General features: G+C 51.6%; 203 protein-coding genes and 1 tRNA gene (2 of these 204 cut by a window edge). 113 read left to right on the forward strand and 91 right to left on the reverse strand.

What is annotated here, in order from left to right; all coding sequences use genetic code 11:
* Nucleotides 1–40: the start of a serine hydrolase domain-containing protein gene (locus DFER_RS29415; protein WP_143828840.1), read on the reverse strand. Its footprint begins 1427 nt before the window's first position; 40 of the gene's 1467 nt are visible here — the first part of the coding sequence; the start codon lies at nt 38–40; the stop codon falls past the left edge of the window.
* Nucleotides 41–273: 233 nt separating this feature from the next.
* Here DFER_RS29415 and DFER_RS27975 point away from each other — a divergent pair, with 233 nt between their 5' ends.
* A complete protein-coding gene (locus tag DFER_RS27975) occupies nt 274–1479 on the forward strand; it encodes a sensor histidine kinase (protein ID WP_015815033.1) in 1206 nt (401 codons plus the stop codon).
* A 61-nt stretch (nt 1480–1540) separates the two neighbouring features.
* Here the strand turns inward: DFER_RS27975 and DFER_RS29420 are convergent, their stop codons facing one another.
* Nucleotides 1541–5548 (reverse strand): GEVED domain-containing protein, encoded by a 4008-nt coding sequence (locus tag DFER_RS29420; RefSeq protein WP_050774738.1) that lies wholly within the window; start codon nt 5546–5548, stop codon nt 1541–1543.
* A gap of 765 nt (nt 5549–6313) precedes the next feature.
* Here DFER_RS29420 and DFER_RS29425 point away from each other — a divergent pair.
* Entirely contained in the window at nt 6314–7756 is a 1443-nt protein-coding gene (locus DFER_RS29425; RefSeq protein ID WP_050774739.1) for a T9SS type A sorting domain-containing protein, read from the forward strand.
* Between the two features lie 298 nt (nt 7757–8054).
* Here the strand turns inward: DFER_RS29425 and DFER_RS27990 are convergent.
* Nucleotides 8055–8138: transfer RNA gene (locus DFER_RS27990), tRNA-Leu, on the reverse strand.
* A 115-nt stretch (nt 8139–8253) separates the two neighbouring features.
* On the reverse strand, nt 8254–9498 hold the full coding sequence (locus DFER_RS27995; protein ID WP_015815037.1) for an ABC transporter permease: 1245 nt from the start codon (nt 9496–9498) through the stop codon (nt 8254–8256).
* Between the two features lie 158 nt (nt 9499–9656).
* Here DFER_RS27995 and DFER_RS28000 point away from each other — a divergent pair, with 158 nt between their 5' ends.
* The 8 genes from DFER_RS28000 to DFER_RS28035 all read left to right on the forward strand — a co-directional run bounded on the left by DFER_RS28000 (nt 9657) and on the right by DFER_RS28035 (nt 20183).
* Nucleotides 9657–10943, forward strand: a complete 1287-nt coding sequence (locus tag DFER_RS28000; protein ID WP_015815038.1) for a hypothetical protein — start codon at nt 9657–9659, stop codon at nt 10941–10943.
* Nucleotides 10944–11129: 186 nt separating this feature from the next.
* Nucleotides 11130–12374 (forward strand): efflux RND transporter periplasmic adaptor subunit, encoded by a 1245-nt coding sequence (locus DFER_RS28005; RefSeq protein ID WP_015815039.1) that lies wholly within the window; start codon nt 11130–11132, stop codon nt 12372–12374.
* On the forward strand, nt 12371–13819 hold the full coding sequence (locus tag DFER_RS28010; protein ID WP_015815040.1) for a TolC family protein: 1449 nt from the start codon (nt 12371–12373) through the stop codon (nt 13817–13819). The genes DFER_RS28005 and DFER_RS28010 overlap by 4 nt, the downstream gene beginning before the upstream one ends.
* 138 nt (nt 13820–13957) lie before the next feature.
* Nucleotides 13958–14620 (forward strand): ABC transporter ATP-binding protein, encoded by a 663-nt coding sequence (locus DFER_RS28015; RefSeq protein ID WP_015815041.1) that lies wholly within the window; start codon nt 13958–13960, stop codon nt 14618–14620.
* A 141-nt stretch (nt 14621–14761) separates the two neighbouring features.
* Complete coding sequence (locus tag DFER_RS28020) at nt 14762–16006, forward strand: ABC transporter permease (protein WP_015815042.1); 1245 nt, start codon at nt 14762–14764, stop codon at nt 16004–16006.
* A gap of 31 nt (nt 16007–16037) precedes the next feature.
* The gene (locus DFER_RS28025) at nt 16038–17204 is read left to right on the forward strand and encodes an ABC transporter permease (RefSeq protein ID WP_015815043.1); all 1167 of its coding nucleotides are present in this window, start codon (nt 16038–16040) and stop codon (nt 17202–17204) included.
* A 319-nt stretch (nt 17205–17523) separates the two neighbouring features.
* Nucleotides 17524–18897, forward strand: coding sequence for a sigma-54-dependent transcriptional regulator (locus DFER_RS28030; RefSeq protein WP_015815044.1), 1374 nt, complete (start codon nt 17524–17526; stop codon nt 18895–18897).
* Nucleotides 18894–20183: a sensor histidine kinase gene (locus tag DFER_RS28035; RefSeq protein WP_015815045.1), complete on the forward strand. Its 1290-nt coding sequence runs from the start codon at nt 18894–18896 to the stop codon at nt 20181–20183. The genes DFER_RS28030 and DFER_RS28035 overlap by 4 nt, the downstream gene beginning before the upstream one ends.
* Nucleotides 20184–20185: 2 nt before the next feature.
* Here the strand turns inward: DFER_RS28035 and DFER_RS28040 are convergent, their stop codons facing one another.
* The 5 genes from DFER_RS28040 to DFER_RS28060 are packed head-to-tail and all read right to left on the reverse strand — an operon-like array spanning nt 20186 to nt 25496.
* Entirely contained in the window at nt 20186–21196 is a 1011-nt protein-coding gene (locus tag DFER_RS28040) for a phosphotriesterase family protein (protein ID WP_015815046.1), read from the reverse strand.
* 47 nt (nt 21197–21243) lie between these two features.
* Nucleotides 21244–22443 (reverse strand): site-2 protease family protein, encoded by a 1200-nt coding sequence (locus DFER_RS28045; protein ID WP_015815047.1) that lies wholly within the window; start codon nt 22441–22443, stop codon nt 21244–21246.
* Complete coding sequence (locus DFER_RS28050; protein ID WP_015815048.1) at nt 22433–23068, reverse strand: HAD family hydrolase; 636 nt, start codon at nt 23066–23068, stop codon at nt 22433–22435. Before DFER_RS28050 ends, DFER_RS28045 begins: the two co-directional genes overlap by 11 nt.
* 8 nt (nt 23069–23076) lie before the next feature.
* Nucleotides 23077–24033 carry an acetyl-CoA carboxylase carboxyltransferase subunit alpha gene (locus DFER_RS28055; RefSeq protein ID WP_015815049.1) on the reverse strand — a complete coding sequence of 319 codons (957 nt, stop codon included), beginning with the start codon at nt 24031–24033 and terminating at the stop codon, nt 23077–23079.
* Between the two features lie 41 nt (nt 24034–24074).
* Complete coding sequence (locus DFER_RS28060; protein WP_015815050.1) at nt 24075–25496, reverse strand: MBL fold metallo-hydrolase RNA specificity domain-containing protein; 1422 nt, start codon at nt 25494–25496, stop codon at nt 24075–24077.
* A 199-nt stretch (nt 25497–25695) separates the two neighbouring features.
* On the opposite strand from DFER_RS28060, the gene dacB reads away from it, so the two are divergent.
* The 3 genes from dacB to DFER_RS30750 all read left to right on the forward strand — a co-directional run bounded on the left by dacB (nt 25696) and on the right by DFER_RS30750 (nt 27736).
* Entirely contained in the window at nt 25696–27174 is a 1479-nt protein-coding gene (dacB, locus tag DFER_RS28065) for a D-alanyl-D-alanine carboxypeptidase/D-alanyl-D-alanine endopeptidase (protein ID WP_015815051.1), read from the forward strand.
* A 113-nt stretch (nt 27175–27287) separates the two neighbouring features.
* Nucleotides 27288–27455, forward strand: a complete 168-nt coding sequence (locus DFER_RS30295; protein WP_187293493.1) for a hypothetical protein — start codon at nt 27288–27290, stop codon at nt 27453–27455.
* 158 nt (nt 27456–27613) lie between these two features.
* A complete protein-coding gene (locus DFER_RS30750) occupies nt 27614–27736 on the forward strand; it encodes a hypothetical protein (RefSeq protein WP_015815053.1) in 123 nt (40 codons plus the stop codon).
* A 197-nt stretch (nt 27737–27933) separates the two neighbouring features.
* Here DFER_RS30750 and hslV read toward each other — a convergent pair whose 3' ends face one another.
* The 11 genes from hslV to DFER_RS28120 form a co-directional block, all read right to left on the reverse strand.
* The gene (hslV, locus tag DFER_RS28070) at nt 27934–28476 is read right to left on the reverse strand and encodes an ATP-dependent protease subunit HslV (protein ID WP_015815054.1); all 543 of its coding nucleotides are present in this window, start codon (nt 28474–28476) and stop codon (nt 27934–27936) included.
* 107 nt (nt 28477–28583) lie between these two features.
* A complete protein-coding gene (locus DFER_RS28075) occupies nt 28584–30278 on the reverse strand; it encodes a pyruvate dehydrogenase complex dihydrolipoamide acetyltransferase (protein ID WP_015815055.1) in 1695 nt (564 codons plus the stop codon).
* A 231-nt stretch (nt 30279–30509) separates the two neighbouring features.
* Nucleotides 30510–31250 carry a glycosyltransferase family 2 protein gene (locus DFER_RS28080; protein WP_015815056.1) on the reverse strand — a complete coding sequence of 247 codons (741 nt, stop codon included), beginning with the start codon at nt 31248–31250 and terminating at the stop codon, nt 30510–30512.
* Nucleotides 31250–32194 (reverse strand): D-2-hydroxyacid dehydrogenase, encoded by a 945-nt coding sequence (locus DFER_RS28085; protein WP_015815057.1) that lies wholly within the window; start codon nt 32192–32194, stop codon nt 31250–31252. The genes DFER_RS28080 and DFER_RS28085 overlap by 1 nt, the downstream gene beginning before the upstream one ends.
* The gene (locus DFER_RS28090; protein WP_143828841.1) at nt 32191–33015 is read right to left on the reverse strand and encodes an aldolase/citrate lyase family protein; all 825 of its coding nucleotides are present in this window, start codon (nt 33013–33015) and stop codon (nt 32191–32193) included. Before DFER_RS28090 ends, DFER_RS28085 begins: the two co-directional genes overlap by 4 nt.
* Nucleotides 33012–33803 (reverse strand): class I SAM-dependent methyltransferase, encoded by a 792-nt coding sequence (locus tag DFER_RS29430; RefSeq protein WP_015815059.1) that lies wholly within the window; start codon nt 33801–33803, stop codon nt 33012–33014. Before DFER_RS29430 ends, DFER_RS28090 begins: the two co-directional genes overlap by 4 nt.
* Nucleotides 33803–34534 carry a class I SAM-dependent methyltransferase gene (locus DFER_RS28100; protein WP_015815060.1) on the reverse strand — a complete coding sequence of 244 codons (732 nt, stop codon included), beginning with the start codon at nt 34532–34534 and terminating at the stop codon, nt 33803–33805. Before DFER_RS28100 ends, DFER_RS29430 begins: the two co-directional genes overlap by 1 nt.
* A 112-nt stretch (nt 34535–34646) precedes the next feature.
* Nucleotides 34647–36335 carry a DUF6044 family protein gene (locus DFER_RS28105; protein WP_015815061.1) on the reverse strand — a complete coding sequence of 563 codons (1689 nt, stop codon included), beginning with the start codon at nt 36333–36335 and terminating at the stop codon, nt 34647–34649.
* Nucleotides 36336–36345: 10 nt separating this feature from the next.
* A complete protein-coding gene (gene lepA / locus DFER_RS28110) occupies nt 36346–38133 on the reverse strand; it encodes a translation elongation factor 4 (protein WP_015815062.1) in 1788 nt (595 codons plus the stop codon).
* 106 nt (nt 38134–38239) lie between these two features.
* Nucleotides 38240–39313: an HTTM domain-containing protein gene (locus DFER_RS28115; RefSeq protein WP_015815063.1), complete on the reverse strand. Its 1074-nt coding sequence runs from the start codon at nt 39311–39313 to the stop codon at nt 38240–38242.
* Between the two features lie 5 nt (nt 39314–39318).
* A complete protein-coding gene (locus tag DFER_RS28120) occupies nt 39319–39675 on the reverse strand; it encodes a hypothetical protein (RefSeq protein WP_015815064.1) in 357 nt (118 codons plus the stop codon).
* A gap of 196 nt (nt 39676–39871) precedes the next feature.
* Here DFER_RS28120 and DFER_RS28125 point away from each other — a divergent pair, with 196 nt between their 5' ends.
* The 7 genes from DFER_RS28125 to DFER_RS28155 all read left to right on the forward strand — a co-directional run bounded on the left by DFER_RS28125 (nt 39872) and on the right by DFER_RS28155 (nt 46691).
* Nucleotides 39872–40483 carry a TetR/AcrR family transcriptional regulator gene (locus DFER_RS28125; protein ID WP_015815065.1) on the forward strand — a complete coding sequence of 204 codons (612 nt, stop codon included), beginning with the start codon at nt 39872–39874 and terminating at the stop codon, nt 40481–40483.
* A gap of 100 nt (nt 40484–40583) precedes the next feature.
* The gene (locus tag DFER_RS28130; RefSeq protein WP_015815066.1) at nt 40584–41849 is read left to right on the forward strand and encodes a TolC family protein; all 1266 of its coding nucleotides are present in this window, start codon (nt 40584–40586) and stop codon (nt 41847–41849) included.
* Nucleotides 41850–41866: 17 nt separating this feature from the next.
* Nucleotides 41867–42802 (forward strand): HlyD family secretion protein, encoded by a 936-nt coding sequence (locus tag DFER_RS28135; protein ID WP_015815067.1) that lies wholly within the window; start codon nt 41867–41869, stop codon nt 42800–42802.
* A complete protein-coding gene (locus DFER_RS28140; protein ID WP_015815068.1) occupies nt 42802–43707 on the forward strand; it encodes an ABC transporter ATP-binding protein in 906 nt (301 codons plus the stop codon). Before DFER_RS28135 ends, DFER_RS28140 begins: the two co-directional genes overlap by 1 nt.
* Before the next feature lie 13 nt (nt 43708–43720).
* Nucleotides 43721–44467, forward strand: a complete 747-nt coding sequence (locus tag DFER_RS28145; RefSeq protein WP_015815069.1) for an ABC transporter ATP-binding protein — start codon at nt 43721–43723, stop codon at nt 44465–44467.
* 2 nt (nt 44468–44469) lie between these two features.
* Entirely contained in the window at nt 44470–45576 is a 1107-nt protein-coding gene (locus DFER_RS28150; protein ID WP_015815070.1) for an ABC transporter permease, read from the forward strand.
* Nucleotides 45573–46691 (forward strand): ABC transporter permease, encoded by a 1119-nt coding sequence (locus tag DFER_RS28155; RefSeq protein ID WP_015815071.1) that lies wholly within the window; start codon nt 45573–45575, stop codon nt 46689–46691. The genes DFER_RS28150 and DFER_RS28155 overlap by 4 nt, the downstream gene beginning before the upstream one ends.
* A 61-nt stretch (nt 46692–46752) precedes the next feature.
* On the opposite strand, the gene DFER_RS28160 is transcribed toward DFER_RS28155, so the two are convergent.
* The 6 genes from DFER_RS28160 to DFER_RS28185 form a co-directional block, all read right to left on the reverse strand.
* Nucleotides 46753–47766, reverse strand: a complete 1014-nt coding sequence (locus DFER_RS28160) for a zinc-binding alcohol dehydrogenase family protein (protein ID WP_015815072.1) — start codon at nt 47764–47766, stop codon at nt 46753–46755.
* A gap of 10 nt (nt 47767–47776) precedes the next feature.
* Nucleotides 47777–48565, reverse strand: coding sequence for an L-fucose dehydrogenase (locus DFER_RS28165; protein ID WP_015815073.1), 789 nt, complete (start codon nt 48563–48565; stop codon nt 47777–47779).
* Nucleotides 48566–48604: 39 nt separating this feature from the next.
* Entirely contained in the window at nt 48605–49858 is a 1254-nt protein-coding gene (gene fucP, locus DFER_RS28170) for an L-fucose:H+ symporter permease (RefSeq protein WP_015815074.1), read from the reverse strand.
* A gap of 133 nt (nt 49859–49991) precedes the next feature.
* Complete coding sequence (locus tag DFER_RS28175; protein WP_015815075.1) at nt 49992–50738, reverse strand: LytR/AlgR family response regulator transcription factor; 747 nt, start codon at nt 50736–50738, stop codon at nt 49992–49994.
* Nucleotides 50739–50892: 154 nt separating this feature from the next.
* Complete coding sequence (locus DFER_RS28180; protein ID WP_015815076.1) at nt 50893–51918, reverse strand: cytochrome d ubiquinol oxidase subunit II; 1026 nt, start codon at nt 51916–51918, stop codon at nt 50893–50895.
* A gap of 115 nt (nt 51919–52033) precedes the next feature.
* A complete protein-coding gene (locus tag DFER_RS28185; RefSeq protein WP_015815077.1) occupies nt 52034–53344 on the reverse strand; it encodes a cytochrome ubiquinol oxidase subunit I in 1311 nt (436 codons plus the stop codon).
* Between the two features lie 257 nt (nt 53345–53601).
* Here DFER_RS28185 and DFER_RS28190 point away from each other — a divergent pair, with 257 nt between their 5' ends.
* Together DFER_RS28190 and DFER_RS28195 are read left to right on the forward strand one after the other, a co-directional pair.
* On the forward strand, nt 53602–53892 hold the full coding sequence (locus tag DFER_RS28190; protein ID WP_015815078.1) for a hypothetical protein: 291 nt from the start codon (nt 53602–53604) through the stop codon (nt 53890–53892).
* A 2-nt stretch (nt 53893–53894) separates the two neighbouring features.
* Nucleotides 53895–54167 (forward strand): type II toxin-antitoxin system RelE family toxin, encoded by a 273-nt coding sequence (locus tag DFER_RS28195; RefSeq protein WP_222837294.1) that lies wholly within the window; start codon nt 53895–53897, stop codon nt 54165–54167.
* 3 nt (nt 54168–54170) lie between these two features.
* On the opposite strand, the gene DFER_RS28200 is transcribed toward DFER_RS28195, so the two are convergent.
* The 3 genes from DFER_RS28200 to DFER_RS28210 all read right to left on the reverse strand — a co-directional run bounded on the left by DFER_RS28200 (nt 54171) and on the right by DFER_RS28210 (nt 56921).
* The gene (locus tag DFER_RS28200) at nt 54171–55172 is read right to left on the reverse strand and encodes a 3-hydroxyacyl-CoA dehydrogenase family protein (protein WP_015815080.1); all 1002 of its coding nucleotides are present in this window, start codon (nt 55170–55172) and stop codon (nt 54171–54173) included.
* Nucleotides 55173–55301: 129 nt separating this feature from the next.
* Nucleotides 55302–55499, reverse strand: coding sequence for a CsbD family protein (locus tag DFER_RS28205; protein WP_015815081.1), 198 nt, complete (start codon nt 55497–55499; stop codon nt 55302–55304).
* 150 nt (nt 55500–55649) lie between these two features.
* The gene (locus tag DFER_RS28210; RefSeq protein ID WP_015815082.1) at nt 55650–56921 is read right to left on the reverse strand and encodes a beta-1,2-mannosidase; all 1272 of its coding nucleotides are present in this window, start codon (nt 56919–56921) and stop codon (nt 55650–55652) included.
* A gap of 206 nt (nt 56922–57127) precedes the next feature.
* Here DFER_RS28210 and DFER_RS28215 point away from each other — a divergent pair, with 206 nt between their 5' ends.
* A complete protein-coding gene (locus DFER_RS28215) occupies nt 57128–58846 on the forward strand; it encodes a DNA polymerase/3'-5' exonuclease PolX (protein WP_015815083.1) in 1719 nt (572 codons plus the stop codon).
* A 100-nt stretch (nt 58847–58946) separates the two neighbouring features.
* A complete protein-coding gene (locus DFER_RS28220) occupies nt 58947–60128 on the forward strand; it encodes an ATP-binding protein (RefSeq protein ID WP_015815084.1) in 1182 nt (393 codons plus the stop codon).
* A gap of 26 nt (nt 60129–60154) precedes the next feature.
* Here DFER_RS28220 and DFER_RS28225 read toward each other — a convergent pair whose 3' ends face one another.
* Together DFER_RS28225 and DFER_RS28230 are read right to left on the reverse strand one after the other, a co-directional pair.
* Nucleotides 60155–61087, reverse strand: coding sequence for a hydrogen peroxide-inducible genes activator (locus tag DFER_RS28225; protein ID WP_015815085.1), 933 nt, complete (start codon nt 61085–61087; stop codon nt 60155–60157).
* Nucleotides 61088–61130: 43 nt separating this feature from the next.
* Nucleotides 61131–61970 (reverse strand): KilA-N domain-containing protein, encoded by an 840-nt coding sequence (locus DFER_RS28230; RefSeq protein WP_015815086.1) that lies wholly within the window; start codon nt 61968–61970, stop codon nt 61131–61133.
* A gap of 183 nt (nt 61971–62153) precedes the next feature.
* Between DFER_RS28230 and DFER_RS28235 the strand changes: the two genes are divergently transcribed.
* The 4 genes from DFER_RS28235 to DFER_RS28250 all read left to right on the forward strand — a co-directional run bounded on the left by DFER_RS28235 (nt 62154) and on the right by DFER_RS28250 (nt 65902).
* Nucleotides 62154–62378, forward strand: a complete 225-nt coding sequence (locus DFER_RS28235; RefSeq protein WP_015815087.1) for a hypothetical protein — start codon at nt 62154–62156, stop codon at nt 62376–62378.
* Nucleotides 62379–62498: 120 nt separating this feature from the next.
* Complete coding sequence (locus tag DFER_RS28240) at nt 62499–63071, forward strand: RNA polymerase sigma-70 factor (RefSeq protein WP_015815088.1); 573 nt, start codon at nt 62499–62501, stop codon at nt 63069–63071.
* A gap of 6 nt (nt 63072–63077) precedes the next feature.
* A complete protein-coding gene (locus DFER_RS28245) occupies nt 63078–64067 on the forward strand; it encodes a FecR family protein (RefSeq protein ID WP_015815089.1) in 990 nt (329 codons plus the stop codon).
* A gap of 125 nt (nt 64068–64192) precedes the next feature.
* Nucleotides 64193–65902 (forward strand): STN and carboxypeptidase regulatory-like domain-containing protein, encoded by a 1710-nt coding sequence (locus DFER_RS28250; RefSeq protein ID WP_229206130.1) that lies wholly within the window; start codon nt 64193–64195, stop codon nt 65900–65902.
* A 72-nt stretch (nt 65903–65974) separates the two neighbouring features.
* Here DFER_RS28250 and DFER_RS30300 read toward each other — a convergent pair whose 3' ends face one another.
* Genes DFER_RS30300 through DFER_RS28265 form a run of 3 tightly spaced genes read right to left on the reverse strand, consistent with a single transcriptional unit; the run spans nt 65975 to nt 68572 of the window.
* The gene (locus DFER_RS30300) at nt 65975–66724 is read right to left on the reverse strand and encodes a phage tail-like protein (protein WP_015815091.1); all 750 of its coding nucleotides are present in this window, start codon (nt 66722–66724) and stop codon (nt 65975–65977) included.
* Nucleotides 66725–66757: 33 nt separating this feature from the next.
* Nucleotides 66758–67585 carry an exosporium glycoprotein BclB-related protein gene (locus DFER_RS28260; protein WP_015815092.1) on the reverse strand — a complete coding sequence of 276 codons (828 nt, stop codon included), beginning with the start codon at nt 67583–67585 and terminating at the stop codon, nt 66758–66760.
* 12 nt (nt 67586–67597) lie between these two features.
* On the reverse strand, nt 67598–68572 hold the full coding sequence (locus DFER_RS28265) for a T9SS type A sorting domain-containing protein (RefSeq protein WP_015815093.1): 975 nt from the start codon (nt 68570–68572) through the stop codon (nt 67598–67600).
* 302 nt (nt 68573–68874) lie between these two features.
* Here DFER_RS28265 and DFER_RS28270 point away from each other — a divergent pair, with 302 nt between their 5' ends.
* The 3 genes from DFER_RS28270 (at nt 68875) to DFER_RS28280 (ending at nt 71501) form a co-directional block, all read left to right on the forward strand.
* The gene (locus DFER_RS28270; protein WP_143828844.1) at nt 68875–69990 is read left to right on the forward strand and encodes a protein kinase family protein; all 1116 of its coding nucleotides are present in this window, start codon (nt 68875–68877) and stop codon (nt 69988–69990) included.
* Nucleotides 69990–70859, forward strand: a complete 870-nt coding sequence (locus DFER_RS28275) for a lysophospholipid acyltransferase family protein (RefSeq protein WP_015815095.1) — start codon at nt 69990–69992, stop codon at nt 70857–70859. The genes DFER_RS28270 and DFER_RS28275 overlap by 1 nt, the downstream gene beginning before the upstream one ends.
* A 156-nt stretch (nt 70860–71015) precedes the next feature.
* Nucleotides 71016–71501 (forward strand): CHRD domain-containing protein, encoded by a 486-nt coding sequence (locus DFER_RS28280; protein ID WP_015815096.1) that lies wholly within the window; start codon nt 71016–71018, stop codon nt 71499–71501.
* 91 nt (nt 71502–71592) lie between these two features.
* Here the strand turns inward: DFER_RS28280 and alaS are convergent, their stop codons facing one another.
* The 4 genes from alaS to DFER_RS28300 all read right to left on the reverse strand — a co-directional run bounded on the left by alaS (nt 71593) and on the right by DFER_RS28300 (nt 78109).
* Nucleotides 71593–74253: an alanine--tRNA ligase gene (gene alaS, locus DFER_RS28285; protein ID WP_015815097.1), complete on the reverse strand. Its 2661-nt coding sequence runs from the start codon at nt 74251–74253 to the stop codon at nt 71593–71595.
* 64 nt (nt 74254–74317) lie between these two features.
* On the reverse strand, nt 74318–75256 hold the full coding sequence (locus DFER_RS28290; protein ID WP_015815098.1) for a DUF4249 domain-containing protein: 939 nt from the start codon (nt 75254–75256) through the stop codon (nt 74318–74320).
* An 11-nt stretch (nt 75257–75267) separates the two neighbouring features.
* Nucleotides 75268–77637 (reverse strand): TonB-dependent receptor, encoded by a 2370-nt coding sequence (locus DFER_RS28295; protein WP_015815099.1) that lies wholly within the window; start codon nt 77635–77637, stop codon nt 75268–75270.
* A gap of 79 nt (nt 77638–77716) precedes the next feature.
* Nucleotides 77717–78109, reverse strand: coding sequence for a hypothetical protein (locus DFER_RS28300; RefSeq protein WP_015815100.1), 393 nt, complete (start codon nt 78107–78109; stop codon nt 77717–77719).
* Between the two features lie 330 nt (nt 78110–78439).
* Here DFER_RS28300 and DFER_RS28305 point away from each other — a divergent pair, with 330 nt between their 5' ends.
* The 14 genes from DFER_RS28305 to DFER_RS28365 all read left to right on the forward strand — a co-directional run bounded on the left by DFER_RS28305 (nt 78440) and on the right by DFER_RS28365 (nt 98923).
* Nucleotides 78440–78826: a hypothetical protein gene (locus tag DFER_RS28305; RefSeq protein ID WP_015815101.1), complete on the forward strand. Its 387-nt coding sequence runs from the start codon at nt 78440–78442 to the stop codon at nt 78824–78826.
* A 600-nt stretch (nt 78827–79426) separates the two neighbouring features.
* Nucleotides 79427–82480 (forward strand): SusC/RagA family TonB-linked outer membrane protein, encoded by a 3054-nt coding sequence (locus DFER_RS28310; protein WP_015815102.1) that lies wholly within the window; start codon nt 79427–79429, stop codon nt 82478–82480.
* 36 nt (nt 82481–82516) lie between these two features.
* Complete coding sequence (locus DFER_RS28315) at nt 82517–84184, forward strand: RagB/SusD family nutrient uptake outer membrane protein (RefSeq protein WP_015815103.1); 1668 nt, start codon at nt 82517–82519, stop codon at nt 84182–84184.
* Between the two features lie 291 nt (nt 84185–84475).
* A complete protein-coding gene (locus DFER_RS28320; protein WP_015815104.1) occupies nt 84476–87592 on the forward strand; it encodes a SusC/RagA family TonB-linked outer membrane protein in 3117 nt (1038 codons plus the stop codon).
* Between the two features lie 27 nt (nt 87593–87619).
* The gene (locus DFER_RS28325; RefSeq protein ID WP_015815105.1) at nt 87620–89446 is read left to right on the forward strand and encodes a RagB/SusD family nutrient uptake outer membrane protein; all 1827 of its coding nucleotides are present in this window, start codon (nt 87620–87622) and stop codon (nt 89444–89446) included.
* A gap of 208 nt (nt 89447–89654) precedes the next feature.
* The gene (locus tag DFER_RS28330) at nt 89655–91022 is read left to right on the forward strand and encodes a 3-keto-disaccharide hydrolase (RefSeq protein WP_015815106.1); all 1368 of its coding nucleotides are present in this window, start codon (nt 89655–89657) and stop codon (nt 91020–91022) included.
* Between the two features lie 123 nt (nt 91023–91145).
* Nucleotides 91146–92486, forward strand: coding sequence for a Gfo/Idh/MocA family oxidoreductase (locus DFER_RS28335; RefSeq protein WP_015815107.1), 1341 nt, complete (start codon nt 91146–91148; stop codon nt 92484–92486).
* A 40-nt stretch (nt 92487–92526) separates the two neighbouring features.
* Nucleotides 92527–93549, forward strand: a complete 1023-nt coding sequence (locus DFER_RS28340; protein ID WP_015815108.1) for a DUF6807 domain-containing protein — start codon at nt 92527–92529, stop codon at nt 93547–93549.
* Nucleotides 93550–93734: 185 nt separating this feature from the next.
* Nucleotides 93735–94148: a Dabb family protein gene (locus DFER_RS28345; RefSeq protein ID WP_015815109.1), complete on the forward strand. Its 414-nt coding sequence runs from the start codon at nt 93735–93737 to the stop codon at nt 94146–94148.
* 115 nt (nt 94149–94263) lie between these two features.
* The gene (locus DFER_RS28350; protein ID WP_143828845.1) at nt 94264–95385 is read left to right on the forward strand and encodes a shikimate dehydrogenase; all 1122 of its coding nucleotides are present in this window, start codon (nt 94264–94266) and stop codon (nt 95383–95385) included.
* A gap of 37 nt (nt 95386–95422) precedes the next feature.
* Nucleotides 95423–95962, forward strand: a complete 540-nt coding sequence (locus tag DFER_RS30640) for an oxidoreductase (protein WP_262485291.1) — start codon at nt 95423–95425, stop codon at nt 95960–95962.
* A complete protein-coding gene (locus DFER_RS30755; RefSeq protein WP_262485312.1) occupies nt 95862–96728 on the forward strand; it encodes an oxidoreductase in 867 nt (288 codons plus the stop codon). Before DFER_RS30640 ends, DFER_RS30755 begins: the two co-directional genes overlap by 101 nt.
* A 1-nt stretch (nt 96729) precedes the next feature.
* Entirely contained in the window at nt 96730–97116 is a 387-nt protein-coding gene (locus DFER_RS28360; protein ID WP_015815111.1) for a winged helix-turn-helix transcriptional regulator, read from the forward strand.
* A gap of 58 nt (nt 97117–97174) precedes the next feature.
* The gene (locus DFER_RS28365; protein WP_015815112.1) at nt 97175–98923 is read left to right on the forward strand and encodes a glycoside hydrolase family 9 protein; all 1749 of its coding nucleotides are present in this window, start codon (nt 97175–97177) and stop codon (nt 98921–98923) included.
* A 12-nt stretch (nt 98924–98935) separates the two neighbouring features.
* On the opposite strand, the gene DFER_RS28370 is transcribed toward DFER_RS28365, so the two are convergent.
* Complete coding sequence (locus DFER_RS28370; RefSeq protein ID WP_015815113.1) at nt 98936–99142, reverse strand: hypothetical protein; 207 nt, start codon at nt 99140–99142, stop codon at nt 98936–98938.
* 127 nt (nt 99143–99269) lie between these two features.
* Between DFER_RS28370 and DFER_RS28375 the strand changes: the two genes are divergently transcribed.
* Entirely contained in the window at nt 99270–100628 is a 1359-nt protein-coding gene (locus tag DFER_RS28375; protein WP_015815114.1) for an acyl-CoA dehydrogenase family protein, read from the forward strand.
* Between the two features lie 21 nt (nt 100629–100649).
* Here the strand turns inward: DFER_RS28375 and DFER_RS28380 are convergent, their stop codons facing one another.
* On the reverse strand, nt 100650–102032 hold the full coding sequence (locus DFER_RS28380) for a thioredoxin family protein (RefSeq protein WP_015815115.1): 1383 nt from the start codon (nt 102030–102032) through the stop codon (nt 100650–100652).
* Between the two features lie 111 nt (nt 102033–102143).
* Here DFER_RS28380 and DFER_RS28385 point away from each other — a divergent pair, with 111 nt between their 5' ends.
* On the forward strand, nt 102144–102590 hold the full coding sequence (locus DFER_RS28385; RefSeq protein ID WP_041735641.1) for a GNAT family N-acetyltransferase: 447 nt from the start codon (nt 102144–102146) through the stop codon (nt 102588–102590).
* A 70-nt stretch (nt 102591–102660) separates the two neighbouring features.
* Here DFER_RS28385 and DFER_RS28390 read toward each other — a convergent pair whose 3' ends face one another.
* Both DFER_RS28390 and DFER_RS28395 read right to left on the reverse strand, forming a co-directional pair.
* Nucleotides 102661–103050 (reverse strand): hypothetical protein, encoded by a 390-nt coding sequence (locus DFER_RS28390; RefSeq protein WP_015815117.1) that lies wholly within the window; start codon nt 103048–103050, stop codon nt 102661–102663.
* A gap of 112 nt (nt 103051–103162) precedes the next feature.
* Nucleotides 103163–103897 (reverse strand): lysophospholipid acyltransferase family protein, encoded by a 735-nt coding sequence (locus DFER_RS28395; RefSeq protein WP_015815118.1) that lies wholly within the window; start codon nt 103895–103897, stop codon nt 103163–103165.
* A 141-nt stretch (nt 103898–104038) separates the two neighbouring features.
* On the opposite strand from DFER_RS28395, the gene DFER_RS28400 reads away from it, so the two are divergent.
* Nucleotides 104039–105028, forward strand: coding sequence for an acyl-ACP desaturase (locus DFER_RS28400; RefSeq protein ID WP_015815119.1), 990 nt, complete (start codon nt 104039–104041; stop codon nt 105026–105028).
* Nucleotides 105029–105109: 81 nt separating this feature from the next.
* Here DFER_RS28400 and DFER_RS28405 read toward each other — a convergent pair whose 3' ends face one another.
* Nucleotides 105110–107098 carry a T9SS type B sorting domain-containing protein gene (locus DFER_RS28405; protein WP_015815120.1) on the reverse strand — a complete coding sequence of 663 codons (1989 nt, stop codon included), beginning with the start codon at nt 107096–107098 and terminating at the stop codon, nt 105110–105112.
* Nucleotides 107099–107322: 224 nt separating this feature from the next.
* Between DFER_RS28405 and DFER_RS28410 the strand changes: the two genes are divergently transcribed.
* Together DFER_RS28410 and DFER_RS28415 are read left to right on the forward strand one after the other, a co-directional pair.
* Complete coding sequence (locus tag DFER_RS28410) at nt 107323–107583, forward strand: DUF433 domain-containing protein (RefSeq protein ID WP_015815121.1); 261 nt, start codon at nt 107323–107325, stop codon at nt 107581–107583.
* Nucleotides 107564–107899 (forward strand): DUF5615 family PIN-like protein, encoded by a 336-nt coding sequence (locus DFER_RS28415; protein WP_015815122.1) that lies wholly within the window; start codon nt 107564–107566, stop codon nt 107897–107899. The genes DFER_RS28410 and DFER_RS28415 overlap by 20 nt, the downstream gene beginning before the upstream one ends.
* Here DFER_RS28415 and iolE read toward each other — a convergent pair.
* From iolE to iolB, 8 genes are all read right to left on the reverse strand, one after another.
* Nucleotides 107896–108798, reverse strand: a complete 903-nt coding sequence (gene iolE, locus DFER_RS28420; protein ID WP_015815123.1) for a myo-inosose-2 dehydratase — start codon at nt 108796–108798, stop codon at nt 107896–107898. The genes DFER_RS28415 and iolE overlap by 4 nt on opposite strands.
* A complete protein-coding gene (gene iolD, locus DFER_RS28425; protein WP_015815124.1) occupies nt 108798–110663 on the reverse strand; it encodes a 3D-(3,5/4)-trihydroxycyclohexane-1,2-dione acylhydrolase (decyclizing) in 1866 nt (621 codons plus the stop codon). The genes iolE and iolD overlap by 1 nt, the downstream gene beginning before the upstream one ends.
* 38 nt (nt 110664–110701) lie before the next feature.
* Nucleotides 110702–111643, reverse strand: a complete 942-nt coding sequence (locus DFER_RS28430) for a class II fructose-bisphosphate aldolase (protein ID WP_015815125.1) — start codon at nt 111641–111643, stop codon at nt 110702–110704.
* Nucleotides 111644–111651: 8 nt separating this feature from the next.
* Complete coding sequence (locus DFER_RS28435) at nt 111652–113262, reverse strand: sodium:solute symporter family transporter (protein WP_015815126.1); 1611 nt, start codon at nt 113260–113262, stop codon at nt 111652–111654.
* A gap of 167 nt (nt 113263–113429) precedes the next feature.
* Nucleotides 113430–114458, reverse strand: a complete 1029-nt coding sequence (gene iolG / locus DFER_RS28440) for an inositol 2-dehydrogenase (RefSeq protein ID WP_015815127.1) — start codon at nt 114456–114458, stop codon at nt 113430–113432.
* 27 nt (nt 114459–114485) lie between these two features.
* Nucleotides 114486–115952, reverse strand: a complete 1467-nt coding sequence (locus tag DFER_RS28445; protein ID WP_015815128.1) for a CoA-acylating methylmalonate-semialdehyde dehydrogenase — start codon at nt 115950–115952, stop codon at nt 114486–114488.
* Between the two features lie 13 nt (nt 115953–115965).
* The gene (iolC, locus tag DFER_RS28450) at nt 115966–116973 is read right to left on the reverse strand and encodes a 5-dehydro-2-deoxygluconokinase (RefSeq protein ID WP_015815129.1); all 1008 of its coding nucleotides are present in this window, start codon (nt 116971–116973) and stop codon (nt 115966–115968) included.
* A 250-nt stretch (nt 116974–117223) separates the two neighbouring features.
* Nucleotides 117224–118087 (reverse strand): 5-deoxy-glucuronate isomerase, encoded by an 864-nt coding sequence (gene iolB / locus DFER_RS28455; protein WP_015815130.1) that lies wholly within the window; start codon nt 118085–118087, stop codon nt 117224–117226.
* A 126-nt stretch (nt 118088–118213) separates the two neighbouring features.
* Between iolB and DFER_RS28460 the strand changes: the two genes are divergently transcribed.
* Entirely contained in the window at nt 118214–119245 is a 1032-nt protein-coding gene (locus DFER_RS28460; RefSeq protein WP_015815131.1) for a LacI family DNA-binding transcriptional regulator, read from the forward strand.
* A 113-nt stretch (nt 119246–119358) separates the two neighbouring features.
* Entirely contained in the window at nt 119359–121986 is a 2628-nt protein-coding gene (locus DFER_RS28465) for a DUF3857 domain-containing protein (protein ID WP_143828846.1), read from the forward strand.
* Nucleotides 121987–122055: 69 nt separating this feature from the next.
* On the opposite strand, the gene DFER_RS28470 is transcribed toward DFER_RS28465, so the two are convergent.
* The 7 genes from DFER_RS28470 to DFER_RS28495 all read right to left on the reverse strand — a co-directional run bounded on the left by DFER_RS28470 (nt 122056) and on the right by DFER_RS28495 (nt 131236).
* On the reverse strand, nt 122056–123750 hold the full coding sequence (locus tag DFER_RS28470) for a RagB/SusD family nutrient uptake outer membrane protein (protein WP_015815133.1): 1695 nt from the start codon (nt 123748–123750) through the stop codon (nt 122056–122058).
* 10 nt (nt 123751–123760) lie between these two features.
* Nucleotides 123761–126796, reverse strand: coding sequence for a SusC/RagA family TonB-linked outer membrane protein (locus DFER_RS28475; RefSeq protein WP_015815134.1), 3036 nt, complete (start codon nt 126794–126796; stop codon nt 123761–123763).
* A 462-nt stretch (nt 126797–127258) separates the two neighbouring features.
* Nucleotides 127259–127492: a hypothetical protein gene (locus DFER_RS28480; RefSeq protein ID WP_015815135.1), complete on the reverse strand. Its 234-nt coding sequence runs from the start codon at nt 127490–127492 to the stop codon at nt 127259–127261.
* A 3-nt stretch (nt 127493–127495) separates the two neighbouring features.
* Nucleotides 127496–127960, reverse strand: a complete 465-nt coding sequence (locus DFER_RS28485; RefSeq protein WP_015815136.1) for a DUF6932 family protein — start codon at nt 127958–127960, stop codon at nt 127496–127498.
* Nucleotides 127961–128004: 44 nt separating this feature from the next.
* Nucleotides 128005–130314 (reverse strand): ABC transporter permease, encoded by a 2310-nt coding sequence (locus DFER_RS28490; protein ID WP_310586751.1) that lies wholly within the window; start codon nt 130312–130314, stop codon nt 128005–128007.
* A 9-nt stretch (nt 130315–130323) separates the two neighbouring features.
* Nucleotides 130324–130548, reverse strand: a complete 225-nt coding sequence (locus DFER_RS30800) for a hypothetical protein (RefSeq protein WP_310586752.1) — start codon at nt 130546–130548, stop codon at nt 130324–130326.
* Nucleotides 130549–130561: 13 nt separating this feature from the next.
* Nucleotides 130562–131236, reverse strand: coding sequence for an ABC transporter ATP-binding protein (locus DFER_RS28495; protein WP_015815137.1), 675 nt, complete (start codon nt 131234–131236; stop codon nt 130562–130564).
* A gap of 176 nt (nt 131237–131412) precedes the next feature.
* Between DFER_RS28495 and DFER_RS28500 the strand changes: the two genes are divergently transcribed.
* Nucleotides 131413–132108 carry an arylesterase gene (locus DFER_RS28500; RefSeq protein WP_041735644.1) on the forward strand — a complete coding sequence of 232 codons (696 nt, stop codon included), beginning with the start codon at nt 131413–131415 and terminating at the stop codon, nt 132106–132108.
* Between the two features lie 35 nt (nt 132109–132143).
* Here the strand turns inward: DFER_RS28500 and DFER_RS28505 are convergent, their stop codons facing one another.
* Together DFER_RS28505 and DFER_RS29990 are read right to left on the reverse strand one after the other, a co-directional pair.
* Nucleotides 132144–132695 carry a hypothetical protein gene (locus DFER_RS28505; RefSeq protein ID WP_015815139.1) on the reverse strand — a complete coding sequence of 184 codons (552 nt, stop codon included), beginning with the start codon at nt 132693–132695 and terminating at the stop codon, nt 132144–132146.
* Nucleotides 132696–132770: 75 nt separating this feature from the next.
* Complete coding sequence (locus tag DFER_RS29990) at nt 132771–132935, reverse strand: lmo0937 family membrane protein (RefSeq protein WP_015815140.1); 165 nt, start codon at nt 132933–132935, stop codon at nt 132771–132773.
* Between the two features lie 225 nt (nt 132936–133160).
* Here DFER_RS29990 and DFER_RS28510 point away from each other — a divergent pair, with 225 nt between their 5' ends.
* The 6 genes from DFER_RS28510 (at nt 133161) to DFER_RS28535 (ending at nt 140554) form a co-directional block, all read left to right on the forward strand.
* Nucleotides 133161–133979 carry an alpha/beta hydrolase gene (locus tag DFER_RS28510; protein ID WP_015815141.1) on the forward strand — a complete coding sequence of 273 codons (819 nt, stop codon included), beginning with the start codon at nt 133161–133163 and terminating at the stop codon, nt 133977–133979.
* A 24-nt stretch (nt 133980–134003) separates the two neighbouring features.
* A complete protein-coding gene (locus DFER_RS28515; RefSeq protein WP_015815142.1) occupies nt 134004–135251 on the forward strand; it encodes a glucuronyl esterase domain-containing protein in 1248 nt (415 codons plus the stop codon).
* A gap of 35 nt (nt 135252–135286) precedes the next feature.
* On the forward strand, nt 135287–136540 hold the full coding sequence (locus DFER_RS28520; protein WP_015815143.1) for a sugar MFS transporter: 1254 nt from the start codon (nt 135287–135289) through the stop codon (nt 136538–136540).
* Between the two features lie 311 nt (nt 136541–136851).
* Nucleotides 136852–137751 carry an ROK family protein gene (locus tag DFER_RS28525; RefSeq protein WP_015815144.1) on the forward strand — a complete coding sequence of 300 codons (900 nt, stop codon included), beginning with the start codon at nt 136852–136854 and terminating at the stop codon, nt 137749–137751.
* Nucleotides 137752–137899: 148 nt separating this feature from the next.
* On the forward strand, nt 137900–139096 hold the full coding sequence (locus DFER_RS28530) for an acetyltransferase domain-containing protein (RefSeq protein ID WP_015815145.1): 1197 nt from the start codon (nt 137900–137902) through the stop codon (nt 139094–139096).
* A gap of 30 nt (nt 139097–139126) precedes the next feature.
* On the forward strand, nt 139127–140554 hold the full coding sequence (locus DFER_RS28535) for an alpha/beta hydrolase-fold protein (protein ID WP_015815146.1): 1428 nt from the start codon (nt 139127–139129) through the stop codon (nt 140552–140554).
* A gap of 3 nt (nt 140555–140557) precedes the next feature.
* Here DFER_RS28535 and DFER_RS28540 read toward each other — a convergent pair whose 3' ends face one another.
* From DFER_RS28540 to DFER_RS28545, 3 genes are read right to left on the reverse strand one after another with little or no spacing between them, the layout of a single operon-like run.
* Nucleotides 140558–140974: an LIC_13387 family protein gene (locus DFER_RS28540; RefSeq protein ID WP_015815147.1), complete on the reverse strand. Its 417-nt coding sequence runs from the start codon at nt 140972–140974 to the stop codon at nt 140558–140560.
* 21 nt (nt 140975–140995) lie between these two features.
* A complete protein-coding gene (locus DFER_RS30650) occupies nt 140996–141520 on the reverse strand; it encodes a hypothetical protein (RefSeq protein WP_015815148.1) in 525 nt (174 codons plus the stop codon).
* Nucleotides 141474–143102, reverse strand: a complete 1629-nt coding sequence (locus DFER_RS28545) for an alpha-amylase family protein (protein WP_229206131.1) — start codon at nt 143100–143102, stop codon at nt 141474–141476. Before DFER_RS28545 ends, DFER_RS30650 begins: the two co-directional genes overlap by 47 nt.
* A 152-nt stretch (nt 143103–143254) precedes the next feature.
* Here DFER_RS28545 and DFER_RS28550 point away from each other — a divergent pair, with 152 nt between their 5' ends.
* Complete coding sequence (locus DFER_RS28550) at nt 143255–144349, forward strand: BamA/TamA family outer membrane protein (protein WP_015815150.1); 1095 nt, start codon at nt 143255–143257, stop codon at nt 144347–144349.
* A gap of 15 nt (nt 144350–144364) precedes the next feature.
* On the opposite strand, the gene DFER_RS28555 is transcribed toward DFER_RS28550, so the two are convergent.
* The 3 genes from DFER_RS28555 to DFER_RS28565 form a co-directional block, all read right to left on the reverse strand.
* A complete protein-coding gene (locus DFER_RS28555) occupies nt 144365–145501 on the reverse strand; it encodes an MFS transporter (protein WP_015815151.1) in 1137 nt (378 codons plus the stop codon).
* A 137-nt stretch (nt 145502–145638) separates the two neighbouring features.
* Nucleotides 145639–147360, reverse strand: a complete 1722-nt coding sequence (locus DFER_RS28560; RefSeq protein ID WP_015815152.1) for a GMC oxidoreductase — start codon at nt 147358–147360, stop codon at nt 145639–145641.
* A gap of 75 nt (nt 147361–147435) precedes the next feature.
* Nucleotides 147436–147966, reverse strand: coding sequence for a gluconate 2-dehydrogenase subunit 3 family protein (locus tag DFER_RS28565; RefSeq protein WP_015815153.1), 531 nt, complete (start codon nt 147964–147966; stop codon nt 147436–147438).
* 576 nt (nt 147967–148542) lie between these two features.
* Between DFER_RS28565 and DFER_RS28570 the strand changes: the two genes are divergently transcribed.
* A complete protein-coding gene (locus DFER_RS28570; RefSeq protein WP_015815154.1) occupies nt 148543–149592 on the forward strand; it encodes an aldo/keto reductase in 1050 nt (349 codons plus the stop codon).
* 23 nt (nt 149593–149615) lie between these two features.
* On the opposite strand, the gene DFER_RS28575 is transcribed toward DFER_RS28570, so the two are convergent.
* On the reverse strand, nt 149616–150254 hold the full coding sequence (locus tag DFER_RS28575; RefSeq protein ID WP_015815155.1) for a response regulator: 639 nt from the start codon (nt 150252–150254) through the stop codon (nt 149616–149618).
* Nucleotides 150255–151000: 746 nt separating this feature from the next.
* Here DFER_RS28575 and DFER_RS28580 point away from each other — a divergent pair.
* The 3 genes from DFER_RS28580 (at nt 151001) to DFER_RS28590 (ending at nt 153811) form a co-directional block, all read left to right on the forward strand.
* On the forward strand, nt 151001–152941 hold the full coding sequence (locus DFER_RS28580) for a putative Ig domain-containing protein (RefSeq protein ID WP_015815156.1): 1941 nt from the start codon (nt 151001–151003) through the stop codon (nt 152939–152941).
* 106 nt (nt 152942–153047) lie between these two features.
* On the forward strand, nt 153048–153545 hold the full coding sequence (locus DFER_RS28585; RefSeq protein WP_015815157.1) for a hypothetical protein: 498 nt from the start codon (nt 153048–153050) through the stop codon (nt 153543–153545).
* A gap of 71 nt (nt 153546–153616) precedes the next feature.
* The gene (locus DFER_RS28590; protein WP_015815158.1) at nt 153617–153811 is read left to right on the forward strand and encodes a hypothetical protein; all 195 of its coding nucleotides are present in this window, start codon (nt 153617–153619) and stop codon (nt 153809–153811) included.
* Between the two features lie 201 nt (nt 153812–154012).
* On the opposite strand, the gene DFER_RS28595 is transcribed toward DFER_RS28590, so the two are convergent.
* A complete protein-coding gene (locus DFER_RS28595) occupies nt 154013–154558 on the reverse strand; it encodes a YfbU family protein (protein WP_015815159.1) in 546 nt (181 codons plus the stop codon).
* A gap of 150 nt (nt 154559–154708) precedes the next feature.
* Between DFER_RS28595 and DFER_RS28600 the strand changes: the two genes are divergently transcribed.
* Nucleotides 154709–154963, forward strand: a complete 255-nt coding sequence (locus DFER_RS28600) for a hypothetical protein (RefSeq protein WP_143828847.1) — start codon at nt 154709–154711, stop codon at nt 154961–154963.
* Here the strand turns inward: DFER_RS28600 and DFER_RS28605 are convergent.
* The 4 genes from DFER_RS28605 to DFER_RS28620 form a co-directional block, all read right to left on the reverse strand.
* Entirely contained in the window at nt 154957–156228 is a 1272-nt protein-coding gene (locus tag DFER_RS28605) for a replication-associated recombination protein A (RefSeq protein ID WP_015815161.1), read from the reverse strand. The two genes, DFER_RS28600 and DFER_RS28605, sit on opposite strands and share 7 nt — an antisense overlap.
* Nucleotides 156229–156343: 115 nt before the next feature.
* Nucleotides 156344–156925 carry an RNA polymerase sigma factor gene (locus DFER_RS28610; protein ID WP_015815162.1) on the reverse strand — a complete coding sequence of 194 codons (582 nt, stop codon included), beginning with the start codon at nt 156923–156925 and terminating at the stop codon, nt 156344–156346.
* Nucleotides 156926–157084: 159 nt separating this feature from the next.
* Nucleotides 157085–158713 carry an adenine deaminase gene (gene ade, locus DFER_RS28615; RefSeq protein WP_015815163.1) on the reverse strand — a complete coding sequence of 543 codons (1629 nt, stop codon included), beginning with the start codon at nt 158711–158713 and terminating at the stop codon, nt 157085–157087.
* Complete coding sequence (locus DFER_RS28620) at nt 158710–159618, reverse strand: AraC family transcriptional regulator (RefSeq protein WP_015815164.1); 909 nt, start codon at nt 159616–159618, stop codon at nt 158710–158712. The genes ade and DFER_RS28620 overlap by 4 nt, the downstream gene beginning before the upstream one ends.
* Nucleotides 159619–159793: 175 nt before the next feature.
* Between DFER_RS28620 and DFER_RS28625 the strand changes: the two genes are divergently transcribed.
* From DFER_RS28625 to DFER_RS28655, 7 genes are all read left to right on the forward strand, one after another.
* Nucleotides 159794–161449 carry a UxaA family hydrolase gene (locus DFER_RS28625; protein WP_015815165.1) on the forward strand — a complete coding sequence of 552 codons (1656 nt, stop codon included), beginning with the start codon at nt 159794–159796 and terminating at the stop codon, nt 161447–161449.
* Between the two features lie 48 nt (nt 161450–161497).
* Entirely contained in the window at nt 161498–162271 is a 774-nt protein-coding gene (locus DFER_RS28630) for an SDR family NAD(P)-dependent oxidoreductase (protein WP_015815166.1), read from the forward strand.
* Nucleotides 162272–162534: 263 nt separating this feature from the next.
* Nucleotides 162535–163398, forward strand: coding sequence for a fumarylacetoacetate hydrolase family protein (locus DFER_RS28635; protein WP_015815167.1), 864 nt, complete (start codon nt 162535–162537; stop codon nt 163396–163398).
* Nucleotides 163399–163401: 3 nt separating this feature from the next.
* Nucleotides 163402–164232, forward strand: a complete 831-nt coding sequence (locus tag DFER_RS28640; protein WP_015815168.1) for an amidohydrolase family protein — start codon at nt 163402–163404, stop codon at nt 164230–164232.
* Nucleotides 164233–164240: 8 nt separating this feature from the next.
* A complete protein-coding gene (locus tag DFER_RS28645) occupies nt 164241–164570 on the forward strand; it encodes an L-rhamnose mutarotase (protein WP_015815169.1) in 330 nt (109 codons plus the stop codon).
* Nucleotides 164571–164607: 37 nt separating this feature from the next.
* Nucleotides 164608–165390, forward strand: a complete 783-nt coding sequence (locus DFER_RS28650) for an endonuclease/exonuclease/phosphatase family protein (RefSeq protein WP_229206132.1) — start codon at nt 164608–164610, stop codon at nt 165388–165390.
* Nucleotides 165391–165393: 3 nt separating this feature from the next.
* Nucleotides 165394–166173, forward strand: a complete 780-nt coding sequence (locus DFER_RS28655) for a (Fe-S)-binding protein (protein ID WP_015815171.1) — start codon at nt 165394–165396, stop codon at nt 166171–166173.
* Between the two features lie 92 nt (nt 166174–166265).
* On the opposite strand, the gene DFER_RS28660 is transcribed toward DFER_RS28655, so the two are convergent.
* A complete protein-coding gene (locus DFER_RS28660) occupies nt 166266–166661 on the reverse strand; it encodes a T9SS type A sorting domain-containing protein (RefSeq protein ID WP_015815172.1) in 396 nt (131 codons plus the stop codon).
* Between the two features lie 240 nt (nt 166662–166901).
* On the opposite strand from DFER_RS28660, the gene DFER_RS28665 reads away from it, so the two are divergent.
* The 9 genes from DFER_RS28665 to odhB all read left to right on the forward strand — a co-directional run bounded on the left by DFER_RS28665 (nt 166902) and on the right by odhB (nt 179997).
* The gene (locus tag DFER_RS28665) at nt 166902–168278 is read left to right on the forward strand and encodes a lactate utilization protein B (RefSeq protein ID WP_015815173.1); all 1377 of its coding nucleotides are present in this window, start codon (nt 166902–166904) and stop codon (nt 168276–168278) included.
* 2 nt (nt 168279–168280) lie between these two features.
* Nucleotides 168281–168868 (forward strand): LutC/YkgG family protein, encoded by a 588-nt coding sequence (locus DFER_RS28670; protein WP_015815174.1) that lies wholly within the window; start codon nt 168281–168283, stop codon nt 168866–168868.
* A 6-nt stretch (nt 168869–168874) separates the two neighbouring features.
* Nucleotides 168875–169390: a GNAT family N-acetyltransferase gene (locus DFER_RS28675; protein ID WP_015815175.1), complete on the forward strand. Its 516-nt coding sequence runs from the start codon at nt 168875–168877 to the stop codon at nt 169388–169390.
* A 46-nt stretch (nt 169391–169436) separates the two neighbouring features.
* On the forward strand, nt 169437–170147 hold the full coding sequence (gene cmk, locus DFER_RS28680; RefSeq protein ID WP_015815176.1) for a (d)CMP kinase: 711 nt from the start codon (nt 169437–169439) through the stop codon (nt 170145–170147).
* A 1-nt stretch (nt 170148) separates the two neighbouring features.
* Nucleotides 170149–171219, forward strand: a complete 1071-nt coding sequence (locus DFER_RS28685; protein WP_015815177.1) for an NAD(P)/FAD-dependent oxidoreductase — start codon at nt 170149–170151, stop codon at nt 171217–171219.
* 16 nt (nt 171220–171235) lie between these two features.
* Nucleotides 171236–174454, forward strand: coding sequence for a hypothetical protein (locus DFER_RS28690; RefSeq protein ID WP_015815178.1), 3219 nt, complete (start codon nt 171236–171238; stop codon nt 174452–174454).
* Between the two features lie 127 nt (nt 174455–174581).
* Nucleotides 174582–175484, forward strand: a complete 903-nt coding sequence (locus DFER_RS28695) for a PorP/SprF family type IX secretion system membrane protein (RefSeq protein ID WP_229206133.1) — start codon at nt 174582–174584, stop codon at nt 175482–175484.
* Between the two features lie 113 nt (nt 175485–175597).
* Nucleotides 175598–178360 (forward strand): 2-oxoglutarate dehydrogenase E1 component, encoded by a 2763-nt coding sequence (locus tag DFER_RS28700; RefSeq protein ID WP_015815180.1) that lies wholly within the window; start codon nt 175598–175600, stop codon nt 178358–178360.
* Between the two features lie 47 nt (nt 178361–178407).
* Nucleotides 178408–179997, forward strand: a complete 1590-nt coding sequence (gene odhB, locus DFER_RS28705) for a 2-oxoglutarate dehydrogenase complex dihydrolipoyllysine-residue succinyltransferase (RefSeq protein WP_015815181.1) — start codon at nt 178408–178410, stop codon at nt 179995–179997.
* 122 nt (nt 179998–180119) lie between these two features.
* Here odhB and DFER_RS28710 read toward each other — a convergent pair whose 3' ends face one another.
* Nucleotides 180120–180446: a nucleotide pyrophosphohydrolase gene (locus DFER_RS28710; protein WP_015815182.1), complete on the reverse strand. Its 327-nt coding sequence runs from the start codon at nt 180444–180446 to the stop codon at nt 180120–180122.
* 223 nt (nt 180447–180669) lie between these two features.
* A complete protein-coding gene (gene dtd / locus DFER_RS28715) occupies nt 180670–181122 on the reverse strand; it encodes a D-aminoacyl-tRNA deacylase (RefSeq protein ID WP_015815183.1) in 453 nt (150 codons plus the stop codon).
* A 187-nt stretch (nt 181123–181309) separates the two neighbouring features.
* On the opposite strand from dtd, the gene DFER_RS28720 reads away from it, so the two are divergent.
* The 3 genes from DFER_RS28720 to DFER_RS28730 are packed head-to-tail and all read left to right on the forward strand — an operon-like array spanning nt 181310 to nt 183402.
* Entirely contained in the window at nt 181310–181750 is a 441-nt protein-coding gene (locus DFER_RS28720; RefSeq protein WP_015815184.1) for a DUF6934 family protein, read from the forward strand.
* Nucleotides 181751–181754: 4 nt separating this feature from the next.
* Complete coding sequence (locus DFER_RS28725; protein WP_015815185.1) at nt 181755–181952, forward strand: hypothetical protein; 198 nt, start codon at nt 181755–181757, stop codon at nt 181950–181952.
* A 22-nt stretch (nt 181953–181974) separates the two neighbouring features.
* A complete protein-coding gene (locus DFER_RS28730) occupies nt 181975–183402 on the forward strand; it encodes an L-serine ammonia-lyase (RefSeq protein ID WP_015815186.1) in 1428 nt (475 codons plus the stop codon).
* Between the two features lie 3 nt (nt 183403–183405).
* Here the strand turns inward: DFER_RS28730 and mgtE are convergent, their stop codons facing one another.
* Complete coding sequence (mgtE, locus tag DFER_RS28735; RefSeq protein WP_015815187.1) at nt 183406–184758, reverse strand: magnesium transporter; 1353 nt, start codon at nt 184756–184758, stop codon at nt 183406–183408.
* 66 nt (nt 184759–184824) lie between these two features.
* Nucleotides 184825–185625 carry a 16S rRNA (adenine(1518)-N(6)/adenine(1519)-N(6))-dimethyltransferase RsmA gene (gene rsmA, locus DFER_RS28740; RefSeq protein ID WP_015815188.1) on the reverse strand — a complete coding sequence of 267 codons (801 nt, stop codon included), beginning with the start codon at nt 185623–185625 and terminating at the stop codon, nt 184825–184827.
* A gap of 88 nt (nt 185626–185713) precedes the next feature.
* Between rsmA and DFER_RS28745 the strand changes: the two genes are divergently transcribed.
* Both DFER_RS28745 and DFER_RS28750 read left to right on the forward strand, forming a co-directional pair.
* Complete coding sequence (locus DFER_RS28745; RefSeq protein WP_015815189.1) at nt 185714–189328, forward strand: PAS domain S-box protein; 3615 nt, start codon at nt 185714–185716, stop codon at nt 189326–189328.
* Nucleotides 189329–189477: 149 nt separating this feature from the next.
* Nucleotides 189478–192375 (forward strand): outer membrane beta-barrel protein, encoded by a 2898-nt coding sequence (locus DFER_RS28750; RefSeq protein WP_015815190.1) that lies wholly within the window; start codon nt 189478–189480, stop codon nt 192373–192375.
* A gap of 81 nt (nt 192376–192456) precedes the next feature.
* Here DFER_RS28750 and DFER_RS28755 read toward each other — a convergent pair whose 3' ends face one another.
* The 6 genes from DFER_RS28755 to DFER_RS28780 form a co-directional block, all read right to left on the reverse strand.
* Nucleotides 192457–193086, reverse strand: a complete 630-nt coding sequence (locus tag DFER_RS28755) for a LysM peptidoglycan-binding domain-containing protein (protein WP_015815191.1) — start codon at nt 193084–193086, stop codon at nt 192457–192459.
* A 59-nt stretch (nt 193087–193145) separates the two neighbouring features.
* On the reverse strand, nt 193146–193637 hold the full coding sequence (gene purE / locus DFER_RS28760) for a 5-(carboxyamino)imidazole ribonucleotide mutase (RefSeq protein WP_015815192.1): 492 nt from the start codon (nt 193635–193637) through the stop codon (nt 193146–193148).
* A 6-nt stretch (nt 193638–193643) separates the two neighbouring features.
* Complete coding sequence (locus DFER_RS28765; RefSeq protein WP_015815193.1) at nt 193644–194786, reverse strand: 5-(carboxyamino)imidazole ribonucleotide synthase; 1143 nt, start codon at nt 194784–194786, stop codon at nt 193644–193646.
* Nucleotides 194787–194905: 119 nt separating this feature from the next.
* Nucleotides 194906–195304, reverse strand: coding sequence for a type II toxin-antitoxin system VapC family toxin (locus DFER_RS28770; protein ID WP_187293416.1), 399 nt, complete (start codon nt 195302–195304; stop codon nt 194906–194908).
* Nucleotides 195288–195554 carry a hypothetical protein gene (locus DFER_RS28775; protein WP_041735659.1) on the reverse strand — a complete coding sequence of 89 codons (267 nt, stop codon included), beginning with the start codon at nt 195552–195554 and terminating at the stop codon, nt 195288–195290. Before DFER_RS28775 ends, DFER_RS28770 begins: the two co-directional genes overlap by 17 nt.
* A 79-nt stretch (nt 195555–195633) precedes the next feature.
* The gene (locus tag DFER_RS28780) at nt 195634–197688 is read right to left on the reverse strand and encodes a BatA domain-containing protein (RefSeq protein WP_015815196.1); all 2055 of its coding nucleotides are present in this window, start codon (nt 197686–197688) and stop codon (nt 195634–195636) included.
* A 237-nt stretch (nt 197689–197925) separates the two neighbouring features.
* Here DFER_RS28780 and DFER_RS28785 point away from each other — a divergent pair, with 237 nt between their 5' ends.
* Complete coding sequence (locus DFER_RS28785; protein WP_015815197.1) at nt 197926–198477, forward strand: YcxB family protein; 552 nt, start codon at nt 197926–197928, stop codon at nt 198475–198477.
* Nucleotides 198478–198548: 71 nt separating this feature from the next.
* Here DFER_RS28785 and DFER_RS28790 read toward each other — a convergent pair whose 3' ends face one another.
* Together DFER_RS28790 and DFER_RS28795 are read right to left on the reverse strand one after the other, a co-directional pair.
* The gene (locus tag DFER_RS28790; RefSeq protein ID WP_015815198.1) at nt 198549–199172 is read right to left on the reverse strand and encodes a DUF1684 domain-containing protein; all 624 of its coding nucleotides are present in this window, start codon (nt 199170–199172) and stop codon (nt 198549–198551) included.
* A gap of 81 nt (nt 199173–199253) precedes the next feature.
* Nucleotides 199254–199787, reverse strand: a complete 534-nt coding sequence (locus tag DFER_RS28795) for a hypothetical protein (protein WP_015815199.1) — start codon at nt 199785–199787, stop codon at nt 199254–199256.
* Between the two features lie 267 nt (nt 199788–200054).
* Here DFER_RS28795 and DFER_RS28800 point away from each other — a divergent pair, with 267 nt between their 5' ends.
* On the forward strand, nt 200055–200477 hold the full coding sequence (locus DFER_RS28800) for an OsmC family protein (RefSeq protein ID WP_015815200.1): 423 nt from the start codon (nt 200055–200057) through the stop codon (nt 200475–200477).
* A 56-nt stretch (nt 200478–200533) separates the two neighbouring features.
* Here the strand turns inward: DFER_RS28800 and hemW are convergent, their stop codons facing one another.
* Entirely contained in the window at nt 200534–201658 is a 1125-nt protein-coding gene (gene hemW, locus DFER_RS28805) for a radical SAM family heme chaperone HemW (RefSeq protein ID WP_015815201.1), read from the reverse strand.
* Nucleotides 201658–203730 (reverse strand): TonB-dependent receptor, encoded by a 2073-nt coding sequence (locus tag DFER_RS28810; RefSeq protein ID WP_015815202.1) that lies wholly within the window; start codon nt 203728–203730, stop codon nt 201658–201660. Before DFER_RS28810 ends, hemW begins: the two co-directional genes overlap by 1 nt.
* Nucleotides 203731–203963: 233 nt before the next feature.
* Here DFER_RS28810 and DFER_RS28815 point away from each other — a divergent pair, with 233 nt between their 5' ends.
* Nucleotides 203964–204422 (forward strand): hypothetical protein, encoded by a 459-nt coding sequence (locus DFER_RS28815; protein ID WP_015815203.1) that lies wholly within the window; start codon nt 203964–203966, stop codon nt 204420–204422.
* Nucleotides 204423–204480: 58 nt separating this feature from the next.
* On the opposite strand, the gene ctlX is transcribed toward DFER_RS28815, so the two are convergent.
* Both ctlX and DFER_RS28825 read right to left on the reverse strand, forming a co-directional pair.
* Complete coding sequence (gene ctlX, locus DFER_RS28820) at nt 204481–205437, reverse strand: citrulline utilization hydrolase CtlX (RefSeq protein ID WP_015815204.1); 957 nt, start codon at nt 205435–205437, stop codon at nt 204481–204483.
* A 116-nt stretch (nt 205438–205553) separates the two neighbouring features.
* Nucleotides 205554–207020 (reverse strand): arginine deiminase family protein, encoded by a 1467-nt coding sequence (locus tag DFER_RS28825; protein ID WP_015815205.1) that lies wholly within the window; start codon nt 207018–207020, stop codon nt 205554–205556.
* 256 nt (nt 207021–207276) lie between these two features.
* On the opposite strand from DFER_RS28825, the gene sufC reads away from it, so the two are divergent.
* The 9 genes from sufC to DFER_RS28870 all read left to right on the forward strand — a co-directional run bounded on the left by sufC (nt 207277) and on the right by DFER_RS28870 (nt 214168).
* Nucleotides 207277–208035 (forward strand): Fe-S cluster assembly ATPase SufC, encoded by a 759-nt coding sequence (gene sufC / locus DFER_RS28830; protein ID WP_015815206.1) that lies wholly within the window; start codon nt 207277–207279, stop codon nt 208033–208035.
* Nucleotides 208036–208093: 58 nt separating this feature from the next.
* Nucleotides 208094–209413, forward strand: a complete 1320-nt coding sequence (gene sufD / locus DFER_RS28835; RefSeq protein WP_015815207.1) for a Fe-S cluster assembly protein SufD — start codon at nt 208094–208096, stop codon at nt 209411–209413.
* A 93-nt stretch (nt 209414–209506) separates the two neighbouring features.
* A complete protein-coding gene (locus DFER_RS28840; RefSeq protein WP_015815208.1) occupies nt 209507–210733 on the forward strand; it encodes a cysteine desulfurase in 1227 nt (408 codons plus the stop codon).
* 46 nt (nt 210734–210779) lie between these two features.
* Nucleotides 210780–211157, forward strand: coding sequence for a DUF5618 family protein (locus tag DFER_RS28845; protein WP_015815209.1), 378 nt, complete (start codon nt 210780–210782; stop codon nt 211155–211157).
* Between the two features lie 77 nt (nt 211158–211234).
* Nucleotides 211235–211615, forward strand: coding sequence for a DUF5618 family protein (locus DFER_RS28850; protein ID WP_015815210.1), 381 nt, complete (start codon nt 211235–211237; stop codon nt 211613–211615).
* A gap of 13 nt (nt 211616–211628) precedes the next feature.
* Nucleotides 211629–212057 carry a SufE family protein gene (locus DFER_RS28855; RefSeq protein ID WP_015815211.1) on the forward strand — a complete coding sequence of 143 codons (429 nt, stop codon included), beginning with the start codon at nt 211629–211631 and terminating at the stop codon, nt 212055–212057.
* 19 nt (nt 212058–212076) lie between these two features.
* Nucleotides 212077–212388 carry an SUF system Fe-S cluster assembly protein gene (locus DFER_RS28860; RefSeq protein WP_019944321.1) on the forward strand — a complete coding sequence of 104 codons (312 nt, stop codon included), beginning with the start codon at nt 212077–212079 and terminating at the stop codon, nt 212386–212388.
* Between the two features lie 187 nt (nt 212389–212575).
* A complete protein-coding gene (locus tag DFER_RS28865; RefSeq protein WP_374754552.1) occupies nt 212576–212980 on the forward strand; it encodes a BrxA/BrxB family bacilliredoxin in 405 nt (134 codons plus the stop codon).
* Between the two features lie 78 nt (nt 212981–213058).
* The gene (locus DFER_RS28870; protein WP_015815214.1) at nt 213059–214168 is read left to right on the forward strand and encodes a vWA domain-containing protein; all 1110 of its coding nucleotides are present in this window, start codon (nt 213059–213061) and stop codon (nt 214166–214168) included.
* A 370-nt stretch (nt 214169–214538) separates the two neighbouring features.
* On the opposite strand, the gene DFER_RS28875 is transcribed toward DFER_RS28870, so the two are convergent.
* Nucleotides 214539–217019, reverse strand: a complete 2481-nt coding sequence (locus DFER_RS28875) for a PIG-L family deacetylase (RefSeq protein WP_015815215.1) — start codon at nt 217017–217019, stop codon at nt 214539–214541.
* Between the two features lie 29 nt (nt 217020–217048).
* Nucleotides 217049–217675 carry a 4'-phosphopantetheinyl transferase family protein gene (locus DFER_RS28880; protein ID WP_015815216.1) on the reverse strand — a complete coding sequence of 209 codons (627 nt, stop codon included), beginning with the start codon at nt 217673–217675 and terminating at the stop codon, nt 217049–217051.
* Between the two features lie 60 nt (nt 217676–217735).
* On the opposite strand from DFER_RS28880, the gene DFER_RS28885 reads away from it, so the two are divergent.
* The 15 genes from DFER_RS28885 to DFER_RS28955 all read left to right on the forward strand — a co-directional run.
* Nucleotides 217736–219421 carry a C45 family autoproteolytic acyltransferase/hydrolase gene (locus DFER_RS28885; RefSeq protein WP_015815217.1) on the forward strand — a complete coding sequence of 562 codons (1686 nt, stop codon included), beginning with the start codon at nt 217736–217738 and terminating at the stop codon, nt 219419–219421.
* Nucleotides 219422–219458: 37 nt separating this feature from the next.
* Nucleotides 219459–220709 carry a flexirubin biosynthesis putative acyl-CoA ligase FlxY gene (gene flxY / locus DFER_RS28890; protein ID WP_015815218.1) on the forward strand — a complete coding sequence of 417 codons (1251 nt, stop codon included), beginning with the start codon at nt 219459–219461 and terminating at the stop codon, nt 220707–220709.
* 33 nt (nt 220710–220742) lie between these two features.
* The gene (locus tag DFER_RS28895; RefSeq protein WP_015815219.1) at nt 220743–221357 is read left to right on the forward strand and encodes a hypothetical protein; all 615 of its coding nucleotides are present in this window, start codon (nt 220743–220745) and stop codon (nt 221355–221357) included.
* Between the two features lie 23 nt (nt 221358–221380).
* On the forward strand, nt 221381–222013 hold the full coding sequence (locus tag DFER_RS28900) for a hypothetical protein (protein WP_015815220.1): 633 nt from the start codon (nt 221381–221383) through the stop codon (nt 222011–222013).
* 137 nt (nt 222014–222150) lie between these two features.
* Nucleotides 222151–222891: a YdcF family protein gene (locus DFER_RS28905; protein WP_041735665.1), complete on the forward strand. Its 741-nt coding sequence runs from the start codon at nt 222151–222153 to the stop codon at nt 222889–222891.
* Nucleotides 222888–223946, forward strand: a complete 1059-nt coding sequence (locus DFER_RS28910) for a methyltransferase (protein ID WP_015815222.1) — start codon at nt 222888–222890, stop codon at nt 223944–223946. Before DFER_RS28905 ends, DFER_RS28910 begins: the two co-directional genes overlap by 4 nt.
* 43 nt (nt 223947–223989) lie before the next feature.
* Nucleotides 223990–224472, forward strand: coding sequence for a hypothetical protein (locus tag DFER_RS28915; protein WP_015815223.1), 483 nt, complete (start codon nt 223990–223992; stop codon nt 224470–224472).
* A 28-nt stretch (nt 224473–224500) separates the two neighbouring features.
* The gene (locus tag DFER_RS28920; RefSeq protein WP_015815224.1) at nt 224501–225415 is read left to right on the forward strand and encodes a hypothetical protein; all 915 of its coding nucleotides are present in this window, start codon (nt 224501–224503) and stop codon (nt 225413–225415) included.
* Nucleotides 225415–226557, forward strand: coding sequence for a dialkylresorcinol biosynthesis protein DarB (gene darB / locus DFER_RS28925; protein WP_015815225.1), 1143 nt, complete (start codon nt 225415–225417; stop codon nt 226555–226557). Before DFER_RS28920 ends, darB begins: the two co-directional genes overlap by 1 nt.
* Nucleotides 226558–226611: 54 nt before the next feature.
* Nucleotides 226612–227010, forward strand: coding sequence for a flexirubin biosynthesis protein DarG (gene DarG, locus DFER_RS28930; protein ID WP_015815226.1), 399 nt, complete (start codon nt 226612–226614; stop codon nt 227008–227010).
* A gap of 4 nt (nt 227011–227014) precedes the next feature.
* On the forward strand, nt 227015–228046 hold the full coding sequence (gene darH / locus DFER_RS28935; RefSeq protein ID WP_015815227.1) for a BtrH-related acyltransferase DarH: 1032 nt from the start codon (nt 227015–227017) through the stop codon (nt 228044–228046).
* A gap of 6 nt (nt 228047–228052) precedes the next feature.
* Nucleotides 228053–228808 (forward strand): ABC transporter ATP-binding protein, encoded by a 756-nt coding sequence (locus DFER_RS28940; protein WP_015815228.1) that lies wholly within the window; start codon nt 228053–228055, stop codon nt 228806–228808.
* Between the two features lie 4 nt (nt 228809–228812).
* Nucleotides 228813–230090, forward strand: coding sequence for an ABC transporter permease (locus DFER_RS28945; protein ID WP_015815229.1), 1278 nt, complete (start codon nt 228813–228815; stop codon nt 230088–230090).
* Between the two features lie 79 nt (nt 230091–230169).
* Complete coding sequence (locus DFER_RS28950; protein WP_015815230.1) at nt 230170–230436, forward strand: phosphopantetheine-binding protein; 267 nt, start codon at nt 230170–230172, stop codon at nt 230434–230436.
* 6 nt (nt 230437–230442) lie between these two features.
* On the forward strand, nt 230443–230686 hold the 5' end (the start) of the coding sequence (locus tag DFER_RS28955) for a beta-ketoacyl-[acyl-carrier-protein] synthase family protein (RefSeq protein ID WP_015815231.1). The gene runs 953 nt beyond the window's last position; the window shows 244 of its 1197 coding nt (coding positions 1–244); it begins with the start codon at nt 230443–230445; the stop codon falls past the right edge of the window.

The following is a 230686-nucleotide window of genomic DNA, read 5'->3' on the forward strand; positions in this document are numbered from 1 at the left end:
TAATCCAGCTAAGGGCAGCGAACGTCGATTTTAGTTTCACTTCAAAACAAGTTTACGTTGCGATACAAAGCGGACACTTCTGGAAATTTACCGAAAGAAGCGGACAGACGTCGAACATTTGTGCGGTAAAAGGTGTGATTAGTCGAAAATTATTCTATCTTTATGGCTAGCCCATCTTTCCGACTATCATTCATAACAGCCTGGTCGCCTAATAGGGAAAAAACCTCCGGCAAACCGCTCCTGCCGGATGTAGGTAAATTTCTCTTGTGTGAAATGATCACTTTCAACGATTCTGGCGAAGCTTCCGCCGGACACCTCGTCGCTTTCTTGTCCGAAAGGCAACAGATATTACTAAGCAACTGGCGCATTGCCTGCAATGATGACCTTACCTTGAAAGGGTCCGCAACGCTTAGTTACAGGCACTTCATCAACAATATTCCGATCATGCTGGGTGTGCTGGCGCAGCGCCTACAGGGCGACCCGGACAATGCTGGTTTCGGTGCACTGGCCGCGGAACATGGCCTGCACCGCTGGCACCGTGGCTATTCGCTTGCAGGGCTTGTGGCCGAGATGCAGCATCTGGGCCGTTTGTTACTCGCCGAAGTGCGCGCATTCTGGCAATCATCTCCGGGTTCCGATGCCCATTTTATCGCATTCAGCTACGAACAATTGGCTGAATTTCGCAGCGATATCAACACAGGGAGCATTGCGAAATATGCTGATCTGCAACGACAAGCGGCCCTCAGTCGCATTGAGGCGCTGCAAAAAACACTAAATCAACTCAACGAAATAGGCAAGCAGCGGACGCATTTGCTGCGCGAGTCGTCGCACGATCTGCGGGGTAGTTTCAGTGCCTTGCAGGGCGCCGCGGCGTTGCTGGATATGATGGTGGATTCGGACGACGAACGCAAGCATATCCTCGAAATCCTCCGGCGGAACTTGTCGAACTGCCGGGTGCTGGTAACACAGCTGATGGACCTGGCCCGGTTGGAAGCAGGCCAGGAGGTGGTAGAAGTGAAGCAGGTGGATGCGGCCCAGGTGCTGACAGACCTGGTGGAAGCCTACCAGCCCATCGCAATGGAGCGCGGCCTGGCATTGAAAGCGGGCGGCCCTGCCAGCCTCAAAGTAGAATGCGACCCGATCCATTTCCGGCGGATCATCCAGAACCTGGTGCTCAATGCGCTGAAACACACCCCGTCAGGCTGGGTGTCCGTAACGTGGGCCGAAGCGAATGACGGCCAATGGATCGTGTGCGTGGAAGATACCGGCCCGGGACTTCCCACGGCCATGCAGGCATCGGCGCCGAGCCGGCAAGTTACCAGCCGAATGGGCGAAAACACGGCGTTTATGGAGAAAGGTGAGGGGATAGGGCTGTCGATCGTAAAAGGTTTATGCGAGCTGCTGGGCGCAAATCTTGAAATAGAAAGCAGGCGCGGGGAAGGGACGAGGTTTCAGATCACGCTTTCGACAGGGAGCTGAAACCTAAAAACCCAAGTAGGTTGTCAGGTGGTCACCTTGCAAAACATGCGCAGGCCGAGCATTACTGTTTCACTACTTTCCTGATTTCGGACGTACTTCCGTTTTCAAACTTCAGGATATTCAGACCGGGGGAAAGCTTATCTATCGTTATTACATTTAATCCGGGCTTTAATGACACCGTTTTTTGTGCGCGTAATCTTCCTGTCAAATCGTAAGTCGTCATTTTCCAGGAGGTTTTTTTGATTGAGTTGATATCAATATATACTTCACCTGAACTTGGGTTAGGATAAAAATTGCCGACTATGGGTTTGAGTGCGTTGTTTTCTATCGCGATAATTTTCGAATAGCTGTATCTGGTATCCAGATCCATCATTTTAAGGCGATAAAACACAGTTGCCTGAGGAGGATCCGAATCAAGGAAAGTATAACGACCAGATTCGCTGGCCACTTTCTTTCCAATGTTTTCAAATGATCTTGCATTCACGCTTCTTTCAATTTCAAAATGGCTGAAGTTAACTTCTGAACTCGTTTTCCAGATCAGCTCATTGTTGGTCTCTTGCGGTTTACCTGTGAACGTAACTAATGTGACCGGTAAAGACTGTTCGACCGACTTCGCCAAAAAGCCGCTGAAACCTGCTACCGGAAATGTTACTTCCCAAATCGAGTGCGTCGGATTCCAGATCAAGGTGTAATCCCCCGTGTTCCAGCTATGGTTATCCCCGGGAATGAATGAAGGTGGTCCCGCGTAGCCCAGTCCTGTCGGGCTGGTCCCGGCGAACTTAACGATTTGGAAATTGGCAATCCCTGAAACATCATCGGGCCCCGTTGGCAGAAAGCCCAGAGGTATAGTGCCGTTATAAGCGTCAAAATCGGCTTGCGTGAAATACAGGGTTACTATCCCGGTGGCCGTGTTCGGATTGGTGGCGGGCGTAATCTCATAATGACGGGGCACATACCTGAACGGTGGCGTTGTTTCCAGCCAGCTTTTGACGGTAACGTCGGTAAAACCCTCCCCAGGAACTACCTTGGCGAAATATTGGCAATCAATACTGACCAGGGGCGTCGTAGCTACATTCTGTGTGTGACTTGTTGCGGTCGCCGGGAGGGAAACCGGGCCATCACAGCCCGGAGCAACGATGTTTATATAATAGTCTTCCGTTTCTCCATACACATATTCACCGCATGCGGAAAGGGTTGGATCCGCTCCGCCGCTGACGATAATCACGCGCATACGTGTTTTGCCGGTCAGGGCATTTTCGGGAATTACCATAGAACCGGTAAGGTTGTAAGGTACACGCCAGTCAATAGGGCCCGAATTGTAAACATGTTCGCCAGGTGAGTCGAAACTTCCGTTATGGTTATAATCGATCCAGATGGACACGGTTGAGGCACGATAGCCATTGCAGTCAGAGATTTCGATAGCAATTGGAATATTTTCCTGTTTCACAAGGTCCGGAGCTTCCAGCATGGTATAATCTGAATACCTGCTCGCCAGCGAACCCGGCCCGCCGGTTTCTCCGCAGTTCGAGGAATTATCAAGCGCTCCGATCGTCACATTCACGATATCCTGATAGTCGGAAGAAGTTGCGCCGGAAACACAAGGACAATACAGGTACGCTGCGTCCACCTTAGCAGGAGTTGACGAAGTAGTTTCGTTACTATTCAGACAGGTAATTTCGCAGTAGAAACTATCCTCCGTCGTAATTGCAGTTGTATAGGTTTTGTCCGTGGCGCCCTCAATGGGGCCGGCATTGTTGTACCATTGATAAGTAATGCCAGGGGTATAAATAGCAGGGGTCAGGCTGAATGTAAAATTGACATCCGGGCAACTCGGGTTTTGAGTGGCGATGGTTTCAGTTTGTACCGGGCTCCCACTGCATGCAGGGATCGGCAGGAGATTTACAAAATAGTCTTCGGTTTCACCGCTCGCGTAAGTACCACAGGCAGCGCTCATAGGCAGCCCTCCCTGGGCCGCAGTAATTATTCTCATACGCGCTAGCCCGGGAAGTGCGTCGGCTGGGATTACGAATGAGCCTGATAAAGTGTAAGACTCCTGCCACGTATAACTATTCGAATTGAACACTCTTTCACCCGGAGCATCAAAGACGCCGTTATGGTTGAAGTCAATCCAGATCGAAGTAGAGGTCGATCCGAAGGCCCCGCACGCTGTGTTAGTTACAGAATAAGGAATAGGTACCGTTAAAGCCAAATCCGGCGGTGCAAGCAGCGTGGTATAATCGGAATATTTTTTTAAAACGGACCCCGGACCGCCGGTTTGGCCGCAACCGGAAGAATTGTTTAGAGTACCAACGGTAACATTGGACACACTTTCGCCAATGGATTCAGTCGAGGCCGAGGTACAAGCGCAGTACAGGTAGGGGGCATTTACAACTGCGGGAACGGATGCGGTTGTTTGCGCGCTATTGGGACATGTTACATCACAGTAGTAAGTATCCGCTTTTGTAATTGACGCAGTGTAAGTCTCATTTGTTGCGCCGATAATCGGACCGTCGCTGTTATACCATTGATATGTGTTTCCGGTAGTGGTAATCGAAGGAGTTAAAGAAAAAGTAAAACTTACATCCGGGCAAACCTCGTTTTGAGTGGCTACTGTGGTCGCTTGAATCGGGCTGCCGCTACAAACGGGAGGCGAAAGAATATTCACGAGGTAGTCTTCCGTTTCGCCTTCTTCATATTCCCCACATGCCGAAATCATTTCTTCCTGCCCGTATCTTGTAATGACCCTCATCCGGGTGATCCCGGTTAACGATGTCGACGGAATCTTGAAGGAACCGTTGAGAACATGACTTCCAAAGCGGGAGCCCGTAGATTGATATACGCGTTCTTCCGGATACTCAAATATACCGTTTTTGTTATAGTCGATCCAGGCAGAAGTTTGAGTATAGTAATCACTGCTTATATCAACGGAAAAAGGAATGGTGGCAAGCTGGTTAAAGTCCGGTGCGGCCACCAGCGTGGTGAAATCGGAATAGCTGCCCAATATGGACCCCGGCCCTCCTGTTTCATCAAAATCGGTTGAATGGTTCAGAGATCCTGCTGTTACATTGAGAATTTCCATTCCCGTGTTGTCAATGGCAGCGGAGAGGCAATAGCATTCGGTATAAGTTTTCAAACTGATTGAGACGGGTGTAGACTGGCCTGTTTGTCCTGTTTGATTACAGGTTACCTGGCAGTAGAAATTATCCGCCTGGGTAATTGTCGCCGTGTAAGTCCTGCCGGTTGCGCCAGTAATCGGACCGGCATTATTGTACCATTGATAGCTTATTCCGATTTCATCAATATCGAGCAATGACCTGGACGAAAGCGAGAAGTCAATCACTGAATTAAGGCATACTGTTGTTTGTGCGGTTGTTGTGTTGCCCAGCTCGGGTACGCCCGTACACAGCAAGGGTTCCACTATATTAATCGTATAATCTTCCGTTTCACTCCCCTGATAATCATCGCAGGGGATTATATCCGCGTTTTTTGAAGTTATTATTCTCATGCGGGTTAATCCCAACAACGCGGTTTCCGGAATTTTGAGTGAATCGGAGATGGTGAAATGAGACGCGAAAAGGCGGCCTGATTGAAAAACGCGTTCATCAGCCTCTTCAAAACTGCCATTGTGGTTCAAATCGATCCAGATGGTCACATAAGAAGATCCGTAAGAGGGCCCGCAAAGCGCGATGTCCACAGAAAACGGGATATTGTTTAATTGAGGAAGCGATATCGGTGTGAGGTCAGTGTAGTTGGAATACCTGCCAGGTATGGAGCCGGTACCTGCCGTTTGGTTGCAGCCGGAGGAATTATTCAGTGCGCCGATTGTGACATTGACGATGTCTTGGTTCGAGTCGGATGTTGAAGCGGAAGCGCAGTAATTTTGCGCATAAATTCTGCCGCTGGCCGTAAAAATCAAAAAAAGGTATAGCGCCAACCGCCTGAACATCCCTGAAGAGTGAGAAAACGGCCCGCCGGCAGATTTATGTTGGCCTGCGCTGCCTTTCGGAACCGCTATTGGTTTGAAGGCGCGGCAGGGTGAAATAATGGATGTTTTTTTACCTATTTCCATTGTATTGTGAAGAGTTTAGGTTAAAAACTGCGGTAGGGGGCTTGCATCCGGAATCCCGGTTCCGGTTTCGCCACGCGAATGCAGTGCGAAACATGGAACAGAGACGAACAACGTTGAGTAATTTCCTTCGTAAAAGGTGATAATAGATGCAAAAATAGCCGACATAACTGCCGGTAACAATAGCAAATTCTTGCTACGCTGGGTGGCGTACTAATCCCTGAACTGACCGTTCACGCACAAGGATTTGTGAGGTAGCAGAAATGCAACATCCTGGTTGCGTCATCAATGGCGCAACCGGTTTTCATCCTGGTTAAAACAAAAAGAGCATCGAAAAACTGCCCTGCCAAAGCAGCTAGGTCGATATTGATCCGCTTAAATAGTCAGATGCACCGGCTGTTCAAAAACTGCCATATGTATCTGCCAATCGATGCTGGTGAGCACTCGCTTCATTCCCCTTCAGCCCAAAATGCAACGCCCCCCAAAAGAGGGATACCATGGCAACTGCAAATTGACTCACTTTGCGATACTATGGAAAAGATTTTACAAACTATTTCGATCGATGGCGTGAGTCGAAACTTATACTTCCGCAATAGTATTGCTCTTCGCTTGGACCATGCGGTTTTATGGACGATCTCTGCCACGAATATGACCGGTCGAATAATGCACATGTATACCCGGCGACCGGATACCATTCCCTACTCTTATTCTATCACTAGGTCCGAAGACGAAATTTATCCTGTTTGACGGCTACATACCTATTTGAAAATGAAAAAACTATTTCCGTTCGTCGCGTTCCTTTTTCTGTGTCGCACTGGTTGGTCACAGTGTCCGGCTTCTGCATCCACCAGAATCGATTTCAATACACAGGCTTCAATTGCCGAGTTCAAAGCAAATTATCCGAATTGCACCGCGATACCAGGTCTTGTCAATATAGAGGGTGCTGATATTACAGATCTGTCCGACCTGTCCCAAATCACGAGCATGGGAAGAGAGTTGATCATCGTAGGCACGAGTATTGCGAACCTGAACGGCCTTAACAATTTGACCAATGTAACAAACGGGCTGCAGATAGTAGCGAATGCATCCCTCACTTCACTGACAGGGATTGGGAATATCAACGAGCTTTGGCTCAGATTGGATGGTAACGACGCGCTGACCAGTCTTGCAGGGATGGAAGATTTCACCACAATCCACACACTGACGATAGATGCTAATTCCCTCACCAGCCTGAGCGGACTCAATAACCTGACTACCGTCACCAATGTATTCCAAATATCGAACGGGACGCCCATTACTAACCTGACAGGACTGGAAAGTCTTACCCGCGCAAACAAGATAAGCTTTCAAAACCTGACTTCGCTGTCGGATGTAAGCGCACTCGGCAATTTAATTGTCGTGGATGATTGGCTCCAGATTGTGAATTGCCCGATGCTATCCAACTTGAACGGTTTGTCGAAGTTAGAGCAGATCGGAGATCTAATTCTATTCGGGAATTCGTCCCTGGTTTCTCTGGCAGGCCTTTCGAACCTGCGAGAAATAACCAATTCATTAACTATTCATACTAACGTTCAACTGAGTGAATGTGCAATAAGTGCTGTCTGTGATTATATAAGCGTGCCCGATGCGTCGGCAAACATTACCGGTAATTCGGGTACTTGCGCCGATGAAGATGCCGTGCTCGCAGCCTGTGCTGCATTGCCTGTTACATTGATCAGTTTCAACGCTGCCGAGGAAGCCGGACAGGCACATCTTGCCTGGGAGACAGCGGAGGAAATCAACAGCAGGAGTTTTGATATTGAGAAGAGCCCGGACGCCAAAAATTGGCATACTATCGGGTCCGTTTTAGCGATGGGAAATAGCCAACAGCTTAACAAATATTCTTTTACAGATCAATACCCCTTTCCCTCTATCAATTATTACAGGTTGCGGTCGGAGGATCTGGATGGATCTTATAGTATTAGCAAGATTGTTTCCGTGGTCATGTCGGGTGAAAATCAGCCTGTGACATACCCTATGCCGGCTGTAAACGGTGTCTGGATAAAGGGGGTAGCAAATAGCAGCGCAGAACTACTCAATGTGCATGGAAATGTAATCAAGACCTGGACCATAACTAATGAAAAAAACTATCTTGAAATGGGATCACTGTCACCTGGGCTATATTTGATACGGCTCAGCGGTCAGACGACGCTGCGGATAGTCAAGAAGTGAGAATTTTGACCCGGAGACCAATCAGGTTGTTTCCTGTGCAGTGAATCCAGTAGCTTTGGAATAATTCGAAAGTGCGGACGAATTGACAGAGGCTATCGAGATGATGTTGGCGAATGTAAGAAAATTACCCTTTTAGAAGCCTCGGAAATCGACAAGGAAATTGTTTAGAAAGGGGAGGCCCCTCAGTGCGTGGGCCCTAGCTTTCCGGACTCGTCCAACAAATTCTTGTTTAGCCATCCTTTGGTCAAACCCTTAAAAACTAAACCCCTGAAAATCATATGATTTCAGGGGTTTTCCGTACCCAGAGCCGGAGTCGAACCGGCACGAGTGTTACCTCATTGGTGTTTGAGACCAACGCGTCTACCGATTCCGCCATCTGGGCATTGATCTTCTGGGTTGGGAGTGCAAAAGTAGACAGAAAAAGAGATTAAGCAAGCCCTGAATGCAAATTTTCAGAAGTTTTTTGATGAAATAATCAATGCCTCCGTCTAACCTGCTTATTCATAGCGCAATGCTTCAATGGGGTCGAGGCGGGATGCTTTGATCGCCGGGTAAATGCCCGACAGCACGCCTACCATCACGCAGATGGCAATGCCGATGGCCATCCACAGCCACGGCACCACAAATGTGCTGGTGTCGCTGATCACGCCCGTGATCGCGTTCCCTACAATGATGCCCAGGATGAGGCCCCCAATGCCGCCAAGGATGCAAACCACGATCGCCTCGATCAGGAATTGCATGCGGATTACGCGCGGCGTGGCACCCAGCGATTTGCGGATGCCGATTTCACGTGTCCGTTCGGTAACCGAAACCAGCATGATATTCATTAATGCAATGGAAGCGCCCAGCAGTGTGACGGTGCCGATCACGAAGCCCCCGATGCGCAGGTAGCCGCTGATGCTCTCAAAATCCTTTACCATAGCATCGGCACGGTCGATCGCGAACGAGTCTTCTTTGCCGAGCTCGTCGTTGCGGATGCGGCGCATGATGCCGCGTGCTTCTTCGACGATCAGGTCGCCGTTCGCGGCATTCGGCGCCGAAGCGGTGATGTTGTAGCTGAGCGCGCGGTTGGCGGCAAGGCCGCGGCCGTTGTCCAGCGGAATAAGTATGAGCCGGTCGGAATCGTTGTTGCCGCCGAGCGACCCCTTTTTTTGCAGCACGCCCACCACCTTGTACCGGCTGCCCATGAAGGTGATCTCCTTGTTGATCGGATCGTCGCGTTCAAAAAGTTTTCGCGCAATTTCCTGACCGAGTACTGCAACATTCAGGGATTTTTCGAGGTCATTCTTGTCGAGGTTCCGGCCCAGGTCGATTTTGTAGCCGTTAATGCCCAGGTACTGATCGTCCGAGCCGACTACGCTGCTGTTCGGGTTGGTTTTGTTGCTGCGGTAGTTGACCTGCACCGCGCCCGCAATGTTGGCCGACAGCGATGCCGTGGCGTCGTACGAAGCCTTGAACTTCTCGGCGAAGGTTTTGGCCTGGCGGTAGGTGACGGGCGGATATTGTTTGCTGCGGCGGCCTCCGCTGCGGAACTCATCATCGTCGCGGTTGCGGACGGTGAATGTGTTGGCGCCGAGATCGGCAAAGCTGTTGTTGACCGAGCCTTGTATGCCGTCGATGGCCGTGAGAATGCCCACGAGGGAAGTGATACCGATTGCGATGATCATGGCCGTGAGCACGGTCCGCAGCAGGTTACTCTGGATTGAACGCAGGCCTTCTTCGATATTTTCGCGTATAATCATGGCATTGACGGTTGGCGCACCAGAAACAGGGTTTGGTCGTTAGTAAGGAAGTCGGAACAGACTTTGAGCGTCGGAAACCGGTACGAGATTTGTGGTAAATTTCGGAACGTCACGGTTTCTTTACTATATTTAATGTTTACCTGAATGTAAAACTGCGCATGAAACTCCAAAGAATCAAACCAGTGATACGCCTGTATATCCCGCTCGTCATTTTTTTGATCGGCTCGCTGAATGCGATGGCAAACCGCCTGCTGATCCCGATGGACGCGTCGCAGAAAAACCATTTGAAGGCTTACGGCATATCTTTCTGGATACTGAAAAATTATGAAATGGAAATGGACTGGCTCCTCAACTATCGGGGCGGCAGTTTTATGGTCGCTTATAACCAGCAGTTTGCATCGGAAATGACCGTACGTGGCGTAAGTTACGAAGTGATTTCGGACGCCGCCGCGGGACAGATATTGAACCAGATCGCCGCGCCCGATGTGAATATGGACGCCGTGAAACTGCAAAAGGCACCCCGCATTGCGGTGTATTCTCCCAAATCCAAACTTCCCTGGGACGATGCCGTGACCCTGGTGCTTACCTATGCCGAAATTCCCTACGATGTGGTGTACGACGATGAGGTGCTGAACAACAAACTACCCGAATACGACTGGCTGCACCTGCATCACGAGGACTTTACCGGCCAGTTCGGCAAATTCTTCCAATACAAGGATTACCCCTGGTACCGAGAGCAGAAAAAGGAAGCGGAAGAAACCGCCAACAAATACCAGTTCAATACCGTGCCGCAAATGAAGCTGGCTGTTGCCAAACGAATTGCCGGGTTTGTGACGGGCGGCGGTTATATGTTCGCGATGTGTAACGCTACGGATACTTTCGACATCGCGCTTGCGGCGGATGGCGTCGACATTGTGGATGCCATGTACGACGGTACCCCGGCTGACCCGGCCGCGAATGCAAAGCTGAACTACGACAATTCCTTCGCATTCCGCGATTTCAAGACGATTCCCTATCAATACGAGATAGAATTTTCGGATATCGACAACCAGCCCGAAGAGCGCGGCATGATCGAGTCTAACGATTTCTTCTCCCTTTTCCAGTTTTCGGCGAAATGGGACCCCGTGCCGAGCATGCTGACGCAAAACCACCAAACAATCATTAAAGGCTTTCTCGGACAAACTACCGCATTTAAAAACAAGCTGATCAAACCGGAAGTGATCATCCTTGCCGAAAACAAAAATGCCAACGAAGCACGCTACATTCATAGCACACATGGGAAAGGCTTCTTTACATTCTACGGCGGTCATGACCCCGAGGATTACCAGCACCGCGTGGGCGAGGAGCCGACCGACCTGAACCTCCATCCCAACTCCGCAGGCTACCGTTTGATCCTGAATAACATCCTCTTTCCCGCGGCGAAAAAGAAAAAACTTAAAACCTGACGGAAAGTTAACACTGGAAGAAAACCGTTTGAAATCACACGAACCGTGCGCTATCGCACGGTTTTTTGTTTTTATTAATGGGTTTAAGTGATTGATTTATAGTGTATTAAATATTGGCACGGATTTCGGATAAATGAAGGCGTATTAGCCATGAATTTTTACTGAAAACCTCCAATTGAAATCCACATGGATCGGGAAATTGCTCCGGAATATGTCCAACAAACGAGGAACCGCCGATGGCTCGCTGTCGCGGCGGTGGTGCTGGGGCTAGCTGCCCTGTTTTATTTTTTCAAAAAGTCACTTTCCAGCACGCTCGAAAGTTCACGTGTAAGAACCGGGACGGTCGAGACCGGCGATGTCGAGAACACGCTGACGGCCTCGGGAGAGATCATTCCGGCTTACGAGCAGATCTTCGCCAGCCCGATCCGCGCGAGCATCAAACGCATTTTGCTTACGCCCGGCACACGGGTGCAGCCCGGACAGGCGATTGTGGAGCTGGACAAGTCGTTGACAGAAATCGAGTTTGGCCGCTATGAGGACCAGCTCGAACTGAAAAAGAACGGCGTTGACCAGCTGCGTATGAAGCTGAATAAGGATTTGTACGATGCCGAGATTAATGACAGGATCAAGTCTTTGAATATCAATAAACTGAAAGCGGATTTTGAGGATGCCAAACGGTTGCAGAAAGTCGGTGGCGGCACCGTTGAGGACATTACGCGGGCGGAGAATGCACTGAAAATCGCGGAACTGGAAAAGAAACAGCTGGAAAACGACTTGAAATACAACCGGGAGTCGATGGGTGCCAGCCTGCGCGAAACGGAACTCGGCGTGCAGATCGAGGGCAAAAACTTGCAGGAATTGCAGCATAAGCTCAAAATGGCGGACATCATCGCCGATCGCCCGGGCGTGCTGACGTGGGTGAACGAAAACATCGGATCATCGGTGAACGAGGGTGAAATGCTTGCCAAAGTGGCGGATCTGGGGAGTTTCCGGGTGGAAGGCAGTTGTTCGGATGTGTATGCGGACCAGGTGAAGGCTGGCCTCGGCGCGATCATCCGGATCAACGAATCGCATTTGCGCGGCACGATTACGCAGGTGAAACCGGCTGTGAAAGACGGCGTAATCGGGTTCACGATCCAGCTCGATAATGCACGCAACGAATCGCTGAGGCCCAATATGAAGGTGGAAGTGTATGTAATAACCACCAAAAGTGCCCGGACCCTGCGCGTGGCCAATGGCCCGACGTTTACCGGCAAGCGGAAACAGTACGTGTACGTCGTTGAAAAAGGCATGGCGCGCCGCCGCGAAATCGAAACGGGCCTTTCCAATTTTGATTATGTAGAGATCAAAAGCGGCTTGAAACCGGGCGAGAAGGTCATTTTGACCAATATGAATGAGTACGAACACCTCGAAGAGCTGACCATTCAATGACTATGAGAAAGCTTTTTATCTGGATTTTGGTGATATGGTCGGGGGCCGTTTTGGCCCAAACCCGCAAACTGACGCTCGAAGAAGTGGTGCAGCAGGCCCGGGAGCAGTCCATCGCCTCCAAGCAGGCTGTTACGCAAAAAAAGACCAACTACTGGCAGTACCGCTCGTTTCTGGCCGATTACAAACCGCAACTGAGCCTGCTCGGGACGGTTCCCGGCTTTACGCGGTCCTACATCGAAGTGGTGCAGCCGGATGGTACCGTTTCGTTCCAGCCGGTGTCGAATAACAATTCGATGCTCAACCTTTCGCTCAGTCAGAGCATTGCCATGACGGGCGGCACGGTGTACGTACAGCAGCAAATGCAGCGTTTTGACGATTTTCAGCGGGATGTGACGCGCTATAACGGCATTCCGTTTGAAATAGGCATCCAGCAGCCGCTGTTCCGGTTTAACCCCCTCAAATGGGACCGGAAAATCCAGCCATTGAAATACCAGGAAGGCAACCAGCAGTATATTCAGGCGCTGGAACAGGTGGCGCTCGATGCGACAGGCTTCTATTTCGAATTGCTGGTGGCGCAGGTGAATTTGCAGATCGCCGAAAAGAACCGCAGCAACAATGATACCCTGTTCAAAATCGCACGACATAAGCTGGAATTGGGCAAGATTTCTCAAAACGACCTTTTGCAGCTGCAAATGGGGCTTCTGACTGCGCAAAAGGATTTGGCATCGGCCCAGCAAAGTGCGGCGGTAGCTTCGTTGAAGCTGAAAATGTACATGGGCTCGCGCGATGAGCGGGCGCTGGAACTGGGCATTCCTTCCGAAGCCGGCGAGTTTGCCATTGATCCGCAAATGGCCCTCGACGAGGCGTTTGCGAACCGGTCGGCGTCGGTGGCGTTCCGCAGGCGGCTGCTCGAAGCGGAGCGCGATGTGCAGCTGGCGCGTAAGGACAATGGCCTGAATGCCACCCTGAATGCGACATTCGGCCTTTCCAACCAGGGTAACCTCCCGCGCGACGTGTACAGAAGCCCGCAGGACCGCGAGTTTGTGGAGCTGCAATTGACATTACCGATCCTGACCTGGGGCCGCAATAAGGCAAGAACCGAGGTGGCGCGCGCCGCTCAGGAATTTGCACAGCAGTCGGTGGAGCAGGATAAGCTTACTTTTGAACAGGAAATTTTCACCCAGGTAACCCTTTTACAGATGTTGCAAAAGCAAGTCAAACTTACGGAAGTGGCAGACGGCATCGCCGCCGACCGTTACCAGATCGCCAAGGAACGCTTCATCCTCAGCGACCTGAGCGTGACGGACCTCGGCATCGCCACCCAGGAAAAGGACATCGCCCGCCGCGACTACATCCTCGCGCTCCGCGACTATTGGCAGGCGTATTACAGTCTAAGGCTGCTAACGCTTTACGACTTCCAACAAGGTTTAAAAATAAGTTACTAACGCAATCATTCCCGGTCCACAGCAACTCATTCCCCGTTCCACGGCGGATCATTGCCCGTTCCACGGCGCCTCATTCCCCGTTCCACGGCGGCTCATTCGCTCATTCACTCATTCAATCATTCACTCATTTCTTCTGCCATGATCAAATTACAAAACGTAGAAAAAGTTTACCGCACGAGCTCTATCGAGACGCTCGCTTTGAACAATATCAACCTGGATGTTAAAAAAGGCGAATTCGTTTCGATCATGGGGCCGTCGGGTTGTGGGAAGAGCACATTGCTCAACATCATCGGGTTGCTGGACGCGCCATCGAAGGGCCAGATCGAGATCGACGGCACGCCGGTGGAGCGCTACACCGACAAACACCTGGCCGAATTGCGCAACCGGAAGCTGGGTTTTATTTTTCAGAGTTTTCACCTGATCAATGATCTATCAGTGGTAGATAACGTCGAAATTCCGCTGCTTTACAGGAATACATCCGCGAAGCAGCGCCGAGAGCTCGCTCGGAATGCGCTGGAAAAAGTCGGATTGAGCAATCGCATGAAGCATTTTCCCAAGCAGCTTTCGGGCGGACAGAAACAGCGCGTAGCCATTGCCCGGGCAATCGTCGGCAATCCCGAAATCATCCTCGCCGACGAGCCTACCGGCAACCTCGACAGCGCCATGGGCAACGAGATCCTCGGCATTCTGCAAAAGCTGAATAGCGACGGCGCGACGATCGTAATGGTAACCCACGACGAAGCCATGGCCAAAAAAACCGACCGGCTCATCAGGCTGTTCGACGGAACGCAGGTTAGTTAATGGGTGGATGAGTTAATGAGTGAATGAGTGAATGTTTTCAAGTATTGCAACTCCATTCGCTCATTCAAAATTCAGTCATTGACTCATTCACACATTCCCCGTCCCACGGCGGCTCATTCACACATTCAAAATTCATTACCCATGCTAACCAACTATATCAAAATCGCCTGGAAAGTGCTGTTGCGGCATCCTTTCTATACGTTCATTACGCTGTTCGGGATTACGCTTACCCTTACGGTGCTGATGGTGGTGACTTCGTTCCTCGATCACCTTTTTGGGGCGCATTACCCGGAAAACAAGCGCTCGCGGTCGCTTTACATTGCGTCCATTATCCAAACTGATTCAGCCAATACCACGATGTCGTCGGGACCGGCTTCGTTCGATTTCCTGACGAAGTATGCGAAGTCGCTTAAATCCGCGGAGCGCGTGGCGATTATGAGCAATTTCAGCTTTTCTAATGCCTATGTGAATGGAAAGCGGATCAAATTGAATACCAAATATACGGATGTCGATTTCTGGTCGGTCACCGACTTCGAGTTTCTCGAAGGCAAGCCCTATGATGAAACGAATGTCCGCAATGCCGACCATGTGGCGGTCATCACGGATGCGCTGCGCGACCAGTACTTCGGCAGTGACGCGGCTACGACGGTAGGGAGGTCGATCGACATTGAAAACATCCGTTACAGGGTGATCGGAGTAGTGAAAGGTAGCCCGCCGACGCGGATTTACACCTATTCGGATGTATACTTTCCTTACACCTCACCAAAAAGCAATTATGAAAACAAGGGAATGCGCGGTCGGTTCGCAGCCATTGTGCTGGCGGAAAAAGCCTCGGACCGGGAGGCTGTGCAGGCAGAATTTGATCAGTACGTCGCCCGAATTCCCAAAGCCGAATATTCGGAAAACAACCGGTTCAATGTGCTGGTGGTAAAGGCAGACACTTATTTCGACCATTTCCTGAACATGTTCGTCAGAAGTGACAAAGACCGCGTGATGGTGTACACAATCGTGGGCCTGGTGCTCCTCATGATCATGGGGCTGCCCGCTGTAAACCTGGTGAATGTAAACGTGAGCCGCATTCTCGAACGAGCTTCGGAGATTGGTGTGAGAAAGGCATTCGGAGCGCCTTCGAAAGCGCTTTTATGGCAGTTTATCATAGAAAACGTATTCATTACATTTATCGGCGGCGCATTTGCATTGCTGCTGACGTGGGTTGTTATCCACTTCATCAATTCCAGCGGCTGGATCGCCTACGCCGATCTGACAATCAACCTGCCTGTGTTTGCCATCAGTCTGCTCTTGTGCCTTGTTTTTGGCTTGCTCTCGGGCGTCCTGCCGGCATTCAGAATGTCGCGGTTGAAGATCGCCGAAGCGCTGAAAGCGTGATGCCATTCTCTCATTTTAACTTCGAATAGCCATGCTACGACACCTTTTTAAACTAATATGGAATAAGAAAGCCTCGCATTCACTTCTGATCATCGAGGTGTGGGCCGCCTTTATGGTATTGTTCGGCGTACTCACGCTCATTGTCTATAACCTGCGCAACTACCTGCAACCTATCGGTTTTCAGTATGAACAGGTATGGAACCTGGAAGTGTCCAGCAACCAGGACACAACTGCACTGGCTGAAAAACTCCAACGCACCATGCAGCGCGTGCGCTCTTATCCGGAAGCTATTTACGCGAGCAGGATGAGCAGTAACACACCCTTTTCGGCCAACCAGATTGGCAACTCAGTCACTTACAACAAAGTTGATGTAGGAGGTGATTTTTACTATACCGACGGCGAGCTGGCGAAAGTACTCGACTTGCCACTGAAAAAAGGGCGCTGGTATAACGACGCTGACTTGGCTGGGAAGTTCGTTCCGCTCGTAATCAACCAGCAAATGGAGGAAAAGCTGTTTCAAAATGAGTCGGGACTAAACAAAATTGTGAAGCTCGATGACAAGACTTCCGGCAAAATTGTCGGCATAGTAGACAAATTCAAAGCCAAGGGTGTGTACATGTCCGACAACCCGGGATTATTCTACATGCTCCGCCCGGACGACCGCTTCAATTCCAACATCCTCATCAAAACCCGGCCCGGTACGGACGCCAACTTCGAAGCGCGGCTCGTGAAAGACATCGCGATGATGCTGCCCGGCTGGGGTGTTGAAGTGGGGTATCTCAAAGATTCTCGCAAAAACCGGGAAAACCTGACCCTCGTTCCGGTGTTGATATTCTTGATTATCAGTGGATTTTTGTTGACAAATGTGGCGCTAGGCCTTTTTGGTGTGCTCAATCTGAATATCGCCAAGCGGAAAGGCGAGATCGGTTTGCGGAGGGCGATGGGAGCGACGGAAGCGCGGGTTACCGGGCAATTCCTCGGCGAAATATGGGTGCTGGCCACCTTCAGCCTCGTGATCGGCCTTATTTTTGCCGTCCAATTCCCGCTCATGAACGTCTTTGACCTCGATAAGGAAACCTACTTCATTGCGATCGTGGCCGCTGTTGCCGTTATTTACATGATCGTAACCCTATGCGCATGGTTCCCAAGCAGGCAAGCCGCCACGATCCACCCGGCGGTGGCGCTGCATGAAGAATGAGCCGCCGTGGAACGGGGAATGAGTGAATGAGTGAATGAGTGAATTTTGAATGATTGAATGACTGAATGATTGAATGACTGAATAATTTCGTCAGCGGGTCAGAAATGGTCATGAAATCGTCAGGAACCTGGTTTTATTTACTCAGTCATTCCCTGTTCCACGGCGGCTCATTCAAAATTCACTGATTTTCCGTTCGACGGAGGCACATTCACTCATTCTCCGTTCCACGACGGCACATTCACTCATTCACTCATTCACTCATTCAAAATTCAATCATCCGATCATTCAATCATTCAATCATTCAATTTTCCCGCTCCCAATGCTCCTAATCGTAGACGACGACCTTGCCATTCGCACTTCTCTTGTGCTTCTTTTGAAGAAGGAGGGATTTGATGTGCGGGGGGCTGGGTCGCCGGAGGAAACTTTTGAAATATTGCAGGCCGTGACGCCCGAGCTGATTTTGCTCGACCTTAATTTTTCGATAGAGACGTCGGGGAAGGAGGGGATGCATCTTTTGCAACGCATTAAGAGGCACAATGCCGCCATTCCTGTGATTTTGATCACTGGCTGGGGGACCATCGACCTCGCCGTGCGCGGGATGAAGGAAGGGGCCGCGGATTTTGTAACAAAACCCTGGCAGAACGATTACCTGATCCAATCCATTCGCACGACGCTGAACCTGGCTAAACCCGTGCCGCAAGCAGGGAGCCGCCGCAAGCTGGACCAGCAATATCATTTTGAAAATATCGTCGGCGAGGACGCCAAATTGCTCGATATCCTTGAAACCATCGGCCGGGTGGCTTCTACCGACGCGCCGGTGCTGATTACGGGCGAGAGCGGCACGGGGAAGGAGCTGATCGCCGAAGCGATCCATTCCAACAGCCGCCGGAAGCTGCGGCCGTTTGTGAAGGTGAACCTGGGTGGTATTTCGTCGACATTGTTTGAAAGCGAGCTGTTCGGGCATGTGCGCGGCGCATTTACGGATGCGAAGAGCGATCGAACGGGCCGGTTCGAGATGGCGCACCGGGGCACGATCTTTCTGGATGAGATCGGCGAGCTCGATTTGTCGAGTCAGGTGAAGCTGCTGCGGGTGTTGCAGGAGCGCACTTTCGAGCCGCTGGGAAGCAGCAAAAGCCGTACGGTGGACGTGCGGGTAATTTGCGCCACCAACCGCAACCTGGAAGAAATGGTGGCCCAGGGCACGTTCCGCGAGGATTTATATTACCGCATTAACCTCATTACCGTGAAGTTGCCGGCATTGCGTGAGCGACCGGATGACATTCCGCTTTTATCGGCGTTTTTTGCGGATAATCTCAAAACCATTTATAACCGTCCCGATCTGACAATCAGTAAGGCCGCTTTGAAATGGCTCAAAACACTTCCGCTGCAAGGCAACATCCGCCAGCTCAAAAACCTGGTGGAACGAACGGTGCTGCTCGCGACAAACAACGTGCTTGATATCGACGATTTCCAGCGCAACCTGAATGCAGGCACCGCTACCGCGCCGCATAAGGCCGTTCCCGAAGTAGGCAGCATTACGCTCGAAGAAATGGAGTTTCAGATGATCGTGCGGGCCATGCAGTACCATCAGAACAAGGTGAGTAAAGTGGCACGGTCGCTCGGGATCACAAGGTTTGCATTGTACCGGCGACTGGAAAAATTCGGGATATCCTTTGATTCGGAGGAAGCATGAGAATATCTACGAAATCGAAATACATTGCCTATATCGCCATCCTGCACCTGGTGCTGATCCTGCTGGTTTACAAGCTGCTTTTTGAGAATAAGGCATTGTTCATCGCGTCGGAGGTGTTTTTGTTGCTGTCCGCGGGCGCTTCCATCGTTCTTTACAACAATTTTATGCAACCTATCCAATTTGTGAAGTCCGGGATCGAAGCCATTAAGGACAAAGACTTTTCCATCAAATTCGTCCCGACGGGCAAAGGAGAGGTGGATATTCTCATCGAGGTTTATAACCTGATGATCGACCAGCTGCGCGAGGAGCGGATCAGGCTCAACGAGCAGCATTTCTTTTTGGAAAAACTCATCGAAGCCTCACCTATTTCGATCATTATCCTCGACTACGACGACCGCATCGAATCGCTCAACAGCAAAGGCAAAAGCCAGTTTGAGCAGGGCGGGAGGGAGCTGGCCGGCAAAAAGCTGGACGAAACGGACCTGGCCCTGCTGAGCGAGCTGGCGGGCATTCTCGATGGTGAATCGAGGCTCATTAAAACGAACGGGATCGCTACTTTCAAAGCGCAGCGTTCGCATTTTATGGACCGTGGCTTCCGCCGGTCGTTCCTCATGATCGAGGAGCTGACGAACGAGATCCTCGAATCGGAAAAGAATGCTTATGGCAAGGTTATCCGGATGATGGCGCATGAAGTGAACAATACCCTCGGCGCCACCGATTCCATTTTGCAGACGACCACGCATTTGCTTCCTGATACCGATTACCGGGATATCAAAGACGCATTGAGTGTAGTCTCAGAACGCAACCAGCGCCTCACGCGCTTCATGCGCAATTTCGCGGACGTGGTGCGCCTGCCAGCTCCCGTGCCCGAGCGGACGGACATGGGCGCATTGACGCGCGACGTAGCCGTTTTTATGCAAAATGCGGCCTCGGTACGGAACGTGCTGGTGCAAAGCGATTTGGATGAAAACGTATTTTGGAATGTAGACAAAGGCCAGATGGAGCAGGTTTTGATCAACGTGATCAAGAATGCGGTGGAAGCTTGCGAGAGCGGGCAGGAAGTACGCATTTATATCGCCTCCGACCGCCTGGTGATCCGGAATAACGGCAAGCCGATCGATCCGGAGGTGAGTACAAAGCTATTCAACCCATTTTTCAGCACCAAACGCGACGGCCAGGGAATCGGCCTCACACTGACGCGCGAAATACTCGGTAATCACGGGTTTGGCTTTGCATTAGAAACCCGCGCCGACGGCTGGACGGAGTTTCGCATCGAAACGTCGTAGGTTCACGCCTTGCGGACGCGGATCGCAAATGCCTTTGCGGGGTTGGCGGTCATTAATGTGTGCAAATCGGCATCGGTGAAACCGGCGGTTTTCAATGCGGGGATCAGCTGGTCGGAAATGGTGGTGTACCCGCGGAATTCGCCGCCATCGGGCTCTCCGGGGCGGTACCAGCCGGCATCGTGGGAGATGAGCACCTGCCCGAGCCGGTTTTTGGATTTCAAGAAGCGGAGCAATTCGACGTGCCGTTCGATATTATCGGTATCCACACCGTCCAGGCTGATCCAGCAGCCGCTTTTTCCTACATCCTCCATTTCATCGGCGGTGCCGCTGGCATGTACCCACAGGAATGCGGAAGCATGCACGCCCGACTGTTTCAGAATTTCAATTTCTTCACGCGCGGGCAATGCAGGACCCGTATGCGAGCAAATGGTGAGCCCGGTTTTCAGGTGGGTTAATGCCGCCGCGCGGATGAGCTTCTGGTGCAGTTCCGACAATTTGCCGCTGTTGACGCCGGTTTTGAGAAATCCCGGACGAATGCCGGTGCCGTCGATGCCTTTTTCAAACTCGGCGATCCAGCGGCCGGCGAGTTGCTCGGCGGTTTCGGAGAATGCCCATTCAGGCAAATACTTGTTATCGGAAGCGCCGTAATAGCCCGTATTCGTAAGCATTTTCAGGCCTGAACGCTGCGAGAGCTTTTTCAGCAGCGCCACATCGCGGCCAATAAATGCAGGCGTGCATTCCACGAGCGTCCGAATGCCGCGGGATTTGATTTCCTGCAAATAGGGCAGCACTTTTTGAATGACTTCCTCATGCTTCCACCGATCCGGGGAGATTTTGGCTGCACCGATAAAATCGACGAGGACGTGCTCGTGAATCAGCGAGGCGCCCAATTCGCTCACAGGGATTTTGCCCGTAACGGTGTAGGTATAAGGCGCTTCGGCGTTGACGCGTGCCGCCAGCGGAGCCGCAACGAATGCAGCCAGGAGTTGCCTGCGGGAAATTGTGATAGCCATATTCCTTTCGCAAAGCTACAAAAGGGGATCGCGGGGTGGTTCTCCTGCTACTCGATGATAATAAACGGCGTGGGGCTGAACGAAATCACGAAGATGACCAGCGCCACCACGCCAAGGATCATTCGCGGTGTGTCAAGCGGAGTATTGTCTTCCGTATCGGGGTGGCGAATGCCGAGGAAACGGCCCAGTATCAGCACGAACGGCAGCAGATTTACAGACCCGTCCCAATCCGGGCGGAAGTAGCAGACGGCAAACTGTCCCACGACGATCAGCAGGCTGGTCATGAGTGCCGTGGACGGATTGTCGAACGCGCGTTTGAAACAGATATAAAGGAAATAAATGTAAATGGCCAGATAAAGCAGTCGCTCATAAAACACGGCGTCGTTACCGGTCGCGAAGGATTCGGTGCGGAAAACGCCCAAACCTGCATAGAAAGCGAAAATGCCGAATAATACCGGTGCTACGATGTTAAACCGCTTTTTGCCGATCATCCCGTAAAGAATGTGCCCGCCATCAAGCTGGCCGATGGGAATGAGGTTCAGCGAGGTGAAAAACAATGCCAGGTAACCCGCAAAAATGTACGGATAATGAATGAGCTCGTACGCATGCGGCAGGCGGGCGGGGTCGGCCACGTAGTTTTTGAAAAACCAGAACAGGATATTGTCCCCAAGCATGAGGTTACCAGCCGGATTTTCGTAGGCGAATTGCGGATAATTCAGTCCGAAGCGCTCGTATTCGGGGTGGATTTTGAAAATATAATCTGGCGGCGGCAAATGTGTGAAGCCGTACCAAAGCACGACCAGCGCTGCAATAAATCCTGCCAGCGGCCCCGCGATGCCGATATCGAAGAATTTAACCCGCGATTTAACCACTTCCTTGATGCGGATAAATGCGCCGAGCGTACCGATGCTCTGCGAAATACCAAACCACAACGGAATGTAAAAAGGCAGTGTTACCTTCACCTTATGCGCCTTCGCCACAAAGTAATGCCCGAATTCGTGGATGGTTAGGATCAGCAGGAAGGGGATCGAAAAATGGAAACCCTGCACAAATTCCGCCCAGCCCATCGGCTTGTTCGGCATAGGGATTTCCTTGCCGTCGGGCTGGCCGATGAGGAAGAAAATCATGTCGTATACAAACCCGAATATGTTCCCGAACATCCATTCGGCACCGGCCATCGTGGTGGTGATGATGGTGATGATGAATAATGCTGCTTGGATAATGTGGGTTCGTGTGTTAGACTGCATAGTCTTGGAGGTATTCCAGAATAGTGACCGGCTTTTGGACGTGAATAGTTTCGATCCCGAGCTGCGCCGCGCCGCGGATATTGTCCGCATTGTCGTCGAGGAAAAGCGTTTCTTCCGCTTTCAGGCCGGCTTTGTCGAGCACTTGCTGGTAAATACGGGTGTCGGGCTTCATGAGGCCCATTTCGTAGGAAAGAAAAACAATTTCGAACAGGTCTTCCAGCCTTTCCACGCCCGTGGAGGCTTTCAGTATTTTGTTGACCTGCGTAATGTGGATCGAACTGGTGTTGCTGAGCAGGAACAGCCGGTATTTGGTCGCCAGCTTTTTGAGCAGCTCCACGCGCTCGGGCGGGAGGTCGAGCAGCAGACTGTTCCAGGCGGTATCGATGGCTTCGTCCGACAGATCGGGGAATTTCAGGATTTCACGCACATAGTTCCGGAATGAGGGTTCGTCCATCGTCCCGGTTTCAAACTGGCGGAAAATCTCGCTTTCCTTGAAAATAGTGAGTATTTCGGCCTGCTCGCGTCCGCTCAGGTCGGCGAAAGACTTGGAAGCAATGGGCACGTCAATGTTGAGAATGACGTCGCCGAGGTCGAAAATGATATTCTTGATCTGGTCGTTTTTCATGGATACGGTTATGCTTCAACTACCACGCCCATTGAGCAGAACTTCTCGATCCGCTGATCAATGCGGTCTTGGTCTTCAATCGACGACAGTTCGGCGATGTTTTCGAGGATTACCCTTTTCAGCTCGTCGGCCATCCATTTGTGGTCGAGGTGGGCACCGCCGAGCGGTTCGGAGATAATGCCGTCCACGAGTTTGTAATTGGTCATATCCTTGGCGGTGATTTTCATCGCTTCGGCAGCCTGCTCCTTGAAATCCCAGCTTCTCCAGAGGATCGCCGAGCAGTTCTCAGGGGAAATTACAGAATACCAGGTGTTTTCGAGCATCAGCACGCGGTCGCCGATCGCGATTCCCAATGCACCACCGGAAGCGCCTTCGCCGATCACGATACAGATCACGGGCACTTTCAGCATAAACATTTCTTTCAGGTTACGAGCGATTGCCTCGCCCTGGCCGCGTTCTTCCGCTTCCATGCCCGGGAATGCCCCCGGCGTGTCGATCAGCGTCACGATCGGCTTGTTAAACTTCTCGGCGAGCTTCATCAGGCGCAATGCCTTGCGGTAACCTTCGGGGTTGGGCATACCGAAGTTCCGGTGCTGGCGCTGCTTGGTGTTGCGGCCTTTTTGCTGGCCAATGAGCATGAACGACTGTCCGCCGACATTCACCAGGCCACCGATAATAGCCGGATCATCGCGCACCTGGCGGTCGCCGTGCAGTTCAATGAACTCGTCGCAGATCAGCTCGATGTAGTCGAGCGTGTAAGGGCGGTCCGGGTGACGGGAAAGCTGCACACGCTGCCAGCGCGTGAGGTTTTCAAATATTTCTTTTCGAAGGTTGGTGATGTTGCCTTCCAGCAACGCAATGGCGTCCGAAAAATCCACATTGTTTTCATTCGCCAATGTTTTCATTTCTTCGAGCTTTCGTTCGAGCTCGGCCATAGGCTTTTCAAAATCCAGGTATGTTCTCATAATTCAGGTTCTGATGATTAGTGGGGCGAAATCAGAGGCGGTCAGAGTTCGTAGGTAGTGCCTCTTAACGGCGTTTCCACCGAATGATAGCCGATTTCTTGAATTTTACTTTGGAATTCAGCCATGCTTTGCTGCTCTCCGTGGACGAGGAAAATGCCTTTCAGTTTTTCCGGATCCTGCATTTTTACAAAATTGATTAAGTCGTTTTGGTCTCCGTGGCCGCTAAATACGTCAATTTTTTCAACATTAGCCAAGACCGGGTGCTGCTTTCCGCGAATCGAGATTGTGTCCTGCCCGTTCAAAAGCCGCCATCCGAGCGTACCTTCCGAGGCGTAACCGATCATCAGAATGGTCGCATACGGATTGCCGATATTCGCCTCCACGTGCGCCTCCACGCGTCCTCCCTGCACCATGCCCGACGACGAGATGATGATGCACGGCTCGTTGTAGTTCGATACCGCCCGGCTCGCGTCGGAGCTTTCGAGGTAGATAAGGTTTTCGAAATCAAAAAGCATATCATTGTCCTCCTTGAACTCCCGCGCTTCCTTGTTCAGCATTCTCGCATGTTTCTGATAAACCTTCGTGCTGCTATGTGCCAAAGGGCTGTCCGAGAACACTTTAATGAACGGGAATGAGCGGTCGAGATAGAGCTGGTTGAGCGTGTAGAGCAATGCCTGCGTGCGTCCTACGGAGAACGAGGGAATGATGAGCCTGCCCGGAATGTCGATGCAAGTGCGCTTGATCACGTCGGCAAGCGTTTCTACCGGCCCGCGCTGGTCTTCGTGCAGGCGGTTACCGTACGTCGATTCGCAGATCAGATAGTCCACCTGCGGCACTTCCTGGGGATCGATCAGCAGCGGATAGTTTTTGCGCCCGATGTCGCCCGAAAAGCACAGCCGTTTTTTCTCCCCGTTTTCATACACTTCCAGCACAATATGCGCCGCGCCAAGCAAGTGGCCGGCGGCGTAATAGGTGACGGTCACATTATCGGCAATGCGGTAGCGCTGTCCGAATGCGACGGGCACAAAGTTGTCCAACGCCTCGATCACATGTTTTTCGACATAGTAATCCATCGGCACCTCGCGTTTCTTCTTGCCGCTCCGTTTTTTGGAATTGATCCGCGAATTGAGCCTTTTCTGATGCAGGTTGGCCGCGTCTTTCAGCAAAAGCGACGTGAGGGCCATGGTAGGCTCGGTGCATACCACCCGGCCTTCGAAACCTTCCTTGTAGAGGTTCGGGATGTTGCCGGAATGGTCAATGTGGGCGTGTGTGAGCAGTACAGTGTTGATCAGGCTCGGTTCAAACGGAAAAACGCTCTTCTGCTGTTCGTACCTGGTTTTTTTGCCGATCTCATCGAGATCAAAATCGGAGCCGCAATCGATCAGGATGCGGTAGTCGTCCGATTCGAGGAGGAACATACTACCCGTGACCTGCTGCGTTGCCCCCCAAAATGTCAATTTCATATAAATAGTATGGGGTGAAAGCTATATTGATATTTTTCGCCTGATGGAAAAATCAATATCACTATTGTATCATTTCTTTGTAAACTACTAACCGTTCGTCTAATATCTTACAAAAGTACCAAAAATCAGCCTGAGATACGGACATTAGTTACTAGATTAGACAAAGCGGCACAAATTTTGTGTCCGGCGAATATTTAATATGATGAGAACGACCCTTCTATTGTTTTGCATTTTCTTAGGAATTCGCGCAGCACAGGCGCAGGTGATCGACAGCGCCGGTCTGGTCCGTTTTTCCGACGCCGTCCTCGAATTACAAAACAGCGAATTCATGCGAAGCGGCTCACTGGCGGTGAGTATTAAGGCCGTAAAGGAGAATAAGAATGTATTTTCACTCAACCACGAGCGTTCGCTTCCCTCGGCGTCCACCCTGAAACTCGTTTCCACAGCCACCGTCCTTGCGCTGTTTGGCGGTGATTTCAAATTCCAAACATTCCTCGAACACGACGGCATCATTCGCGGCGACACGCTCGCGGGTAACCTCTACATTCACGGAACCGGCGATCCATCCCTGGGCAGCGACCGGTTCAAAGGCTATCCGACGGCCCAGGAAATCATCACCCGCTGGGTGGCCGCCGTGAAGCGCGCGGGAATCAGGTATATTAAAGGCAAAGTGCTTGCCGACGCATCGTTTTTCGATAAAGAGGCCGTGGCCAGCACGTGGATCTGGGGCGATATGGGCAACTATTACGGCGCAGGCGTACAGGGACTGAATTTTAATGAGAATCTCTATCGCGTAAAGTTCAAGCCGGGCGGGGATGTCGGCGACCCCACAAGCGTACTCGGTACCGATCCGGCGATTCCCTATCTATCATTCACCAACCAGGTAACCACCGGCGAGCGCGGTTCGGGCGATAAAACGGTCATTTACAGTAGTCCGCTGGGCAATAATGTGGTGCTGACGGGCACAGTACCGGCGGGAAATGCGACTTTCACCGTCAAAGGCTCCATCCCCGACCCGGCGTGGTATGCGGCATATGCATTGAAAAACGCCTTGTCGGGCAATGGAGTAGTAGTAGCGGAAGCCGCGCAGCCATCGGGCAATGCGGCAAGCACTACTCAGAATCCGAAAAGAATAATAGACGAATACAAATCCCCGCCATTACGCGAATTATGCCAGCAGACCAACTTTTGGAGCATAAACCTGTTTGCGGATGCCTTTTTCAAACAATCGGGCAAGCGGCTTTCGGGCAGTTCGGGGTTCGACGATGCGGCCACGGCCATTACGGGCTATTGGTCGGGCAGGGGAGCGGATCTGAGGGGTTTTTATATCAAAGACGGCAGCGGCCTGTCACCCTCCGGCTCGATCACAGCAAGCAGCCTGACAGACATTCTGAACCTGGCAAACAAGGATGTCAGTTTCAAAGATTTTTACCAAAGCATCGCCATTCTCGGGCAAAACGGAACGGTGCGAAACCTTGGAAAAGGCTCGCGTGCCGCAGGTAACATGCACGCAAAGAGCGGTTCCATTGAAGGCACGCGGGCATTTGCGGGGTATGTGAATGCGAAATCGGGCGCCTTGCTGAGTTTTACGATTATCGCGCACAAATACGTGCCGGGGAGTAACCGCGTGATTTCCGATTCGCTGGTGAAGCTGATGACGCTGATGGCGGAGTTGTGAGGGACTGTAGTTGTTGTTACATCCCTCACGGGATTCACATTGAACCCGCGTTGCCCCGTTTGCTACCAATATTACGTCGCTAACGCGACTTTTCATATGGGAGAACAAATGCCGTGAGGCATGTAACATTTGAAGGTACGCGGACATTTGCGGGGTATATGAATGCGAAATCGGGTGCGTTGCTGAGTTTTACAATCATTGCACACAAATACGTGCCGGGGAGCAACCGCGTGATTTCTGATTCGCTGGTGAAGCTGGTGACGCTGATGGCGGAAATGTGACGGATTGAAATTGTTGTTACATCCCTGACGGGATTCACATTGAACCCGCATTGCACCGTTTGCTACCAATATTACGTCGCTAACGCGACTTTTCATATGGGAGAACTAGTGCCGTCAGGCACGTAACATTTGAAGGCACGCGGACATTTGCGGGGTATATGAATGCGAAATCGGGTGCGTTGCTGAGTTTTACAATCATTGCACACAAATACGTGCCGGGGAGCAACCGCGTGATCTCCGATTCGCTGGTGAAGCTGACGACGCTGATGGCGGAGTTGTGAGGGACTGTAATTGTTGTTACATCCCTGACGGGATTCACATTGAACCCGCACTGCCCCGTTTGCTACCAATATTACGTCGCTAACGCGACTTTTCATATGGGAGAACAAGTGCCGTCAGGCACGTAACATTGGTAGCAAAGAGTTTGTGTACGGATCGAATGGAAATGCCGTAGGCATGTAACAACAACAAAAATGAACTACTGAACGACTTTCTCGATCACCAGGTTATGATTGGTATAAATGCAAAGATCTGCCGCAATGGTCAGCCCTTCCCGCACCATCTCCTCTGCCGAAAGATGCGTAGCATGCTTTTTCAATGCCTGCGCTGCCGATAATGCAAAATTTCCGCCCGAGCCGATGGAGGCAATGCCATTTTCAGGTTCCAATACATCACCAGTGCCCGAAATGACGAGGATTTCATCCTTGTTGGCCGTGATCATCATCGCTTCCAGCTTACGCAGGTAGCGGTCGGTGCGCCAGTCTTTGGCGAGTTCGATGGCGGCGCGTTTCATATTGCCGCCGTATCCATTCAGTTTTTCTTCAAAACGATCCAGTAAAGTGAATGCGTCGGCCGTGGAGCCTGCGAATCCTACGAGGATTTTGCCGCCTTGCAACGTGCGGATCTTTTTAACATTACTCTTGGCAACTGTATTGCCCATTGTAGCCTGACCGTCCGCGCCCAATGCGACAGTTCCGTTGTGAAGTACTCCCAGGACGGTAGTAGCGTGTATCTTCTCCATATTGATATTTTAATGCAAATGTTAGTCGCGTTTGAAACAAAATCCCTCAGAAAACAAAAGTGCCAGACCTTGCGGGCCTGACACTTTTTCATGCATTTGTTTTTTACTTAAACCAGCATGCTCATTGGCTCTTCCAACAGTTTTTTCACTGTCAAAAGGAACTGGGCAGCAGTTGCGCCATCTACCACGCGGTGGTCGGCGGAAAGCGTCACTTTCATGATGTTGGTCGGGTAAACCGTTCCATCTTCCTTGAAAGCAGCCACTTTCTTGATCGCACCGATCGCCAGGATACAGGAATCCGGCGGGTTGATGATCGCTGTAAATTCGTCTACACCGAACATTCCGAGGTTCGACACCGAGAATGTGTTGCCTTCCCAGTCTTTCGGTTGCAGTTTTTTATCTTTCGCTTTGCCGGCCAGGTCTTTTACTTCGCCTGAAATGGCAGAAAGCGTTTTCTTGTCAGCCTCGCGGATTACCGGCACGAGCAAACCTTCGTCCACTGCCACGGCTACACCGATGTTGACATAATTGTATTTCCGGATTTTGTCACCCAGCCACGCGGAGTTTACGGCAGGATGTTTTTTCAATGCCACGGCGCATGCTTTGATCACCATGTCGTTGAATGAGATCTTCGCGGTAGCCACTTCGTTCAGCTGCGGGCGGAGTGCCATTGCCTTGTCCATGTTGATTTCCATGGTCACGTAGAAGTGAGGCGCAGTGAACAAGCTTTCGCTCAGGCGGCGTGCAATGGTTTTACGCATTTGCGAGATTGGCGTATCGGTAAAGTCGCCTGATGCAGGGGCAGCCGCAGCGGGAGCAGCCTCGGCTTTGGCAGCCGGAGCAGTTTGTGCGGGGGCAGCAGCAGGAGCCGATGCCTGTGCGGCAGGCTTAAATTCGTCAACATCGCGTTTTACGATGCGTCCGTTGTCGCCGCTTCCTGACACTTCGCTCAGGTTAATGCCTTTTTCGTCGGCCAGGCGTTTCGCCAGGGGCGATGCTTTCACACGGTCACCGGAGTCAGCTACTGAAACGGCTTTATCGGAGCCATTTACAGTCGGTGCCGAAGTGGCTGCTTGTGCCGGAGCTGCTTCCGCTTCCGCAGGCGCTTCGCCGTTTTCGCGGGCCAGCAATGCTTCTACATTCGCACCTTCTTCACCGATTACGGCGATGATCGCGTCCACAGGAACTGCTTCGCCTTCTTTAATGCCTACGAAAAGCAATGTGCCGTCCTCGTATGCTTCGAGCTCCATCGTAGCCTTGTCGGTTTCGACTTCGGCCAGGATATCGCCTGATTTTACTTTATCACCTACTTTTTTCTGCCATGAAACCAGCGTACCTTCTTCCATGGTATCGCTCATTTTCGGCATACGCACTACCGCAGCATTAATTTTCTCGGTAGATGCAGGAGCGGGTGCAGGTTTCGCTGCCGGCGCGCTTTGTGCGTCAATGGTTTCCACAGCGGGAGCTTCTTCCTTAGGAGCGGGTGCCGACTCTTCTTTGGCAGGTGCGGTAGCAGCGCCGTTGCCATTGCTGGCACCGTCGAGCAGCGACTGGTAGTCTTCGCCTTCGTTGCCTACGATCGCCATGATACCGTCGATAGGTACTGCATCGCCTTTTTTCACGCCGATGTAAAGAAGGGTACCGTCCCAGTAAGATTCCAGGTCCATAGTCGCCTTGTCGGTTTCCACCTCAGCAATCACTTCACCGGATTTAATTTTATCGCCTACTTTTTTGTGCCATTCCGCGATAACACCTTCTTCCATGGTGTCGCTCATTTTGGGCATACGAATTACTTCTGCCATATCGCTTGTTAAGGTATTTTTTGTTCTTAGTCGAAATTCAGATTTCAGTCAAAATTACAATAAAAGGTGAATAGGAGAGATTTTTCATATCATAAAATTCCCCCCTCCGTGTGCCGCTTGCGATTTTGTGAAAAATATCGTCCGGGTACCGCTTGATAATCAGTGGTATAACCTGCGGTAATGGCTTTGAGGCAATTAATGCTACGTGAATGCCGGAATTCAGCCTGTTGTTTATTGTTTTTCGGCAATATAGGAATGATCTGCCAAAAGATGTGAATTAAGCCATTCCCGGGCCGATTCTTCCGCCTGGGAATGATCCAGCCGCATGGTCCTGAAAAAACTCGCCGCAACACGCATCCGTTTTCGGAACGTATAGGAAGTCTCCTGCTGCGCATTTCTCGGGCGTTCCACACCCACGCTGGCGCATCGCAGGCCGGTTTTTGCGATGAGGCCGATGAGGTAGGGCTGCCGGCTCAGATAGGGAAGAAACCGCGATGCAGCCTCCCGCCGGATTACCATAAAAAGCCCGGCGTTCATCGGAATGCGCCTGCGCGATACCAAATGGACCATTCCTTTGAAGAGAAATGAGGTGAAGAGCCTGCCCGGCGATTCGTATTGCCCCTGCCGTTGGGCAAAAACAACATCGGTATCCGGTCGCATGGCGCTCATGAGCAGGGAAAGGTTTTCGGGCTCGTCCTGCAAATCGGCATCCATCGTGGCGATCATTTCCCCACGTGCGAACGCCATGCCTGCAATCAGCGCGGCGCTCTGCCCGGCATTGGTTTTCAGGTTTACGATATGGAAGGGCACGGCAGGCGGCAGCGACCGCAGGATTGAAAGCGAATGGTCGGGAGAGGCGTCATTGACATACACCACCTCGCAGGGCATATTTGCCGCCATTTGGCTGATGCGCTCGTGAAGTGCTTCGAGTGTGGAGGCGCTTTTATATACGGGAACGACGATGCTGAGCATTAATAACCTTTATCATAATTAACGACATTCAACAGCGGTTCTCCGCGGAGATATCTCGCGAGATTTTGCTCAAAAAGGGGCTGCCATTTGTAAACCGGGCCTTCGAGACTCCGGCCTACGTGCGGGCTGACCATGATATTCGGCTCCCGCCAGATCGGATGGGTTGCAGGAAGCGGCTCCTGTTCGAACACGTCGAGCGCGGCACCTGCCAGGCGTCCCGCATGCACCATTTCCCACAACGCATCGTCGTCGAGCGTGCCGCCGCGGCCGATGTTGACGACAAATGCGGACGCTGGAAGCTGTTCGAGGACGGATTTGTTTACGAAATGGTGGGTGTCGGCAGTTTTGGGAAGGCAAATGATCAATGCGTCGGTTTCGGCGAGCGCGCGTTGCCATGTTTTGCTGCCAAACACGTGTATGGAATCGTCTTGCGAGTCATCCGGCTGGTTCCGCACGGCCGAAACCTGCGCACCCATTGCCGAAGCGAGCCGCGCTATCTCTTTTCCGAGACTGCCCCAGCCGAGGATCAGGCAGCGGCTTCCGTGGAGTGTGCGCAGCCGGTGGCGCTGCCAGCGGGTGTCGTGTTGCTCATCCCTCAGCCGGTGTATTTGGCGGAAAAGTGTGAGTAAAAGGGTGATGGTGTGCTCTGCAAGTTCGGCGTCGTATATGCCCCGGGAGCAGGTTAATGTGATGTTTTGATCAATCAGTCGCTGTTTTTCGGTGAGGATGATGTCTACGCCTACGGAATTGGATTGCATCCACCGAAGTTGGCGGGCGAATGGCAGGCTTTGGATGAAATACCGGTTGCCTAACACGATTTCCGCGTCCGTAATCAGCGCTTTCGCCTCTTCTTCCGAATGTGCGATCACAATGTCATGCCCCGTCGCGATTTGTTTCAGTCGTTCCAAATGTGCCTCGATGGGCTCGTACATCAAAAGGATCATATGTACGCGGGATTGGTCGTCCAGCTGTCCACGAGCTGCCGGAACTTCTGGAAGTCTGCGGCAACCTCTTCGCCGGACCGGCTGGCTGCTATTTGGTAGGATTGGCGGATTTGCTGCACCATGTGTTCCATCGAATGCAGGGCATGGTCCCTGATGAATGTGCGCCTGAGGAAACTGAAATCGATGCCGAGTCGCGCGTACTCATTAATCAGGTATTGGCTGGCAATGGGCATGCCGCTGGGCGGATAGGTAACGCCGCCCGCACCGAGGGGAATCTGGAAATTCCGCCGGATGTTCGCGACGGTATCATTCATGAGCGGCACAAAAATGTTTTTGCTGTTTTGCTGGATATGCAGGTCGTTCAGGCCTACGTAGGCGCGGCGAAGCGGCAGGCTGCTGAGTTCATTCATGCATTCGAGGGCGGAGGCGGTTTCGATGAGGATGCTGAAACCGGTGCGGCCGGCGATCATGTCGCAGGTTTGGCGTGCTTCGCGGATATTGCGGACCATGGGAAGGAAAATCTCGTCGGCGCCCGCGCGCAGGGCCATATCCACTTCCACGGGTGTATGCTCTTCCGAAAAGCCGTTGATCCTGCATATCAGCCTGCCCGACGGCGTTACTTCCCTCACCCGGCAGAGGTCGTCGTAAGTATCATAGTTGATCTGCGTGTCGAAGTTTTCCTGCCGGAGTTTTTTACCCTGGTTTTCCCAGTCTACGATAATGCCGTCCACCCCGGCCGATATTGCCTTCCTGACCATCGCAGGGTCGGTGGTGAACAGGAATAGCTGAAAATGGTCTGTTTGGCGTAAAAGTTGGCTCACAAATCTTTTGTTTTACGTGCTACGATCAGACAACTGGTACCGAACGGTATCCTGCGTTTATTCCTAATGGCCTTGGCCTCCCAGCTCAGCAACTTCCGCAGCAGGTTCGCTGTGGCCGGACGGCCCGCCATATGCTCATTTCGCTTCTTCTCGGGCGTATTGTTCTTTTTAATCCCAAACTTCTCCGGCAGCACGCGTGCCAGCCACATCGGTGCCCACACGAGCGAGAAGAAGTAGGTTCGATAGGTTACTTCAAATCCCGCTTTGGCCAGCAAACCGGTGAGCCGGGGCAGGGTATATCTTCTGTAATGCCCCAGCTGGACATCGTTTTCGGACCAAAGGCTGCTGAATGCCGGCACCGTGAGCATGATCTGGCCCCCGGGAGCGAGCAGCAGATTGATATTTTTCAGGAAAGCCGCATCGTCCTCAATGTGTTCCATGACATCGAAAAAGCCGGCCGCCGGGGCCTCTCCCGAAGCTTGTTTGACATAATCTTCGAGCGTGCTTTGCATGGTTGACCGTATTCCGCGCTTCCGGGCGTTTTCGATGCCGGTTGCGTATGGTTCCACCAAGGTGACGTCGTAGCCCGCATTCTGCATGGCGAGGGCTGTGATGCCGTTGCCGCCGCCAATGTCCAGAAAGTCTTTGGGGAACTGGCAGGCCTTCATCGCTTCTACGAGGCATTCGTTCCGGTGCTGGTACCAGAACGAGATGTCTTCCATATCAAAACAGACCGAATTGCCATCGTCGGGGTACGAAACGATCCAGTTTTCCCTGCTGTTTCCCATTATCGTTTTTCTGCCGTGATAATCTGAAATGGCAAAAAGCTGTTCAGCCCCGGAATTTTTTCCAGCACCGGCTCGCTTTTTTGCCCAAACCCGCTGTTGGCCAGGAACGGCGGGTAAAACCCGAAGCGTTTGATCTTCGGATTGCTCCAACCGGCGTAAGCCATAGCGTCGAACAGTTTCTTTTTGGTCATGTCCGCCACACCTTTGTCGCCTTCCCACGACATGCCCGGTGTAAATGCGATTTGCAGATAATAGAGGGGGTTGTATGCATTTGGTTCGAGGAATACCAGCTTGGCACCCGGCCTTGCGATCCGGTGCATGGCCTGGAAGCATGCATGCAGGCTGTGAAAATGGTGCAAAGCCATAAAACCCATTACCACATCGAACTGCTCGTTCAGCTCCTCGGGCGCGTCCAGAATGTCGGCAGCGTGCAGTTTTACCGGAAATTTATTATCGTTGTACACCAGCAACTGCTGCAAGAGAAACGGCGAAAGATCGAGGCCTTCCACCTTGTAGCCCTGCGCCAGAAAGCTGAGTGTGTATTTACCCATCCCGCAAGCCACGTCGATGATCCGGTCCGACTTTTTGATCCCGGCGAAATCGATCACTTCCTTCACATGCCTGCGCACGTACGGGGACGAAACAGGGATCATGGTTTGCTTGATCTTATGCCCGAAATAATCGAGTTGCTGGTTGTTGTGAAACTTGATGGTGGAAACGACAATGCTCATAGGAAAGGCGCTGGTTCATATCGCATTGAATATAAAGGAAAATACGGGCAAGCGCAATAAATTTTAGCGATGTCTTCGTAACCGTCAGAAAATAGTGTGCGATCAGTATACGTCACTCACCCTTAGCGACTTCGTAGAGATGGACGCGCCACAGCGGGGAGTTAAAAATAGCCAGTTTGCTCAACCCCGATTTTTCGGGAGTCCGGATGTTTTCAGCAGACAAAATGTAGTCGCAATGCAGACCTCTCAAAGCCGCGTGCGAAAGGACGATGTCGCGGCTGGCTGGCGCTTTCGAGCGGGTCATGTAAGGCTCGTAGTAGGAGAGTCCCTGGTCGTAAAGGATTGTGCACATGCTGCCCCAAAAGTCGAAGAAGCCTCGGTTGCCTTCACTTTTTTCAAGTTCTGCCGCGATAATTTTCCTGAATTTCTTTTTGTAGGAAAGAGGATAATTGCTGGAATAACCATCAATGGTCCACAGCTGATTGTACTGAGCAATTGCAGGAGGGATTCCGATGCTCGCCACGCGGTAAGTTTGCACCGGCTTTTTAATGTAAGACCTGATATCCCCGAACATGCGCTCGGCATAATAATCTTCGTAGGTGAAGATGTAATGGTAGGGGACAATCCTTATGAATGACTTTACAATCCGCTCGTAATAGGTAGGTTGGTACGCAAAGCAGATGAGAAGTTGAGCCATTGCGACGGCGGCGACGATGCGATTGCGGTAAGCAGTCGAAATTAAAAGAATAGCCTGTGCTGCCGCGACATGCCATAACAATTGCAGGAAAATATGAAACCTGTCCATACTGAACATGCGCAGCAGGTCCGACTGATTACGCAGGTTAACCATAAATTCCCATTGTAATACGGCTATATACAGGCAAATCGATGTGATGATGAGTAACGTCGCAGTGAGGCCTTTGGGAAGACGCTTTTCACGAAAAGCAAAAACTACATATACTGTGCAGATCAGCGGCAGCAGTATAAATGTGTGCAGGGATAACGCTACGTCTATGTTGCCCAGCAGGAAATACCTCGCAAATACTTTCAGCCGCGAAGCCGGAAAACGACGCATTTCCATTCGGTGCGACTCAAAACCTTCGCCTCCCAGCAGATTTTGGATCAAATCTATTTTCGTAACAATGTAAACTGCCAGCAAAACGACGAATGCAAGCAGCAGGCGGCGATATGGCAATTTCATTACGATGTCGTGCGCGATGAGCACGCCTAATGCGAAAAGCATAAAAACACCTGCGGACTGAAAATTAGACGCAAACGGGAAAGCACCCACGATGAGCCAGTCCCATTTGCCGGGTTTGCCATTGCGGATATTGAGAATGGCAAAAAGTAGGAGCGGTTGCCCGGCGATGCTAAGGCCCCAGGTTGGCAGGAATGGGGTGAATGCAAACGAAAGCGCCAGAAAGGCGGATGTCCATTCATTTAACCCGAGGTGGCGCCGGCAAAGGAGCCACATGCCCAGCAGGGCAAAAGCACTAATGAATATAATGTAGAAACGGTAAGCCTCGAAGGTCGGCAAAACGAGGTTTAGCCAATAATAAATGTTGTAAGTGGTTACCAGCGTGAATTTCGGTACTCCGCCCAGAAAAGGTTCTATGATTGCGTAGGGAGGTGCCCAGGCATAACCTTGCTGGGTAACAACCCGGTACCATACGACGAAGGAGTCGAGCGAATCGAATGCATTGAAATATGCGCGCTGACCAAGAAGAATATAGGGCGCATGATAAAGAAAAAATACCGACAACATCGCTGAGAGACAATATTGCCGGTATTTTGCGCTCATAAAGTGACGATTAGTTGATTTTCAAAACAGCCATAAATGCTTCCTGAGGAATTTCTACGCTACCAACCTGCCGCATTCTTTTCTTTCCTTTCTTCTGTTTTTCAAGAAGCTTGCGTTTCCGCGAAATATCACCGCCATAACATTTGGCCAAAACGTCCTTCCGCATTGCCTTCACAGTCTCGCGGGCGATGATTTTCTGGCCGATGGCCGCTTGAATGGCGATCTCGAACATCTGGCGCGGGATCAGCTCGCGCAGTTTTTCGCAGAGTTTCTTGCCCCATTCATAGGATTTGGACCGGTGAACAATGGCCGACAACGCATCCACAGCTTCGCCGTTGAGCATCACGTCCAGCTTCACCATGTCGGATTCCTGGTAGCCTGCCAGCTCGTAGTCGAGTGAAGCGTAGCCACGCGAAATGGTTTTGAGTTTATCAAAAAAGTCGAAAACCACTTCCGCCAGCGGGATCAGGAATTGCAGTTCCACACGTTCGGCGGTGAGGTAAATCTGGTTTTTGAGAATACCCCGCTTATCCATACACAAATTCAGGATCGGTCCGATGTAGTCCGATTTTGTGATGATCTGTGCATTAATATAGGGTTCTTCAATGTATTTAATGAAATTCGGCTCCGGCATTTCCGACGGCGCGCTGATATTCAGTAACTTTTCTTTGGTCGTAAGTACGCGGAACTGTACCGACGGTACGGTCGTGATCACGGTCATGTCGAACTCGCGTTCCAGGCGCTCCTGCACGATTTCCATGTGCAGCATTCCGAGGAAGCCGCAACGGAACCCGAAGCCCAATGCTGCGGATGTTTCCGGTTCCCAAACCAACGCCGCGTCGTTCAGCTGCAATTTCTCCATCGCCTCGCGGAGTTCCTCGAACTCGCTGGTATCCACGGGGTAAATGCCCGCAAAAACCATCGGCTTCACTTCCGAGAAGCCAACAATGGCCTCGCTGGCAGGGCGGTCGATGTGCGTGAACGTGTCGCCCACTTTTACTTCTTTGGCAACTTTAATTCCCGAAATCAGGTAGCCTACGTCGCCGCATTCCACCACTTGCTTCGGGATCTGCTGCAAACCGAGCGTGCCGATTTCGTCGGCGATATATTCCTTGCCGGTCGCCATAAACTTTACTTTGTCGCCTTTGCGGATGCTTCCGTTTTTCACCCGGAAGATAACCTCGATACCCCGGTAGGAATTGAAAACCGAATCGAAGATCAAAGCCTGCAATGGGCCATCGGGATTGCCCACCGGCGCGGGAATGCGTTCTACGATTGCGTTGAGGATGTCCTCGATGCCGATTCCTTCCTTTCCGCTGGCCGGGATAATGTCGCCGCGGTCGCAGCCGAGCAGGTCCACCATCTCGTCCTTGATTTCCTCCGGCATAGCGCCCGGAAGGTCTATTTTGTTCAGTACCGGGATGATCACCAGGTCGTGGTTGATCGCCAGGTAGAGGTTAGAGATCGTTTGCGCCTCGGTGCCTTGCGAAGCATCCACGAGCAGCAATGCGCCTTCGCAGGCAGCAATGGAACGGGAAACTTCGTACGAAAAGTCGACGTGCCCCGGGGTGTCGATCAGGTTCAGTATGTACTCTTCTCCTTTATAAACATAGTTCATCTGGATCGCGTGGCTCTTGATGGTGATGCCTCTTTCGCGTTCCAGGTCCATATTGTCCAGGAGCTGCGCCTGCATTTCGCGCTGGGATACTGTTTTGGTAAATTCCAGCAAACGGTCCGCCAGGGTACTTTTCCCGTGATCAATATGGGCAATAATGCAAAAATTACGGATTTTCTTCATGAAAGTTGTTCCTATTCCAATGCTTTGAAGAGTAGTTAAGCTCAAAGCAACCACAAAATTAAGAGGGTAATTAATATTTCAACAGGTTTTCGGAGAGAACTTCAAACTAAAAATTAACGGACGAGGATCGTTCCGCAGCCGACGGCTTTGCCGGTGCCCGTCCGCGCTGAGGCCACGCGTAGATACACGCCGCCGCAATCACCAAAACCGACAGCAGCACAAGCTGCCCGTAACGTATCAGTAGTACCACCAGCAGCATGGCCAGGAAGAGCACGACGGGATGCGAAATAAAATCAATCCCCGTTCGCACCCAGCGGATAAACAAATCCCGGCCGGCAGCCGGGCAATCGGCCAGCTGGTCATTGAAATCCAGTTTTTTCAGTAACCGCACCACCGCCGGACTGTGCAGGCGATCGTCGCAGGCCAGCCGCGCGGGCCAGGTAAATTGCGAGCCGTAAGCCGTCACGAGCGCAAACACGAACGGCCCGAATGTAATGTGCATCAGGACGACCATCGGCAAATGCAGCAACAGCGCTAAAAACACGGCATAGGCAACCCTTTCCCGTTTTAAAAGCAATATCGCAATGCCCAGTTGCAGAAGGATCACGCTGATACCCGTGATCTGCGACATAAAGCCCGGCGGGAAGAGCGCTGCCACGGCCATGTAGGGGGGAATCTGATGCTTCGTGACGAGCAGTGTTTCCATGCTTGCGCCCGTCCACCAGTCGGCGTCGAAGATTTTGTTGAGATCGGCGCCGAGGTAGAGCACCACCAGCTGGAACCGCACGATGTCGGTGCCCGTCACCCGGTTGCTCAATGCCGTGCAGAGGAACATGCAGCCCGTAAACAGGTGAGCCACCGAAATGCAGGTTTGGCAAGACAGCAGGCCGGTAGCAAAGCTCAGTCCGACCAGCAATGCCCCCAGGCGCACCCAGTGCGAACACAAAACGATGGCAATGCCGATAAGAAACACCAGCCTGATGCCCGCATTGAACTGCGCATCGCTACCGAAGTCGCCAAGGAAGCCGACCAGCGGATAAAAGCGCCCGGTACCCTGACTGCCATTGAACGGCACTTCACCCGTGAGCAGCAGGTAACACGCCAGCAGCCGCACCGCCAGGACAAGCTCCGGCACCACCGCTTTTTCTTTGATATAAAATGGGTTCCAATGTGGGTGCATGAGGCTTACAGGCTTGCTTTCCAAACAAAAACACGCTCGGGCGCTCCGTTGCGGCGGTAAAAGATCCTGACGCTGTCGGGATTACCGGCGGTTTGCTTTTCGACCGTCTCTACCAGTCGGCGCAGATTGCCCTCCGCGTGCGCTTCCCATTGCGATTGCGCGATGCCGTACCGGGCCTCCACGGCCTCTTTTTGCCAGGGAATGCCGTGGCGAAACGCTTCGAGGCGGTAAAAAACCTGCGTGGTGTGCGGCGCCCAGGAGACAGTGCGGGTGTCCTGGGTGAGCTCGTAAACCGTGTTGATGAGCTGCGCCGATAGGAATAATATGCCGGGCAGCCATTTCCGGGCCAGGGAAGTGGTCATGGGATGTGATCGATTAAAGCAAGCTTAGGTTATGTTGGCAAAAGTTAAGAAAAAATGCAATGCTATGACAGCGAGCTTTTTGATATGCTGACCAGTGGGTTTATTGACTTTTAACCAAAATATTTAATCATTTGTTTAAATATTTTGGTTAAATCAAAAACGGCTTGTACATTTGACACATCAATGGAAAACTGAAATGGCGAAAGCGAAGAAAGAGGCACTGGACCTGAGTACCGAAGAGAAGATCAAGGAAGCGGCGGGCGTGGTATTTACCAAGAAAGGTTACGGCAATGCGCGTACGAGGGATATCGCCGAGGAGGCGGGCATTAACCTGGCGCTGCTCAACTACTATTTCCGGAGCAAGGAAAAGCTTTTCCAGATCGTGATGGCGGAGCGGATCGATAAGCTCTTCGGCGTACTGGTGCCGATCCTGAATGACGCCTCGACGACGCTGGAAGAGAAGCTTGAAAAGATCACGGAGAACTACATTAATATGCTCCTCGAACATCCCGACCTGCCGATTTTCGTGCTGAGCGAGATCCGCAACAATCCCGATCAGCTTTCGAACCGCTTGCAAGCCCAAAAGCTGCTGCGGGAATCGGTTTTCGTGAAGCAGCTGAGCGAACGCAAAACCGATATTAATCCGATCCATTTCTTGATGAACCTTCTGGGGATGAACCTGTTCCCATTTGTAGCGAAGCCGGTTTTACAGCCGATCCTCGGTAGCGAAGAAAACTACCGCCAGCTGATGGAGCAGCGGAAAAAGCTGATCCCGGCGTGGATGAAGCTGATGCTCGACCATTCCTGACGGACATCTGGAGAGCGACAGAATCTCCATTTTTTTACCCAATAATTAATCAAATGATTAAATAAAACGAATAAATAAAATGATTAATGTATGTAAAATAATGATCATTGCAGGTGGTTTGGTGCTCTGGGTGAGCCACTTGAAAGCGCAGGATGCCCCGCTGAATATCCGGGAGGCGTACCGGCTGGCCCGGAACAATTACCCGATGATCCGCCAGCAGGGGTTGATCGACAAAACGCGTGACTATTCGGTCAGCAATGCTTCGAAGGGCTTCTTACCGCAGCTGACGGTGCAGGGCCAGGCTACTTACCAGTCGGCCGTGACGGAGTTCGGGCTGCCCGTCGCGATTCCGGGCGTGGAATTTCCGCGGATCAGTAAGGACCAGTATAAGGTGTTCGGCGAAGTGAACCAGACGATTTATGACGGCGGTAATGTCCGTACGCAGGTGCGCTCACACGAGGCTGGTGCGCTGGTGGAGGCCCGGAAGCTGGAAGTTGAACTCTACAAGCTGAACGACCGGGTGAACCAGCTGTTTTTTGGCATACTCATGCTGGACGAGCAGCTGAAACAGAACGAGTTGCTGAAAAAGGACATTCACCTCGGCATACGCAAAGTGCAGGCATTGATCGACAATGGGACGGCATTTAAAAGCAACGCCAACACATTGAAAGCGGAACTATTGAAAGCCGACCAGCGCGCCATCGACCTGAATGCGAGCCGGAAGGCTTACCTGGAAATGCTCGGGCTGCTGACCGGACAGCCGCTGGGAAATTCGGCGGTACTCGAAAAGCCGGTGGAACTCGCCGGAACTGGTGAGGTCAACCGCCCCGAGCTGGAACTGTACGATGCGCAGAACCGGAGCCTGGATATTCAGTCGCAGCTGATTGACGTGCGCAACCGTCCGAAGCTTAACTTCTTCTTTCAGGGCGGTTACGGCCGGCCGGCGTTGAACATCCTCAGCAATGGGTTTGATCCCTATTATATTACCGGCGTACGTTTGAACTGGTCATTATCAGGCCTATATACAATCAAGAAAGACCGGGAGCTGGTACGCAACAACCGGGACGCCATTCTGCTCCAAAAAGAGACATTCCTTTTCAACACCCATCTTAATGCAAAGCAGTACCACGCGGAGCTCGACCGGTTTCGCCAGCTGCTCACCACCGACGACGAGCTCATTACCCTCCGCGAAAGCATTAAAACAACAGCGGCTGCGCAGCTTGAAAACGGCGTGATCAACACCAATGATTTCCTGCGCGAGGTGAATGCGGAAGACCAGGCGCGGCAGAACAAAATCTTGCACGGCATTCAGCTGCTGATGGCGCAGTACAATCTGGACAATACCCTGGGAACAACAATCGAATAAGCATTTAAACAACAATCATGAAAGCATATCCTTATCTGCTCATATTGGCTGCCGCCGCGGCCGCCTGTAATGGAAAAGAGAACCCTTACGACGCTTCGGGCACGTTTGAAGCCGTGGAAACGATCGTGTCGGCAGAGGCGACGGGGCGCATTATGGCGCTTAGCCTGGAAGAAGGACAGGCATTGAAGGCCGGCGAAACGGTGGGTTACATTGATAGCCTGCAATTGTATTTACGCAAAAAGCAGCTCGAAGCGCAAATCAGGGCGACCGGCAGCCGTCTGCCCGACATTGTAGCGCAAACCAATGTGTACAAGCAGCAAATCGCCGTTTCGCAGGTGCGCCTGGACAATCTCCTGCACGAGCAAAAACGCATTCAAAACCTGGTGAAAGCCGACGCCGCCACGCCCAAGCAGCTGGACGACGTGAATGCACAAGTGGAAGAGTTGCAAAAGCAGCTGGAAGTTATCCGCAAACAGGATGCCGCGCAAACGTCTGTTTTGAAAACGCAAACCTCCGGCCTGCGCGCCGACGTGCAGCCATTGGTGGTTCAGATCGAGCAGATCAACGACCAACTGGCGAAGTCCAGGATCGTTAACGAAGTGAATGGGACGGTGCTCACCAAATATGCCGAGGCCAATGAAGTAGCGGCGGCAGGGAAGCCTTTGTACAAAATCGCCGACCTCTCGACGATTATCCTGCGGGCCTATGTAACCGGCGACCAGCTGACGGGCATTCAGCTCAATCAGCAGGTGAAAGTGCTGGTAGATAGCGCCGGTGGCCATTACCGCGAGCTGCCGGGCACCATCGAGTGGATCAGCAGCAAGGCAGAATTCACCCCGAAAACCATCCAGACGAAAGACGAGCGCGCCAACCTGGTGTACGCGGTGAAAATCCGCGTGAAAAATGACGGTTACCTGAAAATAGGCATGTACGGAGAAGTAGCATTGAAATAATGGAAGCGGTTGTTGTCAAAAATCTGGTCAAAACATACGGCAAGGAGCAAACCGTGGCCGTGGACGATGTGTCGTTTTCCGTAAACCAGGGCGAGCTGTTCGGGCTGATAGGGCCGGACGGGGCCGGCAAGACGAGCATTTTCCGGATGCTGACCACGCTATTGCTGCCGGATGGCGGCTCTGCGAGCGTGGATGGCCGTGATATCGTGGAGGATTTCAGGCAGATACGCAGTTCAGTGGGTTATATGCCAGGCAAATTTTCGCTCTACCAGGACCTTACCATTGAGGAAAACCTGCAATTCTTTGCCACCGTTTTCGGCACTACGATCGAGGAGAACTACCATTTGATCAAAGACATTTACGTCCAGATCGAGCCTTTCAAAAACCGGCGTGCGGGAAAGCTGTCTGGTGGGATGAAGCAGAAGCTCGCATTATGCTGCGCATTGATACATAAACCCACGACACTGTTTCTGGATGAACCCACGACGGGCGTTGACCCGGTATCGCGGAAGGAGTTCTGGGAAATGCTCAGGCGGCTGAGAGAACAGCAGATTACCATCCTCGTTTCGACGCCTTACATGGACGAGGCTTCGCTTTGCGACCGCATTGCGCTGATCCAGGGTGGCAAAATCCTGTCGATCGACACGCCGCAAAACATCGTGAATGCCTATCCCGACCGGTTGCTGGCCATTAAAGCAAATGAAATGTACCAATTGCTGAAAGTGCTGGAAGGCCATCCTGATACTATCAATAGCTACGCATTCGGCGAGTACGCACACGCTACGTTTCGCGACGCGGATACGCACGCATTGCAGGCATACCTGGGCGCGCAAGGCCTCACGGGCGTGGAAGTGATAGACGCGGAGGTCACGATCGAGGATTCATTTATCAAATTATTACATTAAAAACGTCACAGTCATGATGCAGGACGACAAAGTGATTGTTTGCGAGAAGCTCACCAAGCGCTTCGGCGACTTTATCGCCACCAATGAAATCACATTCGAAGTACATAAAGGGGAGATTTTTGGCTTCCTCGGCGCGAACGGGGCCGGCAAAACCACCGCCATGCGAATGCTATGCGGGCTATCTTCGCCCAGCTCGGGGCAGGCGACCATTGCGGGGTACGATGTGTACACGCAAACCGAGCAGATCAAGAAAAATATCGGCTACATGAGCCAGAAGTTTTCACTCTACGAAAACCTGACCGTGCGGGAAAACATCGAGTTTTTCGGCGGCATTTACGGACTTTCCGACAAACGCATTCAAACTAAAACCGAAGAACTGCTCGAACGGCTCGGATTAAAAAGCGAGGCAAACAAACTGGTGGCCTCGCTGCCGCTCGGCTGGAAACAGAAGCTCTCTTTTTCGGTGGCGGTGCTGCACGAGCCGAAAATCGTGTTCCTCGATGAGCCCACCGGCGGCGTGGACCCGGTGACGCGGCGGCAGTTCTGGGACATGATCTACGAGGCAGCCAATAGCGGCATTACCGTTTTCGTGACTACACATTATATGGATGAGGCCGAGTATTGCAACCGTATATCCATTATGGTGGATGGTAAAATGGAAGTGCTCGATACGCCGGCGAACCTGAAAAACAGCTTTCACGCGCGCTCGATGGACGAAGTGTTTTACCAACTCGCCCGCGGCGCCAAAAGAGGGGATTAGCCATGAAACAGTTTCTCGCATTCGTCAGAAAAGAATTTTACCACGTGCTGCGCGATCGCCGCACGTTACTGATTTTGTTTGGAATGCCCATTGCACAGATATTGATCTTCGGCTTCGCATTGACCAACGAGGTAAAGGATTCGGAAATCCTCGTCGTGGATTATGCCAGGGACGATGCCTCGCAGGCATTGCTGACAAGGATCGGCGCGAGCCGGTATTTCGATATCCGGCAGGCTGCATTAAGCCATAAGGAGATACTAGGCACCTTTCAGAAGGGCAAGATCAAGGCGGTGGTGGTGTTCCCGGCCAATTTTAATGCGGATTTGCTGCATACCAATAAGGCTCAGGTTCAGATCGTTACCGATGCCAGCGATGTGAATACGGCCAACATGATCACCAATTACCTGTCGTCTATCATCCTCGATTACCAGAACCAGCTCAATGAAAACCTGCAAATGCCCTACCGGATCACGCCGGAGGTGCGGATGCTCTATAACCCGCAGCTGAAAGGCGCGCACGGTTTTGTGCCGGGCGTAATGGCGCTGGTGCTGCTGCTGGTTTCGGTGATGATGACCGCCATTTCGATCGTCCGCGAAAAGGAGACGGGTACGATGGAAATCCTGCTTGTTTCGCCGTTCAAGCCGGTTTTGGTCATTTTTGCCAAGGCATTTCCGTACCTCGCATTATCGCTCGTGAATGTGACGGCGATCCTGCTGCTCAGCGTTTTTGTGCTCGATTTGCCGGTGAAAGGGAGTGTAGGGCTGCTGTTCGCCGAAAGCACGCTGTTTATCATCACCTGCCTGGCGCTGGGTATTTTTATTTCTATCAAAACTGATTCCCAGCAGATTGCGATGCTTATTTCGCTGATGGGCATGCTGCTGCCAACGATGATGTTCAGCGGTTTCCTGTTTCCGATCGAGAATGTGCCGGTGCCGTTGCAGATCATTTCCAATATCGTCCCGTCCAAATGGTTTTACATCATCGTTAAGTCGATCATGATCAAAGGTTTAGGCCTTTCGGCACTTTGGAAAGAGACGCTGATATTGTTGGGTATGACCGTGTTTCTGCTGCTGGTGAGTTTGAAGAGTTTTAAAATCCGTTTGCAATGAGGACATTACGATTTTTGTTACGCAAAGAATTCAGGCAGATTTTCAGGGACAAGTCCATTGTGGCGATGATCTTTTTCATGCCGATGGTGCAGCTGATACTCATGCCGCTGGCCGCTGATTACGAGGTGAGGAACATTAACCTATCCGTTGTCGACCGCGACAAGTCGCCCTATTCCCAAAAACTGATTTCCAAAATCGTCGCATCGGGCTACTTCCGGCTTACGGGCTACAATGCGTCATTCCGCGAAGCATTCGGGCTTATCGAGTCCGATGAGGCCGATCTGATCCTTGAAATTCCGAGTGATTTTGAGAGAAACCTCATTCGTGAGGATCACGAGAAGCTATTTGTGGCCGTGAATGCGATCAACGGCACCAAGGCCAGCCTGGGCGGTTCCTACCTGGGCAGCATTATCGGCGATTTCAATGCGGATATCCGGATGCAGCTCGTCACACCGCCGCGTTTCAGCCAGTTTCCGATGATCGACGTGGTGGCTTCCAACTGGTTCAACCCGGTTTTAAATTACAAGGTCTTTATCGTCCCCGGCATCCTCGCCATCCTCGTCACGATGGTCGGCGGGTTCTTATCTGCATTGAACATCGTGAAGGAAAAAGAGATAGGCACGATTGAACAGATCAACGTCACGCCGATTAAGAAGCACATTTTTATATTGGGTAAACTGATTCCCTTCTGGGTTTTGGCCAATATCGTATTCACGATAGGATTGCTGGTGGCGCGGTTCGTATATGGGATCGTGCCGGTGGGAAGTTTACTGACGCTCTATGCGTTTATTTCGGTGTATCTGCTGGCCGTTCTGGGTTTCGGCTTGCTGGTGTCCACGTTTTGCGACACCCAGCAGCAGGCCATGTTCATCATGTTCTTTTTCATGATGCTGTTTATACTGCTGGGCGGTCTGTTTACTTCTATTGATAGTATGCCGGAATGGGCGAAGGCGATAACGCGCATTAATCCGGTGCGCTACATGATCGAGGTCATGCGGATGGTCATTCTCAAAGGCAGCAGTTTCAAAGATGTGCTGCCGCATGTGGGAATAGTATCATTAATGGCCGCGATTCTGAACAGCTGGGCGATTTTGAACTACAAAAAAACCAACTAACCACGCCCAACAACACCCGACCAAACCTGACAACATTTGACAAAACCTGACAAAAAACCGACTAACCCAGCTCCACCATCGCCTTAATCACCCCATTCGCCGGATCGAGCCAGCTTTCGAATTCATCCTTCACCTGCCCGAAGGCTACGCGGTGGGTAATGTAGGTTTTTGGGTCTACCAGCCCGTTTTTCATGCTGTGGATCACATGCTCGAAATCGGCGCGGGTGGCGTTGCGGCTGCTCATTAGGGTAGCTTCCCGTTTATGAAATTCGGGGTGGCTAAATGCGATTTCACCTTTTTGAAGGCCTACGAGCACATATCTGCCGCCATGAGCGAGGTAGGCGAATGCGGAGTTAATGGCGCGCAGGTTGCCCGTCGCGTCAATCACGACCGTCGGCATGTCGCCATTTGTGATTTCGGCCAGGCGCTGGGCCACGTCTTCGGTGAGGCCGTTAACGGTATGTTCCACACCGATCCGCTCACGGCAGAATGCCAGGCGCTGATCGTTGATATCCAGCGCAATAACCTTCCCGCCGGCAATTCGTGCGAATTCCATCGCACCCAGGCCAATGGGGCCGGCGCCTACCACGAGCACAAATTCGTCCTTGTGCACGTCGGCGCGGCGCACGCCATGCGCGCCTATCGCGAGTGGTTCTACAAGCGCAAGTTCGTCGAAGCTTAGCCCGTCGCCGTGCACAAGCGAGTAGGAGGGGACGGACAGATATTCGGCCATCCCGCCGTCGATATGAACGCCGGACACTTTCAGGCTCGTGCAGCAATTGGGTTTGCCGTTTCTGCAGGCCACGCATTTCCCGCAATTGAAATAGGGCACAAAAGTTACCGCTTCACCGCGCACAAAGCCCGGCGCATCCGTTTCAACAATTTCGCCGGACAACTCGTGGCCGAGGATGCGCGGATAGTTGAAAAACGGCTGCGTTCCTTCGAAAGCGTGCAGGTCGGTGCCGCAGATGCCTATCCGCTTGATTTTCAATAGGGTGTGCCCCGGCTTTGCCACCGGTGTTTCGGCTTGTTCGTAGGAAAACGAGCCGGGTGTGTTGCAAACTAATATTTCCATTGTCGAAAAATCAGGAATTGGCGAGTGCGCGGTCGAGGTGGACGTAGCCGCCGTCGACGTAAATGAGCTGGCCGGTTGTGTGGCTGGACCTTTCCGAAAGCAGGAAAACCGACATATTGGCGATTTCCTCGGCGGTTGTCATACGGTTTTCCAATGGAATGTTGGCCGTGATGGACGCCAGTTTTTCTTTCGGATTAGGCAATGTTTCGATCCACTTTTCGTAGAGCGGCGTCCAGCATTCAGCCACGATCACCGAGTTCACGCGGATGCCGTATTTCAGCAATTCAACCGCCCATTCACGGGTGAGCGCATTGCGACCGCCGTTGGAAGCGGCATAGGCCGACGTCCCGCCCTGGCCGGTGTCGGCTGTTTTAGAACTGATGTTCACGATCGATCCTTTCGAGGCCTTCAATGCAGGCAATGCATAATGCGCCATCAGGTAATAATGCACCACGTTTTTATGCAAAGAGGCGATAAAGCCTTCGTAAGTGCCATTTTCGAGCCCAACGCCGTCGTTCGCGCCGGCATTGTTCACCAGGCCGTCGATCCGGCCGTATTTTTCGAGGACGGCATTCACTGCTTTCTCCGCATCTTCGGGGCGTGTGAGTTCCGCGGCTACCTGAAACGACTCTTTGCCCTCCGCCGCCAGCGCGTCGACCACCTTTTGGTTATCTTCCGCATTTCTTCCAACGATCACGGGGATCGCGCCTTCGGATGCCAGCACCTGTACGATGCCCTCGCCGATGCCTTTGGCGCCGCCGGTCACGATAACGACCTTATTTTGAAGTTTTAAATCCATTTTATTAATATAAAAACTTATAAATCAATTATTTGGGTGTTAATGTGAAGTGCCCAGCGTCACGTTCTTTACTGAGCCGTTGCGGATCGCGAAGTATAGTACTACGAGGAAACACACCGCAGGGACTATGTAAGCCGTTTGAATGGACGAAATATCTGATACCTGACCCATAATGACAGGGAAAAATGCACCGCCGACGATCGACATGATTACCAGTGAAGAACCGATTTTGGTCTTCTCGCCCAAGCCGCGAATGCTCAATGCAAAAATCGTCGGGAACATGATCGACATGAAGAATTCCACGCCTACCAATGCGTAAACCGAGAACATACCGTCGGTCAATACGGCTATAATCAGGAGCACGATGTTCGCAACGCTATAAATGGCGAGCAGCCTGGGAGGTGCCACGAAGCGCATCAGATATGTGCCGATAAACCGGCCGATCATAAATGCAAGCAATGCTCCCGAAAGCAGGTATGCAGCCGTTTTTTCATCAATGCCAGCCACATGATCAGCGAAACGGATAAAAAAGCTGCTGATGCAAACCTGCGCGCCCACGTAAAAGAACTGTGCTATGGTGCCGAGGATGAGGTTCTTTTCACCCCAGATGGAGCCGGTCGGTTTTTGTTCCGTTTCTTCCTCGTCCTTGATTTCCGGAAGCGATGTCCGCCAGATCAGCACGGCTACGAGCAATACCACCAATCCAATGAGAATGAAAGGAACCTGCACCGACGATGCTTCTTCGTTCAGGTAAGCATTGAGCTGGTCGGACGACATAGCCTGCTGCTCAGCGTCGGTGAGTGTTTTACCGGAAAGAATGAATTTTCCGCCCATCAACGGCGCCAGAAATGCCGCCAGGCCGTTGAACGACTGTGCAAAGTTGAGCCGTTGCGTGGCCGAATCCGGGTCGCCCAGGACGGTAATGTAGGGATTTGCGGCGGTTTCGAGCATGGTGAGCCCGCTGGCAATCACAAACAATGCGAACAGGAAGAAGCCGAAGTGCCGCATTTCAGCCGCCGGGTAAAAAAGAAATGAGCCAGTGGCAAAAAGCAATAATCCAAAGGCGATACCAGCCTTATATCCATACTTCTTCATAAAAAGGCCGGCGGGCAATGCGATGAGGAAGTAGGCAATGTAGGAAGCGGAGTCGATCAGGGCCGACTGGAAGTCGCTGAGCTGACAGGCTTTTTTTAAATGCGGAATCAGGATGGGGTTGAGATTGAGGGCAAAACCCCAGAGAAAGAACAGTGAAGTGATGAGGATGACAGCCAGCCGCGTCTTACGATCGGTCATAAATTAGATTATTAATAATGCAGGAACGGCTGTAAAGTAAAACAAAACAATGCAAAGGAATTATATTTTTTTAGGGGGAAATATTTCTTCCTCCCATAATTTTTCCAATACATTGTTTTGCAAACGCTGGCTGTCAGATGTTCAGCTGCCGCTGCACTTCATCCTTTTTCCGCCGCGACACCTCGATCCGCGAGCCGTCGGAGAGGATGATGAATTCGTTGTTGTTGCTGATCCGGATAATGTGGTCGAGGTTGACCAAATGCGATTTGTGGGTTCTTATAAACCGGAATTTTGAGAGCATATCCTCAAAATGTTTCAGCGTTTTGCTCGCGATGAACGGCCTCTTGTTGATCAGATGGATGATGGTGTAGTTGCGATCGGCTTCGAGGCGGAGTATTTCGTGGATCATGAAGAAGAAAACACCTTCGCTGGACGGCACCGCAAGCCTGAAATCCTTCACGTCGCGCTTGTCGATGTTGGCGGCGAGGTTGTCAAGAAGCAGTTTTCGCTGCCGGAAGCTTTCTCCCTTTGTGAAATGCCGCTTCACGGCCGCCCGCAGGTCTTCCGGGCTGATGGGTTTGAGCAGGTAGTCGAGCGCACTGAAGCGGATCGCCTGGATGGCGTACTGGTTGTAGGCCGTGGTGAAGATCACGTCGAATTCGGGCATGTTCGGGATCTGCAAGAAATCGAAGCCGTTTTTGTAAGGCATCTCCACATCCAGAAAAACGAGGTCCGGCTTGTAGTATTCCATTACCCCCTGAGCTTCTTCAACAGATGATGCCGTTCGCACCTCGATGATCTCGGGCACGAAACTCACGATAAACTGGTGCAAAACGTTACGTGCCCTGGGCTCGTCGTCGATGATCAGCGCTTTTATCATAGTGGGATATAGTGTTAATATACTGCTCAATCCCAGCGCCTCCCGCTGAGATTTTTCCCACAAAGTATGATATAGGGCACAAGCGAGCCTAGTCCGATGTCCGAATGGTATTAAATGATTATTGAAAGGAATTGGGCCTTATCTGTTGAGCAGGTCAATGCCCCTCGCCGCCATAGGCCAGCGGTTTCTTTTGAAAGCTGTAAATCAGGTAGAAAAGCGCCGGTAAGATCAATATGCTGCCCAAAAGCAATGCCCAGCCGAGGGCTTCGACGGTTTTTTCGTGGCCCGCGTGCTCGGTGAGCGACAGGTAACCGCCGCCTTTCAGGACCACGATGTTGGGAAAATGCCTGAAAGTGGTCGTTAGCAGGATCATCGTCACCTGGAAACCGGCCAGCGGGCGAAGCAGACGTATTTTGCCTTGATAGAGCAACGTCCACATCCAGATCAGCGACAGCGTGGCGGAAAGGATCGCAATCCGTCCGATCCAGTTGCCGAACACCCAGTCGATCAACGGAATATGCTCAAACCACGCTGCCACAAACACCAGCGCGCCGCATACCACCGCCGCGATATTGAAAAATTGCGCCTTATGGGCAAAACGCAGGCGCTCGTGCTCCACCTTGGTCTCGCCGATGAGGTAAACCGACGCCAGAAACCCGCAGATCGAAACGGTGAACAGCCCCACCGTAATGGCGAACCAATGCAACCAGCTGAAAATGTAGGCATCGGCAAAGGACCTGGCGGAAGGATCGATGTGCCCCGAAACGGCGCTTCCGGCGATAATGCCCAGGAAAAGCGGCGTAATGAAGCTCGAAACGGCGAAAATGGTGTTATAAAGATGCTGCATATCGTCCACCACGGCATCGTAATGCCGGAACGTGAACGCCGTCCCGCGCGCGATGATGCCGATGAGCATGACCGTGAGCGGAATATGCAGGTTGACAGACATGGTAGAATAGATGACCGGAAACCCAACGAACAAAATCACGATGGCAATGATGAGCCACATGTGGTTAGCCTCCCAAATCGGCCCGATGGCTGAATAGAGCGTTTTGCGGGTAACCTGCTTGTTTTTTTGCGAAGTAAAGAGCTCAATAATGCCCGCGCCAAAATCCGCTCCACCCAGCAGCAGGTAAAGCAAAATCGACGCCCAGAGGTATGTGATGACGATGTAGAGCATGGGAATGGGTGAATGATTGAATGATTGAATGATTGAATTAATGAATGAGTGAATGAGTGAATAGTATTTCTAAATATTCGGTCATTCAATCATTCGGTCATTCAATCATTCATAATTAACTATGATCATAAAGCTTCCCAACCATCTTAATCTGCCGGTAGAGCATGAAGACTACGAATGCGGCCAGGGAGACGTAAATGGCTGTGAATAAATAAAATGAATAGGCGATGCCGGGCATTGGGGTGACGGCGTCGGCGGTGCGCATAATGCCGTAGATGATCCACGGCTGGCGACCTACTTCGGTGACCGTCCAGCCGGCTTCCACCGCAATGAATCCCAGCGGCGTTGCCAATGCGAACAGTTTCAGGAGCCACGGTTGCTGCAACCAGTTCCGTTTCTTCCATAATGCCGTGAAATAGAGCACCGAAATCAGCATCATTGCCATACCCATTCCTACCATAATTTGAAACGCATAATGCGTGATAGCTACCGGCGGGTGGTTTTCTTCGGGTATGCGGTCGAGGCCGGTTACCTCGGCTTCGAAGTTGCCGTGGGCCAGAAAGCTCAGGAAACCGGGGAGTTTGATGGCATAGTCGACCCGCTTCTCATCTTCATTCGGAATGCCGCCGACGATGAGCGGTGCCGATTTTTCGGTATGGAAATGCGCTTCCATCGCCGCCAGTTTGGCAGGCTGCCGGATGGCCACATCCTTCGCCGAAATGTCCCCGCTCAGCGGCTGCACCAGCGCGGCCACGCAGCCGAACACCGCCGCGATCGTGAATGATTTGGTATGAAAAAGCACATGGCTTCCACGCAGGATCATGAACGCATGCACCCCCGCCACCGCAAAACCCGTTGCGGCAAAGGCGGCAATGGTCATATGCAGCGCCTGCGAAAACCAGGCTTCGTTGAACATCGCCGCAAGCGGGTCGATATTAAGGTATTGTCCATTGATGTATTCAAAACCGGCCGGACTGTTCATCCACGCATTGGCTGCCACCACGAGTATCCCCGACGCTAGCCCGCTCACACCCACGACCACGCCCGTGAACCAGTGGAACCAGGGATTGAACCGCCCCCAGCCGTAAAGGAAGAAACCAAGTGCGATCGCCTCAATAAAAAATGCCGTTCCTTCGAGGGAAAACGGCATTCCGAAAATCGGCCCGGCGTGTTTCATAAATTCCGGCCATAAAAGTCCGAGCTCAAACGAGAGTACCGTGCCCGACACCGCGCCGGTTGCGAAAAAGATCGCCACGCCTTTGCTCCAAGCTTTGGTAACGTTTTTATAGACAGGCTGTCCGGTTTTGAGATAATAATAGTGGGCAACGGCCATAAAGAACGGCATGACCATTCCGATGCAGGAAAATATGATATGAAACCCCAGTGAAAGGGCCATTTGGGATCTGGCGGCTATGAAGTCGTTCATGGGAACAGATTTACTAAAAAAATATCGTTTTCCGGTTTAGGAACAGCCTGCCAACAGCTGTGTCAAAACTAGTCAAGACTTTTTAGAAGAACCACCATTTTCGCCAAAATGATCGCGCTTTCGCGGTTTTTTACTCAAAAATATTTGTGTGTTGAAACTTCAATCAATTGTATGAAAATAGTTAGGGCTTCGCTTGGTGTTGATATTGATTTTTCTGTGTCATTTTGCTAATTTTATTTTGCAAAAGCACCAATGATATGCTCGGAATCATCGAAGACTATAAGGAACTGAGGCAAAATCTGGGACTGCTTATTGATAAGTCAGGATACCGGAATGCCTACATCGCGGATAAAGTCGGAATCCCGGCTTCCAATTTTTCGCAAAAAAAGAAACGTGGTAACTGGACGCTCGAAGAAATGGAACGGGTGCTGCAGGTGATCGAAAATCAGGAGCTCGAAGACCTGTTTCTACTCGAAATTACCAAGGAGCGTGACAAAGGCGACACCATTACTTATGACGAGTTCCGTAAAGAAATGGGATGGAGCTGATCTTGGAAAAAACGTTTTTGAAAGAGTTGAAACGTTGTCCTGCGTTTGTTCAAAAACAGGTGGAAAGCGTACTGGAAAGCATTTTCCGGGCAACCGACATCATGCATGTTCCTAACTGCTCTGTGATGCAGGGCAAGGAAAACAAAGCGTATTACAGGATCAGGGTAGGAGGTTATCGCATCGGGTTGAAGTATGAAAATGGTGTGGTTAAAATCGTTACCATTATCACCATTCAGTCACGAGGCGATATTTACAAGAAATTCCCTCCCAAATAATTCTTACACCTCATCGCCATTCTCCGCCTGTCGCTTCTCCGCCAGCCGCTGTTTTACGATATCGCCTGGATATTTCAGCGCCAGCTCGCGAATGTCGTAGGTGAATTCCTTGAAAGTTTCTTCCCAAACCTCCGCTTCGCCGGGCTCGTATTCGTAAAATCCGTGTGAATTGAGCACGCCTTTGCCGCCCTCGCGCACGACTTTGTCGATCAGCTCGGGTACTTCGGTGCTGTTATTGAGCGTGGGGAGCAGGTTTTTCATCACATTATGGTACGCCGGCACACCGGTGAGGTCCATCCAGCGGAAAACGCCCACGAGCGTCATGAAATATCCCGCATTGTTGCGGCAGGACCGGTCCACGTCCTCGATCGTCGCGTAGCCGTTTTCAACCAGACTGATCGCCTCGCGGTACATGGCGTACATGAGGCGGTTGGTGATGAAGCCGGCAATGTCCTTCCGGACCAGGATCGGCTCTTTGCCCCACAAATGCGAAAGCTCGTAGAGGTATTCGCCGTTTTTAATGTCGGATTCGTCGCCGCAAATGATTTCCAAGAACCGGGTCGTGTGCGCGGGTTCCGTCCAATGCAGGCCGAGGAAGCGGGAGGGGTGCTGTGTGAGTTTTTGAAGCTGGCTGATCGGAATGGCGGAAGTATTGCTCGTCAGCAATGCGTCGGGCGCAATTTCCTTTTCGATTTTCTGATAAACGGCGTTCTTGATGTCGATGTTCTCGATCGTGCATTCGTTTACCAGCTTGCAAGGGTATAGCACCGAGTAGTCCTCCGTGATGATCAGTTTTCGCAGATAAAATTCCGGTTCGTTATCGACGATGCCATTTTGCCAGGCATTTTGTAAATGTTCGCGGATGCGGCGCTCGGCGTGGTCGAGGTCGGCGGGGACGGGCGCCACCGCTGCTACCGGATGGCCGGCGATGAGCAGGCACGCCACAATGCTGCATCCCATCAGGCCCAGGCCCACGATGCCGACAGGTATTTCGTTTGGATTCATTTCAGAAAATCGGATTTAGGATTTTGGTAACCGGAATATAGGTAAAAAAGCATTGCCGGGCGGCGGGTTACTACAAAAAAAGCCCCGAAACCATCGGTTCCGGGGCTTTATATCGACCTGCGTCAGGATCTAGCGTGACCAGCTTTCAACTTCACTTTCTACCTCCGCTCTGGTTTTGCCGATCCTTTTCTGAATTTTTCCAAGAAGTTCATCTTCTTTTCCTTCTTCATATAGCAGATCGTCGTCGGTCAAGTCAGCGTATTGTTGCTTGAACTTTCCTTTGAGTTCGTTCCAGTTACCTTTTACTTGTTGTGTGAATGAGCTCATGATTGTGTGGTTTTGAGTTTGGTAATGGCGCCTTTGTGACGCTTTTGAATTACCAGGTTCAAGAACCGTTCCAATGCCGAAAAATGCGTTTTCGGGCGATTTCAGGCAGTTTTGATGAGCAAATTTTTACACGAAACGTCCAAATTCTTACTACTTATTTCCAATCAGTTTGTTCAAACGGACAATTCCCTGCACCATCGAGCGCACCGAATGGTAATTGACCTTCCACGAATGGCTCATATGCTTCCATATCGGCTCGCCCTGGCGTGTGAGGAGCGGGAGCCATTCGCCTACCGAATGGTGGATCATTTTATCAAAAACAAAACGATGGGTGGCGTCGTAGGCTTTCAAATACTTCTCATCGCCATACACCCGGTAGGCGTCGAGCATACCGATAATGACTTCCGCTTGCTGCCAGAACTCCTTCTCGCGATCGTACACTTCGCCGGCGTGAGAGCCCTCCACATACACACCGCCAAACTCCCAATCGATGCCATACTCGACCGCGTGGTCGTAGGAAGCTTTGAGCTGGTCGTGGTATTCGTCGTACGGAATGCCGGCAATGTCGAGCGCGTGCATGAGCAGCCACGCAAATTCTACGTTGTGGCCGTAGCTGGTATTATCCTCCGCCGAGCTCTTTACACCGTCCTCGGTAAAGCGGTCCCAGCCCCAGATAATGTCAAATTTGATCTGCGGCGCCACCGACCAATCTTCCCAGAACTGCGGAATGCCGGTCCGGTATTGCGGATGCATGATTTTATTAATGAGCAAACGGATTATCTCAACCAGCTTGCGGCGGTGAACCTGCTTGCCCGAGGCTTCGTAGAGCGTCGTGAATGCTTCCATGAGGTGCATATGAGCGTCGAGCGTCTTGCGGTCGCCTCCCGCCGCGCCGGGGCCTTTGAGGTCCCAGTTGCGGTGGAACATCTCGAAATAGCCGCCGTAGTAGGTGTCTGCGCCATGTTTTTGTAACAGGTCAAAAACCTTTTCCGCATATTCCAAACCGCGGGGGTCTCCGGTAGCGAGCGTATATTCCGCAAGGCTGTAAATCGCGAAGCTGTGGCCGTACACGATTTTTTCGTCGATGTTGACATTGCCCTTGCGGTCCATGAGCCAGTAAAACCCGCCATATTCATTGTCCCACATCTTGTTGATCAGAAAATCGACACCGTGCCGGGCAATGTCGGCATACCGGCCTTCGCCATAGCCCGCGCGGTGTGCGGAGGAGAAGGTGTACACCGTGCGTGTTTGCGCGATGAGCGACTTTTCGTCCTCGCCCGAATCGTTGCCTGCGTTGTCGAAATGCGTTATAAAGCCGCCGTTTTCCCGGTCCACAGCCCGGTTTTCCCAGAATGGAAGCAGCTCCGAAGTCAGATGCTGGCGGATTTCCTCGCGGTAACTTTTCAATTGATCTACATTCATTGGATTAAAATATGGTCAGAGTTTTGAAATGGTTGTTGGATATACTGGAATGTCGGCGGCGCTGGCTATCCGGCCGCGGTGAATTATCACTATAAATATTTTTTTATGGAATATTTACTCTACCAGGGCTTACGCGGCGGCGCGTGCGCTTGCAAATGCTGATTCATACTTCGTAATTCGCATAGAATTCATCAATCCCCATCCCCATGAGTAATCCGGAAATCGTAGAGGTCCTCGAACTAACTGCCAAGCTGCTGGAACTGCATAATGCCGATCCTTTCAAGATCAAAGGCTATTCCGTAGCTGCTTTTTACCTGGATAAATACAAGGAAAGCGAACTGCAATACATGACCGAGCAGGAGCTGACCAAATTGCAGGGGGTGGGGAAAAGCACGGCCACGAAAATTGCTCAGATCGCCCGCACAGGCACCTTCCCTGAACTCGAAGAGCTGATCGCCAACACGCCGCTCGGAGTGATGGAAATGTTCAATATCAAGGGAATAGGTCCTAAGAAGATCGCGGTTCTGTGGCAGGAACTTGGCATAGATAACCTCCATGAGCTCGAACTGGCCTGTCTGAACGGCACCGTCGCGAAGGTGAAAGGCTTCGGTGCGAACACCCAGCAGAAAATCCTCGATTCGCTCGCATTCCTCAAAGACCAGGCCGGAAAGCTGCGGATGGACAAAGCCGAGGCTGTGGCCGGAATAATCGTCAATGAATTAAAAAAGACCTTTGACCTCGTGGAAGCGGCAGGAGAGGTGCGGAGAAAATCCGAGGTGGTGGAAACGATACGCATCCTCGCCGGCACCGATTCGCCTGCGCTTTTGCAGCATACGATCGGCGAAATTGACCTGCTGGTGCAGGACGTAAAATCGTCGTCGCCGTTTGTCTGGCGCGGGAACATCCAGGATGTGGCCGTGGGGGTGGAAATCGTGGCGGTGAAGCCGGAGCGATGGGTGAACGAGCTCTTTCTCGAAACCTCGGGCGCCGACCACCTCGGGCTCGCCGGCACATCAGGCAGTACCATCTGGCGCCACGCGCACTACGAATCCGCCGACAATGAACAAGCCATTTATGAAAAAGCGGGCTTGCCCTACATCGTACCCGAAATGCGCGAAGGCGCAGGCGAGCTTGCCTGGGCCGAAACCCGCACGCCCGATCAGCTCGTGACCTGGGACGACCTCAAAGGTATCCTCCACAACCATAGCACCTATTCCGACGGCCAGCATACCCTCGAACAAATGGCGCTTCGTTGCCGCGACCTTGGTTTCGAATACCTGGGCATCGCCGACCATTCGCAAACGGCCACGTACGCGCAGGGACTGAAAGTGGAAGAAGTGATCCGGCAGCACGAGGAAATCGCCCGGCTGAATGCCCGTTTTGCCTCGGAAAACCCTGAAAAGCCATTCAAAATCCTGAAAGGAATAGAATCCGACATTCTCGGCGACGGCTCACTCGATTATCCGTCGGACGTGCTGGCGACATTCGATTACATTGTCGCATCCGTCCACAGCAACCTTTCCATGACGCTCGAAAAGGCGACGACCCGGCTGTTGAAAGCCATCGAAAATCCTTATACCACGATATTAGGGCACCCAACCGGCCGTCTGCTCCTTTCCCGTGAAGGTTACCCGATAGACCATCAGGTAATCATCGACGCCTGCGCCGCCAACGGCGTAGTGATCGAAATCAACGCCTCTCCCTGGCGCCTCGACCTCGATTGGCGCTGGATATCTTACTGCATGGAAAAAGGCGTAATGCTCAGCATTAATCCCGACGCACACGCGATGGAAGGCTATCTGGATATGCACTACGGCGTAGCCAATGCCAGAAAAGGCGGCCTGACGAAGGATATGACGTTCAATGCGCTTAGTTTGGGGCAGATAGCGGAGTATTTGAAAGGCCGCGTGGTACGAGTGAATTGACTATTGTGAAAGTGTGGTTGTAAAATAGTTATACTATTTTAAGAGTATACTTGTAAAATAGTATAACTATATTTGCAGTGCACTTTGAAAATAGTAAACTATGTTCGTCGCACGCTACATTTATCCTGCCCTTCTGGCGCATTCAACCAAGAGGCAGATCACGGTCCTAACCGGCATGCGACGGACTGGGAAGACCACGCTTTTGAAACAATTGATGGCGCAATGTGACATCCCGCAAAAGCACTATTTTGATTTGGAGAGAATCGACGTTAGAACGCTCTTTTCCGAACCGAACTACGAAACCATCGTGCAGGCATTAAGTCGGCAAGGGACGGATTTTTCCAAAAAAGTGCTGATTTGCATAGATGAAATCCAGCTCGCTCCGAATTTGCCCAGTGTGCTCAAATACCTGTATGACAGCTACGATATCAAATTTATCGTCACGGGTTCGAGTGCATATTACATGAAGAACCAGTTCTCCGAATCGCTTGCAGGCCGCAAAAAAATCTTCGAAATATTTCCCCTGACTTTTGGCGAGTTGCTGGCATTTAAAGGAATACAAGGCGGTAGACCGGAAATCAAAAGCGCGGCAAAATTTGTCACTTCCGAATACGAACGTCTGAAAGCCTATTATGATGAGTACGTCGATTTCGGCGGGTTTCCCGAGGTGGTTCTGGCAGAATCGGCAGAAGATAAGCGTGATTTGATCAGCGATATTCTGAGCTCATATATCAACTTCGATCTCACATTGCTTTCCGACATCCGCAACCCGACCAATTTGTTCAAGCTGATCAAGTTGCTTTCTGTTCGTATAGGCACGAAACTGGATATATCAAAACTGACGAGTCTGACCGGAATGGCCCGGCAAACGGTTGAGAATTACCTCGATTTGCTGGAAAAAAGCTACCTCATCAAGACAATTCCGGTACTCGCCAAAAGTCCCGACCGGGAGATCGTGAAGGCGAGAAAGGTCTATTTCCTCGACAATGGCATCGCATCCTTAGCCGGCGAGCTTAGCAGCGGTTCAAAGTTTGAAAATGCAGTTTTTAACCAACTCGCGCATCGTGGAGAAATTGCTTATTATCAACTCAAAACCGGCCGGGAGATCGACTTTATCCTTGATCAGAAACAGTGTTTTGAAGTGAAGGAAACGGCAACGGAAGCTGATTTGAAGCATACTGAATCGCTTGCAAGGAACCTGGATATTACGGAATCTTACGTGATAGGCAGGCATCCGGTGCGGGTATTCGAAGGATTTATTTGGGGAGGCTTTCTTCAATAAGCTTCCCTGATTTACTTGATATATTGCTACAACACCCTCACTTCCAGTTCTTTATTCGAAAGCTCTTCGGGCAAATGCGCCATGATCCCTTGCTGCAATGCGCCGATGAGCCGGGCTTTCATTTGTTCGCGGTTAACGACCAGGCATACCTCGCGGGCGGGCTCGGGGAAGCGGAAGTGCCGGATATGTTTCCGGCGCTCATCGGAAAGCTCCATGACAGCCATTTCGGGAAGAATGGTGATCCCGCCATTCCGCTCGACCATACGGATGAGCGTTTCGATGCTGCCCGACCGGTAGCTGAAACTGTTTCCGAACTGGCTACTGCGGCTCAGTTCGCATAGGCGCTGGATTTGCGTGCGGAAGCAATGCCCTTCTTCGAGCAGCCATAGTTCGTTTGGCTCGATGTCGGTGGGGAGGATGTATTGTTTGGCATACAAATCTGTTTTTTCAGAAACATAGGCGTAAAAGCGCTCCTTGTACAGCGGTATTTCCTGTAAGCTGTTTTCCTCCGACACCGACGCAATGATGCCCACATCAAGATTGCCCGTTTTCAGTGCGGTGATGATCCGATCGGTAATCATTTCGGAAACGTGCAGTTTGATATCCGGGTAATTTGAAATAAATGGATTCACGAAATGGGGTAGCAGGTACGGAGCGATGGTCGGGATAACGCCCACGTGCAGTTCGCCGGAGAGGTCGCCATTAAAATGTTTCGCGATTTCATTGATCCGCGCTGTTTCCCGTAAAATTGTCCTGGCCTGGTCGATGATTTCGCGCCCGACGCTGGTAGGCACAATGGGCTGCTTCGTGCGGTCGAAAATCTTTACCGATAATTCCTCTTCCAGCTTCCGGATCATCATCGAAAGTGTGGGCTGCGTAACATTACAATGCTCGGCGGCCTGTATAAAATGGCGGTGATTGTCGACAGCGACGATATATTCCAGTTGCTGGATGTTCATGTTAAATGCATTATCAATTTCATTTATGTAAAGATAATACTTATCATTTTGGTTGATTTAATAGTAGCGGAGCTTTTTGCAATGAAAGGTTATTGAGCAGCGATTTCATCTGGACGATCGCAATCCGGTTCAGTTCCATGGTCCTTTCTGCCGCCGGTCGGCCCTGGCCGATTAGCATGGCATTGATACTTTCCAGATTTGAGAGAACGACGAGTTGTTCCAGGGTCGCCGAATCGCGCAGATGGCCGCTAGCCGGGTTATTCCTGGCCCAGTCGCGTGCCGTAATTCCAAACAACGCCAGATTGAGAATGTCGGCCTCTTCGGCGTAAACCTTACTGATCGCGATGGGGTCCAGTTCCTTGGGAATCAGGTTTTCCTTGATGGCGTCGGTTTGAATGGTGTAATTGATTTTCGCCAGACTGCGCCGCAGATCCCAGTCAAGTTCCAGTCGCTTGTTCTCTTCATCCTTCAACCGCTGGAATTCTTTGATCAAATAGAGCTTGAACGACGGAGAAATCCAGGAAGCGAACTCAAATGCAATGTCCTTATGAGCGAATGTGCCTCCGTTGTATCGGCCTGGCTTTGAGACAAGCCCGATTGCATTGGTTTTTTCTACCCATCGTTTCGAGGTCAGCACATAGCTGTTGCTCCCCGTTTCATTTTTAATGTTACCGAATTCGGTAACATTAAAATCAGGGTTGTAAAGCAGCTCCCACAGGCCCATAAATTCGACTGTGAAGCGGGTACTCAACCAGTGGGAAATGACCAGCCCCGTGGCTGCATTCTTTTGCCGTGCGATGTCAGTCAGGGAAATAAAGTCTCCGCCTTCGAAGCTCAGTACGCTAATCTCATGATCATTAACCCTCAGTCTTTGATTTTTCATTGTGAAGAATGTTTTAGTTTAACATTCTTCTTGATACGTTCACTGCTTTAAAAGGTAACAGCGTGTAGTAGTATTAAATCCCGGTTAAACTTTCCCGGTTCCGGCATCGCTTTTGCTTGCATTTCCCTCAGGAATTGTAACTTAGCCTTACTTAAACTATCACTCACATTAATATTGCCGACTATGAAAAACCTCAAAGCATGGATGCTGCTGGCATTGATGGCCGTGGCGACACCGATTTTTGCGCAAACATCTGCAGAAAAACAGAAAACAGAAGCAAAACTGAAAAAGGACGGCACGCCCGACAAGCGCTATAAGGAAAACAAACACCTTAAAAAAGACGGTACGCCCGATAAACGCTACAAAGTGAACAAGGCCGATACCACGAAGGCGGCGAAAAAGAAGTAGTTGGAAGCAATATTATCCCGAATATTTTAAAGGGAAAATTAGGGTAAGCGCCCGACCGGTTGTCAATGCATTGTACAACCCGAGTCGGGCGCTATTTTTTTACATAAATCAGTCGGTGCAATGAATGCAGCCTTAGCGGATGACCACGTAACGGTTTTGAGCAGGGACAGGGAATCGGAGTTCGAGCGTGTTTTTAAAAAACATTTCAAAGGACTGCATGCCTATGCCTGCACCATTTTGAAGGACGATATCATGGCCGAAGAGATGGTCCAGAATGTGTTTTGCAGGTTATGGGAAAAGACAGACCATATCGATATCCGTGAGTCGGTGAGCGGGTATCTGTACCGGTCGGTGTACCACGAGAGTTTGAATTACCTCAAACACCTGAAAGTGCGGGAAGCGCACCGCGATTATACGCTGCACCAGGAGCAACAGAGCGTGAGCGCGTCACACGCCCTCGAACTGTCGGAACTGGAATCCCGGCTGGACATTGCATTGCGGGAGCTGCCCGAGAAATGCCGTACGATTTTCCAGATGAGCCGGTTCGAGGAGTTGAAATACCAGGAAATCGCCGACCGCCTCCAGTTGCCGGTCAAGACGGTCGAGAACCAGATGGGCAAGGCGCTGCGGCTGCTGCGCGTCAAGCTCGCCGATTTTCTCCCGGCTTCCTTTTTACTTTTTTTCCTCAGCTGATCAGTCATGAAAACAGAACAAAACCCAAACATAGATGAATTGCTGGTGAAGTCGATGCTCGACGAAGCCAGTGTGGCAGAGCAGATCGAGATCAAGCAATGGCTGCTCGACGACGACGATAACCAGCGGTATTACGAGCACTTCGAACTGATCTGGAATGAAAGTAAACGCCTCGCACGCCAGAGCAATGTCGATGAAAATGCGGCCTGGGAGCGTTTCAAGGTGCGTACAGCAGCGATGGAGCAGGAGCCTAAGGTAATTCCAATGCATCCGAAGCCCGTCTTCCGCATTCTGAGAATGGTAGCAATGGTACTCATGGCAGCCTGTGCGGGCTGGCTGAGTTACCTCGCGGCAACGCAGAATGCAGCTCCGGAAGTGCTGACCATTAGTTCGGGAATGGAAACACGCATTGCCACGCTACCCGACGGGTCGATCGTAACACTCAACAAAAAGTCGAGCATCAGTTATCCAAAAGCATTTGAAGGTAAAACAAGGCAGGTAGCGCTTGCCGGCGAAGCGTTTTTTGATGTAAAACCCGATAAAACAAAGCCATTCATCATCGAGGTCAATGATGTGACGGTGAAAGTGCTGGGCACTTCTTTCAATGTGAAGGACAATGCCGAAAAGACCGAAGTGATCGTGGAAACGGGCATAGTGGAAGTTTCGCGGGCCAACCGGAAAGTGCGCATTACGCCGCGGGAAGAGGCAACGGTGGTGAAGGCAAGCGCCGAAATGCAGAAAGGCACGACCGAAGACGAGTTCCACAATTACTACCGGACGCGCCGGCTGTATTGCGACAATACACCGCTCTGGCGACTGGTTGAAATTCTGAACGAGGCTTATGACGCTGATATCGTAGTCGGAAATCCAGCATTGCGGGACATGCCGATCAACACTACGTTTGATCAAAATTCCCTCGAAAGTATTCTGGGAGTCGTTAGCGAAACCCTTTCACTCAAAGTTGAACATCACCACGGCCAGATCATTTTGAAATAGCCTTATCTTTCGGAATGAATCCAAACTCAATGTTCCGTGACATACCAAGGCTTGCTGTTCTGTTGCTAATGTTGCCCTGCGGGTGTTTCGCGCAGCAAATCCTGCAAAAACCGGTTGAAATCTCTGTGAAGGGACAACCGGTTTCCGCTGTTTTAAAGTCGGTGAGCGAGCAGGGGAAGTTCTATTTTTCGTACAACAGCAACCTCATCGCCGGCGACAGCCTGGTGACATTGCACGCGGCGAGGCAAACGGTGAAACAGGTGCTTGACCAGCTTTTCCAAAACCGCTTTCAATACAAAGAAAAAGGCGATTACCTGATCATCCTTCCGGCGGCGAAGGACAAATCATTCCACATCAGCGGGCTCATTCTGGACGGCGAAACCGGCCAGCCTGTTGACTATGCGAGCGTTTACTCGCGCCAGTTGCTCGTATCGACACTCTCAGAGGATGACGGTGGTTTCAGGTTGCGGATCAGGGAGCGCGCATTCCCCGTTTACCTGACGGTGAGCAAAGTAGGTTACGGCGACACGACGATGGTGATCAACAACGCCGACGAATCGGCCCGGACTTTGCATATTCACCCCAAAGCCGTCGACCTCGACCCATTGATAGTTCGCTATTCCGAGGGCGAATCGACCTGGCTCGGCAGATTGTTCCTATCTCAGCGCCTGCGCGCCCAGAGCCGCAATATCGGCCGGTTTTTTGTGGCATTACCTTATCAGGCATCCCTCACGCCCGGCCTGGGTACGCATGGACGCATGAGCGGGCAGGTGGTGAACAAGTTTTCATTAAACCTAGCTGGCGGTTACACGGCGGGGGTAAATGGCGTGGAAATAGCAGGGGGCTTTAATATTTCGAAAGAAGATGTCCGCTATGTGCAATTGGCGGGCGCATTCAATGTGGTATCGGGCCATGTTCATGGGGTTCAGATGGCCGGTTTCAGTAACAATGTACTGGATTCACTGAGCGGCGTGCAGATTTCCGGTGTCAGCTCGATGGTCAGGAAGCGGGTGGATGGTGTGCAAATGAGCGGTTTCCTGAGCAGAACGGGTGGCGGAATGCATGGCACGCAGATATCGGGAGCCATTAACCTGATCCGTAACGGCGGCAGCGGCGCGCAGATCGCGGGCGGCTACAACCAGGTCCGGGGCAGCTATCGCGGCGTTCAGATCGCCGGAGCAGCCAATTATGCCGGCGATTCGGTGTTTGTGACTCAGATTTCGGCAGGACTGAATATCGCGAAGAATATCCGTGGCGTGCAGATCGCGCCCGTCAACTATGCCAAACGAATGCGCGGCGTGCAAATAGGCATTGTGAATATCGCCGACAGTTCGTCCGGCGCGAGTATCGGTTTCCTCAACATTGTGAAGAAAAGCACTTCCAATATCTCGGTGTATGCCACCGATGTGGCACCGCTTAATGTGGCCTGGAAAATGGGCACACATCAGTTTTACAGCGTCCTCATGGCGGGAACCGGTGGCAGTTCCAACAGCCGGGTGCGGACATTCGGGGCGGGTTTTGGAAAAGAGTTTTTCCCATTTAAAAAGACCGGCTTCTTTGTCGAAATCCTCAGTCAGAACCTCTACCAGGGCGACTGGGACGCCATGTCTTCGGTATACCGGCTGCAAATCGCGGCTACTTACAAACTGGCAAAGCGCTTCCTGATTTTCGCCGGGCCTGCCTACACGATCTACGATCACGCCGGAGCTGAGCCTAAGAAAGGTTATAAGTCGTTTCCAGTGGCCGGTTATCCCAAAATCGGCCTTGGAAGCGAAAAAGTAACGTCCTGGATTGGCTGGCAGGCAGGGATTAGCTGGCGATACGGGAGATTATAAAGTTTGGTAAAATGCGAAAAGAGGATGCCTCACACGAGACATCCTCTTTTTTTACTGATAGTGAATAACTTATCACAGCTTTCTCACAGACCAAACGATACCGTTCGTAGTGCCTGTACCTCCCAGATTCACGTTTACAGTAAGCCCATTCGCTACGTATTGAAGATCCAGTACATCGCCGGCACTCAACGGAAGGTCTCCCGCGACCACAACCGTACCGCTTCCCAGGATAACCCGCAATGTAAGTACCAGTGCTACGTTAACGTTCAGGATCGGAAAAAGTCCTGATAATGTTTCAGCACTGTTAACCCGCAATGCTACTCTGGGGTTAACGCCGGCTCCTAAACTCACCGTCAACGCCGCAAGTGTGGAATAGTTAACAGTCGCAGATACACGGTACCTACCGGTGGTTGGCACTGTGTAAGTACCGGCTGCGCTATTAAAGCCCGTTCCGTCAGCATATAGCTCATTGTATCCGGAAATAGTGCTGTTTCCCGTCACGGATAGCGAAGCCAAAGTAGCGGAAAAACCGGCAGGTGCCGAGGATACACCGTACATGAATGGCTGCCAGGTAACACCGTCGAAATAGTAGAAGCCGGCTGCGCCATTGGTTTGATAAACGAGCAAACCCGTTGCGGGAGCGGCAATGCCTGTACGTTCGGTATCGGTCATACGCGGCACTAATAGACCTTTAGATGTTGATTGAACATCCAATTGGGCGCTGGCTTCGGGGCTGGTTGTTCCTACACCCACCTGCGCTTTCGCGGTAACCGAGAAAAGCAAAAGCAGACCTGCCAGTAAGGATAGATATCTTTTTTTCATTTTAGTAGAGATTTAATGTTGTCAATAGTTCAGCTAGTTAATACCAACACCCGCACTCGCATAGCCGGCGATGGTTGATGCGATAAAGGAGCCAGGAGCCGATGCCGAATAGACCAGTAGCAACCGGGTGCCTGCGGTAACAGGTATGCTAAGGCCTGACGTCACGCCGGAGCTCACAGTACCGATTGCGATTATGCCCGTCAACGCCGGCGCCAGTGTTACGATGGCTCCCGGAACAGGTGTGAATGTATTACTGTTTGCAGGCGCGGAGTAAAGCTGGGCCTGAATGGTCGCTGCGGCTCCTATGAGGGACAATGCTACCGTGTTGCTGAAAAAGCCGGACATGGATGTAATGGTCCCATCGCGCGGTACCGAGAATGCCATGTTCGCAAGCAAAGTAGCGTCAATCGCGCCGCCAACCAGGGACACGTCCGTAGCGCTATTGCCGAATCCTACCACTGATGCTGTTCCCACGAGCCCACCGAGAAGGACGGTCATCACAACCGGCGTACCAGATGCGTAGGGGATAATGGTCGGATTTGCAACAGCCGGAGCGGTTTTTAATGGAACCCATTCAGAACCGGTGTAATACCAGAAGCCTGCATCGCCGTTGGTTTGATAAACCAGCAAGCCGGTAGCTGGGCTGGCAATACCTGCACGTTCGGTGTCGAGCATTCGCGGAATCAGGAGCCCCTTGTTAGTGGATTCAATATCCAGCTGGGCGCTGGTATTGGGGGTGGTGGTCCCGATCCCGACCTGTGCGTTGGCCGTGAATGCAAACAATGCGAGAAATGCAAACAATAGTGTGCCCTTCAGTTTCAGCCCGGAGAGACGAACGTTGAAAATAGATTTTCTTCTCATGAGCGTGCGGCGCTATTGTTTAATGACTTTAATAACCTGGGTCTTGCCGCTGGCCGTCTCAACCTTCACCAGATAGGTGCCCGCCGGATAGTTTTTCAAACTAACCTCCTGGCCTGGTTGTGGTTTCGACAATTCCAGAAACTGGCGACCGGTCAAATCGGTCATTTTTACGCTTGCGAGCACTTCTTTGGAGCCGATCGTAATCTTGTCAACCGCAGGGTTCGGGTAGGCGCTGATCAGCCCGCCGGACGCCAGCCGGATCGACTGGATTTTACTGTAAGCAAAGCTGCCGTCGGTATCCACCATTCTCAGCCGGTAATACTGCATTCCAAACCGTTCCATCTTGTCGTCGAACGAGTAGTCCTTTTTGGAATTGCTCGTGTTTGCGGCATTCACAGTGCCCAGTACGCTCCATTTTTTCGCGTCCTCACTTTGCAGAATCTCGAAGAAATCACTGTTTTTCTCTTCGGAAGTCTGCCACGACAGTACGGTCGAATTTTCAACCCGTCTCACCTGGAAGTCTACAAGCGTAACAGGCAATGCACCTTCCTGGCCGGCAGTGACGGACGTAAAGTTCGTCGGGCTGCCCAGCGTGTTCGAGATGTAGTGCGAGCCGGTTAGCACGGTACTACCGCTGGTGGTCACGAAATCTTCGTTGCCATATGCCAGCTGCAATGTGGTTTCACTGTTACCGTTCAACTCACTTGCCCGGTAGAAGAACCCAACAGTGCCCGCAAAGTCAAACGGCGTACTGAAGCTGTACACGCGTGCAATCCCCGGCGGAGTTCCGGGTATAGGCGTGGAAGTGATGGATAGTGTCTGCGATGTAAGCGTAAAGTCGGAGCTCGGCAACAAGGTCAGGCTGTCAATAAAGACTTGTGTGCCCGACTCAATGTGAAAACCGCTAGCTCCGGCAGTGAATTGCGCGTGTGCAGCCGTAGTAGAAAGTAGTGCCAATTGGCAGAACAGCAGATAACGTTTCATCATAATGAATTTGGTTTGGTAATAAAGGAATGTACAATCCGTATAAATGTATATAAATATTTTAAGACCCGGCAAATTTTAGTAAAATTATTTCTATAAAAATCTGCTCCCAAAGAAACATGGCTTGTAGATATACATTGTAAATGATGATTAATACTAGTTTTATAAATAATTTATTCTACAAAAATTAGGGTAAAGCGCATTCCGGTTGTCGGTTCAATGCATACAGACACCGGCAGGGATTGAAGGCCTGCAATCGCAACTGGTGGTGTATGCATTTCAACAATCCTATTAAATGCATTACCATGAAAAATTTGCTTTTCAATCCTTTCCGGATTTGCTTCATCATCCTATTAATGTCCGGCACGTCATTGCCGTCCATCGCGCAGAGTGATAGTTCTTCGAGAATTCACGTAGGGTTTATATATCCGATCAGTTCGAATGGTAAACAGGCTGCTTCCATTACCAACCGGTTTTCTCTGCATGTGATCGCCGGTCTTTCGAAAGCTGAAACAGGCGCGTCCATTTCCAGCATAGCGAACATTGTAAAGCAGGATGCGGCGGGCGCGCAGATTGCCGGTGCGGCGAACGTGATCGGCGGATCGGCCAGCGGCACCCAAATGGCCGGCGTGGCCAACGTGATTGGTGGCGGGGCCAAAGGCGCGCAGCTGGCGGGCTTTGGCAATATCATCGGCGGCGAAGCGCAGGGCGCTCAGATAGCCGGCGTGATCAATCTGTCCGAATCTTCGGGTGCGGCACAGGTGGCCGGCTTTGCGAACATCACCAAAAAACATGCAAAAGGCTTGCAGCTCGCCGGCTTCTTCAACCGGGGCGAGGAGGTGAATGCCCAGATGGCCGGTTTTGCCAACGTCGCCAAAAAAGTGAAAGGCATTCAGCTGGCGGGGCTCATCAACATCGCCGACAGCAGCGACTATCCGATCGCGATTTTTAACTTCATCAAAAATGGCGAGAAATCGGTAGCCCTTACCTTCGACGAAACCATGACCGGCGTCGTTTCCTTCCGCTCGGGCGGCCACGTGCTCTACGGGATTGCGGGTATCGGATATAATTTTAAAGACAATGCAAAAGCCATGTACGCCGCGGAAGGTGGCTTGGGTGCGCATATCCCGCTCAGCAGCAAGGCCCTCGGCGGACGCCTCCGCCTGAACCTGGAAGCGGTCAGCCATACGCTCACCGATTTCGACGGCGGACATTATAATAAGAATTCACTCCGCGTGTTACCGGCGCTCAAATGGGGCAACCACTTCGAGGCTTTCGCCGGGCCCACGCTCAACTACGTGTCCTACGACCGCGAGGATAACTACGATTTTATTAAAAAGTACATCTGGAAGAACAACAGCTCCGACGACTTCCAGGGCTTGTTCGTAGGCTTTAACGTAGGCGTGCAGTACGTATTCTAATGCATACGCTTCGATCCAGGCTGGCCCTATGGGGCTGGCGCTCGCTGGCAAACCTGATTTTTTGGGTGCTGCTCAAACTATGGCCCTACCGGCGCAACCTCGTGCTGGTGAATATGGCCCGCTGCTTCCCGACGCGCTCCGAAAAGGAGATCAGGCAAATGGTAACCGCCTATTTCCGCCACCTGGCCGACCTCGTCGTGGAGCCGTTCATGATCCGGAAAATGCCTCATGGCGGTCTCGGACGGTTTGTTCATTACGAAAACACGGCGCTTATCGACCGGTTGATCGGCGAGAAGAAGAGCATTGTGCTGATGGCTTCGCATTATGGTAGTTGGGAATACCTGTTGTCGCTTCCACTCCAGACCGCTTGCGACGTGCTGGCGGCCTACTCGCCGGTGTCGAACAAATGGCTCAATGCCTGGCTGCTGAAATTGCGCGGCCGGTTCGGGGTGACGATGATCCCAAAGTCGGAATGGTACCGGCGGACGCTGGGCTGGAATGCGGAGTCGTCGGCGATTTTTGTGACCATTGCCGACCAGCGCCCACCGGAATCAGGCAAATACTACCTTGATTTCATGAACCGCAAAACGTTTATTCAGTCGGGTGCGGCGCGCATTGCCGTGCAGCGCGATTGCGCGGTGGTGTATCTCGATGTGACGAAGACGGAGCGCAACACGTATCATTTCCGGTTCCGGCTCATTACGGCGGAAGCGCGGCAGCTGGGTGAGGCCGGTATTATGGAACATTATTATAAGGCACTGGAAAACACCATTGAACGCCAGCCGGAGCTCTGGCTGTGGTCGCACAACCGCTGGAAGTTCCATTCGAGGCAGGGCCAGAAGCCGGTGAACGCATTAAAATTGTTGTAATATTCAGCAAAGGGTAGGTCTTTTCCCCAAATTTGGATCCAGGTAGAGTTATAGTAAGTTATTGGTAGTTAGTGTTTTGTGCAAAAATGTTTTGAAAAGGAACCATAATTTTACCATGCGGCGGTCAAACCAATTTATTTACTAAAACAAAGCATTATGAGAAAATTAGCATTCATGGGTGTGTTGGTGATCGCCGGGATGATGGCAGCGTGTAACGACGACGACGAGACGACAGACCCAACCCCCGTGTTGCCCGAGCTGAAAGTGTCCGCATCACTTTCCGGTGCTAACCAGGTGCCCGCTAATCCATCAACAGCTACCGGTTCAGTAGATGGTACATTGGATCAGGAATCACGGATTTTGAGTATCAATATCCTTTATAGCGATTCCACGGCCTCCGATTCCGCCGCAGTGGATTCGGCTTTTACCCCCACCGCCTGGTACATTTCCAAAGCATCGGCCGATTCGACCGGCTCGCTGGTAATCGACCTTGGCAACGATTTCAAAACTCCCTTCGCATTTAAAGACACTTTGACGGAAGCGCAAGTGGCCGATCTTAAAGCCGGCTTGTACTACGTGAATATCGAAACGGCCCGGTTCCCGCAAGGAGAGATCCGCGGCCAGCTCAAAACAACTGAGTGACCCATTAATGGAGGTGCCTGAGGGCACGAAATAGAAAGAGCGGCTCCGCAAGGACGCCGCACTTCTTTTATGAGTGTATTAGTAATGCTGCTTAGAACAAGCCTTTCGCTTTTTCGAGCGCCACATCCAGTCCGCTGGCATCCGAGCCGCCGGCTGTGGCGAAGAAAGGCTGCCCGCCACCGCCGCCGCGGATTTCCCTCGCGAGGTCTTTCACGATCTTTCCTGCATTAAGGCCGGTTTCGGCAACGATATTCTCGGCAATGAATACCGAAAGTTGCGGTTTGCCGCCGATTTCAGCGCCGAAAACGGCGATCAGGTTCTCCACCTGGTCGCGCAGCTCGTAGGAGAGCTGTTTCAGCGAATCTGCCGACGGGACGTCCACTTTCTGCACGATCAGGTTGAAGGTGCTATGGGTTTCCATATTCTCAACCAGCGTGGTTTTCAATGCCTGGATCTTCTCGTTTTCCAACGCGGAGATCTTTTTCTGCAATGCCGAACGCTCTTCGATCAGGTTTTCGACGGCTTTGATAAGATCGGTCGGGCCTTTGAGCAGGTCTTTGATTTTGTTCAGAGTTTCCTCCTGCTGGCGCATCAGTTCCAATGCTTTTTCTCCGGTCACAGCCTCCACGCGGCGAACACCAGCTGACACCGAACCTTCGGAAATGAATTTAAACACACCGATCTCCCCGGTAGAAGGCACGTGTGTCCCCCCGCAAAGCTCGAAAGAGAACTTCGGATCGAAGATGATCAGGCGCACAAAATCGCCGTATTTTTCACCGAAAGTCGCGGTAGCGCCCGCATCCAGCGCCTGCTGAATGGGCACGTTCCTTCTTTCTTCCAATGCAATATTCTCGCGGATCTTCTCATTCACGCGGTCTTCGATCTTTCTGAGTTCCTCGTCGGTCACCTTAGAGAAATGCGCAAAGTCGAAACGGAGTACTTCATCATTTAAATAGGAACCTTTCTGGCTCACATGCGTACCCAGCACCTCGCGCATAGACGAGAGCATGAGGTGCGTAGCCGTGTGGTTCGATTTGATTTTGTTGCGGCGCTCCACATTGATTTGAGCAGTCACAATGCCCGCGCCGGACAATGCCTCATCGAGGTTCTTGTCTCGCGAAATATGTACAAAAAGGTCGTTCTCCTTTTTTGTATCTACAATACTAATGCTCCTTGCTCCATCCTCCTTACTCCCTGAATTCAATAGCAATGCTCCGGTATCTCCAACCTGTCCGCCCATTTCAGCATAAAAAGGCGTGCGGTCGAGCACGATATGGTACTCCTCGCCAGCCTTGGTTTTCACCTTGCGGTATTTCACAATATGGCTGTGGGTTTCTTCAAAATCATAGCCCAGGAATTCCACGCCATCGGATTCGCGTAGCTCGATCCAGTCGGTAGCTTCTTTGGCGGCATCCTGGCGGGAGCGTTTTTTCTGCTCTGCCAATGCATCCTGGTAACCGGCTTCGTCAATCCGGAAATTCTTTTCACGGGCGATCAACGCGGTAAGGTCCACCGGGAAGCCGAAGGTATCGCTCAGTTCGAAAACCTCGTCGCCGGGGATCGTGTTGAGGCCAGTTTCTTTCAGTCCGCCGATAATGCTGTCCAGCCTTTTTAAACCCGATTCCAGCGTGCGCAAGAAGCTTTTTTCCTCTTCCAGGATCACGCGCGTTACAAATTCTTCCTGGTCTTTCAGCTCCGTAAACACATCCTTGAACTGCTCAGCCAGTACCGGCACCAGCTTGTGGAAGAATGGCTCCTGAAAGCCCAGGTAGGAGTAGCCATACCGCACCGCGCGGCGGAGAATGCGGCGGATCACATAGCCCGCTTTCACATTGGAAGGCAACTGACCATCCGTGATCGCGAACGACACGGCCCGAATGTGATCGGAGATGACGCGCATCGCGATGTCGGCAAACGGCTCGTCATTCTGCCCGTATTTCTTGCCCGAAAGCGTTTCAAGTACATTAATAGTGTTTTGGAAAACGTCGGTGTCATAGTTCGATGTTTTTTGCTGGATGGCCATGCAAAGGCGCTCAAAGCCCATTCCGGTATCAACGTGCGTCGACGGGAGGGGGATCAGCGAGCCGTCGGCCTTGCGCTCAAACTGCATGAATACCAGGTTCCATATCTCCACCACCTGCGGATGGTCGTTGTTCACGAGCGATTTGCCCGAAACTTCCGCCACCTCGGCCGGCGAGCGCAAATCTATATGGATTTCGGAGCAGGGGCCGCACGGACCGGTATCGCCCATTTCCCAGAAATTGTCCTTCTTATTGCCCAGGATAATGCGTTCTTCGCCTACAATGCCTTTCCAAAGATCCCACGCTTCCTGGTCGAACGGCACGCCGTCGGCCTCATTCCCTTCGAATACAGACACGTACAGCCGGTCTTTCGGAAGTTTGTAAACGTCCGTCAGCAGTTCCCACGCCCAGGCAATCGCTTCTTTTTTGAAATAATCACCAAACGACCAGTTGCCGAGCATTTCGAACATGGTGTGGTGATAGGTGTCAAAACCAACATCTTCGAGGTCATTATGCTTTCCCGAAACGCGCAGGCATTTCTGTGTATCCGCGATCCTGCGCGACGGCGGGGTGCCGTTGCCGAGGAAAAAGTCCTTGAACTGCGCCATTCCGGAGTTGTTGAACATCAGAGTGGGGTCGTTCTTGGCTACCAGCGGCGCCGAGGGTACAATTAAATGCTCTTTACTGCGGAAAAAATCAAGAAAAGCCTGACGTATTTGATGCGAGGTCATTGTGTCTGTTTTGATACTGCTTAATCCAATATAAAATTGGGCGCAAAGGTAACAAAAATCCCGATCATTCAGGCCGATAGATGAGCTTTCCGGCAGTATATGCACCAAAACAACCCAAGCCGCCGTCGATGTTGCTGTAAATCTGCGAAGGTTCGCTCAAAGGATTTTCGGTGTCCATGCGCTGCTGTACGGAGCGGTGGTATTTGTAATAGTTTACGTCCGAGTTATACACCATCATCGTCAACGCAATTAACCGGAATTGTGAATCATGCTGCTTAGGAGGACTGCCGGAGCTCGGTGCCGGTGTGATGAACGTCGGTATAAATAATCTTCCTGTGGGCGAAGAAAAGAGTGAGCCGTCCAGGTTGCGGTCCGATTGCCATTCGCTATGTCCGGACGATTCTTGCCAGGAGAAATCGAGCTCGCTTCGCGTCCTTTTACCTGCGGGACCGGCATCGGGCACACTGTACTCCATTTCTCCCTGCGCCCGGACACGGTAGTAATTTGTATCGTTCGGGATATCCTGCCAGCTCATTTTGAGGACGAGAGCTGTGTCTTCGCGACTGAAATGGCTACCTGTCGTAGTATCCAGTGAATAGGATTGAATGACGGGAGTATTACCCGGAACCTGGCAGTGCGCAGTTACGACTCTTTCGCCTTCCGATACATGAAGTGTATAGGTTTTGGATGCAACAATCGGAAATTTACTTTGGTCGATGCTGTATAGCCCGGTCTTTGGATCAAATGGGATCGTAATTTCATTCATCTCATCGGAAATTTTAACTAATGCAGTTTCGATCACATCTTCTTTCCCGTCCATGTCGGAGAACAATGGCGTGGATTCGGTGACGGCCACGTTGATCTGCGTGTTTTGCGGAGAAATAAAGGAATGAACCACCAGTTTAGAAGCAGTTTTTGGTAATCTGGTTTCCGGAATGTTGTCTACTACTGTTTCACAGGAAACCAGAAAAAGCAGGACGAACGCAATCAATCTAGTTTTCATAGGTGGGTAATTTAGAATTTGAAGTTGTAGCTAAGAGACGGCAGAATAGGGAAGAGCGAATATTTTTTCATCTCGCGATGATTGGCCTGGTCGGTGTCGATGTCGTAAAAAAACGGGTTCTTTCTGCTGTAAACATTGTAGATCGCAAATTCCCAGGTCCGATCGTATCGCTTTTTCCGCTTGTGAAACTGAATGGCCAGGTCCATCCGGTGAAACGGCTCGGCGCGGAAATTGCCTCTTCCGGAATATTCGGTCATCGAGGTGCTGAGCAAATGTGCGTCGTTGGAAATGCTCGCACCCGAGAACCGCTCCGTCACAGCGTTGTAGGTCGAAACGGGCAAAGTGAGTGCATTACCTGTGCCGTATACCCAGGTGCCGGACAGGGTGATCCGCTTGTTAATTTCATATATTCCTACAATGCAAATGTCGTGGCGACGATCATGCCTGGGAAAAAATGTGCGTCCGAAATTGATTTGCGGAAAATTCCAACGCGTCCACGATAATGTGTACCCTGCCCAGCCCGACAGCTTCCCCGATTTCTTCTGAACGAGTAACTCGGCTCCATAAGACCAGCCGCGTCCGGCCGTAACATTGTCCTGCCAGCTTACCTCATTAAAATCTTCCCCATCAATATTTACAAACGAGGCCCCCTCTTTGTAGGAAAGTATATGGTCCATTTTCTTGTAATAGCCTTCCATCGTTACTGTCAATGCCGGCCGTTCGAGATAGCCGGCAAAACCGCCGGCAAATTGTTCCGAGTGCTGCGGCACGATCTTCTTGGTAGCAGGTACCCACAAATCGGTGGGCAGACCAACGCCGGTGTTCGACAACAAATGGACATACTGGTTCATCATCGCATAGGATAATTTCATCGAGAGATTCTTTGCCAGCCGGAGTGCCGCTGACGCTCTGGGCTCCGGGCGGACGTATGTCTTGCCTTGCGTTACAAATGTGCTTAGCCTGATACCCATGTTCAGCTTGAATGCATCTGACAGTTGCCAGGTATCTTCCAGATACGCTCCCGACTCAGTAGAATATAAGTTCTGGGCTGGCTTGTTGACCTCGGGATTAATGTCCGCCCCGGTAATGTCAAGTGCGGAAGGCGTCGATTTGTGGAAAACAGCCTGAATGCCGAACCTCACACTGTGTTGTGGGTGGGGATAATAGTCAAAATCTGTTTTCAGACTAACATCCCTGATACTGGATTGATAACAGGAGCTGCTAAATCCGATTTCAGCACCTTTATCGTCTAAGTTGGTAAATTCGCTGACGACGCCGAAGTTAAAATTGCTGAATATCAGTGAAGAGTTGGCAAATAATTTTTGTGTAAAAAGGTGGTTCCAGCGCAGCGTAGCGGTCGCATTACCCCAGTACAAATTTACATTCGACCGGTAGAACCGACTCTTATCGCGCATATAAAACTTATCCCGGCCGAAGTAGCTGCTCAGGTATAGCTTATCCTTTTGGCTGATATCAAAATTTACTTTTGCATTGAGATCGTAAAAGTAGTAACCTGGCTTAGAGCGTTCATCCTGGCCTTTTTGCGCGTTGGCAATGATTGGCGCCGCCAGTACATCGAGATACGTTCTTCTGGCTGACAGCAGAAACGACGACTTTTCCTTCCTGATCGGTCCTTCCAGCGTCAGGCGCGACGATAGCAAGCCAATGCCGCCCTCGCCATGAAGCCGGTCCTTGCTGCCTTCTTTCATATTCATGTCGACGACCGATGAAAGCCGCCCGCCGTAGCGTGCCGGGAATCCGCCCTTGGTAAGCTCCACACTCTTGATCGCGTCACTATTGAAAACCGAAAAGAAACCGAACAGGTGATTGGCATTGTAAACCAGGGCATCGTCCAGAATGATGAGGTTTTGATCAGGTCCGCCGCCACGTACATACAAGCCGGTTTGACCCTCCGTTCCTTTCTGCACCCCAGGCATGAGTTGTAGTACTTTCAACACATCTTTTTCACCAAAAAATGCGGGTATTTTCTTGATCTGCTGAACGGAGACGTTGATTTGGCTCATTTGCACATCGCTCACCGGATCGTCGCGCTGCGTTTTTATGACTACTTCATCAAGCTGGTTATCGGGGATTAGCCAGACATTAAGCTGCTTATTTTCTCTAAGACTGATTTTATGTTCGTGACGCCGGTAACCGATGCATGAGAATACAAGCACCGCCGAATCGGCGAGCGGGACGGTGAGGGAATAAAATCCGTAGGAATTGGTTGCTGTCCCGAACGAAGTCCCCTCGATGTAGACATTAGCGCCCGGCAATTGCTCCTGGCTGGTAGCTTCTTTAACAAACCCGCTTATGGTTATACGTTGAGCGAACGCTTGGAGCGAAATGCATATTAGTGCAATTGAAAGAATGTGTTTCATGATCTTATGTTTTAGTGTGTTAGGAGAATAGTAAATGAAGCCGGCTCCACGTCGGGCACGGCTTCATTCCAATAGCAGACTAATCAGCCAAAACGAAAGCAACCTTTTCCCTGAGTTCCTTTCCGTCATCGAGTATAGCTTTGATCTCTAAAAGCACGTCTGAGGTTTTACCCACGTCGTACATGAAGGATTGCTTCACTATGACTTCGCTCTGACCTTTGCAGTCGCAGCCGCGTTGTGCGCTGAATATCACCTTGTCTTGTTTGGTTTGGACAGTGATCGTGTAGCTGGTAACCGATCTGTCGTTCGGCGTGATCGTGGCCTCGATGCGGACACTGTCTTTGTCGTTTATGACCTCATGGGATTTGGGAGACAGGACCGAAATTTCGGGTGAATCTATTTCCTTTTCCTTGCATCCGGCAATGGCCATCGCCGCCAAAATGCATAGCATAACAACACGTTTCTTTTCCATAATCAAAAGAGTTTTTTAGTAATGAATGGCAGAAAACCGCTCAAAACACATGCGAGAAATCGGGTGGAAATCGGCTTGGGCGCCGGCAGGAGATTAAAGGTTACTATCGGATATTTAACGGTTTACGTGAACCATCGCCCGCTATTAAGGTCGCACCCCACAGTACAGGATGGCTTTTGTTGAAATAATCTTTTAAGGGCATTCAAAGTGAGTATAAACCCGGAAACGCCGACTTTTTTACCCAGAAAGCTTAACAAACTCATAATGCCCGCGATGTTTTCAATCCGGAATTATGTTCGATAGGCCGCTAAAATCAATCTCTTATTATCAATGAAACCGTTTTCAGAGTTATCGGCTGAGGAGTTGGCAATGGAAAACCTCTTCATAAGATGGGTACGGTTTCCCGACGATCCGCCCATCCGCTCTTTTTGGGAAAATTGGATCCTTAAATATCCCGCGCAGAAAGACACCGTGGCCAAAGCCCGCGAACTGGTGCTGATCGCTTCGGACTGGAAGCCCGACAGCCTGTCGAGCCAGGATGTAAACTCGATCTGGGGCAGGATCATGAACTCACTCGATATTATGGGTGACCGTGATTCGCGCAAAGCGCCCCACGACGGTCCGGCCAACGGCATGTCAGCTGGCAACATACTGCTGATTCTCACTTCGGTTACGTTCCTTCTTTTTATATTTTACGTGATTCTCGGGAATTCCTAAGTACCCTCCAACACTTCCAGACCTACTGCCAAAACGGGCTTGATGCCTGCGTATGATCGTGCGCGTCCGCTCGGTAAACTTTTACTTCATATTATTTAAGTACAATATTTTTCTTAGGCAATTCTGCGGATTAGGTCATTTTTGTATTCGTTTATGTAAATATTTTATAATAAAATATTGGCTGGGGACAATTCTGGCAACGTTCCCGATAACGATTGCATAAATAAACTTGGCAGATCATTTTCAATTCTCTCCCCGAATCTCTATCCTCAAACAGATTTCCAAAATTGTATTTTAAGTACAAATAATATGCTTATTGGAATTGTTCAAAAAGAGCGTGTTACCCGGTGATCAAAATTCATTTTATCCCTAAGCCTCTTTCCAAATAAAATGTTTCAACAGATTGGTTACAAATCTGCGCTAAGTAACTCTGTGCTTATTTGTAATTATTAATGGAAAAAATATAATTATTTGTAAGGGGGAATCTATCCTGTGATCGTCAGAATTGACAAGTTTATGGTGAACTATTAATGGTTAAACAATCAAATGCGTATGAAAAGAAACTTTACAAGTATTGGCCACTGTATGGTGCGTTGGGCAATGGCTGGTGCGGTGATGACGGGTTTTACAGGGCAGGTCTATGCAATGAGGCCTTCAAATCCGGCCATCAGGGTGATCGACAGAACGGTGTCGGGCAAGGTGACTTCCGTAGAGGATAACATCGGTATCCCGGGCGTTTCGGTTGTGTTGAAGGGAAGCAAAACAGGTACCAACACCGATGCCGACGGCAATTTCAAAATCAATGTGCCCGAGGACAATGCGGTGCTGGTGTTTTCAGCGGTAGGTTTTACAACGCAGGAAGTTGCCGTTGGTAATAAAAGTACAGTCGACATTGTGCTCGCGAGCGACCAGAAAATATTGACGGAAGTTGTGGTAGTGGGGTATGGTACCCAAAAGAAAAGTCAGCTTACCGGTGCTATTTCGTCGGTAGGTGCGAAGGAAATCAATGAAATGCCTATTACCAACCTCGGACAGGCCTTGCAGGGCCGCGCAGCAGGGGTGGACGTAACGCAGTCGGGTTCCAAGCCCGGTACCGTGCCGAGAATCCTCATCCGCGGCCGCCGTTCGTTCAATGCAGGTAACGATCCTTTATATGTAGTAGACGGTATCCCCCTGGCGGGCGGGTATGAAGATATGAACCCCAGCGATATCCAGTCGATGGAGGTACTGAAAGATGCGACGGCAACCGCCATTTACGGTTCCCGCGGGGCGAACGGCGTTGTGATCGTGACCACCAAGCGCGGCGGCCAGAAAGGCAAAACGACCGTGAGCTACGATGGTTACGTGGGTGTTTCCAAAGCATTGGATAAAGTAGACCTGTTTAATGGGCCCGAGTTCGCGGAATTCGTTCGCGAAGCCTACCGCGCCACTGGCGGTTATAAGGATGCAGCCGGCAATGCAATTCCTACGGGCGTGATCAATGCGGAAGCGGATGCGAAAGTAGCGGTACTCGGCGGCGACCCCAATGTGGCCAAAGGTATCGCCAACGGCACCAGCACCGACTGGCAGGACCTCGTGGTGGGCACCGGCATGATGCAAAACCACTCGATCGGCGTTCAGGGTGGAAGCGATCGTACGCAATTCTACATTTCGGGCGGCTATTTCCGGGACAAAGGGGTTATTAAAGAAGCGAACTTTACTCGTTTCTCTCTTCGCGCGAACATTGACCATAATGTGAACAAATGGTTGAAAGTGGGTCTCTCGTCCTACATGATGAACAGCATCCGCAACGGTGAAAACCTGAATACCTACGGCATGACCATTAACCAGAACCCGCTAGCGGTGCCTTATGACGAAAATGGTAAACTGATTTTCTCACCTACCAACGACGCCTTGCTCACCAACCCGCTCGCGGAGCTTGTGAAAGGAGCGCAGGTGGATCAGATGAAACGTTACCGCATTTTCAACAGCCTTTACACCGAATTCAACATTCTGCCGGGTTTGAAATACCGCGTGAATTTCGGTCCTGACTTCGTTATCAGCCGCTATGGACGCTTCATCGGCTCCATGACCAACGCCAGAAAAGGAGGGGACGCGCAAGCGAATACCGGTAATGCGATTCAGTTCAACTGGACTTTGGAGAACATTGTGAACTATACCAAAACATTCGGTGGAAAGCACAACCTGAACATTACTGCCCTGCACTCCATCCAGCGTGACCGCGCGGAGGTGTATTCTTCTTCGGTGCAAGGGGTGCCTGTCGAATCACAGTCCTTTTATAACATCGGGGCTGCTACCACCGTATTTTCTCCCGGAAGCGGTCTGGTTGAATGGACGATCAACTCGTTCATGGGTCGTTTGAATTACGATTACAATGATAAATACCTGCTCACGCTGACTATTCGCCGTGACGGTTCGAGCCGGTTCGGTGAAAACAGCAAGTACGGTAACTTCCCAGGTGTGGCGGTAGGGTGGAATATCGGTAATGAGGATTTCCTCAAAGGCGTAACCTGGGTGGACCTGCTGAAAGTGCGTGCTGGCTGGGGTAAAGTGGGTAACACCGGTTTGGCGCCGTACCAGACGCAAGCATTCCTCGGCCGCACCAGCTATGCATGGAACACGACACCGGCTTACGGATACCGCCCCGGAACAATCGGAAATGCGGATTTGCGGTGGGAATCTTCGGCTACTGCTAACGTAGGTCTCGATTTCAGTCTCGTTCGCGGACGTGTTCAGGGTTCATTGGAATTCTATCAAACCAATACCACTGCATTACTTTTGTCTGACCAGCTGCCTGGCTCCATCGGTTTCAATGCCGTTACCCGCAACGTGGGCGAAACGCGTAACCGCGGTATCGAGCTCGGTGTGACCACGACCAACGTTAATACCAACAGTGGTTTCAAATGGACAACCGACTTTACATTTACTAAAAACACCGAGGCGATCCTTTCACTTTACAATGGAAAAGTGGATGACCTGGGCAACGGCTGGTTCATCGGTCGTCCGCTGAGCACCGTGTACGACTACCGCAAAATCGGGATCTGGCAAACCAACGAAGCCGATGCAGCGAAAGCCGTGAACAGCGAAGTGGGACAAATCAAACTGAAAGACATCGACGGCGACGGCAAGATCAATGCGAACGACCGCGAGATCATCGGTTCCGATGTGCCTGATTTCAGTGGCGGTATTACCAACCGTTTCTCTTTCAAAGGCTTCGACCTCTCGTTCTTCTTCTTTGCACGTGTAGGTAACCTGATCCGCAGCGAGTTCCACCGTAACAATAATGCATTGGCAGGCCGCTATCAGCAAATGAAAGTAGATTACTGGACGCCGAATAACCCAACCAACGAGTTCCCTCGTCCGAAAAGTAACCAGGAGTTTCCGGTTTACGGCAGCACGCTTACTTACTTCGACGGAACATTCGTGAAGCTGAGAAACGTGAACGTAGGTTATACCTTTACGCCTGAATTGTCGAAAAAACTGGGAATGGAATCACTGCGCTTGTATTCGAGCATCCAGCAGCCGTTTATCTGGGCCAAATACCGCAACAAATACAACGGTGTTGACCCTGAAACAACCGGCCTCGCAGCAGGCGGTACCGGCATAACCCCCGCCACGATGGTGATCACATTCGGCTTGAACGCGAAATTCTAAGGGCCTGGTTTTGAAATTTTTAAAAGATACTGACAAATGAAAAATATAAGAAAATCGATTGCGGTGTGCGGTATGGCGGCATTGATGCTGGCAGGGCAGGGGTGTAAGGATGTGCTCGACGAGAACATTATCTCGGGCGTAGGCAACGATTACCTCAACACCGCCAAAGGTTTCGAGGACGGTGTGAAAGCAGCCTACTCGTCACTGCGCTTCTACTACGCTACCCAGCAAGGCCTGACCATGAGCGAATTCGGCACCGACATTTACGCAACCGGCGCGGATGGCGGCTACAAGGGTTTCCATTTTTATGATGGCCAGCTAAACCCGACCGTCGATTACCTGGCAACGACCTGGGATGAACTCTACAAAGGCATCAACACATGTAATGCAATCATCGAGCGTGCTCCGAATGTGACGGGCATTGCCGATAACGTGAAGAAGCTTCGCGTGGCGGAAGCCAAGTTTTTGCGCGGTCATTACTATTACATCCTGCACCAGCAATATGGCGGCGTGGACCTGCGGTTGACGGAAACACTGCTTCCGACCAAGGAAACCAAGCGCGCTACCGATGCGGAAATGTATGCGGCGATCATCAAGGACCTGAGCGAAGCCGTGACCGACCTGGAAGCCAAAGCGCAGTCCAGCGACTATGGCCGTGCCACCAAGCCGCACGCTCAGGCGATTTTGGCGAAAGTGTACCTGGCAAAAGCCTATTCCAGCGAAAAAGCGGCTGACGATTTTACCAAAGCAGCCGACCTTCTGAAAGAAGTTTCTACCAAATATGGCTACAAATTGCTCGACGATTTCGCAGCTGTATTTGATGAAAACAATCAGAACCATTCCGAGGTAGTATTTGCGGTACAGTACACAACCGACGCATTGACCAACGGAACGGGTAACAGCTTGCACCTCTACTTCGGGATGCAATATGACGTGCAGCCGGGCATGAAGCGCGACACCTACTGGGGCCGCCCTTTCAAACGCCTGAGACCGACGGAATACCTGCTGAACACCGTGTTCGCCGACCGTGTGAACGACTCGCGTTACAAAAAGACATTCCGCGACACCTGGCTGTCCAACAACCCGGGCACTTACAATGCGGCGTCATTCGATGATTCCAAAACAAAAGTGACATTCGCGGCGGGCGACACCACTATTTACATTCCTGGATACGAAATGACGAAGGAAGAGCGTGCGAAAAAGCCGTATCAGGTATTGGTTCCAAGCAAGTATTCGGAAGCGTTGTTCCCGACGTTGCAGAAATTCTTTGATTCGAAACGTCCCGACATGACCTACGAGCCGGGAAGCCGGGATTATTACGTGGTGCGTCTGGCGGACGTTTACCTGCTGCTTGCCGAGGCATTGCTGCAATCGGGTGATAAAGCGGGTGCCGCCGAAGCGCTGAACATGGTAAGATACCGCGCCGGATGGCCAGGCAAGAAGGATAAGATGGCGATTGCGGCCAAGGACATTACGATGGAGACGATTATTGAGGAGCGTGCACGGGAACTGGCCGGCGAACAAACCCGCTGGCTGGACCTGAAACGCTGGGGACTGCTCGTCGAAAGGGTGAAAAAATACAACCCGCAGGCGTCGGCTATCCAGGACTACCACGCCGTGAGACCGATCCCGCAAACGCAGATCGACCGGAGCGCCAAAACATCGGATGGCAAGTCGGTGTTCCCGCAGAACCCGGGATATTAACGGCTCTCAGAAGTATTGAATTCAATAGGACGGTTGCTTGTGCAGCCGTCCTTTTTTGTTTTCAAAAACTAAAAAATGAAAAAAAGTTTACCGTAGAATCAATGGTATTATCCGGTTGAAAATTAGGACTGTTTCCGGGCGACGGCGGGCTGGAAAGGGTGGCTTCAGGTTGGTATATTTCACCTCATGATCATCTAACTCCACTGACCTATGCACATCACAAAAGGATTTTTCACCTCTTTGCGGCGCATGAGCGGTGTATGCATATGGGCGATATGCATACACCCGCCAATGTCCGCCAGTGTCGTCGCGAGCCCGCTCGCAAGGGTTGACCAACGTGTCAGAACCGACCGTAGCATTACCGGTACCGTGCTTGCCAGAGAAGGAAATGTGCCCATTCCGGGTGTAACGGTTGTTGTAAAAGGTACCACACAGGGCACCACCACCAATGCCGAAGGAAAGTACACCATCGAAATTCCCGGCAACTCGGCCGTGCTGGTGTTTTCGGCCGTGGGTTATGTTACCTGGGAGCAGGAAACAGGGAATGCGGGCGTGGTGGACATTACGCTTGCCACCGACCAGAAAACGCTCAATGAAGTAGTGGTGGTGGGCTATGGCACGCAAAAGAAACGCGACCTCACCGGTGCCGTTTCCCAGGTGAGCGCCACCCGGCTTGAAAACGAGAACCCGCAGTCGGTGCAGGATGTGCTGCGCGGGAATGTGGCCGGTATGAATGTCGGCTTTTCTACTTCCGCAAAGGGCGGCGGAAGTGTTTCGGTACGCGGCCAGAATTCGATCAATGCAGGTTCTACGCCTTTGATCGTGCTCGACGGGACCATTTACTATGGTGGCCTGGAAGACATTAACCCGAACGATATCGAGACGGTGGATGTGCTGAAAGATGCCAGTTCTTCGGCTGTTTTCGGTGCGAAAGCCGCCAGCGGTGTCATTCTGATCACCACCAAAAAGGGGAAAGAAGGTAAGCCGGTGATCAATGTCAACACCAACTTCGGGTTCGCGGAAGTGGCCAGGAACCAGCCGGTGCTGAGTCCGCAGGGCTTTGTTACCTGGCGACAGGAGGTGATGCGGAACATCAATGCTACCGCCGAGCCGGCCCGCTTTGCCGATCCCAACCACCTTCCGGCGGGTGTCACCCTCGATCAATGGCTTGCTTTCGACGGTTCAAAGGGAGATCCTACCACTGTGTGGCTCCAACGCCTGGGCATGCAGCCGGCGGAAATCCAGAACTACAAGGATGGTAAAAGTGTGGATTGGTATTCCAAAGTATTTCAAAAAGGCTTCCGCCAGGACCATACCGTCAGTCTGTCAGGCCGCAACGACCGCATTACCTACTATATGTCGCTGGGCTACCTGAGCAACGAGGGTATCGTGGTGGGCGATAAGTACAGCACCGTTCGCGCACGCCTGAACATCGAAGGCAAAGTGAACAAGCATTTGTCGGTAGGGATGAACACGCAGTTCGCAAGGCGGGATGAAAGCCAGGTGCCTGTCAATTACGACCTGGCGCGCGTGCTTTCGCCATGGGGCTCGGAATTCGATGCGAATGGCAACTACTCCTGGCGGCCGAATGGCGAAGCGAGCGGCGGCAACCATCCCTATTATGCGCGAAGTTTCATCAAGCGCGATCAGGGAGCACAAACGCTCAACTCCGTAATTTTCGCCAAAGTGACGCTTCCGTTCGGGTTTACCTACCAACTCAATTTCACACCCCGTTTCGACTATACACATCGCTACAATGCAGAGTCCGCCAAGCACGCCGAATGGGCGGCCGAGGGCGGTCGCGCTTCCCGCAAAGACTCTACGGTGTTCAACTGGCAGGTCGATAATGTTCTGAAATGGACTAAAACCATCAACCAGAAACACAACATCGACCTCACTTTGCTGGCCAATGCGGAACGATTCAAAAGCTGGCGCGACAGTATTTCAAACAAGGGATTTGCACCGACGGATGTGCTCGGCTACCACAACATTCAGTCCGGCGGCCTTCCGGTAGTGTACACCGACGACCAGACGAGCACCGCCGACGCTTTAATGGCGCGCCTGTTCTATTCATTTAAGGATAAATACATGATCACGCTTTCGAGCCGCCGGGACGGCTATTCGGCTTTCGGGCAGAAAAACCCGCGGGCAGTGTTTTCGTCGGCAGCGTTTGGGTGGGTGTTTACGGACGAAGGTTTTCTGCATTCCAAATGGCTGAGTTACGGAAAACTGCGGATATCGTATGGAAACAATGGTAACCGCGACATCCCGCGTTACGACGCCCTCGCCGACCTGACTTCCGGCAAATACCTGCACGTGAAGCCCGACGGAACAGTGTACCAGGTAAGCCAGCTCTATGTAAGCCGCATGGCGAATCCGAATTTGAAGTGGGAGAAAACCAATGCATTGAACGTCGGCCTGGACTTCGCCTTATTCAACAACCTGGTCGATGGAAGTATCGAAGTCTACAAATCGACTACCAAAGACCTGCTCGTCAAACGTGCGCTGCCCAATGTGCTCGGCTTCGATAATGTGTGGGATAACCTCGGTGAAGTACAGAACAAAGGGATGGAAATCAGCCTGAACTCCAACAATATGCGCCGGGAGAACTTCACCTGGCGGAGCACATTCAATTTCCAGCTCAACCGGAACAAAATCGTTCATTTGTATGGAAATATGGTAGATATCAAAGACGCCGGCGGCAAGGTAACGGGCCGCAAGGAGGCCGACGACGTGACCAACCGCTGGTTTATCGGCCACGCCCTCGACGAAATCTGGAACTATCGCATCCTGGGCGTGTGGCAAAAAGAAGAGGAAGCCGAAGCTACCAAGTACGGTGTAAAGCCAGGTGATTTTAAATTAAAGGATGTGAATGGCGATGGCAAATTCACGAATGACGACAAGGAGTTTCTGGGTTACACCACGCCACGCTTCCGGTGGACGTTCCGCAACGAATTCAAGCTGTTCAAAAGCCTGGACGTTTCGTTCATGATCTATTCATACTGGGGACAGAAAGGCACATTCAACCAGATGAAAAACCGCGACGGCTTCGTGGACCGCACCAGTTCGTACGTATTCCCGTACTGGACCGCAGAAAACCGCTCGAACGAATGGGCCAGGCTCTATTCCAGCGAGGGCTCGGCCACCGGATACAGTGTTTACCGGAGCAAATCGTTCGTCCGGTTCGAAAACCTGTCGGTGGCTTACACGGTGCCCAAAAATGTTTCTCAAAAAGTGGCTGTACAAAACCTGCGCGTTTACGGCAACGTACGCAATATCGGCTTCTGGGCGCCGCAATGGAACTTCTGGGACCCTGAGAACGGCACCAACGGCGCCACGAACGCAAGCATTGCCACCTCGGTACCGAGCCCGCGCATTTACACCATCGGGCTGGATATTACCCTGTAATCTCAACCACACAAAACTTTATGGATCATGTTTAACCAAGCATCAAAATATATACTGGCATTGGGCCTCCTGAGCAGCGTAGTAGCCATTACTTCCTGCAAGGAGACCTGGCTGAAACCCGAGCCCCTTTCGTTTTACGAGCCAGACCTGACATTTAAGGACGTTGCCGGGCTAAGGGCAACGCTCGTTGCCTGCGAACGGAACCTCCGCCTCGAATGGTACGGCGACGCGATGCCGATGATCACGGAATCGGTATTTTCGGATATTGCCGTGGAGGGGACCACCGACAAATCGGGACCGGCACAGAACCTGAACCTGCTCATCACCCCCGATGCCCAGCTGAACCACATTGATTACAACCGCATCGGGTGGTATTGGCTGGAAGGGTATAAGGGGATCAAATACGCTAATACGGCCATTTCGCGCATTGATTTACCTGCTTATAAGAACGAGCAGGAGAAAAACGAGCTGCTCGGCGCCGCTTATTTTCACCGCGCGGCACGGTACTACCGGCTCACGCAGCAGTTCGGAGACGTGCCGCTGATCCTCAGTGAAATCAACGGCCCGAAACTCGATTTCCAGACCACGAAACGCGAGGTGATCCTTAAAAAGATGAAGGAAGACCTCGAATTCGCTGAAAAATGGGTGCCCGTCGTGACGGACAAAGGAACAGTGAACCGGGGCTCGGTAAGCCATTTGCTCACGAAAGTAAACCTCGCACTGGGGCTGTTCGACGATGCGATCAAATCTGCAAGTAATGTGATCGATGGCGGAACGCACAAGCTCATGACATCACGGTTTGGAGTGAATGCCAACGACGCGACCCGCAACGTGGTCTGGGACTTGCACCGGCCTCAGAACAAATCGCTGGCGGTAAACACGGAAGGGCTGATGCTGGTCATCGACCGGTTGAATATCGAGGGTAATGTGGATGGCGGCATGCTGATCATGCGGAACTGCGTGCCGCTTTGGTTCAACAACATTAACACGCCGAACGGGAACCGCGGGACAATTGACACCTACGGCATCGAGATCGACCAGGTGGTCAAGCTGGGGCGGGGGATCGGGCGCTTGCGGCCCACCGATTATTCGCAGAACCAGATTTGGGACGACAAGAACGACCTCCGCCACGCGCCGGGCAACTGGACACGCATGGAGGATATTTTATACAATAACCCGCAAATCAAAGAAACGGACAGTTTCTACGGCAAGCATTTGCAGCTCAAAAACGCGGAGGGGGTAGTGCTCTCCGTGGATACGATCCGCTGCTGGTTCGACTGGCCGAATTATAAGCTATTCGTAGAAGACCCGCAGCGGGTACAGCCCCAGGGCGGCAACTCCGACTGGTACGTGTTCCGCCTGGCCGAAACTTATCTGCTCCGCGCAGAGGCGTACGTGTGGAAGGGAGAGCTCGCCAAAGCAGCAGACGACCTCAATGCCGTCCGTGCCCGGGCCAACTGTGCGCCGATTGCCGCCGGTAAGATCAACATTGGCACCATTCTCGACGAGCGCGCACGGGAGCTCTATTTTGAAGAACCGCGCAAGACCGAGCTTACACGAATTGCCTACATTTTCGCCCAGACCGGAAAACCCGCTCCAAATGGCAAAACTTACAGCCTGGCGCAATTCTCGGACGAAAACTATTTCTATGACCGCGTGATGGAGAAAAGCGATTTCTATAACAAAGGAGTCCAAACACGGCATGCCGACGAATATACCATGAGCCCTTACCACGTGCTCTGGCCAATTCCGCAATCGGCCATCGATGGCAACACGCAGGGGCGGATCAATCAAAACAAAGGATATGCAGGACATGAGAAGAATGTGCCTCCGCTCACGGAGATCCCCAAATAAACTTAATGCAAGCAGGACAATGCTATATGCTGCGTAACTGGCTTGGGATCGACCAAAACTATCACATCGGGGTTTTGAAATATCTGGTGTAGTTGAAACTGGATTTGTAAGGGTATTCCTATTAATATTTCGTTATTATGATAATAACTGATATTAGATAGGATGCCCTTTTGCATTTTTCAGTTATTCATCACCATTAATCAATACAATGAAAAAATTCCGATTACCGCTGGCTGGTCTGGCAGCGTTCCTCCTGGTGTCTCCGTTACAGGCGCAAAAGTCGAAGGACGGCTGGCTGGATCTGTTTAATGGCAAGGACCTCACGGGCTGGAAACAACTCAACGGTCAGGCCAAATACGAAGTAAAAGATGGTGCGATCGTGGGCACGTCGGTCATGGGTACGCCCAACTCGTTCCTCACAACCGAAAAGGATTACGGCGATTTTATTCTCGAACTGGACGTCAAGGTCGATAGCAAACTGAACTCCGGCATTCAGATCCGCAGCTTGTCGAAGCCGGAATACCAGAATGGCCGCGTGCACGGCTACCAGGTGGAAATCGACCCGAGCGACCGCGCTTTTTCTGCGGGCATTTACGACGAGGCACGCCGGGGCTGGCTGTACCCGCTCGACCTGAACCCGGAAGGCAAAAAAGCATTCAAAAAGGACGCCTGGAACAAATACCGCATCGAGGCCATCGGCAGCTCGATCCGCACCTTCCTGAACGGCGTGCCCGTGGCGCACGTGGTGGATGATATGACGCCATCGGGCTTCATTTGCCTGCAGGTACATTCAATCGGCAATAAAGACCTGGAAGGCACGCAGGTAAGCTGGAAGAATGTCCGCATTAAAACATCTAACCTCAAACCGAGCCCCGCTTCAAAAGTTCGCATCGTAAACCTGATCCCGAACAACCTCGATGCCGCAGAAAAAGCGCAAGGATATTCCTTGCTGTACGACGGCAAGTCGGTGGACCAGTGGCGCTCCTACGGCGGTACTGATTTTCCAACCAAAAGATGGAATTATAACGATGGCGCAATCGTGATCTCAAAATCCGACGGCTCCGAAACGGGCAACGACATCGTGACGCGCAAGCTGTACGGCCCCGCATTCGAGTTCGAATTCGAGTTTAAACTGACCGAAGGCGCAAACAGCGGTGTGAAGTATTTTGTGGACCAAAAATTCAATTCCAATGGTAAATCGGGCATCGGCTGCGAATTCCAGGTGCTCGACGACGAACGCCACCCGGATGCGAAACTGGGTAAGAATGGTAACCGTACCATTGCTTCGTTCTACGACGTGATTCCGGCAGACCGCCCCAAAAATTCGGTGAAAAAGATCGGTGAATGGAACCAGGGCCGCATTGTGGTGCAAAAAGACGGCACCGTGCAGCACTTCCTGAACGGATATAAAGTGGTGGAATACGTGCGCGGCTCCCCGCAGTTCAAGGAGTTCGTGGCGGGCTCCAAGTTTGCCAAGTTCGAAGGGTTCGGCATGTCGCAGGAAGGGAATCTGCTGTTGCAGGACCATGGCGACAATGTATTGTTCCGCAGTTTGAAAGTGAAGGAAATCAAATAGCCCGAAACGCCGGAAAAAACGTAAAAAATTACAGTAGATAACCGGGCGGCGGGGATTTAGAAACGATTGCCCGCAAATAGGGCCCGTGACAATCAAAAATCAACTTTTATACAATCCAATATCATGACCAGTAGAAGGGATTTTCTTAAAAATGCAGCACTGGCTTCTGCGGGTGTCGCAGTAGGCGCCAATGCTTTCGGAGCGGCCAGCTACCGCCGTATCGTAGGTGCAAATGATCGCGTGCGGGTAGGTATTATCGGCTTTTCGGACCGTTTCCGCAGCTCGCTGGCACCTTCCTTCGGAGATCACGCCAAAGAACTGAACTTTGAGTTTATGGGCGTGTCCGACCTTTGGAACCGCCGTCGCGACGAAGCGGAGGCATTCATCAAAGGCAAACCCTATGCTGCAAGCGAATTTGTGAAAGCCCGCAATAACGAGGAACTCCTCGGACGCAAGGATGTGGACGCGGTGATCATCAGCACAGCCGATTTCCAGCATGCATTGCATTGCGCCGAGGCGGTGAAGTCCGGCCGCGATGTGTATGTCGAAAAACCGTTTGCTGAAACCCTGGAAGATGCGAAAGTAGCATTGAAAGCGGTAGACGCTTCGAAGCAAATTGTACAGGTAGGATCGCAGCGCCGGAGCGCGCCTAACTATTGGGCGGCTTACGAATATATCAAATCGGGCAAATTCGGGGATATCACCACGGTTGAAATGACCTGGAACGTGAACCAGCCCGGCCGTTGGAGACGCAAAGAACTCGTGTCACAGATCCGTAAGGAAGACACCGACTGGACACGCTTCCTCATGAACCGCCCGAAAGTAGAGTGGAACCCCCGTTACTACCTCGAATTCCGTTTGTTCTACCCATATTCATCGGGTATCCCGGGACAATGGATGGCGCACCAGATCGATACCGTGCACTGGTTCTCCGGCCTCGATGCGCCGCGTAATGTGGTGGCGAACGGCGGTATTTATACCTGGAAAGACGGTCGTACCAACGTCGATACATTCAGCGCCGCATTTGAATACGGTCCGTTTGACGATAAGAGCAAAGGCTTCCAGGTGATTTATTCTTCCCGTTTCAACAACGAGGCAGGCGGTGTGAAAGAGTATTATTATTCCAATGGCGGGATGATCAACCTCGATACGAACAAGATCACATCCGAAGGCGGCTTGAAAGAAAGAGATGCCAAGGGAATGGGCTTGCAGGCCAACCTGCTTCCGGAAATGTCGCTCAAAACCGGCGAGAAAATCGCGACGGACGCCAATACCGGTGCCGATCCGATGACCTCGCTGCACATGCGCAACTGGATGGAATGTATCCGCAGCCGCAAGGAAACGAATGCACCGGCGCGTGTCGGTTTCAACCACTCGGTGGCGAATATTATGGCTACCCAGGCGCTGCATACCGGAAAACGAGTGAATTGGGACCCGAAGAAAAAGGAAATCGTGCTTAGCTAACATTTTAAAAGATCGAACAGTGAATTTAAAACATACTGCTTTGGCACTCACCGCCGTGGCCCTGGCCGGAACCGGAAGCGCTTTTGCACAGAAGGTGGACCTCGTCCGTAATGACAAGGACAAAAAAGTGGAGGTGAAAATCGACGGGAAGCCATTTACGGCATACTATTATCCCGGCGAACAGAAGCTGAAAAAGGCCGTACTTTACCCCGTAATTACCCCGAAAGGAACAGTAATTACACGCGGCTGGCCGCTCGACCCGCGTGCCGGAGAGCGCGTAGACCACCCGCACCACGTGGGCATCTGGCTCAACTACGAGGATGTGAACGGTAACGACTACTGGAACAATTCCGACGCCGTGAACCACGAAAAACGCGCCTACGGAACCATCATCCACACCGGCATTACCTCCGTAAAAAGCGGTAAAGACAAAGGCGAGCTAACCGTAACCGCCGACTGGGTGGACAAAAACGGCACGTTGACGTTGAAGGAAGTAACCAAATACACTTTCAGCGGAAAAGGCGACAGCCGCATCATCGACCGGGCTACGACGCTCACCGCCGTGCTGCCCGAGGTGAATATGCCTGACGTGAAGGACGGTATGTACGCGATCCGTGTCGGACGTGAGCTCGAACTGCCATCCACAAAGCCGGAAATTTTCACCGACGCCAACGGTATCGCGACCAAAGTGCCCGTGATGAACAACGAAGGCGTAACCGGAAACTACCGCAACAGCAATGGCGTAGAAGGCGAGGCAGTATGGGGTAAGCGTGCGATCTGGTGTAACCTCACCGGCAAGATCAAGGACGAGAACATCAGCGTAGCGATGATCGACCATCCGAAAAATGTGGGTTATCCGGCCTACTGGCATGCACGCGGCTACGGATTGTTTGCCGTAAACCCGCTGGGCATGAAAGCGCTGAGCGATGGCAAGGAAACGCTCAATTTCAAATTAAAAAAAGGAGAATCGACTACTTTCCGTTACCGCATGGTAATTGCTTCGGAGCATTTGAAAGATGCTACGCTGAATGACTTGGCGGCAGCTTATGCTAAAACAGAATAGTGGCAGAACAAGATATGTGGTAAAAGCCGGCGATTTTCGCCGGCTTTTTTCGTTTTGTCCCAAAACCATTGCCGACTGCGGGCGCTGGCAGCAGCGGTATTCTATTTTGATAATGTTCAAATATGCATTATCCTTGAAAATTGTAATGCGGATTTCTCTGCTGTCAGTTTCACGCTCAATAATTCATGGAAGATCAATCGAGGAGACAATTCCTGCAAAATGCCGGCCTGGCTTCGCTCACCTCCGTCAGCGGCATCACCTCCGGCCCCGAAAGAAACAAGGAGCTTTTTGTCCAGCACATTTTCTTTTACCTGAAAGAACCCAATAATGCACAGCACGAGGCCCAACTGCTGGAAGGCCTGCACAAGCTCGCCAAAAGCTCCTACATTCAGTTTGCGCACATCGGAAAGCCGGCGCATACGACCGGCTCGGACATCGTCAGGGATTACTCCGTTTCGTGGATGTGTTTTTTTAAGAATATCATAGAAGAGGAGATTTTTAAATCGCATAAGATCTATCACGACTTTATCGCTGGATACGCCCACTTATGGGAGAGAATGGTGATCTACGATTCGGTAGGTCCCCGGAAGGTGGGTTGAGAGTTTTTTAATCCATTGTCCGTTAAAAAGATACGGCTAGCCATTCGCTAATGGTCACTGAAAATCCTGCCGCCGCCGCGCTAAGTTTGAGGATTTACTTTGGCAAACGATAGCAATGGAAAGGCGCAGGGATCATGTGCAGGGGATTAAGCAGCCGGCAGCAGCAGGGAAGGAGAGTCGGAAATTTGCTTTCCTGGTTCATTTACGAAGCTATCGGGAGGATTTGAAACACATCGCTCGGCCGCTCGGATGGCTTCCCGATCAATTCTATCATTATACTCTGGGCAAACGCCCGCTCCGCCCGTTTCTTTGGAGCAATGTCGCCATCGGGGCGGACGGGGACGAGGCAAGCGGCAGCATCATCATGGTGCCCTATTCGGGGCGGCAGCTGCTTGAACGGCCGCGGCAGATGCTGCCGATTGTTCAGGACGCGGTCGATCTCGCTGTTTCCAAAGGGGCAACGATGATCGGTTTAGGCGGATTGATATCGCCCGTAACGCTGGGCGGCAAGCTCGTAGCAGGCCGGGCAACTTATGGTGTGACCAATGGAAATGCTTTTACAGCCGTCACTATTTTCAGGCGGTTACAGCGTTTGCTGGATGAGTTCGGCGGTTTCAGACCGACCATTGCCGTGGTGGGTGCGACGGGAAGTGTGGGGTCGTTGCTTTGTAAGATGCTGGCTGCGCAGGAACGCGATGCGCGCTATTTGCTGGTTGCAAGAAACGCCCGAAAGCTGGACAGTTTCTGCCACGAGGTTTCCAGGCAATACACATCTGTAAGCATGTCGACTTCCGTTCGCATGGACGATGTCCGTCATGCCGATATTGTAGTCCTCGTAACAAGCGATGCCGGAAGCTTGCTGAACCCGTCGCACTTACGTGAAAATTGCATTGTACTCGACGCAACGCAGCCCCGGAACGCTTCACGACTGATCACCACGCTGCGGTCGGACATTCAATTGATTGATGGAGGCCTGGTGTCCGTTCCCTCATTACGGACCAACAAAATCGGCCGGCTGGGATTGCCGTCGGGCATATCCTTCGCGTGCATGGCCGAAACGATGCTGCTCTCATTGAGCGGTCACAATGCCGACTTTTCGATCGGAAACCCGGGATTAGAACACGCGGAAGCTATTGGGCAAATGGCGCGAAAGCATGATCACCTGGGTTTCAAAACTGCGGAGGACCATACTTTTGGCAAACCGCAAATGGTGCGACTACCCGAAATGGTTTGCTAACGGCGTGCTACCTCTCACATTTTAATGCTTCCGGCTCATGGAAGATCCGATTTTCCAACCGCTGCATTTCCGGAACCTTACTGTCCGCAACCGCATTTTCCGTTCAAGCATTTCGGGCAGGATCGACAATTACGATGGTTCCGGAACGCCCGCCCGCATTAGCTGGGAGACGCGCTTCGCGAAGGGCGGGGTAGGGGCGATCATCAGTTCGCACATTCCCGTAGACGCTGCGCAGCGCATTCTTCCCAACTATGCCATGATCGACCGCGACGACCGCATCCCATTCTGGTCCAGGCTGGTAGCGGCCGTGCATGCGTACGATTGCCGGTTTATCGGCCAGCTTTCGATGTCGGGACGGCAGCAGGATTCGTGGGGTGGAAAACAAATACCGGATTCCTCTTGCCCCTGTCAACGGCGTGGAGCGGTTTCACGGTTTACCGGGCAGGGCCATGACCTTGCGCGACATTCATGCGGCGATCGGCCGGTTCCGCGAGGCAGCAGGCCGGTCCAGAACGGCCGGAATGGATGGTATCGAGCTGCACGCGTCAAATGGCTATTTGTTTACCCAATTCCTTAGTTCGGCCATTAATAAGAGAAAAGACGAATACGGCGGCCCGCTTGCTAACCGTGCGCGTTTCCTGCTGGACGTCGTACGCGCAATCCGGGCGGAAGTGGGGGATGACTATCATTTGCAGGTCAAAATCAATGCCGCCGATCATCACGACGATTATTTCCTGAATTCAGGAAAGGGCAACACGCTCGCCGAGGGCATCCAGGTAGCCCAATGGCTGGAAGCGGCTGGCGTGGACGCGCTCCATATTTCTACCGGCAGCCAGTTTCCGCACCCGCGTAATCCCATCGGACCATTACCTGCGGAGAGCGCAGTCGACACCTACACAGCGATGATCCGCAGCGGAAGGTTATCATTTTTGAACTACCTTTCATTCCGGTTGTTACCCACGCGCGCATTGGCCAGGTGGCTGTGGGCGAGAAAGCAGCCACTCTTGCGCGAGGGCGTCAATCTGGCGGAATGCAGGGCGATCAAAGAGGCCGTTACAATTCCCGTCCTGTGCACCGGCGGCTTTCAGACGGCATCGGTGATCCGCCGGGCAATCAGCGATGGCGAATGCGACGGCGTAACGATAGCGCGGCCACTCATCGCGAACCCCGATTTACCCATTATATTTGCGTCCGGCGCCGACACGGCCAGCAGGCCTTGCACTTATTGCAACAAATGCCTGGCGCACGTCCTGACCGACCCGCTGGGATGCTACGACGAGAGCCGGTACGACACCTACGAGGCGATGATCGAAGAGATTATGCAAATTTTCAATGAAAGTTGATATGAAAGAAAATTTCAAAGAAAACCACCCGGAATGCCGGGAAATGATCCTCCCCGTGCGCGACGCGCTGGACGTGATCAGCGGCAAGTGGAAAATTTCCATCCTCATCGCCATGAGCCTCGGCAACAAGCGTTTTATGGAGTTGCAGAACGCCATTCCGAACATCACCCCGAGAATGCTGTCGAAAGAGTTGAAGGAGCTGGAAATGAACCAGCTGGTCGAGCGGAAGGTCTACGATTCGTTTCCGCCTGTGATCGAATACGAACGTACCGCGCATGCCCAGTCGCTGGAACCGCTCATTGAAGAGCTGCGCCGCTGGGGCGAGTATCACCGGCTGGTAATCACCGGTACAAATATTGAGCACCCGGTAAAAGAATTGCAGGATTGAGGTAAAGTTGCCGGTTCGCCTGCTTTTTGACATTAAAAAGAATTTCTTCTCCACGAATATGAAGTTTGTCCCGCATTTGGCCGCATTCCTGGCGGCCGTTGGTTTGTCATTGTCCTCCTCGCACGCACAGCAGCATTCGGATGCGATCCGGTTAAATCAGATCGGTTTTTACCCTGCGGCGCCCAAGGTCGCGGTCGTTGCCGGTGACGGTTTCGAGGCATTTGAGGTGAAGGATGCCAAATCCGGGAAAACAGTGCTGAAAGGCATGCTTGGACCAGTACGGACCAGCCAGCATTCTGGAAAACATACGCGCGTGGCCGATTTCAGCCAGCTTCGCAAACCGGGCAACTACACGATCGACGTGCCGGGTCTTGGGAAATCCGCGCCATTTAGCGTGGGTGCCCGCGTGCACCGCGAAGTGGCCGAGGCATCGCTTAAAGGGTTTTACTTCCAGCGGGCCTCCACCGAATTGCCCGAGAAATACGCCGGTAAATGGGCCCGCAAAGCAGGTCATCCCGACGATAAGGTGCTGATCCACGCCTCGGCTGTGTCCGACGGACGGCCCGAAAATACCTTAATATCCTCCACCCGGGGCTGGTATGATGCGGGCGATTACAACAAGTATATTGTGAATTCCGGCATTACTATGGGCACTTTGCTGTCGTTGTACGAAGACTTCCCACTCTTTTTCGAAGATTTTAATATCAATATCCCCGAAAGCAACAATGGCGTTCCCGATCTGCTCGATGAAGTGGCCTGGAACCTGCGCTGGATGCTCACCATGCAGGACCCGGCCGATGGCGGTGTGTACCACAAGCTGACCAACCCGCGCTTCGACGGCATGATTATGCCCGACGCCGCCAAAAATCCGCGGTACGTCGTCCAGAAGGGCACCGCGGCCACGCTTGACTTCGTGGCAGTAATGGCGCAGGCCTCGCGGGTATTTAAAAATTTCGACAACAAATTCCCCGGGCTCGCTGACTCGTGTACCACTGCGGCCGTGCGAGGCTGGCAATGGGCCGGGAAAAATCCCGCCGTGCTGTATGAGCAGGGCGAAATGAACAAGCAATTCGATCCCGATGTGGTGACTGGCGCTTACGGAGACCGTTCGGTAAAGGATGAATGGATATGGGCAGCCAGCGAAATGTACGCCATGACGGGCAAACCCGAATACATTGAAAAAGTCGATTTGGAGCTGAACCAGCCACTGGCACTGCCTACCTGGGGCAATGTGAAGACGCTCGGATATTACACACTGGTTCGCTTTGGCGACAAGCTGAAACTGCCGGCCGAGCTGGCCGCGCCGCTGCGGAAGAGCATTGTGACCTACGCGGATGGCCTTATTTCCGGACTGGAAAAGCAGCCTTACCACACCGTAATGGGCAAAGTGGCTCAGGATTATTCCTGGGGTAGCAGCTCGGTGGCCGCCAACCAGGGCATTGCACTCATGTACGCCTACCGGATCACGAAGGATCTGCATCACTTGCACGGCGCGCTGGGTAACCTAGATTACCTGCTTGGAAGAAACGCCACCGGCTATTGCTTCCTCACAGGCTTCGGCAGCAAGCGCGTTATGCACCCGCACCACCGCCTTTCCATTGCCGACGGCGTCGTCGATCCCTTGCCGGGGTTGCTTTCGGGCGGGCCAAATCCTGGTCAGCAGGACAAATGCGCTGGATATCCCAACAAGTTTCCCGACGAATCTTTCATAGACCATGATTGCTCGTACGCTTCCAACGAGATCGCCATCAACTGGAATGCACCGATGGTGTACCTGGCGGCCGCATTGGAAGCGTCGATGAAATAGCTGCCGCCCCGGTCAGGCGCTTTTCCCTTTCACCGGAACGGTTTCGGGTGTTTCGTTATAGCCCTTCTTTTTGGTCATATTTACCTTTTCGGATTTCCGTACAGATTCCTGTTCGAGAACTTCCGACGGTTTGCGGCTGTCATCTTCCTGTTTCGACTTGCTCTTCGGGCCTCCCTTGCTTGGGGAGCCGCCTTCCACATTTTTAGTTTGCGTTTTCATGATTTCTGAGGTTTAGATTCATCCTTGCAATTTTCATTCCCGTGTTGTTCTGGTTAGTTTTAAGGCTATTACCAGTAGAACGTCCGTCTGGGACGCCTCTTTACTACATCAAAATCCAACAAACGGTATGAACCTCTTCAAATCCTTTTCCCAGTTACGCAACCTCCTCAAATCCATCGACATCGAAGCAGTCAGCAAGTTGTCCCAAAAGGTAGACCTCAACCAGCTCATGGGCGTCGTGTCCAAAATGAGTGAGGAAGACCTCGGTAAAATGCTGAAATTCATGCAAGCCGGTTCGGGCAAAAAGAAAGCCCCGCCGGTGGTGAACGGCGATTTTTACGAACTGGCTTCCACACTGAGTCCCGAGGAACGGGAAATCCAGCTCAAAGTGCGGGATTTTATGGAAACGGAAATCCGCCCGATCGCCAACTATTACTGGAACAATGCCCAGTTTCCAATGCATATCATCGCGCTGATGGCCAGGCTGAACATCTGCGGGCTCACTTACCAGGGATATGGCTGCGCAGGCCGTTCCGCATTGCTCGAAGGCTTCATCGCCATGGAAATGGCCCGTGTCGATTCGTCCATTTCGACGTTTTTCGGTGTGCACAGCGGCCTGGCGATGGGCTCCATTTACCTTTGCGGCTCGGAGGAACAAAAGCAGCAATGGCTGCCGGTGATGCAGCGCATGGAGCTGATCGGCGCATTCGGGCTTACGGAGCCGGAGGTAGGCTCAGGCGCCGCGGGCGGGCTTACCACCACCTGCAAAAAGGAGGGCGACGAATGGGTGATCAACGGCCAGAAGAAATGGATCGGCAACGCCACATTCTCCGACATTACGATTATCTGGGCACGCGATCTGGGCGATAACCAGGTCAAAGGGTTTATCGTCAAAAAGGAAAACCCCGGATTTAAAGCCGAAAAAATGGAGGATAAAATGGCGCTTCGCACGGTGCAAAATGCATTAATCACGCTCACCGACTGCCGCGTGCCTGAAACCGACCGTCTTCAAAATGCCAATTCGTTTAAGGATACTGCCAATGTGCTGCGCATGACGCGTGCCGGGGTGGCGTGGCAGGCAGTAGGTTGCGGCCGCGGTGCCTACGAGCTGGCATTGAAGTACACCATGCAACGGAAGCAGTTCGGCCGCCCGATCGCTGGCTTCCAGCTCGTTCAGGACCTGCTCGTCACCATGTTGGGCGACCTTACGGCCATGCAAACGATGGTTTACCGGCTTTCGCAATTGCAGGATGCCGGCGACCTGGCCGATGAGCACGCCTCACTCGCCAAGGTATTCTGTACGCTTCGGATGCGGTCCATCGTGGATCACGCCCGCGAGCTCTTCGGCGGGAATGGCATTTTGCTCGAATACGACATTGCGCGCTTCGTGGCGGATGCCGAGGCCATTTATTCTTACGAGGGTACCAAGGAAATCAATTCGCTGATCGTCGGGCGGGCGATCACCGGCGAGAGTGCGTTTGTATAGTGCGAACCAGGCACATTGGGGCTACAATGTGCCTGTCTTCATTTTGTTGAGGCGTATTTCAAAGGATTGGTAGGCCATCCCGCTGATCTTCTGCGCTTCCATGGCTTTGGTTTGCCATTCGATGGCCTCGTCCCGTCTGTCCAGCCGGTAAAGAATGTGGGCGTAAGTATCCATCCAATTCGGGTCGCCCAGTTTGAAAGGCGTTTGTGCCCTTCTTCCTTTGCTATCGCCCAGTTCCATCGACTTTTTGGACCAGGCCAATGCTTTTTCCAGTAATGCCTTGTCGCGCGTGAGCTCGTAGAAGTGGTAGGCGTGTTCATTCAGGTCCTTGTAAATAAACTGCGAAGGCGGCATGATCGCCATCGACCGTACCACGATGCCTTGTTCGGGCTTGCCGCGTTTGGTGGTAAAGGCTGTATTTTGCTCATGGAAGGCCGCGTCGTCCATTTTATTGAGAGAGTCGACGGTCAATGGCATGTAATGGCTTTCCATCAGCTGTACGGCCTGCTCCAGATACCGCAGGGTGTCCCGGGTTTGGTAATAATACTGCACCATTGTTTTGGCATACTCCACCTGGCCTTTCGACGGGCTTTTTCGCTGTACGTCGCGGGCAAATTCGGCCGTGCGGACGGCCAGTGGTTCGTCCCGTTTCCAAACGGCAAGCCGGAACGTGTTGCCGATAATGCCTTCGCGCATCATCTTGCGGTTATCCGGCGAGCCAGCCTGGAAAATGCTATCCAGCAAAGAAGGCGGTGTTTTGGTGGTAATGGCTTTGTAGGCAGCAGAATTGAGTGCCGGAGCGAATGCAAGGATGGTTTGGACCGATTGAAAATTGGCCAGCGAATCAATAGGAAGAAACGCTACGTACTCGTCGAGTAACTGGTCTACGGGCATGGATGCCTCGCGTTTTTTGGTCATATACTCCCGCAGGAACACGAGCCCGCGCACGCCTGCTTTGTATTCCTTGTCGTAATCGGCCAGTTGCTTTTGGCCCTTGCGGCTGAGTGCCAGTTCCGCCCCTGACTCATATGCGCCCGAATTGCCCGTAGACCCATTGTTCACATGGAGGATATTGCCGTTGGCATCTACGAAAAGCGACATCAGTGAGCTTCTGATGGCAAATTTTCGTGCTAGGCTCAGGCCGTTGGGCGTGCTCACATTGCAACGAATGGAAATAAAATTGTCATCAAACAACTCTTTCAAATCTTTGCCGCTGAAACCCTGGGAGGCGACTTCGTTGCATTGCACGCATTCGCTGTTTTCGAAATGGATAAAAATCAGCTTGTCTTGCTCAGTGGCTTGTTTGGAAAGCTCGTTCCAGGGGGTATTGCTGTCGATGAATGTAATTTGACCGCGGCTTTGAAAGGAGATAATCAGCGCAAATGCGAGTATAATCTGCTTCATGGGTTGTCAGGTTAATGCTTTGTTCAAATGTAATTTAATTTTTGTAACCGCGTGTGAACCGAAAGTGAATAATTGCTGTGTAATTTGGCCCATTATCCAAGCTCCATTCCCGTGCATTCAGCCCTAACCATCCGCCGCGCCTCCATCGCCGACCGCGCAATCATTTACGACATGATATGCGGCCTCGAAAACACGGCCCTCGACCGCAAAGGCTTCGATGCGGCATTCGACCGGAATATAACCAGTCCGAACATTTCTTACTTTATCGCCGAGCTCGCCGGCTCTTCGGTGGGCGTGGTGAGCTGCCACATTCAGGCGCTGTTGCACCATGCCGCGCTGGTGGCCGAAATCCAGGAAATGTATGTGGAGCCCGAGCACCGCTCGCAGCACGTCGGTAAGGCATTGATGGACCATGTGGCTGCATTTGCCCAGGCGGAGGGCGCCATTCAAATGGAAGTGACCTCCCGCGCAACCCGGGAGCAGGCGCACCGTTTCTACCAGCGGGAGGGGTTTGAGAAATCGCACGTCAAGCTCGTGCGGTATTTCAAAATCCAATAAAAAAGCACCAGGCCAATGTCCCGGTGCTTTATGTATTACCCTAAACCTTCAACTATAACCTTCAATCTTGTCAGTATCTGCCTCTGTGGCGGTCGCGGGCCCAGCGGTCGCGGTCGCGGCTCATGCGGCGCGTGTCCGACATCAGCTCGTGCAGGTCGTTGCGTAGGATTCTCTCCTCGCGGTTCGACAGCCGGCCGCGGCGGGCGAAAAGCCGTTCTTTTTCCTGGATGCGCTCATAGCGGTTCATGAGCATGTTCGCTTCCCGTGAGGTAAGCGTGCCCCATTGCACACCGTTGGCGATATTTTGTCTTGCTTCTCTTTGTAGTCGGTTGATATCCGACATTCTTTCATGGCGGTAACCGTCGCGGTAGCCGTCACGATCGTAACGCGGACCATATTGGGCGGAAGCATTTGTGAATCCTAATGCGAGAACCACTGCGGCAAAAAGTATCTTTTTCATAACCCAAAAGTTTTAAAGTTTTGTGGGTTAGAGGGCCGACTGCCGCAGAAGTTTAAAGTGGGATTGTTAACGATTGTTAACCGGAAATGCAGTTTATTTAACCTTTTGAAAATCAGCCTGCGATAGCCACACGAATGGCTTCCTGGGCTTCATTTAAAATCTCTTCCGCCTTCCTTCCGGCCGGTTCGATACCCGGCAGCACAGTGAAACTGAGTTTGGAGAAAGATCTCAAAGGAAAAATTCCTTTCGGGTTGAATGCCCCCGTGCCGTTGATCGCCACCGGGACGATGAGCGCGTCCGGGGCGCGTTTGAGCAGCGTTGCCACGCCGCCGGGCTGGAAAGGTTTCATCTGGCCGCTTGCCGTGCGTGTACCTTCCGGGAAAATCATGGCGGAGGCTTTTTCGTCATGGATCAGCTTGCCCAGCCGCGCGATCTCGGTGATGGCCTGCTTCCCATCCTTGCGGTTGATCAGCGCCGCGCCGCTTTTGCGGAGGTTATAGGAAATGCTCGGAACGCCTTTTGCAAGTTCGATTTTGGAAACGAAGCGCGGGCTGTATTTCCGCATATACCAGTAAATGGCGGAAATGTCGTAGCTGCTCTGGTGGTTGGCTACAAATATAAGGGGCCTGTCGTCGGGAAGTTGGGCAAGGTTTTTGAGCTTGATACTAGCGCCGGTCAGATAGAGTCCGAAAGTGAGGAAAAAGTTAAGCCAGTCGACCGAAACCTTGTGCGCCTTCTTTCCGAAGACGTTGAATGCGATGACCTGGATAACATGGAAAACGATTAGCGTAATGCCGAAATGGATCAGGTATAGGGTACTTAGAACGTAATCGAGGATTTTTTTCATTCTTATTTTTTTCGCAAAAATAGTCTAAATCTGTTTTGATTACCCCAATTTCTAAAACGTGAAATGACAATAGTCATTCAAATCTTACGTATAATTCACGTTATTTGTAAAATAGTCAATAGTGTTTAAATCGAAATACCAATGGATATTACGCTTTCGGCCGAAAGGCTCGAAGTAATGAAGCATATAGGCAAAGATCTCGACGGGCTCATTGCGGAATACCTCAAACCGATCGATGAAAACTGGCAACCATCTGATTTTCTCCCCGAAGCAACAAGGGAGAATTTCCTGCATGAAGTGAAGCTGTTACAGGAAAGCTGCCGCGACCTGCCTTATGATTACATTGCCGTGCTGATCGGGGATACCATTACGGAAGAGGCATTGCCTACCTACGAATCCTGGCTGATGGACGTGATCGGTGTTAACCAGGTCGGCGAGCCGGAATCCGGCTGGGTGAGATGGGTGCGCGCATGGACGGCCGAGGAAAACCGCCACGGCGATCTGCTCAACAAATACCTTTACCTCTCCGGCCGCGTGAATATGCGCGCCATGGAGGTTTCGACGCAATATCTCATCGCCGACGGTTTTGATATCGGTACCGACCGCGATCCTTACCGCAACTTCATTTACACGTCGTTTCAGGAGCTGGCTACCAACCTGTCGCACCGGCGGACGGCTACGCTGGCCAAGAAATTCGGCAACCCGCATTTGTCTAAAATCTGCGGCGTGATCGCCTCCGACGAAATGCGCCATGCCAAAGCCTACAAGGCGTTCGTGACGCGCATTCTCGAAGTGGACGCGTCGGAACTGGTGCTGGCGCTGGAAGATATGATGAAGAAAAAGATCGTTATGCCTGCGCACTTCATGCGTGAAACCGGCGTGAAAATGGGTGACACATTCTCCCACTTCTCCGACGCCGCACAACGATTGGGCGTGTACACTACGCAGGATTACATTGATATTCTGGAAGATCTGCTCAAAGAATGGAACATCGGCGCTGTGAGGGATATTAATGAAAAGGCCGAAAAAGCCCGCGATTACCTGATGGCGCTCCCGGCACGTCTGAGACGCGTCGCCGATCGCACACGCGTTCCCGACCTCGAATACGAATTCAGCTGGATCAGCCGGTAAGCAAATTGCCGGAAAGCATAATAACAGGGGCGGTCAATGAAGTCTGTATTCGCATACAAGGACTCATTGGCCGCCCCTGCATTATTGGAATAGAACCACAGTACCCTTCTTGTTGATTACCTTCCCTTTTGTAGAAACACCTTCGATTTCCCACACATAAATGCCCGAAATGGCGGTGTCACCCTTGAATCTGCCATCCCACCCGGTATTGAGCTGATCGGTAAAAAACACCAGCTGCCCCCAGCGATTGTAAATGCGGAAATAGCGGATCGAACCGATGTCGTTCGTCACCGGCAGGAGTTGCTCGTTCCGGCCGTCGCCGTTGGGTGAGAATGCGGTTGGCAAAATAATGCTTTCCTGGCGTTTGATCGACAAATTGACCGTTCCCGAGCCGGTACAGCCGAGCTCCGACGTCACATTCACCGTGTAGGATTGATCTTCCCTCAAAACCGCAATAGGACTCTGGATATCGGGATTGTTCAATCCATCGGACGGGGACCAGGCGAACGTCGTCCCGGCATAGTTGGTGATCTGCGGCGAGGTTGCATTCAGCTGGAACGGCACGTTGTATTCGACAATAGCGTCGGGCGTTACATTCACCTCAATTTTGGGCGCAACCCGAATCTGAACCGTGTCGGTTTGGGTGCAAAAGCCTTTGGTAGCCGTAATGATATATTGGGTGGTCGCATCCGGCGTGGCAACCGGTTCCAGTGCTCCGGGATTGTCCAGCCCGGTTTGCGGTAACCATGAGAATGTTTGCCCGTTGCTTTCCGTCGCAAGCGTTATCGACTGTCCGACGCAAATGGCGGTGTCGGCCATCGCGCGCACGGTTATGTCGCTCGTGAATGTGACCGTCGCGTCCTGCCCAACCGTACAGCCATTGGCATCCTTTACAAACACGCGGTACCGGCCCGCGGCGGCCTGAAATACGTTGGAAGCCTGGTAATTTACCGAGTCGATCGAATACCGGTAAGGTGCTATGCCGTCCGTTGCGGTGAGGGTAATGGTCCGTTCGGTCCCTGTATCGCAGTTGCCCGATGCGGCTTCTGCGGTGAGGGTTGGGTTGCTGATGATGACCTGCTTGCGGTTGTCCAGCGTGTTGCCGCATGCCCGGTTTGTAACGGAAAGCGTCACGTGTTTGGTGCCGGCGGAGCCCCAGTTCACTACGTACGGCCCCATTCCGGAGCCTGAGATGACCTGCCCGCCGCCCCAGTCCCATTGAAAATCATAGCCGTCGCCGCGTGCGGGAATAGAGCCGGTATAACGAACTTCGATGTTCTGCACGCCGCAAATAGGGTTGGGTGAGATGGAAAAATCGGCGTAGGAGTTGATGCTGGCCTCGAAACAGATCTCGGACACCGATTTGTCGACTTCTGCTTTCGAAAAATGCCTTCCCTGAACGGACAAATAAGCAAAATTCGCTTCCCCCGACTCACAAGTGCCTACATTATCATCCCTGAAAATGTGAATCGGCGCGCCCGCTTTTCCTACATAGTTTTGAGCGGCGTCCGTAAAAGAAACGAACAGGTTGTTATCGACATAAATATCCATTTTCCCGGTCGAGCCGTCGCGGGTGAACGTGATCAGGTAATAAGTGGCATTATTAAAAAAAGGACAAGGGCCTGAAACGCCGCCCGGATGGATTTCCATACAGCGCTCATTTCCGCCATTCGGAGCCGTGAAGTAAATGCCCTGATCGGCCACGCCGTTGGAAAAATCGATGATTCGCGCGCGGGTTTTGCCCCAATCTGTCACTTTCAGGTAAAGCTGGATCGTGTAGGAATCGGAAACGAGTCCCTCGGTATTGGGGTATGTCAGTCCGAAATTCAGATTATTATGGTAAACAAACCGCCTTCCGCCGCAGGGGAGCACATCTTCCACGAACCGGCCCGGGACGCTGCCGGCAGCACAGGAGCCCGCCGCCCGCACGCCTGTGAGATCGGGGCCGCATTCGGGCTGCTCAATGACAAGGTTACTTTTGAAACGATAGGTGTGTTTGCCGGTCTGAGCCAGAGCAGAAGGCAGGAAACTGAGAAAAAATAAAAGGATATGTAAAGCACTCCACTTCATATCATTGCCTGCATACCGGACGTGAATCAAATTGGGAACCAAAATTACGCTAAATACAGCTAAAACGATGCCAGCCCACCACCTTTTTGATAGAACGGCCTGGAAACGGAATGGGGCTGTGATGCGGGTTGATCGCTTCGCGGAGAGGGATTGTGGCTGAGTGCGCAATGCTTGAAGCGAAATATTTACTAATTTGTTACTGAAACATCGTTACCTTTTGGAAGATGGAACGTAAGAAGAGTATGGGGATTCATGAACTTGTTACAATCGACCCGGAAATATTGAGCGGGCAGCCGGTTTTCAGCGGAACCAGGGTGCCTATCGATTCCCTTTTCGATCACCTCGAAGCCGGTGTGTCGCTTGATGATTATCTGGATGATTTCCCGTCTGTTACGAGAAACCAAGCGGTAGCGTTACTCGAAGCTGCGAACAGGCTACTGTCATCGAAGCATATCGAGCGGTTGTATGAAGCTGTTACTGGATGAAAACGTTCCGAAAAGATTAAAGCTTGACTTTCCGGAATATGAAGTTTCTACCGTGCGGGAATTGGGCTGGAACGGTATGCGGGATGGCGACTTGCTCAGGGAAGCGTCAAATGAGGGTTTCGCGGCGCTGCTCACGTTTGACAAGAATATCCGCTATCAACAAAACTTCTCTAAGTCATCAATCGCAGTCTTTATTTTAATCGCGAAAAACAATACTTATCTGGAACTCACAAAATTATCGCCACTGATCCGGAGGCTTTTGGAAAAAAGCTTGAACTCCGGGCCAGTGGCGGTTTATGAAGGGATGGGTGCTTAAATGCCTGTTAAACTTCTGAAAAAATTGCGGGCGATGATCGCGTATTCGAGCGGGTTTGCTTTGGCGGGGTCCTGTTCGGCTTCGAGGACGATCCAGCCGGCGTAGTCGCTTTCCCTGATGATCGCAAACAGCGAGGGGAAGTCGATGCACCCTTCCGGGTCACCTGGAACGGTGAACACGCCATTTTTGACAGCCGTGAGAAAGCTCAGCCGTTCGTCGTGCACGCGTTGAAGGATGGTCGGGCGGACGTCTTTCAAATGGATGTGCGCCGTGCGGCCGATGTATTTTTTCAATGCCGCCACCGGGTCCTCGCCTGCGAAATGGAAATGCCCACAGTCGTAGTTGAGGAACACATAATCGGGATTGGTTTCGTTGAGCAGCCGGTCGGTTTCTTCCATGGTTTGAACGCACGTGCCCATGTGATGGTGAAACGCGAGCTTCATGCCGCGGTCGCGGGCAATCTTGCCGAGCTCGTCCAGGCCGTAGGTGAAGCTGGCCCATTCTTCGCGGGTGCTCAGCATCCCTTTGCCTTCGAACACCGGCACATTCATTTGTCCCTGGCAGCTGTTGCCCGTCTCGCCGCCGCCAATCACGCGCGCGCCCATGACTTCAAGGAAATCGAGCAGTTTGGTGAAATTCTCGCGGTTCTCGGTGAACGATTTGGTCGTGAGCTCGTAGCTGTTCCACTGGTTGCAGATCTGCAATCCGCGGAGTTCCAATGCTTTTTTCAGCACATTCACATCGCGGGGGAACTTGTTGCCTACTTCACAGCCTGTGAAGCCCGCCAGCGCCATTTCGCTCACGCATTGCTCAAAAGTATTCTCGCCGCCGAGCTCCGGCATATCGTCGTTGGTCCAGTTAATAGGAGCAACGCCCAGTTGAATGTTTTCGAAATTCATTACAGAAATATTCGCTGCGTTTTTTTGTTCTCTTTGTAAGTCTCAAATGCCTTCTGCACGGTCGGGGAGGTCGATACTTCGGCTACCGGCACTTCCCACCACGCGTGGTAACCTTTTACGGTTCGGTAGAGGCTGGTTTCGATGTAAATCACCGTGGTGCGGTCGGCGGTTTTGGATTGTGCTAATGCATTTTCGAGCGATTGGCGGTCGGTTGCCCGGATAACGTTCGCGCCCAGGCTTTCGGCATTGGCTGCCAGGTCCACGGGAAGGAAGTTTCCGGCAAGCTGGCCGGTTGCATTGTCGCGGTATTTGTACATGGTTCCAAAGCGCTCGCTGCCAATGCTTTCGGAAAGCCCTCCAATGCTGGCATAGCCGTTGTTGTTCAAAAGCAGGATCGTGAAACGCACGCCTTCCTGGATCGCCGTGACGATCTCGTGGTTGTTCATCAGGTAGCCGCCATCGCCGCAGATCACGTATACCTCGCGGCTGGGATCGGCCATTTTGGCGCCCAGACCGGCGGCTATCTCGTAACCCATGCATGAGAAGCCGTATTCGAGGTGGAAGTTTTTCGGGTCGGTGGCGCGCCAGAGCTTGTGCAGGTCGCCCGGGGCACTGCCCGATGCATTGATCATCACATCGCGGTCGTCCATGAAGCTGTTTAACGTGCCGATCACAACTGCCTGATCGATAGGAGGAACCGTGCCATTGCCTTCCGCGTAAATCTGCGTTACTTCATCATCCCAGGCTTTGTTGATCTCCGCAATGTGCCGGCGATAGTCCGCCGCGACCTCGTGGTTACCCAACAGCCCGCCGAGTTCTTCCAGCACCGCTTTTGCATCGCCGATCACGGGCAATGCAGCATGCTTGAATGCATCGAACTCGCTGATATTGATATTGATAAAACGGACGTCCGGATTTTTGAAAATCGACTTGGAAGCCGTCGTAAAGTCACTGTAACGCGTGCCGATGCCGATCACAAGGTCGGCCTGGTTAGCCACGTCGATCGCGTATTTGGTACCGGTGGCGCCGAGGCCGCCGATGCTGTATGGCGCGTCGTAACGCACAGCCCCTTTTCCCGCGAACGTTTCGCCTACCGGAATGCCGGTTTTAGTCGCAAAATCATGCAGAACATCGGTGGCGCCGCTGTAAATAGCACCGCCGCCGGCTACAATCACCGGTTTTTGCGCCGTTTTGATCCACTCCGCCGCTTTTTGCAGGGTTACCAGATCGGGGCGCGGGCGGCCGACGTGCCACACGCGTTTTTGGAATAATGATTCGGGGAAATCGTAGGCGTGCGTCTGCACATCCTGCGGCATAGAGAGCGTTACCGCCCCCATTTCCGCCTGCGAGGTAAGGACGCGCATTACTTCGGGCAGCGAGTAAATGAGCTGCTCGGGCCGGTTAATGCGGTCCCAGTATTTGGAAACCGGTTTGAAACAATCATTCACCGAAATATCCTGCGATGCGGCGCTTTCGAGCTGCTGCAACACCGGGTTGGGCTCGCGGGTGGCGAAAATGTCTCCGGGCAGCAACAGCACTGGCAGCCGGTTGATGGTCGCCAAGGCGGCACCGGTGATCATATTGGTGGCACCCGGACCGATCGACGTCGTGCAGACGAATGCGCCCAGGCGGTTTTTTACCTTGGCATAAGCCACCGCGGTGTGCACCATCGACTGCTCATTGCGGCATTGGTAATACCGGAAATCCGGGTTTTCCTGCAATGCCTGCCCGAGCCCGGCCACGTTACCATGCCCGAAAATGCCGAAACAACCGCCGAAATAGGGTTCCTCGACGCCGTCGCGTTCGATATACTGGTTTTTTAGGAACATGATGGTAGCCTGCGCCACCGTGAGTCGTTTGGTCATGTCATTGGATTGTTTACTGTTCAAACAGAATCAGTGGGTCATTCGCCGAATTCGCCTGCCTTGCCCGTGCAACCGAACAGTTCGAACTTTTTCAGCATAAACTTTTTGTATTCTTCCATAAAAATCTTCCCTGGCGTGGTCGGCGCAAATTCGTCGGCGCGGTCGCGGAAAAACTCGCGGTTCACCATCGTCCACAGCAGCCTGGTGTCCGTGGCAATGTTGATCTTGCAGATACCCAGTGGAATAGCTTTTCTTACTTCTTCTTCCTGCACGCCTTTGGCATCGGTTTTCAACTGCCCGCCGGCTGCATTAATGCGTTCGATCACTTCCGGGAGCACATTGGAACCGCCGTGCAACACGAGCGGAAACCCCGGCAAGCGCTTTTGTATTTCTTCCAGAATGTGGAACTGCAATCCCTGCCCGCCCGAGAACTTGTAAGCGCCATGGCTGGTACCCACGGCGATGGCGAGGCTGTCACAATCCGTTGCATTCACAAAATCCACGACTTGCTGCGGATTGGTGTAGAATGAATGCTCGGCGTCCACCGTCAGGTCGTCTTCCACACCGGCCAGCACGCCTAGTTCGGCTTCCACGCTGATGCCTTTCGCATGAGCGGCTTCCACCACCGCCTTGGTGCGCGCTACATTGGTTTCGAAATCATCGTGCGAAGCGTCGATCATGACCGACGTGTACCCGCCTTTTTCGATTGCGTCGAAAATGTGTGCCTCATAGCCGTGGTCCATGTGTATCGCGTACGTAACGTTTGGGTAAATGCGCGCCGCGGCGCCGATCATGGACAGCAGCATGTCCGCATGTGCGTAATCGCGTGCGAAGGGCGTTGTTTGCACGATAAACGGGGCATCCGCTTCCTGTGCGGCGGCAAACAGCCCATGTATTTCTTCCATGAAAAACACATTCACGGCCGGTATCGCATAGCGGCCATAGCATTTTTCAAAAAGCTGGCGAGTTGTGAGTAGCATGGGTGTATTTACCAGAAAATCGTATACAAAGCTGCCAGCACACCGCATATCAGCACCGAGCCGATCACGAAACTTTTGCCGGGACGGAACATCGAAGCTTCAATTTCCAGCCCTTTCGGATTATTCCTGCTTTTGGGATCGGCGAGGGAAATGCCCACGATCACCCCACAGAGCATCACGAAAATGTAGCCCATGCGGTCGAGGAATGGCACTTCGGGATACATGAACTTGCCGAGTGTCGATAGCGGGATCGTGAGCAATGCGGCGGTCAGCGCGGCGGCCGAGCTGGTCCGTTTCCAGAACATCCCGAGGATAAAAATCGCGAACACGCCCGGCGTGATGAAGCTGCTGTATTCCTGAATGAACTGGTAGGCTTGGTCGAGCACGCGGAGCTGCGGGGCAATGAGGATGCCGATGCCCATGGCGACGTAGATCGTGTAGCGGCCTACGCGCACAAGCTGGCGTTCGGTGGCGTGGGGTGCGATGTACTGTTTGTAAATGTCTAATGTAAAAATGGTTGAAATGCTGTTGGCCTTACCCGCGAGCGAGGCTACAATAGCGGCCGTAAGTGCGGCGAAAGCCATTCCTTTTAAGCCCGCGGGAAGCAGGTTGAGCAGCACAGGATAGGCGTGATCGGGCTTGACCACATTGCCGTCGAGCATTTCCTGCTGGAACATGCCGTTTTGATATAATACAAAAGCAGCAATGCCCGGGATGACGACGATGATCGGGATCAGCAATTTTAATAATGCCGCGAAAAGAATGCCTTTGCGTGCGGTAGGAAGGCTGGCGCCCAAACTGCGCTGGATAATGTACTGGTTGCAGCCGAAATAAGCGAGGTTATTGATCCACATCGCGCCAATAATCACCGTGAGGCCTGGGAGGTCTTTGTAAAACGGATGATCTTTTGGTAAAATCATATGAAAATGCGAATCCGCCTGCTCGCGGAGCAAGCCAAGCGCATTGAAAATACCCGGCCGGTTGAAATGTTGTGAAACCAGGTCCAATGCCAGGTAAGTGGTAGCCAGACCGCCCAGAACGAGCACAATCACCTGGACCACATCCGTGTAACCGATTACTTTCATTCCGCCGATCGTGATCACGATGGCAAAAAGCCCCAAACCTACGATCGCGTACTGGAAATCGATGCCGGCCGTCACTTCGAGTGCCAGCGCACCCAGGTAGAGGATCGACGTCAGGTTTACAAATACATATAACAGCAGCCAGAAAACCGCCATAATCGTCGCCACGGTAGGATTGTACCTTTCCCGCAAAAACTGCGGCATGGTGTAGATCTTGTTTTTGAGATACACCGGGAGGATAAACAACGCCACGACGATCAGCGAAGCGGCGGCCATCCATTCATACGAAGAAATGGCCAGACCAATCGCAAATCCCGACCCCGACATTCCGATGAAGTGCTCCGCAGAGATATTCGAAGCGATAATGGAAGCACCGATCGCCCAGAACGTAAGCGAGCCTTCCGCAAGGAAATAGTCGGTCGAACTGACCTCTTTCGAGCTTTTCTTTTTATAAATCCAGTAACCGTAAGCGGAAACGCCTATCAGATAGATGAAAAATACTATGTAATCCAGCGATTGCAGACCGGTAGTGGACATGCTCGTGAAGGGGTTAGTTGGTTAAAAAGTTTAGGAAGCGGCTATGTTCGTCTCTCCTGGTCACGTATTGTCAAGTATTGTCGTGTGTGTTGAGCAAAGGCCAAACTTATCGATTTTTCGCTACAAATGACCAAGCCTGGCCTTCGCTCACAACACCTGACTATTCCCTATACCGTCGCATATTGCAGCACTTCGTCCAGTTTCACGCTCCGGCCCTCGGTAAGCGACTTCATGGCGGCAATGCCGATGGCGGTTGCCATGAGGCCGTCGTGAGCGTCCACCGGCGACGGCGTGTCTTTCAGCACGCAATCGATGAACGTTTTAAGGCAGACGCGATAGGCGGTTTCATACCTTTCCAAAAAGAAATGCAGCGGAAGCGAGCTGTGGCCGCCATTGCTGTCGAAATGAATGAGCGTGTCGGTCGTATTGTTTTCGGCCTTCGCCATGCCTTTCGATCCGAAGATTTCCAGGCGCTGGTCGTAGCCGTATACCGCCTTGCGGCTGTTGTCGATTACGCCAATGGCGCCGTTTTCGAATGTCAGAACGATCACCGCCGTGTCGATATCGCCGAACTCCTTGATTTCGGGGTGGATGAGCGCATCACCTTTGACGAATACCTCCGTCACTTCGCTGCCTACAATGTACCGGGCCATATCGAAGTCGTGAATGGACATATCGAGGAAAATACCGCCCGAAACTTTCAGGTATTCCACCGGCGGGGGCGCAGGATCGCGGCTGGTAATGCGGAGAATGTGCGGTTCTCCGATTTTGTTATCCGCCACCAGGTGCCTCACATTATTGAAGTTGGCATCGAAGCGACGGTTGAAGCCCAGCATGAGCTTCACGTGGTTGTCAGCCACCGCCTTTTCAGCTGCCTGAATCGCTTCCAGGGTCACGTCAAGCGGTTTTTCACAGAAAATATGCTTTCCTTTTTCTGCCGCGGCCACGGTGTAGGGCACGTGAAAAGGGGTAGGGGAGCAAATGATCACCGCCTCCACGTCGGGGTGGTTGATCACGTCGTAGGCATCGGTGGTCACTTCGGGTACGCCGAGCTGGTGTGCGAAAGCGTGTGCAGCGGGCGACAGGTCGGAAGCGATGATCACTTCTGCGTCCGGCATGTGGTGCACGAGGTTGCTGAGGTGGATCTGGCCAATCCGGCCCAGTCCGATCACACCGGTTTTGAGTTTTTTTGTCATTGTAGGAGTTGCGAGCGAGTTGTTCTTTTAAAATTTTCGGTTCCATTCTTTTAGCCAGCGCTCGATCACCACTTTGGTTTGGGTGAAAAACTCGACGGCGTGTTTGCCCTGGCCGTGGAGGTCGCCATAGAAGCTATCCTTCCAGCCCGAGAAGGGGAACTGCGCCACAGGAGCGGCTACCCCGATGTTGATACCGATATTGCCGGCCTCGGCCTCGTGGCGGAAACGGCGGGCATTGAGGCCGCTGCTCGTGAAAATGCAGGCCATATTGCCGTATTTTCCGGAGTTGATAAAGCGGATCGCCTCTTCGATGGTATTAATGTGAACCAAACTGAGCACCGGCCCGAAAATCTCGGTTGCGGCCAGTTCGCCGTCCAGCGGAATGTCCTCGATGATGGTGGGGGCAATGAAGTTGCCGTTTTCATAACCATCGATCTTTGTATTACGTCCGTCCACAAGCACGCGCCCGCCTTCCTGCAAACCTTTGTCGATGAGGTTATGCACGCGGTTTTTGCTTTCGGCCGTGATCACCGGGCCCATCAACACATCCGAATCCAGGCCAAAACCGGTTTTACGGTTCCGCGCCGATTCCACGAGGCTCTCGGTAATGTCCTTATGCTCGCCCACGGTGATGATCGTCGAGGCGGCGAGGCAGCGCTGGCCGGCGCAGCCGTACACGCTGTCGATCACGATCTGGGAGGTCATTTCAATATCCGCATCCGGTAGCACGATCACAGGGTTTTTCGCGCCGCCCTGGGCCTGCACACGCTTGCCGTTGGCGGAACCTTTGGCATACACATAACGGGCAACGTTGGAAGACCCCACGAAGCTGATTCCTTTGATAACCGGGTGTTCCAGGATCGCGTCTACCGTTTCCCGTGCGCCTTGCACGAGGTTCAGTACGCCGTTGGGAAGGTCGAGCTGCTCCATGATGCGCACGATCTTGGTCATCGTGAGCGGCACTTTTTCCGACGGCTTAATGATGTAGCTGTTCCCGCAGGCGAGTGCGTAGGGTAGGAACCAGAACGTGATCATGCCCGGGAAGTTGAATGGCGCAATGCACGCACAAACGCCCAGCGGCTGGCGGATCATGTATTCGTCGATGCCCTTGGCAATGTCTTCCGAGAACTCGCCCTGGATGAGCGTGGGCATTCCGCAGGCGTTTTCGACGTTTTCGATCGCACGCACCATTTCGGCCCTGGCCTCCACGAAAGTCTTGCCCGATTCGAGCACGATGGTCCTGGCAATGTCGTCGGCGTTGTCTTCGAGCAGTGTTTTTAGTTTAAACAGATATTGCACACGCTTCGAGACCGGCGTATTTCTCCATTCCTGAAAACCCTCGTGCGCCGCAGCGGCCGCGTCGGCTACGTCCTGCGCGATGCCGTAAGGAACTTTTGCGAGCACTTCCTGGCTGGCAGGGTTCAGCACGTCCACATAATGATCGGAGTGACTGTCGACCCACCGGCCGTTGATGTAATTCTGTAATTTTTCCATTGTCGTTTAATAATTATAATCCTCCGTATCCTTCCACAAACCCGATTACTTCATCATAAGTCGGCATGAAATTCGCGCAGCCTTCGCGGGTGACGATGATCGCCCCGCAGGCATTACCCATTCTGACACTCTTGTACAAATCCCAGCCACGCAGCAACCCAAACGAGAAGCCCGCACAAAAAGCATCACCAGCGCCCAGCACATTCAATACTTCCACTGGAAAGCCGGGTACTTTTACTTCCTCTTTGCCGGGCTGGAAAATGGACGCCCCATCCTTGCCGCGCTTCACCACGAGCGTTTCAACGCCCGAATTCAGGATTTCCCGGATCGCATTGTCGATATTCCCGCGGATCTCCGGCGCCGATATCTGCTGATGTTTGATCAGAAGCTGCTCTTTATCAGTCAAAAACGTAGCCAGTATTTCTTCTTCGGTTCCCACCACAATATTGAAGCTGCCCAACGCCGCGCGGATCGTCACCCCGAATGCGCGGGGATCAAACCACTGATCTGCGCGGAAATCGATGTCCAGCAGACGCGTCACGCCATTCTTTTTCGCCATTTCCAACGCATAGAACATGGCGGTACGGCTTGGATCTTTGCTGAATGCAGTCCCGGAGAACGCAGCAGCCTTGAAATCCTGGAACGGTATGGCGGATACGTGGTCGATATTCAGGTTGATGTCCGCGCAGTTTTCGCGATAGTAAACGAGCGGAAAGCGGTCGGGCGGCTCGATGCCCAGCACGACGGCCGAACTGCGGGTGCCTTCGATAACCGGCACCCAGTCGGTTACAATGCCCTCGTTGTCAAGGAAATGTTTGATGAAATTCCCCACCTGATCATTGCCGATACCGGTGAGAATGGCTGTTTCCAGACCCAGCCGGCGGCTTCCGGTGGCAATATTGAGCGGGCAACCGCCCACAAAGGCATTGAATGCCTCAATTTTTTCAAAAGGGCTGCCCACGTTGGCCGAGTAAAGGTCAATGGAAGAGCGGCCAAGGGTAAGAAGATCGTATCTGGGCATGGGAATTGGGTTTTACTTCGGCTATCGGCTGTCGGCTGTCGGCTTTTGGCTGTCGGCTTTCAGCTATCGGCTTTCGGCTTTTTATTTATTTTACTCTATTTCTGTTTTCAAAAGGTTCGACGGCCGATAGCCGACTGCCGAAGTACTTCAAGGTTCGACGGCCGATAGCCGACTGCCGAAGTACTTCAAGGTTCGACGGCCGATAGCCGACTGCCGAAGTCCTTTAAGCTCCGACCGCCGAAGTACCTTTTCACCCATTCATCTCAGCGGTGACGATCGGTAGTCTCGGGTCGGTGCCTTTCCAGCTTCCGTAAATCCAGTCGTGATCGGGGTCGGACGTGTTGGCGAGCGACTGGTCGCTTCCGGCGAGGAAATTAAGGTAATACACATTATAGCCGTGGCCAGCCACTACGGGATGGTAGCCGCGCGGCACCAATACGGCCTCATTGTTTTTCACACGGATAATTTCGTCCAGCGAACGGTCGTCGGTGTACACCTGCTGGATCGCGTAGCCCTGCGGTTTGTCGATTTTGTAAAAGTAGATTTCTTCGAGGTTCGCTTCGAGTAAAGTGCCGTCGCCGGCTACCTTCCGCTCGTCGTGCTTGTGGGCCGGGAACGAGCTCCAGTTGCCCGATGGCGTGTATACTTCCACGCACACGATCTTGTGACAGCCGAAGCCCGGTTCGAGCAGGCTGTTGATCTGGCGGTTGGCATTATCACCGCCGCGGTATTCGATGGCGGCTTCCTCGGGGCGTTTCATGCGCGGTGGGAAATCCTCGTCGGAAAGCACTTTGCAAATCGCGATATCGGTCCCGGGCGATTGCGCCGTGAGGACGAACGGCGTCCGGCGGGAAAGGTACATGGCGTGCCCTATTCCGCTGAACACATCCTTGCGACCGTTGCGCGTTTCCCAGACCTGGCCGGCGGCTTCCACTTTGAAATTACCGCCGAGCAATGCGAAACAATATTCATAATCGCCCGTGTTGCCTTCGATTTGTTCGCCGGCTTCCAGTATTTTAGCTTCGAAGTTCAGGTAGGTCCAGCCAGCCTGTTCGGCGGTGAGGGAATGATAGGTCTTGTCGTGTGTTCGGGGCTTAATCAGCAGGTCACTCATTGTGGTAAATCCATTACATTTGCACAATGATAGTGTTGTATAAATTAAACACAAAATGTAAATATGTTAATATTGAATGCAAACGTTTGAAAAAATTTCAAAGATTTAATTGTCCTATTCCAACCCATGAATTCCTCACGTCCTGTTACGATTAAAGACATTGCACGCCGTTTCCGGTGTTCTCCATCCACCGTTTCACGCGCGCTGAACGACCATCCGGCGATCAACGAAGACACCCGCAAAAACATCCAGGAATATGCACGGGAGGTGGGTTACCAACGCAACGAAGTGTCGCTGAGCTTGCTCAACAAGAAGACCGCCTCGCTCGGCGTGGTGGTGCCGACGATCAGCAATTATTACGAGACTGCGGTGATTGAGGGCCTGCACACGGTGTTGCAGCCCATGGGTTACACGCTCAACATCTGCGTGACCAACGAAAGTTACCTGCTCGAAAAGGAATCGCTTTCCAAGCTGCTCTCGAACCGGACCGAGGGCATTTTCCTGTCGGTTTCGCAGGAAACCTACGATGCGGGCTACTACGAGCATCTCGAAAACGTGATCCAGCGTAAAACCCCGCTGATTTTCATCGACCGCGAATATGAGGATTTTGAAACCAGCCGGGCCACCGTGGACGATTATCACGGCGCTTTCGCGGCGGTGGAGCATTTGATTTCCATTGGTTACAAGCAGATCGCGCATTTGAAAGGTCCCAATGGCCTCACCGTTTCCGAGCAGCGTTTTAAGGGATATATCAATTGTTTGAAAAAACACAATTTCCCTATCCGCGAAGACCTCATTATCAATACCAATTTCAATGTCGAAAGTGCCATTCTGCCTACCAAGCGGCTGCTCGACCTCGCTTCACCGCCCGATGCGATTTTCGGCGTGAATGACCAGGTGGCGATCGGTGCGATGCGGGTGGCCAAAGACCGGGGCCTGCGCATTCCTCAGGATATCGGGCTCGTAGGCTTTGACAATTCGCCTATTTCGGCATATACATTTCCTTCGCTCACCACTGTGCACCGGCCCGGGCGCAAGATCGGCATGGAAGCTTCCCGCTTGTTCCTCAACCAGTTGAATGGTTCGGGAGACTTTTCGCCGGAGAGCATCGTGCTGCCTTCGGAGCTGGTGATCCGGGAGTCGTCGCTGCGGATTTGAGTACCGGGCGCAATGCAGATTGTGCCCGAAATAAAATATGAGTAACCCTCAGATACTTTTTTGGATAAATGCTACCTTAGTTGCCCTGTAACTCTTCTATCTTCTTTATCATCTTGATCTTTACATTTCGTCCGATCCGACTGTTACTGTCTGTATTGTGTGTTATTGCCATGGGCTTTGGCGAGCTCGGTGCAGCACCTTCCATTGGCATTAAGCCCGCGCCGTCGTGGGTGGTTCCGGTAACGCCCGGCGGGAAGCCAGCGGGTGCCAAAGACTTTTCCAACGGCTTTTACATTGCTTTTTCCGACACACAAACCAATCTCGATGAGCAAACGGTTTACCGGCGGGTAATCAGGCAAATCGTTTCGGAAAGCGGCGTGCAGAATGGCTCCGAAATGATCATCGCATTTGACCCTTCCTACGAGCGCCTGAATGTGCACAGCCTGATCGTCTGGCGTGACGGCGTGGCGATGTCGCGGCTCAACCTGGCTGATTTCAAAGTAATCCCCGTAGAAACGGACCGGCAGCGGTTTATTTACAACGGATACCATACCGCGTCGGTGATCCTGAAAGACATCCGCAAAGGCGACCGCATCGAGCTCGCCTACTCGTGTACGGGCTGGAATCCGGTTTTTAAAGGGAAGTACTCCGACTTTTTCTCCTTCGCGACCGGCGATTATCTCGGACATGTGCACGTGGCCGTTCTCGCGAAAGCTGGTCGGGCGGTTTATACCAAAGACTTCAACAAACCGCCTGCCCGCAAGGAGCACACGCAGAACGGCCTGCGGATATACGAATGGGACGCGCGGAATATCAAAAGGATTTCCTACCAGGAAGACAGGCCCAGTTGGTACGACGAAACCCCTTCGGTGCAGGTTACGGAGTTTAAGAACTGGAAAGAAGTGGTCGACTGGGGATTGAATTTTTACAGCATTCCCACCGTTTCGGGCGCTTTAAAAGCGAAAGTGGATGAATGGAAACGCACCTCGGAAAGCCGCCTCGATTACATTGAAAAAGCCGTGCGTTTCGTGCAGGACGATGTGCGGTACCTCGGTATCGAAACGGGTGAAAACTCGCACAGGCCGCACAAAGCCGAGGACGTTTTCAACCAGCGGTACGGCGATTGCAAGGACAAAACACTTCTGCTTTGCGCTATTTTGAATGCCAATGGCGTCGAGGCGTCGCCGGTGCTGGTGGACACCTACAAGCGCTCGCATTTGGAAGACTACCTGCCGTCGCCCGCCGACTTTAATCATGTGGTGGCGCGGGTGCTGATGCACGATTTGGAAAACCGCGCGCCCGAGGCACGCGATTATGTGTTTGTTGACCCGACGATCGCATTGCAGGGCGGCGCGATCCCGCAGACTTCCTTCGCTGCTTACGGTTATGGATTATTGTTGAAAGAAAGGCAAAGCAAGCTGCTCCATATGGAGGCGCAGAACCCCGGTTCGACGGAAATTACGGAGGATTTTTACCTCCCGGCGATGGGCGATACCATTTCCGGCGGCGTGTTGCAGGTGAAAACGGTGTATTTCAATCACGATGCCGAAAATTTCAGAAGCACATTACAGGAATCTGTGTTGTCGGAGCTTGAAGATTCGTACTTTAATTTTTACGCTGAACTTTACAAAAACAGCGGACTGGAACGCCTCGATTCGCTGGAATTTTACGATCAGCGGGAAGCCAACAACATTTCCGTAGTCGAAAGGTACCGGCTGAACGATGCCTGGCAAGTCGGCGGACAGACGGAAAACTGGTATTTCCAGGTGCTCGGACGCATTATGTACGATCATGTGCGCACGCTGCCGGCTCGGAAGCGCAACTCGCCTGTTTTCCTCAACTACCCGACCAACATCACCTACAAGGCCCGCGTACATTTCCAGGCCGACCGCGGCGTGCCGGTGGATCAGTGGAATGTGGAGCGAATGGCTTATGATATTTCCTATAAATCGGAGTTCCTGCCCAAAGAAAAGGTATGGGAGCTAACCTATGTTTTCAAAACCAAACAAGATCACATTCCCGCTGATCAGGTTAGCCAGTACAGGGAAGACATCGAAAAGCTGACCGGATACCTCGAACAGCGCGTCGACGATAATTCCAGTCTTTTGATCAGCTGGGGCGGGGTGAATGGGTGGATGCTTATGCTGGCATTGCTCACGGTGTTTTGCTGTTTCATCGCGGCCCGGAAGCTGGAACGCTATTCGCCCGGCGCACGTTTTCACGCCCCGGCGGCTTCGAAGAATGGATGGCTTATCCTGATCGGCATCGTGATCGTGGCTCTTTCCGTGCTGCTCCCGCTGGGACTGATGACCGCCGAGGCGGGGTCATTCTTCACCATTGCCGAATGGGACCGCATGAATGATGCGACCGGACTGAAACGCTTCGGTTACCAGCTTTTCCTCATTCTTCAGTGTATTTTCAGTGTCGGATCGTGGTGTTATGCCATTTTTCTCTGGCGCTTGTATGCCAAGAACCGCGATTCATTTCCTATTATTTACAGCGGTTTTATATCGCTTAACCTGGCATTCAGCATTCTTTCCGTTGTGCTCAACTATTGCTTTTCGATACCGCAGGAGGCCAATGCATTTGCCGGCATTCCGTTTCAGATTCTCTGGACTGCCGCTCTTACTACTTATATGAACAAATCCGAGGCCGTCAGGCGCACGTTCGTGAATACCTATGAGGATCAGCTGGGTATCCACGATCGGGAGGAAAGCGAGATGGCGGAGAATATCGAATAGAACACCAGTGTAAAAAGCAGAAAGCGAGACGGAAACCCGCCTCGCTTTCTGCTTTTATGCATTAAAAAATCAATATCCGTCATTCTGCTGCAAATAGCCAGGCAGGTTGGACGCGCCGTCGATGGCCGTTTGCGGGATCGGGAAGATGCGTTTCTTCACGTCTGCATTGGTTTTTTCGGTCCATTTGCCTTCATACTTGCCAAAGCGGATCATATCCGGGCGGCGCAGCATTTCCCAGTAGAACTCGAAACCGCGCTCACGGAAGAGCAGGTCGAGGGTCATGCTCGTTAATGCAGGCGGCGCGAGCGTTTTGGTACGTGAGGCACGTACGAGGTTAACGTCGGCCAGGGCACCTGCTGCGTCGTTACTTTTGCGGAGCTTGGCTTCGGCGCGCATGAGGTAAACGTCGGCCAGGCGCACGATCACGATATCCGCTTCTCCGCGGTTACGGCCCGTGTTCGACTTGCTGCTAAACTCGTATTTCTCCACGCGGTAGCCGGTGTTATAGTTGCTGCCTGCGGTGGTGAAGTCGATCATTTCGGAGAAACTTACCGGTAAATCGGAGCGGTTTCTGGTAACGTAGGTCAGTTTACCCACTTTCAGCTTGCCGTCGGGGCAGCGGAGGAATGCGCCGTTCACGCGCAATGCGCCGTATTGCTGGCCTCTGAGAATACCGCGGTTGATCTTATAATCCGCGTCGTTCACGCAGGTGTCGGCTGCATTGGTGTAAATCGACATGTTTTGCTGGTAAAAACGCGGGTCGCGGGATGGGTCCACGGCACCGTAAGCTTGCACCCAGGTTTGGTAGAAGTCCGAAGTGATGCCCGGGCCGTCGGTACCATTGGCCGCCGGGAATTCTGCCAGCGGGAACTGGTCACCCGAGATCGAGAAATAGGCCATGCGGTTATGTCCGTTCAGATCGGCACGCTGGTCTACCGCGAAAATAAGCTCTTCGTTGGTATGGTTATCGTTGCCGAAAATCGCGAAATAATCCGGGGAAAGTTTCGCCTGGCCCGAGTTGATCACCTTGTCGGTATACTGGATCACCTTGTCCATATCCTCCGCCTTAAAGTCGAAGGTAGGCGCGTAAATGTTACGGTACACTGCCGCATTGAGATACAAACGTGCCAGCAAGCTCCACACGGCAGCCTGGTTGAGCCGGCCGGGGCCTACGGTAGCTTTCGGGCGCAAAACGGGTTCCACGGCCAGGAATTCGCTCTCAATGTATTTCACAGCTTCGTCGCCGCGGATGATCTTCGAAGTCGTTCCCGGCTCCTCCTTCACGAACGCAATGCCGAATAGGTCGAGCATCACCATATTGTAGTAGGCGCGCATTCCGCGTGCTTCGGCCGTGTAAAGTGCCGTATTGGGCGAAGTGGCGGTTTTCAGGCCTTCAATGGCCGTGATACACCTTGAAATGGATTGTACCAACTGGTTCCAGGTGTTGTTCACATTCGGGTCGGTGCTGGTGGTGTTGTGGGCGTGCAATGCGAGGTAAATGCCGTTGTCGCCCCAGTCGGTGCCGCCGCGGTAGGGAAGGATCGCCTCGTCGGTCGAGATTTCCTGCAATGCGAAGTAGGTCGTGTGCTGGAACAGGTTCGGCAGCAATGCGTACGTGGGCGCCAGCAAGCCGTTGACGGTTTCTTCTTCTGAAAGTTTCGCGCTCAGCGTTTCGTCCAGTACTTGTTCTTTCAGGTCGGTACAGGCGTTACTCAGCATGAGCAGGCCGGCCACCGTGAATATGGTTGTTAATTTCTTCTTCATGGGTCAATAATTAAAATCCAAGATTGATCGAGAATATGACGGTTCTTGCTTTCGGATAGCTCAGGTAGTCGATACCGTAGGAGGTAATGCCTGCGATAGAGCGGTCGTTGCTCACCTCTGGATCGAAGCCGTTGTATTTCGTCCATACAGCCAGGTTTTGGCCGGTTACCGAAATACGGGCCGTTTGTACCCACCGGTTGATGCCCAGCTTCGCCGTGTTGAGGTTATAGCCAAGCACCAGGTTGTTCAATCTCAGGAACGCCCCGCTTTTGAGATACCTGGTCGACACCAATGCCGCGTTGTTCACCGATTCCGATGGTTCCGAAAGCGCTTCCGGCGTCACGTTCACGCCTTTGGAAAGTTTGAGTTTGTAAAAATTCGAGTTCGCTGTGTTGTCGTACACTTTGTTGCCGGCAACGCCATTGAAATTGGCCGAAAGATCGAAGCCCTTGAAACTCACATTACCATTGAAATTGTACATGCGGGTAGGCAATGCAGTACCGGCCACCACCCGGTCGGCGTCGTTCACGATGCCGTTTCCATCCACGTCACGGAATTTGCTGATGCCGTTTTCGTCAAAACCGATGAAGTCTTTCAGGTAGAACGAACCGATCGCCTCGCCGTTGATATAGCCGTTGATGGTCGCCGAAGTAAGCCCGGAACCCTGTGCGGAACCCGATGGAATCACGGAGTAAGGAGAGTTTTCGACGCGGTTTTTGATGAAAGTGATATTACCGCCAACTGAATACCGCAGCCCGTTTTCCAATGCATTGCGGTAGTTCAGATCTACTTCCATACCCTGGTTAATGATCTGCATGTCAGGCACGTTGGTCCAGAATGTGCCGGCTGGCTGCACCGGGTCGGCAGGGATCACTTCCAGCAGCATTTTTTCGGAAACCTTTCTGAAATAATCGACTTCCCCGCTCAAAGCACCTTTGAACAAGCCGAAATCCAAACCAACGTCGGTTTGCTTAGACACTTCCCATTGAATGTTGGGGTTTGCCAGACGCGTGTACGTGGTACCTCCTGGATAGGTGTTGCCGCCATCAAGCGGATAACTGGCCGATCCGGAAACGACCGAGGTAAAGCGCGCCTGGGTGATTTTCGAAGGAATTTCCTGGTTACCCGTCGATCCCCAGCCTGCACGGAGTTTCAGTTCCGAGAAAGGCGACGATTTCATGAAGGGCTCTTCGGAAATCCTCCAACCCAATGAGAATGAGGGGAATGATCCGTATTTGTTGTTCGATCCGAATTTCGACGAACCGTCGATACGCAATGTGGCGGTAACGAGGTATTTGTCTTTGAAACCGTAGCTCGCGCGGCCGAAGAACGATTGCAGCTCATTGATCGTCGCGAACCCGCCCGGCTGGTTCAGCACCAGTGAAAGGTCCTGGCCTAGCCCAGGGTTGTAAATCGGCTCGATGTCCGAGATCGGGAATTTGTTAATGCTGAAATTCCGGCTCTGGATAAAAATGTGCTGGTACGAATGGCCTATCAATGCATTCAAACTGTGCATTTTCGAGTTCAGCGTGTAGGTCAGGTAGTTCTCGATCAGCTTGTTGGTGTTGCGCAGGCCGTAGTTTTCCAAACGGCCGATTTCCGCCGGGATTGTGCTGGGTAACAGCTGTTTGTCCTGCGTAGCCGTGGAATTGTCTATACCGAAGTTCAGCTTGTAAACCAATCCATCGATGATTTTCACCGAAGGCGAAATGCTGGCAAGCACGCGGTTGGTCGTGAGCACTTCCTTATATTGGTTCAATGCGAACAACGGGTTCGTGAAATCCTCATAACGGGCGATCTCGCCGTTCGCGTCGAACGGCGAATAGGTCGGGTTGATCGTGAGTGCGCTACCAATTACGTTCGGGATATTCGGACGGTTGTTTTTCGTATTGGTTGCATTCAGGTTCACGTCCAGCGTCACGCGGTCTTCAAACAGCTTTTGCGAAAGGTTCACGCGACCGGTGTAGCGGTTTTGCTGGCTGTTTTTGAGGATACCCTGTTGCTTTTGCGAGCCGAATGAGGCGTAATAGGTCATTTTTTCGCTGCCTCCGCCGATGGAAATGTTGTGGTTATGCGTGGTAGCGGTGCGGAAAATCTCCTTCTGCCAGTCGGTATCCGCCTTGCCGTCGGCCACGGTGGCTCCCAGTTTAGCCGCTTCTGCGAGGAATTCCGGTCCCGAAAGCACGTCCATTGGCCGCGCTACATTAGAAATGCCCAGGCTACCCGAATAGGTTACTGCTGCCTGGCCCGACTTGCCTTTTTTGGTCGTGATCAGGATTACCCCGTTCGCACCGCGAGCACCGTAAATGGCTGTTGCCGAGGCATCTTTCAGTACGTCGATCGACTCAATGTCCTGCGGGTTGAGGAAGTTCAGCGGGTTGGTATCGCCGCCGGTGCCGCTGTTATCCAGCGCCATCCCGTCGACGACGAACAACGGCGTGCTGCCCGTGCGCACACCGCCCGGACCGCGTACCGTGATGTTCGTCTTGCCGCCGGGCTCGCCCGTTGCCGAGGTAATGTTCACACCCGATACCTTGCCTTGCAGCAATTGCTCGGGCGAGTTGATGATCCCTTGGTTAAACTCGGCGCTTTTCAGCGACTTCACCGAGCCGGTAATGTCTTTTTTGGTGGTGCTGCCGTAGCCGACTACCACCACCTCGCTCAGGTTGGACGCGGATTCTTTCAGTTTGACTTCAATGGAAGCCGCATTGCTTTCCGTGAGCAAAAAGTCTTTCAAAGACTGCTTTTCAAAACCGATATAGCTGAATTCGAGGTTATAACGTGTGCCGGTTTGGAGATTGGCAAAGCTGAAAACGCCGGATTCATTAGTCGTTGCGCCTTGCTTGTTTCCGCCATCTACGTCGGAGATGACCACGGTTACGCCGGGCAGTCCTTCGGACGAACCTTCCGTGACCACTTTGCCCGTAAGCGTTACTTCCTGCATGCGGGTCATGTTGGTTTCAACATGTTTTCGGGGCTGGCCTTCGGGAACCGGTATCTCGGCTGCGGCAATCGCATGGAGGCCACAAACGGCCGTCACCTGCATAAGGCAGTTTCGGAATATCCCGGTCCTGACTGATAGAGTCGAAGTTTTTCTCATAGTCGTGGATTATTGGATTTTACGGTGAATAGTAATGAGGACGTTGATTGATTTTTAGTCATAAGAGGAAAATTTAAGGTCTTGAAATACAAGATTACAATTGTATTTTTAAAATAATTAATTGAAATAAGTTTATATCTAATGCAAACGTTTGAAATTCTGTGCAAACGTTTGAAAAAATATGAAGATTAATTTGGATGAAATTGATAACTATCGTCAGGGTGTAGGAATAATGATTTTAAATCGTCCCAAAGTCTAATCGGGAAAAGAAAAGTTGCATTAAAGCCACATTTCAGGACCAAAAATGGGATCGGCAGAAAGAATAAACGCAGGAATGCGGATTAAGGAATTGTTAAATCATCGCACAGGAATAGGACGCGGGAAGGGAAATCGAGTAGGGGACGGCGGTTAGGCGGCGCTATCGGAAATGACAACTTTCAGGGTTAATCCACGAGATTTCAGCAGTTCATCGAGCTCTTGCTGATGTTCGGCTAGCAGTTCTTCATATTGCCTGACGATTAAGCCTGAGTCACCCCCATCGCGATGCATTTGCAGGGTCTGATTGGTTAGCGCTACGAGTTCGATGAGCCGCGTTACGCGCAAACCCCAGTCTTCCAGATCTTCAATCATTTCTAGCTCCATGACTCAATAGTTTAGCTGTATAAATCCTTTTGATTGCCTTTTCCGGGAGTCCTTGGCAAACTCGTGTCTCCATTGGATAGAGTCCATCTGAGTGTAAATAAACTCTTTGCGATCCATCGGATAGTTTTTTACATAGTAACCGTCCAAACGCAGACTTCGGTCACGGCTTAAAACTCGAAGACTATTCAGCAGGTTCTCGTTCCTGCTGAAAGTTGCGGAGTCAATAAATGTCACAAAGTCAATGTCGCCAGGGTTGAGTTTCCTGGTTACGAAACTGCCATCTATCCACTGGTGAAAGCCCGTGCCGATAATGGCAATCAACGTTTCCATGTACACAGAAAAGTTTTCGAAAATCAGCCGCCTTGTTTCAGAGTGCGGAAATGCATCCACAAACTCCGCCTTGAACGTAAACCAGTCAGTTTGTATAACGTCGTACGGCTTCAAGTTGCCGCTGATATCAAATTGCAAATCGTGTGTGAATTTTTAGTTTAAAGATAACCAAAAATAAAACACTAAACATCCTGCCGCAACACTTCCAGCGGTGGGCGGGACAAGATGCCGCGGCTATTGAGCAAACCGATAATGACAGTTAGCAACGAGACGAAAAGAAAGATCAAGGCGATCGGCCAGAGCTCAGGGTTGAATTCGGATTCGAAGTTAAATTTTGCCAGGGCGAAACTGCCGATCACGGCGATCAGGATGCCGGTGAAGGCGGCGAGGGCGCCGAGGAAGAAGTATTCCAGCGAGGTGATCACGAATATCTGTTTGCGGCTGGCGCCCAATGTGCGCAAAAGGACACTTTCCTGAATGCGCTGGTATTTGCTGATCATCACCGAAGCGATCAGAACGATCAGGCCTGTCAGAATGCTGAAACCGGCCATGAAGCGGATCACAAAGCCGATTTTGTTGAAAATATCGTCCAAAACCCGCAAAACAAGGGCGAGGTCGATGATGGAAATGTTGGGATATTCCCTTACCAATGCCTGCTGGAACTGTGCGGAGATCTCGGGGTTGGGCACGTGTGTGAGCATGGCGTGGAACTGCGGTGCGTCTTCAAGGACGCCGGTCGGGAATACCACCAGGAAGTTCGTGCGGACTTCACTCCAGTTTACTTCCCGGAAGCTGGCAATGCTTGTGTTCATAATGGTCCCCTGCACGTTGAAAACCAGCGTGTCGCCCAGTTCGAGGCGGCTTCTTTCCGCGAAACCCTGCTCGACGGAAATGGGGATCAATGCGTCGGAAGGGTTGTAAGTACCCTGCCATTTTCCTTTGGTGATCTTTTCCGAAGAGGTCGTAGAATCGCGGAATGTGACGCGGTACTCACGGCCGAAAATGCGGCGCGACTGCTCGGCGGTGGTGTCGCCTTCGAAATCAGAGGCGGTTTTGCCATTCACTTCTTCGAGCCGCATGTTCACGATCGGAACGCTCTGGTTAATGGGTACGTTCTGCGCTTTCGCAATGCGGAGCACGCCGTCTTTCTGGTGACTCTGAATGTCGAAAAGCACCATATTAGGCTGATTGTCGCTCCCCGAAAGCTTCACACGGTTGAGCAGGATGGTTTGGATAAAAAACAGCGTGCATATCAGTGACGTGCCGAGGCCTACCGATACGATCAGGATGGTAGTCTGGTTATTGGGACGGTACAAATTGGCAAGTCCCTGGCGCCAGAGGTAGCTCCAAGAAGTGGGGAAAAACCGGCGTACGAGCCACATGAGCAGACTTGCGATGCCGAACAAAATCAGGAACGAGGCCAGGATGCTGCCCGTAAATACCAGTGCCTGCACCCAGGTTTGCATTTGGAGAAACGAAAACCCGAATATGAACAGGACAATCAGCCCGTACAATGCCCAGCTTACCGCGTCGCGTTCGGGATGGGAGGCGTCGGAGGCCGAGCGGAGGACGTTCAAAGGAGATACTTTGCGGATTGATACGAGCGGCGGCAATGCAAAAAGGATCGAAATCAGCACGCCAATGGCCAGTCCCTGACCGATGGCCGGCCAGGAGATGTCGGTGGTGAGGTCAAATGGAAGCAGGTCTTGCAGCACAACCGGCAAAAATTGCTGGATCACCGTACCCAGGATTGTGCCGAGAATGGTGCCGATCAACCCTATGCCGGCAATTTGAATGAGGTAAATCATGAATGCCTGAGAGGCTTTTACGCCGAGGCAGCGAAGTATGGCAATGGAATTGAGCTTCTCGCGTACGTAAATGTGTATCGCGCTCGCCACGCCTATGCACCCGAGGAGCAATGCCACAAATCCCACCAGCGACAAAAAACGGGTCAGGTCACGGAAGGAGCGTCCGGTATCTTCTTTCTGGCTCTGAACGGTGTTGAAGTCAAGGTCGTAGCGTTCGAATTTCGGTTCCAGCGTTTTAACCATCTTCTCGACATCCGTTTTTGCAGGATATTTGAAATAATACCTGTACCCGACGCGGCTGCCTTTCTGCATGAGGCCCGTTTGATCGAGAAAGCGCATCGGAATGTACACAACCGGCGCTACGGAGGCGGTAATGCCGGTGGAGCCGGGCGCTTTTTCCAGCACACCCGCAATGGCGAACGTCACCTCGCCGATCCGGATCGAATCGCCGACCTGCGCGCGGTATTGGAGCATGAGTGTTTGGTCCACCAGCGCCTCCTGGCGGTCGCGGAAGGTCTTTTCAGCCGATACGGGAATCGTTTCCAGCTTTCCGTAATAGGGGAAATCGCCGGCTAGCGCCTTCACCTGTGTAAGCCTGCTGCCGCCGCCTTTGTTGAAATAAACCATCGAAGCGAATGCTCGTTCTTCCGAGCGCACTTTGCCCAGCGAATCCACAAAGGCCATCGCCTTTCCTTAAATCTTTTTGCCGCTGTAAATGGATAAATCGGCGCCGATGAGCGTCGCCGCCTGGCTGTCGATATTCTCGCGGAGGTTATCGCCCAGCGAATAAATGGCCACCAGCGCCGCGATGCCGAGGATAATGGAAGATATGAACAGGGCCAGCCGCGCACGGTTTTTCCGACTGTCGCGCCAGGCCATTTGCAGTAACCAGGAAAATTTGATCGTATTGGGGTTCATCGGGGAATCACGGTTAGCTTGCCTCCACAATTTTTCCGCCCTTAATGCGGATAATGCGCTGGGTTTTGGCAGCGAGTTCGAGGTCGTGCGTGACCACCACCAGCGTAGTGCCGGCCTCGCGGTTGAGGTCGAAAAGCAGCTTTACCACTTTTTCACTCGTTTCGGCATCGAGGTTGCCGGTCGGCTCGTCGGCGAACAGGATTTGCGGCTGGTTCGAGAATGCACGGGCGAGCGATACGCGCTGCTGTTCCCCGCCGCTGAGCTGGGTGGGATAATGGTGGCTGCGTTCGGCCAGGCCCACTTTGTCGAGCAGGTCGAGGGCGCGCTGTTTCACATTCTTTTCACCGCGCAGCTCCATCGGCACCATTACGTTTTCCAAAGCCGTGAGCGTCGGGAGCAGCTGGAAATTCTGGAAGATAAATCCGACATACTGGTTACGCACGGCGGCAAGCTGGTCTTCGTTCAGCCCGTTGAGGCGGGTTCCGTGCAGCTCTACGCTGCCAGATGTAGACCGGTCGAGCCCGGCGCAGAGGCCCAGAAGCGTCGTTTTACCGCTTCCGGAAGGGCCCACAATGGAGACGATCGAGCCGGTTTCGATGGAAAAACTGATATTGTCGAGGACTTTGAGGGTGCGGTCACCGCTTTTGTATATTTTACTGACTTCGTGCAGATCGAGTATGGTATTCATCAATCGTTTTTTCTTTTATGTTTGCGTGGTGCTCGTACCGGCAACCGCGGAAGACCTAATTTGGGCCTTTTCGGCATTTGCTTCTCATAAATATAGTTTAAACGGTGTATAAATGAGCGTGAATGGCCGGGTATGCGTTTTTTAACTACAAATTTTGTACCCTTTCGATACCTACTATGATCGCAGTGCGTCATTTCAAAACATTTGTAACATTATCCCTGCTCGCGACCGTACTGTTTTCGTGCGGCGGCGAGAAAAAAGAGGAGGCGGCTCAGGATGCCGGTTCCACACAAACTGCGGCAAAAGCAACGCCCGCGAAAAAGAAAACGATCGTTTTTTTTGGCAACAGCCTCACCGCCGGTTACGGCCTCGATGATCCGTCACAGGCATTTGCCGGACTGATCCAGAAACGCATCGACTCGCTCGGCCTGAACTACAAGGTCATCAATGCCGGAGTGAGCGGTGAAACCACATCGGGCGGGAATAGCCGCATCGACTGGCTGCTCAAACAACCGCTCGACGTTTTCGTTCTCGAACTAGGCGGCAACGACGGCCTGCGGGGCATTCCGGTTTCAGAAACGAAGAAAAACCTGCAAGAGATCCTGGACAAGGTAAAGGCGAAATATCCGGATGCGAAACGCGTGCTGGCAGGAATGCAAATCCCGCCAAACATGGGCCAGAAATACGCAACGGAATTTAAAGAAGTATATGCTGATCTTGCCGAGAAGAACGATGTAACGCTCATCCCATTCCTGCTCGAAGGGGTGGGAGGCGAGTCCAAACTGAACCAGTCCGACGGCATTCACCCCACCGCGGAAGGGCACAAGATACTGGCCGAAAATGTGTGGATAAGGATTAAAGACATATTATAACAAAGAACCCGCTCGCTGGCGGGTTCTTTGCTTTTTCAGACTGTATAATTTTCGTTGCCGTGGAGTTGCCGGGCGCCGTAGCGGTTCCAGGCTTCGATGATCTCCATCCGGTCCTCGATTGTATGCGGGGTAAACGAAATGATCGTTTCGCCCGCGCGAATGCTCGATTCAAACGCTTCTGCGTGTTCTTTGGGAACGCCGCGGTTGTGCAATGCGCCCACAATGCCACCTGTGAGGCCACCGGCGCCGGCACCCGTCAATGCGGCCAACAGCGGCCCGGCCACGGCAATGCCCAGGCCCGGGATGATCACTGTCGTCCCGATGGCGATCAATGCGCCGGCAATCGCCCCGGCGGTGCCGCCGATCGCCGATCCGATACCCGCATTTTCCAAGGTGGAATGCGCGGGTTTTTCATCCTCGATCTCCTGATGATGTACACGATGCGTTTCGTCCGACACGATCACATTGATCTCGTCGGGCTTATAGCCGCGGTACATTAGCTCGTCGAACGCTTTCTGGGCATCCAGTCGGCTGGCAAATGCCGCATTCACGAGTGAAGGATAATTGTATTCAACTTTTGTTTCCATGATTTTCCTGGTTTAAAAAAGCCCGGAACGCTCGATGACTTGCGTTCCGGGCTGCAATGCCGAATGGAGGTTTTGCTATACTACCCTGTCACCGCGTATCACGCGCAGGATAATGGCGATCACCGCGATCACCAGCAGAATGTGAATGATGTTTCCTAATCCAAAACTTGCAAAGCCGAAATAGCCGATCAGCCAAAGGATCACCAGGATGACCGCTATCGTATAAAGGAGATTTCCCATCGTTGTAAAATTTTGAGTTAGAGTTAATTTAGATATAGCAGGATTATATCAATTTAAATGCCAGGCACATTCCCGCAGCTCAAAACGGGATATTTCCACGGTTTCTACAATATTTGCGTCGTTCGCGGCTGTTACTCCGTCCAGTTGTAGAAAATTTTCTCAAAAAACGGATGGTACCGGCCGGCACTTGTCGTCATTTTCCCGATTCCCTTTCCATTCTTTACAATGAAAAAAGCATTTCTCTCGCTCCTCGTATTTGTTTTGTTTGCGCTTAGCCAGGTTCACGCCGCCCGGGTGGACACCGTGGAGGTGAACAGCGCGACCATGAAAAAAAGCCTTAAAGTGGTGGTAGTGCGGCCTGCGGCTTACGATGCCGGCAAGGAGTTCCCCGTGGTTTACCTCCTGCATGGGTACAGCGGCAACCACGCCAACTGGATCACGAAAGCGCCCAACATCCAGAAAGCCGCCGACCAGTATAACATGATCATCGTGTGCCCCAACGGCGGTTTCAGCAGCTGGTATTGGGATAGTCCTGTGGACCCGCAGTCGCAGTTTGAGACCTATGTTTCCAAAGAGCTGGTATCCTATGTGGACCAGCATTATAAGACGGTCAAGGACCGCAAGGGCCGGGGGATTACCGGGTTGAGCATGGGCGGACATGGCGCTTTGTACCTCGCATTCCGGCACCAGGACGTGTACGGAACGGCGGGCAGCATGAGCGGCGGCGTGGATATCCGCCCGTTCCCCAACAATTGGGACATGGCCAAGCGCCTGGGCAGCTACGCCGAGCAGCCCGAAAGATGGGAGAAGAATACGGTCATTAATATGCTCCATTTGCTAACGCCTAACTCCCTCTCGCTCATTATTGACTGTGGCACCGACGATTTCTTCTACGGCGTGAACCAAAACCTACACGAGCAGCTCGAATACCGCAAGATCCCGCATGACTACATTTCACGCCCCGGTGCGCACAACTGGCCATACTGGGAAAATGCAGTCCAGCATCAATTGCTCTTTATGCACAATTACTTCAATAAGAAATAATCGTCAATTTGCATTAACAGGCTCATGATGAGGATATTGTTTCTTGTAGTCACCTGGTGTCTCGTTGTTTTTCCAAAACTTTCACATGCCCAGGATGTGCAGCGACTGCCCGATCCGCTTCTTTTTAATAATGGTAAAAAGGTAAAATCTGCGAAAGACTGGGAGCGCAGGCGGCAGGAAATCCGCGAAACGATGACCCGGGAAATGTACGGAGCCGCACCGCAGCAGCCGAAAAACATGCGGTTCGAGGTTTTTGATCTTGACAAAAATGCGCTGGGCGGTAAAGCCACGCGTAAGCAAGTGACGATCCATATTACCGAAAAAGGGAGGCAAGCGAAGTTCGATCTGCTGATTTACATTCCAAATCAAGCCAAACAGCCTGTGCCGGCTATTATCGGCCTCAATTTCATCGGTAACCAGGCCATTCACCCCGATCCGGGGATTAAGCTCACCACTGCCTGGGTGGAGAACAGCCGGATGTTCCCGTGCGGGGCCGACGGCAGAGCTACCGATGCTTGCCGGGGTGTAAATGCCTCGCAATGGGCTGTGGACAGCATTCTCGCACGCGGGTATGCGCTCGTGACGCTGTACCGTGAGGAGGTCGCTTCCGACCGGAAGGCACAGGCATTTCAAACGGGCATTCACCCGCTCTACCCCGAATTGCAACAGCGGGAGGATAATTTCGGGACGATTGCTGCCTGGGCATGGGCGCTCAGCCGCGGGCTGGATTACCTCGAAACGGACAGGGATATTGATGCGAAACGAGTAGCCGTGTTCGGTTTTTCGCGGTTGGGCAAGGCTGCGCTCTGGGCCGGTGCAACCGACCGCCGTTTTGCTGCCGTGCTGAGCAATGAGTCGGGGGCGGGTGGCGGAAAGCAGTTCCGCCGTGGTGTGGGTGAGGACATCAACCGCCTTTGCACGGCATTCCCGCACTGGTTCGCCAGGAATTTTGCGCATTATAGAGGAAAAGATTCCGAACTGCCGTTCGATCAGCATTTCGTCCTTTCGCTCATTGCTCCGCGACCCGTATACCTTGCAACCGCCGAAGACGATAAGAATTCCGATCCGCAGGGTGAGTTTGCCACCGCGCGGGCTGCGGATGCTGTGTACCGTTTTCTCGGGACGAACGGTTTTCCGGACGGGGCGTTTCCGCCGTTGAATCAGCCCCTGATGGGCCAAATCGGCTTTCATATCCGGCCGGGAGGGCATGATGTTAAAATGTTCGACTGGATACAGATTTTAAATTTCTCTGATTTACATTTGCAAAAATAGACCGAACCTAATATTTAATTTTACTATTCAGCTAAATGAGCAACCATTCCTCCGCCGGCACCGTTCACGCCTCCCCGCCCAAGTTCACCGACAAAAAATACCTGGTTACGCTGGTATTCGTCACCTCCCTTTTCATGTTTTGGGGAATCGCCATTACGATGGGGGACGTGCTCAACAAGCATTTCCAGAAAGTGCTGAGCCTGACCAAGACGCAGTCGGCGTTCGTGCAGTTTGCCATTTTCGGGGCTTACTTCATCATGGGTATCCCGGCGGGCTTGTTCATGAAGCGTTTTGGTTATAAGAGCGGCGTGTTACTCGGCTTGTCGCTGTTTGCGTTGGGTTCGTTTCTGTTTGTTCCGGCTGCAAGCACCGCTTCATTTCCATTCTTTGGCATCGCGCTTTTCATTCTGGGCTGCGGCTTGGCAACGCTCGAAACCGTCGCGCACCCGTTTGTAGCATCGCTGGGCGACCAGCGTACCAGCGACCAGCGCATTAATTTTGCCCAGGCATTCAATGCATTAGGTGCGATCCTCGGGCCGGCTATCGGCGGTTTCTTCCTGTTTCGCGACCATATCGAAGGCAGTACCGACCTCACCTCGGTGCGTAACCTGTATATCGCCATCGGTTCGGTGATTGCGCTGATCGCCCTGGCGTTTTCGTTCGTGAAAGTGCCTGCGCTCATCGACCCGCATGCGGCGGATGTTGACCCGGATGCGGTCAACGTGGATTCGGAGCCGGGTAAAACGCTTTTTCAACACCGTCATTTTGTGTGGGCCGTCATTGCCCAGTTCTTCAATGTGGCGGCGCAGGGCGGCACGTGGGCATTTTTTATCAACTACGGGCACGAGAAAATGGGCTTCTCCGATGCGGTGGCGGCCAACTATATGATCGGTTTCATGGCGCTCATGCTTGCCGGCCGTTTCGTGGGTACTTTCCTGATGCGCTTCATTGCTCCGCATACCTTGCTGGCGATCTTTGCATTCAGTAACATCGTGATGTGCCTCATTATCGCGCAGGCGTGGGGATGGCCGTCGTTCATTGCGCTGATGATGCTCAACTTCTTTTTCAGCATCATGTTCCCGACGATTTTTAGTCTCGGTCTCAAAAACCTGGGCCCGCACACGCAGCAGGGCTCCTCATTTATCGCGATGGGCGTAGCCGGAGGGGCATTTTTCCCGTTCCTGATGGGCGCGGTGGCAGAAACCAATGTGGCGCACGCGTACTATCTGCCGATCATCTGCTATTCGGTGATCTTCCTGTTTGGATATAAATTTTATAAAGCACATTAAGGGACTTCGGCCGTCGGCTATCGGCATTCGGCTTTTCGGTTACTTGTAAAGTCATCAGTTGAAAGCCGGCGGCAGATTTGGATAAAATCTTATTAAAATATTAAGGGACTTCGGCTGTCGGCTATCAGCATTCGGCTTTTCGGTTACTTGTAAAGTCATCAGTTGAAAGCCGGCGGCCGATTCGGATAGAATTATTAGTAATATTAAGGGACTTCGGCTGTCGGCTATCAGCTATCGGCATTTGGCTTACTTGTAAACATCAGCCGAAAGCCGACGGCCGACTGCCGAAGTATTATAACAACACATAACAAATGAAACTCTGGGGAATCGACTTAGGAGGTACTAAAATAGAATGTGCAGTGCTGGATCCCGAAAGGAATCTGGAAGTGGTGGTGCGAATGCGCGTGCCGACGGAATCGGTGAATGGTTACGACCACATTTTGTCGCAGATCAAAAAGCTGATCGACATGGTGGCCGAGCAGGTGGGCGAACGGCCGCGGAAGATCGGTTTTGCGACCCCGGGCGTGCTTGAACCGGATTCGCAGCTGATGAAAAATTCCAATACGACCTGCCTGAACGGCATGCCGTTGAAGACCGATCTTGAAAAAATCCTGGGCGTGCCCTGCGAGCTGGCTAATGACGCCAACTGTTTCGCATTGGCCGAAGCGCTGATGGGAGCCGGTAAGGATTACCACGGAGCCGAAGTGGTGTTTGGGGTGATCATGGGCACGGGTGTCGGCGGCGGACTGGTAGTGAACAACAAAATCATCGGCGGGCATCACGGAATCGGTGGCGAATGGGGCCACAATATCCTCGAAGAAGGTGGAGAACCGTGCTATTGCGGGAAGTCTGGCTGTGTGGAACAGGTGATTTCAGGCCCCGCGTTGGAGCGTTTCTACGAGCGCGCGAGCGGGGAGAAGGTTTCGATGAAAACCGTTCTCGAAAGATACCACGCCGGCAACGACGAACACGCGAAGGCGACGATCGAAAGATTGCTCGAATATTACGGTCGCGCGGTATCGACGCTGATCAACGTGGTTGACCCCAATCTGATCGTGATCGGTGGCGGTGTAGGCAATATCGACCTGCTTTACACGGCCGGGTACGAGCGCATCCGCAAATATATTTTCAACAAAGGAATTGTAACTACGCCGATTGTGAAGCCCAAACTGGGCGATAGCGCGGGTGTTTTCGGAGCAGCATTACTGTAACTAATCCCGACTTTTGTGATCCCGGCAATGCGCGGCATTTTTGTTGCCCGTTGCCGGGATTTTTGTTGCCTGTTGTGTGATAACTATCAGCAGTAAATCAGTAATTTATGGGGCTTCTTAGGTCAGTTGTTATCAACTTTTATTAGTCATGTATACCACCACCAGTACCCTCACCAACCGTATCCGGTCGATCGACACCGTGCGGGGCCTGATCATCATCATCATGGCCCTCGACCACGTCAGGGACTTCTTTCACATTGCCGGCGCCACCGGCGACCCCACCGACCTGGCCACCACAACGCCCGCATTGTTTTTCACGCGTTGGATCACGCATTACTGCGCGCCAAGTTTCATGATGCTTTCGGGCCTGTCCGCTTATTTATCGGGCATTAACAAGACGCCGGGCGAGAAATCATCTTTCCTCATCAAGCGCGGTTTCTGGCTTATTCTCGTGGAAATGGTGTTCATGACCTTCGCATTTACATTCGATATTTATTACAAAACGCTCTTTTTCGCCGTATTCTGGGCGCTGGGCGGCGCAATGATCGTGCTCGGCATCGCGGTGCGTTTTGCATCGCCGAAAACGATCCTCATCCTGGGGCTGGCGCTGGTGCTCGGGCACAACCTGCTGGATTACGTGAAATTGCAGGAGAATTCCACTGCGGACATTCTGTTGCGCATATTCTTCACCGGTAGGGGCACGTTCCTGCCACGGCCCGATGGCGGCGCGATCGTCTTTCTGTACGTGATTTTCCCCTGGGCGGGCATTATGATGTCGGGGTATGGGCTTGGCATGCTCTACAAGCGCAATGCCGATCCGCAGCGGCGCAGGAAGCTGCTATTGTGGACCGGCGCGGCGCTGACGGCGTTGTTTGTGCTATTGAGATTCATCAATGGCTATGGCGATCCTGCTCCCTGGTCGTCACAGGACACCGCCGCCAAAACTTTCATATCCTTCTTCAACGTGACCAAATATCCGCCTTCGCTGCTATTCACGCTCATGACGCAGGGGCCGATACTCATCCTGCTCGCCCTGACCGAGCAAACGGACAATGCATTCAGCCGCATCTGCACAGTGTATGGCCGGGTGCCGTTCTTCTTTTTCCTCGTGCATTTTTATGTAATCCATATCATGACGATGGTGACCGTCTTCCTGTCCGGCTACACCTGGCAGCAGGCTACGGACGATAGCCTGTTTTTCAAATTCCGGCCTAATGAATTCGGCTACCCGCTCAGGCAAACTTATCTGATCTGGATTTTAATTGTGGTAGCGCTCTATTGGCCCTGCAAATGGTATGGCGAATACCGGGCCCGTAAGCGCACCTGGTGGCTCAGCTATTTGTAAGTTTAGTTTTTAATTAAAATACACACCTGTATGAAGCATCTTCTGCTCCTGTTTTGCTTTTTCACATCCATTGCAGCCAATGCCCAGCCGCCGGAGGAAAGTTACCCCATGGACCCCGCTTCCGAAGAGCACGCGCGCGTGCCGAAAGGCGAAGTATTGAAATTTGTATTTGACCAATCCAAAATATTCCCCGGTACCTGGCGAGAATACTGGGTGTACGTGCCTGCGCAATACAAGCCCGACGCGCCCGCGTGTGTGTATGTGAACCAGGATGGCATTCAATGGAATGCCCCGACGGTGTTTGATAACCTCATTCACCAGAAGGAAATGCCGGTGACAATCGGCGTGTTTGTGATGCATGGCCGCGTGAAAGCCGCCAATCCCGACGGAGCCAACGACCGTTTCAACCGCAGTTTCGAATACGATGGCCTGGGCGATGCCTATGCGCGGTTTATCCTCGAAGAAATCCTGCCCGAAGTAGAAAAGCAGAAGACGAGCGATGGCCGGCCGATCCGCCTTTCAAAAAACGGCAACGACCGCGCGATAGGCGGGTCGAGCAGCGGGGCGGTATGCGCATTCACGGCAGCGTGGGAGCGGCCCGATGCATTTTCGCGCGTTTTTAGCGCCATAGGTACTTACGTAGGCCTCCGGGGCGCCGACCGCTACCCGACATTAGTCCGGAAAGTAGCGCCCAAGCCTATTCGCATTTACATGCAGGACGGCGCCAATGACCTCAATATTTACGCCGGCGACTGGTGGATGGCGAACCAAACAATGCTGCGAGCGCTTACATTCGCGGGCTACGAAGTCACGCACAAATGGGGCGAGGGAGGCCACAATGGCAAACATGGCACGGCGCTTTTTCCCGAGGCCATGCGCTATTTATGGAAAGGCTGGCCGGAAAAAGTAAAAACCGGCGAATCGGAGAATGCGACGCTGGCTGCATTGCTGATTTCGGGAGAGGGATGGAAGGAAACAAAGAACGCATTTCCGATCGTTGGGAAACCGACATCGTCCAGTGTAAATTCCTTAAAGACACTCAAAGCAGTGGGTGCCGCCCTTTCACCTGATCAGACATTGGTTTACACCATTGACTCATCACACTGGGTACACGCCTCGCAGATTCAACCCAATGGAAAACTGGCACACAGGCAGCGATTCGGGTGGCTGCACGTGACTGATGATGATAACAAAGCGGGTGCTTCCGGCATTATTTGCGACCGGGAAGGCCGGATTTATGTAGCCACCAACATGGGCGTGCAAATACTCGATCAGACCGGGCGTGTGAATGCCATTTTACCCTTGCCGGCGGGAATGGTAACCAAAATTGCATTCGGCGGAGCAGATTCGGACGTGCTGAATGTAGAAATCAGTGGCAAAGATTATGGCCGCAAACTGAGGACCAGCGGCATTCGGGTAGGAGAAGCGCCCAACAAGCCGAACGCTCCCAAATTGTAGCAACTATCCGTTCAGGAAAATGGCGAGGATGATGAGCGCCCCCGCGGCGAGGCTGATGAAGCCTGCAAACGGGAAGAAATACACGAATTCAATGGCGCCCATGGCGACGTAGCCGATCCCGATGGGTGTGAGCACCTTGCGGGCAATGTCGTGGTAGCTGTCGGAATACCGTGCGGCGGAGAGAATGAGCGCTATCGACATGCCATATACGACAAACAGGATCAGGCCGTAACCTTCGAAATAGTCGCCCATGCTCCGCATTACGCCCATAAACTCGAACTCCGGGCCGGTCATTTGCCGGATCACCTCCTGTTTGACGGGATCAGGGGTTTCTTTCCACGAAAAATGACCAAAAAAATGCCCGATTAAATGCACGGCGATACACAGCGCAGCAAGGCGCAGAACGAGTTTGGGTTTCATAGGGGTGGCGTTCGATTTAGTTTACCATTCCATCACAATGCTTTCAAACTCCGCCAAACGGGCGAGCGAGACACTGATCGTGCCCTCTTTCCAGGTAAAGTTCAAAGGCTTGCGATCCGTCAATGTAAACACTTTTTGCGGTTTTTGCGACAGCCTTATCCTGAATTGTAAGTTGCTCAACGGCAACGGTTCAAAATAGGTATTTCCACTGAAACCGGTGAGGTTGATCAGGTGCAAGATTTGGCCGTCAGAAGTAGTTTTAGCGCTGTTTTCGGGGGTATTTTTAGTAAATTCCTTCAATACCGTTTCTACCCGCGCCGGCGCGTTTGTTTGGAAATTTTGTGCGGTTTCAGGCAGCAAATGGTGCACCATATCCAGCAAAAGGTTTTTGTGCTCCTGGTAGCCGTGCATGTAGTAAATCCGGCCCAGATTAACGGGGAAAATCGCCGCTTTGCTCTTCGGATGGTTTTTAATACCCAATGCAAAATAACCTGTGCGATCATGCCCGCCGATGATCTCGGGCGGGCCGGGGCGGCCTTTTGCCAACACCGGGCAATAGCTTCTGGTCTGCGCCGGAGAGGTCGTAAAGGCCGAGATTGAATTTCCAGAAGAGCATGCTCTGGCCTTTGAAGCTCTTGAAAATGCCCCGGTCGTCGGGAACGAGGTAGTTGCCGGCGCCATCATTATCCTTCTTCTCGATTTTCGCGCCGAAAAGGGCTTCCAGCGTTTCAGGACTGTCCCACAATGCGCGGTTGGTGGCGATCAGGTGGGTGCCTTGCTGGCTGGCTTCTTTCAAGATACGGATCGCCTCCGGTTTGAGATAGGTGATTTCGGGGAGGATAATCAGCTGGTAGCCTTTCATTTTTTCTTCCAGATGGGAAATCTGGCCGTCTTCCACGATGTCGAACGGGATGTGCGCCTCGCGGAGCATCAGCTGGATGCCGCGGTATTCCTGCATGGGCTCGCCGCTAGGCCAGGCGCCGGGCGCTACCACCGCTATTTTTGCCACTGATTTGTATTTACCAAAATAGGCCTCGTTCTTTTTGTGAAAACCATATACTTTCCTGAAAACCGGGAAATTTCGCTCGTCCTCATACCCGCGCATATCGCCCATCATGCTCATATCCAGGCCCGAACCGTTCGCAATATTCTCATACAGTCTGATCCGGGTTTCTTCCGGCTCCACGGCATTGTACCGCGACTGGAAGGAAATCTGCTGAATGCTCGCATTGCTGATAATGTGGTCGGGGAATGAGTTCACGGCATTTCCAACGTTGTCCGACGCCGTGTAGGGCCAATAGGGCAGGGTGGTCATGCTTTGAGACTCGTGGCGGATAATGTCCACAAACTTGTCGGAATAGGTGCAAATCGCGATCTGCTCATTTTTGGATTTCACGAGCTTGTGCAGCCGCTCGGACCAGTCTTCGACCGTCGCTTTCTTGAATTCCAGGTATTTCTGGAAAAGCGGGTCGGCTTTGTTTTCTTCGACAGGCAGTGCTTTGCCGCCGCTATATTCGGCGAAACGCTTTCTATCATACTCATTCTGATCAATGCCGTGGTATTTGCCTTCGTATGGGTTATTGACCTGGTAACCGGGCATATTCAGGAAAATACCGTCTATCGGGAAGGTATTGATCACCTCCTCGATGATCCTGAATGCCTTTTCCTGCACATAGGGTGCATTAATGGACACTACATACATATCCGTATTGATGATGCGTTCACCCTTTGGGGAAATGTAGCACCAGTCGGGGTGGGCTTTGAAAATGCTTTCATGCACGCGGCTGAAATCAAAGCGGACGATCACTTTAATGCTCTTCTCGTGGCATTTGCGGACGATATCGGCCAGCACATTATTGTCTTTGAGATAGGGGTTGCGATAGTGGAAATCCAGTTTGGTCGGATAGAATGCCATGATTCCTCCGGCATTGATTAACAGGGTGTTAGCTGAGCATGCGACGAGGTCCGTTACAATGGAATCGGCGTTGATCGTCGCTGCCTCGTAGGCGGGGAGGTTCATTTGAATGACCCTGAGGTTGTTCCTTTTCCACCAGAGGTCGGCCTTGTTTTGTGCCAGCAGGCAAGTTGTATGCAGTAGGAAATAAAAGAGTAAAATGCGGTTTTTCATTCCGGGGATAATGGTTTGAAGCAAAAGAAGGCTCCTGCGGGGCATCTACTTGAAGCTTGCGGATTGATTTTTATATTCACGATTTAAAACAACACTCTCATCTAAACGGTAGCGCATTGAGGAAAAAGCATCTGTTCCTGACCGGCCTCTTGATGGCAATTCAGGTTTCGCAGGCATATGCGCAGGACGGCTGGTTCAGGCGTTTTGTACAAAAAACAATTTCAGATACGACGGGCGAAGGAAAATCGAGCTTTCGCGTGTACCCTACATTGGGTTACGCGCCCGAGACGAGCGTGGAGGTGGGGCTGTCCTCGCTGCTGCTTTTTCAGGCCAAAGGCGATACGCTCAACCGCCTGAGCGAAGTAGCGGCATTTACATTCGTCACGCTCGAAGGACAGTACGGTATTTGGCTCGACAATGCAATTTACGGGGATAAAGACAAGTGGTTCTTCCTCGGACGGACGCGTTTCCAGCGCTTCCCCTTGCTGTATTACGGGATCGGGCACACCACGCCCGAAGCCGAGCCGGCATTGATCGACGCGAACTACCTGCTTTTCCGGCAACGCGTGCTCCGGCGCATCAGGCCGAACTTCTTTATCGGCCCGGAAGTCGACTATCAGCAGCTATATAATGCGAAATTCAAACAGCCCGAGGGTCATTTCTATGACGAGCCGAAGGGTAGCCAAGGCACGCTCAATATCGGCCTGGGAGCGGCGGTGGTGTATGATAACCGCCATAATGTGCTCAATGTCCGCAAAGGTTTGTTTGGGGAATTGTCTTTTCTGAAATACAACCGTTCGCTCGCCAGCGACTATAATTTCCAGGGCTTTAACCTGGATGTCCGCAGTTCGCACCCGCTAACACGCCGGAATGTATTGGCCTGGCAGATCTACGGTAACTTTTTTACGGGTAATGTGCCATTTAATCAAATGGCTCTGATGGGCGGGGAAATGATCATGCGCGGTTACTATTATGGTCGCTACCGCGACAAAAACATGCTGGCCACGCAGGTAGAGCATCGCTGGCTGCCGTTCGGGTTCAGCAAGCGGTTTGGCGGCGCGGTATTCGCGGGAGCGGCAGTGGTAGGGCCGAAGATCGGTTCGCTTACACCCGCGCGGGCACGGCTGTCTGGCGGCGTTGGTCTGAGATATTTATTGTTTCCCAAAAAAGACATTTTCCTGCGGCTGGACGTCGGTTTTACGAAGGACGGACCCGGTTTTTACCTTTTTACAGGCGAAGCGTTTTAGTGACGGGCGAAGCGGCTAGTCGCGGTGCTTGTAGCCGAATGCGACGAAAAACAATAGCACCCCAACCAGCCCAAGCGCCCACGAGAGCGACGTGATCTCGGCCAGCACGCCTATCAGCGCAGGACCGGCCAGCTGGCCCGAATAGCCCAGAATAGTCACGGCCGACAAGGCGATCGACGGCGGAATGTTGGGAATGCGGCCCGCGGCGGTGAAGAATATAGGCACCACATTGGCAGCGCCAAGCCCTACCATCACAAAACCTACCAATGCAGCAATGGCAGGTGGGATGAGTACGGCGACCATAAATCCGGCTCCGGCAAGTAACGTCCCGTAAAACACCACTTTGGCCGGGCCCAGGCGATGAATGAGGCCGTCGCCGGTAAGGCGCATAATGGCCATCGCCACTGAAAATGCGGCATAGCCAAGTCCGGAGAACGAAGGGTCGAAACCGCGCGAGAATTGCAGGAAAACGGCGCTCCAATCGAGCAAAGAGCCTTCTGCGAGGAAAAGAATGAAGCACATAATGCCGAGCAGGATCACCGGGCCTTTGGGCAATACAAAGCTCGTACTGTCCATTTTGGCCTCCTCGGAATGGGGCAGCAGGTACCGCGACTGCGTGAAGGTGATCACAACGAGCAATGCAGAAATCGCGATGGCGGCGTAAGTAGGCGACAGCCCCGCTTTGATGAGGAAACCGAGGCCGATGGAACCGATGAGCCCGCCGACGCTGAACATGCCGTGAAACGACGACATAATGTGGCTGCCGTAGCGCTCCTGCACTACTACCGCCTGCGCGTTCATGGACACATCAATGGAGCCGATGCCCGCACCGAAAACGAAAAGAGCGGCAGCCAGCTCATAGGCTGTGCCGGCCAGCAGGAGCAGGGGAAGGAGTGAGGCAATCACCAGCGCCGACACCACCGCGACCGTGCGGCTGCCATATTTGTTGATCAGCAACCCCGTTACGGGCATGGTGAGAATGGCCCCGGCTCCCAATGCGAGCAGCACCACACCCAGATCGGCATCGTTCAACCCAAGTCTGATTTTGGCAAAAGGTACCATCGGCGCCCAGCTCGACAGGCCGATGCCGCACACCAAAAATATTAATAAAGTGGCTCGTCTGGCCGCGCTGATTCTCAGTTTCTCTTCCATTATGCTGCTGTGAATTTTCTACAAAGAAATGAGATTTTGCAGAAAGTTGCAAAATGTTGCAAAAAATAGCAGATGCTTTTGTTGAACCACTATAAAAAAAGAGGCCAGGTTTTGCGACCTGGCCTCTGAATATCCTGTCAGATATTTTTCTTCTTGGATTCTTTCACCGCAAAATCCACCGCACGCGCCGTGAGCGCCATGTAGGTGAGCGACGGGTTCACGCACGACGCGGAAGTCATACAGGCACCGTCCGTCACGAACACGTTTTTCACTGCGTGTAGCTGGTTGTTGCCGTTCAGGACCGACGTTTTAGGGTCGCGGCCCATGCGGGCGGTTCCCATTTCGTGGATGGCCATTCCGAGGTAAGAGCCATTATCGTATGTACGGACGTTCTTCACGCCGGATTTTTCTAGCATTTCGGCGGCGTCGTTCATCATGTCTTTCCGCATTTTTTTCTCATTCTCACGCAAATCCGCGTCGAACACCACGGCCGGAATGCCGAATTTGTCCTTTTTGTCCTTGCTGAGATACATGCGGTTTTCGTGGTAAGGCAGCGTTTCGCCGAATCCGCCGAAGCCCATGGTCCAGTTGCCCGGCGTGGTAAGTTCTTCCTTGAAATCGGCACCGAATGCCAGCTCGGCCACGTTGCGCTGCCATCCCTGGCGGCCGCCGCCTCCCTGATAGCCGAATCCGCGCAGATAGTCGCGCTTGTCGCTGCCCACGTTGCGGTAGCGCGGCACGTAAATGCCGTTGGCCCGGCGGCCGAAGTAATATTTATCGAGATCGCCCTCCCAGGTTCCGCTCGCGCCGGTGCGGAAGTGGTGGTCCATGAGGTTATGGCCTAGTTCGCCGGAGTCATTGCCCATTCCGTTCGGGAAGCGGTCCGAGGTGGAGTTAAGGAGCAATGCAGTGGTTGCGAGCGCGCTGGCGCATACGAATATGATGTTGGCAAAAAACTCGCGTTCCTGCAAAGTTACCGTGTCAATCACACGCACGCCGGTAGCGCGGCCTCCCTGTTTTTTGCCGTCATAAATAATTTCGCGTACCACCGAATCCGGGCGGAGCGTCAGTCGGCCGGTTTTCATCGCTGGCGGCAATGTCGACGACTGGGTGCTGAAATAGGCGCCGTAAGGGCATCCGTAAGAGCAGCGGTTGCGGTACTGGCACGGGCCGCGCCCGCCTTCGAGCTGGATTTTGGTCGGTTGGGAAAGGTTAGCGACGCGGCCAATGGTCATCACACGGCCAGGGAATTCTTTTTCGAGGCGCTTACGCACTTCTTTTTCCACATGGTACATTTCCATCGGTGCAATGAAATCGCTGTCCGGCAACTGGGAGAGGCCCAGCTTTTCGCCCGAAATACCTACGTGTTTTTCTACATATGAATACCACGGAGCTACGTCTTTGTAACGGATCGGCCAGTCGACGGCGACTCCGTCTTTCAGGTTCGCCTCGAAATCGAGGTCGCTCCACCGGTACGATTGCCGTCCCCACATAATGGACTTTCCACCGACGATGTTCGGACGGAACCAGTCGAAGCGTTTTTTCTCCTCGTACGGCTGGTCCATGTCGTTCATCCAGTACTTCTCGGTCATTTCATTATACGGATAGTCGCGCGAGAGGAATGGGTGGGTTTCTTTCTGTTTAACCGTCAGCCGGCCATTGTATTGGGTCTCCCAGGGAGCTTTTAATGCGTTTTCATAGCCGGTTACGTGTTCCAGGTTCTTGCCCTTTTCGAGCATGAGTACTTTCAGGCCTTTCTCGGTCAGTTCTTTCGCCGCCCAGCCGCCGGAAACTCCCGAGCCGATCACGATAGCGTCGTAGGTAATGTCTTTTTTTGCGTCGATATTAAGATTCGCCATTTTCTGTTAGAGTTTGGAATGGTCAGTAGGTAGTCATGTATTGTCTGCTACTGTTGTCCATTTAATGTTTCCGAATTAAAGTGCCCAGCTTTTCTGTCCTTTGGGCATAGGCCAGCTGCCATCAAACCGGCCTGGGATCGGCAGGTAATCAAGCGCCTGCGTCGCGCCGATCTCTGAGGTGAAATAGCCGGTCACGGTGAGCCCCTTCATTTGCAGGAAGAACGGCTTATCGGAAACGGTGGTCTTTTTAATAATGTCGTTTTTCTGCGTGGCATCCAGCGCGGTAAAATCCTTCGAATAGGTTTCCTTAGCCAATGCATTCACTTTGGTAAGGCCATCATAAAACTTTTTCTGCTCGTCCATCGGATAGCAGTCGCGCATGACGCGTACGATAAACTTCTCCGCACCGGCTGCCTTCGCGCCCGGCGTGCCGGTAGTGGGGATGATCACATCGGCCACTTCGGCAAGCAGTGCTTCCTGCTGGTCGGAGATTTCGAGTGAGGGGCCGAAATTCAGACGTTCGCCTGCAATGCCGGCCATGAGCGGTGCCGAAATGGCGCCGCCAAGCAGGAAGGTTATTCTTTGAACAGCTTCTCTACGGTTCATGGTGAGGTTATTAAGTCAGGAAATTCAAATAGGTATAAATTATCTTTTAAAGATAATAAGAATGCAGATTCCGGAGCAAAAACAGGGTGGTTTTCCCGAATATTCAACCAAAAGAACCTGTTGCACATCGCATTTCTTTAGGTCGGATTCCATCCACCATATTTGAATCATATTATTGAACTGGGGCTTGGCCAACGACGAATCCTGGTCTGTTGGATGGGTCGAAGGTTAAGTAATAGAGGAACGTTGAGTAAATAATGCGGATATCTTCCCTGATTTTCAGGGAAGATATTTTTTTGAAAGACGCCGATGAATCTACAAGATATAGTTTTCAAAAATCATCATTAACCTGACTGAACGAACGGCTGAGATAACCATTCTGGAAGATGACTGGCGGATTCTTAATCTGGTAATCGAAGCCACGGGGCCGGATCATACCGGCCCTTTTTCATGCGCCTGCGTTACAGCAACGCCGTTTTTCATTTGATGTTTGCAGATTTTGTCCTATAATTCGGGGCAGTCCGGCAGTCGCTTTCCGGCGGCTGCGTGGTTTTGATCATTTAATTAGCAACTCAAATGGAATACAGACAACTGGGAGGATCGGGGCTAAAAGTTCCTGTGCTGAGCTTCGGGACCGGCACATTCGGCGGAACGGGCGATTTCTTCAAAGCATGGGGAAACACGCAGGTGGACGAGGCCAAAACGCTCGTAGGCCTTTGTATGGATGCGGGGCTCAATTTCTTTGATACGGCGAATGTGTATTCGCAGGGCCTTTCCGAGGAAATTCTGGGCAAAGCGGTGATTGGGCTGCGTGACAGGATCATTCTTTCTACCAAAGCCACATTCAAGATGGGTAACAAGCCCAACGAATCGGGTTCGGGCCGTTTTCACCTGATCAAGGCTTGCGAGGATAGCTTGCGCAGGCTGCAAACCGATTATATCGACGTGTACCATATGCACGGTTTCGACGGCACTACGCCGGTAGAAGAAACGCTGAGCGCGCTGAACGACCTGATCCGCGACGGCAAGATCCGCTATATTGCCTGTTCCAACTTTTCGGGCTGGCACCTGATGAAGTCGCTTTCGGTTTCGGAGCGGTATGGCTGGGCGAAGTACATTGCCCATCAGGCGCATTACTCGCTGCTGAGCCGGGAGTTTGAATGGGAGCTCATGCCCCTCGCCGTCGACCAGCACGTGGGCACCATCGTGTGGAGCCCGCTGTCAGCCGGCAGGCTCGGTGGAAAATACCGCCGCGGGCAGCCTGTTCCGCCGGAAGGGCGCATTGCCCAGGGAGGCGGTGAAGGCCCGGAAGTTCCCGAGGAATTTTTCTTCCATTTAATCGATGTGCTCGACGAAGTAGCCGCGGAGACGGGCAAAACCGTTGCGCAGGTCGCATTGAACTGGCTGTTGCAGCGGCCTACGGTGAGCAACATCGTGATCGGCGCGCGCAATGAGGAGCAATTGAAGCAAAACCTCGGCGCTGTGGGCTGGAACCTCACCCTCGACCAGGTAAAGCGATTGGATGCGGCGAGTGACAAATCGCCCATTTATCCGTACTGGCACCAGCGGAAAAACACCGCATTGAATCCCCTCCCTGATTTTTACGGCCGTTTTTCGGGCCGGTAACCTTACGCCCGGAAGCCGGATTTCTACCTGGCTTCCGGGATATACAGGCCGTGCTGCATGGCGTACACGATGAGGTCGGTCGTGCGGCGGACCTTCAATTTATCCATCACACTCCGGTGATAATACTGCACGGTGTGGGTGCTCAGTTTCAGTTCGTAGGCAATCTCCTTGATCGTATGTCCGCTGCATACCTTACGCAGCACCTGCTTTTCGCGCGGTGAAAGGTGCAGCACAACTTCTTCTTCCGAAAAAACACTGTTGACCAGACTTTCGCGGATGGAACGCCCGATGTATTGCTTGCCCTTGTACACCTGAAAAATCGATTCCAGGAATTCTTCCAATGCCGTCGATTTTGACAGAAAGCTATTGGCGCCCCGGCGGATCGTGTGTTTGACCGTCTGGGCGTCGGTAACTGCCGACAGCACGATGATCTTCATTTCGCTCGGCAGCGTACTGCGGCAGATATCCAGCAGTTCGATACTGTTCATGCCATTCAGCGCGAGGTCCATGACAAGGATGTCCGGCGGGTGCGCGGCGCGTTCAGCAATAAACTCTTTGCCATCGGTATAAATGTCCACGTCGCTGACTTCCGGCATCGATTTCAAAAGGTTTTGCAGAGCATCTACCAACAGAAAATGCTCGTCGACTAAAACTATATCCATAGAATTAATTCGTTTGATAATACATATTTATGCTACGATTTTTTATACGATCGCACCATAGCAATTTTCGTGCGAAAGGGGTTGAGGATCGCCAAAAATTGATGGCCGCCGAGTCGCATCGGTCGTAATACTTTAAATGCCCAAAATTAGCCTAATTTACCTATTCAACGCCACATACAATTTATTTAAAGGTATTAACGTCGCCCATATACAGGATTTTTATGTGGAGATAATTAAGTGGACTACCCTATTTTTTGGGGGGTAAATATTTACTAAAAATATGCGGGTTTTATTTGCGATGGTAATCGATACATTTGCAAACAAGTACTATTACTTTGAGCAAAATAGTATAACTAACTGTACAGTAAGTGCTAACCCGTATTTTTAAAATCATCAACATCTAAAACAAATTTTACACTCAGCAAAGGACGTTTATTAACCTCTCCCTTAGCCGGTTACCCGGTTGCCCGTTTGACGACACCTTCATAAAAAGCGTCGCCACGTCACGTATATGACTGTACGTACGTGCGCAAATGGTCGCGAAGTGACATTTATCCCCGCTGCCGGTTCTGGCGGGGGATGGCAGGTATTTGTCTTCTAATTCACTGATTCATCAGCAGTTGCATTCAATTATTTCACTTAACGGTTTATTTCTATTCTAAATTTCTATCACTATGAAAAGTTCTATCGGCCACTTAATCAGCAGATTGAGGCTCTTGCGGGCTAAATCTGGTATTGCGATTGCAATGTTGATAGCAGTCGCAGGTTCAGCAAATGTGTATGCTCAGCGCTACGCTGCCAGTCAATCGAGTTCTACCACCGTGGGACGCGATCCGATCCTCGGTCTGGCATTGGCACCAGGAAGTATAGAAAGCCCTGGTAATGCGACGGCCGGGTTTGACAATAATTATGCCACACTTGTTTCTACCGGTCTGGTCGTATCGGCTATAAATATCTCGGGAACTGCCACCCTCACGCTCGGCTTCGCGAGCCAGGTGCCTGCGAATACGCAAGTATATGTGAAGGTGAAAAACCCGCGGATCGACGGCTTGTCGTTGGATCTGGGTGATTTGGTGAACCTTCTTGGCTTGTTGTCGAGCGATGTGGTGGACGTGACCACCAGCGCGGGCACGGCATCGAGTACTTTTGTGCGGGATGGCGCGAACAATACGTACATTCTGGTAAGCTCGTCGCAGGCATTTTCGGAATTGACGATCTCGCTCAACCTGGGTAATTCGTCGGGCGCCCTGGCAGTCGCTCTTGCTAGCATCACACTGGAAGTGGATGGCGCGGTGGTTTACGACAACCTCGCTGCCGCCGGATGTGATTTGATCCCTTATACTTATTCAAGCGTGGATGCCGCGCAGAGCGGAATTGACGTTGAGCTGACGCCTCCATTGACCGATCCGCAGAAGGCTCTGGACGGCATCGTGAACCAGGCAGACAATTTCTCTCTGCTTCAAAACGGGAATATCAACGCCGTATCCACGGTTTCGCAAACGTTCTACCTCGGCAAAGCCGTACCGGCGGGCAATCAGGTAGTGGCGGTGATTTCAAGACCTCCTTCCCTGGCCGATGTCTCTGTGCTGAACAACATCACCGTACAGGCTTACCTGGGTAGCACGCCGGTAGGGGGTGAGCAATCGATCCGCAGCCTGCTGCTGAGCGTCGATCTCCTCAATGCATTCAGCGGAAATGCGCTAACGCCGGTGAACTACACACCGGGTGGCAGCTTCGACCGAATTGTCGTTACTTCCCGTACCGTTCTTGGCGTTTCGGTATTGTTTACCGGACTTCGCATTCATGAAATCGGTTTCCGTCCGCCCGTGTCGTTCACAGGCGGGACCGTAGCGGCCGGACGTGTGGGCGACACGGTTTCATCAGACCTTTTCACTGCGAAAAGCGGCAACAATGTAAGTTTCAGCATTCAATGCGGCGCTCCAAGCGACTACACTTACGAATTGTTCCAGGTGAGCGCACCGGGCGGCCGCACATCGGCCGGCACGCTCCCCGGCTCCGTTACTTTGAACCCGGACGGGACTTTCTCGGGAACACCCCAGAGCGGCCAGGGCGGTACTTACACATTTGATGTACGGGCCACAAACCAGTTCGGCCAGAGCGCAGTAGCCACCTTTACCATAGTGATCGAAAACTCATTGCCTGTGAAACTGATCGGCTTTAAGGCGTCGTCGGAAGGACAGACCGCGCTGCTTTCTTGGTCAACATCGGAGGAAACCAACAGCGACCGTTTTGAAATTGAAAGAAGTCAGAATGGTAAAAACTGGTCTAAAATCGGTTCTTTAGCATCCAATGGCGAAAGCAACACCACCCGCTATTACTCATATGTGGACGCGTCGCCTTTGAAAGGGGAGAACCTCTACCGGCTGAAAATGGTGGACCAGGACGACACGTTCGCGTACAGCGGCATCCAGAGCCTGACTTTCAAAGGCGCAGGGCTGGTTTATCCTAACCCCGTGAGCGCTTCGGAAAGCCTCACGCTCAATGTAGGTGATTGGAGCAAAGTGAAGCAGGTGAAAGTGTTGAACGCCGCAGGCAAAGTGGTGTTCGAATCATCGAATGCATTGTACTCGGGTATCAGCGCACGTCGCCTGATGGCCGGCGCCTATGTAATCCTGGTCACGAATGTCGATGGATCGGTTAACTCGCAGCGATTTGTGAGACAGTAATTGCGCCTGATACAATACTTAAACAAACCGCTGGTCGCAAGTCAGCGGTTTGTTTTTATATTTGACTTTTTAATGCATCCTCAATTGTCAACGTTAGTCATTTGTTATGCCCAGCAAAAGAAACAAAAAGAGCAAGTTTAAAAAGGTTCTGATTCCTGTATTGAAGTGGGCCAGTGCTATTATTCCGGTAGGTATTTTTATTTATATCCTCTACTATTATAAGCAGTTCGATTTCCTGGAAAAAGAAAATGCAGTGAAATCAGAAACGAAAGTGCTCACCGCCGGCGACTCGCTGAATGCCGGTGCGGGCAGTTCGGGCGAGTCGCTCGCTGCGAAGATCCGCGTCGCGAAAAACGAGTGGCATACCGTCGGCGGCATTGCGATCCACACGATGCTGCTGGAAAATAATTCACCTGTTATGGTGAAGAGCGCGGAGGTGGAGTTCAATTATCTCAACGAGGTCCAGTCGGTGGTTGTTTCGAAGATCATCACCATCAAAACACCGCTTCCGGCGCGCAAGACCACAAAGATTTCCGGCCTCAGCGTGGGATATGTTAACAATTCCGTGGTAGGCTGCGACGTGAAGGTGCTCACTGCGCGCTAGTAACAAGCCATCATACGCTGCTGGTACGATTATTTATGATTATTCGGAAACCTGACTAGCAGCGGATAATTATGGCACAGTTACTTCAACAAATTTATCATATCGCACCGGTGCTGTTGACGATAGCGCTCTTCGGTGCGGCAATCTGCGGGATCTGGCTTGTGGCGGATTTGAAGAAAAGAAGCGCATATAACCGCTATTCAATGAGCGACCGCCTGTTTCTTAAACGGAATGCTAACCGGCTCCGTAAAATGCAGTTACATTAATCAAATGTGGTATAAAAAAACATCCCAGTTACAAGGTAACCGGGATGTTTGATTTTACTCAACGTTATTGAAGGTCGTCAGACGACTTTCGATACAAACTTAATGATTTCTTTAATCAAAACATTGATTTTTGTTTAGGAAATAATATTTTTTGTAGCCATCACGCGTTGAGTATTTACTATTCGGTAAAAACCCAAAAAACTATAACTGAGCTTCAACGGTCATGCTTTTGACTTCGTCGATAAACCGCTGCAAATCCTGCGAGGAATACTGCTCTTTCAGGGCATTTTCGTACCCGAAATAAACAGAAAGCATCCGGTTGTATTTAATGAGTGAATTGCTCTTATGTGATTTCAGTTCACGCCCTTTGTACTCCCCGTGCTCATCCATGCGGTCCACCAGGTACGACATCATATAGTAATGCATGCCATTGTCCTGGTCGAAACCTTCAAATTCCAGCGATGCGAGGTCGAGCAAGTCCCTGTCGGATTCCGGCAGCAGCCGGATGGAATCATTAATGCGGCTGTACATTTTCATGATATCCGAGATCTCGTTATAAACACTCATAGGCACTTCCTCATACAGGTTATTGAAAACTTTCGGATACAGACCCGTGTAGCCTTTTTCGAGGATTTCAATTCTTTTTTCGTACAGTTCGCGCTCTTTTTCGTCACCAATAACGGAGAGGATCTTGCATTGATTGATCAGCAGCTGCCTTTCAATGAGGGGAATACTTTCAGGGATCATATGGAGTTGTTTCGACTTTTCAGCAATTTAATGGTATTCGGTACAATTTAGATGGCTCATGCTTGCAATGTTCAGGAAAGTTTGCTCCTTTACAAACGCATTTTTGCCGGGACTTCCCAAAACCTGCCACACGCATTGTTACTCAACCTTATGGAAAATCTGCCGACTGATTCCGAAGACGCCGCCGGAAACCCTGGCGTCCCATCCGACGAAGCGCTTGCTGCATACATCAGAAGCAAGGAAACCGACGAAAACCTGGAAAAGCTCGCCAGAGCGCTCGGTAAGGAACTGCAAGCGAAAGATCCGGATGCCCAGCCGCAAACTGGCAATCCCGGCCAGCCGCACGTCCCCGATCTTTCATTCGAAAAGTTTGAGGAAAAACGCAGGCGGGCAGGGGATCAGTAGCCGTACCAGTCGCCCCACCAGTGCTGCAACTTTTTCCGGATTTCTTCCTCGCGCGAATTGTGCCCGGGCTCGAAAAACCGCGTCCCTTTCAGCTCGTCGGGCAGGAAATCCTGCTTCGCGAAATTTCCCTCGTAACTGTGCGAGTATTTATAATCCTTGCCGTAGCCGATCTGCTTCATCAGCTTCGTAGGCGCATTACGCAGGTGCAAAGGCACAGGCAGGTGCGCGGTGCGCGTAGCCGCCTCGATAGCCTCGCCGATCGCCATGTAGCTCGCATTACTTTTGGGCGACGTGGCCAGGTACACGGCCGTTTGCGAAAGGATGATGCGGCATTCGGGATAGCCGATCACATTCACGGCCTGCATGCAGGCATTGGCCATGATCATCGCCGTGGGGTTGGCATTACCGATGTCCTCTGAGGCCATAATGAGCATCCGGCGGGCTATAAACGACGGATCTTCACCCGCGACGATCATCCGGGCCATCCAGTACACGGCCCCATTGGGATCGCTGCCGCGGAGTGATTTGATGAATGCGGAAATGATATCATAATGCTGCTCGCCCGATTTGTCGTATCGAGCAATGTTCTGCTGCGCTACCTCGGTCACCCATTCATCGGTGATTTCAATCTTCTTGGCGTCACCCTTACCCAGCACCACCAGTTCGAGGAGGTTGAGCAGTTTACGGCCGTCACCGCCCGAAAGCCGCATCAGCGCGTCATAGGATGCGAATTTGATATTCTTCTCTTTCAGCCACGGATCTTTTTCCAATGCACGGGCAATGAGGCCTTTCAATTCCTTTTCACCAAATGCTTCCAGGATATATACCTGGCACCGCGAGAGCAATGCGGAGTTGATTTCAAATGACGGATTTTCCGTTGTGGCGCCGATCAGCGTTACCTGACCTTTCTCAACCGCTCCCAGCAATGCATCCTGCTGGCTTTTATTGTAGCGGTGAATTTCATCAATAAACAAAATGGCCGGGAACAAGCCCGAAGGCCGTGCCAGCACCTCGCGCAGATCTTTCACGCCGGAACTGATCGCGCTGAGGTTGTAGAATTGCCGTTTGGTTGTTTCGGCGATGAGCAATGCGAGGGTAGTTTTCCCCACACCGGGCGGTCCCCAGAAAATCATCGAGGGGATTGCATTCTGTAAAATGGCGCGCCTTAACGGACCTTTCGGGCCGAGCAGCTTTTCCTGCCCCACAAAATCGTCGAGCGTCCGCGGGCGGAGGCGTTCGGCGAGGGGCGTGGTAATCGTGTTCATGAGTGAAGTGTCGGAAAGTAGTTTGTCAATGTAAGGCAAATTTAACACAAAAAAAGCGCGGCAGGGTTCGCCGCGCTTTTTTGAGAATGTATTTAAACGTTTAAACAGGCTGCGATTAAAAAGTCAGTCTGTCGAGTGTCATTTGCTTTTTAAGGTTGCCCAGCGCACCGAAAACCAGGTTATATACCGATTGTATATTTATTTTCATCAAATCTGCGATCTCGTGGTTGTTGAGGTTCATGTAAAATTTGAGGAAGATCGCCTCGCGCTGGCGGCGCGGCAGGCCGTTGATGGCCACATTCAGGTGCTGGTTGGTGGATTCGAATTCTTCCTCCGAAATCAGGTGGTTCTCGTGGGAAGGCGTGTTGATATGCCAGTATTCCACCGGGATATCTTCGTTGCTGGTATGCTTTTGTTGTGCATTCAAATGGCGGACCAATTTGCGTTTGATGGAGGCCATCAGATAAAAGCGAACCGAGGTGGTGTCACCGAGTGTCATACGGTTTCTCCATAATTCTACAAACAAATCGTGGATGCAATCTTTGATCAGAGGCTTGTCGATCGTGAATTGCGAACAGTACTGGTAAAGAATGTGAACGTAAGAGCGGTAGAGGCATGCGTAGGCATTTTCATCGCCTTTTCTGAACTGATCCCAAAAACAGAGTTCTTCTTCTTGCTTGTAGCGTAGGTGAGCCATTGTTTGGAAAGGATTTGGAATTGGGGTTAGGAATGATTGTGAATAATGTCATTATTACACTTGTAAATATATTTATAAAAAAACATATTTTAAAAATATTTTCATCATAAAATTATATTTCAAAGGTTAATGATACTATTTCCTGAAAACGTTTGCACACTATAACGTGAGCGGGATAAACTTGAAATTTTCTCCGTCGAAAAGCCCCTTGTCGCTCAGTTTCAACGAAGGGATTACGAGTAATGCCATGAATGACAGCGACATAAACGGCGATTTGAGTGTTGATCCGAGCTGATCTTTTACGAAACGGTCGAGCTGCGTGTAACTCTTGGCCACTTCATAACCGTCCCGATCGGTCATTAATCCGGCAATCGGCAGGCCGATCACATGCCGCTCTCCGGCACCTACCGCCGACAATCCTCCCCCCGCTTCGATCACCAGATTTACCGCCTGCGCTATGCTCGCATCGTCGCACCCGATGCAAATGATATTGTGCGAATCATGGGCAACCGACGATGCCAATGCGCCCTGCGTCAGCCCGAAATTCCGGATAAATGCGATGGACGGGGGCGCGTCGGAGTAACGGTTCACGACTGTCACCTTCAATACGTCGTTCTCCACATCGGGTACTATCGCATTGCCGGTTATTTTTGCCTCCGTTAGCCACTCATTTGTAACCAATTGACCATCCAAAGCCTCGATCACCCTGATCCGGGTTTCAGAATTTTTTGCAGAAAAAGTAAAATCGGAAGGAGATTTCAGCGCGCATTCGAAGTGGTTCGGGTGTTCGCTCCGCAAATCGGGGATGAGCGATTTGCCCTCTTTCGCCACTAATTCCCCGTCAATCCAGGTTTCGAGGATATTGGATGCATACACATTATCTATGATGACAAAATCGGCAGCGTCGCCTTCGCGGAGCAATCCTGCATTCAAACTATAATGCAGTACGGGATTAATGCAGGCGGCTTGCAGCACGTTCCAGAAATTGTAGCCCGATGCGAGCGCACGTTTGATGAGCGCATTAATGTGCCCTTCCACGAGATTGTCGGGGTGCTTGTCGTCCGAGCAAAACATAATGTGGTCGGGAAATTCGTCGATGAGCGGGATCAGCGCGTCGAAATTCCGCGCCGCGCTGCCTTCCCGAATGAGGATTTTGACGCCGTAGCCGATCTTTTCACGGGCTTCCTCGTAGGTGAAGCATTCATGATCCGTGCTGATGCCGAAGCTGGCATATCGCCTGGCCGCGTCGCCGCGCAAGCCCGGGGCGTGGCCGTCGATTACTTTATTATAATGTTTTGCCCAATGTATCTTGGCCATCATGTCGGGATCTTTATTCAAAACCCCGGGAAAATTCATCACCTCCGCCAGATAGCCGATATCGTCGCTTGCGAGCAGCTCGCCCACCTGTTCCGCGTCCACAACCGCGCCGGCAGTTTCAAAAACCGTCGCAGGCACGCAGGAAGGCGCCCCGAAGCAGAATTTGAAAGGCACGCGCTTGCCGTCGGCAATCATAAAATGCACGCCTTCGACACCCAGCACATTCGCGATTTCGTGAGGGTCGGACACCGTCGCGATCGTCCCATGCACGACGGCCAGCCGTGCAAATTGCGCAGGCGTGAGCATCGAACTCTCCACATGCACATGGGCATCCGTGAAGCCAGGCAATATATAAGGTAGGGAAGGGTCTTCGGGGCCAAGAATGTCAATTTGCGCAATGCGTTTTTCCGCAATGCGAATCTCCGCTTCCTGGATGGTCTTTTCGAAAATATTGATCAGATTGGCTTTCATACGGCTGTGTTGAATGCGGGCAAATGCGCCGAGATGGGAATTTTGCGGAATTCCTTCTGGTATTGCATCGGGCTTTTGCCGGTGTGGAGTTTAAAGTATTTGTTGAAGTTGGCGAAATTGTGGAAACCGCTTTCAAAGCAAACCTGCGCAACGGGAATGCGGCTTTCCGAAAGCAGCTTGCAGGCGTGGCCAATGCGGAGTTCGAGCAAAAATTGCGAATAGGTTTTGCGGCTGCGGCTTTTGAAATACCTGCAAAATGAATGCGGGCTGATGTTGGCCACTTCCGCGATTTCTTCGATCGAGATCTTTTTCTGAAAGTTCGAGATCGAGTATTGGTAAATCTGGTTGATCCGGTCAGTGTCGTACTGGTCGTACTCGTTCTGGTACTGCGTGTTGGACAATACATTAATATCCTCACAATGCGCCAGCGTTTCGAGGATTTGCAGTAATCCGATGATGGAGTTGCCATTCGTTTGGTTGAGGAGGTCGTGCAAAAGCGCTTTTACTTTATCGGTGCCTTCGCCGAGTATCTTCAACCCGAGCCGGGCTTTCACGAGCAAATCGTGGATCGACTTGTTTTCGGGGAGCGACAGGAAGTTTTTGCCCAGCATTTCTTCCGAAAAATGGACGACAGTCGCCTGTGCGTAAAGCTGGCTGCCGCGCTGGAAGTACTTTTCGTCGCAACGCCAGTAATGCGGTAGGTTAGGGCCGATCAGCAGGAGGTCGCCGCTCTGGAAACTGCGGATATTGTCGCCCACGAACTGTGTGCCCGAGCCCTGTTCGATGTGAATGAGCTCTAATTCAGGATGGTAGTGCCAGCGGTTATAAAAATAGAGTACCACATCGCGGCGGATACTGAAAGACTTCTGTAAGCCTTTCGGGACTTGTAATAGCTGCGGTTTCACAAATAATTACATGGTTAAAACCGTAAAAGAGAAATATATGCCAATATAGTTGAAAAAATTGCTAATGTCTGAGTTCATTGTATTCAAATAATTCTGTTGTTTTGTTGATATATTCTATTTGGCCCGATTGAAAACCAAAGGGATATGTCAGATTACCATTCACCTGAACATCATTATGGCGTCCCAATTCCTGAAAGTTCACCCTTCCGATAATGTTATCGTGGCCTTGCGCGACCAGCCCGCGGGCTCGGACGTGACGTACGAGGGGAACATTTACAATCTGCAATATGGCGTTTCGGCCAAGCACAAATTCGTTACCGAAGACATCGACACCGGCGGCGCCATTATCATGTACGGCGTGCTCGTCGGCCGCGCCACGCAGCCGATCAAAAAAGGCGAGCCGATCACGACATTCAACCTCAAACACGACGCGCACGATTATAGCACGGCGAACCGCCAGCCTTATTCATACACCCAGCCGGACGTAAGCCACTGGCAAAACCGTACTTTCAAAGGTTATCACCGCGAAGACGGCCGTGTAGGTACATATAACTACTGGCTCGTGGTACCGCTCGTTTTCTGCGAAAACCGCAACGTGCTCATCATGAAAGACGCATTCGAGCGCGAGCTCGGCTATGCGCAAACCGATATTTACCGCGACCAGGTGCGCGAATTCCTGCATTTATACCAGCAGGGAGATATGCGGAAAGTTAAAAGTCTGGAAGCATTCATCGACGCACCGATCCAGGCGAAGAAGAAACCGGAACGACCGTTCCAGAATGTGGATGGCGTGAAATTCCTCACGCACGAGGGTGGCTGCGGCGGCACGCGCCTGGATGCGAACACATTATGTTCACTGTTTGCGGCTTATGCGGTGCATCCCAATGTGGCGGGTATCACGGTACTCAGCCTGGGCTGCCAGAACTCGGAGCTGAAAACGCTTGAAGACGAAATCCGCAAACGCGATCCGCATTTCAATAAGCCGTTTTTTGCATTCGAGCATCAGAAAGGCACGGAATATTCATTAATGTCTGGGGCGATCAAGGAAACATTCGTGGGTTTGACTAAAATCAACGAGTTCGAACGTTCCGACGCACCATTGTCCAAACTTTCGGTGGGTCTAAAATGCGGCGGTTCGGACGGCTTCTCCGGCATTTCGGCGAATCCTGTGCTGGGCCATTTGTCCGACTTAGTAGTAGGATTGGGCGGACAGACATTGCTCGCCGAATTCCCTGAACTGAACGGGGTAGAGCAGGAGCTCCTCAACCGCTGCGTCACCGAAGAGAAAGCCGCGAAATTCGAAAAACTCATGCGCGACTACGCCGGCAAAGCCGAAGCAGTAGGTTCCGCATTCGCATTCAATCCATCGCCGGGTAATATCAAGGACGGCCTCATTACCGATGCCATCAAATCCGCGGGAGCGGCCAAAAAGGGCGGTAATGCATACGTTTCCGACGTTTTGAACTACACCGAACGCGCGACGGAATCAGGTTTGCACCTGGTGTGCACGCCGGGTAACGACGTAGAAGCCACCACCGGCCAAACCGCCGCGGGCGCGAACATTATCCTTTTCACCACCGGCCTCGGCACGCCGACAGGTAACCCGATTTGCCCCGTAGCGAAGGTGGCGACCAACTCGGCACTTGCCCAGCGCATGCCCGACGTGATCGATTTCGACTGCGGCCCGGTGGTGGACGGCACGCAAACCATCGAGCAGAACGCCGAAGCATTGCTCGACTACGTGATCAAAGTAGCCAGCGGCGAGCTCACCAAAGCGCAGCAACTCGGCCAGGACGATTTTATCCCATGGAAACGCGGCGTTTCGTTATAATTTCATTGTAACCAGGGATTTAAATCCCTGGCTTTAAAGCAACTATCTATGTTTGATCTAACAGGAAAAACAGCACTGGTAACCGGCGGAGCGAGCGGGATCGGATTGGCGATCTCCAAAACGTTCGCGAAGCAGGGCGCCTATGTGCACATTCTCGAACTCAACATTGATCTGGCCAACCAGGTGGTGAGCGACATCACCGCGGAAGGCGGACAAGCCGAGGCACACGCACTGGACATCTCCAAACAGGCGGATGTCGTGAACATTATCAACGCCATCGCAGCGCAGCACCCGATCAATATCCTTGTCAACAATGCCGGTATTGCGCATATCGGCAAGGCGGATACGACGGCGGAAATCGATTTTGACCGCGTGATCAATATCAATGTCAAAGGCGTTTATAACTGCCTCGCAGCCACCATTCCACACCTCAAAGCAAACGGCGGCGGCGTAATTTTGAACATGGCTTCCATTGCCGCAACAGTAGGAATACCCGACCGCTTTGCTTATTCTACTGCAAAAGGCGCGGTTTATTCCATGACATTGTCGGTGGCGCGCGATTATCTGGCGGACGGAATCCGTTGCAACAGCATTTCGCCTGCCCGTGTACATACGCCTTTTGTGGATGGTTTTATTTCCAAAAATTATCCGGGCAAAGAGCAGGAAATGTTTGAAAAACTGTCCAAAACCCAGCCCATCGGCCGCATGGCCAAGCCGGAAGAGATCGGTGCCCTGGCATTATACCTCTGCTCCGACGAGGCAGGTTTCATCACCGGCTGCGATTATTTGATCGATGGAGGGTTTGAGAAGTTGAATAATTAGAGGAGGCTGTAAGCTGTAAGCTTTAAGCTATAAGCAATAAGCTTTAAGCAATAAGCTTTAAGCAATAAGCTTTAAGCAATAAGCTTTAAGCCCAAGCCTGTATACACGTAAGTAAAATTGATAAAATATTAAACACTAAGACGGAGGAATCAAATCGCATAAAGCTTCCAGGCTTACTGCTTACAGGTTAAAGCCTACTGCTTACAGCTTATAGCTTACAGCCTATCGCTTACAGCTTCCTTCCGTCCCAAATATCGCTTTCCATGAAACTCTTTCGATTTGGTGCATTTGAAAATGAGAAGCCGGGTGTAGAACTGGCGGACGGTACAAAGCTGGATGTTTCGGCATTTGGTGAAGATTACAACGAGAAATTTTTCGCGACAGACGGCCTTGCGCGTCTTGCGGGCTGGCTGGAAACGAATGCGGCTTCTGCGCCGAAAGTGGAAGAAGGTTTCCGCTACGGATCGTGCATCGCGCGTCCTTCGAAGATCGTCTGCATTGGGATGAATTATGCCAAGCACGCCTACGAGTCAGGCGCGACGGAGCTGCCCAAAGAGCCGATCATTTTCTTTAAATCCACGTCCGCATTGTGCGGTCCATTCGACCAGGTGGTTATCCCGAGAAATTCGGAGAAAACCGACTGGGAAGTGGAGCTGGCCGTGATCATCGGCAAAAGAACCAGCTACGTGGACGAGGCCAATGCGTTGGATTATGTGGCAGGTTACGCCGTTCATAACGACTATTCGGAACGCGCGTTCCAAATGGAGCGGGGCGGACAATGGGTGAAAGGTAAAAGTAATGATACCTTCGCGCCGCTGGGCCCTTACCTGGTCACTTCCGACGAAGTAGGCAATGCTAATGACCTCGATTTATGGCTCAGCCTGAACGGCAAAAAGATCCAGGACAGCAATACGTCAGATATGATCTTCCACATTCCGTTCCTCGTGAGCTACCTGAGCCAGTTCATGACGCTCCTTCCGGGAGACGTGATCACCACCGGTACTCCTGCGGGCGTCGGCCTGGGCATGAAGCCGCCGGTTTACCTCAAAGCAGGCGACGTGGTAGAATTGGGTATTCAAAAATTAGGAGCTCAAAAACAGGAAGCGATTGCCTGGAAAGCGGTTTAATATATGGTAATCGACGCCCACCAGCATTTCTGGATATTTGACGAAGAGCGCGATGCATGGATCACGCCCGAAATGGAGGTTATCCGGCGGAATTTCCTGCCGGAAGACCTTTGGCCGGTCCTGAGAGCTAACAAAGTCGACGGCTGCGTGGCCGTGCAGGCTTCTCAGAACGATGCGGAAACGGAATTTCTGCTGCATTTGGCCGAGGCGAACGATTTTGTGCGGGGCGTAGTCGGTTGGGTGGACCTCAAAGCGGTGAATCTGTACGACCAGCTCGAAAGGTATTCACAATACGAAAAACTGAAAGGCTTCCGCCACGTTGCGCAGGGGCAACCCGAGGGCTTCTTGCTGCAACCAGAGTTTATTAAAGGAGTGGGAACATTGGTCGCATTTGATTTCACTTACGACATTCTCATTTACCAAAACCAGTTGAAAGAAGCATTCAACTTCGCGGTAAAACTGCCGAACGTGCATTTCGTGCTGGACCACATTGCCAAGCCGCTCATCAAAGCGCAGGAATTGCAGCCCTGGGCGGACGACATCCGTCGTCTCGCCGAACTGCCGAACGTGCATTGCAAAGTATCAGGCATGGTAACCGAAGCCAACTGGCAGCATTGGGAAAAAGCGGATTTCCGACCATACCTCGATGTGGTTTTCGAAGCGTTCGGCACGGAACGCATCATGTACGGCTCCGACTGGCCTGTGTGCCTGGTCGCGGGCGAGTACGAAGGCGCAAAGGGAATCCTGACGGACTACCTGAGCATGTTCTCCGACGACGAAGTGCGCGATGTGATGGGAAACAACGCGAGGCGCTTTTACAACCTCGACATTTAATTACTGTTATGAAAAGATATTGCCTCGCGGTGGACCTCGTGGACGACCCGCAGATGATCGCGGAGTACGAGGGTTACCATAAAAAGATCCAGCCCGAAATCCATAAGAGCATTACCGATGCCGGCATTACCGTGATGGACATTTACCGCGTCGGAAACCGGCTATTCATGATCATGGAAACGGAGGACGATTTCAGTTTTGAAACCAAATCCCAAATGGATGCTTCCAACCCCAAAGTGCAGGAGTGGGAGCAGCTCATGTGGAAATACCAACAAGCATTACCCACTGCAAAACCCGGTGAAAAATGGGTTTTGATGGAACAGATTTTTACCCTCTGAGAATAACGGTCGTAGTAGGAACTAGCATTCGAACAGGTTGAGTAGGCTTTTTTACGCATTATCCATTCTAGTATTATCATTTACATTGCTTTCGTCGCAGCCTCGCCAGGCTGTGGAAGTGAAGTTGATGAGTTTCAACATCCGGCATGGGCTGAACAACCAGGAGGAGTCGAATCTCAGGGATATTTTGAGGATAATTAAGGAAAATGACCCCGATCTGGTGGCATTACAAGCGGTGGACAGCCTCGTGGATAAGGGAAAAGTGCAGTTCCAATTGAGGCAGATCGCCGCGCAAACGGGCATGTATTATTCCTACGCCGTGGCCGATACCAATGATAATGGAACGCAGGGACTGGGCATACTTTCGAACTGGCCGATGGAGAAAACACAGGTCATTCACCTGCCCAAAACGCCCGGTGCCGACCCGAAAGTGCTGCAATGCGGATTGATCAAACTGTCGCGCTCGGTTACCTTCCGGTTTTGCAACTCCCGGCTCGAATATGCTTCGGTGATGGACCGCGCGTTGCAGGCCGCATATATCAATCAAATGCTCGTGAATAGCGTCCAGCCTGTGCTTTTGGGCATGGATATGGGCGCCCGACCGAACGAACAGCCTTATTTTTCGTTCCGCAGAAACTGGCAGGACGCTGCGCGCGGGTCACAGATGCAGACCTGGAACGAAGGTTTACCGGGCGACCGGCTCGATTACATTTTTGCCTTGCTCAACAACAAGGTCCGCATCAAAAACTACAAAGTGATCCGAAATTATCCGGACGTTTCTGATCACTATCCCATTCAGGCCACCATTGAATTTTGGTAGAAAATGAGTTACTCAAATTGGAAGATCGGATTATTTATTCCGTGCTATGTAGATCAATTTTACCCGCAGGTAGGGATTGCAACACTGGAACTGCTTGAAAAACTGGGCTGTACGGTCACATTTCCGCTGAACCAGACGTGCTGCGGCCAGCCGATGGCCAACTCCGGATTCGAACACCTGTCGCGCTCGTGCGACAATCTCTTTTACGATCAGTTCAAAGATTGCGACTACGTGGTTTCGCCGTCGGGAAGTTGTGTGCTGCACATTAAAGACCATTTGAAGGCCGATAACAAGGCCGACGAATCGAAAGTGCTGAGAAAGAGGGTTTACGAACTGGTCGAATTTCTGACCGACGTTTTGAAAATAGATCGCATTGAAGCGGAATTTCCGCATCGCGTGGGCTTACATCAGGGTTGCCACGGGCAGCGCGGGCTGCATTTGTCCCAAATGTCGGAGCTGAATGCGGCGCCGTACTCGAAGCCGGTATCGCTTTTGAAACAGGTAAAAGGCATCGAGCTGATCGACCTCGACCGCACGGATGAATGCTGCGGGTTCGGCGGGACGTTTTGTGTGAGCGAGGAAGCCGTGTCCGTGAAAATGGGCAAGGACCGCGTCGCCGATCACATTCGCCACAATGCGGAATATATTACCGGCTCCGATATGAGCTGCCTCATGCATTTGGGCGGCATTCTGAAGCGCGGTAATTCGAATGTGCAGGTGAAGCACATTGCGGAAATTTTGAATGCCAGTATCTCAAAAAGAAAACCAGAGCCCGCTTATTGAGCCCCGGTTTATACAAAGTTTGCTGAATGCTGTCAGGCGAAATGCTGCGTGGCATTCATTTCAAGAGGATGGAATCTGAGAAGCGCCCGTTGTTAGTTAATTGAAGAAACAACGCGGCTGGTTGTAGTCAAAATATCAAACGATTGTGCAGTCTTCTCTTTACCATCCGTGATTTCGAACGTGTAAGTACCGTCCATCAAAGTTGATAAATCGAAGTATTTCAGGTAGTTGTTTTCAACTTTACGATTTTCTGAGAAAAGCACATTCTTTTCGTTATCCAGAATACGTACAACTACACTCTTTGAAATTGGATTATTATAAGAAACGCGGAATTGCAATGGTTTCACCTGCAGAACCGTCAGCTTGGTTGAAGCATTTTCAGTTTTATCTGCGGTAGCGATGTTGTCCTGGGCATTGGCTGCGAATGCCGATCCTGATAGCAGCAAACCCGTCAGGGCTGCGATAATAAGAGTGTTTTTGGTTTTCATAGGAGTTAATATTTAATGTCTAAAAAAAGTTAAACTGAACTTAGTTCAGACTCCGATGCCCCGATCGAAAAACTTTGTTGATTCAAAAGTATAAGATATTGCAATACAAGAAAATAGCATTTTTTCGATTTGTAAAAAGTTGTTTATTAAACAAACTGCAAACTTGAAATAGTGCAACGAATGTGAAAAGTACAAATCTTATTCTTCTTTAAGTACCATTATCTAATTGTTAAGGCAGCTATGTCCAAAACAGTAATGGAGCACGCGGACGCTTCCGAGGTGTTCAACAGAGACGAACCTTACGTAAACTGGCATGACGAAACCCTGTGGTTCGTGCGCCAGAAACGCGATAAATCATCGAAACAACTCCCCGAATGGGAACAGCTGCGCGACGCCGCGTCGGGTATCAAGCATTATGTACTCTCGCACCTCGACGAGCTGCTGATATCTTTTGAACAAAAAGCAAAGGAAAACGGTGTGCAGGTGCATTGGGCAGCCAATGCGGCCGAACATAATGAGATTGTGCTCGGGCTTTTGAAGAAGCACAAGATCGACAAGATGGTGAAAAGCAAGTCGATGCTCACCGAGGAATGTCATATGAACGAATTCCTGCAAAAGAACGGCATTGAAGTGATCGACACCGACCTGGGCGAGCGCATCGTGCAGCTCCGCAACGAGCCGCCGAGCCACATCGTGCTACCCGCTATCCACCTGAAAAAGAAGGATATCGGCGATCTTTTCCATGAGCACCTCGGCACCGACGCCGGCGCTACCGACCCGCAATACCTCACCGAAGCCGCCCGCCAGCATTTACGCGACAAGTTTCTGACACGCCGCGCGGCTTTAACAGGCGTGAACTTCGCCGTAGCCGAAACCGGCGGTTTTGTTGTGTCAACCAACGAAGGTAATGCCGATATGGGTGCGCATTTGGCCGACATTCACATTGCCTGCATGGGTTTTGAGAAGATAATTCCAAAGCAGGAACATCTGGGCGTTTTCCTCCGCCTGCTCGCCCGAAGCGCCACTGGTCAGCCGATTACTACTTACAGCAGCCATTTCAAGAAGCCGCGCGAAGGGCAGGAAATGCACATTGTGATCGTGGATAATGGGCGCAGTACGCAGCTGGGCCGGAAGGATTTCAGGAACTCATTGAAATGCATTCGCTGCGGAGCTTGTATGAACACTTGTCCGGTTTACAGAAGAAGCGGCGGGCATAGCTACCATAATGCCGTCGCCGGACCGATCGGCTCCATTCTCGCGCCGAACCTGGATATGACCAAAAATGCCGATTTGCCGTTTGCAAGCACATTGTGCGGCAGTTGCTCCAACGTGTGCCCTGTGAAAATCGACATTCACGACCAGCTTTATAAATGGAGACAAGTGCTGGCAAAAGAAGGCCATGTGCCGAAAAGCAAGGAAATAGGTATCCGCGCCATGTCGACCATGCTGGCCGCGCCGAGGTTTTACCAATGGTCGGGCAGGATGGGGCGGACGGTAATGCGCGCCATGCCGTTTATGGTCAATAATGCATTGAACCCCTGGTACAAACAACGCGATATGCCGGAGCCGCCGAAGGAAAGTTTCCGCGATTGGTACGTCCGTAACAGAAAGAACTGACAATGAGCTCACGAGATAAAATTTTAGGCCAAATCAGACAGAATAAGCCGGAGGAAGTAGCATTGCCCGCGGTAACGACTTTCGCCAGCGACTTTGAGAATACCGAAGACAAATTTCGCGAAATGCTGTCGGCGATTTACACGGAAGTAATCGTGGTGAAAAACCTCGAAGAGCTTGCGGCGAAGGCGGAAGAACTCTACACAGGAATCGCGAACCGCGCTACTACCATCCCTGCATTGAGTGGCTGGGCGGATTTCAGCCTGAACGTCTCCGACCCACATGAGCTGGAAACGGTGGAAATAGCCATCGTGCAGGCGGAATTCGGGGTGGCGGAGAATGGGGCGGTCTGGGTTTCGGACCAATACCTGCCGCATCGCGTGCTGCCGTTTATTACCCAAAACCTCGCGTTCGTGATCCCGCGTAACGCGCTCGTGAACAATATGCATGAGGCATATATGCGCTTGCAGGACACGCTCGGCTGGGGATGTTTCATTGCAGGTCCGTCCAAAACTGCGGATATTGAGCAATCGCTCGTCATCGGCGCGCACGGTGCACGCAGCATGGTAATCTTCCTGCTCGAAAATGAGTAATATGCAATGAATGAACAAGTTACGCTAAGGCCATTTACGAGGAATATCGCCCAAAGGCTGGCGGAACTAGCCAATAATCAAAATGTGGTGGCCCAGGTGAGGGATAATTTTCCTTCGCCCTACACCATTTCCGACGCACATTACTGGATTGATTTCTGCAACAGCCGGCACAGCGGCGAAAGTTTTCACCAGGCCATTTACCATCACGAAGATTTTGTAGGGGGCATCGGCGTGCTCCGGCAGGAAGATATTCACCGCAACAATGCCGAAATAGGCTACTGGCTGGGCGAACCCTACTGGGGCCTCAAAATTGCCACCGCCGCCGTGGTGCAAATGACCGACTGGATTTTCACTCATACCACCATTACCAGGCTCTACGCGGGCGTTTTTGAGACCAACCCGGCCTCGATGCGCGTGTTGGTAAAAGCTGGTTACAAGCTCGAAGCCATTCACCGAAAGGCCATTATCAAAAACGACCTGGTGCTCGACGAACATTTGTTTGTGAAGCTGGCCGGGGAATGAGCTTTAAAAATGTATTTTTACGATCTGTAAAATTACACTTTCCGATATGCCCAAGATTATCGTTGCGATCGACGGTTATTCGAGTTGTGGGAAATCCACGACCGCAAAACTGGTTGCCAAGCAATTGAATTACCCTTACATCGACACCGGTGCGATGTACAGGGCTGTTACCCTGTATTTTATCCAAAATCATATAAGTCTTACCAATCCCAGGGAAATCGAGCAGGCATTGTCCAAAGTGCAGATTTCCTTCCGCCGCCACCCCGAACTGGGCCGCAACGACACCTATCTGAACGGCTTGAATGTCGAAGACGAGATCCGCAAAATGTACGTTTCGGAGCGGGTGAGCGAGGTGAGCGCCATTGCCGAAGTACGGCATGCATTGGTGGCGCAGCAGCAGCGCATGGGCAAAACCAAAGGGATTGTCATGGACGGCCGCGACATCGGCACCGTCGTATTTCCGCAGGCCGAGCTGAAAATCTTCATGACCGCCGACCCGCTGATCCGCGCGCAGCGCCGCCAGCTCGAATTGATGGAAAAGGGCGATATCGTGGATCTGGGCGTAGTTCTCGAGAACCTTAGAACCCGCGACCATATCGATACCAACCGCGCCGAAAGCCCGCTCCGGCAGGCCGAAGATGCCATTTACATCGATAATTCGTTCATGACCCTGGATGAGCAGGTGGAACTGGTGGTGCGCCTGGCCGACGAGCAAATCGGGCTCTCACTCAGACGTCGCGCCGCCGATAAAGCCTGATATGCAGCAGTTTGACTACGAATTTCTCATCATAGGGCAGGGGATAGGCGGCACCTCCGTCGCCTGGCATTTGCACGATTCGGGCAAAAGTTTCCAGATTGCCGGCGATTCCTCCATGCCTTCTTCTTCGCGTGTCGCGGCGGGTATTTTTAACCCGCTGACGGGCAAAAAACTGGTAAAAACCTGGCTGGCGGATGATCTGTTTCCTTACGCCCGCACATTTTACGGAGGTTTGGAGCAAAGGTTGGGATGTAAGCTAATGCACCTGACGCCCATTTACCGTCCCTTCCGGTCCATCGAAGAACAAAACACCTATCTCGCGCAAACGGCTGATCCCGGCATTAGCCCTTACGTAGCATCCTCACCCGACCGTGCGAGCGAAATGCCGTATGTGCATGCTGATTTCGGCGGTTTGGAAGTGGTGCAAGCGGGCTGGATCGATCTGCCGGCATTGCTCGACGCCAGCCGCGCATATTTTCAGGAACGGAATTTATATGTAGAAGCGACCTTCGATCCAGCTGACCTTTCGCGGGCAGACGAAGGCATTGAATGGCGGGGCAAACGGTTCAAAACCGTCATCTTTTCCCAGGGTTTTTTTGCGTTACAAAACGACTGGTTCAACTGGCTGCCGTTTACGCCGGTAAAAGGACAAATCCTGGAAATCACGACCGACGTTTCACTGAAACCGTACATCATCAACCAGGGGATTTTTGCATTGCCGGTGTCGAAGAATAGGATGAAAGTGGGAGCAACCTACTCCTGGAACCCGCTCGATTGGGAGGCAACGGAGGAGGCCACGGAAGAGCTTGAATTGAAATTACGCGGATTGCTGAACGCAGATTACACGCTGACAGCCGCTCATGCGGGCATCCGTCCATCTGTACGCGACCGGCGGCCGTTGATCGGTATCCACCCGGAATTCGCTAATGTGTGTATTTTCAATGGGTTAGGTACGAAGGGTGTTACGCTCGCACCGTTTCTGGCAAAAGAGTTTTGTAACCACCTGATTTACGGGAAAGAATTGAACCCGCTAGTGAATATAAAAAGGTATTTTTCGTTATATTTCCGTTGAAGTCAGCCTTAGCACTATGAGCAGAAGATATATTTACACATTAACCTTTTCGATCGGTCTTTTAACGGTTTTAGGATTATTTTCAGAATCAATAGCACAGCGCTATCCTTCACAGGAGACTTTTGGAAAGAACCGGGTCCAGTATAAGAAGTTCAACTGGAAGATCTTCCGGACCACGAACTTTGAGATCTACCATCATCAGGGCGGCACTTCACTCGCCAGGCTGACGGCCCAGTATGCGGAAAGCGAATTTGATAAAATCACGGACGTACTCGGCTGGACGCCTTATAACCGGGTAAAGATATTCCTCTACAACTCGCCCGCGGAGCTCGAACAGAGCAATATGGGCCTTTCGGTGCTGGATAACCTTTCGGACCAGAAACTCAATCTTGCACAATCACGCGTGGAAGTGGCCTATACAGGCGATCAAATCGGTTTTCGCAAGAAACTTGTGCGGGATATCAGCCTCCTTTTCGTGTATGACATGCTGTATGGCGGTAACATGAAAGAGGCATTACAAAGCTCGCTGCTGCTCACATTGCCAGAGTGGTTTATGACCGGAACGGCCGCTTACATTGCCGAAGGCTGGTCGCCGGAGCTGAACGATTACATGCGGGATTTCTTCAAAAACCGCAATGTGCGCAAGCCCACCCTGATGCAGGGCGACGACGCGACGCTCATCGGGCATTCGATCTGGAATTACATAGCGGAACGTTACGGAAAGGACAAAATCTCCGACATTTTGAACCTTACCCGCATTATCCGCACCGAGCAAACGAGTATCACGTCCACGCTCGGCGTGCAATCCTACAACCGCTTCCTGCGCGACTGGCGGGCCTATTATTTGAACCAGACCAAAAACGCAGAGCAGTTTTATACTGATCCCAATCCGACCTGGAAATACAAGCTGAACGAATTCAATGTAACCGACGCGAGCGCGGTGATCAAGGTGTCGCCGGACAAGAAATTTACGGCGGTGAGCGAAATCAAAAACGGTCGCTATCGCGTGTATCTGTTTGACAGCGAGTCGGGTTCGAAGAAAGTGGTGCGCCAAGGTAAGCTCGACATCATCGGCGGCCGCATGAAAACCCAGCCGCCGCTGCTGGGATGGTCCAAGAACAATGTACTGACCATTTTGGCCAACGAAAACGACAAGAAGAATCTCTACATGTACGAAAACGTCGGTACCAAAAAGATCAGGATCAAGACGAAGCGCAACATCCGCGGACTTGACCAGATCGTTGATATGGACGTCTCGCACGACGGCAGCATGCTCGCCGTAAGCGCCGACAAAGCGGGCCAGAACGACCTCTTCCTGATCAGCGTAGCCCGCGCCTCCACCTTGCCGCTAACCAACGACCTTTATGATGATCTTTCTCCAAGATTTATTCAGGGATCATCACGCCGCGTAGTGTTCTCTTCCAACCGTCCGGTTGATTCGCTAGGCACAGGGGATAAGGGTAATTTCAAATCCATTGCACCTTCCTACACGATCTTCGAGCATGACGGTGCACCGAGGACCGGCACCATTGTGAAATTGGTCGAAACCGAGGGCAAGACGAAAGTGACGCCTGTTTATGCTGATGATAATGATGTGGTTTACCTTTCCAATGGTAAAGGCGTTAACAACCTTTACAAATACAACCGTGCTTCGCAAACCAGCTCGCAGCTTACCAATTACATTCAGAACATTCGCAATGCGGATGTGAACCTGAAAGCTGCGGGTGGCGCGCTGGCTTACACTTATCTGAACGACGGCTATTACACTGCCGCCTACAAAAACAGCTTCGACCTGAACACCACGGTGAACCCGCCGGCCCTGAATGTTGCCAGTGCGGGCAATGCAGGAGCTGCCAACGCCGCAGCCCCGGCTGTGAATGCAGATTCCGCTGCGAAAGCTGCCCAGGCCGGACAAGCGCCGAAGCTCGCGTTGAAAGATGGCGAAGTGGACACGGATAATTATGAGTTTGACGAGGATGTACTGAAATCCTTCGAATCGAGAAGGAACCGCGGCACTTTCCCGACTACACCCGGCGTAGCATCCCGCACAAGGGCTGTCCGCGAGAACATCGCGATCAAAGGGCCGTATAATTACAAAGGACTGTTTATCACCAACGACGCGGCGTCCGACTGGCGCATTGACCCGATCCGCGGTTTCGGCTACGCGCAGTCCATTTCGATGAACGATTTGCTCGAAAACCACGTCATAAAGGCCGGTATTTTCATTTCGTCCAATTTCAGGAACAGCGATTTGTTTGCTGAATACAACAATAACACCTATCGCGTCGATTTCGGCCTGCGTGTGGATAGAAGAACACTTTACAACGATTCGGAAGGTTTGATCCAGAAATACCGGTTCAACCAGCTGATGTTCACGGCGTCATACCCATTCTCAACGACTAGCCGCCTTTCGGTGTCGCCGATGTTCACATCCACGAGAATGATCGACGTGCTGCTGCCTAACCCGGATCTGGCTTCGAATTACGGCGGCGTGCGCAGTGAATTTGTTTTCGACAATACGCGGGTTAATGGGATGAATATGATGGAAGGTACGCGTTTCAAGATCCGCTACGACCTTTATCAGGGTTTGAGCAATGGAAACGAAAGCTTCAACCGCGCCAGCCTCGATTTCCGTCATTATCAAAAAATCCACCGCGACCTGATCCTGGCAGTGCGCGCGGCGGCCAGCCATTCGGGCGGGCGGGCGCCGAAGCAGAACATCCTCGGCGGTATGGAAAACTGGATCGGTAACCGGAAAGAAAACCGCACCGGAGACAACCCGCTCAATTTCCAGCGTGATAACCGCGACATCTTCTTCGCCGATTTCGCGACTAACCTGCGCGGTTTCAGGCTCAACAGGCTGTCGGGTACGAGCTACATGTTGCTGAATGCGGAATTGAGAATACCCCTCGTGAAATACCTGTACCGCGGAGCGATCACTTCGAGCTTCCTGCGTAACTTCCAGATCGTCGGCTTCGGGGATATCGGAACGGCGTGGACGGGCAAAGGGCCATTCAGCGAAAACAACAGCCTGAACACGCAAATCATCGTAGACCAGAGCGAGACATTCAGAGCAACAGTTACCAACTATAAAAACCCTTATCTGATGGGCTACGGAGCCGGCGTGAGAACTACGCTATTCGGTTTCTATGCGAAATTTGATTACGCCTGGGGTGTCGATAATGGTTACACCAATAAACCCATTCCTTACGTAACATTGGGTTATGATTTTTGACATAACACAGCAGTAGAAAAGCATTATACAAGAGTTCTAAAAATGGCAAGAGATAGACTCTCCTGCCATTTTTATTTACAAAAACCCATTTTCAGTGCCCATGATATTCAAGAACACACCTGAACTTATGAAGCGAATTATCATTGCCGGAATGCTCGTTTTTACTGCCGGCAGCGCCGCTTTCGCGCAACGCGAAGTGCTGTATGAGCAATACGTGCAGAACCCGATGTCGATCAATCCCGGCTTTACGGGTGTGCGCGAGGACTTTAATATGACCGCCATTTTCCGCAGGAAGTGGTTCAATATCCCCAATTCGCCCACCAGCCAGACTTTCGCGGCCGACGGAGCCATCGCTAACGGAAAGTTTGGGATTGGTTTCCAGGCATTGAACGACCAGACCAGCTATTTCACAACCACCGGGTTTGTAGGGTCTTTCGCATTCCACCTCGGCATTTCCGATACCTGGAAACTGGGGCTGGGCGCGCAGGGCGGCATCAATGTTTTACCCGTTTCGGATGGAAGAAATATTGGCAACAACCGGGCAATGGGAAGTTTCGGCCTTGGCGCCTGGCTGCGGTCGGAGCAATGGTATGTGGGGATATCGAAGCCGGAGCTGCTTTCCCAGAGATTCGGGGACCAGTTGGTTGGTTCACTTTACCGGCGGCCGCTATACATCATGGCGGGTGGGAGCCACGACCTGGGCGATGATATCATGATGTTGCCGCATATCCTGCTGGTGCAGGAAAAGGACCACAAACTGAGATTCGACATCGGATCGCGATTCTGGTTCAGGGAGAAGGTAGGCCTTGGCGCGTCTTATCGTGTGGGAGGGGGGATCAGCGGTTTTGCCGCGAAAGTGGATTATTTGCAGTTAACCGCTGAGGTTCAGGCGGGAAAGAACGTGAGGTTGGGGTATTTTTACAGCACCCGGCAGGCCGAGCAGATTTATGCAAGCTACTCCGGCCCGAAAGGCATTCACGAGCTCATGCTGAAATTTATTCCGAATCCGAAAGGCTTTCAGAAATTCTGACGTCGGGAACCATTCTAAATCGTGTTTTTGGTTGAGTTAAAAGGATATTTTTATTCGTAATCTTTACATAAGTCTCGTACCTTTGTGCCATAAATGAACTACTCACTTTTGTGATGGATAAATACACTTATATAGCAAATTCCGACGCCGCTTATATTGAAGAATTGTACAATTCTTATAAGCAAGATGCAGCCTCCGTGGACGAGGGCTGGCAGAAGTTTTTTGAAGGTTATGATTTTTACCAAAAATATCCGGTATCCGGCAACGGTCACGCTAATGGCTCCGCCAACGGCAAAGAAGCATCGGTAGCCGGCAAAGCCGATCCTGCGCGCATCCGCAAGGAAATGGAAGTGGTGCATTTGATCCGCGGATACAGGTCGAGAGGCCACCTGCTGGCGACCACGAACCCGATCCAGAAAAGGAAAGACCGCCGCCCGCAATTGGACATTGCTGATTTTAATCTGGGACCCGAAGACCTCGATACTGTTTTTGAAGCCGGTATTGAGGTCTTTGATCGTCCGGCCACCCTGCGTGAGATCGTGGACGCACTGAAAAAGATCTACGCAAGCAATATTGGTTTTGAATACCTCTATATCCGCGACCGCGAGCAAAAAAGCTGGTTGCGCAAAAAAATCGAGAAGGAAGCATTGACTATGTCATTCTCGATCGATGAGAAAAAACACATTCTTTCAAAACTGAACGAGGCGGTTGTTTTTGAAAACTTCCTGCATACAAAATACCTCGGTCAGAAACGCTTTTCGCTCGAAGGTGGTGAAACGACCATCCCCGCGCTCGACGCGATGATCAATAAAGCCGCCGAAATGGGCGTGGTGGAAGTGATGATCGGTATGGCGCACCGCGGCCGCCTGAACGTGCTCGCGAATATCATGCAGAAAACCTACGGACAAATCTTCAATGAGTTCGAAGGGAACCTGCCCGACCAGGTTTGGGGAGACGGCGACGTGAAATACCACATGGGTTTTGCGAGCCAGATCACCACCAAAGATGGTAATAAAGTGCATTTGAAGCTCGCCCCGAACCCATCGCACCTCGAAGCGGTGAACCCGGTGGTGGAAGGTTACGTCCGCGCCCGCGCCGATGGCATGTACGATAGCGATTACGATCGCGTATTGCCCGTTCTGATCCACGGCGACGCTGCTGTGGCCGGCCAGGGTATCGTGTATGAAGTAACCCAGATGTCGGGATTGAACGGCTACTACACGGGTGGTACGATCCATTTTGTGATCAATAACCAGGTTGGTTTTACCACCGACTTTGTGGATGCACGTTCGTCGATTTACTGTACGGACATCGCCAAAATCGTGGATGCACCTGTATTGCACGTCAATGGCGACGATCCGGAGGCGGTGGTGTATTGTATGCGCCTTGCGGTGGAGTACCGTCAGAAATTCAATAAGGACATTTTTATTGATATGGTTTGTTACCGCCGTCATGGACACAATGAGGCGGATGAACCGAAATTTACGCAGCCGGTTCTGTACAAATCGATCGATAAGCATCAGAACCCGCGCGAAATCTACCAGAAAACGCTCGCAGAACGGGGTGACGTGGATGCACAGCTGGCCGATACCATGGATAAGGAGTTCAAGCAACTATTGCAGGAACGCCTCGATATGGTGAAGCAAAAAGCATTGCCTTACACGCTTCCGAAACTGGAAGAAGAGTGGCACAAGCTGCGTAAGTCGAAACCGGAAGATTTTGAAAAATCGCCCGAAACCGGCGTGCCGCTGGAACAGTTGGAAAAAATTGGTCAGGCGCTGATCAAAACGCCCGAGAATTTCAACAGGCTGAAACAAATCGATAAGCTGCTCAAAGACCGTGAGCAGATGATTTTTGATAAAAAAGAAGTAAACTGGGCCACTGCCGAATTGCTCGCTTACGGTTCGATCCTCGCGGAAGGCAACATCGTTCGATTGAGCGGTCAGGATGTGCAGCGCGGTACATTCTCGCACCGCCACGCAGTATTGCGCGATGTGGAAACCAATGCGGCATACAATAGCTTGCAGCACATTCAGGAAGGCCAGGGCCAGTTCATGATTTACAACTCCCTGCTTTCGGAATATGGTGTTCTCGGGTTCGAATTCGGTTACTCAATGGCCAATCCGAATGCACTGGTGATCTGGGAAGCGCAATTTGGTGACTTTGCCAATGGCGCGCAGGTGACGATCGACCAATTCGTAACATCGAGCGAAACCAAATGGGATCGCTGGACAGGGCTGGTGATGTTGTTGCCGCACGGTTACGAAGGGCAAGGTCCAGAACACTCGAATGCCCGTCCGGAGCGCTATTTGCAGCTTTCGGCCAACTATAACATTATTGTAGCGAACGTTACCACGCCAGCCAACTTCTTCCACTTGCTGCGCCGTCAGTTGAAATTCCCGTTCCGCAAGCCGTTGATCGTAATGTCGCCGAAGTCGATGCTGCGCCACCCGCTTTGCGTTTCGCCGGTCGACAGCCTGGTGAGCGGTACTTTCCAGGAAACCATCGGCGATACTTTTGCTGATCCGAAGAAAGTGAAGAAAGTGTTGCTTTGCACCGGCAAGCTGTATTACGAACTATACGAAAAACAGCAGGCCGACAAGCGTGACGACGTGGCGATCATCCGTCTGGAACAAATGCACCCGTTCCCGCAAACGCAGATCGACGCACACCTGAGCCAGTATGAAAATGCAAGTGTGTACTGGGTACAGGAAGAGCCCTTCAACATGGGAGGATGGACGTTCATGCTGCGCATGTACAAAGGCGTGAAGCCGTTGCAGGTAATCGCCCGCGAACCAAGCGCGTCGCCTTCGACTGGTTTCTCGAAAATCCATGCGAAAGAGCAGGCCGAGATTATCAGCAGAGCTTTTGAATGATATTCCTATAATTTTTGACTCAATTCAATAACAAGATTGCACATAAAATGGCTGAAATTGAAATAAAAGTACCGCCCGTTGGCGAGTCGATTACCGAGGTTACGATAGGAAACTGGTTCAAAAATGATGGCGATTTTGTGAAGATGGACGAGGTGATCTGCGGACTGGATTCGGACAAAGCGACATTTGAACTGACCGCGGAAGCAGAAGGTATATTGCATATTAAAGCACAGGAAGGCGATACATTGAACATCGGTGACCTGATCGCGACCATAGAAGCTGCCAACGGCGCGGCACCGAAAGCAACAGCTCCGAAAGCAGAAGCGGCTGCTCCTGCGGCGGCATCGGCTCCTGCGGCAGCTCCGGCACCCGAGCCGGCGAAAGCTGAAACCCCCGCGGCAGCACCAGCGGCTACGACAGGCCAGGTGTATGAAATGAAAGTTCCCGCGGTAGGAGAGTCTATCAGCGAAGTAACAATCGCTTCTTGGAGCAAAAAAGATGGTGACTACGTGACTGTGGACGAAATCCTGTGCGAACTGGAATCGGACAAAGCGACATTTGAACTCCCTGCGGAAGCAGCCGGTATATTGACGATCGTCGGAAAAGAAGGCGACACGTTGTCGATCGGTGCGGTGATCTGTACCATCGCGCAAACGGAGGGTGCTCCTGCATCGGCCTCGTCAGCTCCGCAAGCATCGGCCCCGGCTGCTGCTGCGCCTGCTGATAAAGGTTACAGCGAGAAACACGCATCGCCTGTTGCCGCGAAAATCCTGGCAGAAAAAGGAATCGATCCGAAAGATGTAAACGGTTCCGGCTCAGGAGGCAAAATCATGAAAGACGATGCATTGAAGGCTGAAAAAGCGGCTCCGGCTGCTGCTCCTGCCGCTGCTAAACCGGCCGCTGCCGCTGCTCCTGCCGCCGCAGCTCCTGCGGGCGCCCGTGCATCCCGCCGCGAGAAAATGACGTCGTTGCGCAAAACCATCGCCCGTCGCCTGGTAGCAGTGAAAAATGAAACGGCTATGCTCACCACTTTCAATGAAGTGGATATGAAGCCGATCATGGATTTGCGTGCGAAGTTCAAAGATAAATTCAAAGAAAAACACGAGGTAGGACTTGGTTTCATGTCGTTCTTCGTGAAGGCGGTAACCGTGGCGTTGAAAGACTTCCCGGTCGTGAATGCCTATATCGACGGAGAAGAGCTGGTTTACAACGATTTTGCGGACATTTCAGTAGCCGTATCTACACCGCGCGGATTGGTTGTGCCGGTGATCCGCAATGCTGAGAACCTGTCGTTCGCGGGCGTTGAGAAAGAAATCGTTCGTCTGGCGGTTCGTGCGCGTGACGGTAAACTGGGCCTCGATGAAATGTCGGGTGGTACATTTACGATCACCAACGGCGGTATTTTCGGGTCAATGCTTTCAACTCCGATCATTAACGCGCCGCAATCGGCGATCCTCGGTATGCATAATATCGTTGAACGCGCGGTGGTGATTGATGGCCAGATCGTCGTTCGTCCGATCATGTACGTGGCACTGTCATACGACCACCGGACTATCGACGGTAAAGACTCAGTGAGCTTCCTGGTTCGCGTGAAACAGCTCCTCGAAGACCCGACCCGTTTGTTGTTGGATATTTAATATTATCATTTCGGAAAAATAAATGCAGAACAGGCCCGGATTTCCGGGCCTGTTCTGTTTTGCAGCTAAGAACTTCGCGCAATGTGCTGCTTAGCAATCCTGACTGCACACTGGCAGGAGGTTTATTGCAGCTTCGTATTTTGTTTATGCCGGTCCTTATCGCGGTCGGTTTTCTTGGCGAGATTCTTCTCAAATGCCTCGGTCAGATTAATGCCTGTCTGATTGGCCAGGCATATCAGCACCCATAGCACGTCAGCCATTTCATCGCCCAGGTCTTTCCCCATATCCGATTTTTTGAAAGACTGGTCGCCGTAGGTTCGCGCCATAATGCGCGCGAGCTCACCTACCTCTTCGGTGAGGATAGTCATATTGGTCAGTTCTGAAAAGTATCTTACGCCGTAAATTTTGATCCATTGATCAACCTGATCTTGTGCTTCTTGGATGGACATGATTGAATGATTGAATGATCCGCCGTGGAACGGGGAATGAGTGAATGAGCCGCCGTGGAACGGGGAATGAGTGAATGAGTGAATGAGTGAATGATCGAATGAGTCAATGTGTGAATGAGCCGCCGTGGAACGGGGAATGAGTGAATGTGTGAATGAGCCGCTGTGTAACGGGGAATGTGTGAATGATTTGCTGTGGAACTGGAAATGAGTGAATATTTCAGTGTCAAATCCTGTTTTTTGAGTCGATGACGAGGGTGACCGGGCCGTCGTTGAGCAGCGCCACTTTCATATCCGCACCGAATTTTCCTGTCTGAATGGGCTTTCCGACCTCTTGGCCTAGGAATGCGATCATCTTTTCATAGAGGGGAATTGCGATTTCCGGTCTGGCGGCTTCGATGAATGAGGGGCGGTTGCCTTTTTTTGTGCTCGCGTGCAGCGTGAACTGGCTGATCAGCAGGATATCACCGTCGACTGCTTTTAAATCAAGATTCATTTTCCCTTCCTGATCATTAAACACGCGCAAGCCAATAATTTTCCTTCCCAGCCATTCGATATCCTCCTGCGAATCGGAACGTGTTATGCCCAGCAGCACCATAAAGCCGGTTTGAATCTGTCCCTTCACTTTTCCGTCGATAGTCACCGAAGCGCTGCTGACGCGCTGGATTACTGCAATCATGTTTGAATGTATTGGTTTTTGGATTAGGGGCAAAAGTAAGGGAGAATCTGTTACGGTGAGCGTGTCGGTTTTGTGAAATGCCGATCGTTCAGCGGAACCGGCCGGTGGTACTTTGATCGAGTATAACCAGATACTGTGTACTTAGATAATTAAAACCTTAGCACCGGTTACACGCACTTCACTACAAATGGAAGAACCGCACTATGAATTTGAATATGCCGTCCCTGATGAAGTCTATATATTTGTTAGCAAGGGAAAGCATAAAAGTGTGACTAAAATGGTCAAGTTTCAGATGATTCAAAATGACATCGCTAACTTGGGTTTTGGTGATTGTACAGATCATGGGGTTGACTTTGATGATCGGGTCGTCACAGACAACGGGGATATGGAGAGAGTCTTGGCAACGGTCATCAAAATCACTGCGACCTTTTTGTCAAAAAATCCCGAAGTTTCTGTGTATATTACTGGTAGCACAGCGGCAAGAAACAGGTTGTACAGAATCATCATCGGTAACAACTTCGAAGCCATAAGCCAAATTTACAAAGTCTGGGGATATCTGCGTGGCACGTGGTTTCCTTTCGAAAAGAATGTAAATTACGAAGCTTTTCTTGTATCAAAACTGTTCTAAACTTATGGAAATTGTTAAGATGGTAAGGCGAATACTAACAAAGGTAGACCTCTCGACTGACGATTACACCGGCAGATATAACCCAGAACTGGACAAGTACGTGGGTGTAGATCTATTTCCTGAAAAAACGGCCAGGGCGAAAGAAATGCTCAAAAATGCGCCCCTGCCTCCGGAGCTTCAAAACCGCCAGGTCAAGAAGTGATTTTTTCGCTTATCCTCACCCCATGACATCAGAACGCATTTCCGTTTTCGACATTTTTAAGATTGGCATCGGCCCGTCCAGTTCGCATACATTAGGCCCGTGGCGGGCGGCGCAGCAGTTTTTGGGGATTGTGAAGGAGCGCGGGCTGCTCGGAAGCGTCGAAAAAGTGACAGTACATTTGTTTGGTTCGCTGGCGAAAACCGGGCGGGGGCATGGTACCGATATTGCCGTGATCCTCGGGCTGAGCGGTTATGACCCCGTGACCATTGAAACAAGCTCCATTGATCAGATTCTGGCCGATATTGCAGCCAGCGGATCGCTGATGCTGCATGGGGAGATGCAAATTCATTTCAGCCCCAAAACAGATGTCGTTTTTCATAAAACCGAAACCTTGCCGTTTCATCCGAATGGGCTGGGGTTTTCGGCCGTTTGTCTAAATGGTGAGGTGGTGGAGGAAACCTACTATTCCATCGGCGGCGGATTTGTGATCCAGGAGGGTAAGGAGGCAACGGGCAAGATGTTGTCCGCCGATATTCCGTATCCGGTGGATCGTGCGTCGGATGTGCTGGAATGGCACCGGGTCACGGGGAAGCCGATTTGGGAAATGGTGCTCGATAATGAGCGCGTCTGGAAAGATGATGCGGCGATCCGGAAGGATTTACTGAACATCTGGCGTGTGATGCAGGATAGTATTTTCCTCGGTTGCCAGCATAAAGGTGTGCTACCGGGAGGCCTGAATGTACAACGCAGGGCCGCGGAACTGAACCAGAAGCTGCTGAAAGGCCATACCTGCGCCGGGTGCGATGAATGGGTCGAGCTGATCAGGAATGGCGGCTCGGGTTTCAATTATACGCTCGACTGGGTGAGCTGCTTCGCGCTGGCCGTGAATGAGCAGAATGCCTCGTACAGCCGCGTGGTGACGGCGCCTACCAATGGGGCCGCGGGCGTCATTCCGGCGGTGCTGCAATTTCATGTCACGTTTTGCGGCGGTACGGAAGAGGATATTTTTCGCTTCCTGCTGACGGCCGGGGAGATTGGCAGTATTTTCAAAAAAGGGGCCACCATTTCTGCGGCAATGGGCGGTTGTCAGGCAGAAATCGGCGTGTCGTCGGCGATGGCTGCGGCGGGCCTGGCACAGGTGTCCGGCGGGAGCGTGGAGCAATGCCTGATGGCCGCGGAAATTGCCATGGAGCACCATCTTGGCCTTACCTGTGATCCGGTGGCCGGGCTCGTGCAGATACCCTGCATCGAACGCAACACGATGGGCGCCATTAAGGCGATTACCGCGTCGCAGCTAGCATTGCAGAGTAATCCCGGAAATGCGAAGGTGTCGCTGGATAATGTGGTTAGTACCATGTGGCAGACTGCCCTCGATATGAACAATCGCTACAAGGAGACTTCCGAAGCAGGCCTGGCAGTGAATATCCCCATCAGCCTCAGCGAATGCTGATTTTTACAGTTTTAAAAGCAAATGCGCCAGTCCAAAGTAGACACCGTAGCCGATCAGGTCGTTGGCTGTGGTGATGAACGGACCGGACGCAACCGCGGGGTTAATCCCGATTTTTTCCAAAACAATGGGCGTTAATGTGCCCATAAACGAAGCCAGAAACACCACCGACATTAGCGCCGCAGAAACGACCATGGCGAGCTGCAACTCATTGCCGATGAGCATATTGAATCCGAACACAATGGCGCTGATAATGAGCCCGTTGATAAATGCCACGGCAAACATGCGGATCAGGCGCTGGCCTAGCGAGGTGTCGAGACCGGTTTTATCGGCAAGGCCCTGCAAAATAAGGGACGACGTCTGAATGCCCACATTTCCGCCCGTGGAGCCGATAATGGGAATGAAAGCGGCCATAGCAGGAATGATTTTGAGGTCGCCTTCGAAAAAGCTGATGAATTTCGCAGCAAGAATCCCGCCCATCATACCTACCAGCAGCCAAGGCAGGCGCGCCTTCGTTTGCTGCCAGATGCTGTCGTCTTCCTCTACATCCCCGGTAATACCCGCCATAGCAAGGGTATCGGAGCTGGCCTGGTCGGTGATAACGTCCACGATATCGTCAATGGTAATGCGGCCCAGCAGCTTGCCCTGCACATTCACAACCGGCAGCGCATCGAGGTCGTAGCGGCGCATGAGCTCGGCCACCTCTTCCGCGGGACGGTAGGTTTCGACAAAAATTACGTCCTTGTCGTACAGGCTTTCGATTTTTGTGTTCTTATGCGCCAGCACGATTTTTTTCAGCGACAGAATACCGTGCAGCTTTCCAAAATCATCCACAACGTACACAGCATACACCTTCTCAACGTCCTCAGCCTGCGTGCGAAGTTCTTCAATGCATTGATTTACAGTCCAATTGACATTCGCTTTCACCAACTCTTTCTGCATCAAACCACCGGCCACATCCTCGTCATAATGCAGCAAATCGAGGATGAAGCGCGCTTGTTCGCGGTCTTCAAGCAATGCAATCACCTCCTCGCGAACACGAATGGGCTGCTCGTTGAGCAAATCGACCGCATCATCCGAATCGAAGAGGTTCACGAATTTCGATATTTCCTCCGAGGTGAATGCTTTCAGGAAGTCGCGACGCTCGCCGCGGTCCATATCGGCCAGGATGGCTGCGCCGGTTTCGATGTTCAGCTGGCTGATCAGGAACTTGGCGCTTTCGGTTTCCAGCTCGTAGAGCAGGCTGGTAATGTCGGCCGCGAAGAGGTTCTCCATTTCTGCCCTGATGGCCGCAGAGTCCTCTCTTTCAATTAGTTCCTGAATATGGTCTACGTATAGCTGGGTTAATTCGAACGTCATCGTGATGAGCTTTTAGCGATTGGCGAAATGCTTTTAGCTTCCTTAATATACTGTTTCAGGACGGGTTTAGTTTGATCCCTGCGCATTTTGCGCAAGTAATGTCAACGTAACGAAGTCCTGAACGCTCAATTGTTCGGCCCGTTTGTTGAGCAGCGGGTGGTACGGTATTTCGCCTACCGGCTTCAAGGCATTCCGCAGGGTTTTGCGCCGCTGGTTGAATGCCGTTTTAACCACCCTGAAAAACAGTTTTTCATCGCACTCTAATGCACTCACCCCATTTCTGCGCAGCCTGATCACGCCCGACTGAACTTTCGGAGGCGGATCGAACGCGCCGGGAGGCACTGATACGAGGTAGTCGATGTCGTAAAATGCCTGCAAAAGCACGCTCAGAATGCCGTAGTCCTTGTTTCCGGGCGGCGATGCGATGCGTTGCGCCACTTCTTTTTGCAGCATACAAACGATCTCCGGAATGCGGTCGCGGATTTCGAGGGCCCGGAAAAAGATTTGGGAGGAAATATTATAAGGGAAGTTCCCGATGACGGCGAACTTGCCGGGAAAGTGCTCGCCTGCATTGAATTTCAGGAAATCGCCGGCGATAATCCGCGGCGCCAGGTCGGGATAGTGCTTTTCGAGATAGGCGACCGACTCGGTGTCTATCTCGATGACGTAAGTGCTGAAATCGGTCTTAGGTAAAAGAAATTGGGTAAGTACGCCCATACCCGGCCCGATTTCGAGAACGCGGTCGTAGCCACCGTGGCCGGACAGGCCGTCGACGATGCGCTGGGCAATATTCAAATCTTTCAGAAAGTGCTGGCCCAGATGTTTTTTGGCCCGCACTTTGGAATCATCCGGTTTTTTATAATTCATTTTCACAAGCCAAAATTACGTCTTAATTCGTAGATTTATCGAATAAAGAATTGGAAGGAAACTTAAAAGTGCGATTGTACCGGGACCCATGGAACTGATTTTATCCCAAACCGACTGGCAGACTATTCACCACACACTTCAACATTTAAACCTGATCGGAATTACTTTTTCGCCCGATTTTGTGATCCGCAGCGTGAGCCCGCATGCGCTCATGAAAACCGGCTGGCACGAGTCGGAGCTGGTGGGTTTCAGTATATTCGATAAGCTGATCCCGAGGGATGAGGAACACGAGGTTCGGCAGATGCTCGAAGAGGGTATACAGGGCAAGCGGAAGCTGGAACAGCGGGAGGTGCCATTCCTGGCACAAAAGGGGACATTGCGCACATTCTCGATCAACTCCGTGCTGATTCATCAGCAAAATGGTGACGTTGAATGCATTACCCTCGTAGGCGACGATATTACACGTCGCCGGCGAATGGAATCCGCCATTGCCAAGTCGAATTCGCAGTTGCAGGACCTGGTGGATAATACGAGCGATCTCATCCAGCTCGTGGCGATCGACGGCAAGTTCATTTTCGTTAACAAAGCCTGGCGCGAGGTGCTGGGCTACGGGCTCGACGAAATCGCGTCCATGCGGATGGAGGATATTCTGCATCCCCAGCACAAGGAGGAAGCGCTCGAACAGCTGAAAAAGATCGAACAAGGTATCGCCAATCCAAGCTTCGAGGCGGTTTTTATGAACCGCGACGGGAAGAAAGTATTCGTGGCCGGAAGTGTAAACTGCCGTTTCGACAATGGCAAACCGACCGCATTCCGGTGTATTTTAAATGATTTTACAGAAAAGATAAGGGCTGAGAAGGCGCAAAACCTGTATTACAGCATTGCCAACTGGACGGTCAACACGCAAAATCTTGACGAATTTTACCACGGTATCCACGATGAACTAGGTAAGATCATCGACGTGCGCAACTTCTTCATCGCGCTTTACGACCCGAGCAAAAGCTACATTTATTTCCCTTATTATGTGGATCAATATTTCAAGGGAAATGTGCGGTTTACCAAAAGGAAACTGGGCAATGGCTTGACCGAATACGCAATTGCGTCCAATAAGCCGTTGTTTTTGTCGGATACGGACATTGAAAAACTGGCCAAAACCAACAGCCTTTACCTCTACGGTGTTACGCCGAAAGTGCTTTTGTGCGTGCCCTTGCGTATTGGCGACCGGGTAACGGGTATTATCGGGGTTAAGTCTTATGATGATCCGAATATGTTCGATACCCGCGACCTGGAATTGTTGGAATTTATTTCCGGACAGGTGGCTATGGCCATCGCCAGGAAGCAAAGCGAAGAAGAATTGAGCAAATACCTGGCGCGCTTAAATGCGATTTTCGATAGCAGTTCGCATTTGATATGGTCGGTGAATAAGTCGCTGCAACTGACTTCATTCAACAGAAACTACGCGGATCTGATTCATAATCAGCTTGGTGTGCGGCCGTCGCTGCAATCGAGCGCGGAGAAATTCGGCTGGCGGATGGTGGGCAACAGCAACCGCCGCACGCTCGAAACGAAGTACCGGCAGGCATTGCGCGGCGAACCGCAGTATTTCGAATTTAAGATCGACCGCAAGGATGCCGGCGAAATGTGGCTCGAATTTTACCTGAACCCCATCCACTATGCCGACGGCGTGATCGAAGAAGTGTCGGGTATTGCCCGTGACATTACCCGGCGGAAAGAGGCCGAACTATCGCTGAGGCACAGTGAGGAGCTTTTCAGGGGTATTTTTGAAAACTTGCAGGATATTTATTGCCGGATCAACCGCCTTGGCGAGATTACGATGATCAGCCAGTCGGTGCTGAAACGCCTGGGTTATCTGCCGGAAGAAGTGATCGGTCACAAGATTACCGAGTTTTTTGCGGACAAAAAGCGCATTCACTCTGCATTGATACGGCTTCGGAAAACCAAAAGTCTGCGGAATTTCGAGATCACGATGTACCGCAAAGATGGTACGGAGCGCCAGTTTATGATCAATATGCTGATGTTCACGAATGACAAAGGCAAACCAACCGAAGTGGCGGTTCTCGCCCGCGACATTACTGAACTGAAACGCAATGAACTCGAATTGCTGAAAGCCAAGGAGCATGCGGAACGTTCCCTGAAGGTAAAAGAAGGTTTTTTGGCCAACATGAGCCACGAAATCCGCACGCCGATGAACGGCGTGATCGGGATGATCGACCTGCTGGGCGAAACGCCGCTGAATACGGAGCAAAAGGATTATGTACTAACGATCAAACGGTCGTCGGAAACGCTGCTGAACATTCTGAACGACATTCTTGACCTTTCGAAAATCGAGGCGGGAAAAATGGAGCTGCACGAAGCACCGATTGCGGTGGAAGAGCTGCTGCTCAAACTGGTGTCGCTTTTCGGGCAAACGGCCAAAAGCAAGGGCAATACACTGAGCTACCACGTCGGACCGGACATTCCCAAATTCATCATCGCCGATCAAACGAGGTTGCTGCAAATCATGTCCAACCTCACGTCCAATGCATTGAAATTCACAGAGAATGGTTCTGTGAAGGTCTTTCTCACATTGGTCAAAAAGGATGGTCTGTTCCACAAGATCAAGGTAGATGTGCAGGATTCGGGGATTGGTATCAGCGCCACCGACAAGCAGATTCTGTTTACCTCATTTACACAGCTTGATAACTCATCACGCAAATCATTCGGCGGCACCGGTCTCGGACTGGCCATTTCGAAACAGCTTTGCGCATTGATGAACGGCGAAATCGGTGTGGAATCGACGCTGGGCGAGGGGAGCACGTTCTGGTTTACATTTGAAACAAAGGAAACTTCTATTGCCCAGGTAGGCACCGTCACGCAGCTTGAAGATACGCCTATCGAGGACGTGTTTACCGATTACCACCCGTCTATCCTCCTCGTGGACGACAATGCCGTGAACCGGAAGGTAGCCAACGAGATCCTTAAAAAATCGGGCTGCGAGACGGATATGGCGGAGAGTGGTTTCAAGGCGATCGAAATGGTAGAAAAACGGTACCATTCCGATGCGAAAGGCTATGATATCATCTTCATGGATATTCAAATGCCTGATATGGATGGGGTGGAAACGACCCAGGAGCTTAAAAAGCGCTTTTCGAAAGGACTTCCACCGATTGTTGCCATGACGGCCTATTCGATGAAGGAGGACCGCGATCGCTTTATGAGCCAGGGAATGGACGATTACATTGCCAAGCCCATTCGGGCACAAACGCTCGTTCAGAAGGTGAAAGACCTCATGGGCAACATCGAAGGCCGCAAACTTGAACAGAAACAGAAGGAAATCGCGCAGGAGGCCATGTCGCCTGTGCTGGATAAGGAGATTATCGACCAACTGGCGGGTATCGGCGGCGCCGACCTCGTATGGTCGGTATTCGAGGATTTCGTTACGGAATCGGACGAATTGGTGGCGGGTGCATTGGAGGCTTACAAAACCGGCGATATCAAAACGGTGAAAAGCAATTTGCATACGCTCAAAGGCAGCGGCGGCACGGTAGGTGTGCATCAGGTTGCAGAAATTGCGCGCGATGCAGAGTGGCGGCTCAAATCGGACGACACGAGTACGCTTGCCGAAGCGCTCCCGCAGTTGGAGAAGGCATATGAGCGATTTTTGGCCAGCTACAAGGGTTTGCTGGGCGAATGGCTGAAATAATGGCTTAAAAGCGGCTTCGGATTCGTCGGTAAAATCCGGCTTTTGGTCTATTAAAACCTCCGAAACGGTCGATTGTAAGGGTTTGTTGCGATAGTGCATTAAACTTTGCTGGGCAAGGCGGCTCTAACCAGCAATAAACCTTTACAGTCATGAACAGATTTACATTCTTCGTTCTCCTCCTCGCCGGTTTTGCCGCTCCGGCCTTCGCGCAAAATGCGCAGATTACCGGCACGGTCATCGATAGCGTTAGCCGCGAATCCGTAGTAGGTGCCTATGTGTCCGTAACGCGCAATGCCCCCGACGCGAAACCGGAATATGTGACGACGGATGTGAACGGCAAGTTCACCTTTACCGGCCTTACCAAACAGGTTTCCTACCTCGTAAAAGTCTCTTACCTGAGTTATAAAGATTTCACCCGGGCTGTCACCATAGCCAACGACACCGAAAATCTTGGCATCATTACCCTTACCGAAGCAGTTGCGAACCTGAAAGAAGTGAAAGTGGTAGGGCAGGTTACCGCAATGGAACAAAAGGGCGATACCACGCAATTCAATGCAGCTGCATTTAAAACAAATCCCGACGCTACGACCGAAGACCTGATCCAGAAAATGCCCGGCATTACGGTTGCCAACGGGACTGTCACCGCGCATGGCGAGACTGTCAACCGGGTTTTGGTGGATGGTAAACCGTTTTTTGGCGACGATGCCGCATTGACGCTGAAATCACTGCCGGCAGAAGTGGTGGATAAAATCGAGGTGTTCGATAAGCTCAGCGACCAGGCGCAATTCACCGGCTTTGACGACGGTAATGCGCAGAAAACGATCAATATCGTGACGAAGCCCGACAAGAAGATGGGCCAGTTTGGAAAGGTTTTCGCCGGATACGGGCTCGACGACCGCTACCAGGCAGGAGGAAATGTCAGCTTTTTTAAAGGAAACCAGCGTATATCGGTGATCGGATTGAGCAATAATATCAATAATCAGAACTTTTCCAGCCAGGACCTGCTGGGCGTGTCGGGTGGCGGTGGCGGAGGTAACCGCGGCGGAGGCAGCTCGGCGGGCAACTTTCTAGTGGGCAACCAGAGCGGGATCACGGGTACTAATTCATTTGGCTTGAATTATGCCAACAAAATCGGGAAGGTAGACCTCAGCGGCAGCTATTTCTTCAACAGAACGAGCAATAGCAATGTGCAGGGCCTTTCGCAAGAGTATTTTCTGCAAGGCGGCACGAGCAACCAGTTTTACAATGAAAACAGCCGCACCAACACCACCAACTCCAATCACCGGCTGAACTTCCGGATTGAATACAATATCGACCCCAAAAATTCGCTCATCATCACACCGCGGCTGAGCTTTCAGGATAACCATTCGGGCAGCGTAAAGGCCGGTTTGACGACCCTCGCTTCCGACGGAAGCAAGGTAAACAGCTCGGATAACAGCCAGGGCAATTCGAATAAAGGCTACAATTTCTCGAACGATATTTTGTTCCGTCACGCATTCGAGAAAAAAGGACGCACGGTTTCGGTGAATTTCAACACGCAGCTGAACGACAGAAACGGCCGCCGGGACCTTTATTCCCGAAATATGTATTTCGATAACCTGGTACAGGGTGACACCGCCATGCGCGGCGATACGATCGATCAGCGCAGCTTCACACATTCGGATGGTATCACATTGGGCGGAAACCTCGTGTACACCGAGCCGATCAGCACCAGCAGCCAGCTGCAATTCAACTACGGATTGACGGTGCAGAACAGTAATTCGAACCGTGATACCGACAATCTGAACTACGACGACGGCACTTATTCGGATCTGGACTCATTGCTGACCAACAATTTCGACAACCGTTACGTGACCAATCGCGCCGGCTTAGGCTATCGCTACCGGAAAAACAGCTGGTCGGCGAACCTGGGCGTCGATTTCCAGAATACCGGCCTGTACAGCCAGCAGCTGGCGCCGATCAACAATAAGGTGGATCAGTCTTTTACCAATATCCTGCCTAATGCGATGATCAACTACCGCTCGAAATCGGGCACGCAATTCCGGGCATTCTTCCGGAGCTCGACCAACCAGCCGTCGATTTCGCAGTTGCAGAATGTGGTCGATAACAGCAATCCGCTTTCGCTCACCGCCGGTAATCCGGATCTGAAACAGGAATACCGCAATATGTTCAACGTCCGTTATTCGCTCGCCGGTGCCAAACGCCCTTACAGCCTCAATGCGATGATTTTTGTGACGCAAACGAACAATGCGATCGTGAATTCGACATTCATCGCACAGGAACCCACGACGCTCCCCAACGGCCTGTTTCTCGAAAGGGGTGCCAGATTCACCGCTCCGATCAACGTGGATGGCAGCTGGAATGCACGGTCATTTTTAGCCTTCGGAAAACCTGTTGCACCATTGAAATTAAACCTGAACATTACCACTGGTTTCAACTACATGAGATCGCCGGGGATGATCAACTACGTGCCCAACTTTTCGAACACGTACGCAATTTCGCAGGGGCTGGTAGTGAGCAGTAACATCAGCGATAAACTCGACTTTACGGTTTCATATTCAGGAAATTACAATGTGGTGCGAAACAGCATTCAGCCGAATCTGAACAACAATTACTACACACAGGGCATTACCGGGCGCGTCAACTGGATCTTCGGAAAAGGATTTGTGGTACAAAGCGACGTCAGTCACCAGTCGTACCGCGGCCTAGGAGAAGGTTTCAACCAGAACTTCACCCTTTGGAATGCCAGCATCGGTAAGAAATTCCTGAAAAACAATGCCGGCGAGCTGAAACTGACGGTATTCGATATTTTGAAACAGAACAACTCCATTACGCGTAATGTAACTGAAACGTACGTGCAGGATGTCACCAATCGTGTGCTCACGCAATATGCAATGCTCACATTCACCTACACGCTTCGCAACTTCGGCAAGGCGCCGGCCAACAACGGAGGCAATTACAGAAGACGCGATTTCGACGGCGGCGGCGACTTCCCGCGCGGCGGCGACCGCGGCCAGGGCGGAGGCGGCCGGGGATTCAACAACTAGGTATTAAACCCTTCATTCAGTGCAAAAGAAAACCCGGGGCGGGATGCTCCGGGTTTCTTCTATGCTTTATGTTTTGTAAAACTATTTCCTGTCGGGGAACGGGATGATCAGCTTTTCGCCTCTTTCAGAGAAATCGCGGGTTTTGCCGTTTGCTTTCATCAACGCTTCTTTGGAAATGCCGTATTTGCCGGCCACAACGCGAAGTACATCGCCCGGACCTACCGTGTGAACGGCTTTAACCTGCACTTTCAGTTTAGTAACACCGGCCTTCACGTTTGGAACGGAGGAGTTGAGGCCTTGCAGCGTTTCCGTTTTGAGATTGTAGCGCGATGCGATGCTCGAAAACGTTTCTCCGCTCCGAACGGTATGGGTTATTTGCTCCCCGCCGATGGAAGCTGCCGATACGGTCGGTTTGGCCTCAGGCTTGGGCGCTGCGGGCGTTTCCTTCACCGGCTCGGGTTTAGTTTCTTCAATCGGATCGTCGGCCGGTGCGGGTTCGTCGCTGATCGTCTCGGCGGCGTTTTCTTCCAGCGTGGAATCCACAACTACCGACGTAAGCTCCTCGGAGCTCGAAGAACTGTCGGAAATATATTCGTAGCCGATGTACAGCATTGCCAATACAAGCAGCACCAACACCAGCAATGTTACAATAGGCAGATTCGACTTTTCAGTGGGACGGATATTTCTTTTCTTGGGGAATTCGTCTTCCATAATCTGGCCGGATTCTATTTTTAGTGGAGTTAATTTTCTACGAAAATAATAAAGACAACCTAGTTTCCAAGTTGATTTTTCAATTCCTCGTTCATCACCGCCACTTTCTCTTTAAGGCTTTCTTTGAATGCATCAAGCCGTTTTGCAACCGCTTCGTCACTTGCGCCGATGATCTGGGCGGCAAGGATTCCGGCGTTCCGAGCACCATCCAGCGCCACCGTGGCAACGGGTACCCCCGCCGGCATTTGCAGGATCGACAGCACCGAGTCCCAGCCGTCGATCGAGTTGCTCGACAGCACCGGCACGCCGATTACTGGCAGCGATGTTAACGAAGCCACCATTCCCGGTAAATGGGCCGCACCGCCTGCTCCGGCGATGATCACCCGTAACCCGCGGCTGCGCGCAGAAGCGCCGTACTCGAGCATGCGCTCGGGCGTGCGGTGTGCGGATACGATCTCCATCTCATACGAAATGCCCAGCTCCGTCAATGCGTCTGCGGCCAGTTGCATCACCTTTCTGTCAGAAAGGCTGCCCATGATAATCCCTACCATTGATATTTACGAATTCGTTTTATGACTGATTACTCTGATATTTTTCTGGATAAAGTCCGCTTTTGCCTTCAATGAAGCAATGTCCGTGTCCATAATCGTAATGTGCCCCATTTTGCGGAAAGGCTTGGTGATCGCTTTCCAGTAAAGGAACGGGAACACTTCGGGTGTGGCCAGCAATTTCTCCATGCCTTCATAAACGGCCGGACCTTCGTAGCCATCCTCGCCCAGCAAATTAACCATTGCCGACGGGCCGTAAGCATGCGTGCTGCCAAGGGGAAGATTTAGGATTGCGCGCCAATGTTGCTCATACTGCGACGTGGCGTTAGCGCGGATCGTGTGGTGCCCGCTGTTATGCGGCCTCGGCGCGACTTCATTGATAAGTACTTCACCTTCCGGCGTAAGAAATAGCTCCACAGCCAACAAACCGACGATCTGGAATGCCTCGGCGGTCTTACGGGCGATTTCCTGCGCTTTCGCATTCACTTCCGCGCTGATTTCCGCCGGTGCGAACAGGTATTCCACCAGATTATGCTCCGGATGGAACACCATTTCAACCGTAGGGAATGTTTCGATAGCGCCGTCGGCATTGCGTGCTACAATCACCGCGAGCTCCTTTTCAAATGCAACGGCTTTTTCGAGCAGGCCGGGCTTGTCGAAGGCCTTGTCGAGATCGGCTGCGGAAGTGAGCCTTTGCACGCCGCGGCCGTCGTAGCCGTCCTTGCCGAGCTTATGGAATGCAGGAAGAAACGAAATGAAGTTTGAAACGTCCTGGCGGTTTTCGGTGAGGATAAATTCGGCGGTAGGAAGTGCCTTTTCGGTGTAAAACTGCTTTTGAATACGCTTATCCTGGATCTGACGGATGACCGACGGCTGCGGGTAGACCTTCTTGCCTTCCTTTTCAAGCGCTTCGAGCGCTTCTACATTTACCTTTTCAATTTCGATGGTAATGACGTCCAGGTCTTTGCCGAAATTGTAGACAGTATCAAAATCTTGCAGGGAGCCTTGCGTGAAGTGGGGCGCTATTTTGCGGCACGGCGCTTCGGCGTCGGGGTCGAGTACGTGAATATCGAGGTTCCAGTCAACGGCTGCTTGCAGGAGCATGAGCCCTAGTTGCCCGCCGCCGAGAATTCCTATTCGGGATGAAAGCATTTATAAAATGATATTTTCCCGCAAAATTGGTTTAAAAACGGTTTAGAAAAAAGGGAATGTTTGCCAAATGTCGGCCCGGAACCGCTGGTAGATCAGTAGTCGACATTTGAGATATGCGGTTATTGCAATGCGTTGGACAATTTCAGGCCTGGAATCATCCTGAAATCTTTGAGGTTCGCCGTACGCAGTTCGAGATTATAAACCAATGCGGTAGCCGCAATCAACGCGTCCGGGGCGCTCACCGAATGCGACAATGCATAGCTATGGCCGATGCGCGTGGCCGCTTGTGCAATGGCTTCGTTCAATTCGAAATGCATGAAGCCATTGAGCAAGCGCCGGATTTTGGTCAGCTCCGCGCGGTTCAGGCATCCATTATAAAGTTCAAGAACAACAACCGTATTCACGGCAAAGCGCCGCTTATTGGCAGAATCAATAAATTCGATGGCAGCCTGCTTTCCCCTCAGATAATCAATGAGGATATTCGTATCGAGCAAAAGCATCTCAGCATCTGAAATCACGGCGGATGCGCCTTACATAAGCAGCCGAGTCACCCACATGCGAAAAAGGCTTTACATTGGGATCATTGGCCATCGCCTCTTCTTCGGGCGTCAGCTCTTCACAGATCACGCGCCCGTGGGCAGCGGGATCAAGGCGTGTATAATGGAATTCGGGCTCGTTCACCTGGCGCACCTGCGTTTCTTCGAGGTCTTCATAGGTCGCAGCCAGCTTAGCGCCGTTGGCGGAGTCGTTTTGGGAAGTTGTTTTCATAGTGGCGTCTTTTAACATTTCCCAAATTTACGTCCACTCCACTGGCTTCCCAAACCGCTTAATCGTCACACGATAATTACTACTTCCAAAATCGAATCAAAACTATTTCGACTAATAGGAAGAACAACGCAGCGTACAAAAAGTATTTCCAAAGATTGATACCCATGTTTTGTTGCTGAAAGGCGGTAGAAAAGGCGTCGTCATCAATGCGATCGAAAACCTGTACATTCTTCTTGCCCGAAAATGCGGCCCGCAGCTCGTCGGGCGAGTAATACTGGAGCTTCGATTCGGCGTGGTTGTGGTTGAGGGCAACGATTTGCTCCGTTTTATTATCGAGCACGAGCTCGAAATACCCCGCGGTAAGGCCGTCACCAGCCTGGTCGCCCTGTGGAATTTCAAGCAGGAGCTGGTTTCCGGCAACGCGCTGCACGGGAATAATCTCCGTTTTGTTGCGGCGCAGTTTGTATACCGAGTTCGGCTTCGGCTTATCGACGGTCAGGCTGATGGGATTTTCGTCGAAAGTATATGATGTGCGCTGCTGCCGCACGCTCGACGCGGCGATTTTATACATCACCGGCACAAATATGGCGTGTTGCGCCACATTGCCATTCTCCTGGTTCAGCGGCGCGGCGAATACGTAGGTTTTGCCGGAGCCGGCCAGCACCTGGTTCAGGTACGTTTGTCCGTTCCGCAGCATCAGCAGCGGTTGGCCGGCCTTCGCCCAGTTCCACACCGGCGATGCGGCCGGCAGGTTCAGATTCATTTCCTGCCGCATGGATTCCTCGAAAACATCACTGAAAAACGGGTTGTTCCGATCGGGTACGGCCAGCGGAAGCGGTGCTTGCGCCTTCTCGGCGGTGAGGCCGGTAATGCCTAGTGCACCCAGAAAGCGGCTGTAATTGTCGGCCGACGGTGCGGCAGGGGGGATCACCGCCAGGCTGCCGCCTTGCCGCACAAAATCCTGCAAGTCCTGCGGAAGTGTGCCCGACAGCTGCGTAACGCCTTCCAGCACCACCAGGTCGGAGTTTTTGATCAAACCCGGGTCCACATTCTGCGCACTGAAACTCCGGAGTGTAAACAGGCTGTCGTTGGCATACACATTTTCGATGTAGTTGCCCTCGGGCTTCTGCCCGTACACATGCAGCACGCGGATGAGCGGCGAGGCATTGAGTACGAAATAATAATCATTGTCGAAGGTGACCGGAAAGTCATCGAACGTGATCTGGCCCTTTTTATAGCCTTTTCCTTTCAGATTGAAGTTGAATTTCGCGGTAGCGCTGCCATTGGCAGGTACATTCACCGACGCCGTCGACGCCTGCGTGTTGTCCAGGCTTAGCCGTAGCACCACATTCCGCGCCTCACGGTTGCCCGAGTTACTGACTTTTACAAACAATATATTGTTTTGAAGCTCGCGGATAAACGGTGTATTCAGCCAGGCTGAATCGACAAAGACATTCTTCTCGGCTTCGGCCTGCACGGGCACGAGGAAAATCTGGTTCGTGGAGTCGGTTTGAACGGCTGATAAATCGCCCGCCGTACTTTTCTGGAAATCGGAAAACCAGAAGAGCTGGTTTTTACCACTTTGCGAATGGCGCGCCATCAGGTTTTCCTGGCGCTTGTACACTTGTTCGAGCGTGCGGGGTGTGCCCGAAAGCCCGATGGTCGTAAGGCGATCACGGAGCTTTTCAGCGGGGTAGAGGCCCTGTTCCTGGGCCGAAAAGTCGTTGGTAACGAGTTGGAGTGAGGTCGCATTTTTGAACAAACCCAGCAAATCGCCCAAACGGCCGGTTGCGATGTCGAGATAGCGTTTGTTGTTCAGCTCGCTTTCCATACTTAGCGAATTGTCAAGGTAAAGGCTGGTAATGCCTCGCCGGTCGACGGCCACATTGCTTTCGGCGGGAATAAATGGCTGTGCGAACGCGAATGCGAGACACGCAATCGCCAGAATGCGGGCGGCCATCACGAGCCAGTGTTTGATCTGCCGGATGGATTTCGTTTGCGTCTCAACCGCTTTCAGAAAAGCCACATTGGTGAAATATACCTTTTTCGTCCGCCTGAAATTGAAAATGTGCACGGCAATCGGAACGGAGATCGCCAGTAAACCCCACAGGAAGGACGGAAAAAGAAAACTCATGTAGCTCGGATAGTTCTTGTATCAGTGATCGGTGGCCGAATATGGCTTCAAAATGATGCTTTTCAAATCATCAACGCAGTTAGTAAAGACAAATTACACCAATTTCTCATAACTGTTTTTTATTTACAGACCTTTCTCATATCTCAGATGCTTTTTTCTAACTTTGCACTTCATTTTGCCCGGCCTGCGTTTCAAAGGCCGTCGCAAGAGGAGAAGATTGTTAATTTAAAAAGAATTATGGCCAAAGTTTCGGTAAACAAACACCAGCCCGTCTATCAAATGCCTACGAACCCGGCCGCGGTTCGTACCAAGAAGTACGCCTTACCTACCCAAAAATACATTTCACTGGCCATGCGTTACTTTTTCAAAACGCAGCTCAAATGGGGACTTGTCCCATTGGCCCTCATCCTGATCAACGCGGTGATCAACCTCACCGGCGTGTATCCCAATTTGTGGATTTACATCACCGTTTTTGTAGGGGTAGTTCTTTACATTCTTTTCTGGCTCATCCAGTTCACCGGCATCACGCAGCTCGCGCAATACAAGCCGATGTTCGAAAAGTTTTCTTATGAAATCGACAACCGCCAGATCTTGATGAAGCTCAACCAAAAGGAAGGCAGCGTGATGAAATGGGAGCAGATTTTGGGAGGTTACAAAGACAAAGACGCTTACGTACTCGTGATTTCCAAAGGCCAGTTCCTGCATTTGCCGTTCTCGATCTTTACTTCCGAGCACGACATTAAGGTGTTCGAACGGATTTTGAAGCAGAAAGAAATATTGAAAGGCTGATTAAAAAAGCATTTACAACGAAAAAGCGCCCGACTTTCCAGCCGGGCGCTTTTTCGTTGCAAGTCTTTGTGTTATTTGATGCTGGCCTCGGTGTGCTCCCGGGCGAAGTTTTTTTCGCCGGCGCTGATCGCGATCGCCAGGTGGTTGTTGATCGGTGGGATGGGGCAGTTGTAACCCGCGCTGTATGCGCAATACGGATTATAGGCCTTGTTAAAGTCGAGAATGCAGGTGCCGTCTTTCAAATCGGTCGTTTTCAGGTCGAGGTAGCGGCCGCCACCGTACGTCTCCGAACCGTTTGTTCTGTCTTTGAAAGGCACAAAGAGATAATCCTTGTACTTGGCAAGCTGTTGCAGGCTGAGGCTCCGGTAAACGGTCAGCTTCTGCTTCCGGCCATTCACTTTGAATTTCAGTACGCCATATTTAACGTAAGTTTTGTTCATGCCGCTGTAAGTCGGCATTTCGAACGATTTGCCTTTGGCCTTCTCGAAACGGGCTTCTACGCGGTACGACGAATCCGGCTCGTAAAATTGCAAGTAGGGCAGGTCCGCCGCTTTGAGCGGGGAATTGTCGGAATGCAGGAACTCCTCCTTGTAGTGTTTCCTGAATTTATTAGTCTCTTCGGTGAAAGTTTGTGCCTGAGATCCTGACGCCGCGACCAATACTACGAACAGTGTGCTTAAAATAATCTTCATCATAGGGATAAAAAGAAATCCGGTAATTTTTACCGGATTTTATAAAAATTATTCCAGAAACCCAAGAGGCCGGGAACTTTTCAATTACTTAGCAGAAATTTTCTTCACTTTCGACTCGTCGATGTTGAATGCCTTCACCACCGATTCGTAGCTGTTGTAATCCACCTCGCCGTTGGTTCGCGACAGGAAGTCGGCAGGCACCACTATCACGCGGAACTCGAAACCGCGGGTCCAGTCGGTAGCAAGCTGAGCTCTTGGGACGTTTGAGTCGAGGAAAATCTCCATATCCTTGTCGGTACGGTCGAAATTGTAGGTAACGATGAGGCCATTGTTCCCAAATGCCGTTTGCGGTAGCGGGCGGTAGGCTTTGAGGCCGCCCTGATCATTCCAGTAGACATACACCAGCACCGCGTCGGAGGGCAGTACTTCAATATCTTCCTGATCGAAATTGAGCGCGTAACCCCAATCATTTCCTGAGGTAAAATCAACATTGATAATGTCGAAGGTCTGCCCCAGTACATCACCTCCCTGTGGCCCCGGATCGCCTTTCGGCCCACGGCAGCTTTGGAATAATGCGACAACGGCAAGTAGCAGAAGGGGCAAGAGTTTTCTGTTCATGACTTGTGAGTAATTTGATTTGAGAAATCTGTTAAAATTTGTGATTAGATAATGATGCAATTATAAAGTTTAAATCCCGATCGGGCATTAACCTTTATTAACTAAAAAATGCCGTTCCATACTTCAAAGGCAAGCATACTCTGGAACTGAGACCGCTAACACATTATTGTATTTTAAATCGTAAAATCGCTTGCGTAGATATCGTATCCGTGCTACTTTTCCCGAAACAACGCGTTCACGAATCAATCAACATTAAAAGAAACAACGATGATTAACCGTAAAGCAACAGCCATTTGGAAAGGTACCGGCAAGGAAGGTACAGGTACGATCAGCACGCAGAGCACAGTTCTCGAAAATACCCAGTATTCTTTCAACACACGTTTTGCCGAGGGTAAGGGAACAAACCCCGAAGAACTGGTTGCCGCTGCACATGCGGGCTGTTTCGCCATGAAACTGAGCTTCGAACTGAATGCGGCCGGTTTCACTGCCGACGAATTGAATGCAACTGCCACTATCTCACTCGACCCCGCACAAGGCAAGATCGTGAAAAGCGCGATCGAGCTGAAAGCACAGGTGCCAGGTATCAGCGCCGAGCAATTCGCGCAGGTGGCCGACAAAGCGAAGAAAGAATGCCCGATTTCGCAGTTGCTTAACACCGAAATTACATTGAACGCCGAGCTGGTTGGCTAATCGCCATTCAACCGATTCACTATTTCGCCATGCTGCCTGTAGTGTGGCGATTTTTTTTAATCTATAAAAAGATCGCTCGAAATGCGGTCGGCGAAGAGTTTGCCGGCTTCCGTGAGCCGCAATGTACCAGAATCTTCCCTTACCCAGCCTTTCCGGATCATTCCGTCCAGTTGCCGCCGGTGTTGCGCTGCGAATGCGCCGTTTGATAATTCGTGCAGTTTTTGCAAATCTACACCCCATATCGTGCGCAGGCCGGTGAGCAGATATTCATTGGTATTATCGGCGCCCGTGAGCGTTTCCACAGTGGCTGGAATGATGCCTTTTTGCAGCGCATCGAGGTATTTGGCATTGTGTGAAACATTAAACTCACGTGTGGTGCCATTGTACGAATGCGCGCTTGGGCCTACGCCCAGGTAAGGGTGTTGCTTCCAGTAAGAGCTGTTATGGCGGCTGTAACGGCCGTTTCTCGCGAAATTAGAGATCTCATATTGCTCATATCCTTCGCCACAGAGAGAACCTACCAGCATTTCAAATTGCTGCGCCGCATATTCTTCCTCAATCGGCTTGATCTTCTTCTTTTTCAGCCAACTACCAAATGCCGTTTGCGGCTCGATCGTGAGACAATATGCCGAAATGTGGGGCACATTCAATGCAAATGCCTGGGCCAGATCGGCGTGGAGAATGTCATGATTTTCAGAAGGAATGGCGTAAATAAGGTCTATCGAGATGTTGTCGATCCCTGCATTCTGCGCAATTTTCACGCATTGTTTGGCTTCCAAAGCGGTATGCGCGCGGTTCATAAAGCGCAAATGCGGCTCGTGAAACGACTGGATGCCGATGCTCAGGCGGTTAATTCCCGCCCTGGCAAACATTGAAAGACTGGCAGCGTTCAGGTCGTCGGGATTCGCTTCCAGTGTGATTTCCGCGCCAGGCGCTACCCTGAAATGCCGGTGTACCGTGTCAAGCAGCAAATGCAGCTCCGCTTCGTCGAGCATAGAGGGCGTGCCGCCGCCGAAGTAAATCGTTTCCATATCCCCGTCCGGCAAATAGGACTTCCGCAGCACGATCTCCCGCGCAATCGCCTCTGCCATTGCCCGTTTTTGGGTGGTATTGGTGCTGAAATGGAAATCGCAGTAATGGCAAGCCTGTTTGCAAAAAGGGATATGGATGTATAAATGCATTATCTTGAATTTTTCTGCCACTCCCAGCCGATCTTCACGCCGGCCCAGAGGTTGTTTTTCGGAGCGCTGTTGAAATAGCGGTTACCGAATGCGTTAAGGTCGTAGCCGAGGCTGTAAATGCCCGCATTGACTTTCTCCGCAGACGCCGACAGCTCGCTGTAAAAATGTTGTCCCCAGCTTTTCTTCCAGCTCACGCGAGCCGCCCATTGGTTGTAGGCAGTGTTTTTAACCGTATTCGCATCGTTGAGATAGAACGAATCGCCGTGCTGGTAGGTAAGAAATGCCGAAACGCCATATTTAAGCAGCACATCGAGCCCGGTGGATTGGGAAAAACGCGGAATGCCGGGAATGAGTTTCCCGCTCAGGTCGGCGTCCGCCTGCTGGAATTCCTCGTAAGTGTATTTCGTGTATGTGCCCGAATTCCAGAGTTTCAGCATCACCGACAACTGCGGGTTCGAGAGGATGTCCCAGCCGATGGTCCATTCCACAGCGCGCTGTTTCGTTTTACCCGCATTCACAAAATATTCGGCACCCGACTCGTCCAGCCGGCGCACGATCGCGTCCCGAAGCCCGAAATGGTACAAGCTGATTTCCCCCGAAATCACTTTTCCAGCTTTACGAATGCCGATCTCGGTATTGTTGCCCTTCTCGGCTTCCAGGTCCTTGCGGAATCCCCCGGCCGACGGGCGCACCTCCTGCAAGGTAGGAGGGGAGAAACCGCCGCTGTACGAGGCCGTAACCGACCAATTGCCCGCAATGATTTTGTTGGCCGCGAAGCGCGGGATGAATATGCCGTCGAACGTCTTCTGATCTTCATTATAAGGCAGCGGGAAGTAGCGTTCGTATTTGTACTTGGAAGTGTTGTAGCTTAAACCGGCGCTCAATGTCAGGTCGGTGAGCAGGACGGCTTCCAGCTGGCTGAACACGGAAAGGTTGCTTGTGCGGATATCCTCCGTGGTTTGCTGCTTGTCGGCCACACCGCCTATGTTGTCATAGTTGCGCTGCGCCGACTTGCCGTACTGCCATTCGAAGCCGCTTGTCCAGTTCGTTTTTACATTGCCCCATTCCGATTTATGCTGCCAGATATTCCTTCCGCCGATGCCGTTCTCGTCACGCTTTTCGAAGTTGGAAATGAATGGGTTGGCAAAGTCCGTGAATGTGAGGTACAATGCGGTAGATTGTGTCCAGCTGTCGGATAATGGCAGCACGTAATTTCCGCCGAGTAATGCCATTCTGGTGTAAATGGCGGCCTTTTGCGCTTCGCTGCCCGGTATGGTCGGGGTGGATTGGCGGGCTAGGCGGGGATTGGACTGGTATTGTGCGAGGTTAATGCCTCCCGGAGTTTGGTAGTACAAATCGGAGTACATTCCCAGCAGCGAGAGCGTGCCTTTTTCTCCGATATTGGAAGTAGAAGTAAACCGGATCGCGTCGCGGACCATGTTGCTGTGGTTTCGGTAGCCATCCTGCTCGCTATGGCCATACTGGATCGACATTCCGCCGACCTGCAAGGTAGAGTTGCGGCTGTGAAAGCCATATTTACCAAAGCTCACACTCTGTTCAGCTCGGTTTTGAAACTCATTGTCCGGCCGGCTTTGCATAAGCACCACTCCGCCCGTGCCCGCTCCGTAAATGCTGCTTCCGGGGCCTTTAATGATCTCCATGCTCTGGATAGCGCCATAATCGACGGAATTCAACGGTGTATTGCCGCTCGCGTCGGTGAATGGAATGCCGTTCCAGTAAAACTTTACATTGCGCACCCCAAACGGCGAGCGGATCAGGCTTCCCCGCACCGAAAACCGGTAACTGCCCGGCGAGCGCTCATCCATGCGCACGCCCGGGATGGTATTTACCGCGTTAGCCCAGGTGTAGTTGGAAAACCGGCTAAGCGAACGCGGGCTCAGCATGCCTACCGTGGCAGTGGTGGAAAGCGGGTCTTTATCCGATTCAAATGCGTGTACGGTGATTTCGCGTAGCTCGCGGGCTTGGAGCGAGTCGCTTTGGGCCATCGCCGGGCCGGTGTCGTTGAGGATGATGAATGCAGCCATAAGGCCGGTAATAGAGATTTTGAGCATAAGGTTTAGGGAGTATATCAATAAAATACAAATCTGATCATAAAAGCCAACAGTTTCAATAGTCGTCCTACCTGCTTAACCGGGCCGCCTGGTGCGAAGTTCAACGACTTCACGCTGCATGAGAAGATTTTTCTACAAAAAACAGGCCGGAAGCGCTTCTGGGAAGTGGTAGGGTTTTTGCTTGATCACTTGCAAATCACACAATTTCTGAAACCAACTTAATACCCAAAAACATGAAAAAGATCACCTGGATTGTTGCTTCCATGCTACTGGTTGGCTCACTTTCATTGACCAGCTGTTCCGACAAAACCAAAGACTCCGCACAGGAAACTGTCGATGAAGCCAAAAACGATATGGACGAAAACGTGGCCGATGCCAAAGCCGATATCAAAGAAGCCGGGCAGGATTTTAAGGCCAAAGTGAAAGAAGATAAGGATGAACTGAAAAAAGATATCGACGACGCGATCGGCAAGCTGGACCGCAAAATCGAGGAGGCCGACGCTAAAATGGAGAAGGCTGCCGACAAGGAAAAAGCCAAATGGCGTGACCGCAAAAAAGAGCTGAATGCCGAGAAAGAAGAGCTGCAAGCGTCTTGGAAGAAGGCTGAAAACGAAACCGCCGAAGAGTGGGACGAGTTTAAAGCCAACACCAAAGAGAAGATCGCCAAAGTGAAAGCGGATCTGAACGACTAATAAATTAATGAGGGTTATGGAATAATTCAAAAATGCTCCGGTTTTCGGAGCATTTTTGTTATCTGGCGGGCAAATGGATCTCGGTCATCATGCAGCGCGCCGAGCCGCCGCCATTGCCTTCGATCACCGAAAGATCGGTGTGCAGCAGGCGGGCGTAGTCGTCGAGGCGGTCTTTCTGGCGCGGTGTGAGCGATTCGTAGGCCTGTGTGGACATGACGAGAAACTTTTCGCTCGTTCCGTTCCGCACCATCAGCATATTCCCCGCGAAATGCCGCATTTGTTCCAGTGATATTTCAACCACATCCTTGTGGGTTTCTTCCAACACCGACCGCACCATAAACCGCTCGTCGGGATCTTTGATCGCTTCCAGGCACACCACCGCAAAAATGTCGCCCACGCACATGAGCACATTGGTATGGTAAATGGGCTTATTATGCTCGTCGGAAGCCGAAAACGCGACGACCTCGTAGCCCATCGCATCGGCGAAAGCATTGAGCACCTCCTTGTGGGTGCGCGGCGAGAGGCATGCGTAGGCGATTTTGTACCGCCGGTCGAAAACCATGCTGCCGGTGCCTTCGAGAAATTTGCCTTGCTGTTCGAAATGGGTGAGGTCGATGATTTCTTCCACTTTGAAATCACCGGCCAGCGAGTCGATAATGTCATGGCGGCGTTCGAGCCGGCGGTTTTCGGCCATCATCGGGTATAGCACCACTTTGCCGCTTTGATGAAACGACACCCAGTTGTTGGAAAAAACAGCGTCGGGGCGGTGCACATCGTCGGTATCGTCGAAAATATGCAGTTCCAACCCGGCTTTTTCCAACTGATCGATCATCAGGTCGAACTCTTCGCGGGCGATTTCCTGGGCCGTGTCTTTGGTCTGTTGCGCGAACGACTCCTGCTGAAACTCGTTGCTTCCGGCGGTTTCCTCATTGAAACCGAACCGCACCGGCCTGATCATCATGATCCGCGACGTGGACTGCGGCTGGATTTGAGCGGATGAAGTAATGACGCGCATAGGAGTATCTGGTATGATGTAAATGGATGGTCGGAAGAAAATGTCATGTATCGTGCTGTATGCAATTTACGATTCTGACGGCTCGATTACAACACAAAATTGCCTCATTGAGCACTTTAACCGCGCAACAACGGCATACTCATGCAATGCGAGCCGCCGCGTGCCCGCGAGAGCTCGGCCGAAGGTAAGGTAATGAACGTGTCGGTCAGATCTTCAGGTGACAGCTCGTTGTGTTCGAATTTTTCGAGAAGCCTTTTGGCTGTGATCACTTTAAATCTTTCTTTTTTGAATGCTTCGAGCGTTTTGTCGTTGCGGTCGTAGCCGATTACCACGCCGTCGCGCAGGGCGAGGAGGTTGCAGGAGTCAGTCCATTGCTCGCGCTCGCCATATGGAAATTCATTTCCGCCGGAATAAATGAAGCGGATGGGGCCGGTTACGCCCAGGTCAATCCTACTGATTTCCGTGAGCAGGTCTTCCAGGTTGTCGATCTCACGCGGCTGCTGTTCCTGGCCTTTCTCAAACTGCAAAATCCGGAACTCCTTATTCGCATCCGCGGGGCCGAAGAAATGCAGCACATCTTTTTTCCGGGCCTCGTCGCCCAGGCGTGCGAGCGTACCCAGGAGAACCCACACATCCCTCTTTACCTGCGTGAAAATGGTGTCGATATGCATGTAATCCCGTTTTTTAGGGATTTTGATAATGGTAATCTTCTGTACCACATTTTTTTCAAACAAAACCTTCATCACCTGCTGCGCCGCGTAAATGGACGTTCGCTCGCTGCAACCGATCAGCAAATGCCCCGGCGCGACCATCATCACGTCGCCGCCTTCGAGCGTGCAGCGGTGGTAATCGCTGGCTTTCTCATCGTCCGGGAGCAGGAAATGCCGCTCGTTTTCAGGTATTTCAATGATATTTTGCCTGATGTGCGAAAACATGGGGTGGTAAAAAAACACGAACTGCGCAAGGATCGATTCGCGCGTACGGGCATTCTTGGCAGGTTTGTTCAGCAGAATGTGGTCGTTGATCACAATGCCGATGTCCCGCGTGAAGATCAGGTTGGGCAGCGGCGCGAAGAGCATTCGCTGGTCGGAGCAGGAGCCCGAAATGAAGATCCGGGCCAGCTCGTGGGCGTCGAATTTCCCCAACTCTTCCTGAACCTGGTACGAACAGCGCTCGATGCCGCAAATGGCGGCGGTGAGCTTAATGCGCGTGCTTTCTTCTTCGAGGATTTCACCCAGTAGTCGCTGGATATCCACCACACAGTCGGAAGCGAAATATTTGTCGGTGCCGGGGATGAAAAACGATCGGGTAGGGTCGTCGTTGATCGCGGCGAGCTTGCCTTTGATCTTATCCGGGTCGAGGAAATAGAGGAGGAGTTTTACATAATAATCATACTCTTTCCTGCGCATGGTGTCCAGGTGCACAATGTCCTCAAAAAGCCAGTCCTGGGCTTTGCTGGGAACAACTTTGCCCAGGCCGCGGTCGGGACTGTGTATCAAAAGCCTTTTCAGGGTGCCTGTTTCGGAGGATACGCCCACCGAAATTCCGGGTATGGAAGGCGCGGGTGCGGGGTTGTTAGCCATAAATGAAGTGTTTGGAACGTATCGGCGCAAAGTAAATGTTTCCGGGCGAATTAAAAACCGGCATTCTTCAACCCGTTTATTCTCTGACCGTTTAAGGGATAAATTCCTTCCCTGCGGGAACATCCTGTCCTATAAAAAGGTTGTACAAAATGAGTGGCCCGCCGTTTAAGACTCTGACGCTCATTTTCATTTACGGCTAATGCGTATTACTTTTGCGGGAAATTACCACGAACTATCTTTTAAGTATAAATCAGTTATGCTCTCTATTAATGACTTGCGTGCCTCCATTGAAGGTAAGGAAATATTAAAAGGCATCAATCTGGAAGTCAAGCCGGGTGAAGTGCATGCGATTATGGGGCCCAATGGTTCCGGTAAAAGTACTTTGGCATCGGTATTGGCAGGAAGAGAAGAGTACGAGGTTACTGGCGGAAATGTAGTTTTTGAAGGAAAAGAGCTTCTTGAACTGGCTCCTGAGGAAAGAGCTGCGGAAGGGATTTTCCTGGCATTCCAATATCCGGTCGAGATCCCGGGCGTGACAACCATCAACTTCCTGAAAACGGCGGTAAACGAAATCCGTAAATATAAAGGTGAAGCTCCGCTGGACGCTGCGCAGTTCCTGAAAATGGTGCGTGAAAAGGCGAAACTGGTGAGTATGAACGATTCGCTGCTGAAACGTGCATTGAACGAAGGCTTCTCGGGCGGTGAGAAAAAACGCAACGAGGTGTTTCAGATGGCAGTGCTCGAACCGAAGCTGGCAATCCTGGATGAAACGGATTCCGGCTTGGATATCGATGCATTGCGCATTGTAGCTGAGGGTGTTAACTCGCTCCGCTCACCGGAACGTTCGACGATCGTCGTGACCCACTACCAGCGCTTGCTGGATTACATCGTGCCGGATTATGTGCACGTTTTGTACAAAGGCCGCATCGTAAAATCGGGTCCGAAGGAACTTGCCCTCGAATTGGAAGAAAAAGGTTACGACTGGATCAAGGCGGAAGTAGAAGCGGTAGGTTAAGCAAAGGGAACATCATCCATTTCAACTTAACCCAACACAGCACCATACCCAAATATCGATGAGTAACGAGACAATAGATTTAAAAACCAGGCTGATCACGGATTTTCATGCCCGTGAAGCGGTTCTGAATGGCGAGGCTTCTTCGGAGTTTCACCAGAAAAAACGCGAAGGCCTGGCCCGTTTTGAGAAATTAGGCTTCCCGTCTATCAAGCACGAGGAATGGAAATATAGCAATGTAAGGGACCTGATCAGTGTTTCTTACGATTTCAATGCAGAGAGCTCGATCGGCTTGGCCGAGCTGGAAGATCTGAAAGTGCCCGCACAGGAGGCTAATATCCTGTATTTTGTAAATGGCCGTTACGACGCAAGTTTGTCGACGATCATTTCGCCGGTTGAGAAAATCACCATCAGCTCGCTTGCCGAGGCATATAAGAATGATCCTGCCAAAGTCGCTTCGTTTTTCAATGAACTGACCAAAGACGCGGAAGATGCATTTACCGCATTGAACACGGCATTCACGCAGGACGGCGTATTCATCCATATTCCCGACAATCAGTCGGTAGAGCATCCGATCATCCTCCGCTTCGTGAGCGATGCGCGCGAGCAGCATGTGGGTAGCCAGCCCAGAAATATCATTTGGGTGGGTAAAAATGCGCACGTGAAAATGGCAGAGGCGTTCCGCACACTGGGCGATCAGCGATCGTTCACCAACGCAGTAACCGAAATTCACGTAGCCGAAGAAGCCAACGTACAATACTATAAAGTACAGAACGAGAGCGAGAATGCTTACCACATCGGCACCACGCAGGTGCGTATGCTGGACCGCTCGCATTTCTACGCAGGCACCGTAACGCTGAACGGCAAATTCACCCGCAACAACCTGAACATCGTGCTCGACGGCGAGCATTGCGATGCGCATATGTACGGTTTGTACTTTCCGGATGGTTCGCAGCACGTTGATAACCACACCGTTGCCGATCACCAGAAGCCAAACTCGGAAAGTAACGAGCTGTATAAAGGTATCCTGCGCGACAAATCGAAGGGCGTTTTCAACGGTAAAATCTTCGTTCGTCCGGACGCACAAAAAACCAATGCATTCCAGTCTTGCAAAAACATCGTTTTGTCTCCCGACGCGACCATGAATACCAAACCGCAGCTGGAAATCTTCGCCGACGACGTGAAATGTTCGCACGGTACAACCACCGGGCAAATCGACGAGGAAGCATTGTTTTACATGCGCTCACGCGGGATTTCGCAACCGGAAGCGATGTCACTGCTGATGTTCGCATTCTGCGCCGATGTGGTTTCACAGATCAAGATCGACTCGATCCGGGAATATCTTGAAAACGTGATCACGCAAAAGCTGGCATCAAAATAGCATTCAGTGGGTCTTAGGGCCCGGATTAATACATTTCCTGGTACCCAACCGCCATTTTTGGGGTTGGGTATTTTTCTTAAATGACGAATCACAATGAGCCACAATCTTGATATCGCATCCATCCGCAAAGACTTCCCGATTTTGAACGAAGTCGTGAACGGCAAACAGCTCGTCTATTTCGATAATGCGGCAACGACCCAGAAGCCGCGCCTGGTGCTAGACGCGCTGTCGGGTTACTATGAGCATTACAATGCCAATATCCACCGCGGCATTCACCATCTGGCCGAAAAAGCGACGTCGGCATTCGAGCAGTCGCGGAAGCGCTTGCAAGCGTTTTTGAATGCGGAACATTCGGAGGAAATCATTTTCACTTACGGAACCACCGACGGCATCAACCTCGTAGCATCAGCTTATGGCCGAAAATTCCTGAAAGAAGGCGACGAAGTGATCATTTCCACGATGGAGCACCATTCCAACATCGTGCCCTGGCAAATGCTTTGCGAAGAGAAGGGATGCATTTTGAAAGTGATCCCGATCAACGACGAAGGGGAGCTTTTGATGGACGAATACGAGAAGCTGCTTACCGAACGGACCAAATTCGTATCCGTCGTGCATGTTTCGAATGCATTGGGCACCATTAACCCGATCAAAGAGATTATTGCCAAAGCCCACGCGGTAGGCGCGAAAGTCCTCATCGACGGCGCACAAGCGAGCTCACACATTGAAATCGACGTGCAGGACCTGGATTGCGACTTTTATTCGCTATCCCTGCACAAAATATACGGCCCGACCGGCATGGGTATCCTCTACGGCAAAAGCGATTTGCTGAATGCGATGCCTCCCTACCGCGGCGGTGGCGAGATGATCAAAGAAGTGACTTTCGCCAAAACGACTTACAACGAGCTGCCATATAAATTCGAGGCCGGTACGCCTAACATCGCCGATGTGGTGGCTGCCAAGTTTGCACTGGATTATGTGGATGCCCTCGGTAAAGCTAATATCGCTGCTTACGAGCATGAACTGCTAGCATATGCAACGGAAGCCGTAAAGGAAATCGAAGGGTTGAGAATTATCGGCCAGGCGAAAGAGAAAGTGAGCGTGTTATCGTTCGTGATCGACGGCATTCACCACCAGGACATCGGCGTGCTGCTCGACCAGCAAGGCATTGCCGTTCGTACCGGTCACCACTGTACACAGCCATTGATGAACCGCTTCGGCATCACCGGAACCTCACGCGCATCGTTTGCTGTTTACAACACAACCGAGGAAATCGACAGGCTCATTCAAGGCCTGCATAAGGTGAAGCGGATGTTGGGATAATTTTTTAAATTACTGGCATTGTTTCACTTTAAACTATGTGCACATTATGGAAAACACAGTTCAGGAGGCCAGGCGGTATTTAAGCAACGCAAGAGAGATACTTAGTGAGAAGGCAAAAAAGAATGGTATTTATTACAATGATATTAAGTACGTCAAGCTCGCCGGCCGCGCTGCGTATTCAGGAGTGTTAGTTGCGCTAGACGGCTTACTGGGAAAGAAAGATACGCGTAAGAGTGTGGAGTGGTATCAGGAAAAATTAGGTAAAGTGGACAAAAAGGCGCTGACCGCTTTCAACTCAGCATACAAAATTCTGCATTTGTCAATGGCTTACGACGGCATTGAGCTTGTAAGTGTCTCAAAAGACGGCTTAAAGCAGGCAGAGGCTTTGATCAATTGGGTTGAAACCCGCACGGCGGCGGCTTGATTTGGTGCATTGCTATTCAATGGTAAACACTGACCTTGGAGTATCTTAATATTTTACATTTTAACTATTCACGCATTATGAAAGACAATTTAAAAGAAGCGAGAAGATACCTCAACAATGCCAAAGAAATGTTAAGCCAGAAGGCTAAGAAGGAAGGCAAGTTTTATCAGGATAAGAAATATATCAGGTTGGCCGGACATGCAGCTTATTCCGGTGTTTTGATAGCATTGGATAATGTTCTTGGAAATAAGGACAGTGGCAGGAAAAGCGTCGATTGGTATAAATCAGAACTAGCTAAACTGGATAAAAAAGCACTGACTGCATTCAATGGTGCTTATGAAACTTTGCACCTGGCCATGAGCTACGATGGAAACATCGTTGCGAATGTTTCAAAATCTGGAATTGAACTGGCTGATTCCATTATCACCTGGGCAGAAACCCGCACGGCAGCAGCTTAAATCGAATTTTACAATGACCATAAACGAAATACAAGACGAACTAATTTCGGATTTTGAATTGTTTGATGATTGGGAAAGCAAGTATGAGTTCATTATCGACCTCGGAAAGCAGTTTCCCCCTCTTGAAGAACAATACAAAACGGAGGAAAATATTATCAAGGGATGCCAGTCGAGGGTATGGCTGAATGCTTACATGGACGGCGACCTGCTGAAATTTGAAGCCGATAGCGACGCGATCATCGTGCGCGGGCTGGTGAGCATGCTGGTGAAGGTGCTGTCGGGACATACGCCCGAGGAAATTGCCAAAGCCGACGTGTATTTTATGGAAAGAGTAGGCCTGCACCAGCATTTGGCACAAACCCGATCCAATGGATTGGCGGCGATGCTGAAACAAATGAAGGCATACGGCTTCGCTTTCCAGGCCAAATCAGTGAATGCATAACACTTATTATAACCTTGCGATGTCAGAGGAAGATTTGAAAGAAGAAGTGATCCGGGCCATTAAAACAGTTTACGACCCCGAAATACCGGTCGATGTTTATGAGCTCGGTTTGATATATGATCTGAAAGTGTTTCCGATCAATAATGTATTCGTGTCGATGACGCTGACGTCGCCCTCGTGCCCCTCGGCAGGAACGCTGCCCGGTGAAGTGGAGCAGAAAATCCGCGAGGTGGAAGGCGTGAACGACGTAAGCGTAGAGCTGACGTTCGATCCGCCATACTCGACCGAAATGATGTCCGAAGAGGCGAAACTCGAATTAGGGTTTATGTAGGTACTTCGGCTGTCAGCTATCGGCCGTCGGCATTATCTAAAGATGCCTGTGCCGAAGTAATATAAAAAGCCGAAAGCCGAAGTTATACAAAAGGCCGACAGCCGACTGCCGAAAGCCGAAGTAACAAATTTGTACCAACAACTTTTAAACATTACAATATATGTATCCACCACAATTAGTGGCTCCAATGAAAGCCGAACTGACAAATGCCGGTTTTCAGGATCTGACTTCTGCTGAGGAAGTCGACAACTTCATGAAAAACTCCAAAGGAACTGCTTTGGTTGTGATCAATTCAGTGTGTGGCTGTGCGGCTGGTGCGGCACGTCCGGGCGTAAGGGCGGCGTTGGCCGGCAGCGAAGTGAAGCCAGATCACCTGGCGACTGTTTTCGCCGGTGCCGACCTCGAAGCAACTGCCCGCATGCGTGAATACACATTGCCTTATCCTCCGTCGTCACCGGCCGTTGCGCTGTTTAAAGACGGAGAATTGATCCATTTCGTGGAGCGTCACCACATCGAAGGCCGCTCGGCCCAGATGATCGCCCAGCATTTGCAAATGGCTTTCGAAGAATTCTGCACAGAAGAGCAGGCATAATTCGCGACTTTTTTAATGACTTGACGGCTACTTTCGATTACATTTGAAAGTAGCCGTCTGTTTTCAATACCTGCCGATATGAGAGGACATCGTTTCACGAAATACATTCCGCCCGAGCAAGGGGCGAACAGCAAGTTCGACCAGCTTTTTGATATTTTCCAACAGCTGCTCCTGATGACGTCCGGCGATGTTACGGAGGCCATGTCGTGGCTTAGCCAGCTCGACCGCCAGTATAACCTGACGAACGATTCGTACGGGATCGGCGATTTTTTCGAGGACCTCAAAAAGAAAGGCTACGTTACCGAGGAGAAACAGGACGGCGAAGGCAGGCTGATTATGACGCCCAAAGCCGAGAAAAGCATTCGCAAGAGTGCCCTGGACGAGATTTTCGGTAAGCTGAAAAGGTCCAAATCAGGCGGCAATCACCACACACCACACCTGGGCACCGGCGACGAGCTTACCAGCGACATCCGCGATTTCCAGTTTGGCGATACGCTCGACCAGATTTCAATGACCGAGTCGATTAAGAATGCGCAGGTAAATCACGGGATCGGTGATTTTATGCTCATGGAAAACGACCTGGAAGTGGTGGAACGCGAGCAGAAAACCACTACGGCGACCGTCGTGATGATCGACATCAGCCATTCGATGATCCTGTACGGCGAGGACCGCATTACGCCTGCTAAAAAGGTAGCGCTCGCACTGGCAGAGTTGATTCGCACGAAATACCCGAAAGACTCGCTGGATATCATCGTGTTCGGCAATGATGCCTGGCAAATCCAGTTGAAAGACCTCCCTTACCTCGAAGTAGGACCTTACCACACCAACACCGTGGCCGGCCTCGAACTGGCGATGGACATTCTACGCCGCAAAAAAACGCGGAACAAGCAGATTTTCATGATCACCGACGGTAAGCCGACGTGCCTGAAAGAAGGTATCCGATATTACAAAAACAGCTTCGGCCTCGACCGCAAGATCATCAACAAAACGCTCACATTAGCTGCTCAATGCCGCAGGCTGGATATTCCCGTCACGACATTCATGATCGCGACCGACCCATACCTGAAACAGTTTGTGCAAAACTTCACGCAAGTAAATAACGGCCGGGCTTATTACAGCAATTTGCAAGGCTTAGGGGGCTTTGTACTCGAAGATTTTCAGCGGAACAGGCGAAAAAACGTCAAGTGACGCCATACCGCGGCGTTGAATCGTTCAGGTTTTGTCATTTGTAGTCAGGTATTGTCAAGTTTGGTCAGGAATTGTCAAATGCAGTTATGAAGAAAATGCCGTCAGGCATGTAATATTGGTAGGAAACGCAGTAGGTCTGTTGTATCAAAATGCCGTCAGGCATGCGACAACAATGCATTGTTGTCGCATGCCTGACGGCATTTTGTAAAGCCTGGACATTTTTTGCTACCAATATTACATCGCTACGCGATTTAGCCAGTGTTTTTAAACATCATCCCATTCATTTGCATTCTACAATGCCTGACACACCTGACAATACTTAACCACTCCTGACCAAACCTGACCATTTTTAACCACACCTGACAATACCTTACTTCGCTCCGCCGACCGAAATCATATTCGCAAACAGCCGGTATGCGCCGGTGACGCCTGCGGGGAGCTCGCGGAAGAATGAGAGGCCGGTGTAAATGTAATGTCCTTTGCCGTACTGCGCGTACAATGTGCTGCCTTCCCGGGCCGGCTCGTCCTTATCGTGGGCCGAAAACAGCGCGACGTAGTTCTTTTTATCCCAATCCTGGGCAAAATACAGTCCGCGCTCTTGTACCCAGCCTTCAAAATCCTTCTGCGTGATTTTGTTCGGGTAATTCAAAACCGGGTTTTCAGGTTGCAGAAAATGCATTTCAGCGTCCTCTTCCGTTACCCGCTCACGCCCCAGCTGGATCGGGTACGGGCCGATTTCCTTCACTTTTTGTCCGCCGGGAATGGTGTACTGCACGACCATCGTACCGCCGTTTTTCACATAATCCATCAGTTTTGCCTGATAGTTGTTCAGGTAGGCCTCTGTGTTGTAGGCACGCACACCCACCACGATCGCGTCGTACACGTTCAGGTCTTTTGATAGGCCTGCTTCGTTGAGCATCGTCACCTGGCAGTCCATTTGGCGGAGTGCCGTGGGCACATCATCACCCGCGCCGGCAATGTAGCCGATGTTACGTGCAGTGGTTTGTACGTCAATCTTCGCCAGTTTGGCCGACGATTCGGGGAAGAGCGTCTGACTTGGGATGTGCTGGTAGGCGATGGTTTTAACCGATTTGTCATACTGCTGACCATCTACAACAGCCACCGCTTTGATCGCAGCTTCCTGATTACCAGCCGGTGGCGTGATGATGAACGAGAAGTATTGCTGCTGGTATTTATTGGTTAAATTAAATTCCGCGGATTCCGGAACGGCTTTCCAGCCTGTGGGGATTTGCGGTTTCAGAGTACCTTTCACATTGCCGCGTTGCGCTTCCACGATGATATTTACCGTTTTGGCCTCCATCGAAGGGAAAATAAACACCGGCTCGGTAATGGTGGTCGTTACGAGCGGGCGTATTTCGAACGGTCGGTAAATCTCACCTTCCGCAGGATCAACGAATTTGTAAACCCAGGGTTTTTCAAATACAAATTTCTGTCCGCCTATCTCGAATGTATAGCGCGTCTTCGTGTCGGGCCGGTTTTCGGGGAAGCCGATATCCTGCTGGTTGTCGATCTGGAAAATGCCGCGTTCGATAGACTTTTCAAGCCAGTAGGGTTGGCTGGTGGGTAGGTTAGCGGGGAGTTTAGCCCGTTTTGGAAATGCATTCATCTCATTGGAATTCAGCGCGAGGTTCATCACGCTGTCCGCCGTTTTGCCTGTCCAATGCAGCGAGACGAGTTTTACAGGGTAATCGGAGCGCTTCACGACGCTGATATTGATCCGCGCCTCGTCGCCCGCAACGGCAGAGAAGTCGTTGGGATTGGTTTCGAACCAAAGCCCGGCACATTGCTGGATCAGGTCCTTCACTTCCTCTTTTTTAGCCTTAATATAAATGTTGGCCGAATCCAGGTTGTTCAGCTCCACATTGATTTTGAGCAATTCTGGAATGCTCGCCGATGGTTTGTTCACCGAATAGTTTTTGATCGCCGCTGTAATCAGCGCCTGTACTTTTTCGCCGCCTTTCAAGCGTTTCCAGCTGAGGTCCACGCCGTCGAAAAGGCCTTTTTCAGCCGGCGTGCCTACTTTATGCAGGAAATAATCGATGCGGTCGCCACGGTGCGGGGCGCTGCCGAAGCCCTGGCTGCGGTGCTGGCTGCGGCTCAGTGCAGCGATTTCGGTGTATGATTTGCCCAAAACCGGGTTATAACCACCGATTTCAATGGAAATAAACGGGTTTTTCTCTTCGCTGGGCGCTTTGTTGGTGAAGCCCGGGGTGAATGTATTCCAAACCAACCGCCTGGTTTGCCATGTTTTCACAAATTTCAACTGGTCGGGATAGGCCTTCGGATCGGCTGCCAGGCCGAAACCCTCCTCGGCCAGGTACGCTGACGTCTGGTGGTGCCCGTGGCCGGCGCGCGGATCGGGCGGGAAGCGGGTAATGATCACGTCGGGCTGGAATTTCCGGATCATCCACACCACGTCGCCAAGTACTTTTTCACGGTCCCAGAAGTGGAGCGTTTCGTCGCGGGTTTTGGAAAAACCAAAGTCGTAAGCCCTCGAAAAGAACTGCTGGGCGCCATCAATGCGCCGGGCTGCGAGCAGTTCCTGCGTGCGGATCACGCCGATATTGTAGCCTTGCTCGGCGCCGATGAGGTTCTGGCCGCCGTCGCCGCGCGTGAGCGACAGGTAGCCGGTGCGCACGAGCTGGTCTTTGGATAAGTAGGAGAGCATCAGCGTGTTCTCGTCGTCGGGATGGGCGGCGATGTAGAGCACGGAGCCCAACACATTGAGCTTTTTGATGTTCTGGAAAATTTCACTCGATGAGAGCGCGGGAGTCTGCGCGAAAAGCCGGGTAGCAAAGAGTACGAGGGCGAACGTAAAGAAACGATGCATAACGGGTTAAGGTGGTTGGACAGGGCTGGTTAAACGGTCCAGGTGAGCACATAATCTTCAAATGTATCAAATTGAAGCTGTACAATTTCCTGGTTGGCGCCTTTTTGCAGTTTAACTTCAAAACGGCCGTTTTGGTTGCCGGAAAAGGGATTTATCGTGATATGTTTTTTCAGATCAATGGAAGCGTCGCCGGCATATTTGAAAACAGACTCCTTCGCCGACCATATCAGATGCATTTGCACATTGTTTTCCAGGTCGGCCCATTGCATTTCCGCATCATTCAAAAAATAGAATGCACCCCTGGCAATCGATGGCTTCATTTGCTGGATATCCACGCCCACCGGCGCACCGGCCCGCAGGTACACGCACACATACGCGCCTGAATGCGACATCGAAATGTCCACGTCGGAGCCTGCCAGGTGCGGTTTGCGCTCGGCGTCGTAGCCAATCACGGCATAGCGGCCCAGCATTTCTTTCAGCAATGCCCTGCAAGCCAGCCATTCCTGTTTTCGTTTATCCTTTGAAATGGCTTCGAGCGCTGCCAAATCGGCGGCGGGTACATCGAGCGCTGCGAGCAAAGTTTCCCAGGGCTCGGTCATGCGCCAAAGGCCCAGTTGTGATACCGGTGAAATGGTTTTTATAGAAACGATGCCCATTTATTGTTAATTTTGATACCGGATGAGGCGTGGCATTTTCGCGCCCGTCCGCTGATTTTTATGTGGCCTAAAAACAAAGTACTGCGTTCGGCGCTCAAAGCATTCTCCATTTTTTTGCTCATTCTCGGGATCATCTTCGGATTGTTCCTCTGGCGGATCAGGGTGCCGAAGCCGGAGCTTGAAAGTACTAAAACTGTCGAAAGTTACAAACGCGAGCAGGTAGGGGAGAACCATTACCGGGTTGGCAACAACTGGCTGCGAAAGAACAAGCACGGCATTTGGGAAATGTACCTGGAAGGCGCCCCTTACGAGCGCGGGCTCGTTTACGGCATCCTGGCGAAGGAGCTGATGGAGAAACAGGAAGTGCATTTTGTAGGTCAAATCAAGGAAATGATCCCGAGCGCGATGTTCCTGCAAGTGCTGAAAGGTTTTGTAGGCTGGTTCAACCGCGATATTTACAAATACATTCCCGAGGAAAACCAGCAGGAAATCTACGGCGTTTCGCAGTCGTTTTCGGACCAGTTCAATTACATCGGACCTAAATACTACCGCATTCTCAATTACCACGCGGCGCACGACATCGGGCATGCGCTCACGGACCTGAATATGGTGGGCTGCACCTCGTTCGCCGTGAACCATTCGCTCACCAAGGATTCCACATTGCTCATTGCCAGGAACTTTGATTTTTACATGGGCGACGCATTCGCGGAGGACAAGCTGATCGTCTTCATGAACCCCGATAAAGGCTATAAATTTGCCTCTTACGCCTGGGCAGGGCTTACGGGCGTGGTTTCGGGGATTAATGAAAAAGGTATAACCGTTACATTAAATGCCTCGAAATCAGACATTCCGTTTGCTGCCAAAGAGCCTATTTCGATTCTGGCCCGGGAAATCCTGCAATATGCGGGGACCATCGGGGAAGCGCGTCGCATTGCTTCCAAAAGTGAGACATTCGTGTCGGAATCGCTGCTGATCGGTTCGGCGGCGGATGATAAGGCGGTGATTATTGAGAAATCGCCTCAGAAAATGGATGTGTACGATTCTGGAAAGGATGCGCTTGTTTGTGCAAACCACTATCAGAGCAATGCATTTATCAGAGATTCAGTCAATATCAACAATATCAAGGATACGGATTCGAAGGCCCGTTTCGACCGCATGACCCAGCTCCTCGGCCGTGCTTACCCGATGGATGTGAACAAGGCAGCGGCGATTTTGCGTGATCAAAAGGCTGTGGACGATCAATTCATCGGTTATGGCAATTCCAAACTGCTCAATCAGTTGATCGCACACCACGGCATTGTTTTTAAACCCGCCCGAAAGGAGTTCTGGATCTCTGCGCCGCCCTATCAGCTCGGAGAATTTGTAGGGTATGATTTGAATCGGATATTTGCACAAAAAGGTGACTTTGAGTCGTTTGACTCGCTTGATATCGACCGGGACCCGTTCCTGGAATCGGCAGACTATAAAAAGTTTGAGGCATTTAAATCCGTAAAGCAGAAAATCACTAAATATGTAATGCTGGATACGCCGCTTTCTTTGACACCGCAGGACGAGCAGAACTTCATTGCGAATAATGCACAGAGTTACCTGCCGTATTTTTTCCTCGGCCAGTATCATCAAAAGAAAGGCGACTTCGGCAAAGCGATCGGTTATTACGAACAGTCGTTGAAACACGAGGTTTCTTCGCTGAATGAAGCAAACACGATCCGCGAACGGATAGCCGAAAGCAAGCAGGGCAAGCATTAATGCCTTTTTCAGATTTCCATACCAACCTTTGATTGCCATGAGTTCCGAAACACAGCAGCCCGCGTTGCAGCAGCTTTTGTTGCACGTTTCCAACTATTCCAATTACTACAAGCGTATTTTCCGCGAACAGAATATCAATGTCGACGCGATTAAAACCGTGGCCGATCTGGCGCAGCTGCCGTTCACGACCAAAGACGACCTTGCCCAATACAACGACGATTTCCTGTGCGTGCCCAAAAGCCGCATTACCGATTTCGTGACCACGTCCGGAACGCTCAGCGATCCGGTAGCATTTTACCTCACCGATTCGGATGTGGAAAGGCTGGCGACGAACGAAGCGGCGTCGTTCCAATGCGCCGGCGGTTCGGAAAGCGACATTTACCAGCTCATGACCACCATCGACCGCCGGTTTATGGCCGGACTGGCCTATTGGATGGGTGCACGCAAAATGGGCGCGGGTATGATCCGCGTCGGTCCGGGAGCCCCTTTCCTGCAATGGGAGTCGATCCAGCGGTTTTCGCCCACGGTGATCATCGCCATCCCGTCGTTCATCCCTAGACTGATCGACTATGCGATTGCCAATGAAATCGATTTCGCCGCTTCGAGCATTCAATCCATCATTTGCATTGGCGAACCCATCCGAAACCCGGATTTCACGCTGAATGAGCTCGGCAAGCGCATTACCTCGCAATGGGACGTGAAGCTCTATTCGACTTACGCGTCTACTGAAATGGGTGCGGCCTTTACCGAATGCGGAGAGGGCAAAGGCGGCCATTTGAACCCCGATCTGCTGATCCTCGAAGTGGTGGACGACGAAGGGAATGCGGTGCAGGATGGCGAGCTCGGCGAAGTAGTAGTGACCACGCTCGGCGTGGAAGGCATGCCGCTGCTGCGGTACAAAACGGGCGATCTTTGTAATGTCTATTATGCACCGTGCGCGTGCGGGCGCACGAGCCCGCGCCTGGGGCCGGTGGTCGGCCGCAAGCAGCAAATGATCAAGTTTAAGGGCACGACCATCTTTCCGCCGGCATTGTTCGATGTGCTCGACGCCGTGAAGGAAATCGAATTATACCAGGTAGTCGTTTCGAAAAACGAGTTCGGAAACGACGAAATTACGGTGGTGCTGCCCATGCAATTACAGACCTCGGCATTCAAGGAAACGATGCATTCGCTGTTCAAATCGAGGCTCCGGGTGTCGCCTGCATTAACTTTCGTAACCGCTGAAGAACTAACTTTCCGCATCTACAAACAGGAGAAGCGCAAACCTGAAAAATTGATCTATATTTGACCCCTCTGTTACCATAAAAATAAAATTACTACCATGAAAAAGTTTATTTACGCGTCTGTAATGGCCATTTCGTTCCTCGCCGCAGATGCTGCAATTGCCCAGCGTGTCGACCTCCGCTCCGGTGATGTGAACGTGCTGTCGGGTCAGAAAACGGTGAATGTGGAATACGATTATTCGAGCTTCGGTGTGGGTAAATTTGCTACCGAACAGGAGTATCTCGATAAAAAATCGGCCGAGTACAATGCCAAGGAAGCAGGTAAGGGTGATGCCTGGAAAAAAGCGTGGGTAGAAGACCGCAAGAACCGCTATGAGCCCAAGTTCGAAGAGCTTTTTAACAAAGGACTCGAAGACAAAGGCATTACCGCTGTAACCGCCCGTCCCGATGCGCAATATACCCTGATCGTGAAAACCAGATTCGTTGAGCCCGGTTTCAATGTGGGTGTCATGCGCAAGAATGCCTATGTGGACTATGAAATCGACCTCGTGGAATCTGCCAATAAATCGAACAAAGTCGCGGAAATAGCAATGAGAAACGTTCCGGGCGGCCAGTTCGGCGGTTTCGATTTCGATACCGGCGTCCGCATCGCGGAATCCTATGCGAAAGCCGGCAAATCGCTGGCGGCGTTTCTGGACAAAAAACTGAAATAATCAACCGTTCCAATACCTCTGTTATGAAAAAGCTAATACTCATCGCACTCGTGCTGTTCAATGCTGCGGTTGCATCGGCGGACAACACCATGGCCGACCTCGTTGCGGGTAAAACCAAACTGGTTTTCCTGGGCCTTGATTTTACACAGGCCAAATACATCGGTAAAGCAGGTTTTATGGACGCGCAGGCGATTCAAAATCAGCACATTGTGAGCTGGAACAACCTGATCGAACTGGAACCGAAGAAGTTTTCGCTCCAAAAGGCATTCAACCTCAAAGACGACCAGTACAAATCGAAGGTTGAGGACATGGTAGCTTTCAATAAATCGGTAAATGTGGAGAAAAACATTACCGAGGACGAGCACAGCATTACCGAAGACCAGGTGAAAAAATCCGTTGCGAAATATTCGCTGAGCGAAAAAGAGGGTGTAGGTGTGGTGTACGTGGTGGAAAGCCTCAGTAAAAACGCCGAGAAGATGACAGCCTGGGTAACATTCATCGACCTGGCTACTAAAAAGGTGATACACACCGAAAAAGTGGAAGGTAAAGCAGGCGGTTTCGGTTTCCGCAACTATTGGGCCGGGGCCGTTTACAAGATCAACCAGGAGATCGACAAAAGCCTGTACAAAAAGTGGAGCAAATCTTTTAAAGCGTAAAAAGTAAATAGAATTTTCTATTTTTAAAGCTCAGATTGATTACCGATACCATATCATTCTTTTGTAAGCTGTGATCTGTTTGCCTGAGTTTGGTGAACGTTTCACAGCTTGCTGTTTAAAACCCGCTGATCATCATCGTGCGTATAGCCAATTCGTTTTTCCTGTTGCTGCTGTGTCTGCTTTTTTCGGGCTGCGGCAAAATGCTCTACCGTTCGGCGGCGAAGGCTTTTACAAAAGGTGCCAAAGAAGCGCCATACGACGCGATTATCGTTCCCGGCTTTCCCTACAATGGTGAAAAGTGGGACATGGTGCACCAGCTTCGCATTCACTGGGCCTATTATCTCTATTCGAAAGGTTATACCAAAAACGTCATCTTTTCGGGCGGCGCTGTGGCTACTCCGTACATTGAAAGCCGCGTGATGGCTAACTATGCCGAGGCGCTGGGCATCCCGCGCGAGCATTTGTTTACCGAAGAAAAAGCCCAGCACAGTACTGAAAACGTATATTATTCCTACCGGCTTGCAAAAGAGCGGGGCTTTAAGAAAATTGCGCTTTCCACCGACCCGATCCAGACCAGCTACATGAAGAAGTTTATCAAAAAGTACGAGCTTCCCATTGGCCTGCTGCCCACGGTGATCGACACGGTGAAAACGCTCAACGTGTACGAGCCGAAAGCCGATCATAGCAATGCCGTCGTGAAAGAAGGTTTTGTGAAACTGTCGGATAGGGAAGGGTTTTTCAAACGCTTCCGGGGCACTATGGGCAAGTTCATTGTCTGGCATGAAGAAGATTTGAAAAAAGCGAAATACAGAAGAAGATACAAGGACCGGATGATACCCTCTTCCGAACAAACAGGGAACAATAAAAGCGTACAATGAAAAAAGAATTGTCGGCTATCGAAGCCAAGTATGAAGCACAGAAGATCGCGTTCGGCCCGATGTACTTTCAGTCGGTGGTGGCACTCAGGGACCTCGGTATTTTGCAATATATCAGCGAAAACCGCAAGGGAGTGAGCATTGCCAGGATCATCGAAAATGTGAATGTCTCGGAATACGGCGTGACCCTATTGCTGGAAGCGGCGGAAATTCTCGGCGTGGTGGAAATAGAAAATGACGTTGTCCGGATCAGCAAGATCGGTTTTTTCCTCTTGAAGGACGAAATGACGCGCGTGAACATGAATTTCATGAAAGACGTGTGCTACCTCGGCGCGAGCCACATGACCGAAAGCATCGTGAACGGGAAGCCCGAAGGCCTGAAAGAACTTGGCAACTGGCCGACGATCTACGAAGGCCTCTCCATCCTGCCCGAGCCCGCCAAAACTTCATGGTTCGAATTTGACCATTATTATTCCGACAATGCATTCCCCGACGCGCTGAAAATCGTGTTTTCGAAAAAACCGAAACTGATCTTCGACGTGGGCGGAAATACCGGTAAATGGTCGTTCGCGTGCTGTGACCATGATCCGGATGTGAGGATTAAAATACTCGATCTGCCGGTGCAGCTCAATGTAGCCCGTGCCAACGCCACCGAAAGAGGCCTGCTCGACCGGATTGATTTCCACGCGATCGACCTGCTCGATACAACGCAGAAAATTCCGCAAGGTGCCGATGTGATCTGGATGAGCCAGTTTTTGGATTGTTTCTCGAAAGAACAGATCGTTGCCATACTTGAAAACGCCCATCAGGCCGCTACCGAAAACACCACTTTGTACATTCTGGAACCATTTTTTGATAACCAGAATTATCCTGCTGCACATTATAGCCTGGTGGCTACATCTTTGTATTTTACAATTATGGCCAACGGCAACAGCAAAATGTACAGGATCGGTGTGATGAAGGAACTGGTATGCCAGGCTGGGTTTGAAGTAGTTGAAACTTATCCATTGATTGGCGACAGTTATCATACGATTCTGGAATGCAGGAAAAAGGCATAATGCCTGATCTGTTTACATTCTGGTTACGTAAATTTTGATAATTATGAAGCGTTTAATGGCGGTTTGCCTGGCACTTCTGCTCGGAGCGGCCGTTTCGGCCCAGGCGCAGGTAGACAAGGGGACTTTTTACGAAGCATTGTCGAGCGGTGAAGAAGACTCGATCGACCAGATGCTTTCGAAACTCGAAGGCGAAAAATCGACCTCGAAGATGAACGCCTACAAAGGCGCATTGACGATGAAGAAGGCCGGTTTTGTGAAAGGGGTAGGAGGCAAAGTGAAAACGTTTAAAAGGGGCGCGCACCTGCTCGAAGACGAGATCAAAAGCAACCCCGGCAACACCGAGTTCCGCTTCCTGCGACTGACGATCCAGGAACATGCGCCGGGAATTTTGAAATACAATAAGGAAATAGATGCCGATAAACAGGCCGTCGTTTCCGGCTACGCCAGGCTGGATGCGGATTTGAAAAACGTTATCGCCGGTTATGCGAAAGATTCGAAGGTTTTGAAAGAATCGGATCTCAAATAGGAATGCATTAATAGGATTTTGCTGCTCAATGAAGAATATTTTAGTTGTAAACTACTCGCAATCAGGACAGTTAAATGAGATTATCGACCAGTTTCTGAAACCGTTTGATCCTGAAACAGTAGAGCGATTAGAGATTTTTCCGGCGAAACCCTTCGTGTTCCCCTGGACGAGCGACGAGTTTTTCGATAAAATGCCCGAATGCGTGCAGGAAGATGTGATCGAGCTCCGACCGCTGCATTTCGGCGCGGAGAAATACGACCTGATCGTGCTCGGTTACCAGCCGTGGTTTTTATCGCCGTCGCTGCCTGTCACTTCCCTGTTAAAAAACGAGGCATTTAAACGCGTGGCAAGTGGCGGGACGCCGATCATGACTGTTATCGGCGGACGGAATATGTGGCTCAATTCGCAGGAAAGCATCAAAAAGCTGATCGCCGAGGCGGGTGGCAAGCTGGTAGGCAATATTCCGTTGATGGACCGCGTTTCCAACCTCGTCAGTGCCGTAACCATTCTGCATTGGATGCTTACAGGCCGCAAAGACAAGAAATGGGGCATTTTCCCGAAGCCGGGCGTGAGCGACGAGGACATCCGGAGCGCCTCGCGTTTCGGGGCAATCGTTAAACAGGCCTACGACAACCGGAATTATGCCGGTTTGCAGAAAGAAATCATGGCCACAGGCCTCATTACCATACCAACGGACATCCTATTCATCGAAGGAAGGGCGAAAAAGCTGTTCAGGATCTGGGCCAATCTCATTAAAACGAAAGGTACCACACCCGAAAAGCGCAAGCGGCTCGTCGGGTTTTTCAAATACTACCTGCTGGTGGCCCTGTTTATGGTGGCGCCCGTGCTGGTAACGGCCTACCGGTTGCTGATCGCGCCGTTTGCCGCCAATGCGATTAAGAAGAAAAAAGAATACTTTTGTGGTGTAGAAACCAAATCATAATGTCAGAAGCATATATTACCAGGATTGCCAAGTTTTTACCGAATGAGTCCGTTTCCAACGAGGAAATGGAAGAATATTTAGGATACATCAACGGAAAACCATCCAAATCAAAAGCCATTGTACTGCGCAATAACGGCATTAAAAACCGTTATTATGCATTGCGTAAAGATGGCACGCCCACGCACACCAACGCGGAAATGGCTGCGCTCGCTGTCAGGAACCTGTTCCGGGATAACCCGGCGGAAATTGGCGAAATGGATCTGCTGAGCTGCGCCACGTCCAGCCCCGACCAGCTGATGCCCTCGCACGGCTCGATGGTGCATGGTCACCTGCCCGAAGCCGCGTCGATAGAAGTAGTGTCGCCCTCGGGTGTGTGTTGCGCGGGAATGCACGCATTTAAATATGCCTACATGTCCGTAAAGCTTGGTGAGAAGGATAAAGCGGTGGCCTGCGCTTCCGAACGGCTGTCGACCGTGTTGCGCTCGGATCAGTTCGAGGACGAGATCCAGCAGCTCACCCGCCTGGAAAAAAATCCTTACCTGGCGTTTGAAAAAGACTTTCTCCGTTGGATGCTTTCCGACGGCGCCGGTGCATTCCTAGTTGAATCGGCCCCGAATACCCAAGGCATTTCCTTGAAAATAGACTGGATCGAAGGCTGCTCGTATGCCAACGAGGTGGAAGCGTGCATGTACATGGGCGCCGACAAGCTCGAAGACGGCACGCTCAAAAGCTACAAAGATTACACGGCCGAGGAGATCAAGGAGCGTTCCGTGCTGAGTATCAAGCAGGATGTGAAGCTTTTAGGTGAAAAAATTGTTAAATTGGGTTTCGCCAAGCTCAAAGATATCATGGCCAAAAAAGGAATAACAATGGACGATGTGAGCTATTTCCTGCCGCATTTGTCGAGCTATTTCTTTGAAAGCAAAATCGACGAGTTTTTCCGGGAAAACGGCATGCCGGTGCCCAAAGAGAAGTGGTACACCAACCTCGTTACGAAAGGCAACGTCGGCGCGGCGTCCATTTACATGATGCTCGAAGAGGTATTCAACAGCGGGGCTTTGAAAAAGGGTGAGAAAATATTGCTGGCGGTTCCCGAGAGCTCACGGTTCTCGTACATGTTCTGCATGCTCACCGTGTGCTGATCGGGCGAAAGCCCTGATGTTCCCAATAGTAACCATCATAAGCTGCCCATAACAATGAAAAAGGAAGACCTTCCGCAAGATCCCGGCGCGCTCGCCAAATTTACCCGGGAAGTTTGCTATGTCAAAAATGACGACGGCAAGTACGAAACCGCACTGAGCGAAGGCTGGGACGTGAAAAAGCAGGCGCTCGACAGTGCCTGGGAGGATGTCAACGAGCGGGTGGAAGAGGCGCGCAAGGCGGTTGCGAATGGGGAAAAAAGCCCGGTATACTATTTTATGGAACTTCGCCTGATGGATTTGTCGGTCCTGTCGGGCTACACGGGGATCTTCCCGTTTTTTATCAAACGACATTTCAAACCATCCGTTTTTAAAGGGCTCAGCGAGCGGAAACTGGAAAAATACGCCAGGGCTTTCGACATTACCGTGAGCGAATTGACAAATTTTAAAGGTTGATCCAGTGAACATTGACAGTCAGACGGATGAGTTCCATCACGTACAAACCGCCCATTGCGAAAACGGCGTAACCACTGCATTGCTGCGTTACCACGGCCTCGATTTCATGACCGAGCCGCTGGCATTCGGCATGGGTTCTGGCTTATTTTATATACAAATACCCTTTCTGACGGTCAATAACGGTCCGGCAATTTCCTTCCGCACAATGCCCGGCGCGATCTTCAAACGCACGTGCAAATCGCTCGGCGTGGAGGTAACCCGCAAGAAATTCTCTAACCCGGCTGCTGCGGAGGCCTTTCTGGATCAAAAGGTAAAGGAAGGTGTGCCGGTAGGCTGCCAGGTGGGGGTTTTTCACCTCACTTATTTTCCCAAAGAATACCGCTTCCATTTCAACGCGCATAATCTCATCGTATTCGGAGAGGAGAATGGCCGCTACCAGATCAGCGACCCGGTGATGGAAGACGTGACCTCGCTTTCCAAAGAAGAACTTTCCCGCGTGCGGTTCGCGCAAGGCCCGCTTGCGCCGAGAGGACATATTTATTTCCCCGAAAAAATAAAACCGATTACCCAGGACATGATCCGCAAGGGGATTGTATCGGGCATTCGCCGCAATGTGCGCGATATGCTCAGCATTCCCGGCAATTTTGCGGGAGTGAACGGCATCCGGCACACCTCCAACCACGTCCGCAAATGGCGCGACAAGCTGGGCTTGCGCAAGGCCAGCCTGTATCTGGGCCAGATCGTGCGGATGCAGGAAGAGATCGGCACGGGTGGAGGGGGCTTCCGCTTTTTATACGGTGCATTCCTGGAAGAAGCAGCGGCCTATTTGCAGGACGACCGCGTGTCGAACGTTTCGGAGGACTTCACCAAAGCCGGCGACATGTGGCGTGCGAGCGCCATTAAAATGGCCGGCGTGTACAAAGGCCGCCTTACCGAACAGAAAGATTTTGAAGAAATTGCCGATATGATGCTGGAAATCCGGCTCGTTGAAAAGGAGGCATTTCAGAAACTTTCCAGCCTGAAACTGGGTAAATAAGTGCGGATGGATATGGCGGGTCAGGTGTGCATTGAAATCAGGGACGTGTATAAGCGCTATCAGTCCGCGCAGGAGGACAGCCTTTCCGACGTGTCGCTGGACATTTTGCAGGGCGACGTGTTCGGGTTACTAGGCCCGAATGGCGCGGGTAAGACGACGTTAATCTCCATTCTCTGCGGCATTATCCCCGTTTCCTCGGGCGAGGTGCAGTTCTATCAAAACGGCACGCCTTATTCCAATGCAGAGCGCAAGAGCCGCATCGGTTTTGTACCCCAGGAATATGCATTTTACCAGGAACTGACGCCCCGGCAAAACCTCGATTACTTTGGGGCGATGTATAATCTTTCCAAAACGAAACTGCGCGAGCGCCGCGAGCATTTACTGGAAGTCCTTGGCCTCGAAAAAGCTGGCGACAAAAAGGTAGGCACATTTTCGGGCGGGATGAAGCGCCGCGTGAACCTGGCGATCGGCATTATCCATGAACCGGATATTCTTTTTCTGGATGAGCCAACGGTTGGCGTGGATGTCCAAAGCCGCAATGCGATCATCCGCTATTTACAGCAGATCAACCGCGCCGGGACCACCATAATTTACACTTCGCACCACATGTCGGAAGCCGAGGAGTTTTGCAGAAACATCGCGCTGATCGACCATGGAAAGGTTATTGCAGCAGGCGGTTTGGAGCATTTGAAAACCGTGCACGCGGTGCCCAATCTGCAAACATTGTTCATCAACCTGACCGGCGAAGAGTACCGCGATTAAGCTTATGTTTAAATTATTTTCATCATTACGCAAAGAGCTGCTGCTGCTTATCAATGATAAAGTGGGGCTTGCTTTGATGTTCGTAATGCCGCTGCTGCTGGTGTTCATCATTACCATTATCCAGGACAGCGCTTATAAAATGGTGAATGAGAACCAGATTCCGCTGCTCGTCGTGAACCAGGACAAGGGCCAGGAAGGCCGGAAGCTCGTGAATTTGCTCAAAAAATCGGGGCTTTTTAAAATCGATTCGCAGGATGCTATCAAGCAGGAAGCATTGAAAGCGGAGCTGTTGGCGAGAGGAAAAATGATTGCATTGTACATTCCAGCCACGTTTTCGGCAGGGCTTGAAAGCAATGCGGAAGATGTGAGCGGCATTCTGATGGACGACCTCGGTTTGGAGCACGATACTACCGCCCGCGAAAAGTTTTCCATGCCGCGGCTTGCCTTTTACAACGACCCTGTTTTACAGGAAAATTACAGCTATTCGATCATGAGCGTGATCCAGTCGTACATGAGCGTGATCGAAAATTCGCTGATGATCGACCGGATGTATGCCAATATGGACATTCCCGAACGGTCCGAAAAGCTCAAAGACAGGATGATTTCCAACCGCGTGGGGATCGACCAGATCGTGGCGAGCAACAACAATTCCACGGCCATTCCCAATTCCACGCAGCATAATGTGCCCGCCTGGACGATTTTCGCCATGTTTTTCATGGTCGTGTCGCTTGGGAGCAACATTGTCAAGGAGCGTATTAACGGAAGTTTTCTCCGGTTGAAAACCATGCCGACCACATTCATGGTCGTGATGTTTAGTAAAATGGCCATTTACGTGGTGGTAGCGGCCTTGCAGGTAGCAGCCACGTTCTCGATGGGCGTCTGGATTTTACCCAAACTGGGCCTGCCCAAACTCACCGTGCCCGACAACATCATCGCCACCATTGCCGTGATTTTCATCAGCAGTATGGCCGCCGTAAGTTATGCTTTAATGATCGGCGCATTTGCCAAAACCGAACAGCAGGCCAATGGTTTCGGGGCCATTTCGATCATCATATTCGGCGCGATAGGCGGCATTCTGGTGCCTACGTTCGTGATGCCGGGTTTTATGCAGTTTTTCAGCAACTTTTCGCCGCTTCATTGGTGCCTCGACGGTTTTTACGTGCTTTTCCTCAAAGGCGGCAGCTGGCAGGATTTGCGCATGGTGTTCGCTTTTCTGGGCATTTTCATCGTGTTTTGTCAATTGGCCACATATTTTAAGTTGCGGTTGGAAAGAATTATTTAAGTTTGATACGCTCGTCGTGCACCCTCGACCGGTCGGCCCCGTGTAACCGGTTATTACTAGAAGAGATTAACAAATCAATATGGACATAGAAAGCTTGAAGCCCATTCTGAAAGGGCAAATTGTACAATACCTGAACCTGCTCGACATTAACCCTGCCGACATCAAGGACGACGAACCACTTTTCGGAGGCGACCTCGGCCTCGATTCCATCGACTCGCTCGAACTCGTGGTACTGCTCGAAAGAGAATATGGTATTAAAATCAACAATCCGGCGGAAGGACGTAAAATCCTCGTCGATGTGAACCACATGGCCGAGTACATTCTCGCCAATACAAAAGCTGCATAAATTTCGATGGGACGGGTGTTGGTGACAGGTATGGGCATGATTTCGGCCATTGGCAACAATGTAGCGGAGAATCATGAGAGCTTGCGGAGCGGGCGTTCGGGCATTGGAAGTGTGTCATATTTTGAATCGTTGTATGCTTCTCAATTACCGTTCGGTGAAGTGAAGCTGAGCAACGAGGAGCTGAAAACGGCACAGAATCTCGAACAATCCAGCGGTTACACCCGTACCTGCCTGCTCGCCGATAAGGCAT

Source organism: Dyadobacter fermentans DSM 18053 (genome assembly GCF_000023125.1).
GTDB classification, from domain to species: domain Bacteria; phylum Bacteroidota; class Bacteroidia; order Cytophagales; family Spirosomataceae; genus Dyadobacter; species Dyadobacter fermentans.

Excerpts from the sequence above, each read along its gene's own strand:
- DFER_RS28350 (WP_143828845.1), top strand. The coding sequence starts at position 94,264 with ATGGAAAGGCGCAGGGATCATGTGCAGGGGATTAAGCAGCCGGCAGCA.
- dacB (WP_015815051.1), top strand. The coding sequence starts at position 25,696 with ATGATGAGAACGACCCTTCTATTGTTTTGCATTTTCTTAGGAATTCGC.
- DFER_RS28540 (WP_015815147.1), bottom strand. The coding sequence starts at position 140,974 with ATGAAACCCAAACTCGTTCTGCGCCTTGCTGCGCTGTGTATCGCCGTG.
- DFER_RS28570 (WP_015815154.1), top strand. The coding sequence starts at position 148,543 with ATGGAATACAGACAACTGGGAGGATCGGGGCTAAAAGTTCCTGTGCTG.
- sufD (WP_015815207.1), top strand. The coding sequence starts at position 208,094 with ATGAGTAACGAGACAATAGATTTAAAAACCAGGCTGATCACGGATTTT.
- DFER_RS28055 (WP_015815049.1), bottom strand. The coding sequence starts at position 24,033 with ATGAGAACATACCTGGATTTTGAAAAGCCTATGGCCGAGCTCGAACGA.
- DFER_RS28900 (WP_015815220.1), top strand. The coding sequence starts at position 221,381 with ATGAAAAAGCTAATACTCATCGCACTCGTGCTGTTCAATGCTGCGGTT.
- DFER_RS28125 (WP_015815065.1), top strand. The coding sequence starts at position 39,872 with ATGGCGAAAGCGAAGAAAGAGGCACTGGACCTGAGTACCGAAGAGAAG.
- DFER_RS28180 (WP_015815076.1), bottom strand. The coding sequence starts at position 51,918 with ATGCTCTACATCGTCATCACATACCTCTGGGCGTCGATTTTGCTTTAC.
- DFER_RS29420 (WP_050774738.1), bottom strand. The coding sequence starts at position 5,548 with ATGGAAATAGGTAAAAAAACATCCATTATTTCACCCTGCCGCGCCTTC.
- DFER_RS28490 (WP_310586751.1), bottom strand. The coding sequence starts at position 130,314 with ATGGCCTTTGTGGATTCGCTGGGCAAAGTGCGCTCGGAAGAACGAGCA.
- DFER_RS28390 (WP_015815117.1), bottom strand. The coding sequence starts at position 103,050 with ATGAAAAAGATACTTTTTGCCGCAGTGGTTCTCGCATTAGGATTCACA.
- DFER_RS28290 (WP_015815098.1), bottom strand. The coding sequence starts at position 75,256 with ATGAAAACTAGATTGATTGCGTTCGTCCTGCTTTTTCTGGTTTCCTGT.
- DFER_RS28910 (WP_015815222.1), top strand. The coding sequence starts at position 222,888 with ATGAAAAAAGAATTGTCGGCTATCGAAGCCAAGTATGAAGCACAGAAG.
- DFER_RS28045 (WP_015815047.1), bottom strand. The coding sequence starts at position 22,443 with ATGCAGTCTAACACACGAACCCACATTATCCAAGCAGCATTATTCATC.
- DFER_RS28315 (WP_015815103.1), top strand. The coding sequence starts at position 82,517 with ATGAAAAATATAAGAAAATCGATTGCGGTGTGCGGTATGGCGGCATTG.
- DFER_RS28865 (WP_374754552.1), top strand. The coding sequence starts at position 212,576 with ATGAAAGCCGAACTGACAAATGCCGGTTTTCAGGATCTGACTTCTGCT.
- DFER_RS28845 (WP_015815209.1), top strand. The coding sequence starts at position 210,780 with ATGGAAAACACAGTTCAGGAGGCCAGGCGGTATTTAAGCAACGCAAGA.
- DFER_RS28945 (WP_015815229.1), top strand. The coding sequence starts at position 228,813 with ATGTTTAAATTATTTTCATCATTACGCAAAGAGCTGCTGCTGCTTATC.
- DFER_RS28365 (WP_015815112.1), top strand. The coding sequence starts at position 97,175 with ATGAAGTTTGTCCCGCATTTGGCCGCATTCCTGGCGGCCGTTGGTTTG.
- DFER_RS28135 (WP_015815067.1), top strand. The coding sequence starts at position 41,867 with ATGAAAGCATATCCTTATCTGCTCATATTGGCTGCCGCCGCGGCCGCC.
- DFER_RS28545 (WP_229206131.1), bottom strand. The coding sequence starts at position 143,102 with ATGAAAAACCGCATTTTACTCTTTTATTTCCTACTGCATACAACTTGC.
- DFER_RS28210 (WP_015815082.1), bottom strand. The coding sequence starts at position 56,921 with ATGAATGTAGATCAATTGAAAAGTTACCGCGAGGAAATCCGCCAGCAT.
- DFER_RS28655 (WP_015815171.1), top strand. The coding sequence starts at position 165,394 with ATGAGTTACTCAAATTGGAAGATCGGATTATTTATTCCGTGCTATGTA.
- DFER_RS28880 (WP_015815216.1), bottom strand. The coding sequence starts at position 217,675 with ATGGGCATCGTTTCTATAAAAACCATTTCACCGGTATCACAACTGGGC.
- DFER_RS28245 (WP_015815089.1), top strand. The coding sequence starts at position 63,078 with ATGAAAACAGAACAAAACCCAAACATAGATGAATTGCTGGTGAAGTCG.
- alaS (WP_015815097.1), bottom strand. The coding sequence starts at position 74,253 with ATGACCTCGCATCAAATACGTCAGGCTTTTCTTGATTTTTTCCGCAGT.
- DFER_RS28690 (WP_015815178.1), top strand. The coding sequence starts at position 171,236 with ATGAGCAGAAGATATATTTACACATTAACCTTTTCGATCGGTCTTTTA.
- DFER_RS28630 (WP_015815166.1), top strand. The coding sequence starts at position 161,498 with ATGTTTGATCTAACAGGAAAAACAGCACTGGTAACCGGCGGAGCGAGC.
- DFER_RS28605 (WP_015815161.1), bottom strand. The coding sequence starts at position 156,228 with ATGAACACGATTACCACGCCCCTCGCCGAACGCCTCCGCCCGCGGACG.
- DFER_RS28940 (WP_015815228.1), top strand. The coding sequence starts at position 228,053 with ATGGATATGGCGGGTCAGGTGTGCATTGAAATCAGGGACGTGTATAAG.
- DFER_RS28580 (WP_015815156.1), top strand. The coding sequence starts at position 151,001 with ATGTTGATAGCAGTCGCAGGTTCAGCAAATGTGTATGCTCAGCGCTAC.
- DFER_RS28530 (WP_015815145.1), top strand. The coding sequence starts at position 137,900 with ATGTATACCACCACCAGTACCCTCACCAACCGTATCCGGTCGATCGAC.
- DFER_RS28560 (WP_015815152.1), bottom strand. The coding sequence starts at position 147,360 with ATGGCGAATCTTAATATCGACGCAAAAAAAGACATTACCTACGACGCT.
- DFER_RS28645 (WP_015815169.1), top strand. The coding sequence starts at position 164,241 with ATGAAAAGATATTGCCTCGCGGTGGACCTCGTGGACGACCCGCAGATG.
- DFER_RS28240 (WP_015815088.1), top strand. The coding sequence starts at position 62,499 with ATGAATGCAGCCTTAGCGGATGACCACGTAACGGTTTTGAGCAGGGAC.
- DFER_RS28520 (WP_015815143.1), top strand. The coding sequence starts at position 135,287 with ATGAGCAACCATTCCTCCGCCGGCACCGTTCACGCCTCCCCGCCCAAG.
- DFER_RS28010 (WP_015815040.1), top strand. The coding sequence starts at position 12,371 with ATGACTATGAGAAAGCTTTTTATCTGGATTTTGGTGATATGGTCGGGG.
- DFER_RS28035 (WP_015815045.1), top strand. The coding sequence starts at position 18,894 with ATGAGAATATCTACGAAATCGAAATACATTGCCTATATCGCCATCCTG.
- DFER_RS28020 (WP_015815042.1), top strand. The coding sequence starts at position 14,762 with ATGCTAACCAACTATATCAAAATCGCCTGGAAAGTGCTGTTGCGGCAT.
- DFER_RS28850 (WP_015815210.1), top strand. The coding sequence starts at position 211,235 with ATGAAAGACAATTTAAAAGAAGCGAGAAGATACCTCAACAATGCCAAA.
- DFER_RS28275 (WP_015815095.1), top strand. The coding sequence starts at position 69,990 with ATGCATACGCTTCGATCCAGGCTGGCCCTATGGGGCTGGCGCTCGCTG.
- DFER_RS28590 (WP_015815158.1), top strand. The coding sequence starts at position 153,617 with ATGGCACAGTTACTTCAACAAATTTATCATATCGCACCGGTGCTGTTG.
- DFER_RS28515 (WP_015815142.1), top strand. The coding sequence starts at position 134,004 with ATGATGAGGATATTGTTTCTTGTAGTCACCTGGTGTCTCGTTGTTTTT.
- DFER_RS28175 (WP_015815075.1), bottom strand. The coding sequence starts at position 50,738 with ATGATAAAAGCGCTGATCATCGACGACGAGCCCAGGGCACGTAACGTT.
- DFER_RS28310 (WP_015815102.1), top strand. The coding sequence starts at position 79,427 with ATGGCTGGTGCGGTGATGACGGGTTTTACAGGGCAGGTCTATGCAATG.
- DFER_RS28100 (WP_015815060.1), bottom strand. The coding sequence starts at position 34,534 with ATGAGCATTGTCGTTTCCACCATCAAGTTTCACAACAACCAGCAACTC.
- DFER_RS28265 (WP_015815093.1), bottom strand. The coding sequence starts at position 68,572 with ATGATGAAACGTTATCTGCTGTTCTGCCAATTGGCACTACTTTCTACT.
- DFER_RS28230 (WP_015815086.1), bottom strand. The coding sequence starts at position 61,970 with ATGAAAAATCAAAGACTGAGGGTTAATGATCATGAGATTAGCGTACTG.
- DFER_RS28775 (WP_041735659.1), bottom strand. The coding sequence starts at position 195,554 with ATGAAAACAACTTCCCAAAACGACTCCGCCAACGGCGCTAAGCTGGCT.
- cmk (WP_015815176.1), top strand. The coding sequence starts at position 169,437 with ATGCCCAAGATTATCGTTGCGATCGACGGTTATTCGAGTTGTGGGAAA.
- DFER_RS28750 (WP_015815190.1), top strand. The coding sequence starts at position 189,478 with ATGAACAGATTTACATTCTTCGTTCTCCTCCTCGCCGGTTTTGCCGCT.
- DFER_RS28415 (WP_015815122.1), top strand. The coding sequence starts at position 107,564 with ATGAAGCTGTTACTGGATGAAAACGTTCCGAAAAGATTAAAGCTTGAC.
- DFER_RS28730 (WP_015815186.1), top strand. The coding sequence starts at position 181,975 with ATGACATCAGAACGCATTTCCGTTTTCGACATTTTTAAGATTGGCATC.
- DFER_RS28370 (WP_015815113.1), bottom strand. The coding sequence starts at position 99,142 with ATGAAAACGCAAACTAAAAATGTGGAAGGCGGCTCCCCAAGCAAGGGA.
- DFER_RS28505 (WP_015815139.1), bottom strand. The coding sequence starts at position 132,695 with ATGGAAACAAAAGTTGAATACAATTATCCTTCACTCGTGAATGCGGCA.
- DFER_RS28790 (WP_015815198.1), bottom strand. The coding sequence starts at position 199,172 with ATGATGAAGATTATTTTAAGCACACTGTTCGTAGTATTGGTCGCGGCG.
- DFER_RS28410 (WP_015815121.1), top strand. The coding sequence starts at position 107,323 with ATGGAACGTAAGAAGAGTATGGGGATTCATGAACTTGTTACAATCGAC.
- iolC (WP_015815129.1), bottom strand. The coding sequence starts at position 116,973 with ATGCCCAGATACGATCTTCTTACCCTTGGCCGCTCTTCCATTGACCTT.
- DFER_RS28330 (WP_015815106.1), top strand. The coding sequence starts at position 89,655 with ATGAAAAAATTCCGATTACCGCTGGCTGGTCTGGCAGCGTTCCTCCTG.
- DFER_RS28360 (WP_015815111.1), top strand. The coding sequence starts at position 96,730 with ATGAAAGAAAATTTCAAAGAAAACCACCCGGAATGCCGGGAAATGATC.
- DFER_RS28430 (WP_015815125.1), bottom strand. The coding sequence starts at position 111,643 with ATGCTACTCACAACTCGCCAGCTTTTTGAAAAATGCTATGGCCGCTAT.
- DFER_RS28550 (WP_015815150.1), top strand. The coding sequence starts at position 143,255 with ATGGCAATTCAGGTTTCGCAGGCATATGCGCAGGACGGCTGGTTCAGG.
- DFER_RS30800 (WP_310586752.1), bottom strand. The coding sequence starts at position 130,548 with ATGAACCCCAATACGATCAAATTTTCCTGGTTACTGCAAATGGCCTGG.
- DFER_RS30640 (WP_262485291.1), top strand. The coding sequence starts at position 95,423 with ATGGAAGATCCGATTTTCCAACCGCTGCATTTCCGGAACCTTACTGTC.
- DFER_RS27975 (WP_015815033.1), top strand. The coding sequence starts at position 274 with ATGATCACTTTCAACGATTCTGGCGAAGCTTCCGCCGGACACCTCGTC.
- DFER_RS28700 (WP_015815180.1), top strand. The coding sequence starts at position 175,598 with ATGGATAAATACACTTATATAGCAAATTCCGACGCCGCTTATATTGAA.
- DFER_RS28525 (WP_015815144.1), top strand. The coding sequence starts at position 136,852 with ATGAAACTCTGGGGAATCGACTTAGGAGGTACTAAAATAGAATGTGCA.
- DFER_RS28825 (WP_015815205.1), bottom strand. The coding sequence starts at position 207,020 with ATGGCTAACAACCCCGCACCCGCGCCTTCCATACCCGGAATTTCGGTG.
- odhB (WP_015815181.1), top strand. The coding sequence starts at position 178,408 with ATGGCTGAAATTGAAATAAAAGTACCGCCCGTTGGCGAGTCGATTACC.
- DFER_RS28200 (WP_015815080.1), bottom strand. The coding sequence starts at position 55,172 with ATGAATCCAAACGAAATACCTGTCGGCATCGTGGGCCTGGGCCTGATG.
- ade (WP_015815163.1), bottom strand. The coding sequence starts at position 158,713 with ATGAAAGCCAATCTGATCAATATTTTCGAAAAGACCATCCAGGAAGCG.
- lepA (WP_015815062.1), bottom strand. The coding sequence starts at position 38,133 with ATGAAGAAAATCCGTAATTTTTGCATTATTGCCCATATTGATCACGGG.
- DFER_RS28235 (WP_015815087.1), top strand. The coding sequence starts at position 62,154 with ATGAAAAACCTCAAAGCATGGATGCTGCTGGCATTGATGGCCGTGGCG.
- DFER_RS28375 (WP_015815114.1), top strand. The coding sequence starts at position 99,270 with ATGAACCTCTTCAAATCCTTTTCCCAGTTACGCAACCTCCTCAAATCC.
- DFER_RS29425 (WP_050774739.1), top strand. The coding sequence starts at position 6,314 with ATGAAAAAACTATTTCCGTTCGTCGCGTTCCTTTTTCTGTGTCGCACT.
- DFER_RS28040 (WP_015815046.1), bottom strand. The coding sequence starts at position 21,196 with ATGGCTATCACAATTTCCCGCAGGCAACTCCTGGCTGCATTCGTTGCG.
- DFER_RS28345 (WP_015815109.1), top strand. The coding sequence starts at position 93,735 with ATGGAAGATCAATCGAGGAGACAATTCCTGCAAAATGCCGGCCTGGCT.
- DFER_RS28480 (WP_015815135.1), bottom strand. The coding sequence starts at position 127,492 with ATGGAGCTAGAAATGATTGAAGATCTGGAAGACTGGGGTTTGCGCGTA.
- flxY (WP_015815218.1), top strand. The coding sequence starts at position 219,459 with ATGAGTTCCGAAACACAGCAGCCCGCGTTGCAGCAGCTTTTGTTGCAC.
- DFER_RS28445 (WP_015815128.1), bottom strand. The coding sequence starts at position 115,952 with ATGGAAAAATTACAGAATTACATCAACGGCCGGTGGGTCGACAGTCAC.
- sufC (WP_015815206.1), top strand. The coding sequence starts at position 207,277 with ATGCTCTCTATTAATGACTTGCGTGCCTCCATTGAAGGTAAGGAAATA.
- DFER_RS28220 (WP_015815084.1), top strand. The coding sequence starts at position 58,947 with ATGTTCGTCGCACGCTACATTTATCCTGCCCTTCTGGCGCATTCAACC.
- DFER_RS28495 (WP_015815137.1), bottom strand. The coding sequence starts at position 131,236 with ATGAATACCATACTCGATCTGCACGAAGTCAGTAAAATATACAAAAGC.
- DFER_RS28745 (WP_015815189.1), top strand. The coding sequence starts at position 185,714 with ATGGAACTGATTTTATCCCAAACCGACTGGCAGACTATTCACCACACA.
- mgtE (WP_015815187.1), bottom strand. The coding sequence starts at position 184,758 with ATGACGTTCGAATTAACCCAGCTATACGTAGACCATATTCAGGAACTA.
- DFER_RS28000 (WP_015815038.1), top strand. The coding sequence starts at position 9,657 with ATGAAACTCCAAAGAATCAAACCAGTGATACGCCTGTATATCCCGCTC.
- DFER_RS28720 (WP_015815184.1), top strand. The coding sequence starts at position 181,310 with ATGGAAGAACCGCACTATGAATTTGAATATGCCGTCCCTGATGAAGTC.
- DFER_RS28435 (WP_015815126.1), bottom strand. The coding sequence starts at position 113,262 with ATGTCCACTACCGGTCTGCAATCGCTGGATTACATAGTATTTTTCATC.
- DFER_RS28800 (WP_015815200.1), top strand. The coding sequence starts at position 200,055 with ATGATTAACCGTAAAGCAACAGCCATTTGGAAAGGTACCGGCAAGGAA.
- darB (WP_015815225.1), top strand. The coding sequence starts at position 225,415 with ATGTCAGAAGCATATATTACCAGGATTGCCAAGTTTTTACCGAATGAG.
- DFER_RS28725 (WP_015815185.1), top strand. The coding sequence starts at position 181,755 with ATGGAAATTGTTAAGATGGTAAGGCGAATACTAACAAAGGTAGACCTC.
- DFER_RS28585 (WP_015815157.1), top strand. The coding sequence starts at position 153,048 with ATGCCCAGCAAAAGAAACAAAAAGAGCAAGTTTAAAAAGGTTCTGATT.
- DFER_RS28270 (WP_143828844.1), top strand. The coding sequence starts at position 68,875 with ATGAAAAATTTGCTTTTCAATCCTTTCCGGATTTGCTTCATCATCCTA.
- DFER_RS28895 (WP_015815219.1), top strand. The coding sequence starts at position 220,743 with ATGAAAAAGTTTATTTACGCGTCTGTAATGGCCATTTCGTTCCTCGCC.
- DFER_RS28395 (WP_015815118.1), bottom strand. The coding sequence starts at position 103,897 with ATGAAAAAAATCCTCGATTACGTTCTAAGTACCCTATACCTGATCCAT.
- DFER_RS28140 (WP_015815068.1), top strand. The coding sequence starts at position 42,802 with ATGGAAGCGGTTGTTGTCAAAAATCTGGTCAAAACATACGGCAAGGAG.
- DFER_RS28030 (WP_015815044.1), top strand. The coding sequence starts at position 17,524 with ATGCTCCTAATCGTAGACGACGACCTTGCCATTCGCACTTCTCTTGTG.
- DFER_RS28130 (WP_015815066.1), top strand. The coding sequence starts at position 40,584 with ATGATCATTGCAGGTGGTTTGGTGCTCTGGGTGAGCCACTTGAAAGCG.
- DFER_RS28300 (WP_015815100.1), bottom strand. The coding sequence starts at position 78,109 with ATGGAAAAGAAACGTGTTGTTATGCTATGCATTTTGGCGGCGATGGCC.
- DFER_RS28280 (WP_015815096.1), top strand. The coding sequence starts at position 71,016 with ATGAGAAAATTAGCATTCATGGGTGTGTTGGTGATCGCCGGGATGATG.
- DFER_RS28625 (WP_015815165.1), top strand. The coding sequence starts at position 159,794 with ATGGCGTCCCAATTCCTGAAAGTTCACCCTTCCGATAATGTTATCGTG.
- DFER_RS28205 (WP_015815081.1), bottom strand. The coding sequence starts at position 55,499 with ATGAGCTCATTCACACAACAAGTAAAAGGTAACTGGAACGAACTCAAA.
- DFER_RS28165 (WP_015815073.1), bottom strand. The coding sequence starts at position 48,565 with ATGGATTTAAAACTTCAAAATAAGGTCGTTATCGTGACCGGCGGCGCC.
- DFER_RS28260 (WP_015815092.1), bottom strand. The coding sequence starts at position 67,585 with ATGAGAAGAAAATCTATTTTCAACGTTCGTCTCTCCGGGCTGAAACTG.
- DFER_RS28665 (WP_015815173.1), top strand. The coding sequence starts at position 166,902 with ATGTCCAAAACAGTAATGGAGCACGCGGACGCTTCCGAGGTGTTCAAC.
- DFER_RS28670 (WP_015815174.1), top strand. The coding sequence starts at position 168,281 with ATGAGCTCACGAGATAAAATTTTAGGCCAAATCAGACAGAATAAGCCG.
- fucP (WP_015815074.1), bottom strand. The coding sequence starts at position 49,858 with ATGACCGATCGTAAGACGCGGCTGGCTGTCATCCTCATCACTTCACTG.
- DFER_RS28475 (WP_015815134.1), bottom strand. The coding sequence starts at position 126,796 with ATGCAGGTGACGGCCGTTTGTGGCCTCCATGCGATTGCCGCAGCCGAG.
- rsmA (WP_015815188.1), bottom strand. The coding sequence starts at position 185,625 with ATGAATTATAAAAAACCGGATGATTCCAAAGTGCGGGCCAAAAAACAT.
- DFER_RS29430 (WP_015815059.1), bottom strand. The coding sequence starts at position 33,803 with ATGGGAAACAGCAGGGAAAACTGGATCGTTTCGTACCCCGACGATGGC.
- DFER_RS28085 (WP_015815057.1), bottom strand. The coding sequence starts at position 32,194 with ATGATCCTTTTGATGTACGAGCCCATCGAGGCACATTTGGAACGACTG.
- DFER_RS28685 (WP_015815177.1), top strand. The coding sequence starts at position 170,149 with ATGCAGCAGTTTGACTACGAATTTCTCATCATAGGGCAGGGGATAGGC.
- DFER_RS28840 (WP_015815208.1), top strand. The coding sequence starts at position 209,507 with ATGAGCCACAATCTTGATATCGCATCCATCCGCAAAGACTTCCCGATT.
- dtd (WP_015815183.1), bottom strand. The coding sequence starts at position 181,122 with ATGATTGCAGTAATCCAGCGCGTCAGCAGCGCTTCGGTGACTATCGAC.
- DFER_RS28915 (WP_015815223.1), top strand. The coding sequence starts at position 223,990 with ATGAAGCGTTTAATGGCGGTTTGCCTGGCACTTCTGCTCGGAGCGGCC.
- DFER_RS28600 (WP_143828847.1), top strand. The coding sequence starts at position 154,709 with ATGGAAAATCTGCCGACTGATTCCGAAGACGCCGCCGGAAACCCTGGC.
- DFER_RS28325 (WP_015815105.1), top strand. The coding sequence starts at position 87,620 with ATGTTTAACCAAGCATCAAAATATATACTGGCATTGGGCCTCCTGAGC.
- DFER_RS28640 (WP_015815168.1), top strand. The coding sequence starts at position 163,402 with ATGGTAATCGACGCCCACCAGCATTTCTGGATATTTGACGAAGAGCGC.
- DFER_RS28610 (WP_015815162.1), bottom strand. The coding sequence starts at position 156,925 with ATGGCTCACCTACGCTACAAGCAAGAAGAAGAACTCTGTTTTTGGGAT.
- DFER_RS28780 (WP_015815196.1), bottom strand. The coding sequence starts at position 197,688 with ATGAGTTTTCTTTTTCCGTCCTTCCTGTGGGGTTTACTGGCGATCTCC.
- DFER_RS28885 (WP_015815217.1), top strand. The coding sequence starts at position 217,736 with ATGTGGCCTAAAAACAAAGTACTGCGTTCGGCGCTCAAAGCATTCTCC.
- DFER_RS28765 (WP_015815193.1), bottom strand. The coding sequence starts at position 194,786 with ATGCTTTCATCCCGAATAGGAATTCTCGGCGGCGGGCAACTAGGGCTC.
- DFER_RS28215 (WP_015815083.1), top strand. The coding sequence starts at position 57,128 with ATGAGTAATCCGGAAATCGTAGAGGTCCTCGAACTAACTGCCAAGCTG.
- DFER_RS28015 (WP_015815041.1), top strand. The coding sequence starts at position 13,958 with ATGATCAAATTACAAAACGTAGAAAAAGTTTACCGCACGAGCTCTATC.
- purE (WP_015815192.1), bottom strand. The coding sequence starts at position 193,637 with ATGGTAGGGATTATCATGGGCAGCCTTTCTGACAGAAAGGTGATGCAA.
- DFER_RS28785 (WP_015815197.1), top strand. The coding sequence starts at position 197,926 with ATGGCCAAAGTTTCGGTAAACAAACACCAGCCCGTCTATCAAATGCCT.
- DFER_RS28080 (WP_015815056.1), bottom strand. The coding sequence starts at position 31,250 with ATGCTCAGCATCGTCGTTCCCGTATATAAAAGCGCCTCCACACTCGAA.
- DFER_RS28225 (WP_015815085.1), bottom strand. The coding sequence starts at position 61,087 with ATGAACATCCAGCAACTGGAATATATCGTCGCTGTCGACAATCACCGC.
- DFER_RS28120 (WP_015815064.1), bottom strand. The coding sequence starts at position 39,675 with ATGACCACTTCCCTGGCCCGGAAATGGCTGCCCGGCATATTATTCCTA.
- DarG (WP_015815226.1), top strand. The coding sequence starts at position 226,612 with ATGAAAAAGGAAGACCTTCCGCAAGATCCCGGCGCGCTCGCCAAATTT.
- DFER_RS28060 (WP_015815050.1), bottom strand. The coding sequence starts at position 25,496 with ATGAAATTGACATTTTGGGGGGCAACGCAGCAGGTCACGGGTAGTATG.
- DFER_RS28400 (WP_015815119.1), top strand. The coding sequence starts at position 104,039 with ATGGATATTACGCTTTCGGCCGAAAGGCTCGAAGTAATGAAGCATATA.
- DFER_RS28155 (WP_015815071.1), top strand. The coding sequence starts at position 45,573 with ATGAGGACATTACGATTTTTGTTACGCAAAGAATTCAGGCAGATTTTC.
- DFER_RS28460 (WP_015815131.1), top strand. The coding sequence starts at position 118,214 with ATGAATTCCTCACGTCCTGTTACGATTAAAGACATTGCACGCCGTTTC.
- DFER_RS28755 (WP_015815191.1), bottom strand. The coding sequence starts at position 193,086 with ATGGAAGACGAATTCCCCAAGAAAAGAAATATCCGTCCCACTGAAAAG.
- DFER_RS28335 (WP_015815107.1), top strand. The coding sequence starts at position 91,146 with ATGACCAGTAGAAGGGATTTTCTTAAAAATGCAGCACTGGCTTCTGCG.
- DFER_RS28005 (WP_015815039.1), top strand. The coding sequence starts at position 11,130 with ATGGATCGGGAAATTGCTCCGGAATATGTCCAACAAACGAGGAACCGC.
- DFER_RS28305 (WP_015815101.1), top strand. The coding sequence starts at position 78,440 with ATGAAACCGTTTTCAGAGTTATCGGCTGAGGAGTTGGCAATGGAAAAC.
- DFER_RS28050 (WP_015815048.1), bottom strand. The coding sequence starts at position 23,068 with ATGAAAAACGACCAGATCAAGAATATCATTTTCGACCTCGGCGACGTC.
- iolD (WP_015815124.1), bottom strand. The coding sequence starts at position 110,663 with ATGACCAAACGACTCACGGTGGCGCAGGCTACCATCATGTTCCTAAAA.
- iolB (WP_015815130.1), bottom strand. The coding sequence starts at position 118,087 with ATGAGTGACCTGCTGATTAAGCCCCGAACACACGACAAGACCTATCAT.
- DFER_RS28295 (WP_015815099.1), bottom strand. The coding sequence starts at position 77,637 with ATGAAACACATTCTTTCAATTGCACTAATATGCATTTCGCTCCAAGCG.
- DFER_RS28510 (WP_015815141.1), top strand. The coding sequence starts at position 133,161 with ATGAAAAAAGCATTTCTCTCGCTCCTCGTATTTGTTTTGTTTGCGCTT.
- DFER_RS28115 (WP_015815063.1), bottom strand. The coding sequence starts at position 39,313 with ATGCACCCACATTGGAACCCATTTTATATCAAAGAAAAAGCGGTGGTG.
- DFER_RS28190 (WP_015815078.1), top strand. The coding sequence starts at position 53,602 with ATGCTCGGAATCATCGAAGACTATAAGGAACTGAGGCAAAATCTGGGA.
- DFER_RS27995 (WP_015815037.1), bottom strand. The coding sequence starts at position 9,498 with ATGATTATACGCGAAAATATCGAAGAAGGCCTGCGTTCAATCCAGAGT.
- DFER_RS28025 (WP_015815043.1), top strand. The coding sequence starts at position 16,038 with ATGCTACGACACCTTTTTAAACTAATATGGAATAAGAAAGCCTCGCAT.
- DFER_RS28920 (WP_015815224.1), top strand. The coding sequence starts at position 224,501 with ATGAAGAATATTTTAGTTGTAAACTACTCGCAATCAGGACAGTTAAAT.
- iolG (WP_015815127.1), bottom strand. The coding sequence starts at position 114,458 with ATGACAAAAAAACTCAAAACCGGTGTGATCGGACTGGGCCGGATTGGC.
- hslV (WP_015815054.1), bottom strand. The coding sequence starts at position 28,476 with ATGGAGAAGATACACGCTACTACCGTCCTGGGAGTACTTCACAACGGA.
- DFER_RS28860 (WP_019944321.1), top strand. The coding sequence starts at position 212,077 with ATGTCAGAGGAAGATTTGAAAGAAGAAGTGATCCGGGCCATTAAAACA.
- DFER_RS28565 (WP_015815153.1), bottom strand. The coding sequence starts at position 147,966 with ATGAACCGTAGAGAAGCTGTTCAAAGAATAACCTTCCTGCTTGGCGGC.
- DFER_RS28380 (WP_015815115.1), bottom strand. The coding sequence starts at position 102,032 with ATGAAGCAGATTATACTCGCATTTGCGCTGATTATCTCCTTTCAAAGC.
- DFER_RS28660 (WP_015815172.1), bottom strand. The coding sequence starts at position 166,661 with ATGAAAACCAAAAACACTCTTATTATCGCAGCCCTGACGGGTTTGCTG.
- DFER_RS28500 (WP_041735644.1), top strand. The coding sequence starts at position 131,413 with ATGATCGCAGTGCGTCATTTCAAAACATTTGTAACATTATCCCTGCTC.
- DFER_RS28320 (WP_015815104.1), top strand. The coding sequence starts at position 84,476 with ATGTCCGCCAGTGTCGTCGCGAGCCCGCTCGCAAGGGTTGACCAACGT.
- DFER_RS28075 (WP_015815055.1), bottom strand. The coding sequence starts at position 30,278 with ATGGCAGAAGTAATTCGTATGCCCAAAATGAGCGACACCATGGAAGAA.
- DFER_RS28710 (WP_015815182.1), bottom strand. The coding sequence starts at position 180,446 with ATGTCCATCCAAGAAGCACAAGATCAGGTTGATCAATGGATCAAAATT.
- DFER_RS28810 (WP_015815202.1), bottom strand. The coding sequence starts at position 203,730 with ATGCTCAAAATCTCTATTACCGGCCTTATGGCTGCATTCATCATCCTC.
- DFER_RS28575 (WP_015815155.1), bottom strand. The coding sequence starts at position 150,254 with ATGGATATAGTTTTAGTCGACGAGCATTTTCTGTTGGTAGATGCTCTG.
- DFER_RS28535 (WP_015815146.1), top strand. The coding sequence starts at position 139,127 with ATGAAGCATCTTCTGCTCCTGTTTTGCTTTTTCACATCCATTGCAGCC.
- DFER_RS28555 (WP_015815151.1), bottom strand. The coding sequence starts at position 145,501 with ATGGAAGAGAAACTGAGAATCAGCGCGGCCAGACGAGCCACTTTATTA.
- DFER_RS28470 (WP_015815133.1), bottom strand. The coding sequence starts at position 123,750 with ATGAAGAAGAAATTAACAACCATATTCACGGTGGCCGGCCTGCTCATG.
- DFER_RS28870 (WP_015815214.1), top strand. The coding sequence starts at position 213,059 with ATGAGAGGACATCGTTTCACGAAATACATTCCGCCCGAGCAAGGGGCG.
- DFER_RS29990 (WP_015815140.1), bottom strand. The coding sequence starts at position 132,935 with ATGGGAAATCTCCTTTATACGATAGCGGTCATCCTGGTGATCCTTTGG.
- DFER_RS28145 (WP_015815069.1), top strand. The coding sequence starts at position 43,721 with ATGATGCAGGACGACAAAGTGATTGTTTGCGAGAAGCTCACCAAGCGC.
- hemW (WP_015815201.1), bottom strand. The coding sequence starts at position 201,658 with ATGCATTTATACATCCATATCCCTTTTTGCAAACAGGCTTGCCATTAC.
- DFER_RS28950 (WP_015815230.1), top strand. The coding sequence starts at position 230,170 with ATGGACATAGAAAGCTTGAAGCCCATTCTGAAAGGGCAAATTGTACAA.
- DFER_RS28875 (WP_015815215.1), bottom strand. The coding sequence starts at position 217,019 with ATGCATCGTTTCTTTACGTTCGCCCTCGTACTCTTTGCTACCCGGCTT.
- DFER_RS30300 (WP_015815091.1), bottom strand. The coding sequence starts at position 66,724 with ATGAAAAAAAGATATCTATCCTTACTGGCAGGTCTGCTTTTGCTTTTC.
- iolE (WP_015815123.1), bottom strand. The coding sequence starts at position 108,798 with ATGAATTTCGAAAACATTCAACTGGGCGTTGCTCCTATTAACTGGACC.
- DFER_RS28405 (WP_015815120.1), bottom strand. The coding sequence starts at position 107,098 with ATGAAGTGGAGTGCTTTACATATCCTTTTATTTTTTCTCAGTTTCCTG.
- DFER_RS28695 (WP_229206133.1), top strand. The coding sequence starts at position 174,582 with ATGAAGCGAATTATCATTGCCGGAATGCTCGTTTTTACTGCCGGCAGC.
- DFER_RS28635 (WP_015815167.1), top strand. The coding sequence starts at position 162,535 with ATGAAACTCTTTCGATTTGGTGCATTTGAAAATGAGAAGCCGGGTGTA.
- DFER_RS30750 (WP_015815053.1), top strand. The coding sequence starts at position 27,614 with ATGAATGCGAAATCGGGTGCGTTGCTGAGTTTTACAATCATTGCACAC.
- DFER_RS28855 (WP_015815211.1), top strand. The coding sequence starts at position 211,629 with ATGACCATAAACGAAATACAAGACGAACTAATTTCGGATTTTGAATTG.
- DFER_RS28595 (WP_015815159.1), bottom strand. The coding sequence starts at position 154,558 with ATGATCCCTGAAAGTATTCCCCTCATTGAAAGGCAGCTGCTGATCAAT.
- ctlX (WP_015815204.1), bottom strand. The coding sequence starts at position 205,437 with ATGCGCGTCATTACTTCATCCGCTCAAATCCAGCCGCAGTCCACGTCG.
- DFER_RS28150 (WP_015815070.1), top strand. The coding sequence starts at position 44,470 with ATGAAACAGTTTCTCGCATTCGTCAGAAAAGAATTTTACCACGTGCTG.
- DFER_RS28815 (WP_015815203.1), top strand. The coding sequence starts at position 203,964 with ATGAAAAAGATCACCTGGATTGTTGCTTCCATGCTACTGGTTGGCTCA.
- DFER_RS28675 (WP_015815175.1), top strand. The coding sequence starts at position 168,875 with ATGAATGAACAAGTTACGCTAAGGCCATTTACGAGGAATATCGCCCAA.
- DFER_RS28185 (WP_015815077.1), bottom strand. The coding sequence starts at position 53,344 with ATGAACGACTTCATAGCCGCCAGATCCCAAATGGCCCTTTCACTGGGG.
- DFER_RS28105 (WP_015815061.1), bottom strand. The coding sequence starts at position 36,335 with ATGAGCGCAAAATACCGGCAATATTGTCTCTCAGCGATGTTGTCGGTA.
- DFER_RS28160 (WP_015815072.1), bottom strand. The coding sequence starts at position 47,766 with ATGGAAATATTAGTTTGCAACACACCCGGCTCGTTTTCCTACGAACAA.
- DFER_RS28795 (WP_015815199.1), bottom strand. The coding sequence starts at position 199,787 with ATGAACAGAAAACTCTTGCCCCTTCTGCTACTTGCCGTTGTCGCATTA.